The 230,686-nt window shown below is 51.4% G+C and carries 209 protein-coding genes, 4 tRNA genes, 2 pseudogenes and 1 other annotated feature (2 of these 216 cut by a window edge); of the genes and pseudogenes, 103 read left to right on the top strand and 112 right to left on the bottom strand.

Translation table 11 applies throughout. The features are described 5' to 3' along the window. Together rapA and rluA are read left to right on the top strand one after the other, a co-directional pair. Positions 1–121, top strand: partial view of an RNA polymerase-associated protein RapA gene (rapA, locus tag EOS97_RS14015; protein ID WP_001116966.1) — the final stretch only. 2,786 nt of this gene lie to the left of the window's left edge; only the last 121 of its 2,907 coding nucleotides appear in the window; its start codon lies beyond the left edge, outside the window; it ends in the stop codon at positions 119–121. An 11-nt stretch (positions 122–132) separates the two neighbouring features. Next, positions 133–792, top strand: a complete 660-nt coding sequence (rluA, locus tag EOS97_RS14010) for a bifunctional tRNA pseudouridine(32) synthase/23S rRNA pseudouridine(746) synthase RluA (protein ID WP_000525198.1) — start codon at positions 133–135, stop codon at positions 790–792. Between the two features lie 94 nt (positions 793–886). Here the strand turns inward: rluA and djlA are convergent, their stop codons facing one another. Then, positions 887–1,699 (bottom strand): co-chaperone DjlA, encoded by an 813-nt coding sequence (djlA, locus tag EOS97_RS14005; protein ID WP_001200595.1) that lies wholly within the window; start codon positions 1,697–1,699, stop codon positions 887–889. 253 nt (positions 1,700–1,952) lie between these two features. Between djlA and lptD the strand changes: the two genes are divergently transcribed. Genes lptD through apaH form a run of 6 tightly spaced genes read left to right on the top strand, consistent with a single transcriptional unit; the run spans position 1,953 to position 8,699 of the window. Further along, positions 1,953–4,313, top strand: a complete 2,361-nt coding sequence (gene lptD / locus EOS97_RS14000; protein WP_000746118.1) for an LPS assembly protein LptD — start codon at positions 1,953–1,955, stop codon at positions 4,311–4,313. 53 nt (positions 4,314–4,366) lie between these two features. Beyond that, the gene (surA, locus tag EOS97_RS13995; protein WP_000800482.1) at positions 4,367–5,653 is read left to right on the top strand and encodes a peptidylprolyl isomerase SurA; all 1,287 of its coding nucleotides are present in this window, start codon (positions 4,367–4,369) and stop codon (positions 5,651–5,653) included. After that, positions 5,653–6,642, top strand: a complete 990-nt coding sequence (gene pdxA, locus EOS97_RS13990; protein WP_000092999.1) for a 4-hydroxythreonine-4-phosphate dehydrogenase PdxA — start codon at positions 5,653–5,655, stop codon at positions 6,640–6,642. The genes surA and pdxA overlap by 1 nt, the downstream gene beginning before the upstream one ends. Beyond that, positions 6,639–7,460, top strand: a complete 822-nt coding sequence (gene rsmA, locus EOS97_RS13985) for a 16S rRNA (adenine(1518)-N(6)/adenine(1519)-N(6))-dimethyltransferase RsmA (protein WP_001065397.1) — start codon at positions 6,639–6,641, stop codon at positions 7,458–7,460. The genes pdxA and rsmA overlap by 4 nt, the downstream gene beginning before the upstream one ends. 2 nt (positions 7,461–7,462) lie before the next feature. Further along, positions 7,463–7,840: a Co2+/Mg2+ efflux protein ApaG gene (gene apaG / locus EOS97_RS13980; protein WP_000610894.1), complete on the top strand. Its 378-nt coding sequence runs from the start codon at positions 7,463–7,465 to the stop codon at positions 7,838–7,840. 10 nt (positions 7,841–7,850) lie between these two features. Then, the gene (apaH, locus tag EOS97_RS13975) at positions 7,851–8,699 is read left to right on the top strand and encodes a bis(5'-nucleosyl)-tetraphosphatase (symmetrical) ApaH (protein WP_000257211.1); all 849 of its coding nucleotides are present in this window, start codon (positions 7,851–7,853) and stop codon (positions 8,697–8,699) included. A 105-nt stretch (positions 8,700–8,804) separates the two neighbouring features. Here the strand turns inward: apaH and folA are convergent, their stop codons facing one another. From folA to EOS97_RS13945, 4 genes are all read right to left on the bottom strand, one after another. Beyond that, positions 8,805–9,284, bottom strand: a complete 480-nt coding sequence (folA, locus tag EOS97_RS13970) for a type 3 dihydrofolate reductase (RefSeq protein WP_000624379.1) — start codon at positions 9,282–9,284, stop codon at positions 8,805–8,807. 198 nt (positions 9,285–9,482) lie between these two features. Continuing rightward, on the bottom strand, positions 9,483–11,345 hold the full coding sequence (gene kefC / locus EOS97_RS13960) for a glutathione-regulated potassium-efflux system protein KefC (protein WP_000377164.1): 1,863 nt from the start codon (positions 11,343–11,345) through the stop codon (positions 9,483–9,485). Beyond that, positions 11,338–11,868 (bottom strand): glutathione-regulated potassium-efflux system oxidoreductase KefF, encoded by a 531-nt coding sequence (kefF, locus tag EOS97_RS13955; RefSeq protein WP_000600706.1) that lies wholly within the window; start codon positions 11,866–11,868, stop codon positions 11,338–11,340. The genes kefC and kefF overlap by 8 nt, the downstream gene beginning before the upstream one ends. A gap of 553 nt (positions 11,869–12,421) precedes the next feature. Continuing rightward, a complete protein-coding gene (locus EOS97_RS13945; RefSeq protein WP_000066316.1) occupies positions 12,422–14,311 on the bottom strand; it encodes a sulfatase-like hydrolase/transferase in 1,890 nt (629 codons plus the stop codon). An 898-nt stretch (positions 14,312–15,209) separates the two neighbouring features. Between EOS97_RS13945 and srfN the strand changes: the two genes are divergently transcribed. Then, complete coding sequence (gene srfN / locus EOS97_RS13940; RefSeq protein WP_000745961.1) at positions 15,210–15,500, top strand: DUF1471 family virulence protein SrfN; 291 nt, start codon at positions 15,210–15,212, stop codon at positions 15,498–15,500. 223 nt (positions 15,501–15,723) lie between these two features. Here the strand turns inward: srfN and EOS97_RS13935 are convergent, their stop codons facing one another. From EOS97_RS13935 to EOS97_RS13905, 7 genes are all read right to left on the bottom strand, one after another. After that, positions 15,724–16,140, bottom strand: a complete 417-nt coding sequence (locus EOS97_RS13935) for a hypothetical protein (protein ID WP_000802629.1) — start codon at positions 16,138–16,140, stop codon at positions 15,724–15,726. A 292-nt stretch (positions 16,141–16,432) separates the two neighbouring features. Continuing rightward, a complete protein-coding gene (locus EOS97_RS13930; protein ID WP_001171977.1) occupies positions 16,433–16,663 on the bottom strand; it encodes a YgdI/YgdR family lipoprotein in 231 nt (76 codons plus the stop codon). 88 nt (positions 16,664–16,751) lie between these two features. Then, a complete protein-coding gene (locus tag EOS97_RS13925) occupies positions 16,752–18,092 on the bottom strand; it encodes an MFS transporter (RefSeq protein WP_001187057.1) in 1,341 nt (446 codons plus the stop codon). 146 nt (positions 18,093–18,238) lie between these two features. Continuing rightward, positions 18,239–18,526 carry a ferredoxin-like protein FixX gene (gene fixX, locus EOS97_RS13920; RefSeq protein ID WP_000203736.1) on the bottom strand — a complete coding sequence of 96 codons (288 nt, stop codon included), beginning with the start codon at positions 18,524–18,526 and terminating at the stop codon, positions 18,239–18,241. Beyond that, complete coding sequence (locus EOS97_RS13915) at positions 18,523–19,809, bottom strand: FAD-dependent oxidoreductase (protein ID WP_001287770.1); 1,287 nt, start codon at positions 19,807–19,809, stop codon at positions 18,523–18,525. Before EOS97_RS13915 ends, fixX begins: the two co-directional genes overlap by 4 nt. Positions 19,810–19,858: 49 nt before the next feature. Further along, on the bottom strand, positions 19,859–20,800 hold the full coding sequence (locus tag EOS97_RS13910) for an electron transfer flavoprotein subunit alpha/FixB family protein (protein ID WP_001032198.1): 942 nt from the start codon (positions 20,798–20,800) through the stop codon (positions 19,859–19,861). Between the two features lie 15 nt (positions 20,801–20,815). Then, on the bottom strand, positions 20,816–21,586 hold the full coding sequence (locus EOS97_RS13905; RefSeq protein ID WP_000692189.1) for an electron transfer flavoprotein FixA: 771 nt from the start codon (positions 21,584–21,586) through the stop codon (positions 20,816–20,818). Positions 21,587–22,066: 480 nt separating this feature from the next. On the opposite strand from EOS97_RS13905, the gene caiT reads away from it, so the two are divergent. From caiT to caiE, 6 genes are all read left to right on the top strand, one after another. Further along, positions 22,067–23,584 (top strand): L-carnitine/gamma-butyrobetaine antiporter, encoded by a 1,518-nt coding sequence (gene caiT, locus EOS97_RS13900; RefSeq protein WP_000787073.1) that lies wholly within the window; start codon positions 22,067–22,069, stop codon positions 23,582–23,584. A 34-nt stretch (positions 23,585–23,618) separates the two neighbouring features. Beyond that, positions 23,619–24,761, top strand: a complete 1,143-nt coding sequence (gene caiA, locus EOS97_RS13895; RefSeq protein ID WP_000347134.1) for a crotonobetainyl-CoA dehydrogenase — start codon at positions 23,619–23,621, stop codon at positions 24,759–24,761. 111 nt (positions 24,762–24,872) lie between these two features. Further along, positions 24,873–26,090: an L-carnitine CoA-transferase gene (gene caiB, locus EOS97_RS13890; RefSeq protein WP_001016209.1), complete on the top strand. Its 1,218-nt coding sequence runs from the start codon at positions 24,873–24,875 to the stop codon at positions 26,088–26,090. 62 nt (positions 26,091–26,152) lie between these two features. Further along, the gene (gene caiC / locus EOS97_RS13885) at positions 26,153–27,706 is read left to right on the top strand and encodes a crotonobetaine/carnitine-CoA ligase (protein ID WP_000355815.1); all 1,554 of its coding nucleotides are present in this window, start codon (positions 26,153–26,155) and stop codon (positions 27,704–27,706) included. A 53-nt stretch (positions 27,707–27,759) separates the two neighbouring features. Further along, on the top strand, positions 27,760–28,545 hold the full coding sequence (gene caiD, locus EOS97_RS13880; protein ID WP_000004376.1) for a crotonobetainyl-CoA hydratase: 786 nt from the start codon (positions 27,760–27,762) through the stop codon (positions 28,543–28,545). Positions 28,546–28,654: 109 nt separating this feature from the next. Beyond that, a complete protein-coding gene (caiE, locus tag EOS97_RS13875) occupies positions 28,655–29,251 on the top strand; it encodes a carnitine operon protein CaiE (protein ID WP_000122863.1) in 597 nt (198 codons plus the stop codon). A gap of 77 nt (positions 29,252–29,328) precedes the next feature. Here the strand turns inward: caiE and caiF are convergent, their stop codons facing one another. From caiF to citC, 10 genes are all read right to left on the bottom strand, one after another. Further along, a complete protein-coding gene (gene caiF / locus EOS97_RS13870; protein WP_000333324.1) occupies positions 29,329–29,724 on the bottom strand; it encodes a carnitine metabolism transcriptional regulator CaiF in 396 nt (131 codons plus the stop codon). Positions 29,725–29,997: 273 nt separating this feature from the next. After that, on the bottom strand, positions 29,998–33,225 hold the full coding sequence (gene carB / locus EOS97_RS13865; protein WP_001126316.1) for a carbamoyl-phosphate synthase large subunit: 3,228 nt from the start codon (positions 33,223–33,225) through the stop codon (positions 29,998–30,000). A gap of 18 nt (positions 33,226–33,243) precedes the next feature. Then, positions 33,244–34,392, bottom strand: coding sequence for a glutamine-hydrolyzing carbamoyl-phosphate synthase small subunit (gene carA, locus EOS97_RS13860; RefSeq protein WP_000597276.1), 1,149 nt, complete (start codon positions 34,390–34,392; stop codon positions 33,244–33,246). A gap of 862 nt (positions 34,393–35,254) precedes the next feature. Continuing rightward, on the bottom strand, positions 35,255–36,076 hold the full coding sequence (gene dapB, locus EOS97_RS13850) for a 4-hydroxy-tetrahydrodipicolinate reductase (RefSeq protein ID WP_000544032.1): 822 nt from the start codon (positions 36,074–36,076) through the stop codon (positions 35,255–35,257). Between the two features lie 179 nt (positions 36,077–36,255). Next, positions 36,256–37,164 (bottom strand): triphosphoribosyl-dephospho-CoA synthase CitG, encoded by a 909-nt coding sequence (citG, locus tag EOS97_RS13845; protein ID WP_001103242.1) that lies wholly within the window; start codon positions 37,162–37,164, stop codon positions 36,256–36,258. Beyond that, complete coding sequence (gene citX, locus EOS97_RS13840; RefSeq protein ID WP_000679050.1) at positions 37,142–37,693, bottom strand: citrate lyase holo-[acyl-carrier protein] synthase; 552 nt, start codon at positions 37,691–37,693, stop codon at positions 37,142–37,144. The genes citG and citX overlap by 23 nt, the downstream gene beginning before the upstream one ends. Then, entirely contained in the window at positions 37,693–39,213 is a 1,521-nt protein-coding gene (gene citF, locus EOS97_RS13835; protein ID WP_000665574.1) for a citrate lyase subunit alpha, read from the bottom strand. The genes citX and citF overlap by 1 nt, the downstream gene beginning before the upstream one ends. A 10-nt stretch (positions 39,214–39,223) precedes the next feature. Further along, complete coding sequence (citE, locus tag EOS97_RS13830) at positions 39,224–40,093, bottom strand: citrate (pro-3S)-lyase subunit beta (protein WP_001247805.1); 870 nt, start codon at positions 40,091–40,093, stop codon at positions 39,224–39,226. Further along, positions 40,090–40,383: a citrate lyase acyl carrier protein gene (gene citD, locus EOS97_RS13825; protein WP_000691461.1), complete on the bottom strand. Its 294-nt coding sequence runs from the start codon at positions 40,381–40,383 to the stop codon at positions 40,090–40,092. Before citD ends, citE begins: the two co-directional genes overlap by 4 nt. A gap of 29 nt (positions 40,384–40,412) precedes the next feature. After that, a complete protein-coding gene (gene citC / locus EOS97_RS13820; RefSeq protein ID WP_001181445.1) occupies positions 40,413–41,456 on the bottom strand; it encodes a [citrate (pro-3S)-lyase] ligase in 1,044 nt (347 codons plus the stop codon). 244 nt (positions 41,457–41,700) lie between these two features. On the opposite strand from citC, the gene citS reads away from it, so the two are divergent. The 6 genes from citS (at position 41,701) to EOS97_RS13790 (ending at position 48,981) form a co-directional block, all read left to right on the top strand. Next, positions 41,701–43,041 (top strand): citrate/sodium symporter CitS, encoded by a 1,341-nt coding sequence (gene citS, locus EOS97_RS13815; protein WP_000183596.1) that lies wholly within the window; start codon positions 41,701–41,703, stop codon positions 43,039–43,041. A gap of 158 nt (positions 43,042–43,199) precedes the next feature. Further along, positions 43,200–43,439 carry an oxaloacetate decarboxylase subunit gamma gene (locus EOS97_RS13810; protein ID WP_001001154.1) on the top strand — a complete coding sequence of 80 codons (240 nt, stop codon included), beginning with the start codon at positions 43,200–43,202 and terminating at the stop codon, positions 43,437–43,439. Positions 43,440–43,455: 16 nt separating this feature from the next. Then, a complete protein-coding gene (gene oadA, locus EOS97_RS13805) occupies positions 43,456–45,225 on the top strand; it encodes a sodium-extruding oxaloacetate decarboxylase subunit alpha (protein WP_023165787.1) in 1,770 nt (589 codons plus the stop codon). A gap of 12 nt (positions 45,226–45,237) precedes the next feature. Further along, positions 45,238–46,539: an oxalacetate decarboxylase subunit beta gene (locus EOS97_RS13800; RefSeq protein WP_023165788.1), complete on the top strand. Its 1,302-nt coding sequence runs from the start codon at positions 45,238–45,240 to the stop codon at positions 46,537–46,539. 134 nt (positions 46,540–46,673) lie between these two features. Continuing rightward, positions 46,674–48,293 (top strand): sensor histidine kinase, encoded by a 1,620-nt coding sequence (locus EOS97_RS13795; protein ID WP_023166950.1) that lies wholly within the window; start codon positions 46,674–46,676, stop codon positions 48,291–48,293. Position 48,294: 1 nt separating this feature from the next. Beyond that, entirely contained in the window at positions 48,295–48,981 is a 687-nt protein-coding gene (locus tag EOS97_RS13790) for a response regulator (RefSeq protein WP_000377416.1), read from the top strand. Positions 48,982–49,002: 21 nt separating this feature from the next. Here EOS97_RS13790 and rihC read toward each other — a convergent pair whose 3' ends face one another. The 8 genes from rihC to EOS97_RS13750 all read right to left on the bottom strand — a co-directional run bounded on the left by rihC (position 49,003) and on the right by EOS97_RS13750 (position 57,438). Then, entirely contained in the window at positions 49,003–49,923 is a 921-nt protein-coding gene (rihC, locus tag EOS97_RS13785) for a ribonucleoside hydrolase RihC (RefSeq protein ID WP_000127271.1), read from the bottom strand. 15 nt (positions 49,924–49,938) lie between these two features. After that, on the bottom strand, positions 49,939–51,141 hold the full coding sequence (locus EOS97_RS13780) for a hypothetical protein (RefSeq protein WP_020898360.1): 1,203 nt from the start codon (positions 51,139–51,141) through the stop codon (positions 49,939–49,941). A gap of 199 nt (positions 51,142–51,340) precedes the next feature. Further along, positions 51,341–52,291 carry a 4-hydroxy-3-methylbut-2-enyl diphosphate reductase gene (gene ispH, locus EOS97_RS13775; protein ID WP_001166422.1) on the bottom strand — a complete coding sequence of 317 codons (951 nt, stop codon included), beginning with the start codon at positions 52,289–52,291 and terminating at the stop codon, positions 51,341–51,343. Between the two features lie 2 nt (positions 52,292–52,293). Continuing rightward, positions 52,294–52,743 carry an FKBP-type peptidyl-prolyl cis-trans isomerase gene (gene fkpB, locus EOS97_RS13770; protein ID WP_000047269.1) on the bottom strand — a complete coding sequence of 150 codons (450 nt, stop codon included), beginning with the start codon at positions 52,741–52,743 and terminating at the stop codon, positions 52,294–52,296. A 154-nt stretch (positions 52,744–52,897) separates the two neighbouring features. Then, on the bottom strand, positions 52,898–53,398 hold the full coding sequence (gene lspA, locus EOS97_RS13765) for a signal peptidase II (RefSeq protein ID WP_000042736.1): 501 nt from the start codon (positions 53,396–53,398) through the stop codon (positions 52,898–52,900). Then, complete coding sequence (gene ileS / locus EOS97_RS13760) at positions 53,398–56,232, bottom strand: isoleucine--tRNA ligase (protein WP_001674865.1); 2,835 nt, start codon at positions 56,230–56,232, stop codon at positions 53,398–53,400. Before ileS ends, lspA begins: the two co-directional genes overlap by 1 nt. A gap of 44 nt (positions 56,233–56,276) precedes the next feature. Then, positions 56,277–57,215: a bifunctional riboflavin kinase/FAD synthetase gene (gene ribF / locus EOS97_RS13755; RefSeq protein ID WP_000767311.1), complete on the bottom strand. Its 939-nt coding sequence runs from the start codon at positions 57,213–57,215 to the stop codon at positions 56,277–56,279. 7 nt (positions 57,216–57,222) lie between these two features. Then, a complete protein-coding gene (locus tag EOS97_RS13750; RefSeq protein ID WP_001726890.1) occupies positions 57,223–57,438 on the bottom strand; it encodes a DUF2575 family protein in 216 nt (71 codons plus the stop codon). A 105-nt stretch (positions 57,439–57,543) separates the two neighbouring features. Here EOS97_RS13750 and rpsT point away from each other — a divergent pair, with 105 nt between their 5' ends. The 3 genes from rpsT (at position 57,544) to EOS97_RS13735 (ending at position 61,715) form a co-directional block, all read left to right on the top strand. After that, on the top strand, positions 57,544–57,807 hold the full coding sequence (rpsT, locus tag EOS97_RS13745) for a 30S ribosomal protein S20 (RefSeq protein ID WP_001518655.1): 264 nt from the start codon (positions 57,544–57,546) through the stop codon (positions 57,805–57,807). Between the two features lie 455 nt (positions 57,808–58,262). After that, the gene (locus tag EOS97_RS13740) at positions 58,263–59,636 is read left to right on the top strand and encodes an MFS transporter (protein ID WP_000099989.1); all 1,374 of its coding nucleotides are present in this window, start codon (positions 58,263–58,265) and stop codon (positions 59,634–59,636) included. Between the two features lie 39 nt (positions 59,637–59,675). Then, on the top strand, positions 59,676–61,715 hold the full coding sequence (locus EOS97_RS13735) for a TIM-barrel domain-containing protein (RefSeq protein WP_001116439.1): 2,040 nt from the start codon (positions 59,676–59,678) through the stop codon (positions 61,713–61,715). Between the two features lie 54 nt (positions 61,716–61,769). On the opposite strand, the gene nhaR is transcribed toward EOS97_RS13735, so the two are convergent. The 6 genes from nhaR to EOS97_RS13705 all read right to left on the bottom strand — a co-directional run bounded on the left by nhaR (position 61,770) and on the right by EOS97_RS13705 (position 69,956). After that, positions 61,770–62,669: a transcriptional activator NhaR gene (gene nhaR, locus EOS97_RS13730; protein ID WP_000062872.1), complete on the bottom strand. Its 900-nt coding sequence runs from the start codon at positions 62,667–62,669 to the stop codon at positions 61,770–61,772. A 61-nt stretch (positions 62,670–62,730) separates the two neighbouring features. Beyond that, the gene (gene nhaA, locus EOS97_RS13725; protein ID WP_000681340.1) at positions 62,731–63,897 is read right to left on the bottom strand and encodes a Na+/H+ antiporter NhaA; all 1,167 of its coding nucleotides are present in this window, start codon (positions 63,895–63,897) and stop codon (positions 62,731–62,733) included. Positions 63,898–64,059: 162 nt separating this feature from the next. Further along, positions 64,060–65,775 carry an aryl-sulfate sulfotransferase gene (locus EOS97_RS13720; RefSeq protein ID WP_001094811.1) on the bottom strand — a complete coding sequence of 572 codons (1,716 nt, stop codon included), beginning with the start codon at positions 65,773–65,775 and terminating at the stop codon, positions 64,060–64,062. 126 nt (positions 65,776–65,901) lie between these two features. After that, positions 65,902–67,155, bottom strand: coding sequence for a hypothetical protein (locus EOS97_RS13715; protein WP_001055834.1), 1,254 nt, complete (start codon positions 67,153–67,155; stop codon positions 65,902–65,904). Positions 67,156–67,173: 18 nt separating this feature from the next. Further along, positions 67,174–68,364: an anaerobic sulfatase maturase gene (locus tag EOS97_RS13710; RefSeq protein ID WP_127836162.1), complete on the bottom strand. Its 1,191-nt coding sequence runs from the start codon at positions 68,362–68,364 to the stop codon at positions 67,174–67,176. A 98-nt stretch (positions 68,365–68,462) separates the two neighbouring features. Continuing rightward, positions 68,463–69,956, bottom strand: a complete 1,494-nt coding sequence (locus EOS97_RS13705; protein WP_000831886.1) for a sulfatase — start codon at positions 69,954–69,956, stop codon at positions 68,463–68,465. Positions 69,957–70,550: 594 nt separating this feature from the next. Between EOS97_RS13705 and EOS97_RS13700 the strand changes: the two genes are divergently transcribed. Continuing rightward, the gene (locus EOS97_RS13700) at positions 70,551–71,312 is read left to right on the top strand and encodes an outer membrane protein OmpK (protein ID WP_000791534.1); all 762 of its coding nucleotides are present in this window, start codon (positions 70,551–70,553) and stop codon (positions 71,310–71,312) included. A gap of 98 nt (positions 71,313–71,410) precedes the next feature. After that, the gene (locus tag EOS97_RS13695) at positions 71,411–72,982 is read left to right on the top strand and encodes a bifunctional UDP-sugar hydrolase/5'-nucleotidase (RefSeq protein ID WP_000262864.1); all 1,572 of its coding nucleotides are present in this window, start codon (positions 71,411–71,413) and stop codon (positions 72,980–72,982) included. Between the two features lie 45 nt (positions 72,983–73,027). Here EOS97_RS13695 and EOS97_RS13690 read toward each other — a convergent pair whose 3' ends face one another. After that, positions 73,028–74,746: an aryl-sulfate sulfotransferase gene (locus tag EOS97_RS13690; RefSeq protein WP_001036508.1), complete on the bottom strand. Its 1,719-nt coding sequence runs from the start codon at positions 74,744–74,746 to the stop codon at positions 73,028–73,030. Between the two features lie 522 nt (positions 74,747–75,268). Here EOS97_RS13690 and EOS97_RS13685 point away from each other — a divergent pair. Beyond that, positions 75,269–75,706: a transcriptional regulator gene (locus tag EOS97_RS13685; protein ID WP_000158341.1), complete on the top strand. Its 438-nt coding sequence runs from the start codon at positions 75,269–75,271 to the stop codon at positions 75,704–75,706. Between the two features lie 7 nt (positions 75,707–75,713). Here EOS97_RS13685 and EOS97_RS13680 read toward each other — a convergent pair whose 3' ends face one another. Next, complete coding sequence (locus EOS97_RS13680; protein WP_001247402.1) at positions 75,714–76,718, bottom strand: LysR family transcriptional regulator; 1,005 nt, start codon at positions 76,716–76,718, stop codon at positions 75,714–75,716. A gap of 369 nt (positions 76,719–77,087) precedes the next feature. Between EOS97_RS13680 and EOS97_RS13675 the strand changes: the two genes are divergently transcribed. Beyond that, entirely contained in the window at positions 77,088–77,537 is a 450-nt protein-coding gene (locus EOS97_RS13675; RefSeq protein WP_001250361.1) for a transcriptional regulator, read from the top strand. Between the two features lie 99 nt (positions 77,538–77,636). Here the strand turns inward: EOS97_RS13675 and EOS97_RS13670 are convergent, their stop codons facing one another. The 12 genes from EOS97_RS13670 to EOS97_RS13615 form a co-directional block, all read right to left on the bottom strand. Next, positions 77,637–77,924, bottom strand: coding sequence for a hypothetical protein (locus EOS97_RS13670; RefSeq protein ID WP_000839833.1), 288 nt, complete (start codon positions 77,922–77,924; stop codon positions 77,637–77,639). Positions 77,925–77,962: 38 nt separating this feature from the next. After that, entirely contained in the window at positions 77,963–78,808 is an 846-nt protein-coding gene (locus EOS97_RS13665; protein WP_000291396.1) for a DsbA family protein, read from the bottom strand. Positions 78,809–78,872: 64 nt separating this feature from the next. Further along, positions 78,873–79,604, bottom strand: a complete 732-nt coding sequence (gene bcfG / locus EOS97_RS13660; protein ID WP_001135044.1) for a fimbrial chaperone BcfG — start codon at positions 79,602–79,604, stop codon at positions 78,873–78,875. After that, positions 79,570–80,088 (bottom strand): fimbrial protein BcfF, encoded by a 519-nt coding sequence (locus tag EOS97_RS13655; protein WP_001243232.1) that lies wholly within the window; start codon positions 80,086–80,088, stop codon positions 79,570–79,572. Before EOS97_RS13655 ends, bcfG begins: the two co-directional genes overlap by 35 nt. A gap of 15 nt (positions 80,089–80,103) precedes the next feature. After that, the gene (locus EOS97_RS13650) at positions 80,104–80,649 is read right to left on the bottom strand and encodes a fimbrial protein BcfE (protein ID WP_001082038.1); all 546 of its coding nucleotides are present in this window, start codon (positions 80,647–80,649) and stop codon (positions 80,104–80,106) included. Beyond that, on the bottom strand, positions 80,650–81,657 hold the full coding sequence (locus EOS97_RS13645) for a fimbrial protein BcfD (protein ID WP_000701237.1): 1,008 nt from the start codon (positions 81,655–81,657) through the stop codon (positions 80,650–80,652). It abuts the gene before it with no gap. Next, positions 81,658–84,279 (bottom strand): fimbrial usher BcfC, encoded by a 2,622-nt coding sequence (gene bcfC, locus EOS97_RS13640; RefSeq protein WP_001805567.1) that lies wholly within the window; start codon positions 84,277–84,279, stop codon positions 81,658–81,660. Positions 84,280–84,283: 4 nt separating this feature from the next. Beyond that, entirely contained in the window at positions 84,284–84,970 is a 687-nt protein-coding gene (gene bcfB / locus EOS97_RS13635; protein WP_000742551.1) for a fimbrial biogenesis chaperone BcfB, read from the bottom strand. Between the two features lie 100 nt (positions 84,971–85,070). After that, the gene (locus EOS97_RS13630) at positions 85,071–85,613 is read right to left on the bottom strand and encodes a fimbrial protein BcfA (RefSeq protein WP_000743357.1); all 543 of its coding nucleotides are present in this window, start codon (positions 85,611–85,613) and stop codon (positions 85,071–85,073) included. Between the two features lie 430 nt (positions 85,614–86,043). Continuing rightward, positions 86,044–86,748: a winged helix-turn-helix transcriptional regulator gene (locus EOS97_RS13625; RefSeq protein ID WP_000738619.1), complete on the bottom strand. Its 705-nt coding sequence runs from the start codon at positions 86,746–86,748 to the stop codon at positions 86,044–86,046. Positions 86,749–87,028: 280 nt separating this feature from the next. Then, positions 87,029–90,025, bottom strand: coding sequence for a hypothetical protein (locus EOS97_RS13620; RefSeq protein ID WP_000155813.1), 2,997 nt, complete (start codon positions 90,023–90,025; stop codon positions 87,029–87,031). 92 nt (positions 90,026–90,117) lie between these two features. Beyond that, entirely contained in the window at positions 90,118–92,223 is a 2,106-nt protein-coding gene (locus EOS97_RS13615) for a glycosyl hydrolase family 18 protein (protein ID WP_000235804.1), read from the bottom strand. A gap of 380 nt (positions 92,224–92,603) precedes the next feature. Here EOS97_RS13615 and EOS97_RS13610 point away from each other — a divergent pair, with 380 nt between their 5' ends. Next, positions 92,604–93,047, top strand: coding sequence for a transcriptional regulator (locus tag EOS97_RS13610; protein WP_000860681.1), 444 nt, complete (start codon positions 92,604–92,606; stop codon positions 93,045–93,047). Between the two features lie 16 nt (positions 93,048–93,063). Further along, a complete protein-coding gene (locus EOS97_RS13605; RefSeq protein WP_001068132.1) occupies positions 93,064–93,597 on the top strand; it encodes a glycoside hydrolase family 108 protein in 534 nt (177 codons plus the stop codon). A 60-nt stretch (positions 93,598–93,657) separates the two neighbouring features. Here EOS97_RS13605 and EOS97_RS13600 read toward each other — a convergent pair whose 3' ends face one another. The 4 genes from EOS97_RS13600 to dnaK all read right to left on the bottom strand — a co-directional run bounded on the left by EOS97_RS13600 (position 93,658) and on the right by dnaK (position 98,498). After that, positions 93,658–94,002, bottom strand: a complete 345-nt coding sequence (locus EOS97_RS13600) for a phage holin family protein (RefSeq protein WP_000026889.1) — start codon at positions 94,000–94,002, stop codon at positions 93,658–93,660. A 126-nt stretch (positions 94,003–94,128) separates the two neighbouring features. After that, positions 94,129–95,076, bottom strand: coding sequence for a LysR family transcriptional regulator (locus EOS97_RS13595; protein ID WP_000534908.1), 948 nt, complete (start codon positions 95,074–95,076; stop codon positions 94,129–94,131). Positions 95,077–95,356: 280 nt separating this feature from the next. Continuing rightward, a complete protein-coding gene (gene dnaJ / locus EOS97_RS13590; RefSeq protein WP_001119009.1) occupies positions 95,357–96,496 on the bottom strand; it encodes a molecular chaperone DnaJ in 1,140 nt (379 codons plus the stop codon). An 85-nt stretch (positions 96,497–96,581) separates the two neighbouring features. Then, a complete protein-coding gene (gene dnaK, locus EOS97_RS13585; RefSeq protein WP_000516126.1) occupies positions 96,582–98,498 on the bottom strand; it encodes a molecular chaperone DnaK in 1,917 nt (638 codons plus the stop codon). A 348-nt stretch (positions 98,499–98,846) separates the two neighbouring features. On the opposite strand from dnaK, the gene EOS97_RS13580 reads away from it, so the two are divergent. The 3 genes from EOS97_RS13580 (at position 98,847) to satP (ending at position 100,716) form a co-directional block, all read left to right on the top strand. Continuing rightward, complete coding sequence (locus tag EOS97_RS13580; protein ID WP_001258083.1) at positions 98,847–99,251, top strand: DUF2541 family protein; 405 nt, start codon at positions 98,847–98,849, stop codon at positions 99,249–99,251. Positions 99,252–99,286: 35 nt separating this feature from the next. Then, positions 99,287–100,000 (top strand): acidic protein MsyB, encoded by a 714-nt coding sequence (gene msyB, locus EOS97_RS13575; RefSeq protein ID WP_001103477.1) that lies wholly within the window; start codon positions 99,287–99,289, stop codon positions 99,998–100,000. Positions 100,001–100,149: 149 nt separating this feature from the next. Continuing rightward, positions 100,150–100,716, top strand: a complete 567-nt coding sequence (satP, locus tag EOS97_RS13570) for an acetate uptake transporter (protein WP_000528525.1) — start codon at positions 100,150–100,152, stop codon at positions 100,714–100,716. 56 nt (positions 100,717–100,772) lie between these two features. Here satP and mog read toward each other — a convergent pair whose 3' ends face one another. Then, a complete protein-coding gene (mog, locus tag EOS97_RS13565) occupies positions 100,773–101,363 on the bottom strand; it encodes a molybdopterin adenylyltransferase (protein ID WP_000380373.1) in 591 nt (196 codons plus the stop codon). Positions 101,364–101,473: 110 nt separating this feature from the next. Beyond that, positions 101,474–102,427: a transaldolase gene (gene tal, locus EOS97_RS13560; RefSeq protein ID WP_000130175.1), complete on the bottom strand. Its 954-nt coding sequence runs from the start codon at positions 102,425–102,427 to the stop codon at positions 101,474–101,476. 268 nt (positions 102,428–102,695) lie between these two features. Here tal and EOS97_RS13555 point away from each other — a divergent pair, with 268 nt between their 5' ends. Together EOS97_RS13555 and yaaA are read left to right on the top strand one after the other, a co-directional pair. Then, on the top strand, positions 102,696–104,126 hold the full coding sequence (locus EOS97_RS13555; protein ID WP_001113807.1) for a sodium:alanine symporter family protein: 1,431 nt from the start codon (positions 102,696–102,698) through the stop codon (positions 104,124–104,126). 78 nt (positions 104,127–104,204) lie between these two features. After that, positions 104,205–104,978, top strand: coding sequence for a peroxide stress protein YaaA (yaaA, locus tag EOS97_RS13550; RefSeq protein WP_000906175.1), 774 nt, complete (start codon positions 104,205–104,207; stop codon positions 104,976–104,978). A gap of 93 nt (positions 104,979–105,071) precedes the next feature. Here the strand turns inward: yaaA and thrC are convergent, their stop codons facing one another. The 6 genes from thrC to yjjY form a co-directional block, all read right to left on the bottom strand. Beyond that, complete coding sequence (gene thrC, locus EOS97_RS13545; RefSeq protein ID WP_000781110.1) at positions 105,072–106,358, bottom strand: threonine synthase; 1,287 nt, start codon at positions 106,356–106,358, stop codon at positions 105,072–105,074. Between the two features lie 3 nt (positions 106,359–106,361). Continuing rightward, positions 106,362–107,291, bottom strand: a complete 930-nt coding sequence (gene thrB, locus EOS97_RS13540; RefSeq protein ID WP_000241683.1) for a homoserine kinase — start codon at positions 107,289–107,291, stop codon at positions 106,362–106,364. A 1-nt stretch (position 107,292) separates the two neighbouring features. Next, complete coding sequence (gene thrA / locus EOS97_RS13535) at positions 107,293–109,755, bottom strand: bifunctional aspartate kinase/homoserine dehydrogenase I (protein WP_127836161.1); 2,463 nt, start codon at positions 109,753–109,755, stop codon at positions 107,293–107,295. Positions 109,756–109,780: 25 nt separating this feature from the next. Next, positions 109,781–109,901 (bottom strand) — a sequence feature (Thr leader region). Beyond that, complete coding sequence (gene thrL, locus EOS97_RS13530; protein WP_001575544.1) at positions 109,837–109,902, bottom strand: thr operon leader peptide; 66 nt, start codon at positions 109,900–109,902, stop codon at positions 109,837–109,839. It overlaps the preceding feature by 65 nt. 213 nt (positions 109,903–110,115) lie before the next feature. Next, on the bottom strand, positions 110,116–110,802 hold the full coding sequence (locus EOS97_RS13525) for a tRNA/rRNA methyltransferase (protein WP_001266784.1): 687 nt from the start codon (positions 110,800–110,802) through the stop codon (positions 110,116–110,118). A gap of 399 nt (positions 110,803–111,201) precedes the next feature. Continuing rightward, positions 111,202–111,342 (bottom strand): protein YjjY, encoded by a 141-nt coding sequence (gene yjjY, locus EOS97_RS13520; protein ID WP_001541509.1) that lies wholly within the window; start codon positions 111,340–111,342, stop codon positions 111,202–111,204. A gap of 95 nt (positions 111,343–111,437) precedes the next feature. Here yjjY and arcA point away from each other — a divergent pair, with 95 nt between their 5' ends. The 8 genes from arcA (at position 111,438) to sthE (ending at position 119,714) form a co-directional block, all read left to right on the top strand. Continuing rightward, entirely contained in the window at positions 111,438–112,154 is a 717-nt protein-coding gene (gene arcA / locus EOS97_RS13515; RefSeq protein WP_001194359.1) for a two-component system response regulator ArcA, read from the top strand. A gap of 266 nt (positions 112,155–112,420) precedes the next feature. Next, positions 112,421–112,735 (top strand): hypothetical protein, encoded by a 315-nt coding sequence (locus EOS97_RS13510; protein ID WP_000749515.1) that lies wholly within the window; start codon positions 112,421–112,423, stop codon positions 112,733–112,735. A 384-nt stretch (positions 112,736–113,119) separates the two neighbouring features. Continuing rightward, complete coding sequence (locus tag EOS97_RS13505; RefSeq protein ID WP_000811635.1) at positions 113,120–113,791, top strand: winged helix-turn-helix transcriptional regulator; 672 nt, start codon at positions 113,120–113,122, stop codon at positions 113,789–113,791. 339 nt (positions 113,792–114,130) lie between these two features. Next, positions 114,131–114,676: a fimbrial protein gene (locus EOS97_RS13500; protein WP_000482239.1), complete on the top strand. Its 546-nt coding sequence runs from the start codon at positions 114,131–114,133 to the stop codon at positions 114,674–114,676. A gap of 70 nt (positions 114,677–114,746) precedes the next feature. Then, positions 114,747–115,430 carry a fimbrial biogenesis chaperone SthA gene (gene sthA / locus EOS97_RS13495; RefSeq protein ID WP_000680512.1) on the top strand — a complete coding sequence of 228 codons (684 nt, stop codon included), beginning with the start codon at positions 114,747–114,749 and terminating at the stop codon, positions 115,428–115,430. Between the two features lie 45 nt (positions 115,431–115,475). Beyond that, entirely contained in the window at positions 115,476–118,013 is a 2,538-nt protein-coding gene (locus EOS97_RS13490) for a fimbrial outer membrane usher protein (RefSeq protein ID WP_001805561.1), read from the top strand. Positions 118,014–118,030: 17 nt separating this feature from the next. Beyond that, on the top strand, positions 118,031–118,588 hold the full coding sequence (locus tag EOS97_RS13485) for a fimbrial protein (protein ID WP_001056990.1): 558 nt from the start codon (positions 118,031–118,033) through the stop codon (positions 118,586–118,588). Positions 118,589–118,628: 40 nt separating this feature from the next. Then, complete coding sequence (gene sthE, locus EOS97_RS13480) at positions 118,629–119,714, top strand: fimbrial major subunit SthE (protein WP_001253761.1); 1,086 nt, start codon at positions 118,629–118,631, stop codon at positions 119,712–119,714. Between the two features lie 57 nt (positions 119,715–119,771). Here sthE and creD read toward each other — a convergent pair whose 3' ends face one another. The 4 genes from creD to creA are packed head-to-tail and all read right to left on the bottom strand — an operon-like array spanning position 119,772 to position 123,778. Beyond that, positions 119,772–121,121, bottom strand: coding sequence for a cell envelope integrity protein CreD (gene creD / locus EOS97_RS13475; RefSeq protein ID WP_000920377.1), 1,350 nt, complete (start codon positions 121,119–121,121; stop codon positions 119,772–119,774). 57 nt (positions 121,122–121,178) lie between these two features. Then, the gene (gene creC / locus EOS97_RS13470; RefSeq protein WP_001219522.1) at positions 121,179–122,603 is read right to left on the bottom strand and encodes a two-component system sensor histidine kinase CreC; all 1,425 of its coding nucleotides are present in this window, start codon (positions 122,601–122,603) and stop codon (positions 121,179–121,181) included. After that, positions 122,603–123,292 (bottom strand): two-component system response regulator CreB, encoded by a 690-nt coding sequence (creB, locus tag EOS97_RS13465; protein WP_001187046.1) that lies wholly within the window; start codon positions 123,290–123,292, stop codon positions 122,603–122,605. The genes creC and creB overlap by 1 nt, the downstream gene beginning before the upstream one ends. A gap of 12 nt (positions 123,293–123,304) precedes the next feature. After that, positions 123,305–123,778 (bottom strand): protein CreA, encoded by a 474-nt coding sequence (gene creA / locus EOS97_RS13460; RefSeq protein WP_000875811.1) that lies wholly within the window; start codon positions 123,776–123,778, stop codon positions 123,305–123,307. A gap of 211 nt (positions 123,779–123,989) precedes the next feature. On the opposite strand from creA, the gene robA reads away from it, so the two are divergent. Continuing rightward, positions 123,990–124,859 carry an MDR efflux pump AcrAB transcriptional activator RobA gene (gene robA / locus EOS97_RS13455; RefSeq protein ID WP_000371685.1) on the top strand — a complete coding sequence of 290 codons (870 nt, stop codon included), beginning with the start codon at positions 123,990–123,992 and terminating at the stop codon, positions 124,857–124,859. On the opposite strand, the gene gpmB is transcribed toward robA, so the two are convergent. Continuing rightward, on the bottom strand, positions 124,856–125,503 hold the full coding sequence (gene gpmB, locus EOS97_RS13450) for a 2,3-diphosphoglycerate-dependent phosphoglycerate mutase GpmB (protein WP_000942363.1): 648 nt from the start codon (positions 125,501–125,503) through the stop codon (positions 124,856–124,858). The two genes, robA and gpmB, sit on opposite strands and share 4 nt — an antisense overlap. Positions 125,504–125,551: 48 nt before the next feature. On the opposite strand from gpmB, the gene yjjX reads away from it, so the two are divergent. Next, positions 125,552–126,067, top strand: a complete 516-nt coding sequence (yjjX, locus tag EOS97_RS13445; protein WP_000554310.1) for an inosine/xanthosine triphosphatase — start codon at positions 125,552–125,554, stop codon at positions 126,065–126,067. A gap of 101 nt (positions 126,068–126,168) precedes the next feature. On the opposite strand, the gene trpR is transcribed toward yjjX, so the two are convergent. Then, positions 126,169–126,495: a trp operon repressor gene (trpR, locus tag EOS97_RS13435; RefSeq protein ID WP_000192005.1), complete on the bottom strand. Its 327-nt coding sequence runs from the start codon at positions 126,493–126,495 to the stop codon at positions 126,169–126,171. A 57-nt stretch (positions 126,496–126,552) separates the two neighbouring features. Next, positions 126,553–128,490, bottom strand: a complete 1,938-nt coding sequence (sltY, locus tag EOS97_RS13430; protein WP_000373267.1) for a murein transglycosylase — start codon at positions 128,488–128,490, stop codon at positions 126,553–126,555. A gap of 208 nt (positions 128,491–128,698) precedes the next feature. Here sltY and ettA point away from each other — a divergent pair, with 208 nt between their 5' ends. Continuing rightward, positions 128,699–130,366 carry an energy-dependent translational throttle protein EttA gene (gene ettA, locus EOS97_RS13425; RefSeq protein WP_000046770.1) on the top strand — a complete coding sequence of 556 codons (1,668 nt, stop codon included), beginning with the start codon at positions 128,699–128,701 and terminating at the stop codon, positions 130,364–130,366. Positions 130,367–130,483: 117 nt separating this feature from the next. On the opposite strand, the gene nadR is transcribed toward ettA, so the two are convergent. From nadR to serB, 3 genes are all read right to left on the bottom strand, one after another. After that, on the bottom strand, positions 130,484–131,716 hold the full coding sequence (gene nadR / locus EOS97_RS13420) for a multifunctional transcriptional regulator/nicotinamide-nucleotide adenylyltransferase/ribosylnicotinamide kinase NadR (protein WP_001532645.1): 1,233 nt from the start codon (positions 131,714–131,716) through the stop codon (positions 130,484–130,486). Between the two features lie 150 nt (positions 131,717–131,866). Then, positions 131,867–133,249, bottom strand: coding sequence for a DNA repair protein RadA (gene radA, locus EOS97_RS13415; RefSeq protein ID WP_001029710.1), 1,383 nt, complete (start codon positions 133,247–133,249; stop codon positions 131,867–131,869). Positions 133,250–133,332: 83 nt separating this feature from the next. Further along, on the bottom strand, positions 133,333–134,301 hold the full coding sequence (gene serB / locus EOS97_RS13410; RefSeq protein ID WP_001132983.1) for a phosphoserine phosphatase: 969 nt from the start codon (positions 134,299–134,301) through the stop codon (positions 133,333–133,335). A gap of 116 nt (positions 134,302–134,417) precedes the next feature. Between serB and EOS97_RS26785 the strand changes: the two genes are divergently transcribed. The 7 genes from EOS97_RS26785 (at position 134,418) to EOS97_RS13370 (ending at position 141,625) form a co-directional block, all read left to right on the top strand. Beyond that, positions 134,418–135,062 (top strand): YtjB family periplasmic protein, encoded by a 645-nt coding sequence (locus EOS97_RS26785; RefSeq protein ID WP_000090067.1) that lies wholly within the window; start codon positions 134,418–134,420, stop codon positions 135,060–135,062. 33 nt (positions 135,063–135,095) lie between these two features. Next, complete coding sequence (gene lplA, locus EOS97_RS26780) at positions 135,096–136,112, top strand: lipoate--protein ligase LplA (protein WP_000209771.1); 1,017 nt, start codon at positions 135,096–135,098, stop codon at positions 136,110–136,112. A gap of 310 nt (positions 136,113–136,422) precedes the next feature. After that, entirely contained in the window at positions 136,423–137,112 is a 690-nt protein-coding gene (locus tag EOS97_RS13390; protein WP_000734713.1) for a DUF1120 domain-containing protein, read from the top strand. 47 nt (positions 137,113–137,159) lie between these two features. Next, the gene (locus EOS97_RS13385; protein WP_000722272.1) at positions 137,160–137,849 is read left to right on the top strand and encodes a DUF1120 domain-containing protein; all 690 of its coding nucleotides are present in this window, start codon (positions 137,160–137,162) and stop codon (positions 137,847–137,849) included. Positions 137,850–137,926: 77 nt separating this feature from the next. After that, positions 137,927–138,634: a fimbrial biogenesis chaperone StjC gene (gene stjC / locus EOS97_RS13380; RefSeq protein WP_001112028.1), complete on the top strand. Its 708-nt coding sequence runs from the start codon at positions 137,927–137,929 to the stop codon at positions 138,632–138,634. A 13-nt stretch (positions 138,635–138,647) separates the two neighbouring features. Further along, a complete protein-coding gene (locus EOS97_RS13375; protein ID WP_000877657.1) occupies positions 138,648–141,056 on the top strand; it encodes a fimbrial biogenesis outer membrane usher protein in 2,409 nt (802 codons plus the stop codon). Continuing rightward, complete coding sequence (locus EOS97_RS13370) at positions 141,053–141,625, top strand: membrane protein (protein WP_000841605.1); 573 nt, start codon at positions 141,053–141,055, stop codon at positions 141,623–141,625. The genes EOS97_RS13375 and EOS97_RS13370 overlap by 4 nt, the downstream gene beginning before the upstream one ends. A 37-nt stretch (positions 141,626–141,662) precedes the next feature. Here EOS97_RS13370 and deoD read toward each other — a convergent pair whose 3' ends face one another. The 4 genes from deoD to deoC all read right to left on the bottom strand — a co-directional run bounded on the left by deoD (position 141,663) and on the right by deoC (position 146,092). Further along, entirely contained in the window at positions 141,663–142,382 is a 720-nt protein-coding gene (gene deoD / locus EOS97_RS13365; protein ID WP_000224864.1) for a purine-nucleoside phosphorylase, read from the bottom strand. Positions 142,383–142,591: 209 nt separating this feature from the next. After that, a complete protein-coding gene (gene deoB / locus EOS97_RS13360) occupies positions 142,592–143,815 on the bottom strand; it encodes a phosphopentomutase (RefSeq protein ID WP_000816454.1) in 1,224 nt (407 codons plus the stop codon). 51 nt (positions 143,816–143,866) lie between these two features. After that, positions 143,867–145,189 (bottom strand): thymidine phosphorylase, encoded by a 1,323-nt coding sequence (deoA, locus tag EOS97_RS13355; RefSeq protein WP_000477838.1) that lies wholly within the window; start codon positions 145,187–145,189, stop codon positions 143,867–143,869. A 123-nt stretch (positions 145,190–145,312) separates the two neighbouring features. Beyond that, positions 145,313–146,092, bottom strand: a complete 780-nt coding sequence (gene deoC / locus EOS97_RS13350; protein WP_001519713.1) for a deoxyribose-phosphate aldolase — start codon at positions 146,090–146,092, stop codon at positions 145,313–145,315. Positions 146,093–146,351: 259 nt separating this feature from the next. Between deoC and EOS97_RS13345 the strand changes: the two genes are divergently transcribed. After that, entirely contained in the window at positions 146,352–147,902 is a 1,551-nt protein-coding gene (locus EOS97_RS13345) for a YjjI family glycine radical enzyme (protein ID WP_001111686.1), read from the top strand. Next, the gene (locus EOS97_RS13340) at positions 147,874–148,737 is read left to right on the top strand and encodes a YjjW family glycine radical enzyme activase (protein WP_001064943.1); all 864 of its coding nucleotides are present in this window, start codon (positions 147,874–147,876) and stop codon (positions 148,735–148,737) included. The genes EOS97_RS13345 and EOS97_RS13340 overlap by 29 nt, the downstream gene beginning before the upstream one ends. A 32-nt stretch (positions 148,738–148,769) precedes the next feature. Here EOS97_RS13340 and EOS97_RS13335 read toward each other — a convergent pair whose 3' ends face one another. The 8 genes from EOS97_RS13335 to EOS97_RS13300 form a co-directional block, all read right to left on the bottom strand. After that, complete coding sequence (locus tag EOS97_RS13335) at positions 148,770–149,543, bottom strand: metal-dependent hydrolase (protein WP_000119017.1); 774 nt, start codon at positions 149,541–149,543, stop codon at positions 148,770–148,772. Continuing rightward, on the bottom strand, positions 149,540–150,613 hold the full coding sequence (locus tag EOS97_RS13330; RefSeq protein ID WP_000531540.1) for a patatin family protein: 1,074 nt from the start codon (positions 150,611–150,613) through the stop codon (positions 149,540–149,542). Before EOS97_RS13330 ends, EOS97_RS13335 begins: the two co-directional genes overlap by 4 nt. A gap of 123 nt (positions 150,614–150,736) precedes the next feature. After that, entirely contained in the window at positions 150,737–150,898 is a 162-nt protein-coding gene (locus tag EOS97_RS13325; protein ID WP_000490276.1) for a DUF1328 domain-containing protein, read from the bottom strand. Between the two features lie 128 nt (positions 150,899–151,026). Further along, a complete protein-coding gene (gene osmY, locus EOS97_RS13320) occupies positions 151,027–151,644 on the bottom strand; it encodes a molecular chaperone OsmY (RefSeq protein ID WP_000178963.1) in 618 nt (205 codons plus the stop codon). A 401-nt stretch (positions 151,645–152,045) separates the two neighbouring features. Beyond that, positions 152,046–153,635, bottom strand: coding sequence for a peptide chain release factor 3 (prfC, locus tag EOS97_RS13315; protein ID WP_000175965.1), 1,590 nt, complete (start codon positions 153,633–153,635; stop codon positions 152,046–152,048). A gap of 91 nt (positions 153,636–153,726) precedes the next feature. Beyond that, positions 153,727–154,404 (bottom strand): pyrimidine 5'-nucleotidase, encoded by a 678-nt coding sequence (gene yjjG, locus EOS97_RS13310; protein ID WP_000870686.1) that lies wholly within the window; start codon positions 154,402–154,404, stop codon positions 153,727–153,729. A 21-nt stretch (positions 154,405–154,425) separates the two neighbouring features. Further along, a complete protein-coding gene (gene rimI / locus EOS97_RS13305) occupies positions 154,426–154,872 on the bottom strand; it encodes a ribosomal protein S18-alanine N-acetyltransferase (protein WP_001092435.1) in 447 nt (148 codons plus the stop codon). Next, positions 154,817–155,254 (bottom strand): DNA polymerase III subunit psi, encoded by a 438-nt coding sequence (locus tag EOS97_RS13300; RefSeq protein ID WP_000203996.1) that lies wholly within the window; start codon positions 155,252–155,254, stop codon positions 154,817–154,819. Before EOS97_RS13300 ends, rimI begins: the two co-directional genes overlap by 56 nt. A 102-nt stretch (positions 155,255–155,356) precedes the next feature. Here EOS97_RS13300 and rsmC point away from each other — a divergent pair, with 102 nt between their 5' ends. The 4 genes from rsmC (at position 155,357) to EOS97_RS13280 (ending at position 156,894) form a co-directional block, all read left to right on the top strand. Further along, complete coding sequence (gene rsmC, locus EOS97_RS13295) at positions 155,357–156,385, top strand: 16S rRNA (guanine(1207)-N(2))-methyltransferase RsmC (RefSeq protein ID WP_001272291.1); 1,029 nt, start codon at positions 155,357–155,359, stop codon at positions 156,383–156,385. 190 nt (positions 156,386–156,575) lie between these two features. Beyond that, positions 156,576–156,662: transfer RNA gene (locus EOS97_RS13290), tRNA-Leu, on the top strand. Between the two features lie 27 nt (positions 156,663–156,689). Continuing rightward, a tRNA-Leu gene (locus EOS97_RS13285) sits at positions 156,690–156,776 on the top strand. 31 nt (positions 156,777–156,807) lie between these two features. After that, positions 156,808–156,894, top strand: a tRNA-Leu gene (locus EOS97_RS13280). A 31-nt stretch (positions 156,895–156,925) separates the two neighbouring features. Here EOS97_RS13280 and EOS97_RS13275 read toward each other — a convergent pair. Next, positions 156,926–157,162, bottom strand: a complete 237-nt coding sequence (locus EOS97_RS13275) for a DUF1435 domain-containing protein (protein WP_000941878.1) — start codon at positions 157,160–157,162, stop codon at positions 156,926–156,928. Positions 157,163–157,412: 250 nt separating this feature from the next. Here EOS97_RS13275 and EOS97_RS13270 point away from each other — a divergent pair, with 250 nt between their 5' ends. The 3 genes from EOS97_RS13270 to EOS97_RS13260 all read left to right on the top strand — a co-directional run bounded on the left by EOS97_RS13270 (position 157,413) and on the right by EOS97_RS13260 (position 159,986). Beyond that, positions 157,413–158,477, top strand: coding sequence for a GGDEF domain-containing protein (locus tag EOS97_RS13270; RefSeq protein ID WP_000211213.1), 1,065 nt, complete (start codon positions 157,413–157,415; stop codon positions 158,475–158,477). A 120-nt stretch (positions 158,478–158,597) separates the two neighbouring features. Beyond that, positions 158,598–159,386 (top strand): siderophore-iron reductase FhuF, encoded by a 789-nt coding sequence (gene fhuF, locus EOS97_RS13265; protein ID WP_000331531.1) that lies wholly within the window; start codon positions 158,598–158,600, stop codon positions 159,384–159,386. A 141-nt stretch (positions 159,387–159,527) separates the two neighbouring features. Beyond that, positions 159,528–159,986, top strand: a complete 459-nt coding sequence (locus EOS97_RS13260) for a YbaK/EbsC family protein (RefSeq protein WP_000058272.1) — start codon at positions 159,528–159,530, stop codon at positions 159,984–159,986. Positions 159,987–160,036: 50 nt separating this feature from the next. Here EOS97_RS13260 and bglJ read toward each other — a convergent pair whose 3' ends face one another. Together bglJ and EOS97_RS13250 are read right to left on the bottom strand one after the other, a co-directional pair. After that, a complete protein-coding gene (gene bglJ / locus EOS97_RS13255; RefSeq protein WP_023165793.1) occupies positions 160,037–160,711 on the bottom strand; it encodes a DNA-binding transcriptional activator BglJ in 675 nt (224 codons plus the stop codon). Continuing rightward, positions 160,672–161,397 (bottom strand): response regulator transcription factor, encoded by a 726-nt coding sequence (locus EOS97_RS13250; protein ID WP_000936662.1) that lies wholly within the window; start codon positions 161,395–161,397, stop codon positions 160,672–160,674. The genes bglJ and EOS97_RS13250 overlap by 40 nt, the downstream gene beginning before the upstream one ends. Positions 161,398–162,109: 712 nt before the next feature. Here EOS97_RS13250 and EOS97_RS13245 point away from each other — a divergent pair. The 6 genes from EOS97_RS13245 (at position 162,110) to opgB (ending at position 167,815) form a co-directional block, all read left to right on the top strand. After that, the gene (locus tag EOS97_RS13245) at positions 162,110–162,886 is read left to right on the top strand and encodes a threonine/serine exporter ThrE family protein (protein ID WP_001727653.1); all 777 of its coding nucleotides are present in this window, start codon (positions 162,110–162,112) and stop codon (positions 162,884–162,886) included. After that, positions 162,877–163,350, top strand: coding sequence for a threonine/serine exporter (locus tag EOS97_RS13240; RefSeq protein ID WP_000511331.1), 474 nt, complete (start codon positions 162,877–162,879; stop codon positions 163,348–163,350). Before EOS97_RS13245 ends, EOS97_RS13240 begins: the two co-directional genes overlap by 10 nt. A 92-nt stretch (positions 163,351–163,442) precedes the next feature. After that, complete coding sequence (dnaT, locus tag EOS97_RS13235; protein ID WP_000098573.1) at positions 163,443–163,982, top strand: primosomal protein DnaT; 540 nt, start codon at positions 163,443–163,445, stop codon at positions 163,980–163,982. 2 nt (positions 163,983–163,984) lie between these two features. Beyond that, positions 163,985–164,722 (top strand): DNA replication protein DnaC, encoded by a 738-nt coding sequence (dnaC, locus tag EOS97_RS13230; protein WP_000799924.1) that lies wholly within the window; start codon positions 163,985–163,987, stop codon positions 164,720–164,722. Between the two features lie 57 nt (positions 164,723–164,779). Beyond that, the gene (locus EOS97_RS13225; protein ID WP_001090314.1) at positions 164,780–165,241 is read left to right on the top strand and encodes a DUF2501 domain-containing protein; all 462 of its coding nucleotides are present in this window, start codon (positions 164,780–164,782) and stop codon (positions 165,239–165,241) included. A gap of 282 nt (positions 165,242–165,523) precedes the next feature. Then, positions 165,524–167,815, top strand: coding sequence for a phosphatidylglycerol--membrane-oligosaccharide glycerophosphotransferase (opgB, locus tag EOS97_RS13220; RefSeq protein ID WP_001292710.1), 2,292 nt, complete (start codon positions 165,524–165,526; stop codon positions 167,813–167,815). Between the two features lie 169 nt (positions 167,816–167,984). On the opposite strand, the gene tsr is transcribed toward opgB, so the two are convergent. Next, complete coding sequence (gene tsr / locus EOS97_RS13215; RefSeq protein ID WP_127836160.1) at positions 167,985–169,646, bottom strand: methyl-accepting chemotaxis protein; 1,662 nt, start codon at positions 169,644–169,646, stop codon at positions 167,985–167,987. 366 nt (positions 169,647–170,012) lie between these two features. Between tsr and btsT the strand changes: the two genes are divergently transcribed. From btsT to EOS97_RS13185, 6 genes and pseudogenes are all read left to right on the top strand, one after another. After that, positions 170,013–172,163 (top strand): pyruvate/proton symporter BtsT, encoded by a 2,151-nt coding sequence (gene btsT / locus EOS97_RS13210; RefSeq protein WP_000379928.1) that lies wholly within the window; start codon positions 170,013–170,015, stop codon positions 172,161–172,163. Between the two features lie 94 nt (positions 172,164–172,257). After that, entirely contained in the window at positions 172,258–172,461 is a 204-nt protein-coding gene (locus EOS97_RS13205) for a YbdD/YjiX family protein (protein ID WP_000460616.1), read from the top strand. Positions 172,462–172,471: 10 nt separating this feature from the next. Beyond that, positions 172,472–173,428 carry a GTPase gene (gene yjiA, locus EOS97_RS13200; protein WP_000187848.1) on the top strand — a complete coding sequence of 319 codons (957 nt, stop codon included), beginning with the start codon at positions 172,472–172,474 and terminating at the stop codon, positions 173,426–173,428. Positions 173,429–173,465: 37 nt separating this feature from the next. Further along, positions 173,466–174,281: pseudogene (locus EOS97_RS13195) on the top strand (helix-turn-helix domain-containing protein). Positions 174,282–174,328: 47 nt separating this feature from the next. Continuing rightward, on the top strand, positions 174,329–174,970 hold the full coding sequence (locus tag EOS97_RS13190; RefSeq protein ID WP_000438687.1) for a LysE family translocator: 642 nt from the start codon (positions 174,329–174,331) through the stop codon (positions 174,968–174,970). Positions 174,971–175,380: 410 nt separating this feature from the next. Then, entirely contained in the window at positions 175,381–176,301 is a 921-nt protein-coding gene (locus tag EOS97_RS13185) for a DUF5655 domain-containing protein (protein ID WP_001280248.1), read from the top strand. A 76-nt stretch (positions 176,302–176,377) separates the two neighbouring features. On the opposite strand, the gene yjiS is transcribed toward EOS97_RS13185, so the two are convergent. Next, positions 176,378–176,542, bottom strand: a complete 165-nt coding sequence (gene yjiS / locus EOS97_RS13180) for a DUF1127 domain-containing protein YjiS (protein ID WP_127836159.1) — start codon at positions 176,540–176,542, stop codon at positions 176,378–176,380. Between yjiS and EOS97_RS13175 the strand changes: the two genes are divergently transcribed. Then, the gene (locus tag EOS97_RS13175) at positions 176,509–176,652 is read left to right on the top strand and encodes a hypothetical protein (RefSeq protein ID WP_127836158.1); all 144 of its coding nucleotides are present in this window, start codon (positions 176,509–176,511) and stop codon (positions 176,650–176,652) included. The genes yjiS and EOS97_RS13175 overlap by 34 nt on opposite strands. A gap of 95 nt (positions 176,653–176,747) precedes the next feature. Here EOS97_RS13175 and EOS97_RS13170 read toward each other — a convergent pair whose 3' ends face one another. Continuing rightward, positions 176,748–178,118 (bottom strand): NAD-dependent succinate-semialdehyde dehydrogenase, encoded by a 1,371-nt coding sequence (locus EOS97_RS13170; protein ID WP_000331414.1) that lies wholly within the window; start codon positions 178,116–178,118, stop codon positions 176,748–176,750. A 180-nt stretch (positions 178,119–178,298) separates the two neighbouring features. After that, the gene (locus EOS97_RS13165) at positions 178,299–179,252 is read right to left on the bottom strand and encodes an Rpn family recombination-promoting nuclease/putative transposase (protein ID WP_000749993.1); all 954 of its coding nucleotides are present in this window, start codon (positions 179,250–179,252) and stop codon (positions 178,299–178,301) included. A gap of 478 nt (positions 179,253–179,730) precedes the next feature. Between EOS97_RS13165 and mdtM the strand changes: the two genes are divergently transcribed. The 7 genes from mdtM to hypT all read left to right on the top strand — a co-directional run bounded on the left by mdtM (position 179,731) and on the right by hypT (position 187,935). Continuing rightward, positions 179,731–180,972 carry a multidrug efflux MFS transporter MdtM gene (gene mdtM / locus EOS97_RS13160; RefSeq protein WP_001188918.1) on the top strand — a complete coding sequence of 414 codons (1,242 nt, stop codon included), beginning with the start codon at positions 179,731–179,733 and terminating at the stop codon, positions 180,970–180,972. An 86-nt stretch (positions 180,973–181,058) separates the two neighbouring features. Next, the gene (locus tag EOS97_RS13155; RefSeq protein WP_001033041.1) at positions 181,059–182,330 is read left to right on the top strand and encodes a DUF445 domain-containing protein; all 1,272 of its coding nucleotides are present in this window, start codon (positions 181,059–181,061) and stop codon (positions 182,328–182,330) included. Positions 182,331–182,538: 208 nt separating this feature from the next. Further along, positions 182,539–183,723, top strand: a complete 1,185-nt coding sequence (locus tag EOS97_RS13150; RefSeq protein WP_000233253.1) for an MFS transporter — start codon at positions 182,539–182,541, stop codon at positions 183,721–183,723. A gap of 870 nt (positions 183,724–184,593) precedes the next feature. Continuing rightward, a complete protein-coding gene (locus EOS97_RS13140) occupies positions 184,594–185,265 on the top strand; it encodes a nucleoside recognition domain-containing protein (RefSeq protein ID WP_000068752.1) in 672 nt (223 codons plus the stop codon). Beyond that, entirely contained in the window at positions 185,262–185,723 is a 462-nt protein-coding gene (locus tag EOS97_RS13135) for a YjiG family protein (RefSeq protein WP_000211979.1), read from the top strand. Before EOS97_RS13140 ends, EOS97_RS13135 begins: the two co-directional genes overlap by 4 nt. A 12-nt stretch (positions 185,724–185,735) precedes the next feature. Next, positions 185,736–186,908 (top strand): beta-aspartyl-peptidase, encoded by a 1,173-nt coding sequence (gene iadA / locus EOS97_RS13130; protein WP_001113056.1) that lies wholly within the window; start codon positions 185,736–185,738, stop codon positions 186,906–186,908. 118 nt (positions 186,909–187,026) lie between these two features. Beyond that, a complete protein-coding gene (gene hypT / locus EOS97_RS13125) occupies positions 187,027–187,935 on the top strand; it encodes a hypochlorite stress DNA-binding transcriptional regulator HypT (RefSeq protein ID WP_000383509.1) in 909 nt (302 codons plus the stop codon). Positions 187,936–187,940: 5 nt separating this feature from the next. Here the strand turns inward: hypT and EOS97_RS13120 are convergent, their stop codons facing one another. Beyond that, positions 187,941–188,675, bottom strand: a complete 735-nt coding sequence (locus EOS97_RS13120; protein ID WP_000683247.1) for an aspartate/glutamate racemase family protein — start codon at positions 188,673–188,675, stop codon at positions 187,941–187,943. Between the two features lie 238 nt (positions 188,676–188,913). Then, the gene (locus EOS97_RS13110; RefSeq protein WP_000907671.1) at positions 188,914–189,444 is read right to left on the bottom strand and encodes an Hcp family type VI secretion system effector; all 531 of its coding nucleotides are present in this window, start codon (positions 189,442–189,444) and stop codon (positions 188,914–188,916) included. A 716-nt stretch (positions 189,445–190,160) separates the two neighbouring features. Between EOS97_RS13110 and trpS the strand changes: the two genes are divergently transcribed. Then, complete coding sequence (gene trpS / locus EOS97_RS13105; RefSeq protein ID WP_001094615.1) at positions 190,161–191,174, top strand: tryptophan--tRNA ligase; 1,014 nt, start codon at positions 190,161–190,163, stop codon at positions 191,172–191,174. On the opposite strand, the gene uxuR is transcribed toward trpS, so the two are convergent. Further along, positions 191,175–191,948 (bottom strand): Uxu operon transcriptional regulator, encoded by a 774-nt coding sequence (gene uxuR / locus EOS97_RS13100; protein ID WP_000841654.1) that lies wholly within the window; start codon positions 191,946–191,948, stop codon positions 191,175–191,177. A gap of 349 nt (positions 191,949–192,297) precedes the next feature. Here uxuR and EOS97_RS13090 point away from each other — a divergent pair, with 349 nt between their 5' ends. Next, the gene (locus EOS97_RS13090; protein WP_000588694.1) at positions 192,298–192,972 is read left to right on the top strand and encodes a dienelactone hydrolase family protein; all 675 of its coding nucleotides are present in this window, start codon (positions 192,298–192,300) and stop codon (positions 192,970–192,972) included. Here EOS97_RS13090 and EOS97_RS13085 read toward each other — a convergent pair. From EOS97_RS13085 to EOS97_RS13075, 3 genes are all read right to left on the bottom strand, one after another. Beyond that, positions 192,969–193,430, bottom strand: coding sequence for a DUF302 domain-containing protein (locus tag EOS97_RS13085; protein WP_023205025.1), 462 nt, complete (start codon positions 193,428–193,430; stop codon positions 192,969–192,971). The genes EOS97_RS13090 and EOS97_RS13085 overlap by 4 nt on opposite strands. Before the next feature lie 204 nt (positions 193,431–193,634). Continuing rightward, positions 193,635–194,546 (bottom strand): STM4504/CBY_0614 family protein, encoded by a 912-nt coding sequence (locus tag EOS97_RS13080; protein ID WP_000556775.1) that lies wholly within the window; start codon positions 194,544–194,546, stop codon positions 193,635–193,637. Positions 194,547–194,903: 357 nt separating this feature from the next. Then, the gene (locus tag EOS97_RS13075) at positions 194,904–195,512 is read right to left on the bottom strand and encodes a DUF1062 domain-containing protein (RefSeq protein ID WP_000864865.1); all 609 of its coding nucleotides are present in this window, start codon (positions 195,510–195,512) and stop codon (positions 194,904–194,906) included. A 487-nt stretch (positions 195,513–195,999) separates the two neighbouring features. Between EOS97_RS13075 and EOS97_RS13065 the strand changes: the two genes are divergently transcribed. The 3 genes from EOS97_RS13065 to EOS97_RS13055 all read left to right on the top strand — a co-directional run bounded on the left by EOS97_RS13065 (position 196,000) and on the right by EOS97_RS13055 (position 199,169). Then, complete coding sequence (locus EOS97_RS13065) at positions 196,000–196,257, top strand: YjhX family toxin (protein ID WP_001054380.1); 258 nt, start codon at positions 196,000–196,002, stop codon at positions 196,255–196,257. Positions 196,258–196,261: 4 nt separating this feature from the next. Beyond that, positions 196,262–197,893: a class I SAM-dependent methyltransferase gene (locus EOS97_RS13060; RefSeq protein WP_000979794.1), complete on the top strand. Its 1,632-nt coding sequence runs from the start codon at positions 196,262–196,264 to the stop codon at positions 197,891–197,893. A 559-nt stretch (positions 197,894–198,452) separates the two neighbouring features. Next, positions 198,453–199,169: a YebC/PmpR family DNA-binding transcriptional regulator gene (locus EOS97_RS13055; protein ID WP_000532939.1), complete on the top strand. Its 717-nt coding sequence runs from the start codon at positions 198,453–198,455 to the stop codon at positions 199,167–199,169. A gap of 479 nt (positions 199,170–199,648) precedes the next feature. Here EOS97_RS13055 and EOS97_RS13050 read toward each other — a convergent pair whose 3' ends face one another. The 6 genes from EOS97_RS13050 to EOS97_RS13025 form a co-directional block, all read right to left on the bottom strand. Beyond that, entirely contained in the window at positions 199,649–200,524 is an 876-nt protein-coding gene (locus EOS97_RS13050) for a phosphorothioated DNA-binding restriction endonuclease (RefSeq protein WP_000199872.1), read from the bottom strand. 590 nt (positions 200,525–201,114) lie between these two features. Next, positions 201,115–203,445: a primase-helicase zinc-binding domain-containing protein gene (locus EOS97_RS13045; protein WP_000016230.1), complete on the bottom strand. Its 2,331-nt coding sequence runs from the start codon at positions 203,443–203,445 to the stop codon at positions 201,115–201,117. Positions 203,446–203,459: 14 nt separating this feature from the next. Continuing rightward, on the bottom strand, positions 203,460–203,783 hold the full coding sequence (locus EOS97_RS13040; RefSeq protein WP_000842357.1) for a DUF5375 family protein: 324 nt from the start codon (positions 203,781–203,783) through the stop codon (positions 203,460–203,462). Beyond that, positions 203,783–204,004 carry a hypothetical protein gene (locus EOS97_RS13035; protein ID WP_001014981.1) on the bottom strand — a complete coding sequence of 74 codons (222 nt, stop codon included), beginning with the start codon at positions 204,002–204,004 and terminating at the stop codon, positions 203,783–203,785. The genes EOS97_RS13040 and EOS97_RS13035 overlap by 1 nt, the downstream gene beginning before the upstream one ends. After that, positions 204,004–204,549: a host cell division inhibitor Icd-like protein gene (locus tag EOS97_RS13030; protein ID WP_000982476.1), complete on the bottom strand. Its 546-nt coding sequence runs from the start codon at positions 204,547–204,549 to the stop codon at positions 204,004–204,006. Before EOS97_RS13030 ends, EOS97_RS13035 begins: the two co-directional genes overlap by 1 nt. Continuing rightward, positions 204,549–204,809, bottom strand: coding sequence for an AlpA family transcriptional regulator (locus EOS97_RS13025; RefSeq protein ID WP_000543726.1), 261 nt, complete (start codon positions 204,807–204,809; stop codon positions 204,549–204,551). Before EOS97_RS13025 ends, EOS97_RS13030 begins: the two co-directional genes overlap by 1 nt. Before the next feature lie 911 nt (positions 204,810–205,720). On the opposite strand from EOS97_RS13025, the gene EOS97_RS13020 reads away from it, so the two are divergent. From EOS97_RS13020 to EOS97_RS13000, 6 genes are all read left to right on the top strand, one after another. Continuing rightward, positions 205,721–206,473: a hypothetical protein gene (locus EOS97_RS13020; RefSeq protein ID WP_000214378.1), complete on the top strand. Its 753-nt coding sequence runs from the start codon at positions 205,721–205,723 to the stop codon at positions 206,471–206,473. Continuing rightward, positions 206,470–207,024, top strand: a complete 555-nt coding sequence (locus EOS97_RS13015) for a phage polarity suppression protein (RefSeq protein ID WP_000991128.1) — start codon at positions 206,470–206,472, stop codon at positions 207,022–207,024. Before EOS97_RS13020 ends, EOS97_RS13015 begins: the two co-directional genes overlap by 4 nt. 1 nt (position 207,025) lies before the next feature. Further along, entirely contained in the window at positions 207,026–207,298 is a 273-nt protein-coding gene (locus EOS97_RS13010) for an ogr/Delta-like zinc finger family protein (RefSeq protein WP_001185349.1), read from the top strand. Positions 207,299–207,728: 430 nt separating this feature from the next. Then, complete coding sequence (locus EOS97_RS27380) at positions 207,729–208,361, top strand: DUF1837 domain-containing protein (RefSeq protein WP_263971960.1); 633 nt, start codon at positions 207,729–207,731, stop codon at positions 208,359–208,361. Beyond that, a complete protein-coding gene (locus EOS97_RS27375; RefSeq protein WP_263971959.1) occupies positions 208,351–208,767 on the top strand; it encodes a DUF1837 domain-containing protein in 417 nt (138 codons plus the stop codon). Before EOS97_RS27380 ends, EOS97_RS27375 begins: the two co-directional genes overlap by 11 nt. Beyond that, positions 208,751–211,300: a DEAD/DEAH box helicase gene (locus EOS97_RS13000; RefSeq protein ID WP_001093689.1), complete on the top strand. Its 2,550-nt coding sequence runs from the start codon at positions 208,751–208,753 to the stop codon at positions 211,298–211,300. The genes EOS97_RS27375 and EOS97_RS13000 overlap by 17 nt, the downstream gene beginning before the upstream one ends. Positions 211,301–211,349: 49 nt before the next feature. On the opposite strand, the gene EOS97_RS12995 is transcribed toward EOS97_RS13000, so the two are convergent. Next, positions 211,350–212,615, bottom strand: coding sequence for an integrase arm-type DNA-binding domain-containing protein (locus tag EOS97_RS12995; RefSeq protein WP_000772669.1), 1,266 nt, complete (start codon positions 212,613–212,615; stop codon positions 211,350–211,352). 162 nt (positions 212,616–212,777) lie between these two features. Next, positions 212,778–212,862, bottom strand: a tRNA-Leu gene (locus EOS97_RS12990). Positions 212,863–213,084: 222 nt separating this feature from the next. Here EOS97_RS12990 and EOS97_RS12985 point away from each other — a divergent pair. Then, positions 213,085–214,104, top strand: coding sequence for an NAD(P)-dependent alcohol dehydrogenase (locus EOS97_RS12985; protein WP_000152563.1), 1,020 nt, complete (start codon positions 213,085–213,087; stop codon positions 214,102–214,104). A gap of 27 nt (positions 214,105–214,131) precedes the next feature. Here EOS97_RS12985 and idnK read toward each other — a convergent pair whose 3' ends face one another. After that, a complete protein-coding gene (gene idnK / locus EOS97_RS12980; protein WP_000896757.1) occupies positions 214,132–214,662 on the bottom strand; it encodes a gluconokinase in 531 nt (176 codons plus the stop codon). Between the two features lie 216 nt (positions 214,663–214,878). Between idnK and idnD the strand changes: the two genes are divergently transcribed. The 4 genes from idnD to EOS97_RS12960 all read left to right on the top strand — a co-directional run bounded on the left by idnD (position 214,879) and on the right by EOS97_RS12960 (position 219,142). After that, positions 214,879–215,910 (top strand): L-idonate 5-dehydrogenase, encoded by a 1,032-nt coding sequence (gene idnD / locus EOS97_RS12975; protein WP_000453353.1) that lies wholly within the window; start codon positions 214,879–214,881, stop codon positions 215,908–215,910. 24 nt (positions 215,911–215,934) lie between these two features. Then, positions 215,935–216,699 carry a gluconate 5-dehydrogenase gene (idnO, locus tag EOS97_RS12970; protein WP_000998688.1) on the top strand — a complete coding sequence of 255 codons (765 nt, stop codon included), beginning with the start codon at positions 215,935–215,937 and terminating at the stop codon, positions 216,697–216,699. 61 nt (positions 216,700–216,760) lie between these two features. Further along, complete coding sequence (gene idnT / locus EOS97_RS12965; RefSeq protein WP_001128356.1) at positions 216,761–218,080, top strand: gnt-II system L-idonate transporter; 1,320 nt, start codon at positions 216,761–216,763, stop codon at positions 218,078–218,080. A 63-nt stretch (positions 218,081–218,143) separates the two neighbouring features. After that, on the top strand, positions 218,144–219,142 hold the full coding sequence (locus EOS97_RS12960; protein WP_001244061.1) for a LacI family DNA-binding transcriptional regulator: 999 nt from the start codon (positions 218,144–218,146) through the stop codon (positions 219,140–219,142). Positions 219,143–219,337: 195 nt separating this feature from the next. Here EOS97_RS12960 and lptG read toward each other — a convergent pair whose 3' ends face one another. The 3 genes from lptG to EOS97_RS27220 form a co-directional block, all read right to left on the bottom strand. After that, entirely contained in the window at positions 219,338–220,420 is a 1,083-nt protein-coding gene (lptG, locus tag EOS97_RS12955) for an LPS export ABC transporter permease LptG (RefSeq protein ID WP_001182242.1), read from the bottom strand. Further along, entirely contained in the window at positions 220,420–221,520 is a 1,101-nt protein-coding gene (gene lptF / locus EOS97_RS12950) for an LPS export ABC transporter permease LptF (protein WP_000584132.1), read from the bottom strand. Before lptF ends, lptG begins: the two co-directional genes overlap by 1 nt. A gap of 63 nt (positions 221,521–221,583) precedes the next feature. Continuing rightward, positions 221,584–221,634 (bottom strand): hypothetical protein, encoded by a 51-nt coding sequence (locus EOS97_RS27220; protein WP_212724070.1) that lies wholly within the window; start codon positions 221,632–221,634, stop codon positions 221,584–221,586. A 280-nt stretch (positions 221,635–221,914) separates the two neighbouring features. On the opposite strand from EOS97_RS27220, the gene pepA reads away from it, so the two are divergent. From pepA to EOS97_RS12930, 3 genes are all read left to right on the top strand, one after another. Continuing rightward, on the top strand, positions 221,915–223,426 hold the full coding sequence (gene pepA, locus EOS97_RS12940; RefSeq protein WP_000397158.1) for a leucyl aminopeptidase: 1,512 nt from the start codon (positions 221,915–221,917) through the stop codon (positions 223,424–223,426). A gap of 136 nt (positions 223,427–223,562) precedes the next feature. Further along, a complete protein-coding gene (gene holC / locus EOS97_RS12935) occupies positions 223,563–224,006 on the top strand; it encodes a DNA polymerase III subunit chi (protein WP_001523689.1) in 444 nt (147 codons plus the stop codon). Further along, positions 224,006–226,861 (top strand): valine--tRNA ligase, encoded by a 2,856-nt coding sequence (locus tag EOS97_RS12930; protein ID WP_000416332.1) that lies wholly within the window; start codon positions 224,006–224,008, stop codon positions 226,859–226,861. Before holC ends, EOS97_RS12930 begins: the two co-directional genes overlap by 1 nt. 141 nt (positions 226,862–227,002) lie before the next feature. Here EOS97_RS12930 and EOS97_RS12925 read toward each other — a convergent pair whose 3' ends face one another. Then, positions 227,003–228,190 (bottom strand): YjgN family protein, encoded by a 1,188-nt coding sequence (locus EOS97_RS12925; RefSeq protein ID WP_001066968.1) that lies wholly within the window; start codon positions 228,188–228,190, stop codon positions 227,003–227,005. A 194-nt stretch (positions 228,191–228,384) separates the two neighbouring features. On the opposite strand from EOS97_RS12925, the gene EOS97_RS12920 reads away from it, so the two are divergent. Together EOS97_RS12920 and EOS97_RS12915 are read left to right on the top strand one after the other, a co-directional pair. Continuing rightward, positions 228,385–228,888, top strand: coding sequence for a GNAT family N-acetyltransferase (locus EOS97_RS12920; protein ID WP_001519079.1), 504 nt, complete (start codon positions 228,385–228,387; stop codon positions 228,886–228,888). 106 nt (positions 228,889–228,994) lie between these two features. Next, positions 228,995–229,483 carry a DUF3617 domain-containing protein gene (locus EOS97_RS12915; RefSeq protein ID WP_000826193.1) on the top strand — a complete coding sequence of 163 codons (489 nt, stop codon included), beginning with the start codon at positions 228,995–228,997 and terminating at the stop codon, positions 229,481–229,483. Between the two features lie 233 nt (positions 229,484–229,716). Here EOS97_RS12915 and miaE read toward each other — a convergent pair. Next, positions 229,717–230,518, bottom strand: a pseudogene (miaE, locus tag EOS97_RS12910) (tRNA isopentenyl-2-thiomethyl-A-37 hydroxylase MiaE). Between the two features lie 11 nt (positions 230,519–230,529). After that, positions 230,530–230,686 carry the 3' portion of a ribonuclease E inhibitor RraB gene (gene rraB, locus EOS97_RS12905; protein WP_000013206.1) on the bottom strand. The gene runs 260 nt beyond the window's last position, so 157 of the gene's 417 nt are visible here — the last part of the coding sequence; the start codon falls outside the window, past its right edge; its stop codon occupies positions 230,530–230,532.

Genomic DNA, 230,686 nt, shown 5'->3' with positions numbered 1-230,686 from the left:
GAACATTCGCGACGACGAACTTGCCGCTATCGACAGCAACCGTCAGCAGGTGCTGGAAAGCCTGAATCAGGCAGGCTGGCGTCTGGACGCGCTGCGTCTTATCGTCGTCACGCACCAATAACGGAGCCGTACATGGGGATGGAAAACTACAATCCGCCGCAGGAACCCTGGCTGGTTATCCTGTATCAGGATGAGCACATTATGGTGGTCAATAAGCCCAGCGGCCTGTTGTCCGTGCCGGGGCGTCTGGAAGCGCACAAAGACAGCATTATGACGCGTATCCAGCGCGACTACCCGCAGGCAGAATCGGTGCATCGTCTGGATATGGCCACCAGCGGCGTGATTGTAGTGGCGCTGACCAAAGCCGCGGAGCGGGAGCTAAAACGCCAGTTCCGCGAACGTGAGCCGAAAAAGCAGTATGTGGCGCGCGTATGGGGTCATCCCTCCCCGGCGGAAGGGCTGGTTGACTTACCGCTCATCTGCGACTGGCCGAACCGGCCAAAGCAGAAAGTGTGTTATGAAACCGGCAAACCGGCGCAAACGGAATATAACGTGGTGGAGTTTGCGGCGGATAATACCGCCCGCGTGGTGCTCAAGCCGATCACCGGACGTTCGCATCAGCTTCGTGTGCATATGCTGGCGTTAGGCCACCCGATTTTAGGCGATCGGTTTTACGCTTCGCCGGAAGCGTTGTCGCTGGCGCCGCGTTTGCAGTTACACGCCGAAATGCTGACCATTACCCATCCCGCTTACGGCACCAGCATGACGTTTAAAGTCCCGGCAGATTTTTAAATTCGGAGCCAATTTATGCCGGGGCGCTTCGCCTATCCGGCCTACATTCATTAACGTAGGCTGGATAAGGCGCTAGTCGCATCCGGCAATTCAATCACTTGAAGCCTTTCTGTTCTTTGATTAGCTCATACGCTTTCTGAATTTCCTGCGCTTTTTGCTTCGCCATTTCCATCATTTCCGGCGGTAAACCTTTCGCGACCAGTTTGTCCGGATGATGCTCGCTCATCAGTTTGCGATAAGCGCGTTTAATGGTGGTTGCATCGTCGGTGGTTTTAACCCCCAGCACATTACAGGCATCTTCCAGCGTCGGACCGCGCTGCGCCTGCTGCCAGCCGCCGCCGGACTGTTGATGATAACCGCCGCCAAACTGCGCGCCGCCCTGCATCATGCGCAGAAACTGATCGAACTGTACGCGGGAAATACCTAGCTCTTCCGCAATCACATACAGCACTTCCCGCTCATTAGGGTGTAGCGAGCCATCGGCAAACGCTGCCTGGATCTGAATTTCCAGAAACATCCGGATCAGATCAAAACGCCCGAAGCAGACGCTACGAAACTGCCGCATCTTTTCACGTAATGGATAATTATCCGCTTTTCCGACCCGAAAGGCGTTCTGCGCGGCAGTACGTGAATCGCCGTGTAAATTCATACGATCCATCAACTGACTGGCGATATGAATATCCGCTTCCGTCACCCGTCCTTTTGATTTGGTTAAGTGGCCCATTACCTCAAAGGTGGTGGCAAAAAACAGCGCCTGCCGTTCCCGCTGGTTGGCAAACCACGCCATTTTTCGGCTGCGGGCTTTGTCGAACATATGGCCCACCAGCAGACCCAGGACCACGCCCCAAAAGCCGCCGCCCATCATCAGGGCTACGGCGACGCCAATTATCTTTCCCCAGTACTGCATAGACTCCCCAAAACGTTACGCTATCGGTGAGGCTATCTCCCACAAAATAAGGTGCTTTTCTGCGAATGAAGGCTACGGTCAATTGTGGGACATCGCCTATAATTTGCATTATCATACCTGTCATTCAATGCCGTGCCTAACACCACAGACGCTAAACGGCAGGATTAACACTGGCGCAGCGAAGATGAGTAAGTTAGGCTGTGACCGTTTGTCACGCGCAACGCTACCGATGATGGAACAATAAATACAACGTATGAAAAAACGTATTCCCACTCTTCTGGCCACCATGATCGCCAGCGCCCTTTATAGTCATCAGGGGCTGGCAGCCGATCTCGCCTCACAGTGTATGTTGGGCGTGCCGAGCTACGATCGTCCTCTGGTAAAAGGCGATACCAACGATCTGCCGGTTACTATCAATGCCGATAACGCTAAAGGTAACTACCCGGACGATGCCGTTTTTACCGGCAACGTGGACATTATGCAGGGGAATAGCCGCCTGCAAGCGGATGAAGTGCAGCTTCATCAGAAGCAGGCGGAAGGTCAGCCGGAACCTGTACGCACCGTCGATGCGCTGGGTAATGTGCATTATGATGACAATCAGGTCATCCTTAAAGGGCCGAAGGGCTGGGCGAACCTGAACACCAAAGACACGAACGTCTGGGAAGGCGATTACCAGATGGTGGGCCGTCAGGGGCGCGGTAAAGCTGATCTCATGAAGCAGCGCGGCGAAAACCGTTATACCATTCTGGAAAACGGCAGCTTTACCTCCTGTCTGCCTGGCTCCGATACCTGGAGCGTGGTGGGGAGTGAAGTCATCCATGACCGTGAAGAACAGGTTGCGGAGATCTGGAACGCCCGGTTTAAAGTAGGTCCGGTTCCGATCTTTTATAGCCCCTATTTACAGCTACCCGTCGGTGACAAACGTCGCTCAGGTTTCCTGATCCCGAACGCGAAATACACGACCAAGAACTATTTCGAGTTCTACTTACCGTATTACTGGAACATCGCGCCCAATATGGACGCCACCATCACCCCGCACTATATGCACCGCCGCGGCAATATTATGTGGGAGAACGAATTCCGTTATCTCACGCAGGCAGGCGCCGGGTTGATGGAATTAGATTATCTGCCTTCTGATAAAGTCTACGAGGACGAACATCCCAAAGAGGGCGATAAGCACCGCTGGTTATTCTACTGGCAGCACTCAGGCATGATGGATCAGGTGTGGCGTTTTAACGTCGATTACACCAAAGTCAGCGACTCCAGCTACTTTAATGATTTCGACAGTAAGTACGGTTCCAGTACCGACGGCTACGCAACGCAGAAATTCAGCGTCGGCTACGCCGTACAAAACTTTGACGCTACGGTGTCGACCAAACAATTCCAGGTCTTTAACGATCAAAACACCAGCAGCTACTCTGCGGAGCCGCAGTTAGACGTTAACTACTACCATAACGATCTCGGGCCGTTTGATACCCGGATTTACGGCCAGGCGGTACATTTCGTCAACACAAAAGACAATATGCCGGAAGCGACCCGCGTCCACCTGGAGCCAACCATCAATTTGCCGCTCTCCAACCGCTGGGGCAGCCTGAACACCGAAGCGAAGCTGATGGCGACGCACTATCAGCAAACGAATCTGGACAGCTATAACAGCGATCCAAACAATAAAAATAAGCTGGAAGATTCGGTTAACCGCGTCATGCCGCAGTTTAAAGTCGACGGTAAGCTCATCTTCGAACGCGATATGGCGATGCTGGCGCCGGGGTATACCCAGACGCTGGAACCACGCGTGCAGTACCTGTATGTGCCGTACCGCGACCAGAGCGGCATCTATAACTACGATTCTTCTTTGCTGCAATCCGACTATAACGGCCTGTTCCGCGACCGCACTTATGGCGGTCTCGACCGTATTGCTTCCGCCAACCAGGTCACGACCGGCGTCACAACACGCATTTATGATGATGCCGCCGTTGAACGTTTTAACGTTTCTGTTGGTCAAATCTACTATTTCACGGAGTCTCGCACCGGCGATGACAACATTAAATGGGAGAATGACGACAAAACCGGTTCGCTGGTTTGGGCAGGCGACACTTACTGGCGTATTTCAGAACGCTGGGGGCTGCGTAGCGGAGTGCAGTACGATACCCGTCTGGATAGCGTCGCTACCAGCAGCAGCAGCCTCGAATACCGTCGGGATCAGGATCGTCTGGTACAGTTGAACTACCGCTATGCCAGCCCGGAATATATTCAGGCTACGTTGCCTTCGTATTATTCCACGGCAGAGCAGTATAAAAACGGTATCAACCAGGTGGGCGCGGTGGCAAGTTGGCCGATTGCCGATCGCTGGTCGATTGTCGGCGCGTACTACTTCGATACCAATTCGAGCAAACCTGCAGACCAGATGCTCGGCTTGCAGTACAACTCTTGCTGCTATGCGATCCGCGTCGGATACGAACGTAAGCTGAACGGTTGGGATAACGATAAACAACACGCGATTTATGATAACGCGATTGGCTTCAACATTGAGCTGCGCGGTTTGAGCTCTAACTACGGCCTCGGCACGCAAGAAATGTTGCGTTCGAACATTCTGCCGTACCAAAGCTCTATGTAATCTGATTGATTTACAACGTAATCCGCATTGCGGTTAATTGAAATGGAAAAAGTATGAAGAACTGGAAAACGCTGCTTCTCGGTATCGCCATGATCGCGAATACCAGTTTCGCTGCCCCCCAGGTAGTCGATAAAGTCGCAGCCGTCGTCAATAATGGCGTCGTGCTGGAAAGCGACGTTGATGGCTTAATGCAATCAGTCAAACTCAACGCGGGTCAGGCAGGTCAGCAGCTTCCGGACGACGCCACGCTGCGTCACCAGATCCTGGAACGTTTGATTATGGATCAAATTATCCTGCAGATGGGTCAGAAGATGGGGGTGAAGATCACGGATGAGCAGTTGGATCAGGCCATCGCCAACATCGCCAAACAAAACAATATGACGATGGATCAGATGCGCAGCCGTCTGGCTTACGATGGGCTGAACTATTCAACCTACCGTAACCAGATTCGTAAAGAGATGATTATCTCTGAAGTGCGCAACAACGAGGTTCGTCGCCGTATCACCGTTTTGCCGCAAGAAGTTGACGCGCTGGCAAAACAGATTGGCACCCAAAACGATGCCAGCACCGAGCTGAACCTGAGCCATATCCTGATTGCTCTGCCGGAAAACCCAACCTCCGAGCAGGTTAACGACGCGCAGCGCCAGGCGGAAAGCATTGTTGAAGAAGCGCGTAACGGCGCAGATTTCGGCAAACTGGCGATTACCTACTCTGCCGACCAGCAGGCGCTAAAAGGCGGTCAGATGGGCTGGGGCCGTATCCAGGAGCTGCCGGGGATTTTCGCCCAGGCGCTGAGCACCGCGAAGAAAGGCGACATTGTCGGCCCGATTCGCTCCGGCGTCGGTTTCCACATTCTGAAAGTAAACGACCTGCGCGGTCAGAGCCAGAGTATCTCCGTGACCGAAGTTCACGCTCGTCACATTCTGCTTAAGCCGTCGCCGATCATGAACGATCAGCAGGCGCGCCTGAAGCTGGAAGAAATCGCGGCTGACATTAAGAGTGGTAAAACCACATTTGCCGCTGCGGCGAAAGAGTACTCTCAGGACCCGGGCTCCGCTAACCAGGGCGGTGATTTGGGTTGGGCTACGCCAGATATTTTCGATCCGGCGTTCCGCGACGCGCTGACGAAGCTGCATAAAGGCCAAATAAGCGCGCCGGTACACTCCTCTTTTGGCTGGCATCTGATCGAATTGCTGGATACGCGTAAGGTAGACAAAACCGATGCGGCGCAGAAAGATCGCGCTTATCGTATGCTGATGAACCGTAAATTCTCAGAAGAAGCGGCGACCTGGATGCAAGAACAGCGCGCCAGCGCTTACGTTAAGATTTTGAGTAACTAATGAGCAGTGCGCAACGCGTTGTTATCACTCCCGGCGAACCCGCCGGGATTGGCCCCGATCTTGTCGTCCAACTGGCGCAACGCGCGTGGCCGATTGAACTGGTCGTCTGTGCGGACGGCGCGCTCCTGACGGAGCGGGCCGCCATGCTCGGCCTGCCCCTCTCGCTTCTCCCTTACTCGCCTGATGTCCCCGCTGCGCCGCAGCCCGCGGGAACGCTGACCCTATTGCCGGTCTCGCTGCACGCGCCTGCCATCCCCGGTCAGTTGACGGTAGAAAATGGCCCCTACGTGGTAGAGACGCTGGCGCGAGCGTGTGATGGCTGTCTGAACGGTGAATTTGCCGCGCTGATCACCGGGCCGGTGCACAAAGGCGTGATCAATGACGCCGGCATTCCGTTTACCGGTCATACCGAGTTTTTCGAAGAGCGTTCGCAGGCGAAAAAAGTCGTGATGATGCTGGCAACCGAAGAACTTCGCGTGGCGCTGGCGACCACGCATCTGCCGCTACGGGCGATTGCAGACGCCATCACCCCTGCGCTTTTGCACGAAGTGATTGCTATTTTGCATCACGATTTGCGGACCAAATTTGGTATTGCCGAACCGCGCATTCTTGTCTGTGGCCTGAATCCGCACGCAGGCGAAGGCGGTCATATGGGCACGGAAGAGATAGACACCATCATTCCGGTGCTCGACGAGCTGCGGGCGCAGGGGATGAAACTCAACGGGCCGCTACCTGCTGATACGCTGTTTCAGCCCAAATATCTCGATAATGCCGACGCGGTGCTGGCGATGTACCACGATCAGGGCCTGCCCGTGCTAAAATACCAGGGATTCGGTCGGGGAGTGAATATTACGCTCGGCCTACCTTTTATTCGAACCTCCGTTGACCACGGCACCGCGCTTGAACTGGCGGGCCGTGGAAAAGCGGATGTCGGCAGTTTTATTACGGCGCTTAATCTCGCCATCAAAATGATTGTTAATACCCAATGAATAATCGAGTCCATCAGGGCCATTTAGCCCGTAAACGCTTCGGGCAAAACTTTCTCAACGATCGGTTTGTGATCGACAGTATTGTTTCTGCTATTAATCCGCAAAAAGGCCAGGCGATGGTTGAAATCGGCCCCGGTCTGGCGGCGCTGACGGAGCCGGTCGGCGAACGACTGGATAAGCTCACGGTCATTGAACTTGACCGCGATCTGGCGGCGCGTTTGCAAACCCATCCGTTCTTAGGGCCGAAGCTGACTATTTATCAGCAGGACGCCATGACCATGAACTTTGGCGAACTGTCTGCGCAGTTGGGCCAACCGCTGCGTGTGTTCGGCAATCTGCCCTATAATATCTCCACCCCGCTGATGTTCCATCTCTTTAGCTATACTGATGCCATTGCCGACATGCACTTTATGTTGCAAAAAGAAGTGGTAAATCGTCTGGTTGCAGGGCCGAACAGCAAAGCGTATGGTCGTTTAAGCGTGATGGCGCAATATTACTGTCAGGTGATCCCGGTGCTTGAAGTGCCGCCATCCGCCTTCACGCCGCCGCCCAAAGTGGACTCCGCCGTGGTGCGTCTGGTTCCACACGCAACAATGCCTTACCCAGTTAAAGATATTCGCGTGTTGAGCCGTATTACCACCGAGGCCTTTAACCAGCGCCGTAAAACGATCCGTAATAGTCTCGGCAATCTTTTTAGCGTTGAGACGTTGACGGAAATGGGTATTGACCCGGCAATGCGCGCGGAAAATATCTCTGTCGCGCAGTACTGCCAGATGGCCAATTATCTGTCGGAAAACGCGCCTTTGAAGGAGAGTTAAACATGATCAATTCGCCCAGAGTGTGTATTCAGGTGCAAAGCGTCTACATTGAGGCGCAATCCTCACCTGACGATGAACGTTACGTTTTTGCCTATACCGTAACCATCCGCAATCTGGGTCGGGCGCCAGTGCAGCTATTGGGCCGTTACTGGCTGATTACCAATGGTCATGGCCGTGAAACCGAAGTCCAGGGCGAAGGTGTGGTTGGCGTCCAGCCGCGCATTGCGCCTGGCGAAGAGTATCAGTACACCAGCGGCGCGGTAATTGAAACGCCGCTGGGCACCATGCAGGGTCATTACGAAATGATCGATGAAAATGGCGACGCCTTTACCATCGACATTCCCGTGTTTCGACTCGCCGTCCCTACACTCATTCACTAAAATTATAACAATGGCAACTTATCTCATCGGCGACGTTCACGGTTGCTACGACGAACTGATCGCCTTATTACAGCAAGTGGAATTTACGCCAGATACAGACACTCTATGGCTGACTGGCGATTTGGTCGCCCGCGGTCCCGGTTCGCTGGACGTGTTACGCTACGTCAAATCACTTGGCAATAGCGTGCGTTTGGTGCTGGGGAATCACGATTTACACCTGTTGGCCGTATTCGCCGGGATTAGCCGCAACAAACCTAAAGACCGGCTGACCCCGCTTCTTGAAGCGCCGGACGCCGATGAGCTGTTGAATTGGTTACGCCGTCAGCCGCTGTTGCAGGTAGATGAAGAGAAAAAGCTGGTCATGGCGCATGCGGGTATTACCCCGCAGTGGGATTTGCAGACGGCAAAAGAGTGCGCCCGCGATGTTGAAGCGGTGCTGTCGAGCGACTCGTACCCGTTTTTCCTCGACGCGATGTATGGCGATATGCCGAATAACTGGTCGCCGGAGTTAAGCGGTCTGGCGCGGCTACGTTTTATTACTAATGCTTTTACCCGTATGCGTTACTGCTTTCCTAACGGTCAACTGGATATGTACAGTAAAGCGTCGCCGGAAAATGCCCCTGCGCCGCTGAAGCCGTGGTTCGCCATTCCGGGGCCGGTGAGCGAGGCTTACAGTATTGCGTTCGGGCACTGGGCGTCGCTGGAAGGGAAAGGGACGCCAGAAGGTATTTACGCGCTGGATACCGGCTGCTGCTGGGGCGGGGAGTTAACCTGTTTACGTTGGGAAGATAAACAGTATTTTGTGCAGCCGTCAAACCGCCAGATGGATATGGGCGAAGGCGAAGCGGTCAACGCCTGATAGGTTTATGCCTGATGGCGCTACGCTTATCAGGCCTACATCCGGCTACATCTGGCTCAAGAGTAGGCCGGATAAGGCGTTTCGCCGCCATCCGGCACTACAGCGTTAACGACGTTCCAGAATCTCGAAACAATAGCTGTGAGAATTCTGCGCGTCGGCATCGTGAAACTCACTGAATACCGATTCCCAGTCATCCGGTTCATAATCCGGAAAATGGGTATCGCCTTCGACTTCCGCATCAATATGCGTCAGATAAAGCTTCTGCGCCTTTGGCAGGAACTGCTCGTACACGCGCCCGCCGCCAATGACCATAATTTCCGGCGCATCGCCGCAAGCGGCAATCGCCTCATCGACAGACTTCACCCACTGCACGCGATCGTCGGTGCCCGGCTGGCTGCTGATAACAATATTTTTACGTCCCGGTAAGGGGCGTCCGATGGACTCCCAGGTGTGACGTCCCATGACGACAGGTTTATTTAACGTGTTACGTTTAAACCAGGCGAGATCGGCAGGCAGGTTCCACGGCATGGCGTTTTCCATACCGATGACGCGATCCACCGCTAACGCCGCAATCAGACTGATCATTAATTATTTCCTGATACAAAAAAAATTGCCGCCACTATACGTAAAGCGCAATCTTTCGTCGACTGACGAAAAGAGGATGAGCACGAAAATTTTTCGTTCTGCTGGCGACGCCACTCATTTGATGTGGAGCGCCAGCATTACAGTAGTTCAAAAACAGCCAATTAGCAGTAAAGTTTGCAGAACATCACATTTTTTACTTTAGATTGACGGTTTGACCTCGGGTTCATCGGCGACCTCCCCGGAATGTTTGCCCTCAGCCGTTCCCTGCCAGCCGTGGCGCTGAATCAACGACAGATGCTCCCGGTCCTCGGTAATAATTTCGCTCAACATCGCGCTGGTACGTTTATAGGCGGCGGCGCGAGATAACGGATCGTTTTCCCCTTTCGCCATCTCTTCCACCATCCGGGTATTAAAATGGCGGAACAGATCCGCGCGCTCGCGGGCTTCATAACGCCCCAGCCCCAGCGCCTCCAGCGCCTGTCGCCCGCTTTTGAGCGCGCCTTCGAAGGTTTCACGTTCGGGCATCGCCACACCAGCCTGGCGCAGGCGAATGTAATGATCGACATCACGGGCGCGGGCGATAATCTGCAGATGCGGGAAATGCGACTTCACCAGTTCACTCAGTTGCAAATTGGTTTGCGGATCGTCAATGGCGTTAATCAATACCTCCGCCTTCGCCGCTCCGGCAGATTCCAGCAAATCCATACGCGTCGCGTCGCCATAAAAAACCTTCATGCCGAATTTACGCAGCGTTTCGATATGATCGGGGTCGTGATCGAGCACCACCATCTTCACCCCGCTCGACAGCAGCAAACGCCCGGCTATCTGACCAAATCGTCCAAACCCGGCCACAATAACCCGCGGTTGCTCTTCGTCGATTTCATCCGCCTCGCGCGCTTCACCCGTCGCGGTCTTCTCCATGCGCGTCAGCAGCACCAGAAAAATCGGCGTTGCCGCCATCGACAGCGCGACCGCCAGCGTCAGCGCTTTTGCCCATTCCGGCTCAAGTACATCCGCCATTTGCGCCGCGCCAAAAACCACAAACGCAAACTCACTTCCCTGGCCTAATAAGACGGCAAACCAGCGACGCTGTTTTGCCGGTACGCCCAGGGGCCTCGCGACCAGCCACAGCATGACGATTTTGATTGCCAGAAAACCGGCCAGCAACAGCAGAATGCGCAGCGGATTCTCCACCAGCGTGCCGAAATCAATCGACATGCCGACGCCAATAAAGAACAGCCCCAGCAGCAACCCCTTAAAGGGTTCAATATCGCTTTCCAGCGCATGACGATATTCCGAACTCGCCAGCAGAACGCCCGCCAGGAACGCGCCCATCGCCATTGACAGCCCAACCTCTTCCAGCAACAGGCCGAAACCAAACACCAGAAATAGCGCCACGGCGCTGAACACTTCCCGCAAACCAGAACGCGCGACAAAGCGCAGCGCCGGGCGCGTGACGTAGCGTCCCAGCAGCACCACCAGCGCCAACGCGCCTGCGACTTTCAACGCCGATAGCGCAAACGCGCCAAGCGTGGTGGATGCGCCGCTGGCGGCCAGCAGCGGAATCATCGCCACCAGCGGGATCGCCGCGATATCCTGGAACAAGAGCACTGCAAATGCGCTACGCCCTACCTGTGAAACGGTCAGGTTACGCTCATTCATTGCCTGCATGGCGATAGCCGTGGACGAAAGCGCCAGCGTCATGCCAATCAGTTCCGCCACCTGCCAACGCAGGCCAAGAAACATGCAGAACAGACCAATCAGTCCGCCGCAGACCACCATTTGTAACGCGCCGCCGCCAAATACCGAGGCGCGCAGCTTCCATAACCGTTGCGGGTCCAGCTCAAGCCCAATAACAAACAACATCAGCACGACGCCGATTTCCGCAAAATGCAGAATAGATTCGGCGTCCGTTACCAGCCGTAGCCCCCAGGGGCCGATAATGCAACCCGCAATCAGATACCCCAGCACCGATCCTAAGCCCAAACGTACCGCAATCGGCACAATCAGCGCCGCCGAACCAAGATAGATCAGCGCCTGCAGTAGAGTATGGCTATCCATGATTCACCTCCTGCCATGCCAGTAAACGCTGTTTATACTGACGCGCCTGCGCCTGTAAGGTGTCGTCATCGCAAATGAACGTGCAGTGCATGGCAAACGGCGGCAGCCATTTGAGACCACAATAGAGCGCCGTCGCCTGTAGCGGCTGAGAAAGGACGTCAAATCCGGGATGGGAGCCGATAGCAAAGTGGTTTTCACCACCGCCGGTCGTTACCGCCCACAGCAGATGTTTACCATGCAATGCCGTACCGCCATGACCGTAAGCCCAGCCGTGGGTGAGGACTTTATCCATCCATAATTTGAGTAAAGGAGGGACGCTGTACCACTGCATCGGATGCTGCCAGACGATAAGACTCGCGCGCGACAGCGCCTCCTGCTCGGCGGCAACGTCAATATTGAAATCGGGATAGAGGTGATAAAGCGAACGTATTTCGACGTTTTCCAGCGTCCCTGCCTGTTCAAGCATCCGCTTATTCGCATGAGAATGATGCGGATACGGATGCGCATAAATAATGAGGATCATGATTAGCCTGTGATGATCTGTTTTTTATTACAAAGTGTAGTGACAAATTCGCCAGGCTAATAGTGAATATTATTGAGCGGCTAACCAGAAAAAATTGAATTAACGCCAGCCAGGAGTTGACGCCATCCTGCCCCCGGAAGACGCTCTCGAAGGGCCGCAGGCGTTTGCGGAAAAGCGCGATCCGGTGTGGAAAGGTTGGTGATGATGGCAGCCTTAAATTGCTGACCAATCGGTTTAAGGCCTTCTTGTCGGGCGGCGCTGCGCTAAATTTGCCTGTAATGACTGTAATATCAATCCATTACATGATGACACAGGCCCAATAAGCGCAGCGCCAACAGCATCTGAACCTCCAGACACGCTGGATGCCAGATCGCCGACGCATAAATTAACCTAATGGGTCAGGTACTTAGAGCCTGGCCCACCAGGCGTAATTGTTGAAGCCAGTTTGGGGCCGACCAGCGCGCAGAAACCGGAGCGTACACGTAGTACGTGAGGATTTTGAGCACTGCCCGGCCCCCAAATGGCGAATAAAATAGCCTAATGGGCCAGGCTCTTAATCTTTCGCCATGCGGTTAAACTGCTCAATAGTAAGATCCCACGGCTCACGGGCCGCATCCGGCATAAAACTGCCGTCATCCACGCCAATTTCGTCCTTGATAATTTTATTCAGTTTCTCATTCATCGTAAGAATGAGATCCTGATATTTCTGTTTATCAGCAGCAAGGTTATGGTTCTCATCGGGATCATTTTTAAGATCGTAAAGTTCAAGATCGTTGTACTTAATAAGATCCTCCCAGGTTTCCGGCGTATTATGCTCCCTTAGTGAGAAATAGCGTGCAAACTTATAACGACCATCGTTAATCATCCGCGTCCCTGAACGATGGCTAAAATCAGGATGCAGATGGGATATTTCCTGCTTGATTTGCGCCACCGTTTTTTGTTTATCTCTTTGTAGCGCGATAACGCGGTGGAGATAATGGGCATCGGTATACAAGATCATGCCATAGCAATATAAGCTGGCATTTCTCACCGCATTAACCGCAACGCCCTCCGGGTTTTTTAGCAATCCGCTAAAATTAACGCCTTTGCGGTTGCCTAACGCCTGGTGCTGTTTTTCTTCCGGCAAACCGGTCAGCCCAACTAATGTCGGCGCGATATCAAGATGACAGGTCAACGCCTGACATTTCTTATTACCGGGGTACGCCGGGTGGGAAATAATCATCGGTACATGGATCTGTTCTTTATAAACGGAAGCGCCTTTACCGTGCATCTGATGGCTTCCGCCTAATTCGCCATGATCGGCAGTAAATACAACAATCGTTTTATCAGTTAACTTGAGGGCATCAAGTTCATTTAATATCCGGTCAAGGTGTGTATCACAATCGCGGATACAGTTGAAATAGTAGTCAAGCAGTTTACGCCAACGACGATCTTCATCAGGAAATTGCCCTTCCAGCGCAGCGCGCGCCGTCTGGTATTCAAGATGCGCCGGCGGTCTTCCCTGCTCATTGAATGACTGATGCCTGTTTGCCGGCAGCGGATAGTTCGGCCAGCTTGCCTGATAAAGCTCGTTTTCCGGCGGCTGCGTGGGCGCCAGGGTATTATCATCCTGATCCAACTCGCCACGCCACTGTACCTTTTCTCCCTCTTTATCGGTATCAATAAACATGACGTCATGAGGATTAACGAGGTTAACGGCCAGGAACCAGGGCTTGTGTTGGTCATTCAAGGGCTGCCCCTTGCATCTTAACCAATTTATAGTCTGAGCCGTGGTGGTTGAATCATAAAAATAGCCGCCTTTACTATGGCCTATAATATCGCCGATGCCGTGATAGTCAGCAAAACCATATTTTTCCATAATTTTATGTAATTCTGGTTCAGGAATATCCCCGACATCAATATCCTCATCTTTTTCGTCAGGCAAAGGCTTCTCCAGTTTTTCTGTAAGATGCCACTTACCTTTATAGGCCGTATAGTATCCCAGTTCCCGCATCATATGGCCTGTGGTTCCAAGAGCGGGGTCAAGGTCATAAGGCATCCAGGGCAATCCCAGATTATCAAACATCTTTGTCTGGGGCATATGTAAGCCGGTATACAATACGGAGCGGGAAGGCGTACAGACATTACTGGTATTCTGATGATTACAGAATGTCACCCCCGTTTTCATGAGCCGCTCTCTGCCGGGTACCGGGAAAGGAAACGTAGGAAAAAAACGCTCCTGGTCGGTCACGACTAACAGAATATTATATCCTTCTGGCAATTTTTCCGGGATTTCGCCGGTAAACGGTTTATCCCACGCCGGTTTCGCCTTGACGGCACATTTTTCATCAGCTTTTACCGCGCCGGATAGCATACCGCCGGCGGCAAGAATACCGGCACTGGTTAACAGTTTCCTACGCGTAAGATCCGTCTCTTCTGCGGACAGATTTTTTTTATTACTCATATTATTATACCTGTAGTCAGTAACTTTATCACATATTCATTTATTACTGTACGAGGAAGCGTGGATATGTATCAATGCCTTCCGGGTAAGAATATGTGTTATAAATTGATTTGTATTTCAAATTAGAAATATATTAATAAATAACCATAATTCACTGAAAAATTATTTAGATGAAAAGTTCATTGTTTTTATTTTAGAGATACAACTGCAGACATTACTTCATAAAAAAATACATTATTAAACATACTCTATAGCGCTGTGTTCGTGCCTTTTCCCTTCAGCTACGGTGATTACCCTATGCCGCTACAATAAAATCGCCCCGAAAGAAACACTATCAGTAACAGGCCGCGCAACCATAGACATACAACCGGTAATATCACTCTGTGAAATTAAAACATAACTCAATTCTGTTATGTTGCTTATGAATAAAACTAGCGTATTACCGCGTGATTCAATAAAACTTACGTCATTACAAGAAATAATATAAAAACTATTATTTACAGGGGGTTAAGTTTCTTTTTAACTGGCAGCGCATTATTTTACATTGACAACAACATAAAGAGGTGACTATAACAAGATATAAGACGGTCACACCAAATAAGTCTATTTTCAGATAATCAACCGAGGTTATATACCCAAAATAATTCGAGTTGCTTAAAGGCGGCAAGGGAGTGAGTCCCCAGGAGCATAGATAATTATGTGACTGAGGTGAGCGACAAATCTGCCGGGAGCAGATTTGAACGTCGCATGCGACGGCCCGTCAGGGCGAGGCCCATGGGTGGGCCGAGTAATCCGTAGCCAACCCATAAGCAACCTGAAGTATGAAGGGTATAAATAATTTCGTTACGGATTACTGATATTGCGCAAACCTTATCATCAATGCAACAGGAACAGAACTATGAAAAAACGCATTATTGCCGCCGCATTACTGGCAACGGTTGCTTCATTCAGCACGCTTGCGGCAGAGCAGGTCTCTAAGCAAGAAATCAGCCACTTCAAACTGGTTAAGGTCGGCACCATAAATGTGTCCCAGAGTGGCGGGCAGATTTCCTCACCCTCTGATCTACGCGAAAAACTGTCAGAATTAGCCGATGCGAAAGGCGGAAAATATTATCATATTATCGCTGCACGTGAGCATGGTCCGAATTTTGAAGCCGTTGCCGAAGTTTATAACGATGCGACGAAATAAAGCTCTGATTGCGCCATAACGAGGGCACAGGCATGAAATAATAAGAGAGCGCCAGCAAGGTGCCATGTTCCGTCACAATCCACTCAGGGCCGTCTGGAAACAGATGCTGGCCCTCTTTTTTATCAACAGTTCATCCGGGGCAGGCAAGCCGTTGGAATGTGCGCGCGCAGGCAGTAAGCCCTTCGTGAATAAGACGGTTTTGCGGGCTGTTTTAAGGTAATATTTAGTGCGCTTTTACCTGCCTGAACCAATAATTTTCCATTTTCGTTATCCATTTCCCCTTTTTATTTTTCGGTATTACGCCAGCCCAAAGTAATTGCAGCTGTCGGTTATAGGTTCCAATAGCGTGTCCACCATACGCCCCTTCAAATGCTATCACCATGGGCCCCTGCCCTTTTACCCCCTCTTGTCCTTCATGGCAATAAAGCGCGTTGCGGTGAGTCACGTCAAGTTCATACTGTACGTTCAGTTTCACACATTTTTCCCCGCAGCCTTCTACTGGCGGCAATATTGTCATGGTATAAGGCGGGTTATCTGCCGTGGTTTTCCATGTTCCGATCAGGTCTTTGCAGGCGTTTATCTCCGTAGCCCCGGAGGCGGCAGAAAATAGCGCGAGCAAATAACAAGGTATTGGTTTCATTACAGACTCCTGTTCCTTATACTCATCATTTATACCTAATCATAAGGATAAATGCCCTGCGATATGTTTTTTTCCGGGAAATGTTGAGCCGCTGTTCAGAGAAATGTCGATGAGTGTAACCTCATGTAAGCGGACAGCGCGGTGGGGAAAGCGGGAACACGGGCGAATGGTCTAACGTATTTCGACGTTTTCCGGCGTCCCTGCCTGTTCAGGCATCCGTTTATTCGCATGGGAATAAATGGATGCGCATAAAGAGAGAATATTATTGCGCGGCTAACCAGAAAAAATTGAATTAATTATCCAGCTCGCTCATATTTTTCAGCTGATCGCGGTTAATCTGTTCGGTTTTCCCGGTGGCGGCATTTTTGTAAGACACCATACCGGTATCGTTATCGACCTCGGGTTTCCCGTCGGTGACAATAGTTTTGCCATCCGTGGTTTCAACCGCCTGGTTAGAAGAGCATCCTGCGACGGTGAATAGTGTTGCTGCGGTAAACAGTGCGGTCATAAAACGTTTTTGCATGGTGTTCTCCCTGCTTTTCAGTTGTTTTAGCATGTGACTGTTAACTGTAGCGTTATTGGCGAAAAGCAGGGAGAAATGCAGAACACTCTTAACGCGGGTTATCCGATGGCGTTCCGCGCAAAGTCATGTTTCCGGTCTGTGTTAGCGTCAAGCCGCGAGTTTCCGGGGCAAACATCACCGATACGCCAAGCCCGACTAACGAAATCAACGCGCCAATCAGCATGACGTTATTAATACCGTAACGAGTAATGAAAATCGGTAATGCCCAGGTGGAGACAATGGTTCCGATGCGGCTTAATGACATGATGACCCCCACGGCCGAAGCGCGAATATCCGTCGGGAAGAGTTCATTAGGATAAAGCCATTGCAGTATGCCCGGTCCGCCGGAAAAGAAGGCGTATACCGCAAACGCCACCACGACCAGTATGATGCCCAGATTTGACACCAGCCCCAGCAGTGCCAGCGCGATAGTCATCATGGCGAAGCTGCCAATAAGCAGAGGGCGACGGCCAATACTGTTTAGCCAGAACATCGCTGGTATACAGCCCAGCATAAAAAAGAGGCTAATCACCACATTGCCGAGCGCCGCGTTGCGCCCCTGCTCCCAGCCGAGTAACCCGACGATCTGCGGCCCAAAGGTATAGATAGCGAACATCGGGATTACCTGACAGGTCCAGATAGCCGCAACGAACAGTACAAACGGGAAATGACGGCGATTAAACAGTTGCAGGAAGCGGGTCTCCTGCGGCGGCTCATCGTCAAAGCAGACCGGTTCGCCGAACAGTTTGATCATCATTTGTTCGCACTCTTTTACCCGTCCTTTTCGCAATAGCCAGCGTGGCGATTCCGGCAGGTCAAAGCGGCCAATCAAAATGATTAAGCACGGGATAAAGGCGCTGCCAAGCATCCAGCGCCAGCCGCCTTCCATGTCATACAGCCAGTAGCCCACCAGGTTGGCGCAGGTCGCGCCGACGTACCACATCGCGGCGATAAAACCGATGGAGAACGCGCGCTGGCGGGTGTTGGAAAACTCCGTAATCATGGAAGTGGCGATAGGGTAATCCGCGCCGATAACAATGCCAATTAAAACGCGCATCACCAGCAATTCAAGCGGCGTGGAAACAAACATGGTCGCCACGGAGATAACGCCGATAGCGATAATATCAAGCAGGAACATTTTACGCCGCCCGACTTTATCGCAAATATAGCCAAACAACGAGGTGCCGATAAACAGTCCGGCAAGCGTAGCCGCGCCGAGCGCGCCAATCCATTCAGCATCAAGGTGCAATAGCGGCGTCAGTTGTTCCAGCGCCACGCCAATGATCACCAGCACGTAGCCATCAAGGAACGGGCCGCCGCTTCCCCACAGCATAATTCTGCGATGAATGGAGGAGAATTTAAGGTCATCAAAGTTCCTGGGCTGCTGCATGGTGATGTCCTGTGTCAACACGGGCAAAGCGCATCAGTAGGCCGGATAAGGCGTTTCCGCCGCCATCCGGCATTGGCGCCACATGATTGCCGGATGGCGACGCTACCGCATCTTATCCGGCCAACGGGGGCACAACTTCGTACTTATTAGCCATAGCGGAACTCCACGCCAAACGTCCCGCGCGGGTATTCCCATTTTTCCAGCGCCGTATCAAGGCCGAGGATCCGGCACGTTCCGCACTCCAGGCACCCGGCGTAATCAAAACGAACACTGCCGTCGTCCTGCTTTTTATACAGTCCCGCCGGACAGGCCTTAATCAGCACCTCCAGCGCCTGTTTATCAGGATCGGTTTTGAGAATGATGTGCGGACTGTCTTCATCCACATTGAACTTATTGACGCCCAGTTTGACGTCCACATTAACGGGAGATGTCATAATACGGTCACTCCTTTCAGGCCATCTTTCATCAGATTGATGAAGCCCACTTTCTTCGCATGGCGCAGGATTTTTTTACGCATCGGCACCGGCGCGGAGCCATCCACGGTGAACAGGTCGCGCGCGATATTGACCGCCATTTCGGGATAGGCGGTAAACATGCGGGGATTATCAAGAAAAGCCGGTAGTTTCTGATACATGCGCATATCGCGCATCGGACCTTCGTCCAGATGCTGACGGTATTCATCCAGCGACTGCTTGCTAAAATCGTCGCGCTTCATCGCCGAAAGCACCGTCTTCGCCGCCGCTTCGCCTGCGGATATGGCGAGATCCATACCCCGGATGGTAAAGCCGAGGTTCATACACATGCCGGCAGCATCCCCGGCAATCAGTACGCCATCGCCCACCAGTTCAGGCTGCATATTCATTCCCGCCTCGGGTACAACGTGCGCGGCATATTCCACCAGCTTGCCACCGGCGATCAGCGGCGCAACGGCCGGATGCTGTTTGAAATCTTCCAGCATTTGCGGGACCGATTTTTTCGCGTCTTTCAGATGATGAAGACCGCAGACCAGCCCCAGGGAAAGGGTTGTTTCATTCGTATACAGGAAGCCACCGCCCATCAGACCATCGGTTGGCGCCCCGGCAAACAGACAGGCGGCTCCTTCGTTGCCCTGTAACTGGAAACGATCTTCAATGACCGACTTCGGCAATTCGATCAGTTCCTTCACACCGACGGCAACATGCGATGCCTCAACACGCTTGGCCATGCCCAGCTTTTCAGCCAGCAGAGAATTCACCCCGTCAGCGAGGATCACGACTTTGGCTTCCAGAATATCGCCATCGGCTTCCACGCCCACGACTTTGCCATCACGCTGAACGACGTTATCGACGCGAATACCGGTGATCAGTTGTGCCCCCGCCTCTTCGGCCTGCTCCATCAGCCAGGCGTCAAATTTACTGCGTAAGACGGAATAGGAAACCTGCGACGCTGAAGCATCTTCACCATTGCAGTAGTCGATAGTCATCGCCCCGTTGTCGGTCATAAAGGCGAGTTTTTCGTGGGTGATCATGCGTTCAATGGGGGCCTGATCCGCAAAGCCGGGAATGATGCGTTCCAGGCTATGTGCATACAAACGCCCACCGGTGACATTCTTCGCGCCAGCAGAATTGCCACGCTCGATAACCAGCACCTGTGCACCTTCGCGAGCAAGCACCAGCGCCGCAACCGAACCGGCCAGACCTGCACCCACGATGATGGCATCAAAGATATCTTCGGACATACGTACTCCTGTCAGCGGCAGGATACCTTCGCATCCTGCCCGAAATGGTTTATCGCGCTAAGGCAGCCGTCAGCGCAGGCAGGATCTTCAGCGCATCGCCAACGATGCCAAAATCCGCATACTGGAAGATTGGCGCGTTTTTATCTTTGTTGATGGCGAAAATCGTCTGCGCGCCGTTGGCGCCGACCATATGTTGGATCTGCCCGGAGATCCCCACCGCCAGATACAGTTCAGGCTTGAGCATCAGGTTGGAGATACCGACGTAGCGCTCGTGCTCCATCCACTTCTCGTTTTCCGCCACCGGGCGGGAACAGGCCAGCTCGGCGCCGATGGTCTGGCACAGCGCTTCGGCCAGCGAGATATTCTCTTTGCTGCCGATGCCGCGTCCCACGCTGACCACCAGACGCGCTTTGTCGAGGTCAACGCTGTTGCTCTGACGCGCCTGGGTTGCGGTGCGGGTCACGGCAGTGGCCGGAGCCTGCCACTGCACGGTGTGCATCTCGCCGCTGCGAGAAGCATCCGGTTGTTGTGCGTCAAACGTTCCGCTGCTGAGCGTGATCACGGCAAACGGCGAAGCGATGGTCTCTGCCCCTATCGCCAGACCGCCGTAGACCATATGTTTAACCGCCGCTTTTCCATCCTGCAGGGCGACTTCGCTGGCATCGTTGGAAACCGCAGCCGACAAGCGATAGCCCAGCTTTGCCGCCAACAGCTTGCCCCGACGCGTATTCGGCAGCAGCACCGCGCCGCCCTCGCTATGCTGACGAATAGTCTCAGCCATCGCAGCAGCGTAGTCTTCGATCATGCGGTCTTCTGGTTTGCCGCTGAGCAGCCAGACATGATCCGCGCCCAAATGACATGCTGTCGCGCTGTCCGCTTCGTTCAGTACGAACGCGTTAACTTTTTCACCTACAGCCTGCGCGCCACTCATCAGTTCGGGCAGACGAGAAGGGGTATCGCTGAATACCCAGACACTGGAAAATTTGTTCATAACATCCCCTGATAATTAAATGATTTTGCGCAGATTCTCGACAAACGCGGCGATTTGTTCTTCACCGTCACCTTCAATCACCACACGCTGACGCTCGCGCTGCTTCGGTGCGGCAACCTGTTGTACGGAATACGCGGGTACGCTGTTCAGCCCGATATCCGCAGGCGACCAGACCTGAACCGGTTTTTTCGCCGCGCCAAGAATGGCTTTCATCGAAGGGATTTGTGGGGTGTTAATGTCGGTGGAAACCGCGATCACCGCCGGGAGCGGGATGCTCAGCGTTTCAACTTCATCTTCCAGTTCGCGTTCTACCGTCAATGTGCTGTCGGTAAGAGAGAGGATTTTACTCACGCCGTTAATCGCCGGAATGTTCAGCGCTTCGCCCACCAGCAAACCAACCTGCTGAGCATAAAGATCGGAAGAACCGTCGCCGCAGATAAGTAGATCGAAACCTGATTTTTGCGCCGCGGCGGCCAGCGCGGTAGCGGTGTGTTGCGGCAGCGCCTGCTCAAATTGATCGTCAATGACCACAATCAGTTCATCAGGGCCACGAGAGAGGACATCTTTGCGCCCTTTTGCATTAGTCAGCGCTTTGCCGCCAACGCTCATGGCGACAACCTGAGCGTCTCCCAACTGCTGTTTTAACTGGCAAGCAGCTTCAATTGCATTCAGATCATATTGGCTGATTTTGCTATCCGCTTTGCTGAAATCGAGTGTTCCGTCAGCATTATTAATCGCAATATCCTGCTCATCAGGTACGCATTTGTAGCAAGTAATTATCTTCATTGCATCTCCAGAAATCATGAAGGAAACGTATTTATATCGGCGGTGTTAAATACAGATATCACGCTCTTTAATTCGGAAATAAAACCTTAATCACCAATATTGAAAATGTCACACATTGATATTCGTAACTTTCAATAGTGTTACGCACCTCACCAATATTGAAAGAAATATGCCAAATATGAAAATTTTCAATATTGTTTGCTGGCTCAACAATATTGAACGTCAGATACTTAAAAAAGTTAAAAAACCACAACCAACAAATTGATAAATAAAGAAAAAATCAAAATTTAGACACAAAATAATCAACGCAAAAAAGTGTGACGAAGATAACAGAATCACCCGAAGTGAATACCCATCATGAGTTACTCATTGAGGCGTCCCAGAGGTTAAAAACTTATCAACAAATCATTAATAATAAATAAACAAACGTTCATGGACTGGCACGCTAAATAAATTTCGTTTTCACACTGGAATTCACTTATGAAAAATGAAAAGAAAAAATCGGGAATTGAACCGAAGGTTTTTTTTCCGCCATTAATAATTGTCGGGATACTTTGCTGGCTAACAGTCAGAGATCTTGATGCCGCTAACGTCGTTATTAATGCGGTATTCAGTTATGTCACCAACGTCTGGGGTTGGGCATTTGAATGGTATATGGTCGTCATGCTCTTCGGCTGGTTCTGGCTGGTTTTTGGCCCCTATGCCAAAAAGAGATTAGGTGACGAAAAACCGGAGTTTAGCACCGCCAGCTGGATTTTCATGATGTTCGCCTCCTGTACATCCGCTGCGGTTCTGTTCTGGGGCTCTATTGAGATCTACTACTATATCTCCACCCCGCCGTTCGGCCTGGAACCAAATTCCACGGGCGCGAAAGAGATAGGCCTGGCGTACAGCCTGTTCCACTGGGGGCCGCTACCGTGGGCAACCTATAGCTTCCTTTCCGTGGCCTTCGCCTACTTCTTCTTTGTACGCAAGATGGATGTCATCCGCCCCAGCTCCACGCTGGTACCGCTCGTCGGTGAAAAGCATGCGAAAGGGTTGTTCGGTACCATCGTCGATAACTTCTACCTGGTGGCGCTGATCTTCGCGATGGGCACCAGCCTCGGTCTGGCTACCCCGCTGGTCACCGAGTGTATGCAATGGCTGTTCGGTATTCCGCATACGCTGCAATTGGATGCCATCATCATTACCTGCTGGATCATTCTGAACGCGATTTGCGTGGCCTGCGGCCTGCAAAAAGGGGTCAGAATCGCCAGCGATGTGCGTAGCTACCTGAGCTTCCTGATGCTCGGCTGGGTGTTTATCGTCAGCGGCGCCAGCTTCATCATGAACTACTTCACCGACTCCGTCGGGATGCTGTTAATGCATCTGCCACGGATGCTGTTCTATACCGATGCCATCGGTAAAGGCGGCTTCCCACAGGGCTGGACCGTTTTCTACTGGGCGTGGTGGGTTATTTACGCCATCCAGATGAGTATCTTCCTGGCCCGTATTTCCCGTGGTCGTACCGTACGTGAACTGTGCTTCGGGATGGTGATGGGCCTGACCGCGTCTACCTGGATCCTGTGGACAGTGCTGGGCAGCAACACGCTGCTGCTGATGGATAAAAACATCCTCAACATTCCGCAACTGATTGAGCAACACGGCGTGGCGCGCGCCATTATCGAAACCTGGGCCGCCTTGCCGCTCAGCACCGCCACCATGTGGGGCTTCTTCATCCTCTGCTTTATTGCCACCGTCACGCTGATTAACGCCTGCTCTTACACCCTGGCGATGTCGACCTGTCGTGAAGTTCGTGATGGTGAAGAGCCGCCTCTGTTAGTGCGTATCGGCTGGTCGGTGCTGGTCGGCATCATCGGTATCGTTCTGCTGGCGCTGGGTGGTTTGAAGCCGATTCAGACCGCGATTATCGCCGGAGGATGCCCGCTGTTCTTCGTCAACATTATGGTGACGCTGTCCTTTATTAAAGACGCCAAAGTGCACTGGAAAGACAAGTAATTCTTATTAACCCAATTGATCAAGAGGCTGAAAGATGGATTTCAACTTAAATGACGAACAGGAGCTGTTTGTCGCCGGTATTCGCGAACTGATGGCCAGTGAGAACTGGGAAGCTTATTTTGCCGAGTGCGATCGTGACAGCGTCTACCCTGAGCGTTTTGTAAAAGCGCTGGCGGATATGGGTATTGATAGCCTGCTGATCCCGGAGGAACACGGCGGTCTGGAAGCGGGTTTTGTTACCGTCGCCGCCGTCTGGATGGAGCTGGGACGTCTTGGCGCGCCAACTTACGTGTTGTACCAATTGCCGGGAGGTTTTAACACTTTCCTGCGTGAAGGAACTCAGGAGCAAATTGATAAAATCATGGCCTTCCGGGGCACCGGTAAGCAGATGTGGAACTCTGCTATCACTGAACCGGGAGCGGGATCGGATGTTGGTAGTCTGAAAACCACTTATACGCGCAAAAATGGTAAGGTTTATCTCAATGGCAGTAAGTGCTTTATCACCAGTAGCGCCTATACCCCGTACATCGTGGTCATGGCGAGAGACGGTGCATCGCCGGATAAACCGGTTTACACCGAGTGGTTTGTGGACATGAGCAAAGCGGGTATCAAGGTCAACAAACTGGAGAAACTCGGTCTGCGCATGGATAGCTGCTGTGAAATCACCTTTGACGACGTTGAACTGGACGAGAAAGACATGTTCGGTCGGGAAGGTAACGGCTTCAACCGCGTGAAAGAAGAGTTTGACCATGAGCGCTTCCTCGTCGCGCTGACCAACTACGGTACCGCAATGTGCGCTTTTGAAGACGCTGCGCGTTACGCGAATCAGCGCGTGCAGTTTGGTGAAGCTATTGGCCGTTTCCAGCTGATTCAGGAGAAGTTTGCGCATATGGCGATCAAACTGAACTCCATGAAAAATATGCTGCTGGAAGCCGCGTGGAAAGCAGATAACGGCACTATTACCTCCGGCGACGCGGCCATGTGCAAATACTTCTGCGCCAACGCCGCGTTTGAAGTGGTAGACACCGCCATGCAGGTACTGGGAGGTGTTGGTATCGCGGGCAACCACCGCATCACGCGTTTCTGGCGTGACCTGCGCGTTGACCGTGTTTCTGGTGGTTCTGACGAAATGCAGATCCTGACGTTGGGTCGTGCGGTACTCAAGCAATACCGCTAATCGATCCCTTGTAGGCCTGATAAGACGCGGGGCGTCGCCATCAGGCAATCATGCCGGATGGCGCTGTGCTTATCCGGCCTACATACCGCAAAAAATGCCAGGAGAAAAATGATGAATCATTTACCAATGCCAACCTTTGGCCCGCTTGCTGGGGTACGCGTTGTTTTTTCGGGAATCGAAATCGCCGGTCCATTCGCCGGACAGATGTTCGCCGAATGGGGCGCCGAGGTTATCTGGATTGAAAACGTCGCATGGGCCGATACCATTCGCGTACAGCCTAACTACCCGCAGCTCTCACGCCGCAACCTGCACGCCCTGTCGCTGAATATTTTCAAAGATGAAGGTCGGGAAGCGTTTCTGAAACTGATGGAAACCACCGATATTTTCATTGAAGCCAGTAAAGGCCCGGCCTTTGCCCGCCGTGGTATTACTGATGAAGTGCTGTGGGAGCATAACCCGAAGCTGGTCATTGCCCACCTTTCCGGCTTCGGCCAGTATGGTACCGAGGAGTACACCAATCTTCCGGCGTATAACACCATCGCGCAGGCATTCAGTGGTTATCTGATCCAAAACGGCGACGTTGATCAGCCGATGCCAGCCTTCCCGTATACCGCCGATTACTTCTCCGGGATGACCGCGACGACAGCCGCGCTGGCAGCCCTGCACAAAGTACGCGAAACGGGTAAAGGTGAAAGCATCGATATCGCCATGTACGAAGTGATGCTGCGCATGGGTCAGTACTTCATGATGGACTACTTCAACGGCGGCGAAATCTGTCCACGTATGACGAAAGGGAAAGACCCCTACTACGCCGGTTGCGGCCTGTATAAATGCGCCGATGGTTACATCGTCATGGAGTTGGTCGGTATCACGCAAATCAACGAGTGTTTTAAAGATATTGGCCTGGCCCACATTCTCGGTACGCCGGAAGTTCCGGAAGGCACGCAGCTCATCCATCGCGTGGAATGCCCTTACGGCCCGCTCGTCGAAGAGAAACTGGACGCCTGGCTGGCAGCACATACCATCGCCGACGTTCAGGCGCGTTTTGCTGAGCTGAATATCGCCTGTGCGAAGGTGCTCACCATTCCGGAACTGGAAGGTAACCCGCAGTACGTTGCCCGCGAATCGATTACTCAGTGGCAAACAATGGACGGTCGCACCTGTAAAGGGCCGAACATCATGCCGAAATTTAAAAACAACCCGGGGAAAATCTGGCGTGGCATGCCGTCACACGGCATGGATACCGCCGCCATTCTGAAAAACATTGGTTATAGCGAAGCAGATATTAAGGAACTGGTCGGCAAAGGCCTGGCCAAAGTTGAGGATTAAACGCGATGCGCTAATCGGTTTTCCGGTTAGCGCTCACGCCTGATTTCAGTGGATAAAGCAATATGGATATCGTTGGCGGACAAAACTTACGTCAGATGTGGGACGACCTGGCCGGGGTGTACGGAGATAAAACGGCGCTAATTTTCGAATCCTGTGAGGGAATCGTTCGGCAGTTTAGCTATGCTTCGCTCAATGAAGAGATTAACCGCACGGCGAACCTTTTTTATTCCTTAGGGATCCGCAAGGGTGATAGGGTCGCGCTGCATCTGGATAACTGTCCGGAATTCATCTTTTGCTGGTTTGGACTGGCAAAAATCGGCGCCATTATGGTGCCGATTAATGCCCGCTTACTGGGCGAAGAAAGCGCCTGGATCCTGCAAAACAGCCAGGTGAGTCTGCTGGTTACCAGCGTCCAGTTTTATCCTATGTACCGTGAAATACGCCAGGACAAGAGCACTCCGCTTAATCATATCTGTCTGATTGGCGAGCAGCTTCCGGCTGACGATGGCGTGAGTCACTTTACCCAACTGCAATCCCGCCAGTCCACCACGCTGTGCTATACGCCCGCGTTATCCACTGACGATACGGCGGAAATTCTGTTTACATCAGGCACCACCTCACGGCCTAAAGGGGTGGTAATTACCCACTACAACCTGCGTTTTGCAGGCTACTACTCTGCCTGGCAAATCGCCCTGCGCGATGATGACGTGTACATGACGGTGATGCCCGCTTTTCATATCGACTGCCAGTGTACCGCCGCAATGCCAGCCTTTTCCGCCGGCAGCACCTTTGTCCTGCTAGAGAAGTACAGTGCCAGGGCCTTCTGGGATCAGGTACGTAAATATCAGGCGACGGTGACCGAGTGCATTCCGATGATGATCCGCACGCTGATGGTCCAGCCCGCCGCACCAACGGACAGGCAGCATCACCTGCGCGAAGTGATGTTCTATCTCAATTTATCCGAGCAGGAAAAAGACGATTTTACCGAACGCTTTGGCGTCAGGCTGCTGACCTCTTATGGTATGACTGAAACCATTGTCGGAATTATTGGCGACCGTCCCGGAGACAAACGGCGCTGGCCTTCCATTGGTCGCGTGGGTTTTAGCTATGAAGCTGAAATTCGCGACGATCAAAATCGCCCGCTGCCCGCCGGAGAAATTGGCGAAATCTGTATTAAAGGCATCCCCGGCAAGACTATCTTCAAAGAGTATTACATGCAGCCGGAGGCTACCGCCAAAGCGCTGGAACCTGAGGGCTGGTTACATACCGGTGATTCGGGCTATCAGGATGAGGATGGCTATTTTTATTTCGTCGACAGGCGCTGCAACATGATTAAACGCGGCGGAGAAAATGTCTCCTGCGTCGAGCTGGAAAATATTATTTCTGCGCATCCGAAAATTCAGGACATTGTGGTGGTTGGTATTAAAGACGCGATCCGTGATGAAGCCATTAAAGCGTTTATTGTCCTTAATGAAGGTGAAACATTAAGCGAAGCCGAGTTTTTCAGCTTTTGCGAAAACAATATGGCGAAATTCAAGGTTCCCTCTTTTATGGAGATCAGAACCGACCTGCCGCGCAACTGTTCAGGAAAAATAATCAAAAAAAATCTGAAATAAACCTTCCGGCAGGAATCCTTCCCGCCGGGAAACTATTTATCTGGAGATGAACTATGAGTGAGTCATTACATCTGACCCGTAACGGCCCGATCCTGGAAATTACCCTTGACCGACCTAAAGCGAATGCCATTGACGCCAAAACCAGCTTTGCAATGGGTGAAGCTTTTCTTAATTTCCGTGACGATCCGGAATTACGCGTAGCAATCATTACCGGCGGCGGGGAGAAATTCTTTTCTGCTGGCTGGGACTTAAAAGCGGCAGCGGAAGGTGAAGCGCCGGATGCTGATTTTGGTCCCGGCGGCTTTGCCGGTTTAACCGAAATATTTGACCTCGATAAGCCGGTTATCGCCGCGGTGAACGGCTACGCGTTTGGCGGCGGTTTTGAGCTGGCGCTGGCGGCGGACTTTATTGTCTGCGCCGAAAACGCCAGCTTCGCGCTGCCGGAAGCAAAGCTCGGCATCGTGCCTGACAGCGGCGGCGTATTGCGTCTGCCTAAGCTGCTGCCACCGGCTATCGTCAACGAAATGGTGATGACCGGCAGACGAATGAGCGCCGAAGAAGCGCTGCGTTGGGGGATCGTGAACCGCGTTGTCAGCCAGAGCGAACTGATGGATAGCGCGCGCGAACTGGCGCAACAACTGGTCAATAGCGCCCCGCTGGCTATCGCGGCGCTGAAAGAGATTTATCGCGCGACCAGCGAAATGCCGGTAGAAGAAGGCTACCGCTACATCCGCAGCGGCGTACTGAAGCATTATCCGTCGGTACTGCATTCAGAAGATGCGCTCGAAGGACCGCAGGCATTTGCCGAAAAACGCGATCCGGTGTGGAAAGGTCGTTAATGTGACTATGCCGGATGGCGCTTCGCTTATCCGGCCTACAGCACATGCGCAACCGTAGGCCGGATAAGGTGTTTACGCCGCCATCCGGCAAAAAAACCGAGGTACAACTATGAGCTATTACGCCTTTGAAGGATTGATCCCGGTGGTGCATCCGGACGCGTTTGTCCATCCCAGCGCCGTGCTGATTGGCGATGTCATCGTGGGCGCCGGTGTTTATATTGGCCCACTCGCGTCATTGCGTGGGGATTATGGTCGCCTGATCCTGGAGGCAGGCTCTAATCTGCAGGATGGCTGCATTATGCATGGCTACTGCGATACCGATACCATCGTGCATGAGAACGGCCATATCGGCCACGGCGCTATTCTACATGGCTGCGTGGTGGGACGGGACGCCCTGGTCGGCATGAATAGCGTCATTATGGACGGCGCAGTGATTGGCGAAGAGAGCATTGTCGCCGCCATGAGTTTTGTCAAAGCCGGATTTCAGGGTGAGGCAAGGCAACTGCTGGTGGGATCACCGGCGCGCGTACTACGCCAGGTTACGGACCAGGAGCTGCACTGGAAACGCCTCAATACCAAAGAATATCAGGATCTTGCGATCCGTTGTCGAACGGGGTTATCTGAAACGAAGCCGTTAACGCAGGTCGAAGAAAACCGACCGCGCCTGAAAGGCACGACGGACGTGAAGCCAAAGTCAGCACAGTAATTGATGCCGGATGCGCTCACGCTTATCCGGCCTACGCGTCAATTACCGTTTACCCCGCCAGCAGGTTAAACAGACAATTAGCGACGCATACTCTTGGAGAGCATCATCTGCCATTTCTGCTCACGGTTTAGCTCTGTGGGGGGAACGGCAGACAGCCGCGGCGCTTTCGCCACGCTCACTTTTCTTTCCTGCAAATTATGATTCAATCGGCGATAGAGTTGAGAGTCGATACTCACGACTTTCACCAGACGCTGGCACTGGCAGCCTCGTCCTGCAATTTGGTTAGGGATCATCTTCACTTCACAAACAATTTCCCCCACTTCTGACAGAATATAGGAAAGCGTATTAATTGCTTTGCAATGTTCAATATCAAATTGACGGGAAATCTCCCTGGCAGTGATCCATCGGTTCTCTGCCATCATCCAGTCAGCAATTAACAAATAAAGCGGTCTTTCAACATATTTTTCACACATAAGCACACCATTTCACAAATTAAAAATCTGGCTACGGCCTGTCCAAACTAATAAAAACTAAGCCATATTAAAATTGTGGATATGCAAGATAGTATGCGACTTAAATATTGATTAGTGTGAGCAATATCGTGCTTATTACATTGAAAATGTGGTTACGGAAACGGACTTCTCCAGGAATGACCTTACGCAAGATAAAAAAAGGGTTTCTTTACAGAAACCCTTTCAACATTATATTACAGGTCCGGTTAGAGCAATATCCGCCGGACCCTTTGTTTACGACTTTTTGATCTGCGCGTGCATTTCCTGCACCGAGGTTACCTTCTCGGTGGCATCGGCATTGAGCGCCATCGTCGTTGCAAAACCGCCGTTCAGCGTGGTGTCATAATGCACTTTATACTGCAGCGCGCTGCGGCGAATCACCCTGGAGTCTTCAATCGCGCGGCGACCTGCGGTGGTGTTGATGATGTAGGTGTATTCGCCATTCTTGATACGGTCCTGAATGTGCGGACGACCTTCATGCACCTTGTTCACCAGACGCGGGTTGATACCGGCTTCGCCCAGCACAATCGCGGTACCGTGGGTGGCATCCAGCTCAAAGCCCTGTTTCAGCAGCTTAGCGGCGAGATCCACCACGCGCTCTTTGTCGCCTTCGCGAACGGAGAGCAGCGCACGGCCCTGTTTCTTCATGGTGGAGTTACTGCCCAGCTGCGCCTTAGCGAACGCTTCCGCGAAGGTACGGCCGACGCCCATCACCTCCCCGGTGGAGCGCATTTCTGGCCCTAACAGCGGGTCAACGCCCGGGAATTTGTTAAACGGCAACACCACTTCTTTCACCGAGTAGTACGGCGGGATAATTTCTTTGGTCACGCCCTGCTCGGTCAGCGATTTGCCGGCCATCACGCGCGCCGCCACTTTCGCCAGCGGCACGCCGGTGGCTTTGGAGACGAACGGCACAGTACGCGCCGCACGCGGGTTGACTTCAATCAGGTAGACTTCGTTGTCCTTGACCGCAAACTGCACGTTCATCAGGCCGCGCACCTGCAACTCGAAGGCCAGCTTCTGCACCTGCTGGCGCATCACGTCCTGAATTTCCTGGCTCAGCGTGTAGGCCGGCAGGGAACAGGCGGAGTCGCCGGAGTGTACGCCCGCCTGCTCAATGTGCTCCATAATGCCGCCAATCAGCACCATTTCGCCGTCGCAGATAGCGTCCACGTCCACTTCAACCGCGTCATCAAGGAAGCGGTCCAGCAGCACCGGCGCATCGTTAGAGACGCTGACCGCCGTCTGGAAGTAGCGACGCAGGTCGGCTTCGTCATAGACAATTTCCATCGCCCGACCGCCCAGCACGTAAGAAGGACGTACCACCAGCGGGTAGCCGATCTCTTTCGCTTTTTCGACAGCCTGTTCAATGGCGGTGACGGTGGCGTTGGCCGGTTGCTTCAGTTTCAGACGGTCAACCGCGTGCTGGAAGCGCTCGCGGTCTTCCGCGCGGTCGATGGCGTCCGGGCTGGTGCCGATAACCGGCACGCCTGCCGCTTCCAGCGCGCGCGCCAGCTTCAGCGGGGTCTGGCCGCCGTACTGCACGATAACGCCTTTCGGCTTCTCGATGCGCACGATTTCCAGCACGTCTTCCAGCGTCACCGGCTCGAAGTACAGACGGTCGGAAGTGTCGTAGTCGGTGGAGACGGTTTCCGGGTTACAGTTGACCATAATGGTCTCGTAACCGTCTTCGCGCAGCGCCAGCGAGGCGTGTACGCAGCAGTAGTCAAATTCGATGCCCTGGCCGATACGGTTCGGGCCGCCGCCGAGGACCATGATTTTATCGCGGTCAACGGACGGGTTCGCTTCGCACTCATCTTCATAAGTGGAGTACATGTAGGCGGTATCGGTGGCGAATTCCGCCGCGCAGGTATCCACACGCTTGTAGACCGGATGCAGGTTGTATTGGTCACGCAGCTTGCGGATTTCCGCTTCACGCACGCCCGCCAGTTTCGCCAGACGCGCATCGGCAAAACCTTTACGCTTGAGCTGACGCAGGAAGTCGGCGTTGAGGCCGGTAATACCGACTTCAGCCACTTTCTCTTCCAGACGCACCAGTTCTTCAATCTGTACCAGGAACCAGCGGTCGATGTTGGTCAGGTTGAACACGCCATCCACAGACAAGCCTGCGCGGAAAGCATCGGCGATATACCAGATACGATCTGCGCCCGCATCTTTCAGCTCGCGGCGGATTTTGGTCAGCGCTTCCGGGTCGTCGAGGCTGACTTTCGGGTCGAAGCCGGTGGCGCCCACTTCCAGGCCGCGCAGCGCTTTTTGCAGGGATTCCTGCTGGGTGCGGCCAATCGCCATCACTTCCCCGACCGATTTCATCTGGGTGGTCAGACGGTCGTTGGCACCGGCGAATTTCTCGAAGTTAAAGCGCGGAATTTTGGTGACAACGTAGTCAATAGATGGCTCAAAGGAGGCCGGCGTACGGCCACCGGTGATGTCGTTCATCAGCTCGTCGAGGGTATAACCCACCGCCAGTTTGGCCGCCACTTTGGCAATCGGGAAACCGGTGGCTTTCGACGCCAGCGCCGAGGAGCGGGATACGCGCGGGTTCATTTCGATAACAATCAGACGACCGTTTTTCGGGTTCACTGCGAACTGGACGTTAGAACCACCGGTTTCAACGCCGATTTCACGCAGCACCGCCATCGAGGCGTTACGCATGATTTGGTATTCTTTATCGGTCAGAGTCTGCGCGGGCGCCACGGTGATGGAGTCGCCGGTATGGATGCCCATCGCATCGAAATTTTCGATGGAGCAGACGATGATGCAGTTGTCGTTTTTATCACGCACCACTTCCATCTCGTACTCTTTCCAGCCGATCAGCGATTCATCAATCAGCAGCTCGTTGGTTGGCGAGAGGTCCAGACCGCGTTCGCAGATTTCTTCGAACTCTTCACGGTTGTAAGCGATACCGCCGCCGGTGCCGCCCATGGTAAAGGACGGACGGATGATGCACGGGAAGCCCACGTCAGCGGCAACCGCCAGCGCTTCTTCCATAGTGTGCGCGATACCGGAACGCGCGGTGTCGAGACCAATTTTCTTCATCGCGATATCGAAGCGACGACGGTCTTCGGCTTTATCAATGGCGTCGGCGGTGGCGCCAATCATGGTGACGCCGAACTCTTCCAGCACGCCCTGCCGCTCCAGCTCCAGCGCACAGTTCAGCGCCGTCTGGCCGCCCATGGTCGGCAGCACTGCATCCGGACGCTCTTTTTCAATGATTTTGCGCACCACTTCCCAGTGAATCGGCTCGATGTAGGTGGCATCGGCCATTTCCGGGTCGGTCATGATGGTGGCCGGGTTGGAGTTCACCAGAATGACGCGATAGCCCTCTTCGCGCAGGGCTTTACACGCCTGAGCGCCGGAGTAGTCAAACTCACACGCCTGACCGATAACAATCGGGCCCGCGCCCAGAATCAGGATACTTTTTATATCTGTACGTTTTGGCATGGCTCTTATTACTCCTGATTATTTCGCGGACTGACGGTATTGCTCAATAAGCTCGATAAAGTGGTCGAACAGCGGCGCCGCATCGTGCGGGCCGGGGCTCGCTTCTGGGTGTCCCTGGAAGCTGAACGCCGGTTTGTCGGTACGATGAATACCCTGCAGGGTGCCGTCGAACAGGGATTTATGGGTTACGCGCAGGTTGGCTGGCAGCGAGTCTTCATCCACCGCAAAGCCGTGGTTCTGCGCGGTGATCATCACCACGTTTCTGTCCATATCTTTTACCGGATGGTTGCCGCCGTGATGGCCGAACTTCATCTTAACGGTCTTCGCACCGCTCGCCAGCGCCAGCAGCTGATGGCCGAGGCAGATGCCGAACACAGGAATGTCGGTCTGGAGGAATTTCTTAATCGCCTCGATGGCGTAGTCGCACGGCGCCGGGTCGCCAGGGCCGTTCGACAGGAAGATGCCGTCCGGATTCATTTTCAGCACCTCTTCAGCAGAGGTTTGCGCTGGCACCACCGTCAGGCGGCAGCCGCGATCCACCAGCATACGTAGAATGTTGCGCTTGGCGCCAAAATCGTAGGCCACCACGTGGAACGGCAGGTCATCCTCAGATTTCGCTTCCGGTAAACCGTCTTTCAGCGTCCAGCTACCCTGCGTCCAGCGGTAAGTTTCCGCCGTGGTCACTTCTTTCGCCAGATCCATACCGTTAAGTCCAGGAAATGCTTTCGCTTTTTCCAGCGCCAGCTTCGCATCCGGGCTATCGCCTGCAATGATGCAGCCGTTCTGTGCGCCTTTCTCACGCAGCAGTCGGGTCAGCTTGCGGGTATCGATATCAGCAATCGCCACAATGTTATGGCGTTTGAGGTAAGAAGAGAGGTCTTCGGTGTTACGGAAGTTGCTGGCAATCAACGGCAGATCGCGAATCACTAAACCTTGCGCATGAACCTGAGAAGATTCTTCATCGGCTTCATTGGTGCCGACATTACCAATATGGGGATAAGTAAGAGTGACGATTTGGCGGGAATAGGAAGGATCAGTGAGGATTTCTTGATAACCGGTCATTGAAGTATTGAAAACGACTTCCCCAACCGCCGAACCCGTTGCCCCAATGGCCCGACCGTGAAACTGGGTTCCGTCTTCCAGAACCAATAGCGCTGACTTAATCAAAACACCCTCCAGAGAATATTCACTCACTTTATTTGCATATTAATTCATTCAGTCAGTATGAAGCAATGCAAATTTGCTTACCCGTGGATTTCTGGCAAACGGCGGCATTCTGAAGTTAAGCCGGATAAAAGTCAACTTAAAGAGGGTATTTTTTATGTTATTTTGCACATTATAAGGAAGTTATTCTGTTTAAGAGGCAAAAAGATCAACTAAGTGACGATAGAAAACGCTTGCGCTTCCTTGAGTTCGCAAAAAACTGGCTGGCATGATAAAAAGTGGACCAAATGGTCAAATTTCACATTAAAACAACAAAAAACAACGATAAAAATTCATTTAATAGTCATCAAAACCATTAAATGCATAAAAATTCAAAATTAAGCAAATTAACAACAAAAACATTTTAAAAATCAATATTTTAAAAATATAAAAAACAAATCAAATGCATTATAAAATCAACAAAAACAGCAAATTAAGACTATGTAATAAGAATTACAATCGCGATATAAAGATCCAGCTTCTTTTTCTTTAAGACTAGCGCATACGATTGGAACACAACCAGCCTCACTACAGCATAAAAAAGCTAACCCATTGAAGTAAAAGAGATAAAACGATCCCGTGGAACAGCACTAACCCCCCGATGGATATCAGTCTTATTAGTCTGGTCGAGGTGCCTTTTGCATACGGTAAGCCACTGCGGCAGAACATGTCGTGGGCGAAGAAACTGTCGAAACATGAATGGCGAAAGGCGTTATTTATCTGGCCGAATAACCGGGGGGCAAAAAAACAAAAGGGCAATAATATATTGCCCTTTGTAATCAATTAATCTTGATTACCACAACCACATCACGAAGGTATTTAGTCGCTATAATACATCCAGCCCCAGCACATCCCGCATGTCAAATAGCCCATTTTTCTTCGTTTTTAGCCATAACGCCGATCGCAACGCGCCATTTGCAAACGTCATGCGGCTGGAAGCTTTATGCGTAATCTCTACGCGCTCGCCAATATCGGCAAACATCGCGGTATGTTCGCCGACGATGTCGCCCGCGCGTACGGTCGCAAAGCCAATCGTGCCCGGTACGCGCTCGCCGGTATAACCTTCACGCGAGTAGACCGCGCAGTCCTTCAGATTTTTATCCAGCGCCCCGGCGATTGCCTCGCCCATTGCCAGCGCTGTCCCCGACGGTGCATCCACTTTATGGCGGTGGTGCGCTTCAATAATTTCAATATCGCTATAGTCGCCCATTACCTTCGCGGCTTTCTCCAGCAGCTTGAGCATGACGTTAACGCCGACGCTAAAGTTTGCGGCGAAAACGATCGCAATCTCTTGCGACGCCTCACGAATGGCCTGTTTACCGGCGTCGTCAAAGCCGGTAGTACCAATCACCATCCCTTTACCATGCTGGCGGCAAAACGCCAGATGCGTCAACGTGCCTTCCGGACGGGTAAAATCGATGAAAACGTCAAAATCATCTTTTACCGCCTCAAGGCTGCTTTGAACGATCACGCCGGACTTTCCCGCCCCCGCCAGTTCGCCAGCATCGCTGCCCAGCAAGGAAGAGCCTTCGCGCTCCAGCGCGGCACCCAGCTGAACACCTTCCATCGCCATGGCGGCCTGGATTAACTGCCGTCCCATGCGGCCACCGGCGCCGGCAATGGCGACGCGGATTTGTGCTTCATGCATAGCTATTCTCTTTTGTAAAAATTGCGTAAACCGTTTTCAGAGTAACCAGCGCGCCCGGAGGCCGCCATCTAAAATCGCCGATAATTAGAAATTAATGATAAACAGGGAGCGATATCAGTAAAAGACATGATTCATCCCACAGGATGAATCATTGCTGGAGAGAATGAAAGAAGAGAAACTTACTCAGGATAGAGGGAACCGGCAGGAAAATGACTTAAAAACCAGGTCACTGCCAGTAAATCCGCGCTACCGCCAGGGCTTAAGTTACGCAGGATGAGTTCATCATCGAGGGACTGCATCGCTTCAATGCCCCCCTCAACCAATACGCCCCCTTGCCACAACAATTTTTGTGCCTGCTGCTGCACGTAGTAAAGCCCTTCCAGGCCTCCCCGTGACACCAGATTGGTATCATCATTCCACGCCATCAGATGCAACAATGTTTGCAGCAGGGCAAGATGGGTATCGTCATGCTCCTGCACGACCCGGTTAAACACCGGCAAAGCCTGCGTTCTGACGGTTCGAAAACCGCTTTCCGCTTCTCCCCGCGCGCCCGACAGGCCATAACACTGGAAATGGGTTTCACTCTTTGTCAGTTTTCCCGCTTTTCTTGCTGAGAGCTCGTGGGCAACAATATTCCGACTCAGGCGAGCAACCTGGTCGCAGATACGATTTTGCTCCAACGGTTCTCCCCGCGCGAGAAGTCGGCCAATCGCTGCGCTCAGCAGGCCAAAAGCGAAAATCGCCCCGCGATGGGTATTCACACCATTGGTCGCCTGTAGCATATCGTTCTCACAGGCCATCCCCAGCGGACGCAGCATCACCAGGACATTTTCTGCCGCCAGCGCCGCCGTGTTGTTGCCCATGATAAAAAACTTTTCCATCCACGGAGCAATGGCGGTAGTGCTACGTTCAAATGCCGCCAGATCCATATCCCTATGCGCTCCCGAATTACGAATATCGACCAGACCGGGTTTTGGTGTCAGCCTGGCTTCCGTCAGCAGCGCTCTTGCAACCAACCCATTAAGTTCGCCAGCCGCCAGCGATGAGTACGCTGGCGTACGCCGTTCAGTCACAACGCTCACGTTCATAGCATTCAATCCTTCGTGCAATTTCATCCAACAAAAGGTCAAGGGTGTGATGCTTGCCCCGGGCACAGAGATGAGCATCCTGCTGGCATATCAAACATGGCCGGGCAGGATGCCCGAGTTCACGGCGTGATAGCGACTTACCGTCGCTATCAATAATGTCGATGTCCCAAAGCCGCCCTAACGGATGGCTCATCTCCAGTGTCGACATGTGCTGTTTCAACGCCATTGCCGGCGCACAGACCGCTGCCATCCATTCCGGGCCGCTGCGTTCATTTACCTGCATTTCCCAGACGTTGACCCACTCCTTCTGTTCGCAAAGCGCCAGTATTTCGGCAATTGCGTAATCGGCGACACGCCGCCAGACCGCTGAGTTTTTAACGGCGCCCGGTGCAACCAGCGTGAGGGAAATCAACGGTAGCCGATAGCAGTTCAACGCCTGACGCTGCCTGGCGGCACGTTTATCGCGCGCTTGTAGCATCTCCTCCAGCGTAACTGCCTGGCCCTGGTACAGCAGGTCTGTGCCCTTCATCAGCCTTTAACCTGGCGAATCACGTCAATCACTGAACCGTCGCGATAACGCACCACAGCCACCACCCGATCGGTAAACTCAATCGGCTGCGGTTTACCGGTCAGTTGCTCAGCGCGCTGTTGCAGTTGTTCGATGGTCGTCAGCGCCACACCCGCAGCACGCAGGTTATCAAGCAGATCCTGACGCGCAGGGTTCACTGCAATACCATGGTCGGTAACCAGCACATCAACGCTTGCCCCTGGCGTGACGGTAGTCAGCACCTTTTCTACCACGCAAGGAATACGCCCGCGCACTAGCGGCGCAGTGATAATGGTCAGATCCGCACCTGCCGCAGTGTCGCTATGGCCGCCCGATGCGCCACGCAGTACGCCGTTTGAACCGGTCATCACGTTAACGTTGAAATTCACGTCAATTTCCAGTGCGCTCAGCATCACCACATTCAGGCGTTCGCATGCCGCGCCTTTAGAGGCGGGGTTCGCGTATTGATTGGTTGAGATTTCAATATGATGTGGATTCTGCGCCAGCGAACGGGCTGCATCGCCATCGAATGATTGCGTATCCAGCAGCGCTTTGATCAACCCTTTCTCATGCAGATCCACCATGGTGCCGGTGATCCCGCCCAGGCCAAAACTCGCCGTAATGTTGTGGCGACGCATTTTGTCTTCCAGGAAACGGGTGACCGCCAGAGAAGCGCCACCGGTGCCGGTTTGCAGCGAGAAACCGTCACAAAAATAACCGGAGTGTTCGATCACATTGGCCGCCTGCCGGGCGATCAACAGTTCACGCGGGTTGCTAGACAGACGAATCGCGCCCGCAGTGATTTTTTCCGGATCCCCTACTTCGTCCACCTGTACGATCAAATCAACCTGATCCTGCGCGATACTGGCCGGATAATTGGGGAATTCGACCCACTCTTCAGTCAGGAGCACCACGCATTTAGCGTACTGCGCATCAACCTGCGCATACCCCAAAGAGCCGCAGCGTGACTTGCCGCTAAAACCGTTCGCATTACCAAATTCGTCGCAGCACGGCACGCCGAGGAAAGCGACATCAATATTCAGCTCACCGCTCTGAATCAGTTTTACGCGGCCGCCGTGAGAGTGGATCTGTACCGGGTTTTCCATCAGGCCAGCGGAGATCTCTTCCCCTAACTTGCCGCGCAGCCCGGAGGTGTAAATCTGCCGCACCACGCCATTTTTAATGTGTTCGATAAGCGGCCAGTGGGCATCAATTAATGAGCTGGAGGCAAGCGTCAGATCGCGGAATCCCATTTCCGCCAGCTTCGCCATCACCATATTGACGACTTTGTCGCCACCACGAAACGCATGGTGGAAGGATATCGTCATGCCATTTTTAAGCCCGGAACGACGGATAGCCTCTTCAAGCGAGTCACAAATTTTACGCCGACGCTTTTCCGTTTCACTGGCAAGCCACGGGCTGTTCGCTGTTACCCCCTGGTAGGGCTGTAATCCTTCCGGTACGACATATTGCTGGTTGAGCATGGTTACAGTCTCTTTCATGGTTCCTTCCTTAATCACGAATACCGGAAGCCGACAGCGCCACCACTTTGCGCGCGTGGTCGATAATCGGGCCGTCAATCATTTTGCCGTTGAGTGAAACGACGCCCAGACCGCGAGACTCAGCCTCTTCAGCGGCGGCAATCACCTCATACGCATGCTCAACTTCTTTACGTGTCGGAGAATAAGCCTGATGTAACAGCTCAATCTGACGTGGGTTCACTAAGGACTTACCGTTAAAACCAAGCCCTTTCGCCAACTGCACTTCCTTCAGGAAGCCTTCTTCATTATTGATATCCGACCAAACGACATCATAGGCGGCAATACCCGCAACGCGCGCCGCATGCAGCACTGCGCAGCGGGCGTAGAACAGCTCGGTGCCATCGCCCCGGCAGGTGCCCATATCCATCACGTAATCAAATGCCGCCAGCGCAATTGCCACCATGCGCGGGCTGGAGGTGGCGATGTCGACGGCATTGACCACGCCTTTCGCTGATTCGATCGCCGCCATCAGCCTGGTACTGCCGACTTCACGTCCACATTCACGTTCGATCCGTTCAACCTGCGCTTCCAGCTCCAGCACATCGTTTTTGCTGTCGGTTTTCGGCAGACGCACGATATCCGCGCCACCACGCACGACGGCCTCAAGATCGGCCAGACCGAATGGCGTGTTCAGTGGATTAATGCGCACCACTTTTTCAACATCCTGATAGAACGGATGTTGAAGCGCGTGATGGACTAAAAGACGGGCGGAATCTTTCTCACGTAACGCTACGGCGTCTTCTAAGTCGAACATCACCGCGTCCGCACCATAGACAAACGAGGTACTCAACATGGCCGCATTTGCGCCGGGGATAAACAACATACTGCGACGTGGTCTCATAACGCACTCCATTGAATTTCCGTTTGTTCTGCAGCGCGTAACGCCGCCGCCTGCACTCGGGCGCGTAAAATGCACTCCAGCGCGCCTTTGTCATCGACGCTAACCAGCGCGCGTTCAACGCCCAGCTTCGCCAGCGTTTCCCGAACCACCTGCTCAATCGCCGCGCCAAACTGCTGCTTCACCAGACTCTCTAGCTCCAGCCGAATTCCTGGCTCGCTGGATGGACCAATCCTGATCATCACATCGCTGGATTCCAGCGTGCCTGCCAGGGCATCTTTAATGATTTTCATTAGTTATGTTCCTTGTTAACGGTGTTACGTCATATGGTTTCAGTGTGTCTGGCGGCATGCCGCTGCAGATATGCCAGGGTGCCAACAGGCACCAGCGCGCTTATCGCCGGCCAATTACGTTCGCTATACAGTTTTCTGACGCGAGAGGCGGAAATAGCCACGCCGTTTTTCTCTACCCGCGCCAGCTCGACGACCTCAATAACCGGGCCGCTACGCTTCGGATCGTGTAAAATGTCGTGCATTCGCTGGTTATAGGCACAGGTCAGAGGACAAAACGGTTCACTGCCGACAAAACGATGGGTAATCCCCAGCGCTGGAGCCAGATGTTCACGGAAGAGTTGCAGATCGATCTGGCAATGGCAGTCGTCCACAACCCCTTTTTCTTTGAGGAAATAGCCGGGAAACGTCGCACGCGAGATCATATAAGCGGAGCCGGAATGCAACGTGACGTTGTCAATGCCCGCGATTCCTTGTTCGATCAGCGCCCAACGGTCGGTATAGGAAAAAAATGAAGCATCTTCTTTGACTACAAACAGATGCAACCAGTCACAGGCCGCAGCCGCTTGCTCCACCAGATAACGGTGGCCCAATGTAAACGGATTGGCGTTCATGACGATGGCGCCGATCGTTTTTCCCGGTTGACGATAAAGCGCCAGTTGGCGACAAAAGCGCGCTAACCGTTCACTGCTGTTCTCCATTAACACCGCCAGCTCACCTGCCTGCGCAATGGGCCAAAACCCCGCGCCAGAAAACAGCAACCGATTTTGCGGCTTAGTGAACAGGAAAAGCTCGCTGCGGTTTAACTCGTAGGCCAATGTAAGCAGCTCAGTCAGCAATTTGAGGCTGAGCCCTTCCCCTTGTAAAACCGGGGAAACGGCGATGCATTTCAGTACGTTTCCGGCCAGCGAGCCGCATCCAACTATCTCACCCTGCCAATATGCGCATACCGCGATTTCACAATCATCTTCCAGGGCGAGTCCCACGCCCTCCAGAAACATGGCGACCGACTCGCGACGCAATACATCCTTTTGCAAATAAATGCGTTTAAATATTAGATTCACTCTATTCTGCATCCGTCAGCAAATAACGTCGCATATTTCGCCAGCGTTTGTATTACTCGTCTGGAATAGACATCACACTTTCCCCCTTGCTTTTATAAGCTTTATGGTTTTTATTTCCTTAATTAACCAGAGTTAATAAAAATAATTAAATTAATTAAAAACACAACCATTCAGTGAAGATAGTCACATCTCACGGTTCATTGAATTTATTAGTATGCGCGGGTCTTGTTACCCATCAATACACAGGAAAATGTTTATGACCAACATGACCCAGGCTTCGGCGACGGAGAAAAAGGGGGCTGGCGATTTACTCAGATTCAAAATCTTTGGTATGCCGCTACCGCTTTATGCTTTTGCATTAATTACTTTATTACTGTCTCATTTCTATAACGCTATACCGACTGACTTAGTCGGTGGTTTTGCTCTTATGTTTGTTATGGGGGCCATTTTTGGTGAAATCGGCAAACGTTTACCGATCTTCAATAAATATATTGGCGGCGCACCGGTTATGATATTTCTGGTTGCAGCTTATTTTGTCTATGCTGGCATATTTACGCAGAAAGAAATTGATGCGATCAGCAACGTAATGGATAAAAGCAACTTCCTTAACCTGTTTATCGCAGTGTTGATCACAGGCGCGATCCTGTCGGTAAACCGTAAGCTGCTATTAAAATCACTGCTGGGCTATATCCCAACCATCCTCGCCGGGATTGTCGGCGCGTCCCTTTTCGGTATCGTCATTGGTCTGTGCTTCGGTATCCCGGTCGACCGTATCATGATGCTGTACGTTCTGCCGATTATGGGCGGTGGTAACGGCGCGGGCGCCGTGCCTCTGTCTGAAATTTATCACTCGGTTACCGGACGTTCTCGCGAAGAGTATTACTCAACGGCTATTGCTATTCTGACCATTGCGAATATCTTCGCCATTATTTTCGCCGCCCTCCTCGATATGATAGGCAAAAAATACACCTGGCTTAGCGGTGAAGGTGAATTGGTTCGTAAGGCTTCCTTCAAAACCGAAGATGATGAAAAGGCCGGTCAGATTACCCATCGTGAAACGGCGGTTGGCATGGTGCTATCCACCACCTGCTTCCTGCTGGCCTATGTCGTTGCCAAAAAAATTCTGCCAAGCATCGGCGGCGTCTCTATTCACTACTTCGCCTGGATGGTCCTGATTGTTGCTGCGCTGAACGCATCAGGTCTTTGCTCACCGGAGATTAAAGCCGGGGCGAAACGTCTTTCTGACTTCTTCTCCAAACAACTGCTGTGGGTGTTGATGGTAGGTGTGGGTGTTTGCTACACCGATCTGCAAGAGATCATCGATGCCCTGACGTTCGCGAACGTCGTTATCGCCGCAATCATTGTGGTCGGCGCTGTCGTTGGCGCAGCTATCGGGGGCTGGTTGATTGGCTTCTACCCGATTGAATCATCCATTACTGCGGGTCTTTGTATGGCCAACCGCGGCGGCTCCGGCGATCTGGAAGTGCTCTCCGCCTGTAACCGTATGAACCTCATTTCATATGCACAAATTTCCTCTCGTCTGGGCGGCGGTATTGTGCTGGTTATCGCTAGCATCGTGTTCAGCATGATGGTGTAAAAAAACGCACGGCGGTGTCTTTGCCGCAAACGACCTGGAGAAAAGTAGAGGCCAAAGCCAGAGGTGGCCAAGGGAAATCCACTCTACTCCTTAGCCGGATTCACCAGGAAGGTTGTCGTCAAGGCCACCGTCGTGCCTCTCATTATGGAAAATGATTCATGAATGAAGCTGTACTACTGGGTGAAGGTTTCACCCTGATGTTTTTAGGGATGGGGTTCGTACTGAGCTTTCTGTTCCTGCTGATTTTCGCCATTCGCGGCATGTCTGCCGTGATTACTCGCTTCTTCCCGGAGCCCGTCGCCGCGCCCGCACCGCGCGCCGTTCCCGTCGTGGACGACTTCACCCGCTTAAAGCCGGTGATTGCCGCCGCCATTCACCATCACCGCCACCACGTTTAATTTCCCGGAGGGATCCATGACCATTGCCATTACCGACGTCGTCCTGCGTGACGCCCACCAGTCCCTGTTCGCCACCCGCCTGCGTCTTGACGATATGCTGCCGATTGCCGCTCAGCTCGACGACGTGGGCTACGGCTCGCTGGAGTGCTGGGGCGGCGCCACCTTTGACGCCTGTATCCGCTTTCTCGGCGAAGACCCGTGGCTGCGCCTGCGCGAACTCAAAAAAGCCATGCCGAAGACTCCCCTGCAGATGCTGCTGCGCGGCCAGAACCTGCTCGGCTACCGCCATTACGCCGATGACGTGGTGGAACGCTTCGTCGAACGCGCGGTGAAAAACGGCATGGATGTGTTCCGCGTCTTCGATGCCATGAACGACCCGCGCAATATGAAAGCCGCACTGCAGGCGGTGCGCAGCCACGGCGCGCACGCCCAGGGCACGCTCTCCTACACCACCAGCCCGGCGCACACCCTGCAGACCTGGCTGGATTTAACCGAACAGCTGCTGGAAACCGGCGTTGACTCGATTGCCATCAAGGATATGTCCGGCATTCTCACGCCGATGGCGGCGTATGAGCTGGTCAGCGAAATCAAAAAACGTTTTGAGGTGCGCCTGCACCTGCACTGTCACGCCACTACCGGGATGGCGGAGATGGCCCTGCTGAAGGCTATCGAGGCTGGCGTCGACGGCGTGGACACGGCGATTTCCTCCATGAGCGCCACCTACGGCCACCCGGCCACCGAAGCGCTGGTGGCGACGTTGGCAGGTACTGAGCACGACACCGGGCTGGATATCCTGAAGCTGGAGAGCATCGCGGCCTACTTCCGCGAGGTGCGCAAAAAGTACCACGCCTTTGAAGGCCAGCTGAAGGGCTACGACAGCCGCATTCTGGTGGCCCAGGTGCCGGGCGGGATGCTCACCAACCTGGAAGGCCAGCTGAAGCAGCAGAACGCGGCGGACAGGCTGGACCAGGTGCTGGCGGAAATCCCCCGCGTGCGCGAGGACCTCGGCTTTATTCCGCTGGTGACCCCGACCTCACAGATTGTCGGCACCCAGGCGGTGCTCAACGTCCTGACCGGCGAGCGCTACAAAACCATTGCCAAAGAAACGGCGGGCATTCTGAAAGGCGAATACGGCCACACCCCGGTGCCGGTGAACGCGGCACTGCAGGCGCGGGTGCTGGAAGGGGGCGCTCCGGTGACCTGCCGTCCGGCGGATTTACTCAAACCGGAGCTGGCTGAACTGGAAGCGGACGTCAGGCGCCAGGCGCAGGAGAAGGGCATTCAGCTTGCGGGAAACGCCATTGACGACGTGCTCACCGTGGCGCTGTTCCCGCAAATCGGCCTCAAATTCCTCGAAAACCGCCACAACCCGGCGGCGTTTGAGCCATTGCCGCAGGCGGAAGCCGCGCAGCCGGTGGCAAAAGCAGAGAAGCCTGCCGCCTCCGGTATCTACACCGTGGAAGTGGAAGGCAAAGCCTTTGTGGTGAAGGTCAGCGACGGCGGCGATATCAGCCAGCTCACTGCGGCTGCACCTGCTGCCTCTTCTGCTCCTGCCACCGCCCCGGCAGGCGCCGGCACCCCGGTCACCGCCCCGCTGGCGGGCAATATCTGGAAGGTGATTGCCACCGAGGGCCAGAGCGTGGCCGAAGGCGACGTGCTGCTGATTCTGGAAGCCATGAAGATGGAAACCGAAATCCGCGCCGCGCAGGCCGGGACGGTACGCGGTATCGCGGTGAAGTCCGGGGACGCGGTCTCCGTGGGCGACACCCTGATGACGCTGGCGTAACGGAGAACTGAAATGGAAAGTCTGAACGCCCTGCTTCAGGGCATGGGGCTGATGCACCTTGGCGCAGGCCAGGCCATCATGCTGCTGGTGAGCCTGCTGCTGCTGTGGCTGGCGATTGCGAAAAAGTTCGAACCGTTGTTGCTGCTGCCGATTGGCTTCGGCGGGCTGCTCTCCAACATCCCGGAAGCGGGTATGGCGCTGACCGCGCTGGAAAGCCTGCTGGCGCATCACGACGCCGGGCAGCTGGCGGTGATTGCCGCGAAGCTGAACTGCGCGCCGGACGTGCACGCCATCAAGGAAGCGCTGGCCCTTGCTCTGCCGTCGGTGCAGAGCCAGATGGAGAACCTGGCGGTGGACATGGGCTACACGCCGGGGGTGCTGGCGCTGTTCTATAAAGTGGCGATTGGCTCCGGTGTCGCGCCGCTGGTCATCTTCATGGGCGTCGGCGCGATGACCGACTTCGGCCCGCTGCTGGCCAACCCGCGCACCCTGCTGCTGGGGGCGGCGGCGCAGTTCGGCATCTTCGCCACCGTGCTGGGGGCGCTGACGCTGAACTACTTCGGCCTGATTTCCTTCACCCTGCCGCAGGCGGCGGCCATCGGCATTATCGGCGGCGCGGACGGCCCGACGGCGATTTATCTGTCGGGCAAACTGGCGCCGGAGCTGCTGGGGGCCATCGCGGTGGCGGCGTACTCGTATATGGCGCTGGTGCCGTTAATCCAGCCGCCGATTATGAAAGCGCTGACCACGGAGACGGAGCGCAAAATCCGCATGGTGCAGCTGCGCACGGTGAGTAAGCGGGAAAAAATCCTCTTCCCGGTGGTGCTGTTACTACTGGTGGCGCTGCTGCTGCCGGACGCCGCGCCGCTGCTGGGGATGTTCTGCTTTGGCAATCTGATGCGTGAAAGCGGCGTGGTGGAACGTCTGAGCGACACGGTACAGAACGGGCTGATCAACATCGTCACCATCTTCCTCGGGCTGTCGGTGGGCGCGAAGCTGGTAGCGGACAAGTTCCTGCAGCCGCAGACGCTGGGCATTCTGCTGCTGGGTGTGATTGCGTTCGGTATCGGGACTGCCGCCGGGGTGCTGATGGCGAAGCTGATGAACCTGTGCAGTAAGAACAAAATCAACCCGCTTATCGGTTCGGCGGGGGTGTCGGCGGTGCCGATGGCGGCACGCGTATCGAACAAAGTGGGGCTGGAATCGGACCCGCAGAACTTCCTGCTGATGCACGCGATGGGGCCGAACGTGGCCGGGGTGATTGGCTCGGCCATTGCGGCGGGCGTGATGCTCAAGTACGTGCTGGCGATGTAATAGTGGATGGGATACGCATGTCGTATCCCATTTTCATCCAAATTTTTTCTGAAAGAAAAGTAAGTATGAACTGGTTCAGGTTCCGGTGATGCCGAATGCAAGAAAATACCGTAATTAAATATCTAACTACCAATATGTTTATACGGGAAATTACACACTGGTTTGCCAGACGCTCGTTTCAAAACCGGATATTTCTACTGATCCTGTTTACATCCACCATCGTGATGCTGGCAATCACCTGGTATCTGACCGATATCACGAAAGAACGCCTGCATTATCAGGTGGGCCAACGTGCGCTTATTCAGGCAATGCAAATATCCGCTATGCCAGAATTAGTTGAAGCCGTAGAGGCGCATGATTTGTCACGTATCAAAGCGCTGATTGACCCAATGCGCTCGTTTTCGGATGCGACTTACATTACCGTTGGCAACGAAAAAGGTCAGCGACTGTATCACGTCAACCCGGATGAGATCGGCAAATATATGGAGGGCGGCGATAGCGACGACGCGCTGTATAACGCTAAAAGCTACGTATCGGTGCGCAAAGGTTCATTAGGCTCTTCCCTACGTGGTAAATCCCCGATTCAGGACAGTACCGGTAAAGTCATTGGTATTGTTTCCGTCGGCTATACTCTGGAACAGTTGGATAGCTGGCTTAACTTACAAATCAGCTCGTTGCTGTTCCCGATGGCGTTACTGCTGCTGGTGCTGTTGTACTGCGCCCGCCGCTTCTCGCTGCATATTAAAAAGCAGATGCTTAACATGGAGCCGCAGCAGCTTTCACAACTATTAATTCAGCAAAGCGTGTTGTTTGAGTCGGTATTTGAAGGGTTGATCGCCATTGACTCCCATCACCGTATTACCGCCATTAACCAAACGGCTCGCCGCTTACTGAATCTGAGCCAACCGGAGTCTGAACTCATTGGCTATGCAATCCACCATATCGTGTTGCCGGAGGCCTTCTTTTACGATGCGCCGCAAAAAAACAAAAAAGATGAGATCGTCACCTTTAACCAAATGAAAGTCATCGCCAGTCGCATGGCGGTCATTATTGACAACCAGCCTCAGGGCTGGGTTATTAGCTTTCGCAACAAAGACGATATCAATACACTCAGCCTGCAGTTAAGTCAGGTGCGGCAATACGCCGATAACCTGCGCGCCGTGCAGCATGAGCATCGCAACCTTATTTCCACCATTGCCGGACTGCTGTTCCTGAAGCGCTACGATAATGCGTTGGCGCTGATTCAGCAGCAGTCGGAAAGCCACCAGAAAGTACTCGATTTTATTTCCCATAATTTCCGCGACCACCACCTTGCGGGGCTATTAATCGGTAAATATTATCGGGCAAAAGAGCTGGGGCTGGAGCTGATTTTCGATCCTTCAAGCTTTGTTGAACACCTGCCGTCATCGCTCTCGCATAATGAATGGATTTCGATTGTTGGCAATTTATTGGACAACGCCTATAACGCCACCCTGCTCAATAGCGAAGGCTCGCGACAGATTGAGTGCCTGATCAATAGCGAAGGTAATGAAGTCATTATTGAAGTTGCCGATCAGGGATGTGGTATTGACGAAAATATCCGCCAGCATATTTTCGAGCGTGGAGTGACCACCCACAACAACGGCGATCACGGAATTGGATTATGGTTGGTGCACAGCTACGTCAAGCAGGCCAATGGCGACATTATCGTCGATAACAATAATCCTTTTGGCACCATTTTTACCCTCTATATCCCTTTTACCAGAGAAGAATAACATGGATAGCATTACGACACTCATCGTTGAAGACGAACCGATGCTAGCGGAAATCCTGGTGGACACCATCAAGCTTTTTCCCCAGTTTTCAATCGTCGGCATCGCAGACAAACTGGAAAGTGCAAAGAAGCAAATACGCCTCTATCAACCACAGTTAATTCTATTGGATAATTTTTTACCCGATGGCAAAGGGATCGATTTAATTCGTCATACCATCAGCACCAACTACACGGGGCGAATTATTTTCATTACTGCCGACAATCATATGGATACCATCAGCGATGCCTTACGCATGGGCGTATTCGATTATCTGATTAAGCCGGTACATTATCAGCGCCTGCAGCATACCCTGGAGCGGTTCACCCGTTACCGCAGTTCGTTACGTTCCAGTGAGCAGGCAAACCAGACGCACGTTGATGCCTTATTTAATATCCAGGCCAAAGAACAAACCGCAGAACCGAATAGCGGACTGCGGGGAATTGATGAAAACACCTTCAACCGGGTACGACAAATATTCACCGACCCGCAGGCAGTACATACAGCAGACACTCTGGCGCAAATTCTGGGCAGCAGTAAAACCACTGCCCGACGCTATCTGGAACAAGGCGTGAAAAATAACTTTCTCGAAGCGGAGATCAGCTACGGGAAAGTGGGCAGGCCGGAGAGACTCTATCGCGGCAAAGTATGAGATTATGGCGCCAACATGTAATTACGGCGCACAGGCAAACACCTCAGCCACCCACTGACGAAAACCGTCCACATCCAGCGCCAGCGCCACCTGCGCGTTGGCGGGCTGCCCCAGACGCCCTTCAATATCCACCACCGTGGTACCGGCGGTATATTGCCCCTGCGTTTCTACGGCCACAAAACAGGATTGCAGGGTAAAAAGCTCCGGACGCACCAGCCAGGCGATCGCGCAGAGATCGTGCATCCGGACGCCAGTGCGCATACTACCGCTGCGATAATGGTTGAACAGGCTGTGCAACATCTTACCGGTGCGATTCAGCGCGGGCAGTTTACTTAGAAAATCTGGCGAGAGCATTGCCTGATTCGTGACGTCCAGCCCACACATCACAATCTCAATGCCGCTACGAAATACGTGGGCGGCGGCCTCCGGATCGACAGCAATGTTAAATTCAGCATTAGGCGTAAAATTGCCGCGCCCTGCGGAACCGCCCATCAACACCAGACGGTGAATGTTACACGCACACTCCGGATAGTGCATCAGTAGCAACGCAATATTGGTCAATGGCCCAATCGCCACTAATGTCATGGGCTCCGGGGCGTTCATCAACACATCCCGGATAGCGATAAACGCAGGCTTCGCCAACGGTTGGCGCTGATGGTCGACAAAATCATAGCCTTCCATACCGGATTCGCCGTGGACGTATGCCGCATCGCGTAACGGACGCAGCAGCGGCGTCGCGGCCCCTTGTGCAAGTGGCACATCGGCGTCCCAGAAATGCAGAAGCTGCAACGCATTACGGGTGGTTTTTTCGACCGAAACGTTGCCGGCAACGGTGGTTATTAGTTGCAGATCCAGCTCGGGGGCGAACAGCGCAGCGGCAATCGCAGCCGCGTCATCAATGCCCGGATCGGTATCAAGAATAATGTGTAGGGATGCTGTCATTAACGCTCTCCTGACCTATTGTTTTATATCTTCATACTCAGCGCGACTGATACAGGTATCAGGCACATCGTCATCCGTCACCAGACGCGGACTTAGCTTATCACCTTCGATAAACGGAACTAATGGGCAAAAACGCCCTGGCGATGCTTTGTTTTCCTGCCACTGAATCTCAAGCGATTCGGGCTCAGCGCCGGGTTTTTCTGCCTGAATCACGGTACGAACATTACCGATTAGCCAAAAAGGTTGACACGTCCCATCAAGGCTAAGAGGCGGCGTCAAATGACCATTTTTACGTACTAGCGGATAAATAATACGCCCATCAGCGTAGGAAGGTGTCATGTAGCAGTTATACATTTTGCCTTTGCTTATCACAGGCTGAAAGTAGCTTTCACCGCGATCGATCAGTTCAATCGTTTTTCCTTTCCAGCGATACACATTGACGCCATGGCTGCAGCAACCGCCGCGCCAATAGCTGACAATCTGTTTATGTTCAGCATCGATCTCTGGTGAAGTGATTTCCTGATAAGACGCTGGCGCATCAACATAACGCTGTTTGGCGGGGTCATAGAGCCATGTTTGTACTGGAGCATCCGGCCCAGCAAGTAACTCTGTTACAATCGACAGATCCGGGTAGCCATCAAAATTGACATCCCCCCATTGAGGCATAAACGGGCTACAAGTGCCCACCGAGGCGGTATCTAAGGTCTGTATGAGTTTACCATCACGGTATAATTTTATCGCCGAAATGGCCGGCGTATTGCCGCAATCAATCTCTTTGGAAGGGTCGTAACCCCCTGCATCATTCGTGTTCGTGACCAGCACAATATCAGGGGAGTTTTTAGGTTTGAGGTAGATAAGGGCAACAGGAAAATGTCGTTTTTTATCTGCGGACGTCCATTCGCCTTTAATCTCACTGCTGGAGATTTCCGCATTCCAGTAACCCGAAAGCGCCTTTACGCGTTCTTCAAGATGTACCTCTTTATCCTGGAGTGAGCCGCGTAGAACAATCGCTGCCTTGTGCTGATTGCAAGGTTCATAGCAGTAATACCCATAAAGCGTGTTACCAAATCGCGTGATATTAACGTTTACCGGTTTCCCCGCGATAGTTCCGGTATAGTTTCGCTCCCAGGCGGGTAGCTCCAGCACCGTGGCGCTTGTTGCGTCCATCCAAAAGCCGATGGCGAGTAACGTTGGCAATCCATATTTTATTTTGCCCATTTCCCTTATCCCTGTAGGCATTACAACTAAAAAACCAGCAACGATTGTGCTGGTTTTTCAGATGAATAGCAAAAAGGTGGGGCATTAGCACCGGATGACGACTACGCCTTATTCTTCCTGTCGCACATTGAATATCAAAAGAAATTCTTAAGATCTGGTCAACGTAGCGTCATCGGGCAGATTTCTGAATTGTGAAATCTTATTCGACCTCACGAACATCCACACGCAGCTCTTTCGGCACTTCAAAAACAATATTTTCTTCGCGCCCCTCAAGCGTGACGGCTTCACCGCCGCCAAACTCGCGCAGACGCGCAATAACATTCTGCACCAGAATATCCGGCGCGGAAGCGCCAGCAGTGACGCCGACGCAGGCGGCTTCTTTCACCCACGCCTCCTGGATATCCGCCGCATCGTCGATAAGAAACGCGGTTCTTCCCATCCGTTGGGCCAGTTCCGCCAATCGGTTAGAGTTAGAAGAGTTTTTCGAGCCGACCACCAGCACCACGTCAGCCTGCTCCGCCAGCGCCCGCACCGCTTCCTGACGATTAGTAGTGGCATAGCAAATATCGTCTTTGCGCGGGCCGACGATTTTCGGAAAGCGTTTACGCAGCGCATCAATCACATCGGACGTATCGTCCACGGAAAGCGTGGTTTGCGTCATGAAGGAGAGCTTGCCTTCATTTTTGACATTCAGCGTCCAGACGTCCTCTGGCGACTCCACCAGGTACATCCCCCCTTCCGGGTTGCTGTACTGACCCATGGTGCCTTCCACTTCCGGGTGCCCGGCGTGGCCGATGAGAATAGATTCTTCACCGCGACGGCTGGCGCGCGCCACTTCCATATGGACTTTCGTCACCAGCGGGCAGGTGGCGTCAAAAACGGTAAGATCGCGGCTTTTCGCCTCGTTACGCACCGCCTGGGAAACCCCATGAGCGGAGAAAATCAGAATGGCGCCATCCGGCACTTCGCTAATTTGCTCTATAAAGATCGCCCCGCGCTTGCGCAGGCTGTCCACTACATAGCGGTTATGCACGACTTCGTGCCGAACGTAAATTGGCGCGCCGTAAATGGCGAGCGCATTTTCAACAATGCTGATAGCGCGGTCTACCCCGGCGCAAAAACCGCGTGGGTTGGCCAACAGGATCTGCATGTTTATGCCTCCAGCGCCGGATCGATTTCCAGCACTTCAATATCAAAGTGAACGGTATGCCCGGCCAGCGGATGGTTAAAATCAACGGTAATCGAGTCGCCGTTGATTTCGCGAATCACGCCAGGCATTTCGCTGCCATCCATTGCGGTAAAAAGCATAATCGCCCCGACTTCCGGTTCGCCCGCCGCCATAAACTCACGGCGCGAGAAATACTGGATCAAGTCCGGACTGGGGACGCCAAACGCGGCGTCAGGCTCCAGCGAAAACGCTTTCTTTTCCCCTTCTTTCAACCCCAGAAGCTGCTGCTCCAGACCTTCGGAAAGCGAGGTATCGCCAAGACGGAACAGGGCTGGCTTGCCGTTATTGCGGGTAGATTCCGCCGTTGAGCCATCATCCAGTTTCAGGGTGAAGTGAACGAGGATCGCGCTGTTGCTCTGTACGGATTTAGACATGCAAATTGCTCACGTGTTTTGCCCGGAGGCACAAAGAACGATAAAACCGTAGGCCGGATAAGGCGTTTTCACCGCCATCCGGCACCACGTTTGCCTGATGGCGCTGCGCTTATCAGGCCTACAAAACCGGATAAGCGCCACCCGGTATTTACGCTTATGCCTGTTCTTTCGCTGTCGGCTTCGGCAAAAAGCCTTCCAGTACAATCAGCGCCGCGCCGATACAGATCGCGCTATCGGCAAGGTTGAACGTCGCGAAATGCCAGTCGCCGACGTAAAAATCGATCATATCGACAACAAAGCCGTGCCACAGGCGGTCGAACAGGTTACCCAGCGCGCCGCCGATGATTAACGCATAAGCGATGTTATTCAGCTTCTGCGTCGCTTTCGAGCGATACATCATCACCAAAAGAATTACGCAGATACCTATCGCAATCCCGGCAAAGAACCAGCGCTGCCAGCCGCCGCTATCTGCCAGGAAGCTAAAAGCCGCGCCGTAGTTACGCGCATAATGCAGATTAAGCGACGGGAACAGCCCTACCGTATCCCCCAGAGCGAAATTCTGGAGGATCAGGTATTTGCTGCCCAAATCGATAATCAGCACGACTACTACCAGCCATAGCCAGCGTAGTCCTGTTGAACAGAGTGGTTTACTCATCAGGCAAATTTACGTTGTTCGCCATTACCGGCGATGTTGCTGACACAGCGTCCGCAGATATCTGCATGTTCCGCCACCTTGCCGACATCAGTAGTGTAGTGCCAGCAGCGCGGACACTTATCACCCTCGGCACGCGTTACCACTGCCTGAACTGTCGTATTACCAGCATTGTACTGAATATTTTCATCATCAATACCCCCCGCTTGCTCAGAAATCACGAACTGGGAAGTAATGAAGATAAATCTGACCTCTTCACCCAACAGTTTTAGCTTCTTGATCGTACCGTTAGCATCGTCAGCATATTTCAGCGTCACTTTTGCTTCCAGGTTCGATTTGATGCCATTGGCTTTCTGATTTTCCAGCTCTTTGTTGACCTGGTCCTTGATATAGCGGACATCGTCCCAGAATGCGTCATTAAATTCTTCATTCTCTTCCAGGCCAAACAACCCGTCGTACCATTCGCCGGTGAAGACATATTTTTCACGCTCGCCCGGCAGGTAGCCCCAGATTTCATCAGCCGTGAAGGACATGATCGGCGCCATCCAGCGAACCAGCGCCTCTGCGATATGATACAGCGCAGTCTGGCAGCTACGACGCGCGACGCTATCGGCCTTCGCGGTGTACTGGCGGTCTTTGATGATGTCGAGGTAGAACGAACCCATTTCAACGGAGCAGAAGCGCATCAGGCGCTGTACCACTTCATGGAAGTCGTAAGCTTCGTATGCCTTCAGAATCTCTTGCTGCGCTGTTTTCGCGCAGCCCACCGCCCACCTGTCCAGCACCACCATCTCTTCCGGTTTGACCATATCGGTGGCCGGATTGAAGCCATTGAGGTTCGCCAGCAGGAAGCGTGCGGTATTACGGATACGGCGATAGCTGTCGGCAGCGCGTTTGAGGATCTCGTCAGAGACCGCCATTTCGCCGGTATAGTCAGTAGACGCCACCCACAGACGCAGGATATCCGCGCCCAGTTTATTCATCACATCCTGCGGCGACACAGTGTTACCGATAGACTTGGACATCTTGCGCCCCTGACCATCGACGGTGAAACCGTGAGTCAGTACCTGGCGGTATGGCGCTTTGCCTTTCATCGCCACGCTAATCATCAGGGAAGACATAAACCAGCCGCGATGCTGGTCAGACCCTTCCAGATACATATCGGCAGCGTGACCGGCGAATTCCGGACGTGCATCAACCACGGAGTAACTGGTGGAACCGGAATCAAACCAAACGTCCAACGTATCCGGAACTTTCTCGTATTGATCGGCGTCTTCGCCGAGGATCTCTTTCGGGTCGAGATCCCACCACGCCTGGATACCGTCAACTTCGACGCGTTTCGCCACCTCTTCCATCGCCGCCAGAGTACGCTCAATCGGCAGCAGCTCCTGCGTTTCTTTATGCACGAACAGCGACATCGGTACGCCCCAGGTACGCTGACGTGAGATACACCAGTCAGGACGATTAGCGACCATTGATTCAATACGCGCCTGACCCCAGTCCGGGATCCACTGAACGCCTTTGATCTCTTTCAGGGACTGTTGACGAAGCCCTTCTTTATCCATGCTGACGAACCACTGCGGGGTCGCGCGGAAAATGATCGGCGTTTTGTGACGCCAACAGCACGGATAGCTGTGCTGCATTTTTTCGACATGCAGTAGCGCGCCTTTTTCTTTCAGCAGTTCAATAACGATATCGTTCGCTTTGAAGACGTTAACACCGTCAAGCGTTGGATATGTGCCTGGCAGGTAAGCGCCGTCCGGCCCAACCGGGTTAGCGGTTTCCAGGCCATACTTTTGGCCGATCACGTAGTCATCCGGGCCGTGGCCAGGGGCGGTATGTACCGCGCCGGTACCGGCGTCCAGGGTGACGTGATCGCCGAGGATCGCCGGCACGTCAAAGCCCATAAACGGATGGGTAAAGCGCAGCAGTTCCAGCTCCGCGCCTTTAACGGTGCCGAGAATGGTGTATTCAGCCGCGCCAATACGCTGCATGACGCTTTCAACCAGATCTTTCGCCAGAATCACCGCCTGGCCGTCAATCTGCACCAGCGCATAATCAAAGTCCGGCGCCAGGGAAATCGCGCGGTTAGCTGGCAGAGTCCACGGCGTGGTGGTCCAGATAACCAGCGACACAGGGCCGCTCACGCCCGGCAGACCAAACTTCGCTTTCACCGCATCCTGATCGACGGCGCGGAACGCCACGTCGATAGACGGTGACGTTTTGTCGTAATATTCAACTTCCGCTTCCGCCAGCGCGGAACGGCAGTCAACGCACCAGTGCACCGGCTTAGCGCCTTTGTGCAGATGACCGTTTTTGATAATTCTGCCCAGCGCGCGGATGATGTTGGCTTCGGTTTTGAAGTCCATGGTCAGGTACGGATGCGACCAGTCGCCCAACACGCCCAGACGAATGAAGTCTTTACGCTGGCCGTCAACCTGCGTAGCGGCATATTCGCGGCACTTAGCGCGGAATTCAGCGGCGGTGAATTTCTCGCCCGGCTTACCGAACTCCTGCTCGACTTTCAGCTCGATAGGCAGACCGTGACAGTCCCAGCCCGGCACGTAAGGCGAGTCAAATCCCGACAGTCCTTTGGACTTCACGATAATGTCTTTCAGAATCTTGTTAACTGAGTGACCAATATGAATGCTGCCATTCGCATATGGAGGGCCATCATGCAGAATGAAGGTTTTTTTGCCTTTTTTGGCCGCACGAATGATGCCGTACAGATCATCATCGGTCCAACGCGCCAGCATTCCCGGTTCACGCTTGGCGAGGTCGCCGCGCATCGGGAACCCTGTTTCCGGCAAATTCAGGGTCGATTTATAGTCACTCATCAGATTCTCGGTTCCGTATTTCGGTTTGATAAACACCGTCAGGGTTACACCTGCCCGGCTAGCCCAAAAAACTTGCGGGCCGTTAACTCATCGCGTGCGATTTGCGCTTTTAGCTCATCAAGCGACGCAAATCGCTGCTCATTACGTATCTTTTTACGCAGTATTACATCTATATGGCGACCGTAGAGGTCCATTACAACGTCCAGCAGATGCACTTCCAGTTGTTGACGCACGCCAGCCACCGTTGGACGAGTGCCAATGTTCGCTACACCGGGTAACGGCTTATCGCCAAGCCCGGTGACTTCCACCGCATAGACCCCTTTGACCGGGGAGACCTGACGGCGCAGCGGTAAGTTCGCCGTCGGGAAGCCAATGGTACGTCCCAGCTCGTCGCCATGAACGACACGCCCGGAAATAGTAAAGGGATGTCCCAGCAGGCTTTCGGCAAGCGCCAGGTTATCCTCCGCCAGCGCCTGTCTCACTGCGGTACTACTGATACGCACGCCGCCTTCACAAAAGGTTTGGGTGCTGGAAACCGCAAAACCATACTCCGCCCCCGCCTTCTGTAATAACAAGAAATCGCCCGCACGGCTAGCACCAAAGCGGAAATCATCGCCGACGGCAAGAAATTGCACGCCAAGTCGCTCCACCAGCAGTTCGCTGATAAACGTTTGCGCCGTCAAAGCGGCAAAGCGGCGATCGAATTTCACGCACAGCACATAGTCCACGCCGCACTGCGCAAGGTAATGCAGTTTTTCACGCAGGCGCGTCAGGCGAGCGGGCGCTTTATCCGTCGCGAACAGCTCCAGCGGCTGCGGTTCGAAAATCATGACCACCACCGGCAGACCGCGTCTGCGTCCTTCTTCCTGCAAACCCTGCAGTAGAGCGCGATGCCCCCGATGTACGCCGTCGAAATTACCAATGGTCAGCACACACCCATGCGGGGCCTGACTGAGATTATGTATGCCGCGTATCAGCTTCATGTCTGACTCAAAACAGTGAAAATCGCAAGAGTATACCTTGTACAGCGGTCAAGGTTAACCGACTATTGCCCTGATGAAACATAAAGAAGATGCTTTTCATCGCCATGCGGCAAACTCCGCCCCAAAACCCGCCGCTTAATGCAATTTTTCTCATGGAAAGGCTGTATTCACAGCACGCAAGCTGGTAGAATCCTGCGCCATCACTACGCAACGAGTGCTGCAATTTAAACGGCGCTTATTTGCACAAATCCATTGACAAAAGAAGGCTAAAAGGGCATATTCCTCGGCCTTTGAATTGTCCATATAGAACACATTTGGGAGTTGGACCTTGGCTAATATCAAATCAGCTAAGAAGCGCGCCGTTCAGTCTGAAAAGGCTCGTAAGCACAACGCAAGCCGTCGCTCTATGATGCGTACTTTCATCAAGAAAGTATACGCAGCTATCGAAGCTGGCGACAAAGCTGCTGCACTGAAAGCATTTAACGAAATGCAACCGATCGTGGACCGTCAGGCTGCTAAAGGTCTGATCCACAAAAACAAAGCTGCACGTCATAAAGCTAACCTGACTGCACAGATCAACAAACTGGCTTAATCGCCTGCTTGTTATCAGCTTTGTAGAAAAACCCGCGTAAAGCGGGTTTTTTTATGCCTGCTATCTGCCGTTTTGCTCGACAACCGCTGGCTCTGACCTCACTCGTTCACGCTCTTCCTGACCAGCCTATTTTTTCAGCTACCCCTCCCTCAGTCACGTAATACTTGAAAGTTATTTTCTTTCACTGTTTTCCTTTTCTTATTTCATTACTGAAAAAACTGTGACCACCTTAGCAAATAAAAACATCGCTCATTCAAAAACTAATAAACGCAATCCTGATGTAAGATTTAATAATTGATTGATGCCGTCGGGTTAACTACTTTTCATGTACACCTTACTTACTCATTTTAATCTGAGGTTAAATTCAAAAACGACATAAAAATAATATTCAAAACTTGCTTAGAAAGTAGAGGTTGTTTTTCTGGGCGTATCGTACCAATATCGGAGTTATCATTATGAGTTCTGTCATTGAGGATACCCAGCCTTCCGGGTCAGCATCATTGTCTTTACTACAGCGTATTAGCTACGGCTCTTTGGATGTGGCGGGTAATCTGCTGTACTGCTTCGGTTCAACGTACATTTTATATTTCTACACAGACGTTGCGGGCATTAGCCTTGCCGTAGCAGGCGTTATCCTGCTGCTGGCGCGTATTATCGATGGCATAGACGCCCCCATATGGGGGATCATCATCGATAAAACGCGTTCACGCTACGGTAAATGTCGTCCCTGGTTTTTATGGTTACCGCTGCCTTTTGCGGTATTCAGCGCGCTGTCATTTTGGTCTCCTGATATCAGTATGACAGGAAAAGCCATCTATGCAGCAATATCTTATATGATTGCCAGCATTCTATTTACCGGACTTAATACACCACTCAGTGCAATATTACCCCTGATGACCTTATCTCCCAAGGAAAGACTGGTTTTAAATTCCTGGCGAATGACCGGTGGGCAAATTGGGGTTTTATTAATGAACGCGACCGCCTTGCCATTAGTCGCTTTTTTAGGTAACGGTGATGATCACGCTGGTTTTATTTATACGGCAATTACGTTTGCCATTATATCCTGCGCGCTAACGCTCTTTGCGTTTAAAAACATTCGTGAAATGGATACGGATAAAATACAGCATGAACCTAAGTTGCCGATGAAAAAAAGTTTCGCGGCGATGAAAGGTAACTGGCCGTGGATCCTGATGGTGCTGGCTAATCTGATCTTCTGGATTGCCCTACAGCAGCGTAACACGACCATTGTCTATTATCTGACCTACAACCTCGACCGTAAAGATCTGGTACCGCTGATTAACAGCCTGGCGACGATTCAGATCCTGTTTATCATCGCTATCCCCTTCTTTAGCAAATACCTGGCTAAAACCTGGATATGGGTAGGCGGTCTGCTGGTCGCCACGTTTGGCGGCGTCATGATGTGGCTGGCAGCGGACAACATTACTTTCCTCATCGCCGCCTGGATACTCGGCAATATCGGCAGCGGTATCGCCTGCTCAATGCCGTTTGCCATGCTGGGCTTCGCCGTTGATTTTGGCGCCTGGAAGACCGGTATTAAGGCTACCGGCATTCTTATCGCCTTCGGCAGTACCTTCTGCATCAAGATGGGTAGTGGCCTCGGCACCGCTTTCGCCGCCTGGATCATGAACAGTTTTGGCTATGTCCCCAACCATGCCCAGAGTGCTGCGGGTCTGGAGGGCATTATCTGGGCCTTTATCTGGGCACCCGCCCTACTCTTCGCGCTCGCAGCGATCCCACTACTTTTCTTTCGCAAATACGAAGCGATGGAAGAGAAGATTCGCCACGATCTGGAAACCGTCAACTCATAACGTTCTTTACCTTCACCCTCGAATATGGGAGGCACCACCATGCCATTTATGCAACAAGACCCGCGTCGTCTGGTCTGGCAGCAAAACGATCGCTATTTATGGATTGAACCCTGGGGCGAGAACAGCCTGCGCGTACGCAGCGGCCGTCATCTGCCGGTAATGAGAAATGAAGACTGGGCATTGACTGAGCCAGTCGCAGAAAGCCAGTGCCACATTGATTATGAGCACCACCAGGCAACGCTGACCAACGGCAAAATTATCGCTATCGTCAATCAAAAAGGACAGGTTACCTTTTACCGCCATCCACACAAACCCCTGTTGCAGGAGTTCTGGCGCCTGCGGGGCGAAATTGGCGAGGATGAATCATCTCACGGCCAGTACGTCAGCGCACTCAATCTTGAGGGACGCGAGTTCCGCCCTATTCCGGGTGGGAAATATTCACTGAAAGCCCGCTTCGAAGCCACCGAAGGGGAAAAAATTTATGGTATGGGGCAGTATCAACAGGCCAACCTGGATCTCAAAGGATGCGTGCTTGAGCTGGCGCAACGTAACTCCCAGGCCTCAGTACCGTTTATGCTCTCCAGTCTGGGCTACGGATTTTTATGGAACAACCCGGCAGTCGGACGCGTAACCTTTGCCCAAAACGTTACCGAATGGGAAGCGCAGGTCAGCGAACAGCTGGACTACTGGATCACGGCTGGCGATACCCCGGCAGAAATTAGCCGGGCTTACGCGCTGGCTACCGGCACGCCGCCGATGATGCCGGACTACGCCATGGGCTTCTGGCAGTGCAAACTCCGTTATCGTACGCAGGAAGAGCTGCTGGAGGTCGCCCGCGAATATAAGCGCCGCAATCTGCCTATCTCAGTGATCGTAATCGACTTCTTTCACTGGCCGAATCAGGGTGACTGGATGTTCGATGCGCGCGACTGGCCCGATCCTGATGCCATGATTGCCGAGCTGAAATCGCTGGGAATTGAGCTGATGGTCTCCGTCTGGCCGACGGTGGATAACCGTACCGAAAGCTATCGGGAGATGCGCGAAAACGGCTGGCTGGTACAAACGGAACGTGGCTTGCCGATCAATATGGATTTCCTCGGCAATACCACTTACTTTGATACGACTCATCCGGGCGCGCGCGACTACGTCTGGGGCAAAGCCAAACGCAACTATTACGATAAAGGCGTGAAGTTATTCTGGTTAGATGAAGCCGAACCTGAGTTCAGCGTTTACGACTACGACAACTATCGCTACCATGCCGGGCCGGTACTGGAAGTGGGCAATATCTACCCACGTATGTACGCTAAAACCTTTTTTGACGGCATGAAAGCCGATGGCGAAGACCAGGTTATCAACCTGCTACGCTGCGCCTGGGCCGGCAGTCAGAAGTTCGGCGCACTGGTCTGGTCAGGTGATATTCACTCCTCGTTTAGATCGCTACGCAACCAGTTTGCCGCCGGACTCAATATGGGAATCGCGGGGATACCGTGGTGGACGACGGATATCGGCGGTTTCCATGGCGGTAATATTCACGACCCGAAATTCCATGAATTGCTGATTCGCTGGTTCCAGTGGGGCGTCTTTAGCCCGGTGATGCGTCTGCACGGCAACCGCGATCCGCAGATTTTACCCGCACAACCGTATCGGGATGGTATCGCCCAGTGCCCTACAGGTGCGCCGAACGAGGTCTGGAGCTACGGTGAGGAAGTATGCGAGGTACTGACAGGTTGCCTGGCGTTGCGAGAAAAACTCAAGCCCTATATCAAAGCGCTGATGGAGGAAACCCATAAGCACAATACGCCAGTGATGCGCCCCCTGTTCTTTGAATTCCCCGAACAGGAAACAAGTTGGGCAATCACCGACCAGTATTGTTTTGGTCCTGACCTGCTGATCGCCCCCGTCATGCATGAAGGTATGCGCGAACGTGATATCTGGCTACCGGAAGGGGAAACATGGACGGATCTTGCGACCGGTGAAAGCTATTCAGGAGGGCAGACGCTGCAGTACGCTACGCCACTGAACAGAATTCCGGTGTTTATCCGCGAAGGTGGGCAGTACCGTAGCCTACTGAACTTGTAGAATGATTCCGGCTGCGGGCTAGTTCCGCAGCCGGAAGTATTACGGTAGGTACGTCTACTGTAGTTTAAACAACGCCGAGTAGTCCGCATTGCAAATACGCTGCACCGCCGGATGCTGGATCATTCTCTCGGCAAAAATCGCATGATATTCTTCCATGACATTCTCCACGCGCCCAATCTCTATTACCGACTCATCGGCATAAAAATCCAGCGAATAAAGGCTCGGCGCCACAAAAATCGCATCGTGCGTCGCGCCAAACGCCTTCATTAAGGCCGCGTCATCAAATTCACCGAGGATCTCAACCTGCAACCCCTGCGAATTAAACCAGTTCAACAATTTACGCCCCAGCATTGAGCGCCGTCCCGGCACCAGCAACCGTCGCTCTTCCAGGCAGGCAGGGAACGCTTTTTCAGGAAGCGGATTCGTACACCAGAAACTGACGCTGCATTCGCCGATTTTGACTGAGAATAGCCCCTCCTGCTGCGTGGAATCTATCGGGCAGTCGGAGATAATCATATCCAGCTTGTGCTGGCTGAGCTGTTCGAGCAACATTTCGTGCGTCGACTCGAAGCAACGCAGATGTATGGGTTCGTCTACCACCACCGCCGCATCCAGAACGCTGCTGACCAGACGCTTGGATAAAGCATCGGCGACGCCGACATCAAACAACAGGTTTGATTCTTTGCGGTAATTGACGATATCCAGCATCTCCTGGCTTAGCGTAAACATTTTGTCCGCATAGCGAAAAACCAGCTCGCCCAGTTCGCTGGGTTCAAGACCGCGTCCCTTACGTTTAAATAGCTTCCCCTGTAAACGCTCTTCCAGGGCTTTAATTTGACCAGTAATGGTTTGCGGCGTCAGAAAAAGCGCCTCTGCGGCACCCACGACAGAACCTTCTTTATAGACATGCCAGAAGTAATAAAGATGGTTGTAGTTAATATGAGACATGCTCATTCCTCTCCCTGTTCAATGTCGCAAGGGAGCGATACATCGCTCCCCCTTTCCTTCGTACTGATTATGCCGGCGCGTTCAAACGCGCGCGCAACCAGCTATACCCCACCACTGCGGAGAGCAATGAACCAATCAAAATGCCCAATTTCGCCCAGTTAATAAGTTCCGGATCGACATTGCCAAATGCCAGGCTGGCGATAAAGATGGACATCGTAAAGCCAATGCCACACAAAATGCCGACCGCCATGATTTGCTGATAAGTGGTCCCTTGCGGCAGATGCGCCAGCTTGAAACGCAGCGCCAGCCAGCAAAACAGGCTAATCCCCAGCGGCTTACCAATCAGCAGACCGGCAATAATTCCCAACGGCAGCATGGAGGTCAGACCGTCAATCGTGACGCCCTGAAGAGAAACGCCGGCATTCGCAAAAGCGAAGAGCGGCAGGATCAGGTACGCGACCCACGGGTGCAGAACATGCTCCAGACGCTTGGCCGGCGAGCGACCGTGTTTTTCTTTCAGCGGAATAAAGAAACCGACTATGACGCCTGCCAGCGTCGCGTGAACGCCGGACTTCAGTACCGCCGTCCACAGCACTGCCCCGACCAGAATATATACCCCTGTCCGTCTGACGCCGCACAGATTCAGCAGCGCCAGCACGGCAATCGCGAACGCCGCCACGCCCAGCGAGACGATAGAAAGATCGCTGGTATAAAACAGTGCGATAATAACGATGGCGCCGAGATCATCGATGATCGCCAGCGCCATCAGGAATATTTTCAGCGCCAGCGGAACCCGGCTGCCCAACAGCGCCAGCACGCCCAGCGCAAAGGCGATATCCGTCGCGGCAGGAATAGCCCAGCCCTCGCGAGTGACCGGATCGGAGTAGTTAAAGGCCAGATAGAGCAATGCCGGTACAATCATCCCGCCGATGGCGGCAATCACCGGAAAAGCGGCCTGGCGCAGACTGGCTAACGAGCCTTGCATCAGTTCGCGCTTAACTTCCAGGCCAATCAACAGGAAAAACACGGCCATCAGCGCATCGTTGATCCACAGCAGCATGTTTTTGTTGATTTCAAGCGCCCCAACCCGTAGCTGAACCGGCGTCTCCAGAAAATCATGATACCATCCACTGGTCGCGCCCATATTGGCCATCAGCATAGCCAGCGCAGCGGCGATGATGAGAATGATGCCCCCAGAGGCATCGCTGCTAAAAAATCGGTGCAGATGTTTCACTTTTTATTCTCTCAATCAGGTGAATTCTTCGAATCTACTATCTTACCTCGCCTGACTCATCGTTAAAATTAGATTATATATGATGAATAGCTCGTTTTTTACGAAATGAAGTCCGACTTACGCCGGACTTTTTTAGTGCAGTCAGTCATTGATGATAGACCGCTACGCGTACAGATCCATTTTATACACCCGGAAACTGGTAATATCGTAGCGATAGCCTTCCCCGTTCGTTTCCGCGTTTTTGTAGTAACCTGACGTCATGGTCGCTTCAAAAAGCACGGTTTTCTCCATAGGCGCAATCTCCTGTAAAATTAGCAGCCCCATCGCCTCACTGCCCGCCTGCGGATCGATAATATCGCTCTCGCCAGGCTGGCAAGAGATGGCGCGGCCATTTTCATCAAACGTGCAGTCGGCAAAATGCACCACAATATTGCCATTCTGCTGGATCGCTTTCGCGCTAACGCAGCTACTATAGCCACGCGCGCCCAGCTCCTTGCCGTATTCAAATGGCCGCATAACGGTCATCTCATTCATATTCACCACGAAATGGACAATGCGGCTGTAGTTATCCGCCGGTAACAGACTTTTGCTGTCATCACGCGAACGGTAGTTACCGTTATCAAATACCATAAACTCCACCATGCCCGGCGTATTATTGGCGATTTCAACGACGTTATGCTGGCCCCACGTCCAAAAGTCACGGTCAGCCGCGTCGATATCCTCCTGTTTGCTAAAGTCGTAAAGCGCCACACCCTCACTGTCGACCGGGGTTAAAAGATAAGGCTGATAAGCGTCGTCCCAGTCTTCATGCGTTGACAAAATAAAGCGTAGCGCTTGCGTTTGCAGATCGACGCCAAACACCGCGCTCTGATGACGCCCGGACGCAATTAACAACTGATTCGTCTCATTCACGTAGCTCTGGTTTATGTGCAGCCAGTCTTTAACCGTCGGGTCTTCTCCCGGCGCCGTACCTGAAGGACGGGAAACCCGCGTCGTATCCAGCACTTTCGCCATATCGTAGTAAGCGGTCTCCAGCCCGGTAGTCAGATCGACAACCGATACGCCGTCTTCATTGGTTTTCAAATCGTCGGGCCGACCCGAGGTATATTCAGAGGGCGCAACAATGGTATTGCTATCCCACGGCCAGATAGAATGGTGAAATTGATTATCGAGATTATAGAATGTGTGAAGACGCCCCATCATGTCGAACTCATACATATCCAGATAGGTATTTTTCGCTTCTGAAGTAGTGAGGAAATGGCCATTATCAATTCGAACAAAATTATAAGACGGATAATCCTGAGTAACGTACCAGCGCACCAGACCATTCTGATCTAATGCGTAATTATAGCGATCGAAATGCGTAATAAAATAAAACCCTGGCGCCATCTTGTCCGCATCGGTAGCAGGTTGCGTCACGTTGATAATCGGAAAACCTAATACGACTTCCGCGGAATCTACCGGCGGTAACGGCTGTGTGGTGAGCGTATAGACGGCAAGCGGCGTATCTGCCTGAGAAAAGACAATATGGTTTTCAGTCTCCGCTACCAGCCCCAGAACCGGCAACAGATTTGCGCCTGGCGTAAGGGTGTAAAGATGTTCTACCGGCATCACCGTTTTTGCCGCATCCTGGACCGTGACTATGATCTCAGCCGGTTCCAGACTCCAGACGCCGGCATAAGAGCTTAAAGGCGCCGTGCCGTAAGGGTCTAACAACATCAGCGCATTTTCTACCGTATTCTCTTGCGTGACCTGCGCAAGGCAATTTTCATAAATAGCAGTATGGTTAAGCACCATTTCATTATTGATATCGATACCCTGATTAATCGCCGGACGCGGCGCAGGAAGGACAACAGACGTTGCAGTTAACGTATTCATGATAAATCTCCAGTGTATTAATCTCATCGCCCCTCATGGGGACCACGAAAATTAATACTCTGGATTTTTAAGCCGTCCGAATAAAATACCGCAACAACACCTCATCACACTTTTTATTTTAGCAATTCAGTTACGTGAAGCGTTATATTCAAATTTTAGGTAATCCAGTACGGCAACAACATTGCCAGGAGACATCCGGTTAAGATGCGGCAGGAAGGGATGGTTGTGAACATAGCGAATAAACGCCGTCGCGCTATTTAACGTTGCATGGCGTAACAAACTCACCTTTTTATTTCCTGTGAGATTGCATACCGCCATCGCATAATCCCGTGTGGAAAATGTACGCCAGACGTTGTTGCGAATTCCGCCGCTCAAAAACAACCGTGGAGGGAGATCGCGCTTGGGCGGCGTAACGCCTCTTTCACGCACAAACGAAATATGGCAGCGACCCTGACGAAGATAGCTAAAATTCGCCATCATACAGCCGCCCAGAATGAAGCATTCGTGATCGAGATAATGCTGGACATTCAGGGAGCGCTCATCCGTCAACGCCTGAACCAACTCAAAATGTCGATAAGCAGGTAATACGGGTTTTACTAACATCCCCGGATCGTTTTTATATAAAATGGCGGGGCCGTAATCCACATCAAATAATACATTACGGCGCATGGTCATCGCCTCTTTTCGCTGCACCAGATGCGCCAGCGTGCCGGACGGGAGTCGTTCTTCGTAATCAGAATGATATTGATAATCCGCTTCCACCGGTTGTGCGGAGTAATTCGTTGAGATCGCGACGACCTTACCGCTCTCTTCTTCCGCCGTCACCAACACGTATAAGCTGCTGTCGCCGCCGTTAAATTTCACGCGAAACGCCCGCGTGCTCATAGCGATGTCAAACGCGGGAAACACAAAATCGCGTTCCGCTTGATTAGCGCGACGGGACAGTTTTTGTAATTCGCGGCTAAAACCCGTGCTGTCTATCGCCAGCGCCGCGCGTATTTCAACTAGCGACGCTCCTTCGCCAATCAACGTGGCAAGGTTCTCTTGTCTGGCGTCGCTTCTGATAGCGGTATAGGAGATGAACGTTTTATTACACTGGCGGCAATACATACGCCGTTCACCTTTAGTGGAAAATCCATATTTTTTCAGCGACGTCCCGCCACAATGCGGACAGGACTTCACCAGACCTTTCCAGGGTTGATTCGCCGCCTGGCGAAAAAGATTAAGCGATCTGGCTGAGATAATGGGGAACAAAAAACCGCACGCTCGACAGAGAACATTTTTCCCTTGCGGTAGATAGTCTGGACTCCCCAGAATCCCCAGATTTTTGCAGCCTGGCGTTTTGCAAGCATCGACATTAATGTGAGAAAACATATTCACTCCCTGCGAATACTACCTTCAAACAAATATTGACTTTATTTCTGCAGGTGAGATGCCTTTTTCATACAGGGTTCGCATGGCACTCATCGCCGTCGCGGTATGCGAGAAAAAAGCCTGATAACCTGCACACAGATAGTTATGATTGGTTGCGCCTGACGCGGAGGGTAAAAAACGATGTTTCGGACAGCCGCCATAGCAGGCGAACTTCCATTGACAGCGATGGCACTCCTGCGCCATTGAATTCTGTTTATCGCTGCCGAACTGGCGATTTTGTTCGCCCTGATTCATTTGACGCAGCGTCTTCTGGTGGATATTCCCCAGTTTAAATTGCGGATATACGAAGTGATCGCAGTTATAAACATCGCCGTTCATTTCCATCGCAAACGCGCTGCCGCAGGTGGGAGCAAAAACGCAAACCTGCGGCGGCAGGCCGCACCAGGCCGCCAGCGTCTGTTCAAATAGCTGGATGCCGATATCGCCGATATCCTCACGGATCCAGACATCAAATACCGCATTCAGAAACTGACCAAATTGCAGGCTATCGACCGACCACGGCGTCATCGCGATATGTTTATCCTGCGGCTGCGCCAGCCCATTTTCCCCGCATCGTTCAACTAAAGGGATAAATTGCATATAGCGGCTACCAATGCTTTTCAGGTAGCGATAGACCTGAACAGGATGGTGCATATTGGTACGGTTAACCACCGTGAGGGTATTAAATTCCACGTCGTGCTGCGCCAGACAACGCACCGCATTTTCTACTTTTTCATGCGTCGGCTTTCCGGAGCGCGTCACTCGCCATTCATCGTGTAACGCGGCATCGCCATCAATAGAGACGCCAACCAGAAAATCATGCTCCCGGAAGAAGGTCGCCCAGTCGTCGTTGATCAGGATGCCGTTAGTCTGGAAGGTATTGACGATGGTTTTGCCGCCACAATAGCGCTGCTGAAATTCAACGGCTTTACGATAAAACGGGATGCCCATTAATGTGGGTTCCCCGCCCTGCCACGCAAAAATGACCTCATCAATATCCTGTGCGGCAATCTGCTGCCTGATGAAGAGTTCGAGGGTCTCTTCCGACATTTTGTAATGGTTTTTTCGATCCGGATAGAGCTTTTCTTTCTCCAGATAAAAACAGTACTTGCAGTCAAGGTTACACACCGATCCGGTTGGTTTAACCATGACCTGACAACTTTTCCCAAACATCATTACCTTCCCTGAAATAAAAGAACCTGATCCGGCACAGAGTGACCGGATCAGGTGGGCATCGCCCTAAGTGGCATACTTAATTTTTTATAATTATTCCATTAGCCCCAGGTGACAGGCGTCGGCTTATCGCCACGGGCTTTCATCAGCGAATCGTTATCAATATCCTTTTTATACTTCAGGAACTTACCGTAAAGCTGTTTCTCAATCTGCGGCTGTTTACCAATTTGATTGAGCGTCTCGAAACGATCGGTTTTCAGGTTATAGAGATATTTAGGTTTATTCTGGCGATCGATGATCATCTTCCAGTCGCCGTCGCGGATCGCCCACTCATCCGTCGGATCGTCCTGGAACGGCATATCGATACCGAAGATCAGCGGTTTCTGGCGTTTTAACGTCTTGTCCTTCAGGAGCGGAACTAAAGACTGACCGTCGTAGGTACGATCTGTCGGAAGTTTAAAGTCCATCATGTTGGCCAGCGTCGGCAGCCAGTCAAGACCATATACCGGCGTGTCCGTTACCATCCCCTGTGGAATGTGCTTGCCGTATTTGATGATTGCCGGTACGCGAATGCCGCCTTCCCACAGGTTGTCTTTACGCCCGCGCAGACCGTCGGTTTCCCCGGCCAGGTTCAGCTCGTATACCTTACGCGCTTCACGCGTGACAGGGCCGTTGTCGCTGGTAAAGATGACGATGGTGTTATCTTCCTCGCCCATCGCCTTAATTTTATCCAGCACTTTACCGACCTGTTCATCCATGTAGCTGATATTGGCGTAATATTCGCCGGTGCCGCGCCACGGTTTGTCTGCCCAGTCGCCGTAGAACAGATCCGGATGCTGCTTCTGGTAGTCGGTCATGTACTGCGAATACATATCAAGGTATTTTTTCGGCGACGCCAGCGGGCTATGGACTTCGGTAAAGGCGACATATAAGAAGAACGGATTATCGTCTTTCTTATTATCCAGCCAGTTCACCACTTCAGAGCTCACAAACTCGCCGCTCATCTTATCTGCGCGGCCAATATGTTGGCCATTACGAATCCACCCCGTAGGATGCACCACGCCATAGCGCGGGCGCTCCTTGGCGTTGTCCAGCGTAGCATCGGTGACAAATCCCGCCGGATTAACCAACGTATAGTCAAAGCCCATGTCTTTCGCCTGCGGCTGATCGGTGCGATCGCCGCCCGCATTCAGGTGTAATTTCCCCATCATCGCCGTATCGTAGCCCTGCTGTTTTAGCAGATTGGCGATAGTCAGTTCATTACGCCCCAGCGCAACATCTTTGCCTTCCGGTATCCAGGAACGGATTCCGGTACGGAACGGCATACGACCGGTTAACAGGCCCGCGCGGGAAGGAGAACACAGAGGCGCTGGCGCATAATAGTCGGTAAACTTCACCCCCTCCTGCGCCAATTTGTCTATGTTAGGTGTTTTAACGATGCGGTGCCCGTAGGTGGCGAGATCGCCATACCCTAAATCATCTGCCAGAATAATGACTAAGTTAGGACGCTTTGCGGTTGCCGCTTGCGCGGTTGATAATACGCTTCCAGCGCATAGCGCCAACCCTATCATACTGGCAACGACTGTTCTTTTCATTTCAACTCCTTTGAGTTATCGCACGGTCTGATTACGATATATTTGCCGATAGACCCGGCTGCGGAATACAGCCTGAATTAATTGCACTATATATATTCGATTTGTCTTATATTTCTTCCATTAACATCGTTTTATCGTAGAAAATTATTCACACTCATTATAATATTAATACCATAAATATATTTCGTGCTAAAGAAAACACGCCTGAAGCAGTCTATAAAAAAAGAAATCGAGAACGAGTGATGCAGATCTCAAATATGGCCCATATGCCAGAACCGCTATTGTGATGTCAATATATGTTGCTGTTTCAACGGTAACACCCTCATTTACTGGCAGTAAGTTGTCTTTGCGAGAGATTATTCCCATTCGAAGTTTCATTAATTTCATGCTATCCGGTGTGACTTTTACAACAGAGACATAAACTATAAATCAAATAGTTATTGCGTAATAAACAACATTATCTGACACGAATATTTGACGATTATATGTCGCTGATATTTTTGAGACATCTATCACCTACGTATAAAAATACACTCCTTAGAATTCGCTTCTTTACACAACATTTCACTGTGTTTTTACCTCATGGAGTTGAGCATGAAAAATAAGAAATATATTAATAGTCTACTCGCCGCATGTGTTCTTTTCTCTTGCTTTAATGGCCAGGCAGCGGAGTTGAAACGCGTATACGGTAAACTTAGCTTCGGATATGGCGACTGGAATAAAGGCTTTGTCAATGTCGATCGCGGCGAAGTGTGGAAAGCGGTAGCCGATTTCGGCGCCGTGTTTGACAGGGGCGAATTTGCATCATTTTATGAAATGAACGTGCTCAACCATCCGGTAGAAGGCCGTAACCATGTTACCCAATTTCTGGGACATTATAGGGTAGTAGAAGGCTCTAACTTTACCGCAATGATGAAACTCTATATGTCTATGGAGAATAAATTCGGTGATGAATTAAACATGATGTACGGGGTAGGTTATCTGGGTTTAACCAGCCCATCAGGCTTTATTAAGCCCTATTTCGCTGTTCATAACTTATCGAACGATTATACCTCTAAAAAGTATGGACAGGCGACAGGCTTTAACGGTTATGTTCTCGGTTGGGTCGCGGCTTATAACTTCGATATGTTTAATGAAAAGTTCGTCATTTCAAACTGGAACGAAGTTGAAATGGATCGTAATGATGCCTACGCCGAACAACAGGGTGGGACGACCGGCCTGAACGGCGCGGTAACGTTTACATGGAAATTTATGCCGCGATGGACCGCCTCCGTCTCTTACCGTTACTTCAATAATAAATTGGGGTATGACGGCTACGGCGACCGTATGAATTACCTGATCGGCTTCGAGTTTTAATAATTAATAAACTTGATGAATATTACTTAATTTCCCCGGTTTGTAGTCGTGAATGACACGACTACAGGCATTGTTTTTCTTTAATGTAGCGTAAATGGATGGTTTATATGAACAAAAAGTTTTCGATATCCCTACTGTCGCTGTGCATTGGTTTGTCTTCAGCCATTTCCTTTTCAGCCGATGCGCGTGACATCACAATTTATTATACAAACGATTTACATGCCCATGTAACCCCAGAAATTATCCCCTATGTATCCAAGACACGTCCGGTAGGCGGCTTTGCGCCCATCTCGAAAATTGTCAAAGATGCAAAAGCGAAAGAGAAAGATGTCTTTTTCTTTGATGCTGGCGACTATTTCACCGGACCTTTTATCAGTACGCTGACCAAAGGCGAGGCTATTATTGATATTTTAAATACCATGCCTTACGACGCCGTCTCTGTCGGTAACCATGAATTTGACCATGGCCATGAGAATCTGGTTAAACAACTCAGCAAATTGCAATTCCCGGTATTGTTGGATAATGTTTTTTACAGCGGCACAGATACGCCATTAATTAAAGAACCGTATACCATCGTGGAAAAAGATGGATTCAAGATCGGCGTCATCGGTATGCACGGCGTTTCCGCATTCTATGAAGCGATTGCCGCAGGCGTGCGTGAAGGCGTTGACTGCCGCGATCCGATTCCTTATGTGAAAAAACAGCTGGAAGAGTTAAAAGGGAAAGTTGACCTGACCGTGCTGCTCGCCCACGAAGGCGTACCGGGTATGCAGTCCAGCGCAGGCGAGGCTGATGTCGCGCGCGCGCTGAAAACCGACGTTGATATGGCGAAATCGCTGGAAGGCTATGGACTTAACGTCCTGATTACCGGCCATGCGCATAAAGGTACGCCAGAACCGATTAAAGTGGGCGATACCCTTGTCGTTTCCACGGATGCGTACACCATCGAATTAGGTAAACTGGTGCTTGACTGGAACCCGGAAACCAAAAAAGTGGACAGCTACAATGGTAAGTTGATCACCATGTATGCGGATACTTATAAGCCAGATCCGGTCACGCAGGCCAAAATTGACGAATGGGATAACAAGGTTAAGAAAATTACCGATGAGGTGGTCGCGCACTCTCCGGAAGTGCTGACCCGTTCTTACGGTGAATCCGCGCCAACCGGCAACTTAATCACCGATGCCCTGATGGCTACCGTTCCTGGTGCCGACGCTGCCTTCTATAATGCTGGCGGCATCCGTACCGAATTGCCAAAAGGCAATATCACCTATGGTGATGTGCTGAGTATGTATCCGTTCACCAACGATGTCATGAGCATGGAAATCAGCGGTAAGGACCTGAAATCCATCATGTCACACGCTGCCGATCTGAAAAACGGTATGCTGCACGTATCGAAAACCGTCCAGTTTAAATATGACAGCACCAAACCGCTGGGCCAGCGTATTGTTGAATTTGATATCAAAGGCAAACCGGTAGAAGACAATAAACTCTATACCGTCGCGCTGGATTCCTTTATCGGTAAAGGTGGTGGCGGATTTACCTTCACTAAAGGTAAAAATATCAAATATATAGGGATACAAACCGCACCGGCGTTGGTTAACTATATGAAGCAGGTTAACAATATTCAACCTGACCACACCATGCGCGTGGATGATATTAGCAAATAAGCCATAATGTTATGCGGTCGATAACCGGCCGCATAACATACTTAGTTATGCAAACAGCGGCATTTTGTATACCCGAAATGCAGAAATATCATAACGATAATTCGTGCCATTCGTCTCTTCGTTCTTGAAATAGCCCGACGTCACCATCGCTTCGAATAAGACCTCTTTCGTCTCTTTATTGATTTCTTGTAATACCAGTCGGCCTAATGCCTGTTGCCCTTCATCCGGATCGACAAGATCGCTGGAACCTGGTTGCGCGGTAATGGTATGTTCAAACTCATCAACCGTCGTCGCGCCGAAGTGAATAACCAGGTGACCATTAGTCAATAAATGCTTAGCGCTCACAAAACTGCTATAGCCCCGGTTCCCGACTTCCATTTTACCATATTCATACGGACGCGTTACGGTCATCGTGTTTAGGTTTATTTTAAACTGCACCACCCGGCTGAAGTTATCGAGCGGCAACAGACTTTTCGCATCTTCGCGTGAACGATAGTTACCATTATCAAAGACCATAAACTCCAGGATACCAGGCTCATCGTTTGGAATTTCAACAATGTTATGCTGCCCCCAGGTCCAGAAATTCTTATCTGCCGCATCAATCCCTCCCGGCGAGGTAAGATCGTACAGCGGGACACCATCATCATCGACAGGGGTTAATAAGTATTGCTTGAATTCGTCAGACCAATCCTCATGGTTCGCCATAATAAAGCGCAGTTCGCCGGAATCCACATTTACGCCAAAAATCGCGCTCTGATGTCGACCGGAACAGATCAGCAAATTGTTGGGTTCATTAATATAGCTTTGGTTGATATGCAGCCAGTCATCCATTGATACATCCTGACCTGGCGCGCTTCCGGAAGGACGCGGCGATCTGGAATAATCCATCACATACAGCATATCGTAATAGGCGACTTCAAGTCCGGTAGATAAGTTAATAATAGAAACGCCATCTTTCCCGGTTGAGTAACCGTCTGGCCGTCCATTGCTATATTCTGAAGGCGCAATCGCCAGATTGTTCTCAATGGGAAGAATGGAGTGATGGAACTCATTGTCGAGAAGATAAACAGTATAAACCCGTCCCATAATGTCAAATTCATACATATTCAGGCAATGGTTTATTCCCTGTGACGTCGCCAGGAAATGGCCGTTATCCATTCTGACAAAATTATAAGAAGGGATTTCCTGACTTACATACCACCGGACAATCCCGTTATGATCAAAAGCCAGATTATACCGATCAAAATAAGTGGAGAAATAAAGTCCTTCCTCCATCAGCGAGGCCTGCTGCGCAGGACAGGAGACGCTAATAATAGGGAAACCGAGGCTCACGTTAGCCGAATCCGTGGGCGGTAATGCGTCTGTCATTACTGTATATTGCCCGACAATTTGCGAGGCAAGGCGTAGGGTAATCTGATTATTCACCGCGGATACCATCCCACACACAGGAATAAGGTTAGCGCCCGGATGTACATCATATTGATAACGCACTGCCTCTGTCGTCGCTTCGCTATCAACAACATTGATCTCAAGCGCGGCAGCTTCATCGATCCAAACCCCCAGATAGAGACTCAACGGGGCGGTCCCGTAGGGATTTACGGTGACAATGGCCTTGTCACAGGTATTAGATTGCGTGATCTCCGCTAATCGTTGTTCATATATGGCGTTATGGTTTAACACCAGTGCGTTATTGGTATCGATTTTCTGGTTAATCGGCTCACGCGGTGCGGGCATGTTAACCATTGACGAACTTTTCTTATTCATACGTTTCTCCTTATTAATTCAGATATAGACAACGAGCGGCCGCAACAAGCCAGCCCGTTGCTTAGCAAATAACCCTACGTCAACAAGAGAAATCGGTTTAATAATTTAAAATAAAACATCCATAAAATAACGCCCAGACTAAAACTATTCTTTATCATCCGAAGATTTTATTTCCCTGGCGCTAATATAAAAGCATAACAATTATGTAGCATTAATGCATTGTGACTAATAGCCTATACCTTTTTCATGGTTGGCATAGGCCTTGCGCCATAATTCAAATTATTTTATATCAACAATAAATCAATCAAAGCATATCAATCTACTGATAAAAATTAACACTACTATCATTTTATTTTTAGAGCGACTAAAAATAAAATTTTAGTTTTTCTAAAAAACCATCATTTTTGTGACACGATACGATTTTCTCTGGAAAAAAGACGCTATTACAATCACGCCAGTTGATCCATAAATTTAATATGCATATTATTATCGCCACCCCAATTAAACCCATTAAATAACATCATGACTATTTATTTAATTAACAGCACGCACACTTACAATGATAAGACCAATGAGCTAAAAAACATAAAAACGGGAAAGATGATAAAAATTGCCGCAATGCGCATAAAGTGTCTGGAATATATGCTGAATCATGCACAACAAGAGATCATTTATAAAAAACAACTCACTAATGAACTTTGGGGGGAAAGAAGTCAATTTATCAGCGACGCCAACCTGACCCAGATTTTATATCTACTGCGGCGCGATCTTAAAGGCTTTGGCCTGAGCCAGTTTTTTTCCACGGTGCCTCGAACTGGTATTAAAGTAGATGCTAACATTATTATCAGCAATGAAAAGAAAAATCTCCCCTCTTCTTTAAAAAAAGAAGAGTATAAATATATAGCATTATTTTTTGCTTTACTGACCATGGTCATAACGGTTATTTATTTAATACAATAATTTGATATTAAACCGACAAATCGCATAAGGATGTGCTTCCTTCAACCAAAGCGTCAGGCTGCTTTTCCTGGCTAAAAAGAAAGGTCGACTGAAATGTTGATATCAGTTTTTTGGCATTTTTATAATGGGTGCTGTTTGTAGCCAGATAAGCATAAACGGGTAATGTACGAAAAATTATTTCATCAGGCATACGTAGTATTTTTATATTATAACGCCGCACATCTCTAAAATAAGTAGCAATCTTTCCTGGCAAAATCGCAACCATATCGCTTTTTTCAACAACACCGATAACTCCAAATAGTGAATCACTATAATAACCTATTTCCCTGCGCCCCGCATAAGGCGTACTGCTCTTGAATAAATCAATGCTATCAGTGGTGAAGGAAGAGAACATATCTGAATGATAAACAGCATGTCTGGCAGCATAAAAATTATATAAAGACATTTTTTCAAGCCCAACCAATGGACTTTTTTCACCACAAACACAAACAAAATCAGATAAATTATCAATAAGATAACTTTCGATCATCTCATTCTTAATTTCCAGAATTCCCATGATGACATCCGCATAGCCATGCGTCAGCATGGAGGCTGGTGAGTATTCCCCTGTTTTTTTAATCGCATAGTGTTTAATAATATATCGATTCATCAACACAGTATCCAGCAATGCCGGAAAATAGTAATTTTCAGTGATATCACTTCCCAGAACAATGAGTTCATTACTCTCCTGAGCATCTGTTTTATCGCACAGTGTGCTTTCTATAGATTCAATTGCCTGGCGAAATACCTGGTGGAGCGATTTACCTTTGCTGGACGGAACTAATCCTTTGCGGGTTCTGATAAATAACTCTTCGCCATAAAGATTTTGTAAACGAAGAAGAGCCTGAGAGATCGCCGCAGGCGTGACATCCAGTTTCCTCGCCGCCCTGGTTGCATTTCCTTCAGTAATAACCGTATCGAACACTTTGATCAGATTGTAGTCAATTTTTTTAGCATTTTTTATTGGCCGCATATAGGTTATCCTGGCTGGTATAATCTGGCACCATCATTTAAGGCGCAGATTAACCTTGCACCACACTTATTTCAATAAGTAAATCATTTCCTCTATCTGTTTGTTATTAAATTATAATTTTATTGATATCATTTCAGCCTGTGTAAAATAAAAACACATGATGCTATTTTATAAAAAACATCAAAAATATCTGGCACACTTTATAAAAAAGTAAAAAAGCATAATATTATCCCGTTTAATCATAAATGATTCTCTTATTTCTTTGCGGTTCTCTACGCTTATCCGTACTGATGTAAGGAGTACTTTACCGCCAGTGAACACACTGACAGTGTGAAACGTACCTTATGAATATCAAAACGGAGTGAATTCATGAGACAATATACTATTAATAACGAATTTATTTATAATGAGTCGTTAAGAGAAATAATATCATTACATGATAAAAAAGTGCTAAAGGTGACGCTAATGCGTGCGCGTTGTTTAAGCTATCTTTTTGAAAATGCCTACAAGAAACTGATTACGCGGGAGATGATTTCACACGCAGTTTGGGGAGAGCGAAGTCAATTTGTTAGCGATGCTAATTTGACGCAACTTCTTTATCTGCTGCGACGAGATTTACAACAAATCGGGCTTTTCGAACTGTTCGTTACGCTCCCCAGGCAGGGGATAAAAATCGATGAAAGATTTATCATTGACGCTGCTGACATACCGCCACAAGCTATTCAACATCATACTCACCGATGTAATAAAATTATATCCATTGGTATTCCCACTCTTTTTTTATTGATCGTGCTTTTCTTTTTAGCGCCGTTTATCTGAAGATAAAGTCTGTAGACCGTGTCCCGGGAAGGTGAGAACATTTTTCATAATATCCTCACACGACACTGACGGGACACCATCTGCGGTCTGCTACGCGGTTCAGTCATAGACAATGCGTAGAACTGTTAATTGCTTATCTTCATCCAAATAATCTCGTTTTACCGTTGCATGAGGAGACGATATCGGCGTGATAATATTCTCGACAATAATATAACGTTCAACTCCCTCTTTATTATGGCATTGAATTTCTAAGGTTCCTACGTCATTCCAGCAGCCTGCTTCAACAACCGATCCCATAAAATGAATCTGAGCGGTCGGTTTCGCTGTCCCTTCATGAACGATAAAGGAAAGTAAAATCACCGGTATGACGCAACGCATAGACTTCATTTTACTTTCACTCCTGTGCGTTCTCCTCTGAGCGAATATCACCCCTTCGCTTTCTGAATCGCCATTTGCAACATATCCTGAGTCGTGCTTCCCGGGATCACGGTCACCCGTTTTACATCACCGTTTTGCGTCTGAGGCATAACGACAAAAGCAGGCGTGCCGCTAAAGTCCATATGCTGCGCCAGTGCCTGGTTAGTGAGGAGCGCATCATGTACTGCACCGCTGCTTTGCGCTTCTTTTACGGCGGCCAACTGCGTCGACGTTAGATAATGTTGCGCCAGGGTGTAGACATCGTGTTCCGTTAACGCGCCTTCCACCTTCCCTGTGGCATAAAGCGCATTATGCCAGTCGAGATATTTCGCCCCGCCCTGTGTAAGCCATACCTGTTCGCCGACTCTGGCCGCCAGTCCGGATACTGGCCAGCGGGAGGAAAAAATAGGAAACTCTTTGAAAATAAACCGGGTATCCGGGTTCGCCTTAATCAGGTTTTCGACCACAGGCGCCATTTTGCTGCACCACGAGCACTGGTAATCAAAGAACATCACCACCGCCGCTTTTGCCTCGTTGGGCCCAACGGAAGGACTGCTGCTACTGAGCAACTCAGCACGATACTGTAATGCCAGTTGAACATACGCCTGTTGTTGCGCAATCTGCTGACGCTGATGCAACGTCTCACTGGCGGCGACCAAAAATTCCGGATGTTCGGCCAAGTACGTTGCCACCACCTCTCCCACTTTATCCGGATGACTGACGATGTAGGCTTCCGCCGTCGGGCCAATTTGCGACGTCGGGGCAGAATCGGCGGCGATTGCCGAGGCGGATACGGCAACGCCTGCCAACGTCAACATCGCCAGTCGGGAAAGTTTTAACGCGTGATAATACATAATAAAAGTCTCGTTCGATAAGATCGGAAAGCCTCCCGCTATCGGGAGACGCCTGAAAAATAGGTTAATGAATACGCGTCAGATCCACGGCTTGCGCTGGCATTACCCGCCCATAGTCATTAATACTTTGCCAGCGCACAGTGCAGCGAACCGTGTGCCGGCACCAGTCCGTTTGACGCGTTGCAAAGGGAGCCACGACCCCGGCGTTGTCCTGGGCGCGCTCGTTAGCGCGTAATAAAAAGAGCGTAACGTAATAGGGTGTCGGATTGCGTACCGTCGCGCCATCGGGGGTAAGCGACCAGATCAGATGCCGGTAGGCCTGCTGCGGATTGCCGGCGAGTCCCTCAGGGCGATAGAGCAATTTTAAAGCCGAACGAAACGCCATTTGTACACGGTTCGCTTCCGGTTTACCGGAGGGAATAGCGGCTATACTCAAGGTAAACAGACTTTCCCTGTCGGCGGGTAGCGGTCCGCCGGTATAAACCATCCGCATTGAGTTTTCCTGGCGCGCTGAAAGCATAAATAATGGCGGCGTGACCACGAAGGGCGTGATATTCCCTTCGTTTTTGGTTCCAGGCCAGCGGCCACCAGGTAAAATATGCGTATCAATTAACCAGGACGCTTCTGAATGGTTACTTACCGGTACGCTTAATGCCGGGGCGCCCGCATGATAGATAAAGCGAGTACCGCCAATTACCACGCCAGCCTGCGCCCATGATATGGGAAGCAAGCACCAATATATCGCGCAGCGTAAAAAGAGCTTATTCATAGGCAAGAATGAAGGTTGCGGAGGCATTGGCGTCCCCGGGCGTTACCGCGCCGCCATCGGCAAGATAACGCGCGTAAAATTGCAGATGTGCCGACGCCTGGCCCGGACTGAGCGTCACCACATCACTCTCCTGCCCCAGTGGGATTAAGGTTTTATTTTGATCATAAAGCGCAATCCCAATGCCTGAAGCGTCGCTTTCCCCTGCGGTAAGCGCCAATAAATCCGTATTACGACTGTCCGCCGCACCGCTAAAACTGACCGTTACGCCGCTGGCAGTGCTGCCGCAGTTTTGTAAATCGATAGCAAAAGGTTGCCATGCGGAACCGTCGCCTGCGCGATAAAACTGCCGTTGAGAAACCGCGCCCATCGCCACGTTAATATTTTCCGAGCCTGGAGAGAGCGAACACGTATTGTCCGTGATGGTTCCGGAGACATAGACCCGGCCATCGTGCGCCTGGACGCCGGATGCCGCCAGCAGCATCCCGATGCCGTACAGGATATCGTTACGCATAATTACGATGGCTCCTCATTCATACTGCATATCGAAATACATGACCGCCGTCGCGTTCCCGGACGTGACCGTCGGCCGGGTCGATTTATAGCGAATATAAAAAGACAGCGTGTTGCGTCCGGCTTTCAACGGATAGACCACCGAGTCGGCATTATTGATACTGATGGTATCCTGATCATCATTCAGAATTTCCACCCCAACCCCGCTTGCTAACATGTTTCCGCTTCCCATTCCGGTATCGGTTATCGCCAGTAGCGCGGGATTGTCCGGATCGGGTTCGCCAGTAAACCAGATCTTCGCCCCGGCAATTCCTCGGGAACAATTTTTGAGGTTGATATTAAAGGGCTTAAATTTTGTCGTTGTTCCTGTCGAAGGAAAATCGCCAACCGCAAACTGTCCTAAATCAATACTTTGACTGAGGCTGGAGATATCTATGTCGCAGGTTTGCGCCACAATAGTGCCGGTAAATTCGAGGTTATAAGCGAGGTCGTCAGCGCTGGCATTGATTTGTGGACACAGCATTAGTCCCATGGCAAAAAGAGCGCAGTGTGATCTGTTCATTTAGTCAAAGTCCACTCGCAGGCTGGCCAGTGCGGTAAACGCCCCTTCCGCAGGCGTTTCGCCTGTTGTACTTACCGGGTAGGCTTGCAATGTGATGTTAGCGCGTCCGGCGCTATCGGTGATAAAAGGCGCGACGCTCTGTACATCATTGGGGATAAGCGCGTTTCCTTCATCGGTTTCGACCACTACGCCGACATCCGCATTATCCGAAGCGATAGCCTGGGGAAAGTGGCTATCCGGCGTAGCGATAAGACGCATTGTTAAATTGACCTGCGAATCCAGACCGCTGCACTTTACCGGTACGCTGAATTTTTTCGCTCGTACCCCCTCCGGCTTTTGGCCTGCATGATTGAAATTGCCGCTGTATAATGCGCCGAAATTCACCAGAATCGTTTGTCCGGCGTTGATTTCGCAGCTTTGCGGTACGGTCACCGTTCCACTATAAAGAATGCTGTATACGACATCTGTCAGCGGATCGCCTGCGGCGGTCATGACATAAACATTGAACATAGTCTTAGGACTAATATTCACCGTGCCGACGAACGGTTTAACAATTTTGAGCTGAAACTCCAGATTTGAGTCACGAACGTAAAACGGTTGACCCGCTTTCACATTTTCATCATATCCCATCAGGACATTGTTCATTGGCGGATAGATATCTCCCGCCGAAGAATCCTCAATTCGCATTCCGCCTTCCAGGTAGTCCGGGTCCAGCTTTAAATATTTCCAGTTACCGCTCGTTTCTACGACCGGATATGGCGACACATAGGAGCGATAAGTCTGGCTATAGGTCGCCGCGCCGGCGGGACACACCGCCTGTACATTAACTTCCTGGCTTTTTTCCAGTTGAACCGTTTTTCCCACCTGGTTTTGTTCTGCCGTCAGAGTGGTCGTTAAATCGTAATTAATACTGGAAGGTACACCGTTAACGTTTTTACACACGTCTGCGAAGGCGTACTGCGATACGACACTTCCCGCCAGCAGAGCAAATAAAAGAGGTATTTTCATTTAATGACACTCCGCATGTTGTCGACTCAGAATCTGACGGGAGGAAGAGAGATGATAGGATGCGACGCACTGTTGATCCGGCAGGTTCCCCCAGCGAACGTGCAGAACGCCTTGCGCTGACAACCCGGAAAGATAGACTTCCCCGGCCTCGTCAACAATCGCCTCCGCATGGCGATCATTCACCGTCACCGTTGCGCCAAAGGGTACAGGCTTACCGTTATGATTCAGCGTTACCAGGGCACGCGCGCCGACTCGCGCTTTAAAGCGGGCCAGAACCAGCGCGCCTTCGGTCGGCACAACGCGAGTCACCGCGTCATCAATATCGACATCATCCGCCATGGCGTTAACGTCCAGCGCCATACGGTTTTGGCGATATGTTGTCGCATACGGCACCACCGCATAGCCACGCGCGTCCGTATGAATACCCGGCTGGTCGACAACGCCGACATTGGCTGCGCCCGGCGCGGCAATCAAAATATTGGTATTGCCCAGCGGCTGGCTTAGCGTCACTCCATGCGCGTGCGCCACCAGGCCGCCGCTCAGGCCATAATTCACCTGCTGGTAATCGCCGTTATCGCTAACGTTATAGCCAATATTGGCGTTGCCTTTTGCGCCATCGTATTCCAGGCTGGCGGCGCCGCTTTCGCCAATACCGTGATTCTGATAACCTTGCTGTATGTTGTAACTAAGATTGTTTTCGTCCAACAGTGTGCCGCTAAGGCCCGCATTCTGCGTAACGTTATGCTGTTTGTCCGTACTGGTGCTAAAGGTAGCGTAAACATTGTGATGGCGCGTGACCTCATCATCGTGTTGCAGCCATTGACTTAGCGGCACCGAGATATTCAGCGCGAAAATTTGATCGCGCTCCGCATCGCCTGCGGATTTGTTATTGTTGTAAGAAACGCTCCATGCAATCCCCGCCAGCGTATCGCTGTATCCCACCTGCAACAAAGAATCCTTTTCATCAGTGTGCCAGTAACTTTGCTGACTGCCGGTAATAAAAAGCGATCCCAACCCGCCTAGCTGTTGATTGATATCGAGTTGTACTTTCCCCCTCCTGGTATAATAAAGATTGTAATAATCCGCCCATTCCGGCCTGCTTTTATCGCTGTCAGTCCGACTGTCATCGTCATAGCCGCTCATCCGTTTCCACGTGGTATCATCCAGCGTATAAAAGCCCGAGGTTGAATAGCGATAACCCATAAGCTGTAAATTGGTTCCTGACTGTGCAAGCGATTTGGCATACAGGAAACGCAGCGATTGCCCCTGGTAGGTGTTATTATCCGCCAGCGTACTGGTAGCCTGGGTGACATCCAGCGACACCGCGCCCCAGTCGCCCAGATTTGCGCCGCTGCCGATCGCCAGCGCGTGATAATGACTGGAAAGTTGTGTTCCGCCATACAGCGTAAAACCATGCGGTAACCCCCATATCAAGGTCGCCTGACTGAATTTCACCTTCTCTTTTTGACTACTATCGCTGCGATACTCCGCCACCGTCGCCGCATACTTCAGCCGCCCTTCTCGTTGTAGAATCGGCACGGCGGAATAGGGCACGTTATAGCGATTAATAGAACCGTCGGACTCTTTGACTTCCACAGTCAAATCGCCGCTGGCGGCGGTGGGATAGAGATCATTAATAGTAAATGCCCCGGGCGGCACATAGCGCTGATTGATGATGTAGCCGTTTTGCCGAATGGTCACTTGCGCGTTGCTTCTGGCAATGCCGTGAATGGTCGGCGCGAAGCCCTTCATGCTGTCTGGCAACATATTGTCGTCAGACGCCAGTTGTAGGCCGCGAAAAGGAAGGCTGTCGAATAATGCGGAGGGGGTATAACTATCGCCTGCCGTCAGTTCTCCCTGCAAAAAGACCACATCACGTTCCAGATAAGTACTGATGTGCTGCCAGTCGCTGTCGCTATTCTGATCGCCGCTATTCGCGTTCCATGTGGAGTAGTCGCGTAACCGCCAGGCCCCCAGATTAAGGCCGCTATTCAATCCAAGAAAATAGCTGTTCTCCGCACTGCCGCCAGGGCTCCGATCCTGACTATTCGCGCCGGTAAAGGTGTAATTCAATAGCAACGCGTTAATACCTTCATCCCAGTATTGCGGTGGGATATAGCCTCTGGCGCTGGCAACCATCGCCGCCTGCGGGATGCTAATGTCGAGACGTTGCTGCGCAAAATCAAAGCGGGTCCGGGCGGCCGGTATCGCACTGGCGAGATCCGGACAACTTCCCGCCGCCGCCTTCGCCAACAGTGGAAACGCCCCGGTGTTTACCCCCATATTTTTAAGCATTTCAGGCGTCAGGCAGGCGCGTAATCCGCTGTCATCGGTGGGCGCGCTTTTTCCCGTCGTTTTCACCACCTGGAAGGCAATGTCTCTGGTCGCGAGAAACGTATTGTTCAGGTAAACGTCAACGCGATACATCCCCGCCGCCTGGGCATTACGGGAAAAGGTCGATAAGTCAGCCACCGCAGACGGGTCGTCAGACAGAAATGCCGGGTTGAAATAGTTTTCCGCCCACCCCGGCGCAGGCGCCAGTGCGATAGCCAACGCCAGCGGGGTTAATACGGGTTTAGTTACGCTGGAGTAATATCGCGTCATGAAAAGCTGATTACGCATAACATCATGAAGCTGGACAAACGCGTGCTGGCGTCGTTGCGCCAAAATCGTTTACCGTGCGCAAAGATACCTGGCCGGGCGTCGCCGGGAGAGTGATCGCGCCTTTCGGCGGTACCATAGTATTCGGCAGTTTTTTCCCCGCGCTGTACAGTTCAACCATCGAAACGTAGTACGGCGAAGGGTTAGTAATCGTTAGCTGGCCGCGCTCGTTACGGCAGCGAAGCGTCGACGGGGCATGAGCTGGCGCCTCCGCCAGATTTTTCGGGCGGATAAATAGCTTAATCACGCTTTGCGTCGCAATTTGCAGGGAGTTGCCGGTCAATTTATTTTTATCGACAGAGGGTATCGCTTTACTGTTTAAATAAAATACGCTTTCGCGATCGGTCGGTAATGACGGCCCGACATACATAATACGTAATATATTTTCTTTTTTAGGCTGGATCACAAAGAGAGGCGGCGTAATGATAAAATCCGTCGAGCGTGAACCATCGGCATTGGCGACCCATGACTGAATTAAAAAAACATTGCTGGCAGAAGAATTAATAATCGGCAAGGAGGTTTGCTTACTTCCCTGCGGATAAATCACCCTGGTCGCGCCCAGCGCAATGCCTCCCGCCTGCGCGGCAAACGACAGGCCGGCCGCCGACAGCAGTAGCAATAATCGAAGGAAAATCGGTACGTTTTTTTTCATCTGCGTAATATCCTGATGCCGTCGGTTTGTTACGCGCAGTGACGCGCGTAACGCCCCTTTCTCGCCTCCCAACAGACGAGAAAAAAATCCCGATAAGGAATCAGGAATAAACCATGCTAAATGTCGCCGTCGCGGTAACATTACCGGCAGTCGCCGTACCGGTAGCGATATAATCCACGCTAAGCGGAATAACGTTTTCGCCATCGTTCAAGGTAACAGTACTGGACGATTCACCGATATTCAGCGCCTGGCCATCTGGTCCATAAAGTTGTAATGCCACATTCGTCGCCGAACCTGCCCCAGCGGTATTCGCCAGCGACCCCGGCTGGTTTGCGTCCTGTTGGCCATTAAAAATCACCGCCGCATTCTGGCTGGTCTGAGTATCGCAGTCTTCCAGTTTAATGGTGAAATCTTCTTTTTGATTCGCCACCATACCGGCCTCGGTTAATTTACTGGCGCGAACCTGGCCTAATGTCACGGTCTGATCGACAGAGTCAGCGGAAACAGAACAGGCGGCGTCAACGACCTGTCCGACAAAATTTACCGTACCGCCAGTGACGGTTGTAGTATCCGCTTGCGCGGTGGACAACATTCCGCCAAAGGCAATTGCAGAGACCATTAATGCTAGTACAGGCTTTTTCATTCAAGCTCCTTTTAAATATAAAAATGAGGATAATCAGATTTTTTTAACGAAACGGCTGCTGATATTTCTTCACAGCAATATCACGACTTTTTCTTATGCGAAAAAAAGTGTCTTCTTGTTCTGATATAAATGTCAGAGGCAATAAAACAGCCACTCAACGTCGTGAGTTAATCTTTACGTTATAATGAGATAACGATGTTATTAATTATTAGCAAGCCAACGGCAAGTTGCAATCATCGACATTTGGTTTTATAGGACCAGACATAACTTCTTGTTTTATATTAACTTTACACCAGCCGTTCGGCCTATCTCCTTTAGCTGTATTGACTTTTTAAAAATAACCTTCATAAGAAATTTTAATAAAACATTTTATTAACGATATCAGGCAAATTCAGTCGAGATATGTAAATATATCGTTGCGTATAGTACATTAATACGCCACTGGCAGTTTTCCGAGCGCCGTCAGCCGCCCATTATCAATATGGATATACCCGCCTTTTTTTAGTTCAGACAGAATCTTCATGGTCCGACTGCGCGATATCCCGGTACGCCGTTGAATAAAATTCAACACGATAATGCTTTCCCGGTAGGCCTGTGGATAAGCCCAGATTTCAGTCAGCAGCGCCCGAACTTTCAGATAAGAATCGACGCCGACTAATTCACGATCGCGCGCGCTCATCACCATCAGACGGTAAGCCAGACAACGGGCCACGTCGTGCCATAAATCGCATTCATCGGCGATTTTTATAAAATCCGGCAGGCGAACAAATCTACCGGTACAAACCGTTTCTGCGAGCAAAAAGTGTTCCGGTCGCGCGGGGACATTATAGGTAGCGCCATAGCTGTCAACCATACCCACGACCGATGGCGCAAACGATGAAGATATATGGAGTCGTTTGTCATTATGACAGAAAGAAACAACGCCAGACTCCAGTAATACAATGTAGTGTTCATCGTTTGCCTGTAAATAAAACTCATCGCCGATACCCAGCGTAAACGGTTGGCCAAATGGCAACAAGGCCGAAAATAAGGCATCAATCGCCGCGTGAGGTTTAGCCTGCTGAGAAAAAAGAAAAGAGTGTAATGAATTCTCATTATTATCTTTAGCAAAAGCGTCGTTCATCATTTTTTTCATTAACGGTTGTCTACTCAATGTAGCGTCACAGTATAACCTCTCAAAAAGTACTTAAATTAATAATAAATAACATCGCTATGCAGTATTTCTGTATTCACAAGGCACTAATACGCAATATTTTTAAGATTAAGACAATTCTTAATACAAAATGATTACAGAAAATTAATAACGAATTACGCATAAAGAATGAGAGGTCAGGGGGCGCAAGAAAAGAGATTCGAAAGCACGCGCCTTCGAATCTCAAACTAATAGTCCAGATTAATGCAAATAAGCAGTGATATTATCTGAAATAGCGTGGAGCAGCATAATACTCTACCATTTTATCCGCCAGCCAGCCGCCGTCTTCACCGTTAGAATGGATTGTCGTAATACTGATAGTAGAACCACCGCCCCATAAGATCGAAAAGACGTTAAAGTCCGGTAGGTTCAGCGCCTGCATCTGGCCCCAGTCATACCCTTTATCTTTACGTAAAAAGTCGCCGACGGTCGGGACGCCGTAAGTCGCGCTATTTAAGGCCGTATTGAGTAGCTGCAAAGAGAGCGTGTCAGGATCGCTGCCAATGCGGGCGTCACCCATAAAAAAGGTTCCGCCGGATGCAAAGTGCGCAGCGCTGATTTTACTGACGCCCTCTTCTACTGTAGGCATATGGCCGCCAGGGATTTGCCACAGCATGGCGGGCGTCAGCAGCGCTTTCGTCACCTGTTTGACCATCGCCAGGTAATTAAGCCAGCATGTCGCATTCCAGCCATAGTGGGCAAGCGCATCAGGACTGAAACAGTCACGCTCAAATTTATCAAACGCAATAAAGTCCGGCGCATATTCTCCGCTATAAACGCCCAGTTCATGAATAAATCCGGCGATCGCCTGCCCTTCAGCTACCGGATCAGCGGTATCGCGCAGCACCCAGTCCGCCGTTCCTGTCGCCCAGACATTCGTCTGCCAGCCAAAAGCCACATCCGGGGCAAACTGACGAACAAGATAGTTCACCGCCTGAATATAGCCGTAGAGATCGTCGCTAAACGTCGGCAACGAAGGCGCGATAAAGCCAGCCATCGCCGGTAATGCTTGTATCGCCGCCGCCAGTTGGGCATTCACCGGCACACTGTTTTTTTGCCGTACTACGGTATAGCCATACGGTCCTTGCTGTAGCGCCCCGAGAAAATCCGGGTTAAGCACAAAGGTGGCCGGGACAGGATGCGCCTCATCTTTGTATGACTGCGCCGCCAGACACTGGGTAATAAAGTTACCAAAATGGTTACGTAGCTTTTGCGCATCCTGTAAATCCGCCAGCGCGCTACCGCCGCTGGCATTCGCGGTATAAATGACCATTACCGGCATGATGCTACGCCCGGCTTCTTTTTCTATCTGGCGCACCAGCGCAACGGTTTTATGGATCGGTAACGTCGCGTAATCCAGAAAACCATCCCCGTTCACGTCAACCTCCGCGGCCGGAACCGGATCGCCGCCGCCGTCAAAACCATCGTATTTAAACAACGCGCTAAACGGTATATCGCGATAAAGAGAAACCGTCTCTGGCGCGTTAACCGTCACGCCGCCATGAGCAAGGTAATCAGGCCAACCTTTTACCTGTAGCGTCACGCCGGGCAGAAACTCCAGCGCCACATGGTTGACCTTTTGCAACAACCGTAGCGGCCCGGCCTGTTCACAACGCCACGGCACACTGTCGATGAAAATATCGTCCGTCTGAACATCATACAGCCCGGGCGCAAAGCGTAATGCCAACGTCTGCCGATCGCTGCCGCTCTCCAGCATTAATGAGTACTGATATTTACCGCTGCTGAACAGATAACGCTGCGGCGCGACGCCATCGGGCAGGCCCAGTAGAGTGGCATCCACCGTCACGAAACTCGCCGTGTCGAGCGCTGACTGTTGGTAAGCGACAGCAACCTCGGCAACCTGCGCCGCAGCAGGGATAAACCCCGTAAGCTGTATGGGGGCCGATATAAAGCGGTTATTAATCATCGCAGGCTGCAGATTGACCGTATAATGATGCCCCGCCAGTAGCCGGGTGATTAACTGCGGTTGGTTGGCGATCAGCGTGACAGTACGCTCATCCGCTTGCGTAGCATCGGCGATTTCAACGGTCAATTTCGCATTACCAAGCGCAGGGGCGTCAATCATCAGACGCGCGCTGGCATAACGGACAATCGGCAGACAGGATACCTGGACCTGCGCGGCGGCATCGCCGGATTGCAACGTAACGGTAAAAGAGGACTCTACTGGCGCGATTTGCATCTCATCATTCGCCAGTACCGGTACGGTAAGCCGATACGTTCCTGCGCTAAGATCGCCTATTGTCAGAACCTCTCCCCACTCACCGACAAAGCGCCGGATTTCGCCGGCAGGAAACAGCAGCTCAATCGCCGGTTTGAGCGCCACGGTCTGCGTCATGGCAGGAAAATGAACATAAATTTTTCCCTGACGGGCAGGGTCATGGGCCAACGTCGCGCTCAAATCGCTGATGGCAACTGGCATCTGCGTGGCGGCCAGATAGCACTGTAATTCGACGGTATCCCCCGCCGCCAGCATCAGCGCGCCGTCATGATTAATGGTGATGGTATTCTTCTCGATGGGCCATCCCCCATCGCTGGCCAGCGTCACGGCCTGATTCCCCAGCATTGTTCCCTGAAACGGACTGTAGGGATCGGGGTGCGCGCTGGCCGTAAAATTCAGTTGAAGCTGATTGAGATCTACCGCCTGAGCGTAGAGGTTGGTCAGCGTAAAGGTGACGCGTTGATACCAACTCGCGGTATTCAACTCGCTAACGTTAAGCGTAAGGCCGCGTTCCTGAAGGTCATTGTCCTTTTCCGGCACATCGGGTTCGGCGGGTTGTTCGTCTGCGGCGGGTATCGCTGGCGTCTCCTGATCGGATGGGGTTTCAGACTCTGCGTCTTCGGATGACGATGACGCCAGCGTCAAGGTGATGGCGGACATTTTTACCGGCACCTGCGTCGCCGCGAGGCTGAAAGAGAGCGTCCCGCGTTCGCCCGGCTGAAGAAGTAATGCATCGCTGTTATTAATGATGATGTTGTTAGTTTCCAGCGTGCCATACGAACTCTCATTCAGCGTAAGCGGCAGGTTCCCTTTGAGCGTACCGCCGCTATTTCCCCATGGATCGATGTGCCCGGAAGCCGTGAATGATATTGCGGCATGGTTCATATCGACCGGATTACCGCTCTCATTGATGAAGGTTAAGGTGATTTTTTGATACCAGCTGTTGACGTCAAATGCGCTGGCATGGATGGAAATGGTCATGGTCTGCTCTTCCTCTGTCCCTGGTGGAGAAAAGCCCCGGTAAACCGGGGCTTGAATCATGAAGCCCAATACATCGTGCTTAATGCCGTGTATTAGTAAGCGCCAAGATCGGTCCATGCACCGCCGACACCGCAGTTCAGGTCAGGCTGGTCGCCCATAGACCACCATTTCACCTGATAGTTATGGCCTTTCCAGCTAACGATTTCGAAAGAACCCCAGTTTGCGCCATAAACGGTAGAAGCATCCCACTGCGCGTAAGGTGACGTTTTGTCATCTGCTGACGTATCATCCTCAGCCGGCGTGGTATCTTCTTCCTCGTCCGGTACAGGAACGATAATCTCTTCTTCCTCTTCCTCTTCCGGTTCCGGTTGAACCTGAGATAGCGCAGGCACAGCCGTCAGAACAAAGCGCTGTTGAGAGGACGGTTCGTTGTAGCAGTCGCGTACAAACAGGGTGAACTGGAAGGCTGTTTTTTCGCTAACTTCCGGTACCACAACCTCAATGATTTCAGCCGTTTTGTCTGCCACAGTGATTTGAGAAGGCACGCCCCAGCTAAAGGACAGCTCATCGTTATCTTCATCAGAAGAGCCTGCGCCAGACAGCTGTACCGTAGATCCGCCTACGACCAGCAGTTCAATCGCCGCTTTCGGCGCGTGGTTGACCTTCTGCGCGTCGTCGCTGTCGCTCTGCTCTTCATCTTTTTCTACATTGATACCTTCAAAGTAGAACGGTTCCATATCGATAACTTCAGATTCGATTTCATAACCCAGACCTTCACGCACGGCGTTAACCAGCACGCCGTTGTCCTGATCGATAGTCCAGGTAAACACGCCGCCCAGGCCCAGTTTCGCTGCATATTCGCCTTTTGCTTTGACGGTACGCGGCGTATCCAGGGATAAAAACAGTTTGGATTCCGGGCTATACAGGTAGTCAGCATCAGCGACCTGGTCGGTGTAAACGTTGAAACCGTTACGGCCTTTCTGGTTTTCCAGATCCAGGTAGCTATAAATGACGTCATACCATTCGCTGGTGCCGGATTCGAAGGAACCGGTAGTAACGCCAGAACCTGGGTTGTAAGAACCTTTCAGCGGCGACAGGGATTCAATTTCTACCTGACGAGCGTTACGGGTATAGCCGGCATAACCGATGTTGATACGGTCAGCGGAGAAACCTTCCGCCAGCAGGTGATCAACGATGGTTTCGACAGCCCAGCCGCCCTCTTCCAGCGCTTTGCGGTTGGTGTGGTGGCCCAGAGTTTCCGCCCACGGCGTACCGAAGAAGTCATAGGTCATCAGGTTGATGCCATACAGGCCAGCAGCCATCAGATCTTTTACTTTCGCATAGTCAAAAATAGTAGTGACAGCAGAAGCGGCAATAGAGATCTTCACATTGCTCAGACCAGCGGAATCCAGCTGTTTACGCAGTTCGGCAATCAGCAGCGCGTAGTTAGCGCCATCTTCCGGACCAAACGGGTTGCCCGCCCCTTCATCGTTCGGGTATTCCCAGTCAATATCCACTTCGCTGAACATCGGGAACTGTTTGAACAGTTTCACCACGCCTTTGGCGAAGATTTTACGAGAAGAGTCAGAAGCGGCGGTTTCGTGGAACCCGTTACTCATGCTCCAGCCGCCGATACTCATGGAGAGCGCCAGCGTGTGGCCTGCGGCTTTCGCTTTTGCCTGCATATCACGCAGCGCGCCCAGCATACCTTTGGCGTTAGCCTGGGTCACGGTTTTCGGATCAACATCCCAGCCGCTGGTTTCAAAACCCAGGTTGATATAAGACTGGAAATCACCCCACGGATCGAGGAAGGTCGGTTCATATTTCACTTTGCCGCACTGTGCTGCCGCTTCTGCTACGACGTCGCGGTCTTCTTTATCAATTTTTCTGAAACCGGTGATGCCAACAAAGCCGAAAATCAGTTTGTCATAAGCCGTCGGTGAAACGTTGGTTAAATCATAACCACGGCCCGGTTGGGACATATTGCCTTGCAGACGGCTGTCATACTGTGACCAGTCGGTGTAATAACCGAATACCTTCGGTTTAGTCGTGGAATTTTTATATTTATTGTATACCGGTTTCGCAACACGAGCGGAAGTATAGCTTATTTTATCATCGCTTGTTGCAGGGTCAAAACCATTCGCTGCATGAGTAGTTTCAGTAATTGTATCGCCTTGAATCAGTTTGCTTGTAGCCATTTTCAAATTTCCTTTTACGTTTCAAAATTGTCGCAGCTCGTTCTGCGGGGTCCATAATCGTTACAGGCATAAAAAATAGCTAATCACAAAACATCATCTTTTTAGATGATATAAAAATCATAAAAATGAGATTAACAACACCGTCTGTCGAAGAGAAAACAACATCTCTCAGCGCCCGCTTAGTCCGTTCTGGTGAGAGCATAGTAAATATCATTTATCATGTAATTAAATATCATTTAATTTCAATGAAATAATGTGATTACACTCGCTATAGACAATGACAATACAATAAAACCAGTGACATTTATTGGATTAAGACATTTCTCATACAATATAGTCACCACAGACAACCAGGATGTACATTTCTAAAGGAAGACGTTATGAAAACTTATATCATTAATAGCAACTGCATTTACAATGAAGGTAAATATGAACTGAGGACGGTCTCAAATTCACAGGTTATTAAAATGACTGCGATGAGAGCCAAATGCCTCAGTTTCATCATCGAGAATGCTCATCTGGAGATTATCGAGCGACAAAAAATAACCACTGCGTTATGGGGAAGTCGAAGCCACTATGTTAATGATGCAAATCTAACGCAGATTCTCTATTTAATCAGACGTGACCTTAAAGCGCTTGGTATTAACGATCTTTTTATTACCATTCCAAGACAAGGTCTCAAAGTGAATAGTGATATCGCCATTATCGCGACGGATAGCGAAACAAAGGGAAGAAAAAAACAGATTGTACGGCAAACCATCGCCGCCCTGACGACCGTATTTTCAGTAACGTTAGGTTCTCTCATGTATCTGCATATTCACTAAGCGAAGGAAAGGGAAGATGAATCCAATTATAGATGGAATTATTGCGCTTGAAGGCGGTTACGTATTTAACCCTAAAGATAAAGGCGGCGCCACCCATTGGGGCATTACCGAAGCCACGGCGCGAGCGCATGGCTATGCTGGCGATATGCGGGATCTGACCCACGCTGAAGCCTACGCGATTCTCGAAGAGGATTATTGGATAAAACCAGGCTTTGACGTCATCTCGACGCTATCGTGGCCAGTCTCCTTCGAGCTGTGCGATGCGGCAGTCAACATAGGCGCTTACCACCCCAGCGCGTGGCTGCAACGCTGGTTGAACGTCTTTAATCACGAAGGTAAACGCTACCCGGATATTCATGTGGATGGCAATATTGGCCCGCGGACGCTTGCCGCTCTCGAACATTATTTGGCCTGGCGAGGCCAGGAAGGGGAAGCCGTTTTGGTGAAAGCCCTCAATTGCAGTCAGGGCACGTACTACTTAAACGTTGCTGAGAAAAACCACAATAACGAACAATTTATTTATGGCTGGATCAAGAATAGAGTGACCTAGACCCGGCTGAAAAAAGACGCGTAAAAGGCTCACGGATGAGCCTGATACTGCGAATGATAATTAATCTGAATTATTTCCTTCGATAATTTTTTTAATCCGCCGCCCAAGAATTTTTAAGATCGGACTCGCGAAAACACCGCCTAAGCCTGCCGCCAACAGAACAATGTTGAAACTGCACTCTTTTTCGATCGCAATCGCGCTTAACAAGAAACTGGTGAAGCAGGAAATCACGATCTGCGTTAAGCAATATTTAATACTTTCATGAGAACTATTATATTCTGTCTTATCTTTGCGTAAAAGATAGCTGACAAAGCCTCCCCACGCGCCAATCGAAATAATAGTGAGTAAGATCTCTAGCTCCAATAGCACAACTTCCGTTGTCGACACATGGTTGGGAATAGACATTTTAACACTCCGAAATCATTATAAATGAATAATTAACACAAGGAGTGTAAGCGCCCTGTCAGAAGGGTAAAAATCAAAGCACATCATTTAAAACCATATTAAATCAAAGCGTAAAAATGAGGTGTATTAGCGACGGAAGGAGGAAAGCGTTTGTAACATACTTACCATCTCATTAATCGTCGATATATTTCTACTATTTTTATTCCAGGATGCATAGACCTGAACTGACTTCAAAGCCAGTTCGGGCGGAGGCTGAATAAATTTAATGTCATATTTACGATGATTTTTATAAAAAAGCGCTAATTTCAAAGGCATCAATGCAATCAATGAGGTTCGTTCGATCATGCTCATCAAACCGTTAAGCGAATCACTGCGATAGCCGACAATACGCCTGCCAGTATAGTAAAACTCATCCTTAAATAATTCACTATCATGATATATCACTGAAGCCCCCATCCCCGGCTGATATAACGCATGACGCGAAGAATAAAAATGATGTAGCGACAGTTGTGAGAGGGTACTCAGCATGTGTTTACTGCTACAGATACAAACAAATGATTTAAAACTATCAATAATTTGATTCTCTATGCCGGACTCCAGCAAAGGTTCGGCACTAATCAACAGATCGCCTTGCGCAGTAAACAGAAGTTCGCTGATATGCTCCCGACTCATATTTCTGACAGTAAAATGATTTATCAAAATACGGTCAAATATATCGCTGTTATAGAGCTGAGAAAGATAATAGCTTTCAACAATATCACTGCCTAATAACGTTATCTGGAACGCTTCATCTTTTTTACTATTACAGAGAAAGGTGTCATCCACCAGTTTCATCACCTGACTGAAATTTTGGTGAATGTCGACAGCCTTAGCTGTGGGGATGAGCCCGCCTTTCCCTCTGCTAAACAGTTCTTCCGGGTAATAACTCTGCAGGCGCTTTAACGCCAGAGAAACGGCAGCCGGTGTAATGCCTAACTTTTTTGCCGCCATAGCCGCATTTCCTGACAAAATAACAGCGTCAAGAATTTTGATTAAATTATAATCAAAGCTCTTGTTGGCACCTTTCGATCCCATTCGCTGTCTGCCTCCGGAAACTAAAAAAAGCAATATAGATAATACTCAAGATAAATCAATTCACAGCATCTAAAAAAGCAATCATTAATGTCATCACATCACGTTTTTTTAAAGAATAAGCGTATACAAAACTGCTGATTAACATCAATTTGTTTATCAGTAAAAACAAAATATCAACAAATGAGAGGATACGATGCGTTTAACAGAAGCCTGGGCGCGTACAGGCAGAAAAAAGCCCGGATATACACCCGGGCTGAAGAAAAATACAACGGGAAAAAGATTAGCGAGTCAAATCGTCAAAGAATTTTTTCACGCCGTCAAAGAAGCTTTTTGAACGCGGGCTGTTTTTCTCTCCCGTCGGGCCGCCAAAACTTTCCTGAAGATCTTTTAGCAATTGCTTCTGTTTTTCGCTCAGACCGACCGGCGTTTCAACCACCACACGGCACAGCAAATCGCCCTGCGCGCCACCGCGTACGGACTTCACGCCTTTGCCGCGCATACGGAACAGCTTGCCCGTTTGTGTTTCGCTCGGTACTTTCAGCATCACGCGACCATCTAACGTCGGCACTTCAATTTCACCGCCCAGCGCCGCCATCGCAAAGTTGATCGGCACTTCGCAATAAAGATTATTGCCTTCACGCTCGAAAATAGGGTGTTGTTTCACCTGGACCTGAACGTACAAGTCGCCTGCCGGTGCGCCATGCTCGCCCGCTTCGCCCTCGCCTGCCAGACGAATACGATCGCCGGTATCCACGCCCGCCGGGATTTTAACGGACAGAGTTTTACTCTTTTCAACACGCCCATGACCGTGACATTTATGGCACGGATCTTTGATCAGCGTACCGCGTCCCTGACAGTGTGGGCAGGTCTGCTGTACAGCAAAGAATCCCTGGCGCATCTGTACCTGACCAGAACCATGACAGGTCGGACAGGTTTGCGGTTGCGTGCCAGCTTTCGCGCCGCTGCCGTGGCAAACGTCGCACTCCTCCAGCGTCGGAATACGGATCTCTTTGGTCACGCCACGCACCGCTTCTTCCAGGGTGAGATCCATGTTATAACGCAAATCAGCCCCACGCGCCGCACGTTGGCGACCACGCCCGCCGCCAAAGATATCGCCAAAAACGTCACCAAAGATATCACTGAAATCAGCGCCGCCATTAAAGCCGCCGCCAAATCCGCCGCCCATACCGCCTTGTTCAAACGCGGCGTGACCATACTGATCGTAGGCTGCGCGTTTTTGCGCATCGGTCAGCACTTCATAGGCTTCTTTAATCTCTTTAAATTTAGCTTCGGCCTCTTTATCACCCTGATTGCGGTCCGGATGATATTTCATGGCCAGGCGCTTATACGCCTTTTTGATTTCACGCTCTTCCGCTGTTTTGGAAACGCCTAAAATCTCGTAGTAATCTCTTTTCGCCATCTCTTTTTATCTGCCCTTAACATGCATGCACGGGCGGAGAGGAAACCTCTTCGCCCGTGCCAGTAATTACCCGTTCAAAGGGCGATTATTTTTTATCTTTTACTTCTTCAAACTCAGCGTCGACAACGTCGTCATCTTTCGCATTGTTTGCAGAAGCGTCAGCGGAGCCAGCCTGCTGCTGCGCATGCTGCTGCTGAGCGATTTCCATCAGTTTCTGGGAAACCTGCGCCAGTTCCTGCATTTTCGCTTCGATAGCGGCTTTATCTTCGCCTTTCAGGGCAGTTTCCAGCGCGCTCAGGGCAGACTCGATAGCGGTTTTGTCATCAGCCGGCAGTTTATCGCCTGCTTCTTCAACCTGCTTACGGGTGCTGTGCAGCAGATGGTCACCCTGGTTACGGGTCTGAACCAGCTCTTCGAACTTACGGTCGGATTCAGCGTTCGCTTCTGCATCGCGAACCATTTTCTGAATTTCTTCCTCGTTCAGACCAGAAGACGCCTTGATGGTGATCTTCTGCTCTTTACCGCTATTTTTGTCTTTCGCGGAGACGTGCAGGATACCGTCAGCATCGATATCGAAGGTGACTTCGATCTGCGGCATACCGCGCGGCGCCGGGTTGATGCCATCCAGGTTGAACTGACCCAGAGATTTGTTATCAGACGCACGTTTACGCTCACCCTGCAGCACATGGATGGTTACCGCAGACTGGTTGTCTTCCGCAGTAGAGAACACCTGGCTGTGCTTGGTCGGAATGGTGGTGTTTTTGGTGATAAGCGGAGTCATCACGCCACCCATCGTTTCGATACCCAGAGACAGCGGGGTAACGTCCAGCAGCAGTACGTCTTTCACATCACCGGTCAATACGCCGCCCTGTACCGCTGCGCCGATAGCCACAGCTTCGTCCGGGTTAACGTCTTTACGCGGCTCTTTACCAAAGAACTCAGCCACTTTTTTCTGCACCATTGGCATACGGGTCTGACCGCCGACGAGGATCACGTCGTTGATATCAGACACGGACAGGCCAGCGTCCTGCAGTGCGACTTTCAGCGGCTCGATAGAACGGTTCACCAGATCTTCAACCAGGCTTTCCAGTTTCGCACGAGTCACTTTAATGTTCATGTGTTTCGGACCGGTGGCATCTGCGGTAATGTACGGCAGGTTCACGTCGGTCTGCTGCGCAGAAGACAGCTCGATTTTGGCTTTTTCTGCGGCTTCTTTCAGACGCTGCATTGCCAGCGGATCGTTACGCAGGTCAATGCCCTGATCTTTCTTAAACTCGTCAACGAGGTAGTTGATCAGGCGGGTATCGAAGTCTTCACCACCCAGGTGGGTATCACCGTTGGTTGCCAGAACTTCAAAGGTTTTTTCGCCATCAACTTCGTCGATTTCGATAATAGAGATATCGAAAGTACCACCACCGAGGTCGTAAACCGCGATAGTACGGTTGCCGACTTCTTTATCCAGACCGTAAGCCAGCGCTGCGGCAGTCGGTTCGTTGATGATACGTTTAACTTCCAGCCCCGCGATACGACCCGCATCTTTGGTAGCCTGACGCTGCGCATCGTTAAAGTAAGCCGGTACGGTGATAACCGCTTCAGTTACCGGTTCGCCCAGATAATCTTCAGCCGTTTTCTTCATTTTCTTCAGCACTTCGGCAGAAATCTGCGGCGGCGCCATTTTCTGACCTTTCACATCAAGCCATGCGTCGCCGTTGTCGGCGCCGATGATTTTGTACGGCATGATAGAAACGTCACGTTGAACTTCTTCGTCCTGGAAGCGGCGGCCAATCAGGCGTTTAATCGCAAACAGGGTGTTTTGCGGGTTTGTCACTGCCTGACGTTTAGCCGGCTGACCAACCAGAGTTTCACCATCCTGGGTATAAGCAATGATAGAAGGCGTAGTGCGATCGCCCTCGGCGTTCTCCAGCACGCGTGCCTGCGTTCCATCCATAATCGCTACACAAGAGTTGGTAGTACCCAGGTCGATACCAATAATTTTACCCATCTAAACGTCTCCACTAAAAATTCGGTCATCATGTGGTTGTGAATCTGTAATAAGGGCGAAACGTGCGGTTTCAACTACCCTGAATCGTTTTTTTTCAGACTCACCACTGCGGTTGACTACAAGATGGGGTCGTAACCCACGTCATCAAGGGGGAGATGAAAAAATTTTTTAGTGACGAGAGGGCGCGATGGAAAACCAGACAGATAAACATTCATGAAATAAATTAAACAACGAATACTATTCACAGAAAAATTGTAATAAAAAGAAAAGATTACAAAACTGAATCGTTGTCATGAGCAGAGTATGATAGACGGTAATTGCTTATTGAACCCGTCAAAGAGAAATTCCATGCGATCTGTGTTAACGATTTCCGCCGGCCTGCTTTTCGGCCTGGCGTTAAGTAGCGTCGCGCACGCGAACGACCATAAAATACTGGGTGTTATTGCCATGCCCAGAAATGAAACGAACGATCTCGCGCTGAAAATTCCCGTCTGCCGCATCGTGAAGCGCATTCAACTCACGGCGGATCACGGCGACATCGAACTTAGCGGCGCATCCGTCTATTTTAAAACTGCGCGTAGCGCCAGCCAAAGCCTGAACGTCCCTTCCTCAATCAAAGAGGGCCAGACAACAGACTGGATCAATATTAATAGCGATAACGACAACAAACGCTGCGTATCAAAGATTACCTTCTCAGGCCATACGGTAAATTCTTCCGATATGGCGAGACTTAAAGTCATTGGCGACGATTAATCGCTGTTATTTCTATTCCAAAAGTCAGACTGAAAATGAACGTCACCTATTTACACGACGAGGATTTAGACTTTCTTCAGCATTGTAGCGAAGAACAACTCGCCGATTTCGCCCGTTTGCTGACGCATAACGAAAAGGGCAAAGCTCGCTTGTCGAGCGTCCTTAGTCATAACGAGCTGTTCAAAGCGATGGAAGGTCACCCGGAGCAACACCGCCGTAACTGGCAGCTCATTGCCGGCGAGTTTCAGCATTACGGCGGCGACAGTATCGCCAACAAATTGCGCGGACACGGAAAACAGTACCGCGCGATTCTGCTGGATGTCGCAAAACGGCTAAAACTCAAAGCAGATAAAAGCATGTCGACGTTTGAAATAGAACAGCAACTGCTGGAGCATTTTTTACGTCATACCTGGCAGAAGATGGACGCGGCGCATAAGCAGGAATTTCTGCAAGCCGTAGACGCCAAAGTTTCTGAACTGGAAGAACTGCTGCCGCTGCTCATGAAAGATCGCAGTCTGGCAAAAGGGGTCTCCCACCTGCTTTCCACCCAGCTTACCCGCATTTTGCGTACCCATGCCGCAATGAGCATCCTGGGCCACGGATTGCTGCGCGGCGCAGGTCTTGGCGGCCCGGTCGGCGCGGCGTTAAACGGCGTCAAAGCGATGAGCGGCAGCGCGTATCGCGTGACTATTCCGGCGGTGTTGCAAATAGCCTGCCTGCGACGAATGATGGCAGCCGTTCAGGCGTGAATGCCCTCACTGGGGGAAATATTTTCTTTTCCCCCTTATTAGATCATAGACAGTCCTCTTCCCCCTGATTATTATGCCGCGCCCCGAATACGGAACTCGTTATTCTGGGAAACTATTTCACCATTCAATTATGATGATTTTGAGGAATTATGGGCAACACTAAGTTGGCTAATCCGGCACCGCTGGGCCTGATGGGCTTCGGCATGACCACCATTCTGCTTAACCTGCACAATGCCGGTTTTTTCGCCCTGGACGGTATTATTCTGGCGATGGGGATTTTCTACGGCGGTATCGCGCAAATTTTTGCCGGTCTGCTGGAGTATAAAAAAGGCAATACCTTTGGTTTAACGGCCTTTACCTCTTACGGTTCGTTCTGGCTGACGCTGGTCGCTATCCTGCTGATGCCGAAAATGGGCCTGACGGATGCGCCTGACGCTCAGCTACTCGGCGCTTATTTGGGTCTGTGGGGCGTGTTCACGCTGTTTATGTTCTTCGGTACGCTGAAAGCCGCCCGCGCGCTGCAATTTGTTTTCCTGAGCCTGACCGTACTGTTCGCTCTGCTGGCGGTCGGCAATATCACCGGTAACGAAGCCATTATCCATATCGCAGGCTGGGTTGGTCTGGTTTGCGGCGCCAGCGCTATTTATCTGGCGATGGGTGAAGTGCTAAACGAGCAATTTGGCCGCACTATTCTGCCAATCGGCGAGGCGCACTAAATCTCTTTTATTCCTCCCGCACCGGGAGGAATAACCCTACTATCAGTCTCTTCCGGTCAGGACGACATATTCTCACGTCTGGCGCTCTTCGGACGGAAAGCGGCAACCACTTCCGGCGCGGTTTCGACATACGGCCCGTCAAGCAGCTGTATACAATACGGCACGCTCGCAAAAATGCCCGGCACGCTAACGCTGCCATCGTCCGCTTTTACGCCTTCCAGCGTTTCTTTGATCGATTTTGGCTGTCCAGGCAGATTAAGAATTAACGCCTGTTTACGGATAACGCCCACCTGGCGGGAAAGAATGGCGGTCGGCACAAAGCGCAGGCTGATCTGGCGCATCTGTTCGCCAAAACCTGGCATTTCACGGTCGGCGATGGCAAGGGTCGCGTCCGGCGTGACGTCGCGACGCGCCGGACCGGTACCGCCAGTGGTCAGCACCAGATGACAGCTCATCTCATCAACCAGTTCACACAACGTTTGCTCGATAATTTCCTGTTCATCAGGAATTAAGCGCCGTTGGACCTCGAAAGGCGTGGTCAGCGCAGAAGCGAGCCACTCCTCAAGCGCAGGAATGCCTTTATCCTGGTAAACGCCGCTTGAAGCGCGGTCGGAGATAGAAACTAAGCCAATACGTAAGGTATCCATAATTATTCCGTTTAAACAGTCTCGTTAAACAGAATGATACACTGCGAAGGGAAGGACAGACAGGTTTCAGAAGAGGTAGCGTGACCCATATCAGGGCCACGCGTTAATGATTACAGCAGATCGCCGATCATTTTTTCCAGTTTTTCCTGGTCTACCGCAAACTTACGGATACCATCCGCCAGTTTGTCAACCGCCATCGGATCCTGGTGATGCTGCCACAGGAACTCGGCTTCGGTAATGCGTTCCGGGCGCGCTTTGACTTCGCCGGAGAAAGAGAGCTTACGCTCAATCGCCCCTTCGCTTTCCGCCAGTTCTTTCAGCAATGCCGGCGCGATAGTCAGACGGTCGCAGCCCGCCAGCTCCAGAATTTCGCCTACGTTACGGAAGCTTGCGCCCATAACGACGGTTTCGTAACCATGCTGTTTGTAGTACTCGTAGATTTCCGTTACGGAAACCACGCCCGGATCTTCAGCTGGCGCATAGTCTTTCTTGTCGGTATTGGCTTTATACCAGTCAAGAATACGACCTACGAACGGCGAGATCAGGTAGACGCCCGCTTCGGCGCACGCACGCGCCTGCGCGAAGGAGAACAGCAGCGTCAGGTTACAGTTGATGCCTTCTTTTTCCAGCTGTTCGGCTGCGCGAATGCCCTGCCAGGTGGACGCCAGCTTGATCAGGATACGATCGTTGCTGATACCCGCATCATTGTAGAGTTTAATGATACGTTTTGCTTTGGCGATAGACGCTTCAGTGTCATAAGACAGACGCGCGTCAACTTCGGTAGAAATACGCCCCGGCACCAGCTTCAGGATTTCCAGGCCAATATTCACCGCCAGCTTATCGGTCGCGTCAACAACCTGCTGCGCGCGGTCGCTGCTCTGCTGTTTCGCCCAGGCAACAGCATCGTCAATCAGCTTACGATATTCCGGGATTTGCGCTGCGTTAAGAATGAGAGAAGGGTTAGTTGTAGCATCCTGCGGCTGGTACAGCTTCATTGCCGCGATATCTCCGGTATCAGCCACTACGGTGGTGAACTGACGAAGGGAGGTCAATTTGTCCGTCATGATAGAGTTTCTCTTTAAACAGCTTGTTAGGGGATGTAACCGGTCTACCCTGATGATAACACGACGCACTCACAGCGCAACCGCCTACATGCACCTGGCTGCCCTTGTGCACTGTTTGCGTATCTGCCGACGGTTGATGCGCAATTAAAGGATACCGCCGTATTTATGGTAAACTGCCGTTAATATTAGTCTGACAAGGTCATCTACATCATGGGTCACGCTTATACAGGATTATCAAAGCGTGCCGGCATCAACAAGAGGGACGTTAATGCCTGAGTTTTTCAGTTTTATTAACGAAATACTCTGGGGCTCGGTAATGATTTACCTGCTGCTCGGCGCAGGATGTTGGTTTACCTGGCGTACCGGATTCATTCAATTTCGTTATATTCGCCAATTTAGCCGCAGTCTGAAAGGCAGCTTTAGCCCGCAGCCAGGCGGCCTGACGTCATTTCAGGCGCTGTGTACCAGCCTCGCGGCGCGGATTGGCAGCGGTAATCTGGCCGGCGTGGCGCTGGCTATCGCCGCAGGCGGTCCCGGTGCGGTATTCTGGATGTGGGTCTCGGCCATCATTGGCATGGCGACCTCCTTCGCCGAGTGTTCGCTTGCCCAGCTTTATAAAGAACGTGACCCGACAGGCCAGTTCCGCGGCGGCCCGGCGTGGTATATGGCGCGTGGGCTGGGAATGCGCTGGATGGGCGTGGTTTTCGCCCTCTTTCTGCTCGTCGCCTACGGGTTGATTTTTAATAGCGTGCAGGCGAATGCCGTCTCACGCGCGCTCCATTTCGCCTTCAACATTCCGCCGCTTATCTCCGGCATTGCTCTGGCGTTCTGTGCCCTGTTAATTATCATTCGCGGCATAAAAGGCGTCGCCCGCCTGATGCAATGGCTGATTCCCCTCATCGCGTTATTGTGGGTCGCCGGCAGCGTGTTCATTTGCCTCTGGCATATTGAGCAAATGCCTGGCGTTATCGCCTCGATAGTCAAAAGCGCATTTGGCTGGCAGGAAGCCGCGGCAGGCGCAGCTGGATATACGCTCACTCAGGCTATTACCAGCGGTTTTCAGCGTGGGATGTTCTCTAATGAAGCGGGAATGGGGTCAACGCCTAATGCGGCCGCAGCGGCAACGTCGTATCCCCCTCACCCTGTCGCGCAGGGGATTGTGCAAATGATTGGCGTATTCAGCGACACCATTATCATCTGTACAGCCAGCGCGATGATTATCCTGCTGGCGGGGAATCACGCGTCCCACTCGTCAACAGAAGGCATTCAGCTTCTCCAACATGCAATGGTTTCGTTGACCGGTGAATGGGGTGCCAGCTTTGTCGCGCTTATCGTCATTCTGTTCGCGTTCAGTTCTATCGTCGCCAACTATATTTACGCCGAAAACAATCTATTTTTTCTGCGGTTACATAACGCAAAGGCCATCTGGCTATTACGCCTTGCGACGCTTGGCATGGTTATCGCCGGTACGCTTATCAGTTTTCCGCTGATATGGCAGCTCGCTGACATGATCATGGCCTGTATGGCCATTACCAATCTGACGGCGATTTTGTTGCTCTCACCGGTGGTGTATACCCTCGCCGGCGATTATCTGCGACAACGGAAACTGGGCGTAAGACCGCAGTTCGATCCGCGGCGCTTCCCGGATATCGAACCACAACTGGCGCCAGATACCTGGGATGCGGCATCGCGCGATTAAGCCGACAATCACAACCATCGGTCAACTCTGCGGCGTTTTTTTGCTAAAGTCGCAGAAAATTCCCTGCAAGGACTGGATATGCTGATTCTGATTTCACCTGCAAAAACGCTTGATTATCAAAGCCCGCTGGCCACGACCCGCTATACCCAGCCGGAGCTGTTGGATCACAGCCAGCAGCTTATTCAACAGGCCCGCCAGCTTTCGGCGCCGCAAATTTCCAGGCTGATGGGAATTAGCGACAAACTGGCGGATCTCAACGCCACGCGTTTTCATGACTGGCAGCCTCATTTTACGCCGGATAATGCACGCCAGGCGATTCTGGCGTTCAAAGGCGATGTTTATACCGGCCTACAGGCGGAAACGTTCAACGACGCGGATTTTGATTTTGCCCAACAGCATCTGCGCATGCTCTCTGGCTTGTATGGCGTATTGCGCCCGCTGGATTTAATGCAGCCTTATCGTCTGGAGATGGGGATTCGCCTGGAGAATCCGCGCGGCAAAGATCTTTATCAATTCTGGGGCGATATCATTACCGATAAGCTCAACGAAGCGCTTGAGGCGCAGGGCGATCGGGTGGTGGTGAATCTGGCCTCTGAGGAATATTTTAAATCGGTGAAGCCGAAGAAACTGAATGCCGAACTGATTAAGCCCGTGTTCCTTGATGAGAAAAACGGCAAGTTTAAGGTGGTAAGCTTCTACGCCAAAAAAGCGCGCGGACTGATGAGCCGTTTTATTATTGAAAACCGCTTAACGAAGCCGGAACAGCTTACCGCGTTTGACCGTGAAGGGTATTTCTTTGATGAAGAAACCTCCACACAAGACGAGCTGGTCTTTAAACGCTACGAGCAGTAACGACATCGCCGGAGGGCGGTTACGCCTTATCCGGCCTACAAATCGACACCACCCCATAGGCCCGGTAAGCGACAGCGCCACCGGGCGCAATGGTTATTGGCGGGTCATCATCAGCTTACGCAGGGCGGCAAAATCCGCAGGCAGATGATGTGAAAGCAGCGGCAGGTCGGCGCGTTCGGCGAGCGCTTCAGGCAAGGCCAGAGTTTCTCCCAGAATGGACTCCACGCTTTCTTTAAACTTCGCCGGATGCGCCGTTCCGAGAAACAAGCCATACTCGCCAGGGTTTAACTGGTCGCGTAATGCCCGATACGCTACCGCCGCATGAGGTTCCGAGATATAACCTTTCGCTTTCAGCTCGCGCATCGTCTGCTGTGTCGTAGTGTCATCCACCGCCGCATAGCCCAGCTCAGTCAGACGCCAGATTTTACGGCGGAATAGCTCCTCCACACGCGGCCAGTTATTCGGCTGGCTGACATCCATCGCATTCGACAGGGTCGCCTGCGTCGCTTTCGGCGCCCACTTCCCGTCATGCAGAAAACGCGGCACCGTGTCGTTGACGTTGGTGGCGGCGATAAAACGTTTCACCGGTAGGCCTAACGACTTCGCCAGCAGTCCTGCCGTCAAATCGCCAAAGTTGCCGCTGGGGACGGAGATTACCAGTTGGTTACGCGCCCCCTGCGGCAGTTGCGCCACGGCTTCAAAGTAGTAGCAAATTTGCGCCAACAGGCGGCTGATATTAATCGAATTAGCCGAATTCAGCCCCAGCGCCGTTTTCAGTTCTTCGTCATCAAATGCCTGTTTCACCAGCGCCTGGCAAGCGTCGAAATCGCCGTCGATCGCCACGGTTTCAATGTTGCCGCCCAGCGTACAGAACAGTTTTTCCTGCAACGGACTGATCTTACCGCGCGGGTAGAGAATGACGACCCGCACATTTTCCAGGCCATAGAACGCGTGAGCCACCGCCGCGCCGGTATCGCCTGACGTTGCGGTCAGAATCGTCACCGGTTTGTCGCCGCTGATATGCGTCAGCATTTGCGCCATAAAACGCCCGCCGAAGTCTTTAAAGGCCAGCGTCGGACCATGGAACAGCTCCAGGCAGCCGACATCGCTTTCTACCTGCGCTACCGGCGCCGGGAACGCAAACGCCGCGCGGACGCGCTCTTCCAGAATTTGCTGCGGTATTTCATCGCCAATAAATGCCGAGAGGATCTTTGCGCTACGGCTGACAAAGTCCTGGTTGAGCATCTCATCAATTTCCGTCAGGCTAAACTCCGGCAGTTCGTGCGGAAAAAAAAGTCCCTGCTGTTTGCCCAGTCCTTGCGTGACGGCCTGCGCAAAGCTGACCTGCTCATTATGGTCTTTCAGATTATAGAGTTTCATTGATTATCCCACTACTCGTGCGCCCGCCGTATCCAGCCGGCAAATATGAACGAAGCCTTCCTGATTTTGCAGATAATGTTTGCTCAGCCAGTCCGCGACGCGCTGCGCCGTCTCCGGTTTATCGCATAGCGCAAACAGCGTCGGCCCCGACCCGGAAATCCCGCTCGCCAGCGCGCCGATCTCCGACACCGCCTGCCGCGCCTGGCTAAAGCCCGGCAGTAAACGCGCGCGGTATGGTTCGGCAATAACATCTTTCATCAGCGCGGCGGCAAGCTGCGGCTGCCGCGAGTAACAGGCGTGAATAAAACCGGCCAGATGCCGTCCATGCGCAATGCAATCCTGACGGCGATACTGCGCAGGCAAAATGGCCCGTGCTTCTGCGGTAGAAACTTTAATGCCCGGATAAGCCAGTACCCATAGCCACTCATCAAAGCCCGGCATCTGCTGACTAATAATGCCGTTTTCTTCAATCATCAACTGCATACCGCCAAGAAAGCACGGCGCGACGTTATCGTAATGGATGCTGCCGGAGATACGGCCTTCCAGCTCGCCCATCAGCGCCAACAGACGCGTGTCGTTTAACGGTTTGCCGCAGTGCTCATTCATCGCGACCAGCGCAGCGACGACGGAACAGGCGCTGGACCCTAACCCGGAACCAATCGGCATATTTTTTTCCAGCGTCATCGCCACCGGGATGGTTTTCCCCAATGCCTGGCAAAAACGTTCCCAGCACTGATAAACAATATTTTCACGCGGCTCCGGCGGCAGTTTATCGGCAAATCGCCCCAGGTTATGCAGACGGAAATGGTCCGCTGCTTCAACGGATACCACATCGCCCAGCAACGTGCCGTCAACGGGTGTGACGGCCGCGCCCAACACGTCGAAACCGACGCTCATGTTCGCGCTGGAAGCCGGGGCATACACTTTCACCATGTTAAACTCCTAACTTCCATGAGAGGGTCCGTAACAGATCGGCAAACACGCCCGCCGCCGTCACATCATTGCCTGCGCCGTAGCCGCGCAGCACCAACGGCAAGGGCTGATAATAGTGGCTGTAGAACGCCAGCGCGTTTTCACCGTTTTTCACTTTGAAGAGCGGATCGTTACCATCAACTTCGGCAATCTTCACGCGGCACACGCCATCCTCTTCGATATTGCCCACATAGCGCAATACCTTACCTTCATCACGAGCTTTAGCCACACGGGCGGCAAACGCGTCGTCAAGCTGCGGCAGATGCGCCATAAAGGCGGTCACATCGCCGGAGGCGTCAAACTCGTCCGGCAACACCGGTTCAATCACAATATCGGAAAGCTCCAGCTCGCGGCCCGTCTCGCGGGCGAGGATCAACAGTTTCCGCGCCACATCCATACCGGAAAGATCGTCGCGCGGATCGGGTTCGGTATAGCCCATCTCGCGCGCCAGGGCGGTCGCCTGTGAGAGACTCATCCCCTCTTCCAGTTTACCGAAAATAAAAGAGAGCGACCCGGAAAGAATGCCGGAAAATTTTTGCAGTTCATCACCCGCATTCAGCAGGTTTTGCAGGTTTTCGATTACCGGCAAACCGGCGCCGACGTTGGTGTCATACAAGAATTTGCGCCGTGATTGCGCGGCGGCGAAACGTAGCTGATGGTAGTAGTCCATCGACGAGGTGTTCGCTTTCTTGTTTGGCGTCACCACATGGAACCCTTCACGCAGGAAGTCGGCATACTGGTCGGCCACCGCCTGACTGGAGGTACAATCAACAATCACCGGATTGAGTAGATGATATTCTTTCACCAGGCGAATTAAGCGTCCCAGATTGAACGGCGCGTTCGCTTGCGCCAGTTCCGCCTGCCAGTTGTCCAGATTCAGGCCATGCACATTGGTTAGCAACGCCTTTGAGTTCGCCACGCCGCACACGCGCAGATCGATGTGCTTGTTCTTCAGCCAGGTTTGCTGACGTTTAAGCTGTTCCAGTAGCACGCCGCCGACGCCGCCGACGCCAATGACAAACACTTCAATCACCTGATCGGTATTGAACAGCATCTGGTGCGTTACCCGCACGCCGGTGGTGGCATCGTCGTTATTCACCACCACAGAAATGGAACGCTCAGAAGATCCCTGAGCGATCGCCACGATATTGATATTAGCCCGCGCCAGCGCGGCGAAGAATTTCGCTGAAATGCCGCGTAGCGTGCGCATACCGTCGCCGACAACAGAGATAATCGCCAACCGCTCAGTAACCGCCAGCGGCTCCAGCAGCCCCTCTTTCAGCTCCAGATAGAACTCATCCTGCATCGCACGGCGGGCACGCGCGCAGTCACTCTGCGGCACACAGAAGCTGATGCTGTACTCAGAGGAGGACTGGGTAATGAGCACCACTGAGATCCCGGCGCGAGACATGGCGGCGAAAACACGCGCCGCCATCCCAATCATCCCTTTCATTCCCGGGCCGGAGACGCTAAACATCGCCATGTTGTTAAGGTTAGAGATCCCTTTAACCGGCAGATTATCATCGTCGCTGGACGCGCCGATCAGCGTTCCTGGCGCCTGCGGATTACCGGTATTTTTAATCAGACAGGGGATCTGGAACTGGGCGATGGGCGTAATGGTGCGAGGGTGAAGGACTTTGGCGCCGAAGTAAGAGAGTTCCATCGCTTCCTGGTAGGACATCGATTTCAGCAGCCTGGCGTCCGGCACCTGGCGCGGGTCACAGGTATACACACCATCGACGTCAGTCCAGATTTCACAGCAGTCAGCGCGTAAACAGGCGGCCAGCACGGCGGCAGAGTAGTCAGAGCCATTACGCCCCAGCACCACCAGTTCACCCTTTTCATTACCGGCAGTAAAGCCCGCCATCAGGATCATGTGATCGGCCGGGATCTGGCTGGCGGCGATACGGCGAGTCGATTCCGCGATATCGACGGTAGATTCAAGGTAATGGCCCACCGCCAGCAGTTTTTCTACCGGATCGATCACCGTGACACGATGCCCACGCGCCTCCAGAAGTCCCGCCATAATCGCGATCGACATTTTTTCGCCACGGCAAATCAGCGCGGCGTTGATGCTGTCCGGGCACTGACCCAGCAGGCTGATACCATGCAAAACATGTTTGATCTGAGCGAATTCTTGTTCGACAACCATTTTCAACCGTGCAAGCGGGAATCCCGGCTGCGCGCTGGCAAGTCCTGCGAGCAGGTCAGAAAAAATACGTTCGGCATCGCTGATATTCGGCAAAGCATCCTGACCGCCGATAGTTTTTTCAATCATCGCCACCAGATGGTTGGTAATTTTCGCGGGGGCGGAAAGTACGGCCGCTACCTGCCCTTGCCTGGCATTGCTTTCCAGAATATCGGCAACACGCAGAAAACGTTCTGCATTTGCCACTGATGTACCGCCGAACTTCAACACTCGCATGGTTGTTACCTCGTGATCTCTGGTCGAAAAAAAAGCCCGCACTGTTCAGGTGCGGGCTTTTTTCTGTGTTTCCTGTACGCGTCAGCCCGCACCGTTACCTGTGGTAATGGTGATGGTGGTAATGGTGGTGGTGCTGATGCGGTTCATGGATGTTGTGTACTCTGTCATTTTTATTTGTCTGTCTTGTATTCCTATATTGGTTAAAGTATCTGCCCGCCTAAGTCAATAAATTTTTAAATTGATCACATTCCGAAACTTGTTCATGTGCTGCTGGCGATATATTTATTTTCAACCAATTCCCCCTGTTATGATCTCTTGCAACCAGACGTAATCTCTTATTATTTTTAAAATTACAGCACGTTATTTTGTTAGTTTTTTTTCAATATCATGAACCAAACGGTGCAACATTACCGTATCTCGCTGTCCCAGCAGGCCGATTCGCTGTTGTAGCCAGTCGGTTAATTTGTGGTCATCGGCCGCCTCCAGAGTCGTTAGCAGGCGTAAAAGGCGCGCGCGTAACGCCTGTAACTGCGATTCATCAGCAATATCAACGGATTCTGTGGTCTGTTGCATTAAACCTGCTAATTGATAGCAATACACCATGACCGCCTGACCCAGATTGAGCGAAGGGTAATCCGCCGCCATCGGCACGCCGGTCAATACATCCGCCAGCGCCAGCTCGTCATTGGTCAAACCGGAATCCTCACGGCCAAAAACCAGCGCGGCATGACGCATCCAGCGTGATTTTTCCTGTAATAAGGGAACCAGTTCAGCGGGCGAAGCGTAGTAATGAAATTTTGCCCGGCTGCGGGCTGTCGTCGCGACGGTAAAATCCACATCGCGGAGCGCGTCGGCAAGGGTGCGAAAAACCTCAATATTATCAATAATATCTCCAGATCCATGTGCGACCCAACGGGTGGCGGGCTCCAGGTGCGCCTGGCTGTCGACAATACGCAGGTCAGTAAATCCCATGGTCTTCATAGCCCGGGCGGCTGCGCCGATATTTTCCGCTCTGGCGGGAGCGACAAGAACGATTGTTACACGCATTTCATTACTCTTTTTGACTAATTTACAGGAAATTAGCTGGCGTTTGTAAGCATATTACGCTTCGCAAATTTACAAAATTTTAACGGATATCACTGAAAAAGCATTTTTGATTTCGTAAAAGACGCTACACTATTGCGTATCTGTACTATTGCTGTTTATGTTAACAGAACATCGTTATCCTGCTGTTTATTTAGGATAATTTAATTTAAAATAGATCCTGTTCTTTGGATTCATCACATTTATTAGTTGGCTTACGTAACTAGTTGGAATATTGCAAATTTGTGATGAAAGCTAGCATTTAGCTACGATGATTTCATCAAACTGTTAACGTGCTACAATTGAACTTGATATATGTCAACGAAGCGTAGTTTTATTAGGTGTCCGGTACGTCTTAGCCTGTTATGTTGCTGTTAAAATGGTTAGGATGACAGCCGTTTTTGACACTGTCGGGTCCAGAGGGAAAGTACCCACGACCAAGCTAATGATGTTGTTGACGTTGATGGAAAGTGCATCAAGAACGCAATTACGTACTTTAGTCATGTTACGCCGATCATGTTAATTTGCGACATGCATCAGGCAGGTCAGGGACTTTTGTACTTCCTGTTTCGATTTAGTTGGCAATTTAGGTAGCAAACATGCAGACCCCGCACATTCTTATCGTTGAAGACGAGTTGGTAACACGCAACACGTTGAAAAGTATTTTCGAAGCGGAAGGCTATGATGTATTCGAAGCGACAGATGGCGCGGAAATGCATCAGATCCTCTCTGAATATGACATCAACCTGGTGATCATGGATATCAATCTGCCAGGGAAAAACGGTCTCCTGTTAGCGCGTGAACTGCGTGAACAGGCTAACGTTGCGCTGATGTTCCTGACGGGCCGCGATAACGAAGTCGACAAAATTCTCGGCCTCGAAATCGGCGCGGATGATTACATCACCAAACCGTTTAACCCACGCGAATTGACCATCCGTGCCCGCAACCTGCTGTCCCGTACCATGAACCTGGGTACCGTCAGCGAAGAGCGTCGTAGCGTTGAAAGCTACAAGTTCAACGGTTGGGAACTGGATATCAACAGTCGTTCACTGATCGGCCCGGACGGCGAGCAGTATAAACTACCGCGCAGCGAGTTCCGCGCGATGCTTCACTTCTGCGAAAACCCTGGCAAAATTCAGTCACGCGCAGAGCTGTTGAAGAAAATGACCGGGCGCGAGCTGAAGCCGCATGACCGTACTGTTGACGTTACCATTCGTCGTATTCGTAAGCATTTCGAATCCACGCCGGATACGCCGGAAATCATCGCCACCATTCACGGCGAAGGTTATCGCTTCTGCGGCGACCTGCAGGATTAATTCGGTCCAGGCGCCAAACCGTAAAAACAGCCGGTAAGTTATTCTTACTGGCTGTTTCTTATGTCCCCCTTCCGCTAAGCGGCCTCGCTTTCCCTCCTGACCTGCCGTTATGACGTACTCTTTTACATAAAAATTGTCGTATAGCGCTGTTTATCTCAGCTTGCGAAAGTTAAGGTAGTTTGTGTATTTACATTAAAGAGTAATACACGGGATTTGTTAGTCCCCAAAAAATAAGGGGATGCTCACAGGACGTGAGGTTTCACAGGATGAAAAAATCACCATTATGCTGCTACCTGTTTTGTGCAGCGATGTCAGCTTCATCAGCCGCGCTGGCTGCTACCGCGCCGGTCTCCGCAGGCGTTATTCATTTCAAAGGCCAGATTGTCGAATATGGTTGTAATCTTGCGCCTCACGATCGCAATATCGAGGTATCATGTTTGCGGAATAATATCCCCCATTTGCAGACAGTCGCCACACCGTCTGGAAACGCTATTTCGTTGATGAATGGAATCGCCACGGTACGACACGTGTCGTTAAAAGATCATCCGGAGATTCAAAGTTTGATCGTCCAGTACCGCTAACCGCTTATGGCTCCCGCCGGGAGGAGTTCCGGCAGGCGGCGATTGCGCTCAGTAAAACGCCGCCCGCCTGCATTTTGTACTTTTCTCTCATTCGTATCCTCCAACAGCGATGTTCATCGCTTCGCTATCCTGTACGCTCTACGCGCTCGTTAAGCACGGTACCTATGATAGCTGTCATAAAATGATTGCAAATAAAATCATCACATTTACTATGGTTAACCTTACAAACAGCGTTGTCGCTCATGCATTGATAAGGTGAATACATTGACTTAAATATTCTTGTTGGCTATTTTAATTTACTTAATTATAATTTTAAGTGAATATTAAATTTATGTTTACCTTTTAATAGTCAACCACTTTATCAGCCATAATAATGGGGAAGATATGAAGCAGTTAAACGGCGGGAATGTGTATCGTCCCACAGGGAAAGAAAAAAACCTGCAAGCCATTTTAAATATTCATCGGCACGTTATTCAAAACATCTCCCCTGTCACTATTACGGCCGGTAAAACACTGGATATCAAGATTGATAATCAATCCCACATCCTGTTAATCACTAAAGGCGCTATTAAAGTATGTCGGCGTATCGACAGCATTGTAATGGGCTGCGGTGTCTCACCAATGATTTTAGGCCTTGTAGATGCCTATGCTGACTTATACCAGTTAGAAGAGAATTCAGACGTCTTTTTTATCGCCGAAACCACCTGTGAATATTATCCTGTCCCAGTAAAAGATTTTGTGGAAATAGCCGATGAAAAGCATCTCTGGCGTGACATTTCGAACATCCTGATGTACCGCATTGCTTTCATGACTAACCGTGACAGAAACCTTATCGGGCAGGACGCCTATAGCCAGATAAAAGCGCTGTTACTTGAACTGTGGTCGTATCCTGAAAGCTCACGATTTGAGATCAACGCACAGAACTTCATACAGCAGAGAACCGGGCTTTCACGCAGCCGTATCATGCAGGTACTTTCAGAACTAAAAGCGGGGGACTATATAAAAATACTGCATGGAAGACTGTTAGAGCTTCGAAACCTGCCGGTTTCATTTTAAACGGACAAGCGTCGTATATTCTTAAAAATAAAGCAATATAGAGTTAAATAAACTCTCCAGGAAATAATAATTATTATCAAAAAAAGAGCTCTTGCTCTATAAATCCAGTCATCAACCATACTTCTTTAGTGGTATTTTATTAAACTTTGTTACCGGGTCCGAAACTGGACTGCCGTTCAATATTGCATCAGAATTTTTATTGAGTTCATAGTTGATATACGTAGAATAGCCGCCTGCTTATCTACAGAACAGAAAGAAGCGCATACAGAGTAAAATATAATATTTTATTTTATATGGCTATCTTTATTTTTCAGCGAATAGAATCAGGCAACAATTAATATGTTTAATAAGAAAATTATCATCCTGGCAATGTTAACTGCCGTAGCATCCACACCGGTATTTGCCCAGAACACGATTACGTTCAATGGCAAAATTTACGATCAGGCGTGTACGGTTCAGGTTAATGGCTCCACGGATACCACCATTGATTTAGGTAATTACAGCAAAGAACGCATCGCGGAAAAAGGCGCCACAACCGATTACGTGCCGTTTACTGTAAGCCTGGTTAGCTGCCCGGAAGCAGGAACTGGCGTACCAACCCAGGCCATGTTCCGCTTCCACGGCGCAACAGATGATTCCAACCCAACGTACTTCAAAAACGCGGACGAAGGATCGGAAACGGGCGCCGCGGGTGTCGGTATTTCTATTCAGAACGCTTCACATAGCGATGTGACAGATAACACGGATGATGCCGCAGTAAACCTGCCAACCGACGGCTCGACAGCAGACTTTACCTATTACGCCGCCATGGCAAACGATGGTTCCGCAACCGTAACCGGTGGAGATGTTAGCACTCAGGTTACGTATACCGTTTCGTATCAGTAAGGCATTCTCATCCTGATGTGGACAGGCAGGATGCCAGTCCATAGCGTAAAACATCTTTACAGAGTAAAAAATGAAACACATAAAGAAATCCGTGTTGGCCGTATTACTGACAAGCCATGTTGCCCATGCCAGCATTGTTGTTGGCGGAACCCGACTGGTTTTCGACGGCAATAATGATGAGTCGTCAATCAATGTAGAGAATAAAGACAGCAAAGCGAATCTTGTTCAGTCATGGTTATCGGTTGCCGATCCCCAGGTCACAAATAAGCAGGCGTTTATTATCACCCCGCCTCTTTTTCGCCTTGATGCCGGGCAAAAGAACAGTATTCGGGTTATTCGCTCTGGCGCCCCCCTACCTGCAGATCGGGAGTCTATGTACTGGCTCAATATTAAGGGTATTCCTTCTATTGATGATAATGCCTCCGCGAACCGCGTGGAAATCTCCATTAATACCCAAATAAAGCTTATATATCGACCGCCAGCATTAACAAAATCGACGCCTGATAGCCAGAGCCAGCAATTAAAATGGCAGACGGCAGGTGATGTTATTACCGTAAATAACCCCACTCCCTATTATATGAACTTTGCCAGTGTGACGCTTAACAGCCATGAAGTGAAATCAGCGACCTTCGTTCCGCCAAAATCATCAGCGTCATTTAAATTGGGTTCTACTGCCGCCCCTCATGGCACGGTAACGTGGCGATTAATCAGCGATTATGGGATGAGTTTAGAGCCGCATTCCGGTTCATTCTAGCCATTAACGACTTCACTTTACTTTTACCCTTTCAGGACTTTTACTGTGCAATTCTCCAGAGTAGAGCCCCGTTCTCAATTAGCGTTATCGTTTCTCTTTATATGCTGTTCCATAAAACCAGCGTTAGCGCATGATCATTTTAATCCATTATCGTTGGAAAATGATGAACCGGGCGTGGAGAATGTCGATCTATCGGTTTTCGAAAAGGGGGGGCAGGCAGAAGGCACCTATAATGTTGATATTTATATTAATAACACCAGTGTTGAAACAAAAAATATTGCCTTTAAAAATAAAAAATCAGCAGATAATAAGCTCTCCCTACAGCCGTGTCTTAGCGTTGAACAACTCAAGCAGTGGGGCGTAAAAACAGAAAACTTCCCCGAGCTTAAAAATGACCCAAACGGGTGTACCGATCTTAGTCTGCTGGCTGGCGCTGTAGCAAAGTTTAATGTCATCGGTAACCGGCTGGATTTAGCGATCCCTCAAATCGCGTTGATCGCCGACCCGCGAGAATTCGTCCCTACCAGCGAATGGGATGAAGGCATTAATGCTTTTTTGCTGAACTACAGTTTTACCGGATCGCAGGATCACGATATTGATGAAAACCGGACGGAAAATAGCGAATACGCTAACCTGCGCCCTGGTATTAATATTGGCGCATGGCGTTTTCGTAACTACTCAACCTGGAATCATGATAGCGATGGGCAAAATAGCTGGGATTCTGCCTACACCTATGTTTCTCGCGATATCGAATTTTTAAAAGGACAGCTGATCGCCGGGGAAAATAACACGCCCGCGGACGTCTTTGAAAGTATTTCATTTAAAGGCGTACAGATCTCTTCTGATGACGATATGTTGCCGGACAGTATGAAAGGGTTCGCCCCGGTCATTCGCGGGGTGGCCAAAAGCAGCGCGCAGGTAACCGTTGAACAAAACGGTTATACCATCTACAAAACTAACGTTCCGGCGGGTCCATTCGCCATCAATGATCTTTATCCAACCGGCGGTTCGGGCGACCTGTACGTCACTATCAAAGAATCCGATGGTTCTGAACAGCATTTCATTGTGCCCTACGCCAGCGTTCCGGTATTACAGCGTGAAGGCCACCTGAAATACGACCTGACGGTAGGCCGCACGCGTTCATCAGATACGCATTCCGCGCAACAGAACTTCGCTGAACTGACGGCCTTATACGGATTAGCAGGCGGCATAACCGCCTATGGCGGAATAGAGAGTACGCTGAGCAATGATGTTTATCATGCGGCGCTCATCGGGACAGGTTTAAACCTTGGCGATCTGGGCGCATTGTCTTTAGACGTCACCAACTCATGGTCAAAAATTAAAGCAGGCGATGTGGTTAGCGATACGCTTACCGGACAATCCTGGCGTATTCGTTACAGCAAAGATATTCAGTCAACAGGCACCAATTTCACTGTCGCCGGCTACCGTTATTCGACCAAAGATTACTACGCTCTTGAGGATGTGCTGGATACCTATAGCGATAATAGTCACTATGATCATGTACGTAATCGCACCGACCTGTCATTATCGCAAGACATTATCTACGGTTCCATTTCACTCACTTTATATAATGAAGATTACTGGAATGACACTCATACCACATCATTAGGTATTGGCTATAACAACACATGGCATAACGTAAGCTATGGCATTAACTATTCTTATACGCTGAACGCCGATAATTCTCAGGATGAAGACGACGATACGGAAGACAGTAATGACCAGCAAATTTCAATCAATATTAGTATTCCGTTAGATGCCTTTATGCCGTCAACGTATGCCACCTACAATATGAACTCCGCGAAAGACGGCGATACCACGCATACTGTCGGTTTAAACGGAACAGCGCTGGCACAGAAAAATCTCTCATGGAGCGTTCAGGAAGGTTATTCCTCTCAAGAGAAAGCCACCAGCGGTAATGTGAGCGCAACCTATAACGGGACGTATGCGGATATTAACGGCGGATATAGCTACGATAATCATATGCGTCGCCTGAATTATGGCGTTCAGGGCGGCGTACTACTACATCGAAATGGCCTGACACTATCCCAGCCAATGGACGACACCATCATATTGGTTAAAGCCCCTGGCGCAGCGGGTGTCCCCGTGAATAACGAAACGGGCGTGGACACCGATTTTCGTGGGTATGCCGTCGTACCTTATGCTTCGCCTTACCATCGTAATGAAGTGTCTTTAGATACGACGGGCATTAGAAAAAATATTGAGCTCATTGATACCAGTAAAACGCTGGTGCCTACCCGTGGCGCGGTGGTCAGGGCTGAATATAAAACCAATATTGGTTACAAGGCATTGATGGTATTAACCCGCATAAACAATCTGCCTGTTCCTTTTGGCGCGACCGTCTCGTCTTTAACAAAACCAGACAATCACAGCAGTTTTGTTGGTGATGCGGGGCAGGCCTGGTTAACCGGACTGGAAAAACAAGGGCGGTTATTAGTGAAGTGGGGACCAACAGCAGCAGACCGGTGTCAGGTCTCTTACCGTATACCGAGCTCCCCCTCCGCTTCTGGCGTAGAAATCTTACACGAGCAATGCCAGTGATTCTGGTGGGATAAAAGATGAATATGAACAGATTTGCTGCATTAGCCACCCTGTTAACGTTCACGGGTCTGGCATTATGGTCGCCATCGATCAGCGCGGCATACAATACCGCAGATGCCGTAGACATTAACGTTACGGGATTAATTTATGCCGATCCGTGTACCGTGACGGTCCCCGACACGATCTCTCTTGGACAATATGCCCGGGCGGATATCGCCGTGGCCGGCGGCAATACCGCCACCATTCCTTTCACCATAAAAATGACGAATTGCCCGGCAACGACCACAAAAGCCGCGATTTCATTTAACGGCGTACCTTATCCCGATCCAAATTATGCTTCTGCGATTTATGCAAACAGCGCGGCCAATCCGGCGCAGGATTTAGGATTACAGCTTTTTAACCTGGACGGCAAAAGTCTGGTCAATCTGGCCAACAACGTCACTTACACGGTGGATATCAACAGTAATACCCATGAAGCCAATTTGCCTGTCGCCGCAAGGATGTATACCCCGTATGGAAAAGTCACGGCAGGGGATTTCACGTCCGTTGTGACGATCACTATCGCATGGCAATAACATCTTTCTATTTCACCTGGTATAAAAGCAGGAATTTTTCATGAGAAGGTTATATCTGGCGCTTATTCTGCTGTTCGCGTATTCCGGTCATGGTTACGCCTCCTGTAAACGTTCCGGAAATGAAGGCGCGATCACTATCACCCCGCCGTCGCAGCTTGTGGTGGATAGCCACGCCTATACCGCAGGCGAAGTGTTGTGGCAATCGGGCTGGGTTTCCACCTCCGAAGTCACAATGGATGGCTGTAGTCGCGATTATAAGGTCGGTTTTTTATATGAACCCGGCAGCGCGCAGTCAAATACATCAGCGACAATCAATGCGAATGACGGGAACAACACGCCGGTATTTAGCACCGGCATTTCCGGCGTGGGCATTGCGATTAAAACCCAAACGAATGCTGGCCCTTACGATAATGTCATGCCAATCGATAATACCTACCATAATGGCGATGGCAATAAAACACACCATGCGATGGCTCCCGCCTACAATGTTGAACTGGTCGCCTTAGGCGGTCCGATCACCTCCGGTACCGCGACATTCCAAAGCCCACTGGCGCGCGTATCTTTTCGCGATAGCGCAACGGAAGACTCCGGCGGCGATATCCTGACCCATCTGTATTTGGGGAATACGCAATTGATTATGAAAGCGATGGGATGTCGGGTAGAAACACCTGCCATCACCGTGGATTTAGGCAGCGTTAATTTAGGCAGTTTCGCTAACAGTCAAACCGCGGGCACAGGCGAGCAGGATATCTTATTGACCTGCGAACAAGGCACCGCTATTTCCGCATCGTTAAGCGCCCAACCGGCCAGCGGAAACAATCCTGATAATTCAGTCATCCAGTTGAGCAATGCAAGCGCGCCAACCAGCGCAACCGGCGTTGGCGTACAGTTGGGTATTCAGGCGCCGGACGCCGGTTTCTTTACCGACAGTTTGCCAATCAATCAAAAAATTGATCTCTTTACTCACACGATTACCACCAATGCCGATGGCAGCCAGACGGTTAACGGCGGAACCATGAATATGTCGACCACCCTGAAAATTAGCGCGCGCTACTATAAAACCGCCGCCACGGTAACGGCCGGGCAAGCGAATGCCACGGCAACATTAAACCTGACCTATAACTAACGGCATCACATTTTCTGGCGCTGCGCGGGAAAACGTTAACGCGCGCGCCCGTTAGATTTATTTCCACAAACGTAATTCGTCATCTTTTACTGGCGGTAATGACTTACGTTGCTGACAAGAGAGCGAATACCAGTCCAGATGGCGCGTCAGGAACATCACGCCGCCAAGCGCCAGTAGCAGAACGCCGGTACCCAGAAGCAACGAGCTATCTTCCGAACGCAGCAATCCCCACATCACGCCATCCAGCGCCAATAACGCTAACGTAAACAGTACGCTATTGCGCCATCCTTTCAGCACCGCCTGCAAATAAACGCTATTCATCAACGCGCCCACCAGGCTGGCGGCGATCCAGGCTGGCGTGAAACCGATATGTTCCGACAGTGCCAGCAATAGCAGGTAGAACATCACCAGCGATAACCCCACCAGCAGATACTGCATCGGGTGTAACCGCTGCCCCGTCAGGGTTTCGAAGACAAAGAAAGCCATAAACGTTAGCGTAATCAACAAAATGGCATATTTCGTCGCTCTGTCCGTCAGTTGATACTGGTCGGCTGGCGTCGATACAGCGACGCTAAACGCCGGTAAGTTGTCCCAATCCACCTTTTGCGCATCAGCAAACTGTTCGCCGAGATTCGTGGCAAACCGGCTGGTTTGCCACTGGGCCTGAAATCCTGAACCGCTGATTTCGCGTTTACCGGGAAGAAAATCCCCCACAAAATTTGGGTGCGGCCAGTTGCTGGTCAGGGTCATTTCACTGCTACGCCCGACGGGAACCAGTGAAAAGCTGCCGGTTCCGCTTAAATTTAGCGACATATCCAACGTCAGGTTACGCGTCGCCCACTGACTGTCCGGCAGCGGGATATGAATGCCCTCTCTACTTTCCGGTAAGCCGGTCCCCGGTTCTACAGTGAGCGTTTCACCATTCACCTGCGGCGCTTTTACTGCGCTGATACCGCGCGCATCGCCGACGCCCACGACGATAAAGGGCTTTCCAAGGGTAATGTTCGGTCTGTCCAGCTCATGCAGACGGGCCACATCAAACTCCGCCTTTATCGCCATATCGGTATGCCACACCTGCCCCTGATAAATACCTATTTTTCGCGCTTCAACGTTTTGATTGCCTTCGACCAATAGCGACTCCGGCAGCCAAAAATAGAGATAACTGCGCTTATACTGGACCTCTTTCTCCTCTTCCAGCACGGTATAGAGCTCTGTCACCGGAACCGCCACCAGCGGGCCGACAACCTTTTGCGGGCCGCTGGTACTCTGACGAATAGCGGCTTCTACATGGCTTCGATAATCAGCACGTTCCACGATGGTGTGCCGTACCATCATCAGGGGAATTAACAGCAGAATCATGGCGCCGCCTAACGTAATCATTTTCCACAACAGGGGGGATTTCAACATAGCGTTCTCCTTTGCAATGCCAGCAGTGTAAGAACGCGATGTGGGGAGAATTTGAAGTTATGTGAAGTGACGGTGAAGTGTCAACGAGGCCAGCACGCCGCCTTCGGGACGGTTGCACAACGTCACCTCACCGTTGAGGAGCCGCGCTGCCTCGCTGACAAACGCCAGTCCAAGCCCGCTGCTTTTACGCCCGTTTTCACGGGGCAACGAATAGAATCGGTCGAAAATGCGCGGCAGCGCAAAATCAGGAATACCACAGCCGGAATCCGTCACCTGCAGGATCGCTTTCTCCCCCATCGGCTGAGCGCTTAATGTGATAACGCCATTTTCAGGCGTAAAGTCGATGGCATTGTCCAACACATTGCCCAGCGCCTGCGCCAGAAGCTCCGCGTCGGCGACGACAACCAGCGAGGAAGGCCGTAGAGTAAGGGTGATATTTTTTGCCGCCAACTGAATACTGCGCGCCTCGTTAAGCTGCGTAAATAGCTCATCAACAGCAACCGGCGCGAGAGGGATATCCTGCCGGTTTTCCAGCCGCGCCTGGCGCAGCAGGGTCTCTACCAGCGCCTGCATTCGCGTATTTTGCGCCAGTATATTCTCTGTAAAGCGGGTAACCACATCCGCGGGCGGTCCTTCACGCAGAATCTCCGCCGCGCCGCGTATCGCCGCCAGCGGACTTTTCAGCTCATGAGTCAACGCATACACGTACTGCTCAATCTCATTCTTGCCTTCCAGCTTAATGCGCATACTCTCCAGCGCCTGCGCCAGTTTACGCAGCTCGCTGCTGCCTAATGCAGGTAACGCAAGCGGGCGGTTTTCGGTGACGGAATCCGCATAGCGCGTCAACCGGGCGATGGAGCGGTTAATCCACCAGACCATCCCCGCGCCAATCGCCAGCGCAATTCCCAGTAAAACGGCGCTGGCCCACAGAATGCGCCGTTCGCTGCGCTTAATCACCGGCGCCATTGCCGCATTCGGTTTACCGACAGACAGGACGCCGATAATCCGTCCATCGCTGATTATCGGCGCGGCTACGTACATCACGGTGCTATTGGGATCGGCAGCATCTTTTGCCGTGCTGCGGGCGCCATACTGTCCGCGCAGCGTAAGCCAGACGTCATTCCAGCGAGAATAATCCTGCCCCACCGCTTTGTTTTCCGAATCAAACAACACCTTCCCCTGCGCATCCGTCATGTAGACATGGTATTCATTGCGCACTTTGACGATCCCGCTGATATTGGCGCGAAACGGGCGATGTTGCAGTTGGGCGAATGCTTTCGCCAACTGGCCGTCAGTCGGGTTGCCGGAAAGGAGATCGTCGCGGGCCAGCGCCGCCAGCAGCGTCGCGGTGTCAATCAGCGTCCCTTCCGTCGCGCGGCGGACGCCCGGCTTTATCTCCTGAACAAAGATAGACAGCACAAACACGGCGGCGACGGCGACAATAAGAAAGTAGCCCAGTAGCAAACGCATTCCGATGCGCATCAGACGCTCCTCAGGCTGTATCCCATTCCACGATGCGTGTTAATTGGCGAGAGATCCGGGTTGATCGCGCGTAGCTTAGCGCGCAGGGTTTTGATGTGTGTATCGACCGTCCGATCGAAGGTCTCCTGGGCATCAGACCAGACAATATCCATCAATTGCTGACGCGAGTACACGCGCTCCGGCGACAGTAGCAGGGTTTTAAGGAGCAGAAATTCATAACGCGTCAGCGAGAGCGGCGTACCAAACCAGGCGATCTGCGCCGCCGGTTCATTGAGTTCAAAATGTCCGGTACGCACCACCGGCGACGGCGCAGCAAACTTTTTCACCCGGCGCAGCAGCGTGCGCACGCGGGCGCTCACTTCGCGCGGCGAGAACGGCTTAGCGACATAATCATCTGCACCGATCTCCAGACCAAGCAATCGATCCACTTCATCGCTACGGGCAGTCAGGAAAAGAATCGGCAGCGCAGGATGGCGTTCCAGCAACTGCCGACACAGCTCAAAGCCGCTGATATCCGGTAGTCCCACATCGAGAATCACCGCATCCGGCCGTTGCTGACGCGCTTTTTCCAGCGCGGGCAGCCCGCGAGCGAATAGCTCAACGGTAAACCCTTCCAGTTGCAGGGTGTAGATGAGCGTATCGGCGATTCCCTGTTCATCCTCGACTAACCAGACCTGCGGTTGCTGCATACTCTTTCCCTGTTATTGTCGCCACGGCATGACCGGCACCGCGCTGATGGCGTTCTTCGGCGACCCGTCGACTACTTTGTCGGAGTAGGCCAGATACGCCAGCGTGTTGCGTTTCTCATCATAGAAACGCACGACCTGCAATGACTTAAATATCAATGAGGTGCGTTTTTTGAAAACCACCTCTCCCTGCGCCTTGCCATTCTTAATTTTGTCGCTCAGTTCAATAGGCCCGACCTGCTGGCAAGAGATAGCGGCGTCAGACGTATCTTCCGCCAGCCCCAATCCGCCTTTTATGCCGCCCGTTTTCGCCCGGCTAACATAGCACGTCACGTTTTTGACATCAGGATCGTCAAAAGCTTCCACCACGATTTTATGGTCAGGACCGAACATTTTAAATACCGTATCGACTGAACCAATTTGTTCCGCGCGGGCGCTCTGCCCCAGCAGCAACAAAATTGAGAAAAGTACTAAGCTCTTGTATTTCATATTGTTACCATTCATAAAAGTTACATTGCGTAATTATTAGACATTCTAAAATAAAATGGTTATAGATCACAGGATTAGAATAATTACCTGTCACGTTGCCTAAAAAAAGCATTTAAGCTCAAAAAAAACACTGAATGCTAAAAGAACAAAAAATGCTATTATCCTCTTACCTGATATCGGGTGCTCGTTGTTGAAAGGATGGGGATATTTTATGGATCAGGCTGGCATAATTCGCGACCTGTTAATCTGGCTGGAAGGTCATCTGGATCAGCCGCTGTCACTTGACAATGTGGCGGCAAAAGCAGGCTATTCCAAGTGGCACCTGCAGAGAATGTTTAAGGACGTGACGGGCCACGCCATTGGCGCTTACATCCGCGCCCGTCGTTTATCGAAATCAGCAGTGGCGCTGCGTTTGACCGCGCGTCCAATTCTGGATATTGCTCTTCAGTACCGCTTCGATTCTCAGCAAACCTTTACGCGCGCCTTTAAGAAACAGTTTTCCCAGACGCCAGCGCTGTATCGTCGCTCCTCGGAATGGAGCGCCTTTGGCATTCGCCCGCCATTACGGCTGGGCGAGTTTACCGTGCCGGAACATCAGTTCGTTACGCTGGAAGATACGCCGCTCCTTGGCGTCACGCAGAGCTATTCCTGCTCGCTGGAACAGATTTCCGACTTCCGCCACGAAATGCGCGTGCAATTCTGGCATGATTTCCTCGGTCACTCGCCAACTATTCCGCCTGTGCTTTATGGGCTTAATGAAACGCGCCCCAGCATGGAGAAAGACGATGAGCAGGAAGTATTCTATACCACCGCACTGCCGCAAGAGCAGGCCGATGGCTATGTTCAGTCGGCGCATCCTGTGCTGTTGCAGGGCGGTGAATACGTCATGTTCACCTATGAAGGGTTAGGAACCGGCGTGCAGGATTTTATCCTGACCGTTTACGGCACCTGTATGCCAATGCTGAATCTGACCCGTCGTAAAGGGCAGGATATAGAGCGATACTACCCGTCAGAAGATACCAAAACCGGCGATCGCCCTATCAACCTGCGCTGCGAATTTCTGATCCCGATTCGCCGTTAACGCTGTAGCTCATCCAATGCAGGGGCGTCCAGATGCGAAACGTCCCCTGCGGTTTCTACCACCCACCCAGACGCCAGCCACTGACTTTCCTGGTAATCGATGCGGGAAATAGAGCAGTTGCGCAAACGTAACCGGCGTTCCGCCCAGGCGGGTAGTCCCAGTATAGTACTGACCAGACAGCCCAACGCGATACCGTGACTGACCAATAAAGGTCGGCTGCCCTGCGGTAGCTCCAGACAGGACGCCAGCGCGGCATGAACGCGATCGCTCAACTCCTGCATCGATTCCCCACCGGGAATGCGGCCATCCTGCGTGCCGTTGACTAACTGACGACGCCAGCCCTCTTCTTCTTCCGTCAGCGAATCGATCTGGCGCTTTTCCAGCACGCCCATATCCAGCTCGCGCAGGCGGGAGTCAAAGGTGATATCACACCCGCACGCCTGGGCGATAATCTCCGCCGTGCGTTTTGTGCGGCCTAAATCGCTGCTGATGATATGGGTGATGCCGAGGCTGCGGGCGCGTTCTCCTACCTGCATGGCCTGCTGCTCGCCTTTTGCTGTCAGGGGACTGTCCGATTGGCCCTGAATACGTCGCTCGGCGTTCCACTGCGTTTCACCGTGGCGAACAAGGTATACCTGTAACATGTTTTTTTTCCGTTATACTGCGATAAATTTTTAAAACTGAGCTTAATTATGCACCAGGTTATCTCTGCGACCACCAATCCTGCCAAAATTCAGGCAATTCTACAGGCATTTGAAGAGATTTTCGGCGAAGGATCGTGCCATATTACGCCCGTCGCCGTCGAGAGCGGCGTACCGGAGCAGCCCTTCGGAAGCGAGGAAACGCGTGCTGGCGCACGAAATCGCGTGGATAACGCGCGACGCCTGCATCCACAAGCTGATTTCTGGGTAGCCATTGAAGCCGGAATTGACGATGACGCCACCTTCAGTTGGGTGGTGATTGATAACGGCGTTCAGCGCGGTGAAGCGCGATCGGCCACGCTGCCGCTGCCCGCCGTCATTCTCGACAGAGTCCGCCAGGGAGAAGCGCTTGGCCCGGTGATGTCCCACTATACCGGTATTGACGAGATTGGTCGCAAAGAGGGCGCCATTGGCGTATTTACCGCCGGAAAATTAACGCGCTCCAGCGTTTACTACCAGGCGGTGATCCTGGCGTTAAGCCCGTTTCATAACGCGGTGTATCGATAATTATTTGCGCTATATTGTAGGCCTGATAAGCACAGCGCCATCAGGCATTTCGCGGCGATGTTGCCAGATGGCCGCTTCGCCTTATCCGGCCTACGAGCAAATCAGGCGCTTTTCAGCAGTATCTGCTCAAGCCAATGACGCAGTTCAACCGGCGCGGATTTCAGGCTGTTTGACCCGCGCGTGATGGTGGCGATGCCCGCCCCCAGCTCGGTTTTCAACTCGCGCTGGCTCATTTCGCCACGCAGCAACTCCTCAATAATGCGCACGCGCGTTCCCAGCGCTTCACGCTCGTCCGGCGTAAGCATCAGTTGTAATAAAGGCAGATGCAGATCCTCTGCATATGCCTGACGGAGTAACTCCACAAAACGAAGCCACTCCTGATTACGTTGTTCGGCGATAGCCGATGAATAAGGGGAATGCTGGGTCATGTTATACCGCCGTTTGTACTGTTACACGAGTACAAATGATAACATAACCCGTCTGCATTAATACCGTCGCTGCCACTCAGAGTCGCTCATTAAGGCCTCTTTCTGCCCCATAAAGTGGCGATAGTAAGCGTCATAGGCCAGAACGTTTTTCACGTAGCCGCGCGTTTCCGAAAAGGGAATGCTTTCGACAAACGCTACGGCATCGATACGCCCGGCGCTATTGCCAAGCCAGGTGCGCACGCGCCCCGGCCCGGCGTTATACGCCGCCGAGGCGAAAATACGGTTATTACCAAACTGCTGATAGACATACTGCAAATAGCTGGTGCCAATGTTGATGTTGGTCTCCGGCTCCAGCAGTTGGCCGGGGCCGCGGTAGTCCGGAATCGAAAACATTTTCACCGTATGGGTGGCCGTTCCCGGCATAATCTGCATTAAGCCGCTGGCCCCTACCGGCGATTTTACTTTCGGGTTCCAGGCGCTCTCCTGGCGGGCAATCGCCATGGCATAGCTTTGTGAGATGTCTTTTCCGCGGGTATAGCGGGTAAAAAGATCGTTATACGCCAGCGGGAAACGCTCCTCCAGATGATCCCACAGTTTTCCAGCGATCGTCGCCTGTACGCTCAGATCCCACCAGTGCTGGTTAAACGCATAGCGCGCCAACTGCGCCTGTTCAGATTTACTACGGCTTTTTACCAGATTCGCCCATTCGCTGCGCGCCGTGTTATCCAGGTTCCAGTACATCAGCTCCCGTACACGCGCCATCTCCGGCCCCTGCGTCAACGCGCTGTTTACGTTGGCGGGCGCTTTATCGATTTTAAGTGTGTACTCTTCGCCTAAACGCTGCGCCGCGACCATCGGATAAAAACCGCGCTTCTGCATTAAAGCATGAAGGATCTCTTTCGCTTCGGCGTCACGACCGCGCTCCAGCAATAAATCCGCCTGCCAGTAACGCCACTCGTCTTTCTCTTTCGCCTCCATTGGCAGTCGGGCAAGCCAGGTATTGAGACCGCGACGATCGCCCATCCCCAGCGCCATACGCACGCGCCGCTCGATAAGCGACGTCGATTGCGAGCGCATAATCGCGTCATCGCGCCATTTCGCTTGCGCATCGGTCACATCGTTGCCCATCAGTCGCCAGGCAACGATATCGCGCAGCGCCTGCGTTTGTTCCTCATTAAGTTTCTGCGCCTGTACCAGCGAGGGGATCATCAGACGTGCATTTTCCGCGTCCTGGCGGGCGACGCTGGCAAACGCGACTTCCGCCATCTGGCGGGTAAAATCGGTGGCGCCGGTGGTGCGTGCGAAGGTCAACACGTTATCAGGGTCATTAGCCAGGGTAATGATCGCTGAGGCGATCGTTTGATATTCCGCCGGCATCTGTCCGGCCAGCACCGTAACCAACCCCGTATTCCCGGCTTTCATCGCCAGCCGAATACGTTCCAGATACGCCAGCGGGTCTTGCTTGCCGGAGGCCCGCCAAACGCTGAAAAGTTTATCGCAGGCATTCGGCTGACTTTTGCCGGTCAGCCAAAGGTCTTTCGCGCCCTGCCAGGCCGCTTCCGTTTGCCCGGTACTCCATTTCGCGTAGTAATAGTTACATTGCGCTTCCGTGGTGCCGGGTTTCTCCGGGCTAAACGCCAGCAAGCCGCGCCAGTCTTCACGACGCGCCAGCTCATTGACGAAGCGCGATTGCAGCGTACGCGCAGGCGGAAGCGTAGGATTGGCGCGCACAAACTGCGTGACGGCAATCGCCGGTTGGTTCATCAAATCGTCGGTGATCTTACGGTATTCCAGATACGGGTAGAGCGGATAATCTTTCAGACCCGGCATCATCTGCTCTACCACATCCATCTGGCGGTTGTCCCAGGCCTGCTTAATCTGCGCATAGCGGTTACGCTGCTCTTCCAGTGAGTCGGCCCGCGCGAGGTGACAAAAGGTCAGCAGGCATACGCTGGCGGCGACGAGACGCCAGACAAATGGTTTGGCTCTATCCACAAGCACTTCCTCAATTGTTATCCAATGCAGCATCATGCCGCGTAATGAATTTATGCTAACCAGTCATAGCCATTTGCGCCACGTTACGGACACTTTTTTACTTTTATTGCGAGTGCGATCTGCTGGCTGGGCTTAGGCAGGGAAAAAGGCTACACTTCGCCTTTGAAATCTATTCACCATCACGATAAACATAGAGGCGAAGTCCAACGTGGCTCAATTCGTTTATACCATGCATCGTGTCGGCAAAGTGGTTCCGCCGAAACGTCATATTCTGAAAAACATCTCGCTGAGCTTCTTCCCTGGCGCCAAAATCGGCGTGCTGGGCCTTAACGGCGCCGGTAAGTCTACCCTGCTGCGCATCATGGCGGGTCTCGATAAAGATATCGAGGGTGAAGCGCGCCCGCAGCCCGGCATTAAGATTGGCTACCTGCCGCAGGAACCTCAGCTAAACCCGGAACACACGGTACGCGAGTCGATTGAAGAGGCCGTTTCGGAAGTGGTTAACGCCCTCAAACGTCTGGATGAAGTGTACGCGCTGTACGCCGATCCGGATGCCGACTTCGACAAGCTGGCCGCAGAGCAAGGCCGGCTTGAAGAGATTATCCAGGCGCACGACGGTCATAATCTGAACGTGCAGCTTGAGCGCGCAGCTGACGCCCTGCGTCTGCCGGACTGGGATGCCAAAGTCGAAAAACTGTCCGGCGGCGAGCGCCGCCGCGTGGCGCTGTGCCGTCTGTTGCTGGAAAAGCCGGATATGCTGCTGCTCGACGAACCCACCAACCACCTGGATGCCGAATCTGTTGCGTGGCTGGAACGTTTCCTGCACGACTTCGAAGGCACCGTCGTGGCGATTACCCACGACCGTTACTTCCTCGATAACGTTGCCGGTTGGATTCTGGAACTTGACCGCGGCGAAGGTATTCCGTGGGAAGGCAACTACTCCTCCTGGCTGGAGCAGAAAGATCAGCGTCTGGCGCAGGAAGCGTCTGCCGAAGCGGCGCGCCGTAAATCCATTGAGAAAGAGCTGGAGTGGGTGCGTCAGGGCGCGAAAGGCCGTCAGTCGAAAGGTAAGGCGCGTCTGGCTCGCTTTGAAGAACTGAACAGCGTTGAGTATCAGAAACGTAACGAAACCAACGAACTGTTTATTCCACCAGGACCGCGTCTGGGCGACAAAGTCATTGAAGTCAGCAACCTGCGTAAATCCTACGGCGACCGCGTACTGATCGACGACCTGAGCTTCTCGGTGCCGAAAGGCGCTATCGTCGGGATCATCGGGCCAAACGGCGCGGGTAAATCGACCCTGTTCCGCATGATGTCCGGTCAGGAGCAGCCTGATAGCGGCACCATTACGCTGGGTGAAACCGTCAAGCTGGCCTCGGTCGATCAGTTCCGCGACGCGATGGACAACAGCAAAACCGTCTGGGAAGAAGTGTCCGGCGGGCTGGATATCATGAAGATCGGCAATACCGAAATGCCAAGCCGCGCCTATGTAGGCCGCTTCAACTTCAAAGGCGTCGATCAGGGCAAACGCGTTGGCGAACTGTCCGGCGGTGAGCGCGGTCGTTTGCATCTGGCGAAGCTGCTGCAGGTGGGCGGCAACGTCCTGCTGCTCGACGAACCGACGAACGACCTGGATATCGAAACCCTGCGCGCGCTGGAAAACGCCCTGCTGGAGTTCCCTGGCTGCGCGATGGTTATCTCGCACGACCGTTGGTTCCTTGACCGTATCGCCACCCACATTCTGGATTATCAGGATGAAGGTAAGGTGGAATTCTTCGAAGGCAACTTTACCGAATACGAAGAGTACAAGAAACGCACGCTGGGCGCCGAGGCGCTGGAGCCGAAGCGTATCAAGTACAAGCGTATTGCCAAATAAATGTCTGAATGCCGGGTGGCGCTTGCGCTTACCCGGCCTACAAACCCAGCGATTCCAGTACGTTGTGAAACTGTAGGCCTGATAAGACGCGGTAAGCGTCGCATCAGGCATTGATTCTTATCCCTGCTCGCCCATCATCTCTTTCACCAGTTCCACACAGCGCAAAAAGCGGCCATCATAATCAGCCTCTTTAACGTGAACGAACTCAATATTGTTTTCTTTCAGCATCTCGACCAACAGGTTCTGGAACGCTTTGCGATCCACTGAACTGCCCAGGCTTCGCAGTCCGTCAGCTATCCACGGCGTATTATTCTCCAGCAAAATCACCAGGTCGAAGCGATACTCGTCAATCAGCGCCTGGACAAAGGGATGCTCGCGCCCTTCGTATTTTTTGCAAAATGCCTGGGTGGTGACGAAATCGGTATCGATAAACGCCACTTTATTCGCATATTTCACTGCAAAATCAATATATTGTGCATGGCCAAGCGCAATTTTATCGTAGTCGGAATACTGTAACGCCATCTCATCGCCGCCCAGATGCGAAAAGACATAGTCGCGGCCATATTCCCAGGCGCTGGTGGTATTAAAAATATTGGCGAGCTTATTGACCAGCGTAGACTTGCCGCTTGATTCCCCGCCCAGAATCGCGACGGTACGCACGAAAAACGGCTTCACTTCGGTAGGAATATATTCCCAGTAACGAAACGGATTTTCGCGGATTTGCGCCCCACTGATATTCATAAACGTGCGTTCAGGATCGACCAGCACCGTCTCAATCCCTAAATGCTCCAGGTACTGCGGCGCATCAGCCTCTTCGGAAGTGTAGATCCAGCTCGGCTGTATTCCCTTCTCTGCCATAAACGCTTTAATGCCGTTGCTCCAGACGTCCCAGCCATGCGGATAAGGCTCCATCCCCTCTTCATTAAAGGCGTGGATGCGAATATTTTTTTGGTATTTGAAGGTTTGCAATAACCAGCGCAGGCGATCCGACACGGTGGGCTGCTGCGACATGGCGCTATCCTCAAACAGCCCGCGGTCGCGCGTATCGTCATATCCCATAATGATGTGCAACTCATCCACCTGGCTACAGGCGCGCTGGATCAAGTAGATGTGTCCGGTATGCAATGGATAAAATTTACCGAACACCACGCCAATGTTTTTCTGTCGACGGGGAAACTCCAGCCCGAGAAAACGGTGTAGCGCCTCCAGTTTTTGCGCGCTGGGGCTTTTGATTTTGGCGTTAAGTAACTGACTCAGATACCCCTTGGTCATACCGCTGGCGTCAGCCACCTGTTGCAGAGTGCAACCTTGCTGCTTAATCGCGGTTTTGAGATAGTCGAACGATGACACAAGAGCCTCCTGCTGGAAAAATCGCATAACACTGCCTGACGGCGCTTCGCTTATCAGGCCTACAACATCAATCCGTATCAATCCGTAGGCCGGATAAGACGCATTGCATCGCCATCCGGCAAATTATACAACATCACTACATACAGAGAATTATAAGTCGTCAAACACGCTTAACGCATCTGCGAGCTTTTTAACACCGAACACCTGCATTCCTTCCGGCGGCTTTTTCGGTACGTTGGCGGCAGGCACAATCGCCCGACGAAAACCGTGTTTCGCCGCCTCGGAAATACGCTCCTGCCCGCTCGGCACCGGACGAATCTCGCCTGCCAGCCCCACTTCGCCAAACACCACCAGATCCTGCGGCAACGGCCTGTCACGCAGGCTGGAGACCATCGCCAGCAGTAAAGCCAGATCCGCGCTGGTTTCGGTGACTTTCACGCCGCCGACCACGTTAACGAAGACATCCTGATCCGACATTTGCAGACCGCCGTGTCGGTGCAGCACCGCCAGCAGGATTGCCAGACGGTTTTGTTCCAGACCGACCGCCACGCGTCTGGGGTTCGCCATCATCGAGTGATCGACCAGCGCCTGAATCTCCACCAGCAACGGTCGCGTACCTTCCCAGACGACCATCACTGAACTGCCGGAAGTGACCTCATCGCCACGGCTTAAAAAGATGGCGGACGGGTTGCTCACTTCGCGCAACCCCTGTTCGGTCATGGCGAAGACGCCCAGCTCATTGACTGCGCCAAAGCGGTTTTTGTGGCTGCGCAGCGTGCGAAAACGAGAATCGGCGTCGCCGTCGAGCAATACTGAGCAATCGATACAGTGTTCCAGCACTTTCGGCCCCGCCAGCGACCCGTCTTTGGTGACGTGGCCGACCATCACGATCGCCACGCCGCGCGTTTTGGCGAAGCGCGTCAGGTAGGCTGCCGTTTCGCGGACCTGGGCGACACTGCCCGGCGACGACTGGATGTCCGCCATATGCATCACCTGTATGGAGTCGATCACCATCAGTTTCGGCTGTTCTTCTTCCGCTATCAGGCAGATCTGCTCGATGCTGGTTTCGGAGAGCATATTCAGATTAGCGGTCGGCAGGCCGAGACGGTGCGCACGCATCGCCACCTGCTGTAGCGACTCTTCGCCGGTGACGTACAGTGTTTTCATCTGCTCGGCGAGCTTGCACAGCGTTTGTAGCAGCAACGTTGATTTGCCCGCGCCGGGATTACCGCCAATCAAAATGGCGCTGCCGGGTACCACCCCGCCGCCCAGCACACGGTCAAACTCTTTAAAACCGGTAGAAAAGCGCGGCAGTTCCTCAAGACTGATGTCAGACAGTTTCTGCACTTTTGATACGCCCGCACTGCCGGCGTATCCGCTCAGACGTTCGTTACGCGCCACCGTCGGCGATGCGGCAAGGCGCACCTCGGTAATGGTGTTCCAGGCATGGCAGGCGCTGCATTGCCCCTGCCAGCGCGGGTAATCGGCCCCGCATTCATTACAAACAAAGGCGCGTTTGGGAGCTTTTGCCACGTTTTACCTCTTTCGTTAACGCTGTTGCCGGATGGCGCTGACGCTTATCCGGCCTACGGTCGCCTTGCCATTGGGCAGGTTAATCATTTCTGGTTCATGCTGCCGGAGAGAATGCAAAACACGCCCATCAGGTCAGCGTGGCGGATCGTAATCTCCGTCTTTTCGTTTACTTTTGGCTTGGCATGGAAGGCAATACCTAACCCTGCCGCTTTGATCATGGGCAGATCGTTAGCGCCGTCGCCAATCGCCACCGTCTGCGCCAGCGGGATGTCATGCTCTTGCGCCAGACGAAGCAAGGTATTGGCTTTATACTCAGCATCCACAATATCGCCGATAACGTGGCCGGTAAATTTACCGTCCATGATCTCCAGCTCATTGGCGACCGCCGCCGTCAGGCGTAGCTGGTCACGCAGATAGTCGGCGAAGAAAGTGAAGCCGCCGGAGGCGATAGCGATTTTCCAGCCAAGCGCTTCCAGTTTTAGCACCAGCTGCGTTAATCCTGGCATTAGCGGCAGATTCCCGCGCACCTGGCGCAAAATATCGGCATCCGCGCCTTTCAGCGTCGCCACGCGGCTGCGCAGGCTGGCGGTAAAATCAAGCTCGCCGCGCATCGCGCGCTCCGTCACTTCAGCCACCTTCTCACCGGTACCGGCCAGCTTCGCGATTTCATCGATACACTCAATCTGGATCGCCGTGGAATCCATATCCATGACCAGCAGCCCCGGTGTGCGCAGATGCGGAATTTTACCCAGCGGCGCGACATCCAGCTGCGCCTCATGCGCCAGCCGCGTCGCACGCGGCGTCAGCGACCCCGCCAGACGAATGACCTGATAATCCTCCACGCACCAGGCGGCGACAATCACCATTGCGGCGCCCAGTTTGGTCTGATATTGAGTTAAACGCTGCTTATCCAGCCCGCGCCCATACAGCAGCCAACCGCTGCGGCCTGCATGGTAATCCAGAGGCATCACCTCGTCGCCGCTTAAAGAAAGAGGCAAACCAGGCCATAAAGAGACATCTTCAGGCAGATCGCACCAGGTAATGTTAGGCATTAAAGCTCCTGTAAATCGTTCAGGCCGGTAACCGCCCCGCGGAAAATAACGCATGAGGCTACCTTGTAACCATCGCTTCTGGCAACATTAAGCCTCAAATTTTCAGCAGGTGGAATATGGCTCGCGCAAAACTGAAATTTCGGCTGCATCGTGCAGTCATTGTATTGTTCTGTCTCACACTGCTCGTCGCGCTCATGCAGGGCGCTTCATGGTTTAGTCAAAACCACCAGCGACAGCGCAATCCGCAGCTGGAAGAGCTGGCCCGCACGCTGGCGCGCCAGGTGACGCTCAACATCGCCCCGCTGATGCGCAGCGAAACACCGGATGAAAATCGCATCAACGCCGTGCTGCGTCAGCTCACGCAAGAGAGCCGTATTCTGGATGCCGGCGTCTATGATGAACAGGGCGATCTTATTACTCGCGCTGGCGAAAGCGTCAACGTGCGCGACAGGCTGGCGCTGGATGGCAAAAAAGCGGGCAGCTATTTTAACCAACAAATTGTCGAGCCTATCCAGGGGAAAAACGGCCCATTGGGCTACCTGCGTCTGACGCTGGATACCCACACGCTGGCCACCGAAGCAAAGCAGGTCGATAACACCACCAACATTCTACGCCTGATGCTACTACTCTCGCTGGCGATAGGCGTAGTGCTGACGCGCACCTTGCTACAAGGTAAACGCACCCGCTGGCAGCAGTCGCCCTTCCTGCTTACGGCCAGCAAGCCTGTTCCGGAAGAGGAAGAGCGTGAGGAAAAAGAGTAAAATGACGGCTTAATAAAGGTAAGGAAAACCACCATGACTACATTACGCCTGCTTATTTCTGACTCTTATGACCCCTGGTTTAACCTGGCGGTCGAGGAGTGCATTTTCCGCCAGATGCCCGCCACCCAGCGCGTGCTGTTCCTGTGGCGCAACGCGGATACGGTGGTGATTGGACGCGCGCAAAACCCGTGGAAAGAGTGTAATACGCGGCGTATGGAAGAAGATAACGTCCGTCTGGCCCGCCGTAGCAGCGGCGGCGGCGCGGTATTCCATGACCTCGGTAATACCTGCTTTACCTTTATGGCCGGTAAACCGGAATACGATAAAACCATCTCCACCCATATTGTGCTCGCGGCACTGAATTCGCTGGGCGTTATGGCCGATGCTTCGGGACGCAACGATCTGGTCGTAAAAACGCCGGACGGCGATCGCAAAGTCTCCGGTTCAGCCTATCGCGAAACCAAAGATCGCGGCTTCCATCACGGTACGCTACTGTTGAACGCCGACCTCAGCCGTCTGGCGAACTATCTGAATCCCGATAAAAAGAAACTTGCGGCGAAAGGGATTACCTCCGTTCGCTCCCGCGTGGCCAATCTTACCGAGCTATTACCGGGTATCACCCATCAACAGGTCTGCCAGGCGGTCACGGAAGCCTTTTTCGCCCATTACGGCGAACGCGTCGACGCGGAAGTGATTTCACCGGATAAAACGCCGGATCTGCCGAATTTTGCCGAAACCTTTGCGCGCCAGAGCAGTTGGGAGTGGAATTTCGGCCAGGCACCGGCGTTCAGCCATCTACTGGACGAACGTTTCACCTGGGGCGGCGTCGAGCTGCATTTTGACGTCGAGAAAGGTGTGATTACCCGTGTGCAGGTGTTTACCGATAGCCTGAACCCGGCACCGCTGGAAGCGCTGGCCGAGCGGCTGCAAGGGTGTTTGTACCGCGCGGATATGCTGCAACAGGCGTGCGAAGCGTTACTGGTTGATTTCCCGGAGCAGGAAAAAGAACTGCGGGAATTATCGGCGTGGATTGCCAGAGCAGTGCGCTAAATGAATAATATCAGAGAGATGAATGTGTCTCTGATATTATTTAAACATAACAACATATTCTGAAAAATGAGCGAATAGCACAAATAGTTAAAACATACTCGCCAACAACTATAATCTTTAAAATTAATATTATTTCCCCGCACTTCATAAACCCAGCGAATTATAAACCATTTATCATCACCAATGATGATTAAAGTTTTTCTTAAGCAAGATTTAATTTTATTAAATTTACAATCTATCATTCTCTTCATAGAATCCCGGCGCGCATTACATGTTCTTTGGAAATATACTTAATCGTTAGGGATTACTGATGAAAAAATTATTAATAGCGACCTCTGTCGTAATAGGATTATCAACTTCAGCGCAAGCGGTTGAATCCACTGCTGTATTAAAACTGACTGGCGTTTTAACCAACGGCGCATGTATACCAGAGTTAAGTGATGGTGGAGTTGTAGATTTCGGTACTAAGGCCGTTAGCGATCTGCTGCCAACTGAGACGAATCAACTGGGATACAAAGATATAACACTCACGATTCAGTGTCTTGCACCGGCAAAAGTTGGCTGGACCGCTACCGATAATCATCCCGATTCGGTAACATCATTGACTATCGATGACGCAACATTTAGACATCAGAACAATAGAATACCAAACTATCAGCTAGGTCTGGGTAAAACAGCAGGTGGTATCAACATTGGTTCATTCGGCCTCTCTATGGACTTGAATAATGCGACCGCCGATGGAATTCAGACGAAAATGGTAGTGGCAAGTAGTAATAATCCAGATTACTGGGCTATCGCAGGAAACGAATTCGTTGCGATTACAAATACATTTCCAACTGTCACTACATATAGTGTCGGCGATGAAAATGGCCCCGCCGCCTTTACCACCGCAACATTTCCTATACGCGTAGCTGCCGCTATACAGGGAACGGACACACTGGCTATTACCGATAACACCACGCTTGATGGTCAGGCGACCTTTACACTCGTATATCTGTAACTCCAGCATTCACATGGAATATTCAACACCTCTTTAATGGAACTATAATGAAAAAAATTTTGCTTATTACTGCAATTGCAGCAGCCTTTGCTACAACCAGCGTGAATGCTGACACCACCGCCGTATTAAAAGTCACCGGTCAACTGATTGTTGGCGGTTGTACCCCAGAACTCAGCGACGGCGGCGTGGTTGATTACGGTACTATCCGCCTCGCCACACTTTCCGCAACCGATGTAAACCAACTGGGCACTAAAGATGTCTCTCTGAGTATCTCTTGTCCGTCTGCAACCAAAGCAGCCTGGACTATTACCGATGACCGTGCGGACACCCACCCAGGCGCATCCGTTATCTCCATAGCCAATGGCAATATGACTAATGGTATAGTATCTGATACCACAATGTCCTACGGCGTTGGCAAAACAACCGAAGGTGTAAAAATCGGCGCGTTCTCTATTTACACCGATACCGCGAACGTTACCGCTGATGGTGTAAAATCTGACGCTATCTCAGGAACCGTTGATAGCCCAGTCTGGCAGAAGTCCACCACCGGGATTATCAAAAACGGCAATATGGAAATGTTTACCGTTGCTACAAAAGGCACCACCGAACCGGTTCCGTATACTCTTGCCATTTTCCCGCTGAAAACCTCACTGGCCATTCAGGATACTGCAACGCTGGCCATTACTGATGATACTGTTCTGGATGGTCAGGCAACCATCACGCTTAAATATCTCTGATCCAGACCGTATAAAAAGGTTATTGATCTGTCTCCCTTATTATGGGGAGACAGATCAAAATTAAAGGACTAATTCTGATGCCAGCAGTGACTAAACTTCCATTATTATTACTCAGCGTCCCCTTTGTTTTTTCAGCACTCTTTTCACAGGCTAACGCTGCCGGCATGGTACCGGAAACTACGCTACTGGTGATTGAAGAATCCACACACAGCGGCGTAATGAATGTTAAAAACACCGACAGCAATCCGGCTTTGTTATATACCACCGTCGTTGATTTACCTGACGACAATGGTGTGAAGCTGGATGTCACTCAACCGGTTGTTCGCGTTGAAGCAGGCCAGCAGCAGCAGCTACGCTTTATTATGGAAAGCACGGAACCGCTCACCGTCGAGCACTATAAACGCGTCACGTTTGAAGGTATTCCTCCGAAATCTACCAATAAGGGAATGAAAATAGGTTTTAATCTACGCCAGGATTTGCCGGTATTAATTCGTCCTAAAAATCTACCGGTCGTTACTGATGCCTGGAAATTATTAACCTGGTCCAGAAACGGACAAACAATCAACGTCAAAAATCCGTCTCCCTACGTTGTACGTTTAGCCCAAAATATTACCTTCTTACCTTCCGGGGGCGAAGGCACGATTAAAAAAACCTATATTCTGCCCGGCGAAACATTGAACGTCAGTATAAAAACGCCCCTTGCTGCTGATACATCCGTACGTTTTTACCCTGCCAGCCGTTACGGCATTGAAGTCCCCAGCTTTACCTCACCGCTGGTGCCGTGATGAGAGCTAGCACGTGAAGTATTCAAAACTGCCGCTATACATCAAAACTGCGCTTTATTGCTCACTGGCGACCACGACGTTTCCGGCTCTGGCGGAGGAGCTGAATTTTGACATGGGTATTCTCACCTCCAGAGGCATTAGCCCCAACGTGGCACAATATTTTTCCCGTGCGCCGCGTTTTCTACCAGGCAGCCACACCGTCATGGTAAAGATCAATGGCGTAAATAGAGGGTCGTTGGTCGCGCGTTTCGACACAGAAGGCCAGCTTTGCGTGGATGACGATTTCCTCAGCGCCAGCGGGCTCGTACCGCTTAATATCAGCGCCAAAGAAACATGCCATAGCCTACAAGAAGATTATCCCTCAGCGATTATTACCCCACTGCCAAACAGTGAATCGCTGGAGCTTTTTGTTCCGGCGCAGGCTCTGGATAATAACTTACTCTCGCTAAACAACGTGATTAAAGGCGGCACCGCCGGGTTATTTAACTATAACCTGTACGCCAGTCGCAGCGAGTCATCCGGTAGCGATAGCCGAAACTATGCCCAGGCAAACCTTGAAGCTGGCTTAAACTTCGCGGAATGGACGCTGCGCAGCCGCTACATGCTGACGAATAATGATGGAGAATACCGTACCGATAGTCTATATACCTATGCGGAGCACGTATTTCAGGCACAAAAAATGCGTGCGCAAGTTGGGCAGATCAACGTCAACTCCAGTCTATTCAGTGGCGCGCCGATCAACGGCGTACAGCTTATCCCTGAACAAGGGCTGGCACAGGATACCCAAGGCGTAACCATTAACGGTATTGCCCGAACCCACCAGGCTCGCGTTGAAGTTCGTCAGTCCGGACAGATTATTTATACCGCACCAGTGAACGCTGGGGCATTTACCCTTGAAAATGTCCCCATCATACGCAGCAATACCGACCTTAACGTCAGCGTCGTTGAAACCGATGGCTCAACGACAACCTTCACGGTGCCGGCAGTATCCTTTAATTTACGCGAACTCACGCCCGCAGGCTTAACAATGTCCATAGGGCGCGTACGTGATACCACCAGCGACTATTCTCTCCCCTGGATCTATAACATCAGCGATGGTTGGAAACTGAGTGAAAACTGGCTGGCGCAGGCGTCTGGCGTACTGGCACAAGACTATCAAGCGGCAGGAGGTATGCTGCAATGGCTTCCAACCAACAAATGGACGTTTTCCGGCTCAATGCTGGGCAGTAAAGCGTCCTTCGGCGAATCTCTGCAGGGTGCGAAAAGTGAACTACGTGCCAGCATGGCGCTGCCCGGGGAAATTAGCCTTGACGTCAGTACCGCCCGCTACAGCGACGGATACCGTGAGTTAACGGATGCGCTCAATAAAGATGCTTACGAATACCAAAGTAGCTCCAGTGCTAATATCGCCTGGAACCATAATCTGTTAGGTACCTTCTCTCTGGGTTATTACACTTATCAGGCTACGGATAATAACAACGACTCTCGCAGTATAATGGCTTCCTGGGGCAAAACATTTAAATATGCCTCAATTACCGCTAACTGGCAGCACGCTGTTAATCAGGATGATGAGAATCATAACGGCAGTAATGATGATGATATGTTTTACATCAACATCAGCATTCCACTAGGTGAGCAGCGCGTCGGCGCTTATATGCGTAATCAAGGTGATAAAACAACCTACGGGCTACAAAATAATGGTTCGCTGAGTAAAGATACCCATTACTATATTTCTGCGGATCGTGATGCAAAAAACCAGCAAAATAGCTTCAACGGTAATCTCAATAGCAATCTCCATTACACTCAACTCAGCGTGGGCGGCGGCACTGATGGCGATAATTACCGCAACTATAACGCAACCTTCAGCGGAGGCATCGCTGCACACGAACATGGCATAACGTTCTCGCCTTACACCATCAAAAATACCTTTGCTATCGCACGCCTGAGTGAACCAGAAAGCGGCATTGAAATCGCCACGCCACAGGGGCGAATCTGGACTGACCGCTGGGGGCAGGCCGTCATTCCGGGGCTAACTGAATGGCGGAAATCCCGCGTAGAGGTTAATGCGAATACGCTACCAAAGAGCATGGAACTGGCAAACGGTATTAAGAATATTACCGTCGCGCACAGCGCTTTTCGGGTACTGGATTTCAACGTGCTGAATACACGCCGTGTGATGCTGACAGTAAAGCGTCCGGACGGCTCATGGCTACCTAAAGGCACCAGCATTGTAGATGAAAAAAATAACTATTTGGTCAGCGCTGTCGACAGCGGACGCGTATTTATCACCGATGTTGCGGATAATCCTGCGTTATATGCCGCTGATGATGATATGAATCGTCTGTGTCGCATCCACTACACGCTGCAGAAAACCCAGGATAAAGAGGCATTTTATGAAACGGCAAAGGGAGTCTGTCAATGAAATCCAACAGCAAATGGTTGGGGATTGCTATATGTTGTATCTTCACCGCACTACTCCCTCCATCAGCCCGAGCCGACGATGACTGCCAAATAACGTTCTCTTCGCCAAACGTCAGCTTTGGCTGGCTTAAGCAAGATGATATCGTCAATTCTCAGCAAGGCTGGAATCAAATGTCTTCACAGGAGGTTCACGTTAGTGTGAGTTGCCCAGAAAGCCAGAATATTGCTCTTTTTGTGCAAGCCTCAGCGGGGGAAAAGGGACGATTTTATTTTGGAAATAACGGTGGTCTCGCCGTACGTGTTAGTCAGATGATAGTAGATGGTAAAAGTTATCCTATTGCCAGCACCCTTGATAGAGTGAGCTTTGCTCCCAATGACAGTGCCCTGGATAGTCTGTTGCTACATAATAACAACGGTATCATCGCGATGGATAATAATCAGCAGGTCAGTGGGAAAATGATGAACGTCACGCTGACATTAACACCTGTCTTGAACGATAATCAATTTACACATTCTACCGATACGGTCATGCTGGAAAGCAATTTACAGTGGGAAGTGCTGACGAAATAAACGATGAAGGGGGCCTGCTCTGGCCCCCTTCACAATCTTACTCTTTATCGCCCAGCAGTACGGATTCCAGCGCGATTTTGATCATGTCGTTGAAGGTCGTCTGACGCTCAGCGGCTGTGGTCTGCTCGTGGGTACGGATGTGGTCGGACACGGTGCAGATGGTCAGCGCTTTCGCGCCAAACTCAGCCGCAACGCCGTAGATGCCCGCCGCTTCCATCTCCACGCCCAGCACGCCGTATTTTTCCATCACGTCGAACATTTCGCCGTCCGGAGAGTAGAACAGGTCTGCGGAGAACAGGTTGCCCACGCGCGCGTCCACGCCCAGCGCTTTTGCCGCGTCAACCGCGTTACGCACCATGTCGAAGTCGGCGATAGCCGCGAAGTCATGATCTTTAAAACGGATACGGTTCACTTTGGAGTCAGTGCAGGCACCCATACCGATCACCACGTCGCGCAGTTTGACGTCCATGCGCACAGCGCCGCAGGAGCCGACGCGAATGATTTTCTTCACGCCGAAATCGGTGATCAGCTCTTTGGTGTAGATGGAGCAGGACGGGATACCCATGCCGTGGCCCATCACGGAGATCTTACGGCCTTTGTAAGTCCCGGTGAAACCTAACATGCCGCGAACGTTGTTCACTTCGCGAACATCTTCGAGGAAAGTCTCAGCAATGTGCTTCGCGCGCAGCGGGTCGCCCGGCATCAATACGACGTCAGCGAAATCACCCATTTCTGCATTAATATGTGGAGTTGCCATCTTCAGTTCCCTTTAAATTTGTTGTTATTGCCTGATGGCGGCTACGCCTTATCAGGCCTACAAAACGTGTGTAAAAACAGTGAAATACCCTAAGGATTTCGCGTTGTAGGAAGGCGACGAATTCGTGAATCCCCGGGAGCATAGATTAACTATGTGACCGGGGTGAGCGAATGAAGTCAACGCATCTACAGCGCGAAAGACAATGGGTATCACAGCATGTTTTTACCGTAGTCCATCGGCGATGTACCAAAGTAGGTCGCCAGCGTCTGGCCGATATCCGCGAAGGTTTCACGGTGACCTAAAGAGCCCGGTTTGACTTTCGGACCGTAGATCAGCACAGGAATGTGCTCACGGGTATGGTCAGTACCGGTCCAGCTCGGGTCACAGCCGTGGTCAGCGGTCAGGATCAGAATGTCATCTTCACCCACCAGCTCCATCAGCTCCGGCAGACGGCGGTCAAACAGCTCCAGACCTGCGGCGTAGCCCGCGATGTCGCGACGGTGGCCCCAGGAAGAGTCGAAGTCGACGAAGTTAGTGAAGACGATGGTTTTATCGCCCGCTTCTTTCATCTCTTTGAGGGTCGCGTCGAACAGCGCGTCCAGACCGGTCGCTTTCACTTTCTTAGTGATGCCGCAGTTGGCGTAGATGTCGGCAATCTTACCGACGGACACCACGTGGCCCTGTTTTTCATCGACCAGTTTCTGCAGCACGGTCGGCGCTGGCGGTTCAACGGCCAGGTCGTGACGGTTACCGGTACGCTGGAAGTTACCGGCCTTGTCGCCGATAAACGGACGCGCGATCACGCGGCCAATGTTGTAGCCGCCTTCGGTCAGCTCTTCACGGGCGATTTCGCACAGCTCGTAGAGTTTATCCAGGCCAAAGGTCTCTTCGTGGCAGGCAATCTGGAACACGGAGTCAGCGGAGGTGTAGAAAATCGGCTTGCCGGTTTTCATGTGCTCTTCGCCGAGCTGGTCCAGAATAACGGTGCCGGACGAGTGGCAGTTACCGAGATAGCCCGGCAGGTTGGCGCGTTTCACCAGCTTATCCAGCAGTTCCTGCGGGAAGCTGTTTTCGTGGTCGCTGAAATAGCCCCAGTCGAACAGTACCGGCACACCGGCGATTTCCCAGTGGCCTGACGGCGTATCTTTGCCGGAGGACAGTTCGTGCGCCCATGCGTATGCGCCAATAACGTCCGCGTTGCCGTCCATACCGGCGGCAATTTTACCGGTAGAGCCTTCATGCGCTTTCACCAGCCCCAGACGAGTCAGGTTAGGCAGATTCAACGGGCCTTTACGGCCATTGTCAGCTTCGCCTTTGGCGCAAGCTTCTGCGATGTGGCCCAGAGTGTCGGAACCTACGTCGCCAAAACGATCCGCGTCTTCAGTAGCGCCGATGCCGAATGAGTCCAGCACCATAATAAATGCACGTTTCATATCTTCTCCGTACTTAGTGCTTCAAAAATAATTGATCAGATCAGTATACAACTATTCAGTAATTCGACGATAGACCGAAGGTGTGCTTGCTGGCGCTTTATCGTCAAGGATAATTGCCGCTTTGACGGCCTTCGCCGCTTCCTGCCAACTGGCTTCGTCTTTGGCATGAATCACCGCCAGCGGGCGCTGCCCGTCGATGCTGTCGCCCAGACGGGCCATGTCGGTAAAGCCAACGCTGTAATCAATGGTATCAGACGCCTGACGACGGCCGCCGCCCATCGAGACGACCGCCATCCCCAGCGCACGCGTATCCATTGCGCTGATAAACCCTTCGGTATCAGCATATACCGCTTTGCTCAACATGGCGGTCGGCAGGTATTTATCGTAGTTCTCAACGAAATCGCTCGGCCCTTTCTGCGCGGCCACCATACGACCAAAGACTTCTGCCGCTTTACCGTTATCCAGCACCGCCTGTAATTTCGCACGCGCTTCGGCGTCGTCTTTCGCCAGCTGACCGGAGATCAGCATCTCCACGCATAGCGCCATGGTAACGTCAAACAAGCGCGGATTGCGGTATTCACCGGTCAGGAACTGCACGGCTTCACGCACTTCCACCGCGTTACCGGCGCTCGAAGCCAGCACCTGGTTCATATCGGTTAACAACGCCGTAGTGCGAACTCCCGCGCCGTTTGCCACGCCGACAATCGCTTCAGCAAGGGCTTCAGAAAGTTCATAGGTTGGCATAAACGCGCCGCTGCCGACTTTGACGTCCATTACCAGCGCATCCAGTCCTTCGGCCAGTTTCTTGGCGAGGATGGAACCGGTGATCAGCGGAATAGAGTCCACCGTCGCGGTAATATCGCGGGTGGCGTAAAAACGTTTGTCCGCCGGTGCAAGCGAGCTGGTTTGCCCAATAATCGCCACACCCACGTCTTGAATAATTTCGCGGAAACGGTTGTCGTCCGGGAAGATATCGAAGCCCGGGATCGCTTCCAGTTTGTCGAGCGTACCGCCGGTATGTCCAAGGCCGCGACCGGAGATCATCGGCACATAACCGCCGCAGGCCGCTACCATTGGCCCCAGCATCAGAGACGTCACGTCCCCTACGCCGCCGGTCGAATGCTTATCGACAATCGGGCCATTGAGATTCAGGCTTTTCCAGTCAAGGACAGTACCGGAATCCCGCATCGCCATGGTCAGCGAAACACGCTCCGGCATGGTCATATCGTGGAAGAAGATGGTCATCGCCAGGGCGGCAATCTGCCCTTCAGAGATAGTATTGTCACGAATACCATTGATAAAGAAACGAATTTCTTCGTCACTCAACGCATGACCATCACGCTTTTTACGAATAATTTCTTGTGCGAGAAACACGGTACCCTCCTGAGGGAAAAGAGTAGAAGGCTTACATCGCCGGATGGTGGCTAACGCCTTATCCGGCCTACAGGCCTGGATTTGTAGGCCGGATAAGCGCAGCGCCATCCGGCAAATCAGAGCTTAGTAGCTGCTGGCGCTCTTACCGTCGCCGTGACCCAGCGCTTTCAGCAGGCTTGCCAGCAGGCTGGATGCGCCAAAGCGGTAGTGACGAGAATCAGCCCAGTCAGCGCCAAACAGTTCGTCTGCAATCGCGAGGAATTTCTGCGCGTCTTCCGCCGTACGTACGCCGCCCGCCGGTTTGAAGCCAACGGTTTTGGAAACGCCCATGTCGCGGATCACTTCCATCATGATGCGCGCGCTTTCCGGCGTAGCGTTTACCGGCACTTTACCGGTAGAGGTTTTGATGAAATCCGCACCGGCTTTGATGGAGATTTCAGAGGCTTTACGAATCAGCGCCTCTTCTTTCAGCTCGCCGGTTTCGATGATCACTTTCAGCAATACGTTCGCTGCGGCACAAGCGTCTTTACAGGCTTTTACCAGGTCAAAACCCACCTGCTCGTTACCGGCGATCAACGCGCGGTACGGGAATACCACGTCCACTTCGTCAGCGCCGTAGGCGATCGCCGCACGGGTTTCCGCCAGCGCAATATCGATGTCATCATTGCCATGCGGGAAGTTAGTCACCGTTGCAATGCGGATGTCCGGCGTACCTTGTTCTTTCAGAGTCTTACGCGCAATCGGGATAAAACGCGGGTAAATACAAATCGCCGCCGTATTCCCGACCGGGGTTTTTGCCTGATGACACAACGCGATCACTTTTTCATTGGTGTCGTCATCGTTCAGAGTGGTCAGATCCATCAGTTTGAGCGCACGCAGGCTGCTTGCTTTTAAATCAGTCATGACATTCTCCAACGGCATTGCCGTATAAAATTTCACCTTGCGAGTCTGTTAATATTCTAACATTCACTCGCGATTACACTTCGATATACATCACAGTTAATGAAAACTACGTACAAATTTGCATTACTGTAATGAGATCTGAATCAAATTATCCCGCCGTCACCGTCTGTTCTTCGAGCGATAAGCGCATCAGGATCAAAGTCGGTTTGCCGCCATTTTCTACAATAGCGCATCGTCCCGGCATAAAGAGGAAACGAAGATGCCTGCCTCATGCGAAACTGCGCTCCAGCAGCGTTGCCAGCAAATTGTGACCAGCCCGGTGCTCACGCCTGAACAAAAACGCCATTTTCTGGCGCTGGAAGCTGAAAACGCCCTGCCTTATCCCACCCTGCCGGAAGATGCCCGCCAGGCGCTGGATGAAGGCGTCATTTGCGATATGTTTGAGGGGCACGCCCCCTTCAAACCGCGCTACGTGTTGCCCGATTACGCCCGATTTCTGGCTAACGGTTCACAGTGGCTGGAACTGGAAGGCGCGAAAGATCTGGATGATGCGTTATCCCTACTCACCATTCTGTATCATCACGTTCCTTCCGTGACGTCCATGCCGGTTTATCTCGGCCAGCTTGATGCGTTGCTGCAACCGTATGTTAGAATTCTAACACAAGATGCGATCGATATTCGAATAAAACGTTTCTGGCGTTATCTCGACAGAACGCTGCCAGACGCCTTTATGCATGCCAATATTGGCCCTGCCGATACGCCTGTCACACGAGCAATTTTGCGCGCTGATGCCGAGCTAAAGCAGGTGGCGCCTAACCTGACGTTTATCTACGATGCGGAAATTACGCCGGACGATCTGCTGCTGGAGGTCGCCAAAAACATTTGCGAATGCAGTAAGCCACACATTTCCAACGGCCCTGTAAATGATAAAATTTTCACAAAAGGCCATTATGGCATCGTCAGTTGTTATAACTCGCTACCGCTTGGCGGCGGCGGCAGTACGCTGGTACGTCTCAACCTGAAAGCCGTGGCAGAACGCAGTACGTCTGTCGATGACTTCTTTTCACGTACGCTACCGCACTACTGCCGACAGCAGATCGCCATCATTAATTCACGATGTGAATTCCTCTATGAAAAGTCACATTTCTTTGAGAATAGCTTTCTTGTACAGGAAGGTTTGATCGATCCCGAACGTTTTGCGCCGATGTTCGGTATGTACGGGCTGGCGGAAGCCGTGAATCTGCTGTGCGAAAACGCGGGCCTGAACGCCCGTTACGGCAAGAATGAAACGGCGAACGAGCTGGGCTACCGTATCAGCGCCCAACTGGCGGATTTCGTCGAAAATACGCCAGTGAAGTATGGCTGGAAGCAACGGGCGCTGCTCCATGCCCAGTCTGGCATCAGTTCCGATATTGGCACTACGCCGGGCGCACGTCTGCCGTATGGCGATGAACCGGACCCTATCACCCATTTGCAAACCGTCGCGCCGCACCATGCCTTTTATCATGCCGGGATCAGCGACATTCTGACGCTGGACGAAACCATCAAGCGTAATCCGCAGGCGCTGGTTCAGCTTTGTCTTGGCGCGTTCAAAGCCGGGATGCGGGAATTTACCGCCAATGTCAGCGGCAACGATCTGGTGCGCGTCACCGGTTATATGGTGCGCCTGTCGGATCTGGCGAAATTTCGCGCCGAAGGCTCGCGCACGAATACCACCTGGCTGGGAGAAGAAGCCGCACGTAATACCCGCATCCTGGAACGACAGCCACGCGTAGTCAGCCATGAACAACAGATGCGCTTTAGTCAGTAAGATCATTGCGTTTTCCTGCGTCGATGGGCCAGGCAGCCGCCTGGCATTATTCTTACAGGGCTGCAATTTGCGCTGCAAGAATTGCCATAACCCGTGGACGATGGGACGCTGTAACGACTGCGGGGAATGCGTATCGCAGTGTCCGCACCACGCCCTCAGCGTTGATGGCGGGAAAGTGGTATGGCGGTCGGACGTCTGCGAGCAGTGCGATACCTGCCTGAAAATGTGCCCACAGCAGGCAACGCCAATGGCGCAGACCATGAGCGTTGACGATGTGCTGCGTCATATTCGTAAAGCATCGCTGTTTATTGAAGGTATTACCGTCAGCGGCGGAGAGGCGACCACGCAATTACCGTTTATTGTGGCGCTATTTACAGCGATCAAAGCCGATCCGCAGTTACAACGACTGACCTGCCTGGTGGACAGTAATGGTCAGTTAAGCGAGACCGGCTGGCAGAAACTACTGCCGGTTTGCGACGGCGTAATGCTCGATCTGAAAGCCTGGAAGAGCGAGTGTCATCACCGTCTGACCGGACGTGATAACACTCATATTAAGCACAGTATCCGCTTTCTTGCTGCGCAGGGAAAACTGGCGGAGCTGCGGTTACTGGTTATCCCGGGTCAGGTGGACTATGCGGCGCATATCGATTCACTGGCGGCGTTTATTACTTCGCTGGGCGAGGTTCCGGTGCGTTTGAATGCCTTTCATGCGCACGGCGTCTATGGCGAAGCGAAAGCCTGGCCAGGCGCGACGCCGCAAGAGGTGGAACGGCTGGCAGACGGATTGCGCGCGCGTGGGGTGGCGAAGCTGATTTTGCCGGCGCTATATTTGTAACCGTCGCCTGCCGGACGGCGGCTGCGATGCCATCAGAGCCGAAATAAGGTAATGGTATTGCGATACAGCGTATCGGCTATCACCTCTGCGGGCTCCGAACGTAATTCGCAGAGCGCATCAAATACGCGCGCCGCCTGCTCCGGGCGGTTCGGCTGCCCCTGAAACCCCTTTAGCGGCATATCCGGCGCATCGGTCTCCAGCAACAGCGCGTCCAGCGGCAACCGCGCCATAACATCACGGGTTTTACTGGCGCGCGGGTAGGTGATGGTGCCGCCGACGCCGATTTTATAGCCCAGTCGCACAAAGCGTTCGGCCTGTTGCAGACTGCCGGCAAAACCATGCACCACGCCGGTTCGCGGCAGCTCCTGGCGCTTTAAGTGCATCGCCAGTTTGTCATGCGTGCGCCGCGAGTGCAGGATCACCGGCAGATCGTAGCGTTTTGCCAGTTGCAGCTGCGCGTCTAAAAATCGCTCTTGCCTGGAGAACTGCGGATCGTCGCGATAAAGATCGAGACCGATCTCGCCTACCGCCACGACGTTCTGTTGTTGCGCCAGCGCCTGTTGTAGCTTATCAGAATCGTCATCGGCATGACGCTCAATCACAATGGGGTGCAATCCCAGCGCAGCATAAAGCGACGGGAAACGCGCCGCCAGCGCCAGCACGCGGGGAAAGTGAGCCGCCTCGGTCGCCGGCACGATGATTTTTTCAACGCCCGCCTCACAGGCACGCTGAATACTGGCGCGCTCATCGCCCGTAAAGGGCGGGAAATCAAAATGGCAATGCGTATCGATAAAGCGCCAGCTCACGCCAGATCCTCGTCGGTAAATGTGGTGTCGTTTGCCTGCGGCGCGCTAATGACCTCCGCCACATGCGTATCATTGGCCACCGGCGCCGGAGGCACGACCACCGTTTCCGGCACGGCAATCCGCGACGTATGGCGCAAGAGAGGCGGCGTTGCGGCGAGCAATTTACCAACGGTGGCAAGGAAATAACGCCCGCATAATTGCCCGGTTTTGTAATCCTCACGCAGCGCCGGGATACGGCTGCCCAGCGCCATGCTGTGCAGCGGTTTCGGCGGATAAATTTCAATGATCCGCAGCTTACCCGGCGGCTTTTCAATAAATTGTTGGATCGCGCTGTAGGACGTTTCATGATGCTGCACCAGGTTGACCAACGGCTGTAGACTGCTCTCCCCCAGCCAGCGCTCCATACGCTTAAACCACTGCGGCGTGTAATACATTTGCGAGGGTACGGTGCGGATCACCACAATGGTTTTCGCCCCCCGCTTTGCCGCCTCCTGAACCGGAATGGCGTCGCTAATGCCACCGTCCAGATAGTTGATGCCCTCTAACGTAACGCCGGTACGGTAGAAACCCGGTATAGCGCTGGAGGCGCGAATGATATCAAGCCAGTTTTGTTTTGTCGGCGAGAAATAGCCCGGCGTGTAATCATCCCCCCGGCAAGCGCACATATAAAAGGATTTTCCGCTGTCGAACAGGCGCGCTGCGGTATCCATCTGCAGCGGCATCCGGGCGGCAGTGGATTCTACCAGCCAGTCGAGGTCGATAAGGTTTCCTCCGCGTACAAATCGCAGCGGATCAAAAAATTCGCGCCTGGTGGTATAGCGCATAATGACTTTACGCCCGTAGCCGGGCTGGTTGCAGAGATACGCCGAGAGATTTTGCGCACCGGCTGATGTGCCGAAGTAGAGATGGAAAGGATTAAACTGCGCACGCATAAACTCATCCAGCACGCCTGCGGTAAAGATACCCCGCTGCCCCCCGCCCTCACAGACCAGCGCCATACGGCCTGGCCGGAACGGTGTTAATGATAACGGCGCAATATTGCCGAGCGTAACCGGTATTCGCTGGCCCACCTCTGCCTTCCTGTTTTTCATTTTTTTCCAGGCTGACAAGGTAACGCAAAACGTTAACGGCTAAAACCGTAAAAGCCAGTCCGCTGGACTGGCTTGATAGCAATATATCTTTACAGCTGCCTGCTAGGGTCGTTTACGGCCCATGAACAGGCTGACCAGGAAGAGCACGATCCCGACGACGAAGACGATTTTCGCCGCGCCGGCAGCCGTACCAGCCAGTCCACCAAAACCCAATGCGGCGGCAATTAACGCGATAACCAGAAATATAATGCCCCAACGAAACATAAGCCTCTCCTTTACCATAGTTAATGTCGACCGCTAAATATGAGCGCTCAGGCTACTCATTCGCGATATTTTTAGTGTGGTGCACATTACGCCTCCCGACAAACGTCGGGAGGACGAATTACGACGAATTACTGAACTTTCAGATCGTTTTTAACACTTTTTACGCCATCAACGGCTTTCGCGATGCTTTCAGCGCGGTCGCTTTGTTCCTGAGTTTCAACGGTACCGGAGAGCTGTACGACGCCATCGGTCGTTTCCACTTTCACTTTACGGGAAGGGACGAGATCGTCCGCCAGCAACTTGGCTTTGACTTCACTGGTCGTGGCCGTATCGCCGGCATAACCTTTCACGGAACCTTCTTTATTGTCGCGAACGTGAAGTTTGTCGCTAACGGAGGTCACGCCTTCTACGCCTTTCGCCACTTTCACGGCGGCTTCAGCCTGCGCCTGGCTTTCTACAAAGCCGCTCAGGGTGACGACTTTCTGATTGGTTTCGACAGAAATATCGGTGCTTTTAATATTGTCATGGTCTACCAGCGCAGCTTTGACTTTCGCAGTGATAGCGCTGTCATCCATGAAGTTACCGACTTTATTCATAGAGCTATCGACTTTTTGCCCTGCGGTTTCGGTTCCGCTTTGCGCCTTGTCCGTTGTTGCGTTTTCTGCAAAGGCAGAACCTGTCGCAACAGCAGAGGTCAACATTACGGCCAGCAGAGTTTTAGAAATCTTCAGTCTTGTCATAGTCATCGATTTTGTCCTGTATAGTTTGCTCGTAATTTGAGCTCAGGCAACACGAGGTTGCATTGCTGAATGCGGTGAAACTCACCGGTTTCTGAAGTCAATGACTGGCATCACATTCGTGAATTTGTAACGACGCGTCGCCTGCCACCCTTCCGTTTCAGTTATTAATATCGTGACTGAAACAAATCTCAGCTTTAAGCTCTAATATTCACGCATTGAACAGGCATTAAAGCCGACATTTATGTCATCACTTTGTTAAATATAGATCACAATTTTAAAATCGCTTGTCGGTGCGTATAAAAAACAGGCAGATCGGAGAAAAAACGCGGGATTTAAGAACATTCCGTAAGCGGTTAAAAAGGCAGGGAAAGTACGAAGGCGCGGCGGATGCCGCGCCCGGAAAGGGATCAGTGTTCGCGCGTTTTACGGAACTGAACGTCAGGGTAACGTTCCTGGGTCAGGTTCAGGTTAACCATCGTGGGGGCGATATAGGTGAGATTGTCGCCGCCATCCAGCGCCAGCTGCGTTTCATTCTTACGCTTAAACTCTTCGAATTTCTTCGCATCGGCGCTTTCCACCCAGCGCGCCGTCGCCACGTTGACGGATTCATAAATCGCCTCAACGTTGTATTCGCTTTTCAGGCGCGCGACAACAACGTCAAACTGCAAAACGCCCACGGCGCCGACAATCAGATCGTTGTTGGAGATGGGACGGAATACCTGCACCGCCCCCTCTTCAGAAAGCTGCACCAGCCCTTTCAGTAGCTGCTTCTGCTTGAGCGGATCTTTCAGGCGAATACGACGGAACAGTTCCGGCGCAAAGTTCGGGATACCGGTAAACTTCATCATCTCGCCCTGGGTGAAGGTATCGCCGATCTGAATGGTGCCGTGGTTATGCAGACCCAAAATATCGCCCGGGTACGCTTCTTCAACGTGCGAACGATCGCCCGCCATAAATGTTAACGCGTCGGAAATCACCACATCTTTGCCGGTACGGACCTGGCGTAGCTTCATGCCCTTCTCATACTTACCGGAAACCACGCGCATAAACGCCACGCGGTCGCGGTGTTTCGGGTCCATATTGGCCTGAATTTTAAAGACAAAACCGGTGAATTTCTCTTCCGAGGCTTCCACTGTGCGGGTATCGGTTTGACGCGGCATCGGCGCGGGCGCCCACGCCACTAAACCATCCAGCATATGGTCAACGCCAAAGTTACCCAGCGCGGTACCGAAAAATACCGGGGTAATTTCCCCTGCCAGGAACAGCTCTTCATCAAACTCGTTAGACGCGCCCTGCACCAGTTCCAGCTCGTCGCGCAGTTGCTGCGCCAGGTCTTCACCGACGGCGGCGTCCAGATCCGGGTTATTCAGCCCTTTAACGATGCGCACTTCCTGAATGGTGTGGCCCTTACCGGTCTGATACAGATAAGTTTCATCTTTATAAAGGTGATAAACGCCCTTAAACAGCTTGCCGCAGCCAATCGGCCAGGTGATCGGCGCGCAGCCGATTTTCAGCTCATTTTCCACTTCATCCAGCAGCTCCATCGGGTCGCGGATATCACGGTCGAGTTTGTTCATAAAGGTCAGGATTGGCGTATCACGCAGACGGGTAACTTCCATCAGCTTACGAGTCCTGTCCTCAACGCCTTTTGCGGCGTCGATCACCATCAGACAGCAGTCCACCGCCGTCAGGGTACGGTAGGTATCTTCGGAGAAGTCTTCGTGCCCCGGGGTGTCCAGCAGGTTCACCAGACAGTCGTGATACGGGAACTGCATCACCGAGGTGGTGATAGAGATACCACGCTGTTTTTCCATCTCCATCCAGTCAGATTTTGCATGTTGGCTGGAGCCACGGCCTTTTACCGTACCGGCGGTCTGAATCGCCTGTCCGAACAGCAACACTTTTTCGGTAATGGTGGTTTTACCGGCGTCCGGGTGAGAAATAATGGCAAAAGTGCGGCGTTTGGCCACCTCTTGCAAATAAGGAGACAACGTCATAGTCAAATCTTCTTGAGTAAGCGCGGCGTTTAACCACGCATGTTGAATACGAAAAATGCGGCTATTTTACCCATCAACCTGGGGGAGGCAATCAGTGTTTACACAGGAGCTGCTCCAGTTCGCTTAATGACGCCACAGTCCAGGTTGGATGAATACCCGCGGGCTGCTCGCGATGATGCGCGTTAAGCCAGCAGGTCGACAGTCCGGCGTTAATGCCGCCAAGAATATCGGATTCCGCGGTATCGCCAACCATTAATACGCGCGAGCGGTCAGGGTTCCCCGCCTGCTCCAGGGCGTAGTTAAAGATTTTCGGATCGGGCTTCGCGACGCCAACCTGCTCGGAAATCACCAGCAGATCGAAATACTCGCGCAGCCCGGTGCGCTCCAGACGAGTTTGTTGTAGCGCGGTAAAACCGTTAGTAATAATACCGATTTTAGCCTGCCCGCGAATCGCATTAAGTAGCGAAACGGCGCCCGGCAAAGGAGAACAGATCTCCGCCATCGCACTAATAAAAGCGTCATTCAGCAGCCCCGGCGCAACGTTTAGCCGTTCAGCCCAACTTTGAAAGCGCGCGTGCTGCAATTGTAATGAAGTAATCGCGCCGTTCTGATAATCCACCCATAGCGGCTTATTCACGGCCTGGTAATCCTGGAAATCCTCAGCGGTAAAGGTGACGCTATAGTCAAGGAACATCCGCTGTAAGCCGGTGAAAGAATCAAACGTAAACAGCGTTTCATCGGCATCAAAGAAAATCCAGTCCCACTTCATCATTACACCTTGCCTCTTTTATTACATGCTTATCGGTAACGCCATGATGATGGCGTCCTCATGCCCTTGTGCCGTGGGATAGTAATTGCGGCGAATCGTCGCCTCGTTAAACCCCAGACTTTCATACAGCGCGATGGCGGCAGCGTTAGAGGCGCGTACCTCCAGCCATAGCGTTACAACCCCACGTTTTTCCAGTTCATCAATCAGATGCTCAAGCAACATACGCCCCAGCCCCCGACGCTGAAAATCCGGATCGACGGCAATATTGAACAGCGTCGCTTCGTCCAGCACCACCTGTGTAATGGCAAACGCGGCCATTCTGTCATCAGCGGTCAGCTTAAGGTTGAGATACCGTTCGCCCTGGTTGCCGAAAAACGTTTTTTCGCTCCACGGAAACGCATGAGCGCGTTGCTCAATCTGCCAGGCTGCGGGGAGATCGGTCGTGCTGAGGATAGAAATCGTGTTCATGTTCGCAGATTTGTTGCCATAGTGCGGCGCGTGCCGCCGGGTTTGCCCGGAGTTCATTAAACGCCGGCGTCGTGACCTGAGCGCCTTCGAGTTGGAGCGGCGCGTCAGTTCCTAACCGCCAGCTATTACAACGGCTGCCCTGCGGCAGCATGGCGACGCGCTCAGGCGCCAGGGGTAAAACCTGATCGGGACTCACGGTCAACGCGCGTAAAATATCGCGCATTAGCGGCTCGTTCAGCGCGGGTAATTCCTCTGCAACCACGATCAGACGAACGTGCGCGGGAAGGGAAATCGCAATCTCGCCCTGTAGCGCGCCAGGACGTCGCAGCGCCCACTGCGTAATACCCAGTTGCTGTAACTGCCAGTCTCGTCGGGATGTCATAGCGAAACGCTCCTGTAATCAGGGGCGCAAATATAGCAAATCTGTCGAATCTCCGCCATCAAACTACTATAATCGCCGCCAGTCTGAATTAAGGAGCATTCCATGTCTGCTTTTACCCCGGCAAGTGAAGTCTTGCTGCGCCACAGTGATGATTTCGAACAAAGCCGTATTCTTTTTGCCGGAGATTTGCAGGATGACCTGCCCGCGCGCTTTGAATGCGCCGCCAGCCGCGCGTATACGCAACAGTTTCACCACTGGCAGGCGTTAAGCCGCCAGATGGGCGATAACGTCCGTTTTAGCCTGGTCGCGCAAGCCAGCGATGTCGCTGACTGCGATACGCTGATTTACTACTGGCCGAAAAATAAACCCGAAGCGCAGTTCCAGTTGATGAATATTTTGTCGCTAATGCCGGTGGGCAGCGATGTTTTCGTCGTGGGAGAAAACCGTAGCGGCGTGCGTAGCGCCGAACCGATGCTGGCGGACTATGCGCCGCTGAACAAAGTAGATAGCGCGCGACGTTGCGGCCTTTACCATGGCCGTCTGGAAAAGCAGCCGCAGTTTAGTCTCGAATCCTGGTGGGCCGAGTACAACATCGACGGGCTGACCATCAAAACATTGCCGGGCGTATTCAGCCGCGACGGACTGGATGTCGGTAGCCAACTGCTGCTGTCTACGCTGACGCCGCACACCAAAGGTAAAGTGCTGGATGTCGGCTGCGGCGCTGGCGTGCTTTCCGCCGCGCTGGCCAGCCATTCGCCGAAAGTGCGCCTGACGCTGTGTGACGTCAGCGCGCCGGCGGTGGAAGCCAGTCGCGCCACGCTTGCCGCTAATGGTTTTGAAGGCGAGGTATTCGCCAGCAACGTCTTTTCGGAAGTCAAAGGACGTTTTGACATGATCATCTCCAACCCGCCGTTCCACGACGGAATGCAAACCAGCCTCGATGCGGCGCAAACGCTCATTCGCGGCGCAGTGCGCCATCTGAACAGCGGCGGAGAGTTACGCATCGTGGCGAACGCCTTTCTGCCCTATCCTAAGATTCTGGATGAGACTTTTGGCTTCCATGAAGTCATCGCGCAAACCGGGCGCTTTAAGGTTTATCGTACCGTGATGACCCGTCAGGCGAAGAAATAGTTGGCCTGATAAGCGCAGCGCCATCTGGTTGCATGTGCCGGATGGCGACGCCAGGCGTCTTATCCAACCTACGTCTCGCGCCCATTTTTGCAGCAATCAATCTGTCCCATGCAATTAACTATTGACGAATAGCTGAAAACCACTAGAATGCGCCTCCGTGGTAGTGATTCTTTTCAAGAATTGATGGTATGCGAAGGTGGCGGAATTGGTAGACGCGCTAGCTTCAGGTGTTAGTGTCCTTACGGACGTGGGGGTTCAAGTCCCCCCCCTCGCACCAAAACCACGTTGATATTGCTCGCACTGGGCGAAGGTGGCGGAATTGGTAGACGCGCTAGCTTCAGGTGTTAGTGTTCTTACGGACGTGGGGGTTCAAGTCCCCCCCCTCGCACCAACGAGGCGATATCAAAAAGTAAGATAACTGTGCGAAGGTGGCGGAATTGGTAGACGCGCTAGCTTCAGGTGTTAGTGTCCTTACGGACGTGGGGGTTCAAGTCCCCCCCCTCGCACCAATTATCTTATCCTTCCTTTGTCCCTTCATTTTCATCCCTGATTCCAGTTCATCATTGCCAACATCATGCCGCCAATAAGCGCTATACACGATGGCAGCAGTACAAAATGCCGTAATTGTTTGTGATACAACATCAGCGCAGACAGTAGCAATCCTGATACAATCAACAGCTTCAGCGCATAAGCTGACAGGCCGATAAACGCCAGTCCAACGATAATCACTCCAGGCAATAACACGCCCCATCCGCTGCCTAACGTCCGCTGCAACATGGTTTTACCTCTGGAATTGATAATGATAACTAATATCATATGATATATTTTATCATTTGTCAGCCAGGGAGAAAGCTAAAGAGATGAGTTTTACTTAACGGTTGATGACACGTATTCAGTAAGGTGATAAATTGTCCGACTGTTAACGTAAAAACAACAACACCTCGCTTTAGGCGACCTTTTCTCATACGTTATTTTCATGTTGGCGCCCGATTCCGTGTATATCACCGATAAATAACGACAATTACCCATGACAACACCATCCTGGCGGTCGCTTCGTATTAAGAAGTATCAGTTTTCTTTACGTCTTTTCTTGTTTCTCAACGCCGTGTCGGCGCTATTTACTCTCGTTTTCCCCCTTTATCAGATCAATGTATTTTGCACGCCAATGATCGGGATAGTGGTCCTGAGCGTATTACTGTTGATATGGCATGGGAAATATGGGCAAAAAAGAATTAATCTCCCCTTTATCTCCCTACTCTTTGGGGGAATATGGGCGGCGCATATTGCGCTAAAGTATCCGGCGTTAGGCCATTATGATTTCTCTTTTTTATTGATTTCCCTGCTTAGCGTTCTGTTTATCGGCTCGATAGCCTTTGCCGCGAATATCGTCGCGTTTACGCTCTATTCGCTACCGCCAGTCGCGGTCTGCCTGTGGCTAAACGGTAATGAACAAGGTTTGCGAATTCTCTATTTGCTGGCCCTGCCAATGGTGGGAATCACTATTCAACATGTTATCCAGAAACGCTACGATAACTTTGCCCAACAGCTCATGTTTAAGCTGCTGGCCGAGCGGGAAACTCTCAATGGCCTGAGTATGCTTGATCCATTAACCGGCTTATATAACCGCCGTGGCCTGCAAAATCGGCTGGATACGTTACAGGCGCCGGGCAGCCATGAACACTACGTCCTGCTATTGGATATCGATCATTTCAAAGCGTATAACGATCACTACGGTCATATGATGGGCGATCAGGCGTTAATCCGCGTCTCAGCGGCAATTCGGGACGCCGTGCGATCGCGCGATGTCGTCTGCCGTTTTGGCGGGGAAGAATTTCTGGTGTTGCTGACCACCGCCGAACCACAGCAAGCCCGCGCTACCGCAGAACGTATCCGACAGGAAGTATACGATCTTAAAATCCCGCATATGTTTAACGAAAGCGTCGCCACCAATGTCACTGTCAGTATCGGCATTGCGCCCCTGACGGATCGCAATATCGGAGACGCTATCGAAAAAGCGGATAAAGCGCTCTACGAAGCCAAGCATCTTGGACGTAACCATATTCTGGTCAGCGACGACATGCGCGCCCTATGAATCCTGCTGACGTAATCGTGCTACGCCAACAGCGTTAACCATAAACCGCTTGCCATCGTTTATCGCTATCGATAGGATTAGCAATCATTATCATTTAGATTAACATCATTAAACTGCGCTATGGCCTACCGTTCCGCACCGATTGCTGACGATATTATCTGGCGAGCTGCTCCCCAGCCGGAAGACGCCTCGCTGGCGGACGCAGTACGCGAGACGATCGCCTCTACCCGTGAGCACCTGTTGGACTTCATCCGGCTGGATGAAACACCGCCGCCAACGGCAATGACTCTTGCCCAGTGGACGCGCCCCGCGACGTTTCGTTCATTGCTGGCCGCCTATTCCGATCACATCTATCGGCACACGCCAGGCCTGCCACGTGAAAATAAACCGTTACTCTCCCTGTGGGCGCAATGGTATATCGGGCTGATGGCGCCGCCGCTGATGCTGGCATTACTGACGCAAGCGCGCGCTATCAATGTCTCGGCAGAACATATTCACGTTGAATTTCATGAAACCGGGCGCGCCGCGTGTTTCTGGCTTGATGTGCATCAGGATAACCTGGCAACGGGGCGTTCCCCGGAAGAACGAATGGAAACGCTGATAGTCTCCGCACTACAGCCGGTCATTCAGGCGCTGGAGGCGACTGGCGACATCAACGCGAAACTTATCTGGAGCAATACCGGTTATTTAATCAACTGGTATCTGACTGAGATGAAACCGCTGCTTGGCGAAGCCCTGCTGGCAACGCTACGCCAGCGCTGTTTTTTTGAAAAGCAGCTATCCGACGGTCAGGATAACCCGCTGTGGCGGACCGTCGTAATGCGCGACGGTCTTCTGGTACGCAGAACCTGCTGCCAACGTTACCGCTTACCTGACGTACAGCAGTGCGGCGACTGCACGCTAAAGTAAACTTGCCTTCAGTTATCGTCACGGCTTACTGCTGCTGGCCTGTCACATTATTATATTTACAGCGGCGCTCTCCGTATGCCAAATTACGTTTTGCCATTTTTGGGTCTACCGTGGCTATTGGTAAGGTCTCAGGAGAGAAGAATGAGTCTGCAATCTGTACGGCAATTTCTGGCCGATCATGCTCCCGATATTGAAATTATCGAATTAAATCAAAGTACAGCGACTGTCGAGCTGGCAGCCAAAGCGCACAACGTAGAGCCAGGGCAGATAGCTAAAACGCTCTCGCTTAAAGTAAAAGACACCATTATCCTGGTGGTCGCGAAAGGCGATGCCCGCCTGGATAATAAGAAGCTTAAAACCACTTTCGGCGCAAAAGCCTGTATGTTGAGCAGCGATGAAGTGGTCAATGCAACCGGACATCCTGTCGGCGGCGTATGTCCCTTTGGGCTGGAGCACCCGCTGCCCGTTTATTGCGACATCTCTCTGAAGGGGTATAACGAAGTATTGCCTGCCGCAGGCGCCACGCACAGCGCGGTACGCATCACGCCGGAAAGAATGGCTGAACTGACATCGGCGACCTGGGTAGACGTGTGCCAATAACGCGCCTGACACCCGGATTCCCCGAACAAGCACGGCGCATCCGGCGCGGGCTATACCCGATGCTGGAGCGCGGTACCATCTCCGGCGCGCAGATATAACAGAATATCCGCAGCATCGAGTAACCCGGCATCAGAACTCACGCCCAGCTTGGACATCACATTAAACTTATGCGCCCGGATAGTCTTAATGTTACGTTCTAACTGGACGGCAATTTGCGGCATTGAGTAGCCGTTCGACATGAAACGCAGAATCTCCCGCTCGGTTGGACTAAGCATACAATTCTGGTGAAGTTCCCAAAGATTGTCTGTACGCTCCGTTGTCCGCCGGGCGCTATTAAGCGATGTAAATAAGGCATCCTGTAAAACATCCAACGGCGACGCTTTGCTGATGACCCCATCCAGCGGCAGCGGGGATAACGCGCTGATTAAGCGGGCTTCAGCATCATCATCGGCAATCACCAGACGCCGCATATGGGGATAATTTATCGCCAGTTCCGTCAGGCTGGATAATCCTGTCCGGCGTTCAGTTCTTAACGCAGAAAGAGAAAAAATAACGGCAGAAAACGGCGTCTTTAGCGCAGACTTATAAAACGCGGATGGTTTTGAAAAAATATGAAGCGTATGTCGGCAATCCGGCATTGCATCAAATAGCCCTTTAATACCAATGGTGCTCATCACGCATTTTTCTACGAGCGCAACATTTCTCTTGCTGATTCTGTTTTCCATTCCATGGTTTCTCCATATACCGAAGGTAGGTTCAATTCTCTGGCTCCCTGAGAACTGTTTATCCATGCATACATCTCTGCATTACTGTGTATTGATAAGCGTCGCATGGCGCTATTTTTTTGGGCGCTAATTGTTTTATTACTTTTTTTAAGTAACGCCGCAATTTGGTTAATGCCCCACCCTTTTCCTAAAAGGCGTAATACTTTTCGTTCAGACAGCGTAAGGACAATCGGCCTGTCGTGGGACTGCTGAATTTCAGACGGTACCTGAGGCGATAATAATGTTTTGCTTATTCTTTCTGAGCGAGCGTTTCCCGCATGGATAACGCTAATAAGATTCTCGATTGGCTCTTCGTCTGAAAGCAAGGTGCTGACGGGGCCCATCAGGAGATCAACTGCATGTGGATAGCAGGATTTAGGAACCAGAAATATCCAATGTATGTCGCGATATTGCGAGATTAAGCTATAAAAATATTCGCAGATAGCGCGGGAAGAGGCATTGTTAACTGCTAAATCAGCAATAACTAAATTACTCCGGCGTAGCTGTAGCAGCGTTAGCTCTTCTATCGTACGGCAATACGCCAGTTTATAATCGGGGAAATTACCTGTTATAGCCCCTTTAAGACCTTCCTGTATAAGAGGGGTTTTACTGATAATAAGTCCATTTTTGCAGCATCCTGGCAGCATAATTCCTCCGCACCCACGCCGCCCCCTTTCATTGCCCCATTAATAAAAACACTATTAACAATGATCGCAAAGAAATATAGGCCGAGTGGATTAATTATCCTTGTTTTATTTTTAAATATCTAACATTGATTGCGCTACAATCCACATAGCACAAAAACATGAAATCACTATCGCATAGTTACTCATAAAACCAGAAGCAAGACAATTAAATTAACTAAATTTGCACATTAGCAATTCTAACGAAAACGCATCATATTAATAAATTTAAAATATGAGTTCGCCCTTCATTCATATTGCTGAGTCCTAAAACAAAAGCCCAACAATACTGTCTACCATCCATAAAACCCATGTAATATCTGCGAATTACACTAAGTCATGCCTATTTTTACGCCCGCTGCTCACGCCATTGTGGTTAAACCATTAATGCATATCGTTGATAAAATTCACCACATCATTGATTCAAAAATGAGCGGCCAGGCTGGCATAATGCCTCTATTCTGGAAACGGACATACGAGAACCGTCGCCCATAAGGATATCCTGCCTGTGACGAAGCGCACGTCTCAGGAAGCTTATGCGTTGCGTCTGGTGGTTGACGTTTTTATCAACAAGAAATTGATCTTAACCAACGCCATCATGCCTGCGCTTCGTGTTAAAAAGAAAGCCTCTGTCATAGTGGCGGCGCATAGAATGTCTTTTCGGACAGGACGAGTCATGCAAGAAGAGCAATCAATTCAACGAGCAGTAACACGGTTATGTATTCAATGCGGGCTGCTTTTATTGCAGCACGGGGCGGAAAGCGCACTGGTTGATGAGCTTTCCACCCGCCTCGGTTTGGCGCTCGGTATGGATAGCGTCGAAAGCGCGATCTCCTCTAACGCCATTGTCCTGACGACCATTAAAGACGGACAATGTCTGACATCGACACGTAAAAACCAGGATCGCGGCATTAATATGCACGTCGTCACGGAGGTTCAGCATATCGTTATCCTCGCGGAACATCGTCTGCTGGATTACAAAGGCGTGGAAAAACGCTTTAGCCAGCTCCGCCCGCTGCGTTATCCGCGCTGGCTGGTGGCGTTTATGGTCGGTCTTTCCTGCTCCTGCTTTTGTAAGCTGAATAATGGCGGCTGGGATGGCGCGGTTATCACCTTTTTCGCCAGTATGATAGCCATGTATATTCGCCAGATGCTGGCGCAGCGGCATTTACATCCGCAGATCAATTTTTGCATTACCGCCTTTGTCGCTACCACGATTTCCGGGCTGATGCTCACCCTTCCCGCCTTTAGCCAGACGCCCACTATCGCCATGGCGGCGAGCGTACTGCTACTGGTGCCGGGCTTTCCGCTGATTAATTCCGTCGCAGATATGTTTAAAGGACATATTAATACCGGGCTGGCGCGCTGGGCTATCGCCAGCCTGTTGACACTGGCCACCTGTGTGGGCGTAGTGATGTCAATGACAGTATGGGGGCTACGAGGATGGGTATAATCGACTTTTTACTGGCGCTTATGCAGGACATGATCTTGTCTGCGATCCCCGCCGTCGGGTTTGCGATGGTCTTTAATGTTCCCCACCGGGCGCTTCCGTGGTGCGCGCTACTGGGGGCGCTGGGTCATGGCTCGCGTATGCTGATGATGAGCGCTAGTTTTAATATCGAATGGTCGACGTTTATGGCTTCGCTGCTGGTCGGCAGTATTGGTATTCAGTGGTCACGCTGGTATCTCGCTCACCCTAAAGTGTTTACCGTCGCGGCCGTGATCCCGATGTTTCCGGGGATTTCCGCCTATACCGCGATGATTTCCGCAGTAAAAATTAGCCATCTGGGCTATAGCGAACCGATGATGATTACGCTGCTGACCAATTTTCTGAAAGCCTCTTCCATTGTTGGCGCCCTCTCAATTGGCCTCTCTGTACCGGGATTATGGCTGTACCGCAAACGCCCCCGCGTGTGAATGGTGGAACGCCTCCTGCTGTTCTTACAGGTCTGTGTGGTACTATAAAAACAGTCGCCCTTCTCGGTTGTTGTTCCATATTGAGAAACATTATGTCTTCCAGAATTTTAACGTCGGACGTCATCGGTATTGACGCCCTTTTACACGATCATCATGCTGTGCTGGCGAAGTCAACGGGCGGCGCAGTGGCGGTATTCGCTAATAATGCGCCTGCCTTTTATGCCGTGACGCCTGCACGCATGGCTGAACTGCTGGCGCTTGAAGAAAAGTTATCGCGTCCGGGAAGCGATGTGGCGTTAGACGCGCAATTTTACGAAGAGCCCGAAGCCGCCCCCGTTGCGATTCCCTGCGGAAAATTCGCCATGTATCCCGCCTGGCAACCGGATGCGGATTTTCAGCGTCAGGCTGCCCTTTGGGGCGTGGCGCTTCGGGAGCCGGTCACCGCAGAAGAGCTGGCGGCGTTTATCGCCTACTGGCAGGCGGAAGGTAAGGTTTTTCACCATATCCAGTGGCAGCAAAAGCTGGCGCGCAGCGTGCAAATCAGCCGTTCCAGCAATGGCGGAATGCCGCAGCGCGACATCAATAGCGTCAGCGAACCTGACAATCATATTCCACCAGGTTTTAGGGGGTAACGATGAAAAATGTTGGCGACCTGATGCAGCGTCTACAAAAAATGATGCCTGCGCATATTACGCCGGCGTTTAAAACGGGCGAAGAACTGCTGGCCTGGCAGAAAGAGCAAGGCGAGATCCGGGCGGCGGCGCTGGCGCGGGAAAATCGGGCGATGAAAATGCAGCGCACCTTTAACCGTTCCGGCATTCGACCGCTGCATCAAAACTGTTCGTTTGATAACTATCGGGTTGAGTGCGACGGACAAATGAACGCGTTAAGCAAAGCCCGACAATACGTTGATGAGTTTGACGGCAATATCGCCAGCTTTGTCTTTTCCGGCAAGCCGGGAACCGGTAAAAATCATCTCGCCGCGGCTATTTGTAACGAGCTGCTGCTGCGCGGAAAGTCAGTACTGATTATCACCGTAGCGGATATTATGTCAGCGATGAAAGACACGTTCAGCAATCGGGAAACCAGCGAAGAGCAGTTGCTTAACGATCTGAGTAACGTTGATCTGTTGGTGATCGACGAGATCGGCGTGCAGACCGAATCCCGCTATGAAAAAGTGATCATCAATCAAATTGTCGATCGTCGTTCCTCGTCAAAACGTCCCACCGGCATGTTGACGAACAGCAATATGGAAGAGATGACGAAAATGCTTGGCGAACGCGTCATGGACCGTATGCGTCTCGGCAACAGTTTATGGGTTAATTTTACCTGGGACAGTTACCGCAGCCGGGTGACAGGTAAAGAGTATTAAATTGCAACGTGCGCCAGGGCGATACGACGCCTGGCTGGCATAACACAGGTGATTACCATGAATACAGCGAAACATGTTCTGTGCTGCGCGGCGATCGCCAGCGTACTGATTTCCACCAGCGGTATTGCCGCCAGTCAGTTAAGCGCTCAGGGCGCGAACGCACAGCAGGGCGGGATGTCGCTTTCTGCGCTAACCGGTCTGCTCAGCAGAGGTGCCCAGTCACTCAGCGCCGATAATATGAATAATGCCGCCGGTATTTTGCAGTACTGCGCCAAACAGAAACTGGCGTCCGCTACCAACGTGGAAAACGTTAAAAATCAGATTCTGAACAAGTTGGGGTTGGATACCACACAGCAGGAGCAGGACACTAACTACCTGAACGGCCTGCAAGGGTTGCTCAAGACGAAGGACGGCCAGCAGTTGAACCTCAATAATATCGGCAGTACGCCGCTGGCGGAAAAGGTGAAAACCAAAGCTTGCGATCTGGTGTTGCAGCAAGGGCTGAATTTCCTCTCCTGACTGCGTTTTTCTGACCGTGCGCCACGCTGGAACGCCCTGATAAAAGCCGTGTTTTGGCCCTTTACCCGCCAACACGGTATTAACCCGATTTTTCTCTTCGTCTTTTCCTGTTATTAACCGCTATGGCAGGAAGTGATGCCGATCAAAAAACCAACTTTCTAAACTCATTCTAAATAACAGCGCCGTGTAAAGTTATTAGAATTGCAGCAATGTGACATCGCTATTACATTGTTAGAAATTTTTTCCTGCCAGCGATAAGCCTGGTTTATTGAGGATCGTCAGTTGTCCGAGTTGCTTTCTGTCGCTCTGTTTCTCGCCTCTGTGCTGATATATGCCTGGAAGGCGGGCCGTAACACCTGGTGGTTTGCCGCCACTCTCACGGTGCTGGGACTTTTTGTCATTCTGAATATTACCCTGTATGCCAGCGACTATTTTACCGGCGACGGGATCAACGACGCAGTGCTTTATACGCTCACGAATAGTCTGACGGGAGCGGGAGTCGGCAAATATATTCTGCCGGGAATCGGCATTGCCCTGGCGTTAGTGGCGGTATTCGGCGCGCTGGGATGGATACTACGCCGCCGCCGTCACCATCCTCATCATGTCGGTTACAGCCTGCTGGCGTTACTGCTGGCGTTGGGTTCGGTCGACGCCAGCCCGGCGTTTCGCCAGATTACCGAACTGGTAAAATCACAAATGCGCGATGGCGATCCGGATTTTGCCGTTTATTATAAAGAACCAGCAAAAACCATTCCTAATCCGAAGCTCAATCTGGTCTATATCTACGGCGAGAGCCTGGAACGGACCTATTTTGATAATGACGCGTTCCCCAATCTCACGCCAGAGTTAGGCGCGCTGAAAAATGAGGGGCTGGATTTCAGCCATACCATGCAACTGCCGGGAACGGATTACACCATCGCCGGGATGGTGGCTTCCCAGTGCGGTATTCCGCTGTTTGCGCCGTTTGAGGGCAATGCGTCCGCGTCGGTTTCCAGCTTCTTCCCGCAGAATATCTGCCTCGGCGATATTCTGAAAAACTCCGGCTACCAGAACTATTTCGTGCAGGGCGCTAACCTGCGTTTTGCCGGGAAAGACGTGTTCCTGAAATCACACGGATTTGATCATCTGTACGGCGCTGAAGAGCTAAAAACGGTGGTGGCGGACCCGTCTTATCGTAACGACTGGGGCTTCTACGACGATACGGTGCTTGATGAGGCATGGAAGAAATTTGAAGCGCTTTCCCGCTCAGGCCAGCGTTTTTCGCTGTTTACGCTGACCGTAGATACTCACCACCCGGACGGGTTTATCTCACGCACCTGCAACCGCAAACGCTACGATTACGACGGCAAGCCCAACCAGTCCTTTAGCGCCGTAAGTTGCAGCCAGGAAAACATCGCCGAGTTTATCAACAAAATCAAAGCGTCACCGTGGTTTAAAGATACCGTTATCGTCGTCTCTTCCGACCATCTGGCGATGAACAATACGGCCTGGAAATACCTGAATAAGCAAGATCGCAACAATCTGTTTTTCATTCTGCGCGGCGATAAACCACAGCAGGAGACGCTGGCGGTCAAACGCAACACGATGGACAACGGCGCAACGGTGCTGGATATTCTCGGCGGCGATAATTTTATCGGTCTGGGACGTAGCAGCCTTTCCGGGCAGTCGCTGTCGGAAGTGTTCCTGAATGTAAAAGAGAAAGTGCTGGCGATGAAGCCGGATATCATTCGCTTGTGGAATTTCCCGAAAGAGATAAAAGATTTTACCGTCGATCGGGACAAAAACATGATCGCGTTTTCCGGCAGCCACTTCCGCCTGCCGTTACTACTGCGCGTATCGGATAAGCGCGTCGAGCCGTTACCGGAAAGTGAATACTCCGCTCCGCTACGGTTCCAGTTGGCCGACTTCGCCCCGCGCGATAATTTCGTTTGGATCGATCGCTGCTACAAAATGGCGCAGCTATGGGCGCCGGCGCTGGCGCTTTCTACCGACTGGTGCGTCTCGCAGGGACAGCTTGGCGGGCAGCAAACCGTACAGCATGTTGATAAAGCGCAGTGGCAGGGTAAGACGGCGTTTAAAGACACGATGATCGATATGGAGCGCTACAAAGGCAACGTCGATACCTTAAAGATTGTCGATAACGATATTCGTTATAAAGCCGATAGCTTTATCTTTAATGTGGCGGGCGCGCCGGAGGAGGTGAAGCAGTTTAGCGGCATTTCCCGGCCGGAGTCCTGGGGGCGCTGGTCAAATGCGCAGTTGGGCGATGAGGTTAAAATCGAATATAAAGCGCCGCTGCCGAAAAAGTTTGATCTGGTGATCACCGCCAAAGCCTTCGGCGACAACGCGAATCGGCCGATTCCGGTACGCGTAGGCAACGAAGAACAGACGCTGGTGCTGGGTCACGATGTGTCCACTATCACGCTGCATTTCAACAACCCGACGGACGCGAATACCTTAGTCATTGCGCCGCCCGCTCCCGTCTCCACCAACGAAGGTAATATTTTGGGCCATTCGCCGCGCAAATTGGGGATTGGCATGGTGGAGATCAAAGTGGTGAATGTTGAAAGTTAAAAGAGAATGTCATATATGCCGGGTGGCGGCTGCGCCTTACCCGGCCTACACATCATCTTTATCAATAAACTGGCGCACAGGCCTGATAAGCGAAGCGCCATCAGGCAAAAGTGTGAACATCTCATCCGGCCTACGGTCATCTGTAGGCCGACTGTTCACCACTAAGCCCTTAAAACGTTTCCCAATTATCGCTGCCGTCGGCCACAGCGGCCTTTGGTGACGACACGGCTGCCGGGGTTTTTACCGCAGCCACTTCACTCGCACGCTGCTGTTGCTGGTGAATACGGAACACCGCGACGGCCTGGGTCAGACGGCTGGCTTGCTCTTCCAGCGCCGCAGCCGCGGCGGCGGACTCTTCCACCAGCGAGGCGTTCTGCTGCGTTACGCGATCCATCTCCGCTACCGCCAGGCCCACCTGGTCGATACCACGGCTTTGCTCGTCGGACGCCGAGGCAATCTCGCCCATGATATCGGTCACGCGGGTCACTGCATTGACGATCTCATCCATGGTTTCACCGGCGCTTTCGACCAGCGTCGAACCTACATCAACACGGCTCACGGAATCCTCAATCAGACTCTTGATCTCCCGCGCTGCCTGTGCGCTCCGCTGGGCCAGATTACGGACTTCACCGGCCACCACTGCGAACCCGCGTCCCTGCTCGCCTGCGCGCGCCGCTTCTACCGCCGCATTCAGCGCCAGAATATTGGTCTGGAAAGCAATACCGTCGATTACGCTGATAATATCGGCGATTTTCTGCGAACTGGAGGCGATATCGCGCATTGTTTGTACGACGTTATCCACCACTTTGCCGCCTTTTTGCGCTGTTTCAGAGGCGCTCAATGCCAGGTGACTGGCCTGACGGGCGTTTTCGGCGTTCTGTTTCACGGTGGCGGTCAGTTGTTCCATACTGGCGGCGGTCTCTTCCAGAGAAGCTGCCTGCTGCTCAGTACGGGAAGAGAGATCGTTGTTGCCCATCGCAATCTCGCTGGCGCCGCTATAGATCGCATTCGCGCCGTTACGTACATCGCCAACGGTACGCATCAGTTCACTTTGCATATGACGCAGGTTTTCAGCCAACTGCCCCATTTCGTTGGAGCCTTCCACGTCGATACGCTTCACCAGATCGCCGCTGGCGATATGACGAATGCTTTCAATCAGACGATTCATCGGGGCGATAAGCGACAGTTTGATGCCGAACCAGACGGCGATAATGACCACCAGAACGGCAATCAGCACACTGACCAGTACCCACATCGCCTGGTTGTAGGAACTGTTGTTATCCTCAACAGCAATATCGTACAGACGATCGTTTTGCTGCATATAGGCCATGTACTGCTTCTCAAAAGCGTCCTGATAGCTTTGAGTCGGTTGATCAAAAAACTCGTTAATCTTACCCGCGCCAAGAAGCTGAATAAGCTCCGCCAACGCACCGTGGTAGATATCATAGGTTCGTTTGATCTCAAGGAAAGCCGCTTCACTCTGACGTGGATCGCGCGGTAACGACTCATACTGCGCCCAGTTTTTTTCGGTCAGCTTCAGCGTATTGGTCGCCCCCTGCATCAGTTCAGCGACAGTTGCGCCGCTGCCAATATTGCTCTGGTCCATCATCCAGCGGATACCCGCGTGATTCAGGGTATTACGCGTTTGCAACAGCTCCACCCAGGTTGCATTCAGGGCAGACTGCTGCTGACGAATAGTTTGCAATACGGTGAAGTTTTCTTTGTCATTCTTCAGCGAGTTGAAGAACAGCCCGCCGGATGTCAGTTGTAAAAGGCCAAATAGCGCCAATACCAGCAGTAAGCTGGTAACAATTTTAATTCGCTTTAACATGTTTTCTCTTTCCGCTAGACAGATACAGAATTTTCGGCCTGGAAAGGGAAAACTTTATGGGATGCGCGCCATTAATATCACGATTAGCTCAGTTAAGTCGTTATGACGCCCCGCGCAACAAGGATCGTCCCATTTTATATCGTGATCTCAATCACATAAAATAGCCCACGCCCTCCTCCGCGAAACCGCTTACCGGTACGTCCGACCGCTTAAACCGCCATACAACCACTCACTGATTTACCTAACTTTACGCGCGCGATGATCTGGCAAGATCCTCTCAGCATAGCAGTCAATCTACCTCCTCAAACACGAACTCAATGTCCACCCAGCTTCGGCTGATAATTAAACTTACAACCAGGTTTTACTATGGATACGAAAAAGATATTCAAGCACATACCCTGGGTGATTCTCGGAATCATCGGTGCTTTCTGCCTCTCGGTCGTTGCCCTACGTCGGGGTGAACACGTGAGCGCCCTGTGGATCGTGGTCGCTTCCGTTTCCGTCTATCTGGTGGCTTACCGCTACTACAGCCTGTACATCGCCCAGAAGGTCATGAAACTCGACCCAACGCGCGCGACGCCGGCGGTTATCAATAACGACGGCCTGAACTACGTGCCGACTAACCGCTACGTGCTGTTTGGTCACCACTTCGCCGCCATCGCCGGCGCAGGTCCGCTGGTTGGGCCGGTATTGGCCGCGCAGATGGGTTATCTGCCGGGGACACTGTGGTTACTGGCGGGCGTGGTGCTCGCGGGCGCAGTGCAGGACTTTATGGTGCTGTTCATCTCTTCCCGCCGTAACGGCGCCTCTCTTGGCGAGATGATCAAAGAAGAGATGGGTACCGTTCCAGGCACCATCGCGCTGTTCGGCTGCTTCTTAATTATGATCATCATCCTCGCGGTGCTGGCATTAATTGTGGTTAAAGCGCTGGCCGAAAGCCCGTGGGGCGTCTTCACTGTCTGCTCAACGGTGCCGATTGCGCTGTTTATGGGCATCTATATGCGCTTCCTGCGTCCGGGACGCGTAGGCGAAGTCTCCGTTATTGGTATCGTGCTGCTGGTGGCGTCTATTTACTTCGGCGGCGTGATTGCCCACGACCCTTACTGGGGTCCGGCGCTGACCTTTAAAGACACTACCATTACCTTCGCGCTGATCGGCTACGCCTTTGTTTCCGCGCTGCTGCCGGTATGGCTGATCCTTGCCCCGCGCGACTATCTCGCTACCTTCCTGAAAATCGGCGTGATCGTCGGTCTGGCGCTGGGGATTGTGATCCTCAACCCGGAACTGAAAATGCCGGCATTGACGCAATATGTCGACGGTACCGGCCCGCTGTGGAAAGGCGCTCTGTTCCCGTTCCTGTTCATCACCATCGCCTGTGGCGCCGTCTCTGGCTTCCACGCGCTCATCTCTTCCGGTACCACGCCGAAACTGCTGGCCTGTGAGACCGATGCGCGTTTTATCGGCTACGGCGCGATGCTGATGGAGTCCTTTGTTGCGGTGATGGCGCTGGTGGCGGCCTCGATCATTGAACCGGGTCTCTACTTCGCGATGAACACCCCGCCGGCAGGTCTGGGCATTACCATGCCAAACCTGCACGAGATGGGCGGCGAGAACGCGCCGCTGATTATGGCGCAGTTGAAAGACGTTACCGCACATGCAGCGGCGACCGTCAGCTCCTGGGGCTTTGTGATTTCCCCGGAACAAATCCTGCAAACTGCGAAAGATATCGGTGAACCGTCAGTATTGAACCGCGCAGGCGGCGCGCCAACGCTGGCAGTAGGTATCGCGCACGTGTTCCACAAAGTCCTGCCGATGGCGGATATGGGCTTCTGGTATCACTTCGGTATTCTGTTCGAAGCGCTGTTTATCCTGACCGCGCTAGATGCGGGTACCCGTTCCGGCCGCTTTATGTTGCAGGATTTGCTGGGTAACTTCGTCCCGTTCCTGAAAAAAACCGATTCTCTGGTCGCGGGTATCATCGGTACCGCAGGCTGCGTCGGTTTGTGGGGCTATCTGCTGTATCAGGGCGTGGTCGACCCGCTGGGCGGCGTGAAGAGCCTGTGGCCGCTGTTCGGTATCTCTAACCAGATGCTGGCCGCCGTGGCGCTGGTGTTGAGCACCGTGGTACTGATCAAAATGCAGCGCACCAAGTACATCTGGGTGACGGTAATCCCGGCGGTATGGCTGCTGATCTGCACCACCTGGGCACTGGGCCTGAAACTGTTCAGCGCCAACCCACAGATGGAAGGTTTCTTCTACATGGCAAACCTGTATAAAGAGAAGATTGCCAACGGCACCAACCTGACCGCGCAGCAGATTGCCAATATGAACCATATCGTGGTGAACAACTACACTAACGCTGGTTTGAGTATTCTGTTCCTGGTGGTGGTGTACAGTATTATCTTCTACGGTTTCACCACCTGGATGAAGGTACGCAACAGCGATAAACGTACCGACAAAGAAACCCCGTATGTGCCCGTGCCGGAAGGCGGCGTGAAGATCTCTTCACACCACTAAAACTGATGCCGGGTAGCGTACAGCGATCCCGGCTAGTGTAGGCCGGATAAGGCGCAAGCCGCCATCCGGCTTTATTCATTAACAGGACGGCAGAATGTTTGATACTTTAGGTCAGGCAAAAAAATATCTCGGCCAGGCGGCAAAAATGTTGATTGGTATTCCGGACTACGACAACTATGTCGAGCACATGAAAACCAACCATCCCGACAAGCCGTACATGACCTATGAAGAGTTCTTCCGCGAACGTCAGCAAGCACGTTACGGCGGCGATGGCAAAGGCGGTATGCGCTGTTGTTAATGGAGAGACTATGACCCCGATTGCAGTTACCCTACTTACCGGTTTTCTTGGTGCCGGCAAAACCACCCTACTACGCCATATCCTCAACGAACAACATGGTTTTAAAATCGCCGTTATCGAAAACGAATTTGGCGAAGTCTCCGTTGACGATCAACTGATTGGCGATCGCGCCACACAGATCAAAACCCTGACTAACGGCTGCATCTGCTGTACCCGCTCCAACGAGCTGGAAGATACGCTATTAGACCTGCTCGACAGCCGCGACCGCGGCGATATTGCTTTCGACCGCCTGGTGATTGAATGCACCGGCATGGCCGACCCCGGCCCGATTATTCAGACCTTTTTCTCCCATGACGTATTATGCGAACGCTACCTGTTAGACGGCGTGATTGCGCTGGTCGACGCGGTGCACGCTAACGAGCAGATGAACCAGTTCACCATCGCCCAGTCGCAGATAGGCTACGCCGACCGTATCCTGCTGACCAAAACCGACGTGGCAGGCGACAGCGAGAAACTGCGCGAGCGGCTGGCGCGTATCAACGCCCGCGCCCCGGTTTACACCGTGGTACACGGCGATATTGACCTGAGTCAGTTGTTTAATACCAGCGGCTTTATGCTGGAAGAGAACGTGCTGGCAAGCCAACCGCGTTTCCACTTTATTGCCGATAAACAGAACGATGTGTCGTCAATTGTGGTGGAACTGGATTACCCGGTGGATATCAGCGAGGTTTCGCGGGTGATGGAAAACCTGCTGCTGGAATCAGCGGATAAACTGCTGCGTTACAAAGGGATGCTGTGGATCGACGGCGAACCCAACCGCCTGCTGTTCCAGGGCGTGCAGCGTCTCTACAGCGCCGACTGGGACAGACCGTGGGGCGACGAAACGCCGCACAGCACGCTGGTATTTATCGGGATCCAGTTGCCGGAAGACGAGATCAGAGCGGCGTTTGCGGGGTTAAGGAAGTAAACGGGCGCAGAAAAGCCGGGACCGCACAGGAGATTGTATGCCCCTTATCCGAGATATACACCAACGCTTCTGGCGTCTGCCACAACTGCCGTGGCTGGAGCTACGTACCACCAGTGAAAGCCGTCAGGCCTATAAGCGCCACAGCCACCCGCAACTGTCGCTGGGCGCAATCATCGCCGGAGAAACCCGCTGCATCAGTAACGGGCAAGAGTATCTGTTACGCCCCGGCGAGCTGATCCTGATCCCCCCGCAATCTCCACACAGTTGTAACCCGCTCCACGAGCGACCACGCAGCTATCATATGCTGTATCTCGATGCGGACTGGTGCCTGACGCAGCTTCCCCATTTGCCGGCGGATAGCCGCCTGCATACCACGCAGCCACAGTTGTAGGACCCGCAGCTTTTCCAGCTTTATCAGCAAATTGTGACGTCTATTACTCAGCAGCAAACCGCCGGACTTCCGGCGCTTATTATCCACCTGTTGCGCGCCCTGCCGCTACAAAGTGCCGACGCCGAACCGCCATGCGCCATCAGCCGCCAGTTGGTTGCCCGCTTAGTCAGCAACCTTCAGGAACCGCCGACGCTGGACACACTGGCGCAGGAGTTTGCGCTCCGTAAGGAGACTCTGATTCGCACTTTTAAGCAGGATACAGGCCTGACTCCTGTCAGCTTTACCAATATGGCCCGCATTGAATATGCCCGGCACCGATTGCGCGCCGGGGACGATATTGCCGATGTTGCCTATCAGACCGGTTTCGCCGATCAAAGTCATTTCCACAAAACCTTCGTCAGCTACACGGCGGCAACGCCGCGTCAGTACGCGCAGAACAGATCAATATCCGACAATAAATAGCGCATCCGCAGGTATAGGCTGACCTCAGTATCATCACTGAGGTTACTATGGAACAGGTTACAACGTTATTTCCCCCGGCGTTTCCCGCACTGGCGCTGGCGCATTTTATGGCGCTGCTCAGCCCGGGTCCGGACTTCTTTTTGCTGGTCGGTTACGCCGTACGCTATCGGCTGCGCGGCAGCGTCGGGCTGTGCCTCGGCATTGCGGCGGGAAATGGGCTCTATATTCTGCTGGTGGTGATTGGGTCAGGGCTACTACGTCAGACGCCGCTGCTCTTTACCATCATCGAACTATTGGGTGCCGCCTACCTGCTATGGGTGGGCCGTCAACTGTTGAAAAGCCGCGCCGGGCCGCTGGAGTGGCGGTACGCCGCATCGGCATGTCCGTCACTGGCAAAACAACTATTACTGGGGCTAGGTTCATCGCTGTTGAATCCGAAAAATGCTCTGTTTTATCTGGCGCTAATGACCGCCCTGCTGGGCCCAAACGTGACCGTTACACAACAGGCCATATGTGGAATCTGGATGACCAGCGTAGTGTTACTCTGGGATCTGCTGCTGATAACGCTTATCGCCCTGCCGCAAATTCAACGTCGTCTGGGTAATCTTGTCTGGAAAATTGAACGCGCCGCCGGCGGTATTCTGATCGCCTTTGGCTGCTGGATTGTATGGCAGTTCATTACAAGTTAAATCGATGAGGGGCAGCTTTATACGGTGGTCAACGTTGCCCGGGCAGATAAATAGGGTCTGCATCATTCGAACCCTTTCCTTCTTATAATGCCGATGCCGCCATAAATTAACCTGCCCCCAGAAACCAATAAAGCGACTAAATAGCCGCTTTATTCTCATCACCAAATATAATATCACCTCTCATCCAGCGGCTTATTTTCATTGGTTTTCAGCTGGACTTTCCTTCTGTAAGATGCGCAAACTGCTGTAACAGCGTCGGATGGCGCTAACGCTTATCCGACCTACGGCCCGCTGCCCGGTAACCACCTGCTGTCGGGCTTATAACATATCTCACCTCCAAAAGCCCGATTTCCGCTTTTATCTCTTTTCACATAACGTATGATAGTGCGCAGAAAATTCAGGAGGGATCCATGAGCGATATCCAGCTTTTCCGCCTCGGTGGCGGGAAAGTACAAGAACTGCCGGGCAAAGCCGCAGCCATTGAAAAAGATCTGCAAATGCTGATCGAATCCCATATGGAAACGTTCCTTGGCGTCCGCTTTCTCGAGACCGAATACCGCACGGGTAAAACCCATCGTGGGCGAATTGATTCCCTCGGCCTCGACGAAAATAACTGCCCGGTGATTATTGAATATAAGCGCCACAGCAATGAAAACGTCATTAACCAGGGGCTGTTTTATCTCGACTGGCTGCTCGATCATAAAGCGGAATTTCAGTTGCTGGTGATGGAAAAAATAAGTAAAACCGCGGCCAAAGCCATTGACTGGTCCGGCACACGGTTAATCTGTATTGCCGCCGATTTTAATAAATACGACGAACATGCCGTTCAGCAAATCAACCGCAATATCAACCTGATTCGCTACAAACTTTTTGCCGACGACCTGTTAATGCTGGAACTGGTTAACGCCGTGGTCGAAAATAGCCCTCAGTACATCATCGCGAACGGTTCCGTCAGCAGCGGTAAACGCCATACCCGCACGCAGCGCGAACAGCTCTCTTCGGCCTCTCCCGCGCTGCTTTCATTATATGAACAGCTAAAAAGTTATGTGCTGTCACTCAGTGATGAGGTTCAGTTTAAAGAGCTTAAGCTCTATGACGCCTTCCGCCTCATTCGCAACTTTCTGTGCGTAGCCGTTTATCCCGTGACCGACCCACACCTACGCCTGTGGCTGAAAATCAATCCACAGCATATCCAGCTTGAAGAAGGATTTAGCCGGGACGTCACAAACGTTGGCCACTGGGGAACCGGCGACGTCGAATTGATTGTGCGTAACGAACACGATCTGGATAAAGCTAAACTGCTGATCGAGAAAGCCTGGCAGGAAAATTAGCGTTCCAGGATATCCGCCTACTGGAGAGGTTAAGATAAGATTATCCAGCCTTTCCAGTTTTACTGACTCTTATCTGTTATTCCACATCCTTCCTTTCCAACCCAATATCCCTTAACTGCTCGTCACTCATTCGTCGCAGCGCCTGACAGGCCCGCTTACGCAGCCACCACCTTTTTAGCGCCCGTCTGAGCTGCACAAAGCCAATGAATGGTTGGCTGGGGCGGTTCTCGTAAAATTCCATACCGGCCTCCGCATAGAACAGAAAATGCGGGCATCATGAATGTCTGTACAAACAATACCGGGATAAAAAGCACGGTTAGTGCAACGTGGATAAATAAGGAGGGCGATTGAAGGTGTTTTGTTCGCTTATTTCGTTCTGATTTAAGATCCGCGTCCTTCGCTGCAAAAAAGCCAGGCCCCTCCCGTTTTCAGAGAGGCAACAGGGATTAGCGGCGCACCACTACCAGCTTCTGGTTCACAAACTCCTTAATCCCCAGATCCGATAGCTCGCGTCCGAAGCCCGAACGCTTAACGCCGCCGAACGGCAGCTCCGCTGCGGTGTCGGTCAGCCAGTTGATATAAACCATCCCGGTTTCAATCCGGGAGGCCATGCGTTTAGCACGCTCAATATCCTGACTAAACACCGCGCCGCCCAGGCCGTAGTGGGAATCGTTGGCGAGTTTTACCGCCTCGTCATCGTCTTTCACCACATACATCTGCGCCACCGGGCCGAAGAACTCTTCAAAGTACGCCGGGTTGTCACGCGTAATGTGGGTCAGAATGGTCGGCTCAAAGAAGTTGCCTTTGCTTTCCAGCGGCTTGCCGCCAACGTGCAGCGTCGCGCCATTTTTCACCGCTTCCTCGACCTGTCTGGTCAATGTTTCCAGCGCATCTTTCGACGACAGCGGCCCCAGTTCGGTAGAAGCGTCCATCTGATCCCCCACCTTCACCTTCCTGAACGCCTCGGTGAACTGGCTGAGGAATTGATCGGCGATTTTCTCATGCAGGATAAAGCGCTTCGCCGCCGTACATACCTGCCCCGCATTAGTGAGCCGTGCCTGCACGCCAATTTTCACCGCTTTCTCAAGATCGGCATCGTCCAGCACGACGAACACATCGTTCCCGCCCAGTTCCAGCGTCGATTTTTTAATGTGCTTCGCCGCCTGTGCCGCCACGGCGCTCCCCGCTTTTTCAGATCCGGTCAGCGCCGCGCCCTGCACGCGCGGGTCGGCGATGATATTCGACACCTGATCGGAGGAAATAAACAGGTTGGTCCATGCGCCGTCCGGCGCGCCGGCTTCACGCACCAGATGGGCAAACGTCTCGGCGCAGTGCGGTACGATGCTGGCATGTTTCGCCAGCACCGGGTTACCTGCGGCCAGGTTCGGCGCCAGCACACGCATCAACTGATAGTACGGGAAGTTCCACGGCTCAACGGCCATGATGACGCCAATCGGATGATGTTCTACCCACGCGTCGCCAAACTCGGTTTTATAAGGCACCGGGGCAAGAAACTGCTTCGCGTTATCCGCATAATAGCGAGCGATCTGCGCGCATAGTTTGACTTCGCCACGGCTTTGCTCGATGAGCTTGCCCATCTCCTGGCTGGCGATTTTTGCCAGTTCTTCAACACGGCTGTCGATCAAGTCAGCCAGCTTATGCAGTACCGGCAAACGTTGGTCAATCTCTCCTTTGGACCAGTCGGAGTGATAGAGCGCGTCAGCTTTTTGCAGCGCGGCTTCAATATCCGCGTCCGTGTGCGGGGGATACTCTTTAATGAGCTGATTATTGGCAGGATTCACTGTCTGGTAAGCCATATCACATGTCTCCTTGTTATCGTCATTAAGGCAGCCGGAAATGCCGCTCAGAACAATAAGGGTAGTAGAGATGGCTGGCGCTATCGGTAAAGTTCGGTATATTCGTGCGGTTATCAGCGATAATTATAGAGAGCGTTGCCCGGTGGGCACCGGGCCTGCAACATTCAGACTGGAACCGCGTTAGTGGCTAACATCCTGAAGCTCTTCAGCCGTAAGGCCGGTGAACCGCTGGACAGTCTCGCGGTCAAGTCCGTCCGCCAGCATCTGTCTGGCGATACGCAATGCGGCAACATGCTGACCTTTTTCCAGCCCTTTTTCTAATCCTTCCTCCAGACCGAGCTGTCTTCCTTGCCGTTCCCCTTTTCTGCGATCCGCTGCGCGGATCCTCTCTATCAGCGTCATCAGTCTCTCCTTAGTGTGCGGGACATGCCCTACCACATCACGAATAAACGTGGTGAAACGAGGCGTATGTCCGTGCTGAATCATAAGATAATTAAACAGCGCTTTAAGCTGCCTGTCATTAGCGCAACCAGTAACTAACAGCGAAGCAATCCGTTCAACCAGTCCCAGCAGGTCGCGCTGGCGGATATGTTTTTGGATGAGCTCCAGCAGCGCAATGCGGCGGTGCTGCATAATGTCATCATCCGATACCACCGTAATATCGACCAGCGGAAAGGCAGCGGCATAGAGTCTTCTTGCCACTTCCGGGTTCGCAAACTCATCCAGCCAGCACAGCGAAAAAGGATACGGGCTATCAACACCGTGATAAAACAGCATCGGCACCACCAGCGGAAGATGCTTATGCCCCGCATCCAGATGCTGTTGCATTGCCGCCATCGCATACCGCATCAGCCGAAACGCCATATGCGCATCCGGCGTGCTCTGATGTTCAATCACGACATAGATATAACCGTCGCCCTCGCGCGTTTTCAGCGACCAAAGCACATCGGAATAATAGGCTCGCAGATTTTTTTCAATAAAACTGCCGGGCTCCAGCTTTAGCGTCCGCAGGTCGCAAAGCTGGCGTAACGACACCGGCAGATGAATCTCCATAAAATCGCGGGCGGTTTCCGGGTGGCGCAAAAAGGTTTTAAACACCGCATCATGCGGTGTTGAGGTCGTCGATTTTTTCATGGCGCTCCGTCACCCCAAACCAGGATGCTGCGACTCTACCTCCTGAAAATTCCTTTCTCATCCGTACCTTTTCAGCATTGCGAGGCGCGACGAAAGATAAATCCTGTTATCTGTAATGCACATGCATTTTCGGAACTGAACACGCAAAATGCCAGTCTGCGCGCCCTGCCTTTATCTTTATTAACCAGACAAACTCTTTTGATTAACATCAAAATTTAATTACACTTAATGTGTATATTTTCCGTGCAACGTAAATTTCCCGAGGTGTGATGTGCTGATTGTTATCTGTAATCGCCACACGTTCTGACGAGATTCAGAACGCGTCTCTTCCTGTCTGTGTTTTCACCGGCAGCGTTTTTGATTACATGAAATTCAGTACATCCGCAGCCGCTGTTTCCATCGCCTGCCTGACGTCACGATGACGGTATTGAGTTTCGCTATCCCATCATGGGGTTCTCCGACATGGAGCGCATTTTTTATGCAACGGATTATTCAGTTTTTCTCCCAACGCGCCACAACGTTATTTTTCCCGATGGCGCTGATTTTGTACGATTTTGCCGCCTATCTGACGACGGATCTGATTCAGCCTGGCATCATTAACGTCGTGCGCGATTTTAATGCTGACGTCAGTCTTGCGCCGGCCTCGGTCAGTCTCTATCTGGCGGGCGGAATGGCGTTGCAATGGCTTCTGGGGCCGCTATCCGACAGGATTGGCCGCCGGCCAGTGCTGATTGCAGGGGCATTAATTTTTACTCTCGCCTGCGCGGCAACGCTGTTGACGACCTCAATGACGCAGTTTCTGGTTGCCCGTTTTGTGCAGGGCACCAGCATTTGCTTTATCGCAACGGTCGGCTACGTCACGGTACAGGAGGCTTTCGGTCAAACCAAAGCCATTAAGCTGATGGCGATTATTACCTCCATTGTGCTGGTCGCTCCGGTTATCGGCCCGCTCTCCGGCGCCGCGCTGATGCACTTCGTTCACTGGAAGGTGCTGTTCGGTATTATTGCGGTGATGGGACTGTTGGCGTTGTGCGGCCTGCTGCTGGCGATGCCAGAAACGGTGCAACGCGGCGCGGTGCCGTTCAGCGCGGTGAGCGTACTGCGCGATTTTCGTAATGTGTTTCGCAACCCGATTTTTCTCACCGGGGCGGCGACGCTGTCGTTGAGCTACATCCCGATGATGAGCTGGGTGGCGGTGTCGCCGGTGATCCTGATCGATGCCGGCGGGATGAGTACTTCGCAATTCGCCTGGGCGCAGGTGCCCGTATTCGGTGCGGTGATCGTGGCCAATATGATCGTTGTGCGCCTGGTGAAAGATCCGACCCGACCGCGTTTTATCTGGCGCGCCGTACCAATCCAGTTAAGCGGGCTGGCGACATTACTCCTCGGTAATCTTCTTCTGCCGCACGTCTGGCTTTGGTCTGTGCTGGGCACCAGCCTGTACGCGTTCGGCATTGGAATGATTTTCCCGACGCTATTTCGCTTCACGCTTTTCTCCAACAACTTGCCAAAAGGGACGGTTTCAGCCTCGCTGAACATGGTGATTCTGACGGTAATGGCGGTGTCGGTCGAAGTTGGCCGCTGGCTGTGGTTTCACGGCGGGAGACTGCCGTTTCACCTGCTGGCAGCGGTGGCCGGGGTGATTGTGGTCTTCACCCTGGCGACATTATTACAGCGCGTGCGCCAGCATGAGGCGGCAGAACTGGCCGCTGAGAAGTAAACACTCTGCCGGATAGAGGCTTATCCGGCACAGGATCATCTGATGTTTTTTGCACGTTCCTGCCGTCTGGCTCTATCCTTAACCCTATGAATAAAATCGCCGAACTCAAACGCGCCAAACGCCTGGCGCTCTCACTGTTGCTGATAGCCGCCGCGACGTTTGTGACCACGCTTTTCCTGCCGCCCAGTTTTTGGGTGCTGGGCGTAAAAGCTATTGCCGAAGCGGCGATGGTTGGCGCGCTGGCGGACTGGTTTGCCGTGGTGGCGCTATTTCGCCGCATTCCCATTCCGTTTATTTCACGACATACGGCGATTATTCCCCGTAACAAAGACCGAATCGGCGAAAATCTTGGGCAATTTGTGCAGGAGAAGTTCCTTGATACGCAGTCGCTGATCGCGCTAATCCGCCGCCATGAACCCGCGCTGCTTATCGGGAACTGGTTCAGCCAGCCGGACAACGCCAGCCGGGTCGGGCAGCATCTGCTGCAAATTATGAGCGGCTTTCTGGAACTAACCGATGACGCCCGTATTCAGCGGCTGCTCAAGCGAGCGGTACATAAGGCGATTGATAAAGTGGATCTTTCCGGCACCAGCGCCCTGATGCTGGAAAGCATGACCAAAAACGATCGTCACCAGGTGTTACTCGATACGCTGATCGCCCAGCTTATCACCCTGTTACAGCGTGACAGCTCCCGAACATTTATCGCCAGACAGATCATACGCTGGCTGGAGACCGAGCATCCGTTAAAAGCGAAGATTCTGCCGACCGAATGGCTGGGAGAACACAGCGCTGAACTGGTCTCCGACGCGGTGAATTCTCTGCTGGATGATATCAGTCACGACCGCGCGCATCAGATTCGTCATGCCTTCGATCGCGCGACGTATAGGCTGATCGATAAACTTAAACATGATCCGGAAATGGCTGCCCGGGCAGAAAACATTAAAAGTTACCTGAAGGAAGATGAGGCGTTTAACCGTTATCTCGGCGAGATCTGGGCGGATCTACGCCAGTGGTTAAAAACAGATATCAACGCCGAAGACTCGAAGGTGAAGCAGCGCATCGCTCATGCCGGACAATGGTTTGGCGAGACGCTGATCGCCGACGACGCATTACGCGCCTCGCTTAACGGTCATCTGGAACAGGCCGCGCACCGTGTCGCGCCGGAATTCGCCGCCTTCCTGACGCGCCACATCAGCGATACCGTAAAAGGCTGGGATGCGCGCGATATGTCGCAGCAGATTGAGCTTAATATCGGTAAAGATTTGCAGTTTATCCGCGTGAACGGCACGCTGGTCGGCGGCGCTATCGGTCTGGTGTTATATTTACTGTCGCAAATACCGGCACTGCTCAGTATTTAACGCCGTTCTCGTTCAGATTAACTGCCAAACCCCGCACATGGGAGGCATTAATTTAATGCCATTTCCCACCGATGCCCCTCTTCTCAATCCGTTATTCGCCTGCGCTTCACTTTCTTTTCTTGCAAATTTGAAACATTAATTTTACTTTTTATTATCATTTACAACAACAATTCGGCATTCCTGCCTTACTTTAGCAAAGAGAAAAACCATGGTTCATGCTCAGAGCGCTTCACCTCGCCATCCCATTTTTACGGCGCTTTTCGGTATGATGGTATTGACGCTGGGGATGGGAGTTGGCCGCTTTCTGTATACGCCCATGCTGCCGGTAATGCTGGCGGAAAAGCAGCTAATGTTTAATCAGCTCTCCTGGATTGCCAGCGCCAATTATGCAGGGTACCTGGCGGGGAGCTTACTGTTTTCCTTTGGCCTTTTTCATCTCCCCTCTCGTCTACGCCCCATGCTGCTGGCTTCGGCGGTCGCCACCGGTATTCTTATTCTGTCTATGGCGATATTTACTCAGCCCGCGGTCGTCATGTTGGTGCGCTTCCTGGCAGGCGTCGCGAGTGCGGGAATGATGATTTTTGGATCAATGATTGTGTTGCATCATACCCGCCATCCGTTTGTGATCGCCGCGCTCTTTTCCGGCGTCGGGGCCGGGATTGCACTGGGCAACGAATATGTCATTGGCGGTTTACATTATGCGCTTTCGGCCCATTCGCTATGGCTGGGGGCCGGGGCGCTCGCCGGTATATTGCTATTAATCGTGGCAATATTGATTCCCCCCCGCGCTCATGCGCTGCCGCCTGCGCCCTTAGCAAGAATCGAAAATCAGCCTATGCCCTGGTGGCAACTGGCGCTGTTGTACGGTTTCGCCGGATTCGGCTACATCATTGTCGCTACCTATTTGCCGCTGATGGCGAAAAGCGCGGGCTCTCCGCTACTCACGGCGCACCTTTGGTCGTTGGTCGGCCTGGCGATCATTCCCGGCTGCTTCGGCTGGCTGTGGGCGGCAAAACATTGGGGCGTCCTGCCATGCCTGACCGCGAACCTGTTGATCCAGAGCGCCTGCGTGCTGCTGTCTCTCGCCAGCGACTCATTGTTGCTGTTAATACTGAGCAGTATTGGTTTTGGCGCCACGTTTATGGGCACAACCTCACTGGTGATGCCGCTTGCCCGACAGCTCAGCGCGCCGGGCAATATTAATTTATTAGGCCTGGTGACGCTAACGTATGGTATTGGGCAAATTCTCGGTCCGCTCGCCGCCAGTCTGTCAGGCAATGGCGCGTCGGCAATTATCAACGCCACGCTTTGCGGCGCCGCGGCGCTCTTTTTTGCCGCGCTGATCAGCGCCGCGCAGCAGATAAAACAAAAACGGTTTGTGATACGTGAATAAGCGGTAGAGTAAACCCGCGCTATCCGCACCGGGTTGTATCTTTAACGCTATTCGCGGCGCAATGCGGAGCTGTTTTTAATAGCACATCCTCAACACGTTATTTCAGGGTAAAGATGCCACTAAAAACTATACTTATTCTATGGTTTTTAGTGTTATCAAACTGCCTATTATTTTATATACCCTTCATACTTCAAGTGGCTTATGTGTTGGCTACGGATTACCCGGCCCATCTATGGGCCTCGCCCTGACGGGCCGTTGCTCACCCCAGTCACATCGTTATTATGCTCCTGGGGACTCACTCCCTTGCCGCCTTTACGCAACTCGAATTATTTTGGCTATATATTCCATTATGATGATTATCGCTCCCTCTCAAATCATCACAATTATAAATAAATCACATCATGAAATTAATTCGATTATTCGTTTTTTATTACCTGCCCGTAGGATTCTTAGGGCGCAAGCTGACCCATCAGCGGCTACTGACCTGACCGTGACAATTCCTCTTAAGGCGTGAAAAATTACAGTAAAAAAGTAAAATTTAGGTTAAAAAACCCTATTTTTTAACAACGATAATTAAGTGGCGTGAAATTGACTAACGTCAAATTTATTTCCCCTTTTTCCTGCTCCCGGCTCTGGCCTGCGTCAACACCTGTTTCTTTGCTTTTTTACCGCGCGTTATACCGTCCACGGTTCCCCGCGCCTCCGGCAGTAGCGAGGATGGTGATTTTTCGCGCTGCTATGCAAGAAACGCATAGCACGATACATACTTGCATTTTGTCCTTACCCTTATGGCTGATAAGGTCTTTCTGTTTCGGGCTTTTTGGCCTGTGGCTACAACCAACACATCATCAAAAAAATTCGGGGATCGCTATGGCGCAACAAGTGGACGGGGCGGCCATGCCGCTTGATACAGAAAAGGTCGGGATAAAGGGATACCTGGCGTTTTTTCTCACCATTATTTTCTTTTCCGGCGTATTTTCCGGAAGCGAAGGCTGGTGGCGCGTTTTTGATTTTACCGTACTCAACGGGTCATTCGGACATGTGACCGGTACGCAGACCTTTCGCGGCGCGGGCGGAACGGGCGCGAAAGATGGCTTCCTTTTTGCGCTGGAGCTGGCACCGTCGGTTATCCTTTCTCTGGGTATCATCGCGATTACGGATGGACTGGGCGGTCTGCGGGCGGCGCAGCAATTGATGACGCCCATCCTGAAACCATTGCTTGGCATTCCTGGCATTTGCTCACTGGCGCTGATCGCCAACCTGCAAAATACCGACGCCGCGGCGGGTATGACCAAAGAACTGGCGCAGGAAGGCGAAATCACCGAACGCGATAAAGTGATTTTTGCCGCCTGGCAGACCAGCGGCAGCGCTATTATCACCAACTATTTCTCCTCCGGCGTTGCAGTATTCGCCTTTCTGGGAACGTCAGTCATCATTCCGCTGGTGGTCATTCTGCTATTCAAATTTATCGGCGCAAACCTTTTGCGCGTCTGGATTAACATCGAAGAACGCCGTCACCCTGCGCAAGGAGCCCAATCATGACGACTCAGGTACGTAAGAATGTCATGGATATGTTTATCGATGGCGCACGCCGCGGTTTTACCATCGCCACGACCAACCTGTTACCCAATGTGGTCATGGCATTTGTCATTATTCAGGCGCTGAAAATTACCGGTCTGCTCGACTGGGTAGGCCATATCTGCCAGCCCGTGATGGCGTTGTGGGGGCTTCCTGGCGAAGCGGCTACGGTGCTTCTGGCTTCGCTGATGAGTATGGGCGGCGCCGTTGGCGTGGCGGCCAGTCTGGCTACCGCCGGCGCGCTAAGCGGCCACGATGTTACCGTGCTACTGCCAGCCATTTACCTGATGGGAAACCCGGTACAGAATGTCGGCCGCTGTCTCGGTACTGCCGAAGTCAACGCCAAATATTACCCGCATATTATCGCAGTCTGCGCCATCAATGCGCTGCTGTCGATCTGGGTCATGCAGCTTATTGTTTAATAAGGAGTTATCATGCCTGATTTATCCGCCGCGGAGTTTACCTTATTACAGGGTGCGCACCTGTTTGCGCCAGAAGACCGGGGCATCTGCGATGTTCTGCTCGCGAATGGCAAAATTATTGCCGTCGGCGCTGACATCCCCGGCGATATCGTACCGGACTGTGCGGTGATTAATCTTAGCGGCCGTATGCTGTGCCCGGGCTTTATCGACCAACACGTTCATCTGATCGGCGGCGGCGGCGAAGCGGGGCCGACGACGCGGACGCCGGAAGTCTCTCTGAGCCGCCTGACGGAAGCCGGGATAACAACGGTCGTCGGCCTGCTTGGCACCGACTCCGTCAGCCGTCATCCCGCGTCGCTGTTAGCCAAAACGCGAGCGCTAAATGAGGAGGGGATCACCGCCTGGATGCTCACGGGCGCTTATCACGTTCCGTCGCCGACCATTACTGGCTCGGTAGAAAAAGACGTCGCGCTGATCGATCGCGTCATTGGCGTGAAATGCGCAGTCTCCGACCACCGTTCCGCCGCGCCCAGCGGGAATCAACTCGCCAGCATGGCCGCCGAATCACGCGTTGGCGGCCTGCTGGGCGGCAAACCCGGTGTCAGCGTTTTTCATATGGGCAGCAGCAAAAAAGGGTTACAGCCGCTGTATGACATCCTGGAAAACAGCGACGTGCCGATCGGTAAACTGCTGCCTACCCACGTCAACCGTAGCGAATCTCTTTTCGAGCAGGCGCTGGCGTTTGCGCTTAAAGGCGGCGTGATCGACATTACCACCAGTATCCCGGATCCCGTCGCGCCGGCGGAGGGCATTGCCAGAGCGGTAAAAGCCGGCGTCCCGCTTTCCCGGGTGACGCTCAGTTCAGACGGCAACGGCAGCCAGCCGCTATTTGACGCTGCCGGAAATCTGACGGGCATCGGCGTCGCGGGCTTCGAAAGTTTGCTGGAGACGTTGCAGACGCTGGTTAACCACTACGGATTCAGCCTGACCGATGCTCTGCATCCGCTGACGACCAGCGTAGCCGCCTTCCTCAGTCTGGACGGCAAAGGCGAAATCCGTCCCGGTAACGATGCGGATCTGCTCGTCTTTAGCGCAGATTTACGCATTGAGCAGGTGTATGCGCGCGGCAAACGCATGGTCAATGAGGGGAAAGCCTGCGTAAAAGGTACCTTTGAACCGGCGTAATTCCCGCTAGTTTCAGGCTGCCCCATCACGGCATTCTGAAAGAGGACGGGATAAGCGGTTGTCAGCCGCCCGAATGGACGTAGAATGCCCCTTCGGGCGGCTGACAGGATAACGGTAAATGGATGTAACTGGAGCAGGTTTGCACAATATTGAGACAAAATGGCTGTATGATTTTCTGACGCTGGAAAAGTGCCGCAATTTCTCTCAGGCCGCCATTATCCGCAACGTATCGCAACCCGCTTTTAGCCGGCGGATTCGCGCCCTGGAACATGCCGTGGGCGTTGAACTGTTTAACCGACAGGTCTCGCCGCTACAGCTTTCCGAACAGGGTAAAATCTTTCACTCCCAGGTTCGCCACCTGTTACAGCAGCTGGAAAGTAATCTGACCGAACTGCGCGGCGGCAGCGATTATACGCTGCGTAAAATCAAGATTGCCGCCGCCCACTCGCTCTCCCTCGGCCTGTTGCCGACCATCGTTAAGCAGATGCCGACGCAGTTTACCTACGCCGTTGAGGCGATAGATGTCGACCAGGCGGTGGATATGTTACGTGAGGGACAAAGCGATTTTATCTTTTCTTATCACGATGAAAATCTGCAACAAGCGCCGTTTGATAACATCCGCCTGTTTGAGTCGAGACTGTTTCCGGTTTGCGCCAACAATGGCCGGGGCGAGCCGCGCTATACGCTTGAGCAGCCGCACTTTCCCCTGCTTAATTACAGTCAGAACTCCTATATGGGCCGGCTGATAAATCGTACTCTGACTCGCCATGCTGAACTGAGTTTCAGTACATTTTTCGTCTCTTCGATGAGTGAATTGTTAAAACAGGTTGCGATGGACGGCTGCGGAATCGCCTGGTTGCCCGAGTATGCTATCCGTCAGGAGATTACCGACGGACGCCTGATAGTGCTTGATGCCGACGAACTGGTTATCCCGATCCAGGCTTATGCTTATCGCATGAATACCCGCATGAGTCAGGTAGCCGAAACATTTTGGCGCGACCTGCGTGGGCTTCAGGCCGCGCTGTAAACACCTCAGGCGGTAAGGCGTTGTTCCCCGGTCAAAGAGGCGCGGGTGTCTGGCCAGGACTCATACCAACGAATCGCCGCGCGCACCAGCGACGCTGTGGAATCTATCATCGGGCACGCTATCGCGCGTTCATGTCCGGCCACAATAAGCGGAATTTCGGTACACCCCATAATAATTGCCTGAGCGCCACGGGCAATAAGACTATCGATTTGCGGCAGCAGCAGCGCTTGCGCCGCAGTTTTATCGCCACGTTTAAGCGTATAAATAGCCTGCATTACCAACGCCTGCCCCGCGTCTTCTGGCTGAATTAACGTCAGCCCCCGCGCCAGCGCTTTCTTTTGATATAACCCGGTTGCCAGCGTCGCATTGGTCGCCAGCAGACCAACGTGCCGCGCCGATGGCGGAATATCCCCCAGGGTGGCGTCCAGGATGCTGATCATTCGCGCTTTCGCGACGTTCTGTAAATCATCAAACCAATAATGCGCAGTGTTGCATGGGATAACGATACACTCCGCCCCGGCGTCTTCCAGCATATGCAGATAACGCTCCAGATAACGGTATGGCGAAGGCCCGCCGGATAACAGACATGCTGTACGATCGGGAATATCAGGGATAGAGCTGACAATGAGCGGGATGTGTTGTTGATCACAACTGGCATGTCGCAATTCAACAAATTTTTCCAACATATCCGCCGTTGCCGCAGGTCCCATCCCCCCCAGTATCCCAATGGTGTGTTTCATCGCTTTTCCCGCTTATTTACGTCAAGGTCAGAAACACACTATCAACTTGATGTGTATATAAAAAATGCCGTTTTATTAGCGGCTATGCGTAAAAATCATAACGGGTGTAAGGGCCATGCGTTATCGCCTTTTCAGGCAATCGATTGGTTACATGAGCGCTCATCAGCCTTCGCAAGCCGCTAAATGCCATTTCGCTATACAGCATCGCCCACTGCGAGTCCGCAAGCTTGTTTTGTCCTCATCGCCACAGCGCCTGTCGGTGAAGGGGCCGCCGTGTTTTGCTTTTCGACGCTAATGCGGGAATATCCCAGCGAATATGGCTATAAACCAAATCCACGGTCTCCGTGGCGCTGCCTTCGGCGTCGCCATGATTGCTCATGCGTGAAATTCGCACATTGGTGAGCGTATAAATAATAAATGGCAGCATTGCGCCCTTATCACGACGGCATAATGTCAGCACGCCTTCTTTCACCGTTTTCCCGTTACAATAGTGCTCATAGAGGCCAGGCGTAGCAAGATCGACTGGCTTTGTCAGCGTCAACCCTCCAATATATGTCCCTCTCGCTTCGCCGGACTCCCGTTTCGTCGGGTTGTGGTTGTAAGCAATAAGTTTTATTTGGTTTTCAAAACCTTTGATCCGGCTTTCGCCTTCAATACCGTCCAGTTTTAAATAGATGGCGTCCATCCCCCCTCCGTGATTATCATGCGGCAAAGCAGGCTGACAAGGACGGAACGCCAACAATGAAAGAACGTTCCATTTTCCAGCCATTTCGTTGGTGTCTCTGTATACCAGATTAAATACCGACAATCTGCTATAACTGGATTCTTGCTAAATACCTTCTGCCATCAACAATCCATTTTACAATAGCGCTACTGACCTGAAATCTATTACGCCAGGCATTCAAGCATCGTTTCCTGAATAACCATAGCCGCTATAAGAACCATATCAAAAAAGAAATATCAATATCATTTCTTATTTTTATCCGAGAAATTACTTAATTCCACAGAATCGGAATATAGACAATTCTTATTCCTTTTCACATCAATGGGTTTTTAGACTTTTGTCATATCGAAAACAACCATTCCAATAGAACACATTTACTATGTGAATATATTTAATGTTTTTATCGCGCGCAGTGTTATCACAGTAATAAATGATTTGCATCAAAAATGCGCCTTTCAGCGCCACGTATTTTTGGGCAGCAAATTATAAAATCGCGTTTCAAAGTCAGTAACATGTTCTCTGTTCAGGCGATATGACTTTATGCCCGGACGACACGCCAGCCGCTTTACCCTTACGTTTAGTCGTGATACGTTAGATCACATGAACACGAAACGATCCAACGCTACGCAACGTCATCTCCGCTGGTGGCTGCCTTCCTGAAGGCGGCACGGATCACTATCCCTCTTTAAGTAGCCGCCGAAAGGCGGCTACTGCGTTTCGGGACGTCTTTCGGCTTTACAGTAAGCATAAAGGAGTCCTTAATGAACACCCTTCCTATCATTCTGACTGGCGATCGCCCCACCGGCTCGCTGCACCTCGGCCATTATGTCGGTTCACTGCGCCAGCGCGTCGCGCTACAGCAGGATCACCAACAGTATGTCCTGATTGCCGACCTGCAGGGACTCACCGATAACGGCAGTAATCCGCAAAAAATCCGCGATAATATTCCGCAAGTGTTAGCTGACTATCTGGCCGTCGGCATCGATCCCGCGCTAACGACGATCTGCCTGCAATCCGCGTTACCCGCCCTCGCCGAATTAACGGTGCTGTATATGAATATTGTTACCGTCGCCCGAGTGGAGCGTAATCCTACGGTAAAAAATGAGATTGCCCAAAAAGGCTTTACCCGTTCCCTGCCGGTCGGGTTCATGGCGTATCCCATTAGCCAGGCGGCAGATATCACCGCCTTTAAGGCCGAAATGGTACCGGTTGGCGACGACCAATTGCCCATGATTGAGCAAACGAATGAGATCGTTCATAAGATGAATAGTCTTTTCTCCTCGCCGGTATTGCGACCCTGTCAGGCGCTCCTGAGCGATACGGGTCGTCTGCCCGGCATTGACGGCAGCGCCAAGATGTCGAAATCGCTCGGCAATACCCTGCTTCTTTCCGCCAGCGAAGAGACCATCCACCGTGCGGTCAGCGCGATGTACACCGATCCCAATCATTTAAAAATTAGCGATCCGGGAAAAATAGAAGGTAACGTCGTCTTTACGTGGCTGGATGCGTTCCATCCGGATAAAACCAAAGTCGCGGCGATGAAAGCACATTATCAACAAGGCGGATTAGGCGACCGTGTCTGTAAAAATGAGCTGGAGACCTGCCTGCAAGAACTGATCGCGCCCATACGCGAACGACGGGCAACCTTTATTGCAGATAAGGGAATGCTAATGGAATTGCTGAAAAAAGGTAGCGAGCGGGCCCATGAGGTCACTCAAAAGACGCTGCAGGAAGTAAAACGTGGACTGGGTCTGCCCACGCTATTCCAGGTATAATCAGGCATCAACGTTGTCCAGCGGCCATGACTCAAACAGATAGCCATCAAAGTAGATGTCATCAACATTGGAAAACTCCAGCAGACGCTGCTTCACGTTTTCCAGGTGCTGCCACATCGCCAGCTTCGCTGCGCGGGCGTCTTTCTTAATTAACGCCGCGAGGATCTGCTTATGATCGACCAGCCACTCCTTACGGTAAAGCGTATCGCCCAGATGGCTATGAAGCTGGAGCCACATCGGATTATTTTCACGCCATTGCCAGGACTGACGGAAGAGCTCTACCAACATACTGTTATGGGTCGCTTCGGCAATGGCCAGATGAAACTGCATATCGCCGCTTTCTGAGCCGCCCGGCGCGCTGGAGGCGAGCTCTCGCTCTTCCAGTTGTAACGCCTGGCGCATTTTAATGATGTCTTCGCGGGTGGCCTGCAGAGCGGCAAATTCAGCGATATTGCTTTCCAGCAACTGACGCGCCTGCAACAGTTCAAAAGGCCCGGCGTCATTACAGTGATTGACGTCAGCGCCTTCCATCTCGTTATTATCCGCGCTGTCGAGCACGTAGATCCCGGCGCCGCGGCGGACTTCAACCAGACCTTTAATTTCCAGCATGATCAGCGCTTCACGCACGACGGTACGCGTCACATTGAGCCTCTCAGCGATCTCTCTTTCCGGCGGCAAGCGCTCCCCGGGGCGGTACGGCGTCTGAACAATCAGATCCCGTATCATTGCGCCCACTTCCTGGTAAGGTCTTTGCTGAGAAGTGTTTGATTTCATATTGGTCGTGCCCGTCCGATGCGATTTCCCGGTATCAGACTATAGCATTTGTAAAGAGGGATAGCACGCGTAGCACACCAAAAACGCGAAACTGGTCAACCAACAAAATAATAATGCGCCCCGTTTCGCTAGTGAGGCCAGATGAAAGGAAAGGCAGTAGACAATACACGACTGATGTTCCACCTTTAGCCCTGATGCCTGAATATGAACAGCACATTGGTTTACCAATATAAAATTTATCAACCAAAAATCAGGCCATAAAATGTGTCTGTACATTGACAGGAACAATGTCTCTGACATAGCGTGATCGGCGAAAATCCAGCCGCTCTCTTTGTATCAAGAACGCGTTATGATAAAAGACACCGTGTTTTTCGCCCCAGGCGTATCCGGGGGAAGCAACGCCTCCAGTTTGTCGAGCCGCCATCGCCGGGCAGCGATTATTCTGCATGAAATTTATGGTATTAACGCTCATATCCAACGCGCAGGCCATGAATGGATGACGCGCGGATTCGACATCTATATTCCCGCGCTGTTTCCTCACCATACCCCCTTTCGCTATGAACAGCAGGAGGAGGCTTACCGTCACTTTTCAGCAAATGTCGGCTTTGATCCCGCCGTCGTTACCACGTTACTCCACGAGCTCAGAACGCAGTATGAGACGTTAATCGTCGTAGGATATAGCGTCGGCGCAACGCTCGCATGGCTAAGTGCAGCCAGTGGGTTATGCGATGGCGTCATTTGCTATTACGGTTCCCGTATACGCCAGTACCTTCATCTTGCGCCTCTCTGTCCGACACTGGTTATTATCGCGCGTTATGAGCCGGCGTTTGATCCCCTCGCCATGCGACAGGCGCTGGAAAAGCGCCCCCGGGTGCAGTGTAAAATGTACGATGCGCGGCACGGGTTCTGTGATGCTGATAGCGCCACCTTCGATGCCGCCTTGTCGCATCAGGTAATGGACGATGTGAGCGCATTTATTCGCGACATCACCCGTGCAAACACATCGCCCGATTTTCAGCTTTAGTGGAGACTTTTTTCAACGAGCTGTTCCAGTTTTTTCAAAGCCTGTATATCTGCGGCATCAAGACCATAACGTTGCAGCGTTTCAGCGGGATGATAACTGACTAACGTTCGCCCATCGGCTTGCTGGCTAATGAGCACCCGAAACGGTAAATCCAGTGCCAGTTCGGGATGCGCCAGCATGAGAGGCGTTCCGCCTTTAGGATTGCCAAAGACCAGAACCGTTGTCGGCGGCATTTTCAGGTTAACATTCTGTGCCGCTCTGGCATGATCAAATTCCCCAAATAACACCAGACTGTGATCGGCGACAGCGTGCATCAACCGCGCTCGGGTCTGCAAATAGTCATAAGCGCTGTAGGTTTTAACCATGGTTATCGCTCCATCCTCCGTTGCAAAGCCAGGCCTTATTAAGATTAACATCAGGGTTACTGCCAATAAAAAAGGCTTTAAAATAGTGCTCATTCTTCTCTCTCCCTGACCCAATACCCATGAGTAAATGCGACACAGATGATATGCAGTTTAAAAATCAGTCATCGTACTGTACCCCTTATTATTGCACTGAACAGCTCATCACTAAAAAAACAGACGGCACAACAAAAAATTCCGACGTCTGAACAAATTTAAATAACAATGATCCAGTCTGACTGAGCGACAGCGCGATCATTATTATGGCGCGACACTGTCTTCTTCAGCCCGCTGGGTAAGAAAGAATATACTCCGCTCAGTAAGATAATAAATACTACAGGCCAACTCTTCAGAGATACGGAGCATCATTGCGTAGTGATGATGCGATTTTTCTGGCGCCATCGGCAGAAATATTTCTGACTCCAGCACGTCACTTAAAAAATGAAATTTATGTACATATTCAGCAGATATAACGCCTCTCGCCATCAGATTAGCCATTAGTGTATTTAAACTATCTTGTTCATGATACACGATACCTTTTCTCTCATGAATTCTGAGAAGAACGCTTCTGAAGGCTGCATGACATTCCCTTACGACACAGGAAAAATCATTAAGTATCAGTCGATTATACGCTTCCATAAGATCATATTCGACAAAGCCATACTCTCCAGGAGAGTACAAATAATAACATATGTTTTTAAGCCGTTTTATTCTGCGCAACCTTACAATTCTACCATTTTCATAGCGATATTTTAAACTATGCTCATGAAATATATTATTTAATTCACTAATCGCCTTATCCGGTTCTAACCCAAGCGTAACTTCATAGGTTCGAAGGTAGGTATCTATATAGTTAAAAGCAAGCTCAATGGTATCAATATGCTTTCTTTTATCATCTGTTTTTAATAACAGATTACTCATTTCATCCAGATATGACGTTGAATGCGCATATAAGGTGAATAAGCCATACTCTTTGCGCAACGTTTTACATATTCTTCGATAAACTTCGTCAGAATGACTATTATGATAGCAGTATAATGTCATATCATAAAAAGAGGAGCAATTCCCTAACGTATTAATAATCAATAAGATTATTTGTTCGCGTATTTCTAACGGAATATCTTCATATAACAGATCGCTATGCCTTAGTGAGTATGGTCTAAAGGTGTGCATTCCTCCTCCTGTAACCGCAACAGAAAAAAATACGCTATGAATAGCGCCACATTACTCTAATTCAGTGGTTCAGGTATTAATATCAGCTCAACAGTGAGCCATTTTTTCTTATTTTTTAATGGTGTTGCGTGAATATTTATTTACTCTACAGATAATTGTAACCCATCGCCCTTTGTCATTCTGCTGATCATCACTGGTGCGAAAACGTCTGGATTATCCATGGCATTCAGTCTTCACTGAATGCCACAGACAAACAAGGGTTATTCAACTAACGCTCACCTGTCCCTTAGTCCTTCTTTCATTCCGTTGCGTCGTTGCCATACCAGCACACTTAAACGTAAGGTGAGCTTATTGTTTTTATCGACGGGTCAGAACAATCCTTCGCCGGTCATACAGTGTTTCAACAGAGAGCTGCAAATCATATTTCGCATTCTTCAGTTTTCGCGATTTAAGCATTTTCATCGTGACGCCACTTATTTGCCCTGTTTCAATCCGTCTCTTGATTTCGGCTGCGCTTAACAGGAGTTGCTTCTTCAAAATCGACAGCAGGCTGACCTGAAAAGAACGGGAAATCCTGACGCTAACACTGACCTGCTTGTGGGAGGCGATACTGACCAGCCACCGTTCCTGAATGTGAAAATCAGGCTGCCCCGATAATTCAGCATTGTTTCGCTTCAGGATCGCGTTGTCATAAGCAAAATATTGCACCGTGGCAGCATCATTCGCCATCAGTCGGCCATAAAGATCGCGGTTAATTTTGCTGACTGGCAGGCGCGAGAACAGGGAGATATTCCAGGTGTAATCGCAGTGTGTGCATTTATAGATACTCCAGACATCGAGTACCTTCTTTTGCGAATTAACCCGAAATGCCCCAGAAGGCGTGAAGTCCCGTTTTACGCTGCATGAAGGGCAACGTTTCGCTATGCGCTGATACCCCACAGGAGTGACAGTCCATATGACTTTCATAACGTACCTTTTTTAACCCATACAAAACCGGATCCGAACTCAGCGGACCATAAATGTTTATGTATGAAAAATATTTAAGTGATACTTTTCAGTGGGTTAAAAAAAGATTTCCAACGCAACAACCCTGTCAATGGCTAAAAAGATACGCCGAGACTATCAAAGCGGCCATTATCGGGTATATGAGTTTAATCAATATTCATTATGGTAGCGGCGGGCTCTATTCAACTGACTTACTAAACGCATGATCCTCCCTTTGAGATCACATTTTTCACTCCCGGTTATTCACTTACAGAAATCAGGTGTTATCATTCACGACGTAAATACCTTTCAACTCAACCCGAGGCTTTGATGCTGGAGAATGTCATCATCTGATAATCAGTTCCCCGACCTTTTCAGGCCGGACTGATTATCAATGCGCCGAAATCGAATGCGGACACCGCAGTGTGTTTGCACGTTTTGCCTATGATGATTAAACAGGTTCTTCAGTATGAATTTATCCCGTCAGGAACAACGTACCTTACACGTTCTCGCCAAAGGCGGACGCATTACGCACATCCGCGATGCGTCAGGCCGCGTCACCGCCGTTGAGTGCTATAGCCGCGAAGGGCTGTTGCTCGCCGATTGCACGCTCGCTGTATTCAAAAAACTCAAAACCAAAAAGCTGATCAAATCCGTTAACGGTCAGCCCTACCGCATTAATACAACCGGGCTGAACAACGTTCGCGCCCAGCCTGATAATCGCTAAGGAGATGATGATGGATATCAGCACCGTTATTTTTGCAACGCATCGCATTCGGCTATTACCCGATGAAGGCAAAATCCCCTGGGACGAGCCAGCCTTCAGCCAACGCATGCTGGAAAATCATCTGTCGCAGGACCACGACTGGGCCAGCCGCCGGCTAACCGTGATTGAGCAACAGGTAACATGGATTACCCGTCAGTTACCCGCTGGCGCCCGCATTCTGGATCTCGGCTGTGGACCCGGTTTTTATACCCGCCTGTTAGCAGAGCGGGGGTTTCACTGCACAGGCGTAGATTTCTCTCCGGCATCCATCACATGGGCTCGCCAGCAGGCGCAAGCCGCAAACCTGAATATTGACTACATTCAGCAGGATATTCGTACATACCACCCCACGGAACCTTTTGATTTCATTATGATGACGTTTGGGGAACTGAATGTCTTTAGCGCTGCTGATGCGCAAAGCCTCATCAGTCATTGCGCTCAGTGGTTGAAACCGGATGGCAAACTGCTTGTTGAAGTGCATACCTTCGATGAAGTTAAACGCCAGGGCATGGCGCAGCCAGGCTGGCAGCGTTGTCCGCACGGCCTGTTTCTTGCCGAGCCTCATCTGCTGTTAACGGAAAATGCCTGGGATGAAGAGGCCCAAACCAGCTCAACGCAGTTCTGGGCGATAGCGGAAAACGGCTGTACCACCCGTTTCGGCAGTCAAATGAAGGCCTGGCGCGATGATGAATATATCAGCCTGCTTGGTGATGCTGGCTTCACTGTGTTGCAGCGCCCGGACAGTCACACCTGGCCGGTCGGCGAGACTTTTGCAGGCAAGCTGTTTGCGCTGCTGGCTGAAAAAGCCCCTCCCGCTGAGGGAATCGCCCTCAGTAAAAGGAATAACCCAATGGATATCCCACGTATTTTTACCATTAGCGAAAGCGAACACCGTATCCATAATCCGTTTACAGCGGAAAAGTACGCCACGCTGGGCCATGCGTTACGCATGAAACCAGGCATGCGGATTCTCGATCTCGGTAGCGGTTCGGGTGAGATGCTCTGCACCTGGGCTCGCGATTACGGTGTTACAGGTACTGGCATTGACATAAGCCCGCTCTTCACCACACAGGCAAAACAACGTGCAGAAGAGCTCGGCGTCAGTGAATACGTACATTTTATTCATAACGACGCGGCCGGTTATATCGACGAGGAAAAATATGACGTGGCGGCCTGCGTAGGCGCGACCTGGATTGCGGGCGGTGTCGCGGGGACAATAGATCTGCTGGCCAAAAGCCTCAAACCTGGCGGGATCATTCTCATCGGTGAACCGTACTGGCGTCGGATCCCCGCAACGGAAGAGATCGCCCACGCCTGTGGCGTCTCATCCGTCGCCGATTTTCGCCCCCTGCCCGAGCTGGTCGCCTTTTTCGACCAACTCGGCTATGACGTAGTGGAAATGGTGCTGGCGGACCCGCAAGGCTGGGACAGATATGAAACCGCGAAGTGGATGACCATGCGCCGCTGGCTGGAGGAAAACCCTGACGATGAGTTTGCGCAAGAGGTTCGAACAGAACTGACGGTAGCCCCCAAACGTCACGTCACCTGGACGCGAGAATACTTTGGCTGGGGCGTATTTGCGTTAATCGCGCGATAACGTGAAGCAGGAGGTATAGCCTACAAGAGGTATACCTCCGTTTAAAAGTATGCAACAAATTAACGCGGCTCAAGGCGGGAATATATCGTCTTAGAGACTATCCCACCAGGCGTTATTGGCGCAGCCAGTTTGGACACGGACAGCGCACAAAAACCGGAGCGTACACGTAGTACGTGAGGATTTTGAGCACTGCCCAGGTCCAAAATGGCAAGTAAAATAGCCCTAATGGGATAGGCTCTTAATTTCGCCATTAAGTTTCTGCCACAGTATGTAGCAAGACGTGCAAGCGTTCCACCTCACCTGATGAACGACACCACCATCAATAAGACGTTATTGCTGCAATTCAATTATTAAGAATAAAAAAAGAACCAGAAGAAAATTAGAAAATAACTTATCCACCATATTAGCTATTGTTAAAATCAAAGTAATCCCCCGTAAAAGCTGGATATTTTTATTTCTCATAGACGAGAATTTATATATTATGATATAATACGGCAGAAAAACATGCAGGTTATTAACCTGCCATTAATGTAAATAATTTTTTGAGGAGATGTTTCCAGTGGGACGTAAATGGGCAAATATTGTTGCTAAAAAAACGGCTAAAGACGGTGCAACGTCCAAAGTATATGCGAAATTTGGTGTAGAAATCTATGCTGCGGCTAAACAAGGTGAACCAGACCCGGAATCAAACTCAGCTTTAAAATTCGTTATTGAACGTGCGAAACAAGCACAGGTTCCAAAACATGTTATTGATAAAGCCATTGATAAAGCCAAAGGTGGCGGAGATGAAACGTTCGTGCAAGGGCGTTATGAAGGCTTTGGACCCAATGGTTCAATGGTTATCGCTGAAACGTTGACGTCTAATGTTAACCGTACGATTGCTAATATCCGCACAATTTTTAATAAAAAAGGCGGGAATATCGGAGCGGCAGGTGCTGTCAGCTATATGTTTGACAATACTGGAGTGATTGTATTTAAAGGAACAGACCCTGACCATATTTTTGAAATTTTGCTTGATGCTGAAGTTGATGTTCGTGATGTAACCGAAGAAGAAGGAAACATCGTTATTTATACTGAAGCTACAGACCTGCACAAAGGAATTGCAGCGCTAAAAGCAGCTGGAATTACTGAATTTTCAACAACAGAATTAGAAATGATTGCTCAATCAGAAGTTGAACTTTCACCAGAAGATTTAGAAATCTTTGAAGGACTTGTTGATGCCCTTGAAGATGATGATGATGTGCAAAAAGTATATCATAACGTTGCAAACCTCTAATTATAAATTAAACAAATCTGTCTCTATGGCAGATTTGTTTAATTTATAAAGCTGTTATAAAAAAGTCTATCTGGCCAGATATATAGATTTTTAAATTTACGTGTCTTATCACGACCTGATCTGACACATAGCTTTGAAAGATTGAGAGTTACCGGTTTTGATATAGTGTCGAATCCTTATATAAAACATGAGGTAATTTTCATGTTTCATACGACGAATCCCGTCAGCAAGCTAAGCAAAAGCCAGCAATATCGGGCTACTTACAATCTCCCTGTGCTCTTTAAGATGCCGCGTCTCATAAATTCCGCTTGCGCTCATGATGACTCATCTGGCGCTCTACGCGTCGCTTGACCACAGGTGTGACTCCACCAGCGCGCTACAGACCATAGTGCGAGAACCGTGGCCGATTACTTTGATGCCTTTGATGTGGAGCTATTTTTTACAGATAACGTATACCACACTCAAAATACTCCCCCAGATCAATGCCCTCCTCTGAACACCTCCCTCTTGTGCCATTCCACAAACCGTTCACCCGGATAATTTTCTTTCATCTGCGGCAACGCGATCTCTTTCCCCGCAAAATCCCAGAACAGCCGCTGTACCACCCCGCCACCATTCACCGCGTCGGAAACCACCACGCGCATATTTTCATCCAGGCCAATCGAACCACGATCGAACGCTTTATGATGGATTGCGCACAACGCCAGGCCATTAGGTACTTCACAAGGACCATGATGCTGCTTCCATCTGATATGGGCTGCTTCAAGCGCTATAGGGGCGTTGTCGTGGCGCATATTGAAGCCGCAGACCGCACATTGATAATTGTAAGCTCGTAGCACCGCCTGGCGGAACTTCGGATCGCGTTGACGGAGAGAGGTGCGAATATCAAAACCCATCTCGTCAGCGATGTCTTCCTGAATACTGGTCGGAAAATGCGCCTCAAGGATCTGCTGCGCCAGCGTGTCGATTAGCTTACGTTTTTTTGTTACCAGCGCGAAATTGACGGCATCAAACCCACCAGCAACATTATATTCAATGAGTTCACGTTTAGGTGGCTGGCGGCTACCGCTGGTTGAGCAGAATTCCGCGTTTTGCAATTCCCAGAAACCATCGCCCTTCAGACGCCAGAACGGCATATCCGGGCGCTGTTCACGGCGCTGTGGCCCATAGCGCTCCAGTAAATCCAGCAATTGCTCATGAATTTCAGAAGCATAATCAAATAGACGATCGTGGCCCTGCCGATAGTGCGAGAGGACATATAACAGCAATAACGGCTTATGCGGCGCTCGCTGTTCGCCTTTGCGCCAGATAGTAATATTTGATATCGCTTGCTTTAGGGTTTTGTCAGAGGTCATTACGTTGAAGAATCCATGAGCACATAGTTGCGATGATGCTCGCAACTATATGTACATTCAAGACATTATTGCAGACATACTTTTTGTCTATCGGCTCTGTACTAACAGTTAGCATTCTGATAACAATGGAAAAAACACAGCGCTCAACCGAGAAAGGTAGGTAACTTCTGGATTTCAGGCATAAAAAAGATCTCAGTTGAGGTCCATTTACATGCTTTTGGTGCGAAGGCCGGACTCGCGCATAAATTTAACTTATTGTAAAAATTGAAATTTAATTATAGTTAATTCAATTATGCCCCCTTTTGTGCCCCCAGCATTCTCTGTTCACATTTTGATTTTTGTTGATTATTTATCCAAAAATTCTCAGAGAAATAGTCAATCCAGTTAGGTTCCGTTAAACGGATCCAAACCGGGACTTGACTCTACAAAAAATACTTTTTTTTCGCAAAACCATGCACACTATTCACCCTGTAATTTTTTACATATATATCAATTGATTATGTGTTAACAGCTAGGTGAAGAGTGAACAGCTATCTCTACATTTGTGCGTTTCCAATAAGAAACCCGGCATCAGCCGGGTCAGTTAATCGTTATTTTAATATTGGCTCATCACACTTGGGCAGCCAGTCAGCATTACTCTCCTCTTTCAAAGTGAGGTTAGTTTGCATTCCCTGATTAGTTCGCCGTTTCTCATAATGTAGCCCGTACTCCTTCAGCATGACTGGCAACCCTTTGCCAAACATCGTAAGACTCAGGGTGTTTTTATAGCCATTAGCCTCCATGTATACGAGGTAGGCATGGTAAAGGTAGGTACGTGGCTGGCGTGGGACAATATTAGCGTTCCCCATAAACATACCGTTGGTGTCAGGTAATGCCTCAAGATAGCCACAAAAATCAAATGCTGGATCAGCATCACGCTTGATGGTGAGAGCCTCATCTGAATTCTGCTGCGACTGAAGCAATGTTCTGGCGCTCATCGGATCGCTGAAACGCTGCATGAGCTGGCGAACAATCACAGCCAGTTCTCGAGCAATTTTATCTTTCAGCTGCGGATCGCGTTCTTCCGGTGCTATCTGCTCAGGAAAATGCAGAATCACTCTCCTGCGGGACACACCACCACTACGATCAGTGAAGCGCATAGGATTATTATTTACGGCCAGGATAACCGCCGGAATATGTGTTGAATAAGCATTCTGATACTTGGGGTCCACCGATACCGCATCGCCACCAGTTATAGCCTTAAGCCCGGCGCCGTCGCCGCTCCACTTCTCCTGATCAGGCAGGCGAATAAGAGAAAAACCTATCAGAGCCGCACGTTCTCGCGGGGACTCCAGCGTTTCAATGGTCGCAGAGGTGGCGTTATCCTCTCCAGCAAGCATGGTCGCAATTTCAGCCAGAATACTTTTGCCACTTCCACCAGGGCCAGTCACTTCCAGAAAGAGCTGCCAGTCATAGCGGTTCGCCAGCACCATAAATAACGCCGCAAGAATAATGTCGCGTTTAGCTGGCTTGTGTCCGGCAGCCCGGTCCAGCCAGCGCCAGAATGCCGGGGCATGAGTTTCAAGCGTTTCCCCCTTTACCGGTGGCGTGAAATCGACTTCACACAGGGTACGCAGCCAGTTCTCTTTACAGTGCGGACTAAAAAGCCCTGTTCGCGTATCGAGGACGCCATTACGAAAACCAATCAGATGACGTGCCGGATTTTGCTGCTGCGGAACAATTAACTTTAATGTTTCCACCAGTGAGGCAATTTTTCCTGAGGAAAACGGTGCACCGAGGCGCTGGAAAAGGGCTGCGACATCTCGGGAAAAATCTGACTGAGAAATCACTTTCCACGCTCCAGACTCGTAGCGGGATAAAAGCTGCCCGTTCGGATCAACCGCCAGTGCATCCCTGTAATGCTCCCGAACCCTCTGAGCTTTTTCGCTGACACTCATCGCTGTGAATTCTGCTTCACTCATTGTGTCGAAAGGACTGGCATTATGTGGCTTCAAAGCCTCAAGAATTGCCTTCCGGGTGGATTCCTCTCCGTATTGGGTAAGCGCATCATTCCAGTCACCAAAAACCGGTGGCAGCACAATGTCACACTGACACGCTTTTGCAGCAGTTTCAGCCCTGTTCTGGCCTGAACCATTCAGATCGCGGTCCGCTGCAATAATTAACTGATATCCCGGATACTTGTTATGGGCAACGCTGGCCAGAGAAAGAAAGTTGACCGACGAAAATGCCACCATGACGGCTTCTCCTGTCAGATGATGAATGGTAAGCGCCGTGGCGTAACCTTCCGCAATCCACATCCTTCTTAAAGAACTCCCGCCCCCTTCTATCAGATGATAGGCCTCCTTAACCTGACCTCCTTTAAGAAAACACTTGCTACCATTGCCACTGATAAGCTGAATATTCACCAGCTCCCCGTCTGCGTTATAGAGCGGGACGATCAAATCACCGGGGCGGAACATCACCCCACCGGTTTTATGAGCTGAAGTCAGCTCATGGCAAATATGCTCCGGGAAACCTTTATGTGTAAGATAAGTGTTTCCGGCAGATTCACGTGAGGCTTGCAGCAGTCGCGCGGCAAGTGCTGCTGCATCTTTCCCGCTATCGGTATCGGCGGTTAACGCCCTGACTTCGGAATTAACTACAGACAGACCATGTGTCAGTCCATGTATCCTGTCAGCTGCTTCACTGATATCCACATTCAGTGCCCTGGTGACAAGCGCTAAACCATCCCCGGCACCGCACTGATTGCAGAACCATGTTCCGCGTCCTTCCTGATCGTCGAAGCGAAAACGATCTTTACCGCCACAGACCGGGCAAGGCTGATGGCGATTTTTCAATATATTCACGCCCAGCGCTGGCAGAATCTTAGCCCAGTGACCGCGGGCAGCCTTCACGGCCTGACTGACTTTCATTCCTGACATGACGCAGTTCTCCCTCAGTGTAAAACCGGCTTTTTGATGTGACGGACGCATAACTCATCCATTACGGCTATTCCGAGCTGGGAGAGTGCGGGACAGGACATTAGAGGGCCGGATTCCATCAGGTCTGAAAGCAGAGCGCAGGCGATTTCCATGCCTTTTGTTTGCCCGTGCTGTCGCAGATAAAATCCTTCAAGCTCACGGGCAATAGCGGTTTCAATTTCATCCAGAGTGAGCTGCAGATGGCGGTTTTGCTGATAGCAGGCACTCAACCAGGCGCAGGCTACCGCGCGGCGATACAACGCTACCCGAAGTGAAAGGGAAAGGGTGCGTGATTTCATTACACCACCTCCATGTTCATCAGGTCATCCTGGCAACGCTGTACCACGCCATCAAGTTGCTCTGTCATCAGATAAATCAGGGAAGCCAGTTGCTCACATTGAGCACCGGCAGGTTTTTCGTAGCAATCCTGAAGAACAGCCATTCCGGTGACAAACTCCCCCACGTTACGAAGATGCTTCAGGCGGACAATATCGTCATAAGAGATTGCGGCGTGATTCATCACATCACCTCCCGGACAGGCAGGCGAGCAGCAAGGCAAAGCACATACTCATGGACCAGTGAAAGACGTGCATGATGCTCATTGCTGGCGACGATACGCAGCATACTGATACGTGGTTTACGTTCTGCACGACGAACGGCGGCAAAAACAAATATAAATTGAGGATGTGAAGGGGCGAGGATCGTAGCCATAAGGGCAACCTCCAATAAGTCGCGGTAAATGCCACCACCGGAGTTCCTACGCTCATGGGTGGTGACCCGAACGGGGGTAGGAATACCGGCCTTATTGGAAACCGGCCAGCCCGAAGGCTGCCCCGCCCGGACCACCATTATCTGACAGGGACTAAGGTATAAGCACCGCAGCCCGAAAAATGGGTGTGCCTGAGCAACGACGTAAAAAAAGACGCACGGCGCGTCTGGTGTCGCCAATAAGTAACTCGGGTTCCTACGCCCGGCAGCCGATTTTGCGGCAGCGGGAAAACTATACCTGGAAATGACAGCAGGATGCAAGCCAGAAAAAAGGGGATTAATGCGTTCAGGCATCATTATGCATCACATCCCCGTCCGCGGGCACTTATACGATCCGCCATCCATGCGCTTACCTCTGACTGTGCCCAGGCAACATTTTTACCACCAAGCGGGATCTGCTTCGGGAAAGCATCGCGGCTTATCAGGTCGTATATAGTTGAGCGGGACAAGCCGCATAAATGCATAACCTCGGGAAGACGTAAAAATCGCTCATGCTGGTTCAGCACAGGAAATAATGGCGCAGCCGGAGCTGGCGCAGAAACAGAAATATCATGCATTTATCTACCCTCTTTAATTCCTTCATCAGTCCGGATAAATCCCCCCGGATTCAGGTAGTTCCTTATTATGTATATATTGCTCGCTTACGCACCCATTATTTATTTAGTGTCACATATTGATTTAATGGAATTTAAAACTATATCAAACCACATAAAATGGCATGATAGATATTATGCCTGCGAACTATAAATACAGGGACATTAATAGGAACTAACTTTCATCCAGGGGTTACTACCCCATAAGTCATAGAACTTAATGGTACTGAAACCGCAACCCATTCAGCAGGGGTGCACAATTTCTACATATGGTTTTACATTGCAAACCTAACTTCAGGATATACTCATGAATTGCATCAAGCTCAGAAGCATTAAAACCGCATAAAATCAATAACCACGCATTCTTAACCTAAAAATATATACAAATAAATTCATAAAAGACCGAACAGTTCTAGTTTTATAAAAATCAGATTGAAATGCAACACCAGGAAAAGGGGGAATCATGTTATTTCCCGGCAAAGAAAAATCGTCTATTTCATCATCTGTTGAATACTACTGAAGAGTGGTGAATAGTTGTGAGGAACAATAATAAAATAATCATTAGGAATAAAAATTTCACTTTTGATGAAAAAAATCATAAATCACGCAGCCTTCCGATGAACACTCATGAACAGTCACTGAATACTGCCTTGTCAACCCTTCACCTCTTAACTAGCTGTATTATCAATTTTTTTATCAAAGTGAACAGTAGTGAATAGTATGTATTAAAGGAAAGTTGAAGATCAGACATGACGCATTTCTCTGGCTAGCCAGAACAAGGTCATTGTTCTGTCACTGGCACAATCCCCCTCGGTAGTGCGCTTGTATGGGCACCGGCACAATTGACACGACAATAAAACACTACCGGAGCAGTCATGACTACTGTTAACCAGATCCCTGATGCAAACATTACACCCTCCCTCCCACCGAAAATTCGCGAAGCGGTGGATAAAGTTAAGGTAGCAAAAGCTGTCTGGCAGGAAGAACGGCGAAAACAAACTGAAGCTGCTGCAATGATTGAAACTATCCGTAAACGTCAGGAAGATACAAAAACGGAAACGCAGGCGCTTAATGATGAATGGCGAAACCTGTTTCGTGAGAATCAGGGAAATATGACGCCACGCATGAAAAAACTGCGGGCAGAAATCGCCCTCGGACGCGAAACACTGGATGAGTTCGAAGATTTGCTGGCAGCTCAGGCGGCAGAAAATGAATTCCTGCCCTGGAAAACTGCGGATGCTGCAAACCACTACATCAGTGAGCATAATCGCCTGATTGAAACTCATGCAGTGTGGCTCTGGAATGAGTTTATGAAGGAACACGGCCAGAAACTTATTCAGATCCTTGGACTGCTGAAAATGACTCTGGGCCGAAGCGCTTCTGCTGTTATCGGTGTAGTTCATACCGTAAACGACCCCGAAAGTGTGCTGAAGCAATTTATCAGCGAGCAACTCACCACTCCGGCACTGTCCTGTAACGTATCTTCAACGGATGATATTACCCTGCCGGGGATCAGCATTTATGCGGACGATAAAGCCATCCAAGATGCCAGACAATCCCCCAGCCCTGCAGCGCGTTCACGGATGCTTAAACAGCGTGACATGGTTAAAGGGGGCGAGAAGAAATGAATGCCGGAAGCATTACTCAGGAAGCACTCAACGATTACCGCTCGGCGATAAAAAGCTGGCTGACACTACGTAATACGCAAAGTACCTGCCAGCTTCGTCTGGCGGCTCTGCTGGATACTGAAGAAAAACCGGCAGCATATGCCAGCCAGCTTGAGGATCTTCGTGAGCGTCTTGCAGTCCTCGAATGGCAGATTAACTGTGCTGCACGGGATGGTCTTTATGCTCACCAGATTGTGCTGGAGAGTTGTGTTACAAGCGCAACGGAAAACTTCATGAGCGAGCATGGTGATGCACTCACTGACGCTCTGGCTCCTTTTCTTTGCGCTCCATACGGGCTTGAGGCGGCAATGAAAATATTACGAACCGCTGTAGCCCGACAAACGGAAGTGCGTACTCCGGTAATTTCAGCAGCATACAAGAGCATTATCGACGAAACCGGATTAACGGTGGATGCATCAATGTGCGCTGATGCTTCAGCCAGTTTCACCCCGGCACAACATAAAGTTTTCCTGGCCCGCCTTAACCGACTTAATGAAAAAGGAGGGTACTGATATGGCCCTGAAGTGTCCTGAATGTGGGACGGTCGCTCACGCCAGAACCAGTGCCTATGAAGCTCCATCGGTTAAACGCTCATGGTATCAGTGCCAGAATCTGGAATGTTCCTGCACATTTACCGCTCTGGAAAGCGTGGATACGGTAATTATGAAGCCTTGGCGCAATGAACGGGAATCAGACAAAGCACAAATGCCGGAAAAACAACAGCAAACTCTCAACCGCTATGGCTCCGCGTCAAAGCTGTCAAGCCGTCAGCAAATTCCTGTCTGATTAGCAAAATACGCCCACGTAGTCCCGGTCCAGTACCGGGATTTTTTACGCCTTTTCCCTGGCTGGCCTGAGAGCGTATGAGTGCATATCTATGGCGCATGAAAACGCATTAGTCTCATGCGCCATTTTTGACGCGAAAGCCCTTGTGTGGTGGCTTCTGAGACGATTTACGGGGTGCATGAAAACCAGTCTGTTAAGCGAAGCGGGCAGGCGGGCGGGGCTGCGCGCGCTGAGATACAAAAGATAACCAATTATCAATGAGGTCATACTCAATAATTTGGTTATCAGCCAGTCACATGCTTAATGCTACAACTTGATAGCTCAATTTTTATCACGCATACTGCTGGCATTATCCGTAATCAGATAACTCCTAAAGAACTGATTAGAACGGCTTCAAATCACAACTTTAGACTGAGAGGTTGAACAAGGAATGAAATCTGAAGACACTAATTCGTTACATAAAATATACAATCCAGTGTATGGACTTGATAATATCGTATTACTTGCACAAGAGTGTCAGTCTACAGATCCAGTAAAAGTTAATCTTCTTTGCTTAGGATTCAAAGAAGACTTACCCAAAGACAAAGAGCTTGCTGAAACTTTATTTTTAGAATTAGTTCATTATTGCATTCCCCATCCAGTTATAGCGAAAAGAAAAGCCTTAAGTCAAACTGAAGGCAAAGATGAGGCAAGGCTTTATAGTGAACTTGCAAGAGAAGCACGTAGTCTTTTTATGAAATATAAATTAGAAAGTACGTTAACTATAAAAAAAGGTGAAACTCAGGAGAAGTTTGAACAACGAGTAAAGAATGCTAATTTACGTTATGGTGAAGTGGGTGAGTTAATATCATATTGTATAGCAATCCATTTTTTAAAAGCAGCGCAATTAGTCTCAAAAATGGCTCTCAAAACATCATCTGAAATGCCTGTTTTTGGACTGGATGGAATACATGCAACCGTAGATGACGAGGGAACATTAACGGTTTTTTATCTAGAATCTAAAATGACAAGAGAGTTCACCAGTGGCTCTGAACAATTTTCTAAATCAGTAAGTGGTTTTTGAAAACGATAGAAAGAGCCGTAGAAATGAATATAGAATACTACAAGATTTGAGCAATTTAGAGTCCCTAGAGGGAGAGGAGCGAAAGAAAGCAGTACAATACTTTGATCCTTATTCAAGTGAATCATCAAATGTCAGAGAGCGCTTCGTTGGAATTATTGTCTACAATGAAGAAGCTTATAAAAATAAAATAGCAATTGACGATGAATCCCCACTTTCCATCCATTTAGATCACTTTAAGAAAAGTTATATCGGTAGTTATAAAGATAAAGTAAAAATTATAACAGAAGACCTATCAAAAGCGGGAGCGACCCCGCAAAAATGTAGGGCGTACATCTTTGCATTGCCTGACGTTGATGCTTTTAAATTGGATTTTGCAAAGGAGTTATCAGGTGAACACTTTAGCTAATGAAGTCATCAACCAAATAAAAAGTCGTTTAGAATTTAAAAATGATCTTGGCTTTTTATTTGCACACTCTTTTTTGCAGAAGCATACACAAACTTCTTTCTCTGCACTTCAAGGCAAAATAGAAAGTGACAGTGTCGTTATATACAAAAGGTTAATTGAGTCTGCATACTTATTTTCCCAATCCGAGTCAGACGAGGATAAAAACTTAGCTCAAAGCATTGCATATCATCTAAATATAATTACAAGTGATAACTATTTAAAACAATTATCTGAGAATTTATTAAGGGCACTTGGTAACTTCCCTGGAGCAAGTTATTTACAAGAAAAAAATGGATTTATACCAGAAACCTTTTATGCTTATTTGAAAAGATCTTTCATTGAAAATGAAAATAAAGTAAAAATAGCCAACAAAGAGATAATATTAACGAACTTTCAAAAGAAAGTATGGGAATCATTACATTCAAATGTCCCACAAGCTATATCTGCTCCAACCTCAGCTGGTAAATCGTTTTTAGTCGTAGAGATGCTTGCCAATAGGATAATTAGCGGGGAATTAAACTCTGCTATTTATATAGCGCCAACTCGAGCCTTAGTAAATGAAATAACACAAAAATTTATTAACAAGACTTTACCATATCAAAATGAAGTTAGAGTAACATCCATACCTACAATTAACGATGAATATTATAAACAGATATTTGTTTTAACACAGGAAAGGCTGCAGGTCCTTCTTGATAATTTTAAAAATAAAATAGACATAGTAGTTATTGATGAGGCCCAATCAATTTCTGACGAAATTAGGGGGATGATATTACAGGATTGCCTAGACAAAATAAGCATACAAAACCCAGATGCAAAATATGTTTTTCTTGCGCCTGGTGCCGAAGGCTTCAATGATTTAGCTGATATTATTGGGATTGATACAATCCACGTAGAAAAAACCAATTTATCTCCAGTGGTCCAAAACAAAATAATTATTAAAGTTGATCCTGCGAAAGAAAATAACTTACAACTATCATTATTAGATAACTCAAATATATTATCTATAGGTGAATTAACTTCAACAAGAGGATTTGCTAATGAAAATACTAGATTAGCTGCTGTAGCTTTAGAATTAGGAAAAGATGAGGGTTCTCTTGTTTACGGAACCGGAGCTGCTAATGCAGAAGACGTTGCTAAGCAAATAGCATCTGGGTTGCCTCTTCTAGAAAATGATAGCGATTTGAAAGAACTTTCAAAGTTTATAAAAAAACATGTCCATAAGGATTACTCTCTTGCAAATCTGGTATTAAGAGGGGTGGGGTATCATTATGGTAAAATGCCTAGCTTATTAAGAGAAACTTTAGAAAAAAACTTTACAAATAACAAGCTTAAGTTTTTAGTGTGTACTACAACTCTATTCCAAGGGGTTAATCTTCCAGCAAAAAATGTTTTTATTGATACACCTACTCGAGGGAACAGAGGAGAAGCATTAGATCCAGCATCGCTTTGGAATTTCGCAGGGCGGGCAGGTAGACTAGGTTATGCTTTCTCGGGGAATGTATATCTTATTGATTATGATGATTGGGAAACAAAACCTTTAGATTCTAAAATAGATTTCAAAATTACATCATCTTTTAAGAAAGTAATCAATGAAGATTTTGACACAGTAATATCCCGTTTAGATAAAAACAATCATTTAGGAGTAAGCCAATATAGTAATGTTGATGCAGCGGCGGGTCTTTTAATTTCCAGAGCAGCAAAAGGCGATTTACACAATTTTCTTGAGAGATCTTTTCGAACGATTCCTGATAAATCTAAGCTTGAAATTATTGAAGATGCTACATATAGCTCACTAGAATCTCTTAATATCCCCCATAATATATTGACTTTAAACTGGACTGTCGATCCATTTGGGCAGGAAAGATTATACAATAGATTTATTCAGAAGATAAAAGATGGTAAGATTGACGAACTTATACCACGACATCCTTCAGGCAATGTTTACACTAATTACGTTGGTGTTTTTAGCAGAATAAATAAATACATTCTCAATCATAATACATCTAAGTTTTCTAACTACCTCACAGCCATGGCATTAAATTGGATGAGAGGAAAATCCCTTCCAGAGATCATATCTCTTTCGATAGCAAAGAAAAAAGAAAAAAATTCTACCCGACCAGTGAATGTAGACCGAGCTGTACGAGAGGTTTTTGATTTCGTTGAGGACAACCTGCGATTCAAATACGTTCAACTTGGTAAGGCATATATTGATTTATTGCGACAAGCTTTAATTGTAAATAATCAAGCTGAAAAAGCGGAAGAAATATATGACTTCCCTTTATCACTTGAATTAGGTGTTTCCTCAATCGCTGGACAAGTTTTTATTGAACTGGGGCTATCAAGAATATCAGCATCCTATCTTGAAAATATAATCCCAAACTCTAATCCTACGATAAGCACGGCAAAAGAGTGGCTAAGAAACAATGATTATGATTCATTAAATTTGCCACTCACCATTTATTCAGAATTAGAAGATAAGGGATTGTTATAATATTGTTAAACATGATGGGGCTGTATTCTTCAGCCCTTTCTTAAAAAGATTAATTGCGATTATTCATTTTAGCGAAATCATATGGTGTTATGTAAATGATTTTTATCTCATCAAGATAGTCAGCCCACCACTGGACCATCAACCGGCGCTCATCCAAATGTTCAGAAGTATGAATATAAGCTGCACGTACATTGTTACGTTCCGAGTGGCTTAGCTGGCGCTCTATCGCATCATCGCTCCATAATCCTGACTCTCCCAACGCACCACGCGCCATCGTCCTAAACCCATGTCCGCAGACATCTGTTTTAGTGTCATAGCCCATCGCACGTAATGCGCTATTTACCGTGTTTTCACTCATAACCTTGGTTGGGTCATGATCGCCCGGAAAAAGCAGCTCTTTATCACCACTCATCTGCTTAAGCTGCTCTAACAAAGCCATCGCCTGCAGACTAAGCGGAACGATATGCTCCTCTTTCATCTTCATGCCACGGTATGAGTACCGCACGCCTTTAATTTCTTCTCGTTTTGCAGGTATACGCCAGAGAGACTTATCGAAGTCGAACTCATCCCAACGCGCGAAACGTAATTCACTGGAACGTACAAAAGTTAGTAAGGAAAGCTCAACCGCGATCCGTGTCATTACACGGCCACGATATGCAGCAAGACGTGCAAGAAATTCAGGGAATCGACTTGAGGGTAAAGCGGGGTAATGTCGCGCTTTGGTTGTCGATAGCGCACCGGCCATATCACTGGCCGGATTAGAGTCGATGTAATCGTTCTGAACGGCATAACGCATTACAGCCGTGACACGTTGTTGAAGACGCTGCGCAACGTCATGCTTACCACTGGCATCAACTTTTTTAATCGGGGCTAACAGGTGGCTGGTTTTAAGCTGCCGAATGTCGGACGAACCGATATGAGGGAAGATATAAAGCTCAAGATATCGCAGAACGCGTGATCGATGGTCTTCACTCCAGCGCTTGTTACTGGCATGCCATTCACGAGCAATTGTTTCGAAAGTGTATGCCCCCGAATTCTCAGCCTGAGCTTCTTTCTGTTCGGCTTTTGGGTCAATGCCCTGTACTAAGAGCTTTTTAGCCTCGTCACGCTTTGCTCTTGCCTGAGCAAGCGTCACCGTAGGCCAAACACCAAAGGCAAGGCGATCCTCTTTTTTGTCAGAGGGGCGTCTGTATTTCATGCGCCAGTATTTAGAACCCTTGGCCGAAACCTCAAGATACAAACCGCCGCCATCGGCCATTTTGTAGGTTTTGTCTTTTGGCTTTGCGGTCTCGACCTGTCTGGCGTTGAGCTTCATCTGGGGGCACATTTCTTATCGAAGTTAAGATGCCCCCAATTATGCCCCCAATGACATCCGGATTTCAACGGACTACCTCGGACAACTCAGGACGTAAAATCGCTGCACATGTTGATTTTAAAGGGTTTGATGGACTTTCTCGGATGGTCTGGGAAGTACTAATGGTGCCGAAGGCCGGACTCGAACCGGCACGTATTTCTACGGTTGATTTTGAATCAACTGCGTCTACCGATTTCGCCACTTCGGCACTGAAGAGGTATGCGGAAAACGTTGTGGATTATACCTGTCATACGCCACCATGCAAGCACGAGCATACACCTGTATCGCTAAGTGCTGAAAATTTCAGCAGCGTTGAGTATTAAATAGAATAATCAGGCTACTTCCCGCCTTCTCCAGCAGATTAACGTCGGGCGTCCCTTGCCTCCATGCTCTACACTTTTCAGTTCAACACCACATTAAGGGAAACACAATGACGATAATAAAAAGCTACGCCGCCAAAGAGGCGGGCGGCGAGCTCGAACTCTATGAATATGACGCGGGAGAACTCCAACCGGAAGATGTCGAGGTACGGGTCGACTACTGCGGGATCTGCCATTCCGATCTGTCGATGATCGACAATGAATGGGGGTTCTCTCAATACCCTCTGGTTGCCGGACATGAGGTCATCGGTCGGGTGGCCGCACTCGGCAGCGCGGCACAGGATAAGGGGCTAAAAGTCGGCCAGCGCGTTGGAATCGGCTGGACGGCGCGCAGCTGCGGACACTGCGATGCCTGTATCAGCGGCAATCAAATTAACTGCCAGGAAGGCGCAGTGCCCACTATCCTCAATCGTGGCGGTTTTGCCGAGAAGCTTCGCGCAGGCTGGCAGTGGGTAATTCCTCTTCCGGAGAATATAGATATGGCGTCCGCAGGCCCGCTGTTATGTGGCGGCATTACGGTCTTTAAACCGCTATTGATGCACCATATTACTGCTACCAGCCGCGTTGGCGTCATCGGTATCGGCGGGCTGGGGCATATCGCCATAAAGCTGTTACACGCAATGGGCTGCGAAGTCACCGCGTTCAGCTCAAATCCATCGAAAGAGCAGGAAGTGCTGGCGATGGGGGCCAATAACGTGGTGAACAGCCGCGATCCGGAAGCGTTAAAAGCACTGGCGGGCCAGTTCGATCTCATTATTAACACGGTCAACGTCGATCTCGACTGGCAGCCCTACTTCGAAGCGCTGACGTATGGCGGCAACTTCCATACCGTTGGGGCCGTATTGAAGCCGCTGCCCGTACCGGCGTTTACATTAATTGCCGGCGATCGCAGTATCTCAGGCTCGGCAACCGGAACGCCATATGAACTTCGCAAACTGATGAAATTCGCCGGACGCAGCAAAGTCGCGCCCACCACGGAACTGTTCGCAATGTCACAAATCAACGAGGCTATCCAGCACGTTCGCGACGGCAAAGCCCGCTATCGTGTAGTGCTAAAAGCTGACTTCTGACCGCCTGACTCAGCGCTTTGACAATGATCAGGAAGCGCTGAGTGTCTGACGAAAAGCCTGTACAGCCAGTCGGCACTGCTCCGTCACGTGCTCGATGTCATGATTAACATCGATACGCGCAATATCATGTTCATCGGCACAGGGTCGCTCCAGCGCGTCAAACTGACTTTGCAGCAGGTCTGGCGGCATAAAATGCCCGGCACGACGCTGCATTCGCTGCAGAATGGTAGCGTAATCGCCATCCAGCCACAGGAAATGTACGTTAGGGCTGCTCTTACGTAAAATATCGCGGTACTGTTTTTTTAATGACGAGCAGACAATAAATCCCGTCTCATTTTTTTTATAAAGACTGTATGAAGCGTCATTTAATCGTTCCAGCCAGGGTAAACGGTCTTCATCAGTTAACGGTATTCCCTGAGACATTTTATCAATGTTTTTCGCCGGATGGAGATCATCGCCGTCAATAAACTTCGCAGAAAATAATGTTGCAATTTTGCTGCCTATTAAAGACTTACCACTACCTGAAACACCCATTAAAATATAGCTTTCCCCGGCCATTTAAATACCTCTGAGTCATATTCCACTCCACAATATTACGCCTCTACGTTCGACAATTTCACGTTTTTTAATTTCCATAGAGAAGAACTCTAAGGCACATCACGTTATGCGTAACATTGTAGTGTAACAATTTTCCAGCGTGACATAAGTCACAAATAGTGACAAATAAAACCGCTTAAATGCGTTCAGGGTAACTACCTGACCAGTGAGGAATTTATGGAAGTAAAAACTCAATCCTGCGTTGTTGCGGGTAAGCGTGCTGTTGCCGTTACGGAACAAAATATTGAATGGAATAATAAAGGAACACTCGTACAAATTACCCGTGGCGGCATTTGTGGGTCTGACTTACATTATTATCAGGAAGGCAAAGTCGGCAATTTTACAGTAAAAGCGCCAATGATTTTAGGGCATGAAGTGATTGGCAAAATCGTTCATAGCGACTCAGATTTATTACGTGAAGGACAACCGGTAGCGATTAATCCATCGAAGCCTTGCGGTCATTGCAAATACTGTCTGCAGCATGAAGAAAACCACTGTACTGAAATGCGTTTCTTTGGCAGCGCCATGTATTTTCCGCATGTCGATGGCGGTTTTACCCGATTTAAAGCTGTCGATACCGCTCAGTGCATTCCCTGGCCGGAACAGGCGGACGAAAAAGCCATGGCCTTTGCCGAACCGCTGGCGGTTGCCATTCATGCGGCTCATGAGGCGGGCGATCTGCAGGGCAAACGCGTCTTTATCTCCGGCGTTGGCCCTATCGGCTGCCTGATTGTTAGCGCGGTAAAAACGCTGGGCGCGGCGGAAGTGGTATGTGCCGATATCAGTACCCGTTCTCTCTCGCTGGCCCGGCAGATGGGCGCGGATACGCTGGTGAACCCACAGCATGACTCTCTTGATGGCTGGAAAGCAGAAAAAGGGTATTTCGATATCAGTTTTGAAGTCTCTGGGCATCCTTCCTCTATCTCAACGTGTCTGGAAGTCACACGGGCCAAAGGCGTGATGGTGCAGGTTGGCATGGGCGGCGCAGTCCCCAACTTCCCGATGATGATGCTAATAAGCAAAGAGATCTCGCTGAAAGGCTCTTTCCGTTTTACTACCGAATTTAATACTGCGGTTTCCTGGCTTGCCAACCGCGTTATCAATCCGCTGCCGTTACTGAGCGCGGAATATCCATTTACCGACCTGGAAGCGGCGCTGATCTTTGCCGGAGACAAAACACAGGCGGCAAAAGTTCAGCTCGTTTTCTGAGAAAGTAAAATAAGGGACACTATCATGAACGATCTTTTTTCACTGGCAGGTAAAAATATCCTTATCACCGGAGCCGCTCAGGGAATTGGTTATTTGCTGGCGACCGGTCTTGGTCGCTATGGCGCGCGCATTATTGTTAACGATATCACCCCGGAGCGCGCCGAAACAGCCGTGACGAAACTTCAGCAGGAAGGAATAAAGGCTATTGCCGCTCCCTTTAATGTCACCCATAAACAGGATATTGAAGCTGCGGTTGAACATATCGAAAAAGATATCGGCGTCATTGACGTCCTGATAAATAACGCCGGTATCCAGCGCCGTCATCCGTTTACTGAGTTTCCCGAGCAGGAGTGGAATGACGTCATCGCCGTAAATCAGACCGCGGTTTTTCTCGTCTCTCAGGCCGTTACGCGCCGTATGGTGGCGCGTCAGGCAGGAAAAGTGATCAACATCTGTTCGATGCAAAGCGAGCTGGGCCGCGACACGATTACGCCATACGCCGCGTCGAAAGGTGCCGTGAAGATGCTGACTCGCGGCATGTGCGTGGAGCTGGCGCGTCATAATATCCAGGTCAACGGTATTGCGCCGGGATACTTCAAAACGGAGATGACCAAAGCGCTGGTTGAAGATGAAGCCTTCACCTCCTGGCTATGCAAACGTACGCCTGCCGCACGCTGGGGCGATCCACAGGAGCTTATTGGCGCAGCGGTGTTTCTCTCGTCAAAAGCCTCCGACTTTGTTAACGGACATCTGCTGTTTGTCGATGGCGGTATGCTGGTTGCCGTCTGACCAGGGAAATGCGACGCAGCGCGTAAGCGCTGCTATTTTGGCGCTAATAAGAGAGACGAATATGCCATTAATAATTATTGCGGCAGGCGTTGCGCTGCTGTTGGTCTTAATGATTGGCTTTAAAGTTAACGGCTTTATCGCCCTTGTTCTGGTTGCCGCCGTGGTGGGATTTGCCGAAGGGATGGGCGCGCAAGACGTCCTGCACTCCATACAAAACGGAATTGGCGGTACTCTGGGCGGACTCGCCATGATCCTCGGTTTTGGCGCGATGCTGGGAAGATTAATTTCCGACACCGGCGCAGCGCAGCGCATTGCGACGACGCTCATTAATACGTTCGGCAAAAAACGCGTGCAATGGGCGCTGGTGATCACCGGGCTTATCGTCGGCCTGGCAATGTTTTTTGAAGTCGGATTCGTACTGCTGTTGCCGCTCGTTTTTACGATTGTGGCCTCATCGGGACTGCCATTGCTGTATGTCGGGGTTCCAATGGTCGCCGCCTTATCCGTTACGCACTGCTTCCTGCCGCCGCATCCCGGCCCTACCGCTATTGCGACAATTTTTGAGGCAAATCTCGGTACGACCCTGCTGTATGGGTTAATCATTACCATACCGACAGTGATTGTTGCCGGCCCTCTGTTTTCAAAATTGCTGGCGCGCTTTGAGAAAGCGCCGCCTGAAGGATTATTTAATCCTCACCTATTCAGTGAAGAGGAGATGCCGTCATTCTGGAACAGTATTTTTGCCGCCGTGATCCCGGTCATTCTGATGGCCATCGCAGCGGTATGTGAAATCACGCTGCCAAAAACGAATGCCGTGCGGGTTTTCTTCGAATTTATTGGTAATCCAGCAGTGGCGTTGTTTATTGCCATTATCATCGCCATTTTTACGCTGGGCCGACGCAACGGACGTACGGTTGAGCAGGTGATGGATATCGTCGGCGAGTCCATTGGCGCTATTGCGATGATTGTTTTTATCATCGCGGGCGGCGGCGCGTTTAAGCAAGTGCTGGTGGATAGCGGCGTGGGTCAATATATCTCGCAATTAATGACCGGCACCTCGCTATCTCCGTTATTAATGTGCTGGACGGTAGCCGCCGTGCTGCGTATTGCGTTAGGTTCCGCGACCGTGGCCGCGATAACCACAGCGGGCGTCGTATTGCCGATTATTAACGTAACCCACGCCGATCCGGCGTTAATGGTACTGGCGACAGGCGCGGGAAGCGTTATTGCATCACATGTTAACGATCCCGGTTTTTGGCTGTTTAAAGGGTATTTTAATCTTAGCGTCGGGGAAACCCTACGCACCTGGACCGTTATGGAAACATTGATTTCTGTCATGGGGTTGCTGGGCGTACTGGCGCTGAATGCGGTTCTGCATTAATTCATCATCCGCAGCCCAATTAACCATGGGGGCGACGTTCCCGCCCCCGGTACTGGAGAAAACATGAGGAATCACAGAATTTCTTTGCAGGATATCGCTACGCTTGCTGGCGTGACAAAAATGACGGTGAGCCGTTACATCCGCTCACCGAAAAAAGTCGCCAGGGAAACCGGCGAGCGTATTGCGCAGATCATGGAGGAAATTAACTACATACCAAATCGCGCGCCAGCTATGCTGTTAAACGCGCAAAGTTACACTCTGGGCGTGCTGATCCCCTCTTTTCAGAACCAGTTGTTTGCCGACATTCTTGCCGGGATTGAATCCGTAACGTCGGGTCATAACTACCAAACTCTCATTGCGAATTACAATTACAATCGCGATTCGGAAGAAGAGTCCGTTATCAATTTACTGTCTTACAATATCGACGGCATTATTCTTTCAGAAAAATATCATACCCTCAGAACCGTCAAATTCCTGCGCTCAGCTACCCTTCCGATTGTAGAACTCATGGACATCCAGGGCGATCGCTTAGATATGGAGGTGGGGTTTGATAACCGTCAGGCCGCCTTTGATATGGTCAGCACCATGCTGGATAAACGCCAGCGGCGGAAAATTCTCTATCTGGGTTCAAAAGACGATATCCGTGATGAGCAGCGTTATCATGGCTACTGCGATGCGATGACGCGCCGGGGGCTGGCGCCGTTGCGCATCAATCCCCGCGCTATCTCCTCTATCCATCTGGGGATACAACTAATGCGTGATGCGCTTGCTGCGCACCCGGACGTGGATGGCGTCTTTTGTACAAATGACGATATCGCAATGGGCGCTCTACTGTGGTGCCGCGAGCGTCAACTGGCCGTACCGGAGCAGATCTCCATCGCCGGCTTCCACGGTCTGGAGATGGGCAGACAAATGATACCGAGCCTCGCCAGCGTAATTACCCCTCGTTTTGAGATCGGGCGCAGAGCCGCGCAGATGTTGCTCAACAAAATTAAAAATAACGATCTCAACCATAATACGATTGATTTGGGTTATCAGATTTATCACGGCAGCACGTTATAAATTTTTTGAACTACTTTTTCCCGCAGCTTGCCTGAGCTTAACGCGTAGCCAAAAGCGCCACGCGTCAGGTTACGCACTACATCATTTGAGGAATACCAGGCGGTCTGCCGGATGGCGGCGCTAACGCCTTATCCGGCCTACGGGTCCGGAGTAGGCCTGAAAAGCACAGCGCCATCAGGCCTACGATTACTGTGATTACGACTTACGCAGCATTAGCCACAGGCTAATCAGGAAGAAAGACGCGCTCGGCAGCAGCGCGCCGACAATCGGCGGAATGCCGTATACCAGCGTCAGCGGGCCAAAAATCTGGTCGAGGACGTAGAAGACGAAGCCGAAGCTAATCCCCGTCACTACGCGCACGCCCATCGGCACACTACGCAGCGGGCCAAAGATAAACGACAGCGCCATCAGCATCATCACCGCCACGGAGAGCGGCTGGAAGATTTTACTCCACATATTGAGCTGATAACGTCCGGCGTCCTGTCCGCTCGACTTCAGATATTTAACGTAGTTATGCAGACCGCTGATGGAAAGCGCATCCGGGTCCAGCGCCACCACGCCTAACTTATCCGGCGTCAGATTCGTTTTCCAGGTGCCGCTCACCGTCTGCGAACCGGTGATCTGTTTCGGGTTTTGCAGATCGGACTCATCCACCTGCGACAAACGCCAGACCTTATGCTCCGGGTCGAATTTTGCCGAAGCGGCGTAACGCACCGACTGCAAACGACGCTGATCGTTGAAAGCGTAAATACTAATGCCGGCCAGCTCCTCGTCGCCCTTCACTCGTTCAATATAGACAAAGTTATTCCCGTCTTTCGCCCACAGACCTTGCTGGGTGGAAAGCAGCGAACCGCCATACATCGCCTGCGCACGATAGTTACGCGCCATCTGCTCGCCCTGCGGGGCGACCCATTCGCCGATCGCCATGGTTAACAGCACCAGAGGGATAGCCGTTTTCATCACCGACAGCGCCACCTGCATACGGGTGAAACCCGATGCCTGCATCACCACCAGTTCGCTACGCTGCGCCAGCATCCCCAGTCCCAGCAGCGCGCCAAGCAGCGCCGCCATAGGAAAGAAGATCTGGATATCCTTAGGTACGCTGAGCAGGGTGTACATACCCGCGCCCAGCGCGTCGTAGTTACCCTGCCCCGCTTTTTTCAGCTGATCGACAAACTTGATGATCCCGGAGAGCGACACCAGCATAAACAACGTCATCATGATGGTGGTAAAAATGGTTTTACCGATATAGCGGTCAAGTACACCAAATGGCTGCATTATACCGCTCCTTTACGCAGAAAACGGGCACGCAGGCGGCGGACCGGCACCGTATCCCACAGGTTTAAACCAATCGCCAACGCCAGATAGATCAGGTTGACCGCCCACATCCAGATAACCGGGTCCAGTTTGCCTTTACCGCCATTCGATTTAATGGAGGTCTGGATCAGGAAGAACAGCAGATAAAGCAGCATGGCGGGCAACATAGACAAGACGCGCCCCTGACGTGGATTCACCACGCTGAGCGGCACGACCATCAGCGCCATCATAAATACGGTAAAGACTAACGTGATACGCCAGTGCAGCTCGGCGCGAGCGCGATCGTTGTCGGTATTCCACAACGTGCGCATGTCCATCTGGTCGGTATCGTTCGGGTCCAGCGCCACGGCCTGATGGCCAATAATCGCCTGATAGTTCTGGAAGTCGGTGATGCGAAAATCGCGTAGCAACGCCGTTCCTTCAAAACGCGTCCCTTTGTTTAAGGTGACAACCTGGGAACCATCGCGCAACTGAGTAAGGTGTCCGGAATCGGCCACGACTACAGAAGGACGAGCATTGCCCTTAGGGCGAATCTGCGCCAGGAAAACATCGTGGAAGTCGCTGCCATCAACGCTTTCGATAAACAGCACCGAGCTGCCGTTGGTCGCCTGCTGGAATTGCCCCTGCGCCAATGCCGCCATACCGGGGTTCGCTTTCGCCTCCGCCAGTACTTCATCCTGGTGTTTTGACGACCAGGGGCCGGCCCACATCACGTTAACCGCCGCAAGGATACCGGTAAATAACGCCAGTACCATGGCGGCCTTTACCAGCACGGCTTTGCTCAACCCACAGGCGTGCATGACCGTAATTTCACTTTCGGTATACAGTTTGCCCAGCGTCATCAGCAGCCCCAGGAACAGGCTTAAAGGCAGGATGAGCTGCGCCATTTCCGGTACGCCCAGCCCCAGAAGCGAGAGCACCAGATTTGCGGGAATATCGCCGTCAACCGCCGCGCCGAGAATCCTCACTAACTTTTGACAAAAGAAGATCAAAAGTAAGATGAAGAGTATCGCCAGCTGGCTTTTGAGCGTCTCCCGCACCAGATATCTTATGATTATCACTTTAAATACGCCCGTAAAAACCCATTTTTTTGCTGGAATTTAGCTTGTTTCATGGCTTAAACGTCATTTATTCTCTTGAGTCGTCGAAATCATCGCTAAGATCATTATACTCAGCGGATTCACCTCTCAGAACTTGTTCTGACGTGCCAATGCCGTAATAACGTTAAGATTAACACGAAGTCACCGCAACAGCGGACATGAGTTACGAAAGCTTTCAATTTCTATACTCTAATGGATTTCGAGTTGCAGGCAGGCGGCAAGACTGTGAAGCCCCGGAGCTTACATCAGGTAAGTGACAGGGGTGAGCAGGCGCAGCCAACGCATCTGCAACTTGAAAGACGACGAGTATAGCTGTAGCCACCACTGTTGTCTTTAAGATTCAGGAGCATAGTGCATGGAGTTCAGTGTAAAAAGCGGTAGCCCGGAGAAACAGCGGAGTGCCTGCATTGTCGTGGGCGTCTTTGAACCGCGTCGCCTTTCTCCGATTGCAGAACAGCTCGACAAAATTAGCGACGGATACATCAGCGCATTGCTGCGTCGCGGCGAACTGGAAGGAAAACCGGGGCAGACTCTGTTGCTGCACCATGTTCCTAACGTTCTTTCCGAGCGAATCCTCCTCATTGGTTGCGGCAAAGAGCGCGAGCTTGATGAACGTCAGTATAAGCAGGTTATTCAGAAAACGATAAATACTCTGAATGATACCGGTTCGATGGAAGCCGTCTGTTTCCTGACCGAACTGCACGTCAAAGGCCGCAACAACTACTGGAAAGTGCGTCAGGCCGTCGAAACGGCCAAAGAGACGCTTTATAGCTTTGATCAACTCAAGACCAACAAGAGCGAGCCGCGCCGCCCGCTACGTAAGATGGTCTTTAATGTGCCGACCCGCCGTGAGCTCACCAGCGGCGAACGCGCCATTCAGCACGGTCTGGCCATCGCCGCCGGGATTAAGGCTGCGAAAGATCTCGGCAACATGCCGCCCAATATCTGTAACGCCGCCTACCTGGCGTCACAGGCGCGCCAGTTGGCCGACAGCTACAGCAAAAATGTCATCACCCGCGTGATCGGCGAACAGCAAATGCGCGAACTGGGTATGAACGCTTATCTGGCGGTCGGCCACGGTTCGCAGAATGAATCGCTGATGTCGGTGATTGAGTACAAGGGCAATCCATCCGAAGACGCGCGCCCGATCGTGCTGGTGGGTAAAGGCCTGACCTTCGACTCCGGCGGCATCTCCATCAAGCCATCTGAAGGGATGGACGAGATGAAGTACGACATGTGCGGCGCAGCGGCGGTTTACGGCGTGATGCGTATGGTTGCCGAGCTTCAGCTACCGATTAACGTTATCGGCGTGCTGGCGGGCTGTGAAAACATGCCGGGCGGACGCGCGTATCGTCCGGGCGACGTGCTGACCACCATGTCTGGTCAAACCGTTGAAGTCCTGAACACCGACGCCGAAGGCCGTCTGGTTTTGTGCGACGTGCTGACCTACGTTGAGCGCTTCGAACCGGAAGCGGTTATCGACGTGGCGACGCTAACCGGGGCCTGCGTGATTGCGCTGGGCCATCACATTACCGGTCTGATGTCGAACCATAACCCGCTGGCGCATGAACTGATCGGCGCGTCCGAGCAGGCTGGCGACCGCGCGTGGCGTCTGCCGCTGGGCGATGAGTTCCAGGAACAACTGGAGTCCAACTTTGCGGATATGGCAAACATTGGTGGTCGTCCTGGCGGCGCCATCACCGCGGGCTGCTTCCTGTCGCGCTTTACCCGTAAGTATAACTGGGCGCACCTGGATATCGCCGGCACCGCCTGGCGCTCCGGCAAAGCGAAAGGCGCGACGGGGCGTCCGGTAGCGCTGTTGTCGCAGTTCCTGCTCAATCGTGCGGGCTTTAACGGCGAAGAGTAAGTTTGAGATTACCCCGTAGGCCTGATAAGGCGCATTAGCGCCGCCATCAGGCGTTTTGCCGGATGGCGCCACGCTTATCCGGCCTACGGGGTGCATCATGGCAACGCATTTAAATCCACCACAAGAAGCCTCATATATGAAGAATGCGACGTTCTATCTTCTGGACAATGACACTACCGTCAACGGTTTAAGCGCCGTTGAACAACTGGTGTGTGAAATTGCCGCAGAACGTTGGCGCGCCGGCAAGCGCGTGCTGATCGCCTGCGAAGATGAGAAGCAGGCCATTCGGCTGGATGAAGCGCTGTGGGCGAGACCGGCGGAAAGTTTTGTCCCGCACAATCTGGCAGGCGAAGGCCCACGCGGCGGCGCGCCGGTTGAAATTGCCTGGCCGCAAAAACGCAACAGCAGCCCGCGCGATATTTTAATCAGCCTGCGTACAAGCTTTGCAGATTTTGCCACCGCTTTCACAGAAGTGGTAGACTTCGTCCCTTACGAAGAAACTTTGAAACAACTGGCGCGCGAACGCTACAAAGCCTACCGCGTGGCTGGTTTTAACCTGAATACGGCAACCTGGAAATAATGGAAAAGACATATAACCCCCAAGATATCGAACAGCCGCTTTACGAGCACTGGGAAAAGCAGGGCTATTTCAAGCCTAACGGCGACGAAAGCAAAGAGTCCTTCTGCATCATGATCCCGCCGCCGAACGTCACCGGCAGTTTGCATATGGGACATGCTTTCCAGCAAACCATCATGGATACCATGATCCGTTACCAGCGTATGCAGGGTAAAAACACCCTGTGGCAGGTCGGCACCGACCACGCCGGGATCGCGACCCAGATGGTGGTTGAGCGTAAGATTGCCGCTGAAGAAGGTAAAACCCGTCACGACTACGGCCGCGATGCGTTTATCGACAAAATCTGGCAGTGGAAAGCGGAATCCGGCGGCACCATTACCCGTCAGATGCGCCGTCTCGGCAACTCCGTTGACTGGGAGCGCGAGCGCTTCACCATGGACGAAGGTCTTTCCAATGCCGTGAAAGAAGTTTTCGTTCGCCTGTACAAAGAAGACCTGATTTACCGTGGCAAACGCCTGGTGAACTGGGACCCGAAACTGCGTACCGCCATCTCTGACCTGGAAGTGGAAAACCGCGAGTCCAAAGGCTCGATGTGGCACATCCGCTATCCGCTGGCCGATGGCGCGAAAACCGCAGACGGTAAAGATTACCTGGTCGTCGCCACCACCCGTCCGGAAACCGTACTGGGCGATACGGGCGTGGCCGTGAACCCGGAAGATCCGCGTTATAAAGATCTGATTGGCAAATTCGTTATTCTGCCGCTGGTTAACCGCCGCATTCCAATCGTTGGCGACGAACATGCCGATATGGAAAAAGGCACCGGCTGCGTGAAGATCACCCCGGCGCACGACTTTAACGACTATGAGGTCGGGAAACGTCATGCCCTGCCGATGATCAACATCCTGACCTTTGACGGCGACATCCGCGAAAGCGCGGAAGTGTTCGATACCAAAGGTGAAGAGTCTGACGTTTATTCCAGCGAGATTCCGGCTGAGTTCCAGAAGCTGGAACGCTTTGCTGCCCGTAAGGCCATCGTCGCTGCGGTTGACGCGCTCGGCCTGCTGGAAGAAATTAAACCGCACGATCTGACCGTCCCTTACGGCGACCGTGGCGGCGTGGTTATCGAACCGATGCTAACCGACCAGTGGTACGTCCGTGCTGACGTGCTGGCGAAACCGGCGGTGGAAGCGGTTGAGAACGGCGACATCCAGTTCGTGCCGAAGCAGTACGAAAACATGTACTTCTCCTGGATGCGTGATATCCAGGACTGGTGTATCTCTCGTCAGCTGTGGTGGGGTCACCGTATCCCGGCATGGTATGACAACGACGGTAACGTCTACGTTGGCCGTACCGAAGACGAAGTGCGTCAGGAAAATAACCTCGGCGCCGACGTTGCGCTTCGTCAGGACGAAGACGTTCTCGATACCTGGTTCTCCTCCGCGCTGTGGACTTTCTCCACCCTCGGCTGGCCGGAAAACACCGACGCCCTGCGTCAGTTCCACCCCACCAGCGTGATGGTGTCCGGCTTCGATATCATCTTCTTCTGGATTGCCCGCATGATCATGATGACCATGCACTTCATCAAAGATGAAAACGGCAAGCCGCAGGTGCCGTTCCATACCGTCTATATGACCGGTCTGATTCGCGACGACGAAGGCCAGAAGATGTCCAAATCCAAGGGTAACGTTATCGACCCGCTGGATATGGTGGACGGCATCTCCCTGCCGGAACTGCTGGAAAAACGCACCGGCAATATGATGCAGCCGCAGATGGCGGAGAAAATTCGCAAGCGTACCGAGAAGCAGTTTCCGAACGGCATTGAGCCGCACGGCACCGACGCCCTGCGCTTTACCCTGGCGGCGCTGGCCTCGACCGGCCGCGACATCAACTGGGATATGAAGCGTCTGGAAGGTTACCGTAACTTCTGTAACAAGCTGTGGAACGCCAGCCGCTTTGTGCTGATGAACACCGAAGAGCAGGATTGCGGCTTCAACGGCGGCGAAATGACTCTGTCGCTGGCGGACCGCTGGATCCTGGCGGAATTCAACCAGACCGTTAAAGCCTACCGCGAAGCACTGGATAGCTTCCGCTTCGATATCGCCGCAGGCATCCTGTACGAGTTCACCTGGAACCAGTTCTGCGACTGGTATCTGGAGCTGACCAAGCCGGTAATGAACGGTGGCACCGAAGCCGAACTGCGCGGCACCCGCCATACGCTGGTCACCGTACTGGAAGGTCTGCTGCGCCTGGCGCACCCGATCATTCCGTTCATCACCGAAACCATCTGGCAGCGCGTGAAGGTTATCTGTGGCATTACCGCCGATACCATTATGCTGCAGCCGTTCCCGGAATATAACGCCGCACAGGTGGATGAAGCCGCGCTGGCCGATACCGAGTGGCTGAAGCAGGCGATCGTCGCGGTACGTAACATTCGTGCGGAAATGAACATCGCCCCGGGCAAACCGCTGGAACTGCTGCTGCGCGGCTGTAGTGAAGAAGCCGTTCGTCGTGTTAACGACAACCGTAGCTTCCTGCAAACCCTGGCGCGTCTGGAAAGCATCACCGTGCTGCCAGCCGATGACAAAGGTCCGGTTTCCGTGACCAAAATCATCGACGGCGCCGAACTGCTGATCCCGATGGCTGGCCTCATCAACAAAGACGATGAGCTGGCGCGTCTGGCGAAAGAAGTGGCGAAAATCGAAGGCGAGATTGCCCGTATCGAAGGCAAACTGTCCAACGAAGGTTTCGTCGCCCGTGCGCCGGAAGCGGTGATTGCCAAAGAGCGTGAGAAGCTGGACGGTTACGCAGAAGCCAAAGCGAAACTGATTGAGCAGCAGGCGGTTATTAGCGCGCTGTAATCTGAAAGCCTGATGGCGCTTCGCTTACCAGGCCTACACGTTCGCTTATTGACATGGCGCGATCGGTAGGCCGGATAAGGCATTCACGCCGCCATCCGACAACATGAATTATGGGCCGACGTAAACGTCGGCCTTTTTACATCAGATAAACGGGAAGTAAGGCATGATGCCACGAGAAATCCACATTAGCGGGCTGTTTTCCAGCGGCTTCTCATCATTGGTTAACTCAAGCGAATCCAGATCGCCCTGGACCTGTGTATTCTGCGCCAGCCAGCTCACCAGCCAAATTTTCAACCACGGATAAGCCAGCCCTAAGGTCACGCCGGAAATCACAAACACCACCAGTAACCGCCACAGCATACCGTGTGCAGTGACAGAGGAATGAAAACGAATCGAATCGTTCGCCAGTGACAAATTGTTTAAAAACAGGTTGCGTAACGCCACATATAAGTAACTGGTTACCACAATAATCGCGAGAAAATAGAGGAAATAACATGCCATTATCTGGCCATAATATTGCAGAATAAGCGCCCCTCCTGCCTGCGCATTCCCCATCATACTCAAAAGAATCATGTCGGTGAACACCGGCGCGATTAGATAACCAATCACGACAGCAAAAGGGAAAAGGGTCAACATTGCCAACACGCACCCTCTGATGCACGTTTTAACATTAACCTGAATCGAGAAACGATGAATGCCAAAGTTTGCGCCATTGCCAAACAAGGTCATCCATTTGCTGTAGGTAATACCGTTAATGACCCCTATCCCAATAATAGCCAGCAAACCGAGAAAAACGATATTGAACACTAAACCGCCGACGGCGATGGTTACCAGTGAGATAATGTAAAGAACAATATAAAGCGCCACCATCAGGAGTACCGGGAGAGCGAACATGTACCACCATGCGCGCCGCATGGAACACTGGAATCCAAAATGTACGCCATTAAGCGAAGTCATCATCGCCTGATACTGTAATCCTTTCACCGCCATAAAAGGAATAATCGCAATTAATAAGCCGAATAGCGTAAAACCGAGACCGGGATGACCGTGTTCAATAAGAGAGAGGCTAACAATATAAATAATAAAAACTAACAACACACTAATAAATAATGCGCCGCCCGTGGCTTTGTAAGCAAAAGGCTGATTGTTTAGCGTCATATTAGTATAAATATAACGTCGACATTTCACCATCGCCCACGGCGCATAGATTCCAAACGTGATACACGTCAACAAGAAATTCACAAGGCAAATAACAAAATACTTTCCGCCCTTGCCTGTAAACACCAACGTGTGATTATGGTTATCTTTACTACTGATAACGTTATTCATGAATCATATCCCTGAATTACAATCTATTAGAATTAATAATAAAAACCAGTAAATTGTTACTGATTTGACTACGATACTATTTTTGTTTAATTTTTCCGCCTTTTATTTTGTCTGATTCAGGATCTCCTTGCGCGTAACTCAAGACGGTGGTATTAAAGTAATCTATAAATAAATTTTAAAAATTGAGCCATATTATGAATAATGTCGCCTCGCCAACGCTCACGGTGCGCCGAATCACTACCGCTGACAATGCCGCTATTGCCCGTGTCATCCGTCAGGTTTCAGCGGAATACGGACTTACCGCCGATAAAGGTTATACCGTTGCCGACCCCAATCTGGATGAACTGTATCAGGTTTATAGCCAACCGGGCGCGGCCTACTGGGTGGTAGAGCAAAACGGTTGTGTGGTGGGCGGCGGCGGCGTGGCGCCGTTATCCTGTAGCGAACCAGACATTTGTGAACTGCAAAAAATGTATTTTTTACCGGTGATTCGTGGTCAGGGGCTGGCGAAAAAGCTGGCGCTGATGGCGCTGGATCATGCCCGTGAACAGGGTTTTAAACGCTGCTATCTGGAAACAACGGCTTTTTTACGCGAGGCGATTGCGCTATACGAACGTTTAGGATTTGAACATATTAGCGAACCGCTCGGCTGCACCGGACATGTCGATTGCGAAGTGAGGATGTTAAAGGATCTCTGAAAACCAGGCGTTTATTTATCCTCGCCAGGTATTATTTTTGCTGATATAAGTAATCCCGGAAACATCCTGTTATCCGGGAATCACTTATTATTCAAGGAAGTTATAAATGAAACGCCTATTATCAGCAATTGTTTTCCCCGCTATGTTTATTAGTATCTCTAATGTATATGCATTAGATATACAGCCCGGCGAATGGAAAATGGAAAATATAGAAATGCGCACCATCAATCCAGATACAAAAGAAGTATTAATGGATGAAAAAAATTCGGGCATAGCGACGCTTATGTGTTACACCCCTAAAATGTCTGAAGATTCTAAGAAAATGGTGAAGGGTTTTTCTACCAGTGCAGGCGGTTGCACGACAACATTTGTAGAAAGTACGGATACCAAACTGATCAATGAGACTGTCTGTAATAATCCTGATGTCAAATCGCACTCTATTGTAGAAACGACGAAAATAAGCGATACAGAATTTGCGATGACCATGAAATCGGATGTCGATGCAGGAGGTAATAAAACAACCTCCATCAACAAAATTAAACAAACCTTTGTTGGCAAGACCTGCTCTGAAGCGTCAAAAGGCGTGAAACAGTAAGTATTTCAACACAAGAACCCGTAGTGATGATGCAAAAATGGCATTGTTCACGGTCACCTTTCGGGAATATAACACTGAGTGAGTTCTTTTTGCCTGCCGCAGTGCAGGCTTTACTCAGGACAGAATATCATGAAAATGACTTTTTCTGCTCGCCAGCAGTTTGATGCCGGGCGGATGACCACGCAGGTGGCGACAGCGTAAAAGATAAAAACGCTAATCTTTAATTTTACCCTTTATCCGGCGGCTGGCACGCCGCTATGAAAACGAAACTCGCGGTCTGGCGACAAGATAAGGTCAGCTTCCACCTCGCCAAAATAGCGCACGCGCGCAGAAATGTCCTCGGCGGAAATCTGCTGCGCCAGCGCCAGGTAATCCTGATAATGCCGCGCTTCGGAGCGCAGAAGCGAGAGATAAAACGTCTGTAAATCCTCATCCAGCCAGGGCGCCAGAGCGGCAAAACGTTCGCAGGAGCGGGCTTCGATATACGCCCCGATCAATTAAGGTGAGCGGTTCGTGCGTGCGTACCGCTTTCAACATTCCTTTCGCGTAGCGGCTGGCGGTGATTTTCACATAAGGAATGTTTCTGGCCTGCATGACCTCGCGTACCTGCCAAAAATGGTGCAACTCCTCTTTAATCAATAACACCATACGGTCGATCAGCTGACGCCCCCAGGGGTCATCAGTTTGCGGCATGGCGCTTTTGCTAATCTGTCTATGCAGGGCAACAAAATCCGGCTCCGGCCCCTGACGAAACGCGAACGCCTCGTAAGGTTGCAGCCAGGCGAGCAGCGCGTCAGCGCCCGATTTATCGGCGACATATTTACGCACCAACAGCAACGCGGTTTGCGCAGCCTTCAGTTCGCAGATCAAGTGATCGGTAAGCAGAAGAGGAAGATTTTGCGGATCGCGGGCCTGGACAATCCACGCCTGCGGCGTCGGGCAATGCAGGAAATTAAGCACCGGAGAGAGTATTTGCGGGTAATTCATACGTAACCTGTTAAAAAAATACGACAGCAGACGCTGCCGTACCGTCATACTATACAGCTTTAGTGACGCACGCCGTCGTCATCTTCATCGACATAATCGTCGTCGTCACCCTCTTCGCCATTAGGGTCTTCGAAATAGGTTCCCCAGCCGTCGTATTCGACATCATATTTTTCCGCCAGGTTCATCAGTTGCTCAACCTGAGCGTCGATGAGTTCG

This window comes from Salmonella sp. SSDFZ54 (assembly GCF_004010735.1).
GTDB lineage: Bacteria > Pseudomonadota > Gammaproteobacteria > Enterobacterales > Enterobacteriaceae > Salmonella > Salmonella enterica.
This window is presented reverse-complemented; position numbering and strand designations above follow the sequence as displayed.

Excerpts from the sequence above, each read along its gene's own strand:
- rluA (WP_000525198.1), top strand. The coding sequence starts at position 133 with ATGGGGATGGAAAACTACAATCCGCCGCAGGAACCCTGGCTGGTTATC.
- djlA (WP_001200595.1), bottom strand. The coding sequence starts at position 1,699 with ATGCAGTACTGGGGAAAGATAATTGGCGTCGCCGTAGCCCTGATGATG.
- lptD (WP_000746118.1), top strand. The coding sequence starts at position 1,953 with ATGAAAAAACGTATTCCCACTCTTCTGGCCACCATGATCGCCAGCGCC.
- surA (WP_000800482.1), top strand. The coding sequence starts at position 4,367 with ATGAAGAACTGGAAAACGCTGCTTCTCGGTATCGCCATGATCGCGAAT.
- pdxA (WP_000092999.1), top strand. The coding sequence starts at position 5,653 with ATGAGCAGTGCGCAACGCGTTGTTATCACTCCCGGCGAACCCGCCGGG.
- rsmA (WP_001065397.1), top strand. The coding sequence starts at position 6,639 with ATGAATAATCGAGTCCATCAGGGCCATTTAGCCCGTAAACGCTTCGGG.
- apaG (WP_000610894.1), top strand. The coding sequence starts at position 7,463 with ATGATCAATTCGCCCAGAGTGTGTATTCAGGTGCAAAGCGTCTACATT.
- apaH (WP_000257211.1), top strand. The coding sequence starts at position 7,851 with ATGGCAACTTATCTCATCGGCGACGTTCACGGTTGCTACGACGAACTG.
- folA (WP_000624379.1), bottom strand. The coding sequence starts at position 9,284 with ATGATCAGTCTGATTGCGGCGTTAGCGGTGGATCGCGTCATCGGTATG.
- kefC (WP_000377164.1), bottom strand. The coding sequence starts at position 11,345 with ATGGATAGCCATACTCTACTGCAGGCGCTGATCTATCTTGGTTCGGCG.
- kefF (WP_000600706.1), bottom strand. The coding sequence starts at position 11,868 with ATGATCCTCATTATTTATGCGCATCCGTATCCGCATCATTCTCATGCG.
- EOS97_RS13945 (WP_000066316.1), bottom strand. The coding sequence starts at position 14,311 with ATGAGTAATAAAAAAAATCTGTCCGCAGAAGAGACGGATCTTACGCGT.
- srfN (WP_000745961.1), top strand. The coding sequence starts at position 15,210 with ATGAAAAAACGCATTATTGCCGCCGCATTACTGGCAACGGTTGCTTCA.
- EOS97_RS13935 (WP_000802629.1), bottom strand. The coding sequence starts at position 16,140 with ATGAAACCAATACCTTGTTATTTGCTCGCGCTATTTTCTGCCGCCTCC.
- EOS97_RS13930 (WP_001171977.1), bottom strand. The coding sequence starts at position 16,663 with ATGCAAAAACGTTTTATGACCGCACTGTTTACCGCAGCAACACTATTC.
- EOS97_RS13925 (WP_001187057.1), bottom strand. The coding sequence starts at position 18,092 with ATGCAGCAGCCCAGGAACTTTGATGACCTTAAATTCTCCTCCATTCAT.
- fixX (WP_000203736.1), bottom strand. The coding sequence starts at position 18,526 with ATGACATCTCCCGTTAATGTGGACGTCAAACTGGGCGTCAATAAGTTC.
- EOS97_RS13915 (WP_001287770.1), bottom strand. The coding sequence starts at position 19,809 with ATGTCCGAAGATATCTTTGATGCCATCATCGTGGGTGCAGGTCTGGCC.
- EOS97_RS13910 (WP_001032198.1), bottom strand. The coding sequence starts at position 20,800 with ATGAACAAATTTTCCAGTGTCTGGGTATTCAGCGATACCCCTTCTCGT.
- EOS97_RS13905 (WP_000692189.1), bottom strand. The coding sequence starts at position 21,586 with ATGAAGATAATTACTTGCTACAAATGCGTACCTGATGAGCAGGATATT.
- caiT (WP_000787073.1), top strand. The coding sequence starts at position 22,067 with ATGAAAAATGAAAAGAAAAAATCGGGAATTGAACCGAAGGTTTTTTTT.
- caiA (WP_000347134.1), top strand. The coding sequence starts at position 23,619 with ATGGATTTCAACTTAAATGACGAACAGGAGCTGTTTGTCGCCGGTATT.
- caiB (WP_001016209.1), top strand. The coding sequence starts at position 24,873 with ATGAATCATTTACCAATGCCAACCTTTGGCCCGCTTGCTGGGGTACGC.
- caiC (WP_000355815.1), top strand. The coding sequence starts at position 26,153 with ATGGATATCGTTGGCGGACAAAACTTACGTCAGATGTGGGACGACCTG.
- caiD (WP_000004376.1), top strand. The coding sequence starts at position 27,760 with ATGAGTGAGTCATTACATCTGACCCGTAACGGCCCGATCCTGGAAATT.
- caiE (WP_000122863.1), top strand. The coding sequence starts at position 28,655 with ATGAGCTATTACGCCTTTGAAGGATTGATCCCGGTGGTGCATCCGGAC.
- caiF (WP_000333324.1), bottom strand. The coding sequence starts at position 29,724 with ATGTGTGAAAAATATGTTGAAAGACCGCTTTATTTGTTAATTGCTGAC.
- carB (WP_001126316.1), bottom strand. The coding sequence starts at position 33,225 with ATGCCAAAACGTACAGATATAAAAAGTATCCTGATTCTGGGCGCGGGC.
- dapB (WP_000544032.1), bottom strand. The coding sequence starts at position 36,076 with ATGCATGAAGCACAAATCCGCGTCGCCATTGCCGGCGCCGGTGGCCGC.
- citG (WP_001103242.1), bottom strand. The coding sequence starts at position 37,164 with ATGAACGTGAGCGTTGTGACTGAACGGCGTACGCCAGCGTACTCATCG.
- citX (WP_000679050.1), bottom strand. The coding sequence starts at position 37,693 with ATGAAGGGCACAGACCTGCTGTACCAGGGCCAGGCAGTTACGCTGGAG.
- citF (WP_000665574.1), bottom strand. The coding sequence starts at position 39,213 with ATGAAAGAGACTGTAACCATGCTCAACCAGCAATATGTCGTACCGGAA.
- citE (WP_001247805.1), bottom strand. The coding sequence starts at position 40,093 with ATGAGACCACGTCGCAGTATGTTGTTTATCCCCGGCGCAAATGCGGCC.
- citD (WP_000691461.1), bottom strand. The coding sequence starts at position 40,383 with ATGAAAATCATTAAAGATGCCCTGGCAGGCACGCTGGAATCCAGCGAT.
- citC (WP_001181445.1), bottom strand. The coding sequence starts at position 41,456 with ATGCAGAATAGAGTGAATCTAATATTTAAACGCATTTATTTGCAAAAG.
- citS (WP_000183596.1), top strand. The coding sequence starts at position 41,701 with ATGACCAACATGACCCAGGCTTCGGCGACGGAGAAAAAGGGGGCTGGC.
- EOS97_RS13810 (WP_001001154.1), top strand. The coding sequence starts at position 43,200 with ATGAATGAAGCTGTACTACTGGGTGAAGGTTTCACCCTGATGTTTTTA.
- oadA (WP_023165787.1), top strand. The coding sequence starts at position 43,456 with ATGACCATTGCCATTACCGACGTCGTCCTGCGTGACGCCCACCAGTCC.
- EOS97_RS13800 (WP_023165788.1), top strand. The coding sequence starts at position 45,238 with ATGGAAAGTCTGAACGCCCTGCTTCAGGGCATGGGGCTGATGCACCTT.
- EOS97_RS13795 (WP_023166950.1), top strand. The coding sequence starts at position 46,674 with ATGTTTATACGGGAAATTACACACTGGTTTGCCAGACGCTCGTTTCAA.
- EOS97_RS13790 (WP_000377416.1), top strand. The coding sequence starts at position 48,295 with ATGGATAGCATTACGACACTCATCGTTGAAGACGAACCGATGCTAGCG.
- rihC (WP_000127271.1), bottom strand. The coding sequence starts at position 49,923 with ATGACAGCATCCCTACACATTATTCTTGATACCGATCCGGGCATTGAT.
- EOS97_RS13780 (WP_020898360.1), bottom strand. The coding sequence starts at position 51,141 with ATGGGCAAAATAAAATATGGATTGCCAACGTTACTCGCCATCGGCTTT.
- ispH (WP_001166422.1), bottom strand. The coding sequence starts at position 52,291 with ATGCAGATCCTGTTGGCCAACCCACGCGGTTTTTGCGCCGGGGTAGAC.
- fkpB (WP_000047269.1), bottom strand. The coding sequence starts at position 52,743 with ATGTCTAAATCCGTACAGAGCAACAGCGCGATCCTCGTTCACTTCACC.
- lspA (WP_000042736.1), bottom strand. The coding sequence starts at position 53,398 with ATGAGTAAACCACTCTGTTCAACAGGACTACGCTGGCTATGGCTGGTA.
- ileS (WP_001674865.1), bottom strand. The coding sequence starts at position 56,232 with ATGAGTGACTATAAATCGACCCTGAATTTGCCGGAAACAGGGTTCCCG.
- ribF (WP_000767311.1), bottom strand. The coding sequence starts at position 57,215 with ATGAAGCTGATACGCGGCATACATAATCTCAGTCAGGCCCCGCATGGG.
- EOS97_RS13740 (WP_000099989.1), top strand. The coding sequence starts at position 58,263 with ATGAGTTCTGTCATTGAGGATACCCAGCCTTCCGGGTCAGCATCATTG.
- EOS97_RS13735 (WP_001116439.1), top strand. The coding sequence starts at position 59,676 with ATGCCATTTATGCAACAAGACCCGCGTCGTCTGGTCTGGCAGCAAAAC.
- nhaR (WP_000062872.1), bottom strand. The coding sequence starts at position 62,669 with ATGAGCATGTCTCATATTAACTACAACCATCTTTATTACTTCTGGCAT.
- EOS97_RS13720 (WP_001094811.1), bottom strand. The coding sequence starts at position 65,775 with ATGAATACGTTAACTGCAACGTCTGTTGTCCTTCCTGCGCCGCGTCCG.
- EOS97_RS13710 (WP_127836162.1), bottom strand. The coding sequence starts at position 68,364 with ATGATGTTTGGGAAAAGTTGTCAGGTCATGGTTAAACCAACCGGATCG.
- EOS97_RS13705 (WP_000831886.1), bottom strand. The coding sequence starts at position 69,956 with ATGAAAAGAACAGTCGTTGCCAGTATGATAGGGTTGGCGCTATGCGCT.
- EOS97_RS13700 (WP_000791534.1), top strand. The coding sequence starts at position 70,551 with ATGAAAAATAAGAAATATATTAATAGTCTACTCGCCGCATGTGTTCTT.
- EOS97_RS13695 (WP_000262864.1), top strand. The coding sequence starts at position 71,411 with ATGGTTTATATGAACAAAAAGTTTTCGATATCCCTACTGTCGCTGTGC.
- EOS97_RS13690 (WP_001036508.1), bottom strand. The coding sequence starts at position 74,746 with ATGAATAAGAAAAGTTCGTCAATGGTTAACATGCCCGCACCGCGTGAG.
- EOS97_RS13685 (WP_000158341.1), top strand. The coding sequence starts at position 75,269 with ATGACTATTTATTTAATTAACAGCACGCACACTTACAATGATAAGACC.
- EOS97_RS13680 (WP_001247402.1), bottom strand. The coding sequence starts at position 76,718 with ATGCGGCCAATAAAAAATGCTAAAAAAATTGACTACAATCTGATCAAA.
- EOS97_RS13675 (WP_001250361.1), top strand. The coding sequence starts at position 77,088 with ATGAGACAATATACTATTAATAACGAATTTATTTATAATGAGTCGTTA.
- EOS97_RS13670 (WP_000839833.1), bottom strand. The coding sequence starts at position 77,924 with ATGAAGTCTATGCGTTGCGTCATACCGGTGATTTTACTTTCCTTTATC.
- EOS97_RS13665 (WP_000291396.1), bottom strand. The coding sequence starts at position 78,808 with ATGTATTATCACGCGTTAAAACTTTCCCGACTGGCGATGTTGACGTTG.
- bcfG (WP_001135044.1), bottom strand. The coding sequence starts at position 79,604 with ATGCCTCCGCAACCTTCATTCTTGCCTATGAATAAGCTCTTTTTACGC.
- EOS97_RS13655 (WP_001243232.1), bottom strand. The coding sequence starts at position 80,088 with ATGCGTAACGATATCCTGTACGGCATCGGGATGCTGCTGGCGGCATCC.
- EOS97_RS13650 (WP_001082038.1), bottom strand. The coding sequence starts at position 80,649 with ATGAACAGATCACACTGCGCTCTTTTTGCCATGGGACTAATGCTGTGT.
- EOS97_RS13645 (WP_000701237.1), bottom strand. The coding sequence starts at position 81,657 with ATGAAAATACCTCTTTTATTTGCTCTGCTGGCGGGAAGTGTCGTATCG.
- bcfC (WP_001805567.1), bottom strand. The coding sequence starts at position 84,279 with ATGCGTAATCAGCTTTTCATGACGCGATATTACTCCAGCGTAACTAAA.
- bcfB (WP_000742551.1), bottom strand. The coding sequence starts at position 84,970 with ATGAAAAAAAACGTACCGATTTTCCTTCGATTATTGCTACTGCTGTCG.
- EOS97_RS13630 (WP_000743357.1), bottom strand. The coding sequence starts at position 85,613 with ATGAAAAAGCCTGTACTAGCATTAATGGTCTCTGCAATTGCCTTTGGC.
- EOS97_RS13625 (WP_000738619.1), bottom strand. The coding sequence starts at position 86,748 with ATGAAAAAAATGATGAACGACGCTTTTGCTAAAGATAATAATGAGAAT.
- EOS97_RS13620 (WP_000155813.1), bottom strand. The coding sequence starts at position 90,025 with ATGACCATTTCCATCCATGCCAGCGCATTTGACGTCAACAGCTGGTAT.
- EOS97_RS13615 (WP_000235804.1), bottom strand. The coding sequence starts at position 92,223 with ATGGCTACAAGCAAACTGATTCAAGGCGATACAATTACTGAAACTACT.
- EOS97_RS13610 (WP_000860681.1), top strand. The coding sequence starts at position 92,604 with ATGAAAACTTATATCATTAATAGCAACTGCATTTACAATGAAGGTAAA.
- EOS97_RS13605 (WP_001068132.1), top strand. The coding sequence starts at position 93,064 with ATGAATCCAATTATAGATGGAATTATTGCGCTTGAAGGCGGTTACGTA.
- EOS97_RS13600 (WP_000026889.1), bottom strand. The coding sequence starts at position 94,002 with ATGTCTATTCCCAACCATGTGTCGACAACGGAAGTTGTGCTATTGGAG.
- EOS97_RS13595 (WP_000534908.1), bottom strand. The coding sequence starts at position 95,076 with ATGGGATCGAAAGGTGCCAACAAGAGCTTTGATTATAATTTAATCAAA.
- dnaJ (WP_001119009.1), bottom strand. The coding sequence starts at position 96,496 with ATGGCGAAAAGAGATTACTACGAGATTTTAGGCGTTTCCAAAACAGCG.
- dnaK (WP_000516126.1), bottom strand. The coding sequence starts at position 98,498 with ATGGGTAAAATTATTGGTATCGACCTGGGTACTACCAACTCTTGTGTA.
- EOS97_RS13580 (WP_001258083.1), top strand. The coding sequence starts at position 98,847 with ATGCGATCTGTGTTAACGATTTCCGCCGGCCTGCTTTTCGGCCTGGCG.
- msyB (WP_001103477.1), top strand. The coding sequence starts at position 99,287 with ATGAACGTCACCTATTTACACGACGAGGATTTAGACTTTCTTCAGCAT.
- satP (WP_000528525.1), top strand. The coding sequence starts at position 100,150 with ATGGGCAACACTAAGTTGGCTAATCCGGCACCGCTGGGCCTGATGGGC.
- mog (WP_000380373.1), bottom strand. The coding sequence starts at position 101,363 with ATGGATACCTTACGTATTGGCTTAGTTTCTATCTCCGACCGCGCTTCA.
- tal (WP_000130175.1), bottom strand. The coding sequence starts at position 102,427 with ATGACGGACAAATTGACCTCCCTTCGTCAGTTCACCACCGTAGTGGCT.
- EOS97_RS13555 (WP_001113807.1), top strand. The coding sequence starts at position 102,696 with ATGCCTGAGTTTTTCAGTTTTATTAACGAAATACTCTGGGGCTCGGTA.
- yaaA (WP_000906175.1), top strand. The coding sequence starts at position 104,205 with ATGCTGATTCTGATTTCACCTGCAAAAACGCTTGATTATCAAAGCCCG.
- thrC (WP_000781110.1), bottom strand. The coding sequence starts at position 106,358 with ATGAAACTCTATAATCTGAAAGACCATAATGAGCAGGTCAGCTTTGCG.
- thrB (WP_000241683.1), bottom strand. The coding sequence starts at position 107,291 with ATGGTGAAAGTGTATGCCCCGGCTTCCAGCGCGAACATGAGCGTCGGT.
- thrA (WP_127836161.1), bottom strand. The coding sequence starts at position 109,755 with ATGCGAGTGTTGAAGTTCGGCGGTACATCAGTGGCAAATGCAGAACGT.
- EOS97_RS13525 (WP_001266784.1), bottom strand. The coding sequence starts at position 110,802 with ATGCGTGTAACAATCGTTCTTGTCGCTCCCGCCAGAGCGGAAAATATC.
- yjjY (WP_001541509.1), bottom strand. The coding sequence starts at position 111,342 with ATGACTAAAGTACGTAATTGCGTTCTTGATGCACTTTCCATCAACGTC.
- arcA (WP_001194359.1), top strand. The coding sequence starts at position 111,438 with ATGCAGACCCCGCACATTCTTATCGTTGAAGACGAGTTGGTAACACGC.
- EOS97_RS13510 (WP_000749515.1), top strand. The coding sequence starts at position 112,421 with ATGAAAAAATCACCATTATGCTGCTACCTGTTTTGTGCAGCGATGTCA.
- EOS97_RS13505 (WP_000811635.1), top strand. The coding sequence starts at position 113,120 with ATGAAGCAGTTAAACGGCGGGAATGTGTATCGTCCCACAGGGAAAGAA.
- EOS97_RS13500 (WP_000482239.1), top strand. The coding sequence starts at position 114,131 with ATGTTTAATAAGAAAATTATCATCCTGGCAATGTTAACTGCCGTAGCA.
- sthA (WP_000680512.1), top strand. The coding sequence starts at position 114,747 with ATGAAACACATAAAGAAATCCGTGTTGGCCGTATTACTGACAAGCCAT.
- EOS97_RS13485 (WP_001056990.1), top strand. The coding sequence starts at position 118,031 with ATGAATATGAACAGATTTGCTGCATTAGCCACCCTGTTAACGTTCACG.
- sthE (WP_001253761.1), top strand. The coding sequence starts at position 118,629 with ATGAGAAGGTTATATCTGGCGCTTATTCTGCTGTTCGCGTATTCCGGT.
- creD (WP_000920377.1), bottom strand. The coding sequence starts at position 121,121 with ATGTTGAAATCCCCCCTGTTGTGGAAAATGATTACGTTAGGCGGCGCC.
- creC (WP_001219522.1), bottom strand. The coding sequence starts at position 122,603 with ATGCGCATCGGAATGCGTTTGCTACTGGGCTACTTTCTTATTGTCGCC.
- creB (WP_001187046.1), bottom strand. The coding sequence starts at position 123,292 with ATGCAGCAACCGCAGGTCTGGTTAGTCGAGGATGAACAGGGAATCGCC.
- creA (WP_000875811.1), bottom strand. The coding sequence starts at position 123,778 with ATGAAATACAAGAGCTTAGTACTTTTCTCAATTTTGTTGCTGCTGGGG.
- robA (WP_000371685.1), top strand. The coding sequence starts at position 123,990 with ATGGATCAGGCTGGCATAATTCGCGACCTGTTAATCTGGCTGGAAGGT.
- gpmB (WP_000942363.1), bottom strand. The coding sequence starts at position 125,503 with ATGTTACAGGTATACCTTGTTCGCCACGGTGAAACGCAGTGGAACGCC.
- yjjX (WP_000554310.1), top strand. The coding sequence starts at position 125,552 with ATGCACCAGGTTATCTCTGCGACCACCAATCCTGCCAAAATTCAGGCA.
- trpR (WP_000192005.1), bottom strand. The coding sequence starts at position 126,495 with ATGACCCAGCATTCCCCTTATTCATCGGCTATCGCCGAACAACGTAAT.
- serB (WP_001132983.1), bottom strand. The coding sequence starts at position 134,301 with ATGCCTAACATTACCTGGTGCGATCTGCCTGAAGATGTCTCTTTATGG.
- EOS97_RS26785 (WP_000090067.1), top strand. The coding sequence starts at position 134,418 with ATGGCTCGCGCAAAACTGAAATTTCGGCTGCATCGTGCAGTCATTGTA.
- lplA (WP_000209771.1), top strand. The coding sequence starts at position 135,096 with ATGACTACATTACGCCTGCTTATTTCTGACTCTTATGACCCCTGGTTT.
- EOS97_RS13390 (WP_000734713.1), top strand. The coding sequence starts at position 136,423 with ATGAAAAAATTATTAATAGCGACCTCTGTCGTAATAGGATTATCAACT.
- EOS97_RS13385 (WP_000722272.1), top strand. The coding sequence starts at position 137,160 with ATGAAAAAAATTTTGCTTATTACTGCAATTGCAGCAGCCTTTGCTACA.
- stjC (WP_001112028.1), top strand. The coding sequence starts at position 137,927 with ATGCCAGCAGTGACTAAACTTCCATTATTATTACTCAGCGTCCCCTTT.
- EOS97_RS13370 (WP_000841605.1), top strand. The coding sequence starts at position 141,053 with ATGAAATCCAACAGCAAATGGTTGGGGATTGCTATATGTTGTATCTTC.
- deoD (WP_000224864.1), bottom strand. The coding sequence starts at position 142,382 with ATGGCAACTCCACATATTAATGCAGAAATGGGTGATTTCGCTGACGTC.
- deoB (WP_000816454.1), bottom strand. The coding sequence starts at position 143,815 with ATGAAACGTGCATTTATTATGGTGCTGGACTCATTCGGCATCGGCGCT.
- deoC (WP_001519713.1), bottom strand. The coding sequence starts at position 146,092 with ATGACTGATTTAAAAGCAAGCAGCCTGCGTGCGCTCAAACTGATGGAT.
- EOS97_RS13345 (WP_001111686.1), top strand. The coding sequence starts at position 146,352 with ATGCCTGCCTCATGCGAAACTGCGCTCCAGCAGCGTTGCCAGCAAATT.
- EOS97_RS13340 (WP_001064943.1), top strand. The coding sequence starts at position 147,874 with ATGAACAACAGATGCGCTTTAGTCAGTAAGATCATTGCGTTTTCCTGC.
- EOS97_RS13325 (WP_000490276.1), bottom strand. The coding sequence starts at position 150,898 with ATGTTTCGTTGGGGCATTATATTTCTGGTTATCGCGTTAATTGCCGCC.
- osmY (WP_000178963.1), bottom strand. The coding sequence starts at position 151,644 with ATGACTATGACAAGACTGAAGATTTCTAAAACTCTGCTGGCCGTAATG.
- prfC (WP_000175965.1), bottom strand. The coding sequence starts at position 153,635 with ATGACGTTGTCTCCTTATTTGCAAGAGGTGGCCAAACGCCGCACTTTT.
- yjjG (WP_000870686.1), bottom strand. The coding sequence starts at position 154,404 with ATGAAGTGGGACTGGATTTTCTTTGATGCCGATGAAACGCTGTTTACG.
- rimI (WP_001092435.1), bottom strand. The coding sequence starts at position 154,872 with ATGAACACGATTTCTATCCTCAGCACGACCGATCTCCCCGCAGCCTGG.
- EOS97_RS13300 (WP_000203996.1), bottom strand. The coding sequence starts at position 155,254 with ATGACATCCCGACGAGACTGGCAGTTACAGCAACTGGGTATTACGCAG.
- rsmC (WP_001272291.1), top strand. The coding sequence starts at position 155,357 with ATGTCTGCTTTTACCCCGGCAAGTGAAGTCTTGCTGCGCCACAGTGAT.
- EOS97_RS13275 (WP_000941878.1), bottom strand. The coding sequence starts at position 157,162 with ATGTTGCAGCGGACGTTAGGCAGCGGATGGGGCGTGTTATTGCCTGGA.
- EOS97_RS13270 (WP_000211213.1), top strand. The coding sequence starts at position 157,413 with ATGACAACACCATCCTGGCGGTCGCTTCGTATTAAGAAGTATCAGTTT.
- fhuF (WP_000331531.1), top strand. The coding sequence starts at position 158,598 with ATGGCCTACCGTTCCGCACCGATTGCTGACGATATTATCTGGCGAGCT.
- EOS97_RS13260 (WP_000058272.1), top strand. The coding sequence starts at position 159,528 with ATGAGTCTGCAATCTGTACGGCAATTTCTGGCCGATCATGCTCCCGAT.
- bglJ (WP_023165793.1), bottom strand. The coding sequence starts at position 160,711 with ATGGAAAACAGAATCAGCAAGAGAAATGTTGCGCTCGTAGAAAAATGC.
- EOS97_RS13250 (WP_000936662.1), bottom strand. The coding sequence starts at position 161,397 with ATGCTGCCAGGATGCTGCAAAAATGGACTTATTATCAGTAAAACCCCT.
- EOS97_RS13245 (WP_001727653.1), top strand. The coding sequence starts at position 162,110 with ATGCAAGAAGAGCAATCAATTCAACGAGCAGTAACACGGTTATGTATT.
- EOS97_RS13240 (WP_000511331.1), top strand. The coding sequence starts at position 162,877 with ATGGGTATAATCGACTTTTTACTGGCGCTTATGCAGGACATGATCTTG.
- dnaT (WP_000098573.1), top strand. The coding sequence starts at position 163,443 with ATGTCTTCCAGAATTTTAACGTCGGACGTCATCGGTATTGACGCCCTT.
- dnaC (WP_000799924.1), top strand. The coding sequence starts at position 163,985 with ATGAAAAATGTTGGCGACCTGATGCAGCGTCTACAAAAAATGATGCCT.
- EOS97_RS13225 (WP_001090314.1), top strand. The coding sequence starts at position 164,780 with ATGAATACAGCGAAACATGTTCTGTGCTGCGCGGCGATCGCCAGCGTA.
- tsr (WP_127836160.1), bottom strand. The coding sequence starts at position 169,646 with ATGTTAAAGCGAATTAAAATTGTTACCAGCTTACTGCTGGTATTGGCG.
- btsT (WP_000379928.1), top strand. The coding sequence starts at position 170,013 with ATGGATACGAAAAAGATATTCAAGCACATACCCTGGGTGATTCTCGGA.
- EOS97_RS13205 (WP_000460616.1), top strand. The coding sequence starts at position 172,258 with ATGTTTGATACTTTAGGTCAGGCAAAAAAATATCTCGGCCAGGCGGCA.
- yjiA (WP_000187848.1), top strand. The coding sequence starts at position 172,472 with ATGACCCCGATTGCAGTTACCCTACTTACCGGTTTTCTTGGTGCCGGC.
- EOS97_RS13190 (WP_000438687.1), top strand. The coding sequence starts at position 174,329 with ATGGAACAGGTTACAACGTTATTTCCCCCGGCGTTTCCCGCACTGGCG.
- EOS97_RS13185 (WP_001280248.1), top strand. The coding sequence starts at position 175,381 with ATGAGCGATATCCAGCTTTTCCGCCTCGGTGGCGGGAAAGTACAAGAA.
- EOS97_RS13175 (WP_127836158.1), top strand. The coding sequence starts at position 176,509 with ATGGTTGGCTGGGGCGGTTCTCGTAAAATTCCATACCGGCCTCCGCAT.
- yjiS (WP_127836159.1), bottom strand. The coding sequence starts at position 176,542 with ATGGAATTTTACGAGAACCGCCCCAGCCAACCATTCATTGGCTTTGTG.
- EOS97_RS13170 (WP_000331414.1), bottom strand. The coding sequence starts at position 178,118 with ATGGCTTACCAGACAGTGAATCCTGCCAATAATCAGCTCATTAAAGAG.
- EOS97_RS13165 (WP_000749993.1), bottom strand. The coding sequence starts at position 179,252 with ATGAAAAAATCGACGACCTCAACACCGCATGATGCGGTGTTTAAAACC.
- mdtM (WP_001188918.1), top strand. The coding sequence starts at position 179,731 with ATGCAACGGATTATTCAGTTTTTCTCCCAACGCGCCACAACGTTATTT.
- EOS97_RS13155 (WP_001033041.1), top strand. The coding sequence starts at position 181,059 with ATGAATAAAATCGCCGAACTCAAACGCGCCAAACGCCTGGCGCTCTCA.
- EOS97_RS13150 (WP_000233253.1), top strand. The coding sequence starts at position 182,539 with ATGGTTCATGCTCAGAGCGCTTCACCTCGCCATCCCATTTTTACGGCG.
- EOS97_RS13140 (WP_000068752.1), top strand. The coding sequence starts at position 184,594 with ATGGCGCAACAAGTGGACGGGGCGGCCATGCCGCTTGATACAGAAAAG.
- EOS97_RS13135 (WP_000211979.1), top strand. The coding sequence starts at position 185,262 with ATGACGACTCAGGTACGTAAGAATGTCATGGATATGTTTATCGATGGC.
- iadA (WP_001113056.1), top strand. The coding sequence starts at position 185,736 with ATGCCTGATTTATCCGCCGCGGAGTTTACCTTATTACAGGGTGCGCAC.
- hypT (WP_000383509.1), top strand. The coding sequence starts at position 187,027 with ATGGATGTAACTGGAGCAGGTTTGCACAATATTGAGACAAAATGGCTG.
- EOS97_RS13120 (WP_000683247.1), bottom strand. The coding sequence starts at position 188,675 with ATGAAACACACCATTGGGATACTGGGGGGGATGGGACCTGCGGCAACG.
- EOS97_RS13110 (WP_000907671.1), bottom strand. The coding sequence starts at position 189,444 with ATGGCTGGAAAATGGAACGTTCTTTCATTGTTGGCGTTCCGTCCTTGT.
- trpS (WP_001094615.1), top strand. The coding sequence starts at position 190,161 with ATGAACACCCTTCCTATCATTCTGACTGGCGATCGCCCCACCGGCTCG.
- uxuR (WP_000841654.1), bottom strand. The coding sequence starts at position 191,948 with ATGAAATCAAACACTTCTCAGCAAAGACCTTACCAGGAAGTGGGCGCA.
- EOS97_RS13090 (WP_000588694.1), top strand. The coding sequence starts at position 192,298 with ATGATAAAAGACACCGTGTTTTTCGCCCCAGGCGTATCCGGGGGAAGC.
- EOS97_RS13085 (WP_023205025.1), bottom strand. The coding sequence starts at position 193,430 with ATGAGCACTATTTTAAAGCCTTTTTTATTGGCAGTAACCCTGATGTTA.
- EOS97_RS13080 (WP_000556775.1), bottom strand. The coding sequence starts at position 194,546 with ATGCACACCTTTAGACCATACTCACTAAGGCATAGCGATCTGTTATAT.
- EOS97_RS13075 (WP_000864865.1), bottom strand. The coding sequence starts at position 195,512 with ATGAAAGTCATATGGACTGTCACTCCTGTGGGGTATCAGCGCATAGCG.
- EOS97_RS13065 (WP_001054380.1), top strand. The coding sequence starts at position 196,000 with ATGAATTTATCCCGTCAGGAACAACGTACCTTACACGTTCTCGCCAAA.
- EOS97_RS13060 (WP_000979794.1), top strand. The coding sequence starts at position 196,262 with ATGATGATGGATATCAGCACCGTTATTTTTGCAACGCATCGCATTCGG.
- EOS97_RS13050 (WP_000199872.1), bottom strand. The coding sequence starts at position 200,524 with ATGACCTCTGACAAAACCCTAAAGCAAGCGATATCAAATATTACTATC.
- EOS97_RS13045 (WP_000016230.1), bottom strand. The coding sequence starts at position 203,445 with ATGTCAGGAATGAAAGTCAGTCAGGCCGTGAAGGCTGCCCGCGGTCAC.
- EOS97_RS13040 (WP_000842357.1), bottom strand. The coding sequence starts at position 203,783 with ATGAAATCACGCACCCTTTCCCTTTCACTTCGGGTAGCGTTGTATCGC.
- EOS97_RS13035 (WP_001014981.1), bottom strand. The coding sequence starts at position 204,004 with ATGAATCACGCCGCAATCTCTTATGACGATATTGTCCGCCTGAAGCAT.
- EOS97_RS13030 (WP_000982476.1), bottom strand. The coding sequence starts at position 204,549 with ATGATGCCTGAACGCATTAATCCCCTTTTTTCTGGCTTGCATCCTGCT.
- EOS97_RS13025 (WP_000543726.1), bottom strand. The coding sequence starts at position 204,809 with ATGCATGATATTTCTGTTTCTGCGCCAGCTCCGGCTGCGCCATTATTT.
- EOS97_RS13020 (WP_000214378.1), top strand. The coding sequence starts at position 205,721 with ATGACTACTGTTAACCAGATCCCTGATGCAAACATTACACCCTCCCTC.
- EOS97_RS13015 (WP_000991128.1), top strand. The coding sequence starts at position 206,470 with ATGAATGCCGGAAGCATTACTCAGGAAGCACTCAACGATTACCGCTCG.
- EOS97_RS13010 (WP_001185349.1), top strand. The coding sequence starts at position 207,026 with ATGGCCCTGAAGTGTCCTGAATGTGGGACGGTCGCTCACGCCAGAACC.
- EOS97_RS27380 (WP_263971960.1), top strand. The coding sequence starts at position 207,729 with ATGAAATCTGAAGACACTAATTCGTTACATAAAATATACAATCCAGTG.
- EOS97_RS12995 (WP_000772669.1), bottom strand. The coding sequence starts at position 212,615 with ATGAAGCTCAACGCCAGACAGGTCGAGACCGCAAAGCCAAAAGACAAA.
- EOS97_RS12985 (WP_000152563.1), top strand. The coding sequence starts at position 213,085 with ATGACGATAATAAAAAGCTACGCCGCCAAAGAGGCGGGCGGCGAGCTC.
- idnK (WP_000896757.1), bottom strand. The coding sequence starts at position 214,662 with ATGGCCGGGGAAAGCTATATTTTAATGGGTGTTTCAGGTAGTGGTAAG.
- idnD (WP_000453353.1), top strand. The coding sequence starts at position 214,879 with ATGGAAGTAAAAACTCAATCCTGCGTTGTTGCGGGTAAGCGTGCTGTT.
- idnO (WP_000998688.1), top strand. The coding sequence starts at position 215,935 with ATGAACGATCTTTTTTCACTGGCAGGTAAAAATATCCTTATCACCGGA.
- idnT (WP_001128356.1), top strand. The coding sequence starts at position 216,761 with ATGCCATTAATAATTATTGCGGCAGGCGTTGCGCTGCTGTTGGTCTTA.
- EOS97_RS12960 (WP_001244061.1), top strand. The coding sequence starts at position 218,144 with ATGAGGAATCACAGAATTTCTTTGCAGGATATCGCTACGCTTGCTGGC.
- lptG (WP_001182242.1), bottom strand. The coding sequence starts at position 220,420 with ATGCAGCCATTTGGTGTACTTGACCGCTATATCGGTAAAACCATTTTT.
- pepA (WP_000397158.1), top strand. The coding sequence starts at position 221,915 with ATGGAGTTCAGTGTAAAAAGCGGTAGCCCGGAGAAACAGCGGAGTGCC.
- holC (WP_001523689.1), top strand. The coding sequence starts at position 223,563 with ATGAAGAATGCGACGTTCTATCTTCTGGACAATGACACTACCGTCAAC.
- EOS97_RS12930 (WP_000416332.1), top strand. The coding sequence starts at position 224,006 with ATGGAAAAGACATATAACCCCCAAGATATCGAACAGCCGCTTTACGAG.
- EOS97_RS12925 (WP_001066968.1), bottom strand. The coding sequence starts at position 228,190 with ATGAATAACGTTATCAGTAGTAAAGATAACCATAATCACACGTTGGTG.
- EOS97_RS12920 (WP_001519079.1), top strand. The coding sequence starts at position 228,385 with ATGAATAATGTCGCCTCGCCAACGCTCACGGTGCGCCGAATCACTACC.
- EOS97_RS12915 (WP_000826193.1), top strand. The coding sequence starts at position 228,995 with ATGAAACGCCTATTATCAGCAATTGTTTTCCCCGCTATGTTTATTAGT.